This window comes from Stenotrophomonas sp. X, from assembly GCF_055721025.1.
Genome location: NZ_CM146756.1, coordinates 3815235 through 4043216 on the forward strand (window position 1 = coordinate 3815235; position 227982 = coordinate 4043216).

A 227982-nucleotide genomic window follows, 5' to 3' on the forward strand; every position below is an offset into this window, starting at 1 on the left:
GCTGCGGCGAGCGTGCCACCGAAGCCAACAACGGCCAGGGCGGCGGCAGCGGCGGCTACCCGGGCAATTCCAACTGGGTGCGCACGCCGGACGGCAACACCGGCACCTTCGAGGTGTGGGGCAAGCGCAAGGGCGACATGGCGCGTGCGGTGATGTACATGGCGATCCGCTATGAGGGTGGCAAGGATGCGGCCACCGGTCAGTCCGAGCCGGACCTGGAGCTGACCGACGACCGCAGCAAGATCGTCAAGACCAGCAGTTCGCCGGCCTACATGGGCCTGCTGTCGACGCTGATCGACTGGCACCTGTCCGATCCGCCGGATGATGCCGAGCGTGCCCGCAATGACGTGGTCTACAGCTTCCAAGGCAATCGCAACCCGTTCATCGACCACCCCGAGTGGGCGACCCCGGCCCTGTTCACCTCGGCCAAGCCAGCCACCTGCCAGCTGGCCAACTGACCGCGCAACGCAGCGGTCCACTGCCGCCGCCGGGCCCTGACCCGGCGGCGGCCCTATACTCGGCGGTCATGCCGACCGTCGATCCCGTCCTGCTGCTGTTGACCACCTGCCCGGACCGGGCCAGTGCCGAGCGCATCGCGCACGCGCTGGTCGGCGAGCGCCTGGCCGCGTGCGTGACCCGCCTTGATGGCGCGCAGTCCACCTACCGCTGGCAGGACGAGGTGACCACCGATGCCGAGCTGCAGCTGCTGGTAAAGACCACCGCGAGCCGCATCGATGACGCAATCGCCCGGATCGTCGAACTGCATCCGTATGAACTCCCGGAGTGCATCGCGGTCGAAACCCGGGCCGGCCTGCCGGCGTATCTGGACTGGATCCGGGCACAGACCCGGGAGGACACTGATTGAAGACTCTGTTTGCGCGTGGCGCTGCCTTGTGCGCCCTGTTGTGGCTCTCGCTGCCCGCCTTGGCCCTGGATGAGAAGGACCTGCTGCCGGTGGACCAGGCGTTCGCGCTGACCGCCACTGCTCCCGAACGGGGCCAGGTGCAACTGCAGTTCAAGATCGCACCGGGCTACTACCTGTATCGCCACCGCACCAGCGTCAAGGCGGATCCGGCATTCAATGCCGGCACGCTGCAGATGCCCAAGGGTGACAGGCACCACGATGACTTCTTCGGCGAGGTCGAAACCTATCGGGAGCGCCTGCAGGCCACCCTGCCCGGCACGCCGACGGACGCCGCCGGCACCATCAGCCTGGAAGTACGCTACCAGGGCTGCGCCGATGCCGGCGTCTGCTACCCGCCGCAGAAGCGCGTGGTGCAGGTCACCCTGCCGGGTGCCGGTGCGGCGGCGGCGGTGCCTGCCGCGCGTACCGGTGCCGCCAGTCCGTTCAACAACCCGCTGGCCGGTGCCGGCAACAGCGGTGGCCTGCGCCTGCCGGGCGCGGCCAACAACAGCCAGGCGCTGCCGCTGCCGTCGGAACAGGCGTTCGGCTTCGATGCCATCGCCAGCGACGGCAACACCCTGCTGCTGCGCTTCAGCCCGGCACCCGGCTACTACCTGTACCGCGACCGCACTTCGCTGAAGCTGGAAGGCAGCGCCGGCGTGCTCGCCGACAAGCCGCGCTGGCCGGCCGCGCAGTCGCATCGCGACGAGCACTTCGGCGATGTCTCGGTGTACTTCAACCAGGTGGAAGTGCCGCTGCCGCTGCGCCGCACCGTCACTGATGCGGTCGACAGCACCCTGGTGGTGACCTTCCAGGGCTGCCAGACCGATGGTATCTGCTACCCGCCGATGACCCGTCGGGTGAAGCTGTCGATTCCGGCCGGCAAGCTCAACGCCGGCACCGGCCAGGCGCCAGTGCGCGAGGAAGCCGTCAATGCGCCGCGCGCTGCCGGTGCGCCGCGTGAATCCGCCAATGGCGTACCGCTGCGCCTGCTGCCGACCGTACCCAACGACGGCAACGCCACTCCCGCCGCCACGGGCGGCCAGGGCGCAGGCAACGCGTTCGCCACCGACGCGCGTGGTGACAATGCGCTGCGCACGCGTCCGCCGGCGACCACCCCGAACCCGGACCGTTCGTTCGTCTGGGTGCTGCTGCTGGCGCTGGCCGGTGGACTGGTGCTGAACCTGATGCCCTGCGTGCTGCCGATCCTGTCGCTGAAGGTGCTGAGCCTGGCGCAGAGCGGCGAAAGCCCGCAGCGCGCCCGCAGCCACGCGCTCTGGTACACGTTGGGCGTGCTGGTCGCGTTCGCCGTGATCGGCGCATTGATGGTCAGCCTGCGCGCGATCGGCAACGCCGTCGGCATCGGCTTCCAGTTGCAGCACCCGGGCGTGGTGGCGGCACTGGCCTACATCATGTTCGCGGTGGGCCTGAGCCTGTCCGGCGTGTTCACCCTCGGCGGCGGCATCGGCAACCTTGGCCAGTCGCTGGCCAGCCGCAGCGGCCCGGCCGGTGACTTCTTCACCGGTGCGCTGGCTTGCGTGGTCGGCAGTGCCTGCGTCGGCCCGTTCATGGGCGGTGCGATCGCCTACGCCTTCATTGCCCCGCCGCTGAAGGCGATGACCGTGTTCCTGTTCCTCGGCCTGGGCCTGGCGCTGCCGTTCCTGCTGATCGGCTTCGTGCCAGCGCTGGCACGCCGCCTGCCCAAGCCCGGCCCGTGGATGGAAACGCTCAAGCACGTGCTGGCCTTCCCGATGTACGCCACTGCGCTGTGGCTGCTGTGGGTGCTGGGCAAGCAGCGCGGCGTGGACGGCATGGCGCTGGTGCTGGGTGGCCTGCTGCTGTTCGCGTTCGGCCTGTGGCTGTTTGAACGCAACCGCTGGACCGGCTCGCGTGCGGGGACCCTGCTCGGCGTGCTGCTGGCGATCGGTGCGCTGGTTCCGGCCTGGGGCGTGACCCAGCTGGCACCGCCGGCGAGGGCCGCACAGGCCGCCAGCGACAACGTGGTCGAGTATTCGCCGCAGCTGCTGGACCGCCTGCGCGCCGACAACCGCGTGGTGTTCGTCAACATGACCGCCGACTGGTGCGTGAGCTGCAAGGCCAACGAACGTGCGGTGCTGTCACGGCCGGAGTTCAAGGAACTGCTCAAGCGCACCAATGCGGTGTACATGCGCGGTGACTACACCAACGTCGACCCGCAGATCACCACGTTCCTGGAAGAGCACAAGGCGGTGGGCGTACCGCTGTACGTGGTGTACGGCCCCGGCGCGCCGCCGACCGTGCTGCCGACCCTGCTGACCCAGGCGGTGGTCGAGGAAGCGCTGCTGCGCACCGCACGATGAAGTGGCAACGGCCAGCGCTGCTGTGGACAGCGGTGCTGGCCGCCGGCCTCGGCCTGTGGGCCGGGCACCGGCTGGCCCCCGGCCCATCATCACCTGCCGCGCCAGCGACGGCTTCCAGGGCGACGGCCATGAAGCCCACGCTGCAGGTGGGCGATCAGTTGCCCGCGCTGACACTGCCGGACCTGGCGGGTCAGCCATTGGTCCTGCGCGATCGCTTCGCCGGCCGGCCGCTGCTGATCAACGTCTGGGCCAGCTGGTGTGCGCCCTGCGTGGAAGAGATGCCCGAACTGGCGCGCTTCGCCGATGCCCAGGGCGACAACGGTGTGCAGGTGCTGGGTCTGGCGCTGGACACCACGGACGACGTGCGCGGTTTCCTGCAGCAGGTGCCGGTGGACTACCCGATCGTGATCGAGACACCGGGCCCGCGCGATGCCAGCGTGCAGCTCGGCAACGCGCAAGGCCTGCTGCCCTACAGCGTGTTGTTCGATGCGCAGGGGCGAATGGTAAAAGCGAAGCTGGGACCGTTCGCCCACGGCGAGATCGAGGCATGGGCCGCCCCATAGGCCTGCGTCGGCGGTGCAGGTGCCACTCAACAACCTGCTGGAGAACGTCCTGCGCCGGCAGCATGCGGGTCCAGGCAGCATGCCGATCGCATCAGACCAGCGGGCGCGCCCACAGCTGGGACACCTGCGGCTGGCCGAACAGCTGTTCGTTCTGCTCTGCTATCAACTCGAAACCGGCCCGTTCGTACAGGCCGCGCGCGTCGGTGAGCGCGGCATTGGTCCACAGCACCATGCGCTTGTAGCCCACCGCGCGCGCGAAACTCATCGCCTCCTCCACCAGCCGCTGCCCGATGCCCCGCCTGCGCGCACTGGCATCGACGTGCAGCAGCCGCAGCTTGGCATTGTGCGCGTCGTGCCGGACCACGAACACCGAGCCCACCGCGGTGCCATCCAGTTCGGCGATCCAGCAGCGCTCGGTCTGCGGGTCATGCTCGCGCAGGTAGCGGGTGACGATGTCGGCCACCAGCGCTTCAAACTCCGCGTTCCACCCGAATTCGCGTGCATACAGCGCGCCGTGCTTCTGGATCACCCAGCCCATGTCGCCGGGGCGGGGATCGCGTAGCACGCAACCCGACGATGCACCTCCCAGCAGCGCCTGGATGTGTCCCATCGCCTCCAGAAGGCGCTGGCATCCCGCTTCACTGATGCCTCCCAGCATGGCACCGATGCTTTCGCTGGACGCTGCATCCAGCTGTGCGAAGGCGGCGCGGCCCGCCTCGGTCAACACCAGCCGGTTCGCGCGCGCGTCCATCACCGATGGCTCGCGTTGAACCAGACCGCGCGCCTGCAGCCCGCTCAACAACCGGCTGAGGTAGCCCGCGTTGAGGTCCAGCCGATGGCCCAGCTGCGCAGCTGTGATGCCCTGGCCCGTCGCCAGTTCGAACAGCACCCGCGCTTCGGTGAGGGTGAAGTCGCTGTGCAGCAACCGCTCCTCGAGCACGGCGATCCTGCGGGTGTAGAAGCGGTTGAAGGCGCGGACCTGTGCAACGGGATCGGCAATGAGCGTAGACACGGGACATTCCTGATGGTTGCCTGAAGCACATACTACGTGCTTTCAGCATACATATGAGACTGTTCTGCGATCCATTCCGCGAGTTTGCACCTTAAATCGAAAGATCCGTTGCGGTACGGTTTACGTTCTGTTAATTCTACGTTTAGCGACCAGGGCCCTGGCTGCAAGGAGAACCAACAGGATGAACCACTGACCGACAAACCTCTCAAATCGACTGCAGGGTGCATGCATGAAACACGGAATTCGCAGAAGTGTTCGGGCTCCAGACGCAATCACGCCCTTGGCATCCGCAGTAATGGTGGCCCTCGCCACCGCGCTGCTGTCCACCAGCCCCGCTGCATGGGCGCAGGACAGCAGCACATCGACGACGCCCGACGCGGCCACCACCCTGGATACCGTTTCGGTGCTGGGCAGCCGCACCAAACCGCGCACGGTGTCGTCGTCGGCGGTGCCGATCGACATCATCAGCGGTGAAGAGTTCCGCAACCAGGGCGCGACCGACGCCCTCGACCAGCTCAAGGTGCTGGTGCCTTCCTTCAACGTCAGCACGATTCCCATCGACGATGCGGCCAGCCTGGTGCGTCCGGCCAACCTGCGTGGCCTGCCGCCGGACAACACCCTGCTGCTGGTCAACGGCAAGCGTTTCCACCGCTCGGCGGTGATCACCTTCCTCGGCCATGGCCTCTCCGATGGTGCGCAGGGCCCTGACCTTTCGGTGTTCCCGTCACTGGCACTGGAGCAGGTCGACGTCCTGCGCGACGGTGCCGCCGCGCAGTATGGATCGGACGCCATCGCCGGCGTGCTCAACTTCGGCCTGAAGAAGCTGCGCGAAGGCGGTACTGCCGAGGTCTTCGCCGGGCAGTACTACAAGGGCGACGGGCTTACCACCCAGTACTCGGCGCAGATCGGCCTTCCGCTGACCGAGCACGGTTTCGCCACCCTGACGGCTGAGTGGCGCAAGGCCGACGACACTTCGCGCAGCGTGCAGCGCGATGATGCCGCCGCGGTGGCGGCGGCCGGCTACCCCGGGGTGAACGACCCGGCGCAGATCTGGGGATCGCCGAAGGTGGACGACGACCTCAAGCTGGTCGCCAACCTCGGCTACAACACCGAAAACGTGGAGTTCTACCTGTTCGGCAACTATGCCAAGCGCAAGGTGGACGGCGGGTTCTACTACCGCGACCCCACCGCGCGTTCGGGCGTGTACTCCAATGATGGGGGGGAGACGCTGCTGGTGGGCAACCTGACCGGCGTGGGCAGCTGCCCTTCCATCGCCCTGCGCGACGGCGCCGGCAGCCTGCTGCCCTACAGCACCGTAAGTGGCGCCGTGGGTGCGCTGCCGGCCAACTGCTTCACCTTCCTCTCCAGTCTGCCCGGTGGCTTCACCCCACGCTTCGGCGGCGAACTGGAGGACGCTTCGGTGTTCGCTGGCGCCAAGGGCACGTGGGGCCAGTGGTACTGGGACGTAAGCGGCTCCTGGGGCCGCAACGATATTGAATTCACCATCTACAACACCGTCAACGCGTCGCTCGGGCCTGACCAGCCGGCCGAGTTGCTGTTCCGGCCCGGCGGTAACACCCAGACCGAAAAGAACCTCAACGTGGACGTAAGCCGGGACATACCGGCCAGCTTCAGCAGCCAGCCGCTGCGCCTGGCGATGGGCGCCGAATGGCGCGAGGAGAGCTTCAGGATCAGCCCCGGTGATGGCCCATCCACCGCCATCGGCCCGCTGACCGAACAGGGCTTCGCGCTTGGCTCCAACGGTTTCAATGGTTTCAGCACGCGCACCGCCGGCACTTTTGATCGCCGCAACTGGGCGGCCTATGCCGACCTGGAAGCCCAGCTCACCGACAAGCTGCTGCTGGCCGGTGCGCTGCGCTACGAGGACTACGATTCGTTCGGCAGCACCACTACCGGCAAGTTCACCGCGCGTTTCGACTTCAACGAGCACTTCGCCCTGCGCGGTGCCTACAACACCGGCTTCCGCGCACCGACTCCCGGCCAAGCCAACGTCAGCCAGATCAGCACCGTGTTCGGCGGCACCGCGCTGGAGGACATTGCCACGCTTCCGCCCACCAACCCGATCGCGCAACTGAAGGGCGCCCAGCCGCTCAGTCCGGAAGAGTCCAGGAATGTGTCACTGGGAGCGGTGTGGACCGCGGGCGACTGGCTGATCACCCTGGACGGCTACCAGATCAAGGTGGAAGACCGCATCGCGTTGAGCACCAGCTTTGCGGTCACCCCGGAAGAGCGCGCGGCGCTGGTGGCCGGCGGCAATGCGGAGGCCGCCTCCATTTCGCAGGTGACCTACTTCGGCAACGCCTTCGATACCACCACGACCGGCGTGGATCTGGTGACCAGCTTCAAGAGCGATCACTTCGGCGGGGTAACCACCTACTCGCTTGCCGCCAACTGGAACCGCACCAGGGTGGATCGCTACGACACCGACTTCATCGACGAAGCCCGCGTCTACAAGCTGGAAAAATCGCTGCCCAGGACCAAGGGCTACTTCAGCATCCACCACCAGCGGCAGATCTTCCATGCCAACCTGCGCTTCAATTACTACAGCAGCTGGTACGAAGACCATCTGGACAGCGGCGTGATCTCCGCCGAGGACGGGGGCCTGCCGATCTACGGCGGCAGCGCGCTGATCGTGGATGCAGAGGTGGGCTGGAAGTTCGATTCGGGCCTGTATTTCAGCCTCGGCGCGCAGAACCTGTTCGACCGCACGCCGGCCGACAACCCCTGGAGCGGGGTGGCCGGCGCGCAGTACCCCGTGCACTCGCCCTATGGATTCAACGGCGGCTTCTATTACGCGCGGGTAGGCTGGAAGTTCTGAGCCCTGCGTGAAGACCCGGGACGACAGCCAGGGAAGGCTGCTTCCCTGCGTCCAAGTACACCGCGACGGGGGCAGAGGCCAGGCACAGCCCGGCCTCTGTCCAACGGCTTGACCGCAGCCAACGCGCCACGGAGAATTCCGCGACTAATTCTCATTTGCTGTTGCGCAGGATGCGGGCGGCAGCCTCCCGGGCCCTCCTTCTTCGATGTTCAAGAACGTCCTGTTCCAACTGCACTGGCTGCTGGGCATCACCGCAGGTGCCGTCCTGGCCGTGATGGGCCTCAGTGGCGCCACGCTGTCCTTCGAGGACGAACTGCTGCGCGCCGCCAATCCCGGCTTTGCCGAGATCGCCGAGCACCATGCCGACGGGCAGCCTCCCCTTGCACTCAGTGAACTGGTGCCGCTGCTCCAGGCCGGCAGCGAACGCCCCCTGCAACGCCTGCGTATCGATGCCACCGGACAGCGGCCGTCGGTGGCGCGCTTTGCCGGTGGCAGGGAACACTGGGTGTACTTCGACCCGTACAGCGGTGAGCGCTTCAGCGCCCTGCGCGGCCAGGCGTTCTTCGACTTCGTCGAGGACCTGCATCGCCACCTTGCCGCGGGCGAACGCGGCAAGTGGATCACCGGCAGCTGTGCCATCGCCCTGCTGTTCTTCACCCTGTCCGGCCTCTACCTGCGCTGGCCACGACGCTGGTGGCACTGGCGCAGCTGGCTGGCAGTGGAGTGGAAACGCAGCGGGCGCGGCTTCCTGTGGAGCCTGCACTCGGTAGTCGGCACCTGGGTGCTGCTGATCTACCTGATGAGTGCGCTGACCGGCCTGTGGTGGTCGTTCGACGGGTATCGCAGCGCGGCCAGCAAGCTGCTGGGCGTCCCACCGACGGCCAAGCACCAGGTTGCCACCGATGCGTCGCTGGACCTGCACCGCATTGAAGCCACGCTGTACGCGCTGCCGGGCGTGCGCGCCGGCTTCATTGACCTGCGCCTGCCGGAGAAGCCCGGACAGGCACTGAATGTTCGGGTGATGGCCGGTGATCCGTCGCAGCGCGGCGGCCACCACGATCGTGCGCATGACCTGCTGCAGCTCGATCCGGCCAGCGGTGCCGTTCTCGATGCCCGTCCGTACGCACGCCAGGGCGCGGGCGGACAGTTGGCCACCAGTGTGTTCGCGCTGCATTCGGGCAGCTACTTCGGTGTGCCCGGCCGCGTGGTGGTGATGCTCAGCAGCCTGGGCATGAGCCTGTTCTTCATCACCGGCTGGATGCTGTACCTGGACCGCCGCCGCAGCCAGCGTGCCGCGCGCGGGCTGCTCCAGGCACTACCGATGCCGGCCAGCGATGCCGGCAACGCAGCGTGGCTGGTGGTGCATGCCAGCCAGAGCGGACTGGGCGAACAGCTGGCGTGGCGCGCGGCGGCACAGCTGCAGGCGGCCGGCCATGCGGTGCGGGTGCTGCCGCTGGCGCGCATCGATGCCGCGCTCCTGCTGCGTGCATCGAGCGCGCTGTTCGTGCTGAGCACCTTCGGCGACGGCGAGCCGCCCGATGCCGCCCGGCGCGCAGCGCGGCAGTTGCTGGCACAAGCGCTGGACCTTTCGGGCCTGCAGTTCGGCCTGCTCGCGCTGGGTGACCGCCAGTACCCGCACTACTGCGGCTTCGGCCGCCGGGTCGATGGCTGGTTGATCGGAAACGGCGCGCGTGCACTGTTCGAGCGCGTCGACGTCGATGCCGCCTCGGTCCCGGCGCTGCGCCGGTGGCAGCAGGAGCTGGGTGCGCTCACCGGCATCGTCACCGATGACAGCGTGCTGCCTGCGGCTACGCAGATGCATGAGTGGCGCCTGCTCGGCCGCGACCGCCTCAACCCTGGCAGCGTCGGCGGAGCCATCTGGCGTATCCGTCTTGCCGCACCGGCCGACGTGCAGTGGCAGGCGGGTGACATCCTGCACATCGCGCCCCGCCACAATGCCCAGCACGCCGGTGCCGTGCTGAAGGCGCATGGGCTGGATCCGCTGCAGCCACTGCTGGTCGATGGCCATCCGCGCACGCTGCTGGCGCTGGCCAGTGAACGCGAGCTGCCCGAGGCCGATGCTGCGCTGGCGGTGCAGGATGCCTGCCTGTGGCTGGCCGGGCTGCCGCTGCTGCCCAGTCGCGAGTATTCGATCGCCTCCTGCACGGATGATGGCGTGGTGGAGCTGGTGGTGCGGCTGGTGCATGACGCCTCCGGTCGAGCCGGGTTGGGCTCGGGCTGGCTGTCGTTGCATGCGCCGATCGATGCCGGCATCGTCGCCCGCGTGCATCGCAATCCCGGTTTCCATCGCGTCATTGGCGCGCCGATGGTGCTGATCGGCAACGGCACCGGCATCGCCGGGCTGCGCAGCCTGTTGCGCGAAGCCGCCCGTGCAGGCGAACACGGGCACTGGCTGTTGTTCGGCGAACGCCAGCGTGCGCACGATTTCCTGTTCGCTGACGAGATCGAAGCGTGGCAGGCCGATGGCCATCTCGCCCGGTTGGACCTGGCGTTCTCGCGCGATGGCGACGGCGGTTATGTGCAGGATCGCCTGCAGGCGGCCACCGGAACGCTGCGCGACTGGATGCAGCGCGGTGCGGTGATCCATGTCTGCGGGTCGTTGCAGGGCATGGCCGAAGGCGTGGACCAGGTGCTGCGAACCGCGCTGGGTGATGAAGCGGTGGAAACGCTGCTGGAAAACGGGCGCTACCGCCGCGACGTGTATTGATTCCTGCCGCCGAACGCTGGTGTGAGCCGAGCATGGGCTCGGCTCTACAGTGTTCCTGCAGCCGATGTAGCGCCGAGCCTACGCTCGGCTGACCAGGCCGCTGCGGCGCGCGGCTGCGGCATCCACTGCAAACGGAATGCGCCCACCGCTTCGGCCAGGGCACGCACCTGGACCTGCATCTGCGCCGTGGAGGCACCGGCCTCTTCCACCAGGCTGGCGTTACGTTGGGTGCTGGCTTCCATCTGCACGATGGTCTGGTTCACCTGTGCGATGCCGGCATGCTGGTCGTGCGACGCACTGCGGATAGCCGCCAGCAGCTCGGCCAGCTGCTGCACGCTGCCGACGATTTCGCCCATCGTGGTGCCGGCCTGTTCGGCCTGCTGGTTGCCCTGTCCCACACGCGCCACCGAATCCTCGATCAGGCCCTTGATCTGCTTGGCCGCCTCTGCGCTGCGTTGTGCAAGCAGGCGCACTTCCGCGGCCACCACGGCGAAACTGCGGCCCTGCTCACCGGCACGCGCCGCTTCCACCGCCGCATTCAGCGCCAGGATGTTGGTCTGGAAGGCGATGCCGTCGATCAGCTGGGTAATGTCGCCGATCCGCCGCGATGCCTCGCTGATGCCCTGCATGGTCGCCACCACCTGGCCGACAGCCTCGCCGCCGCGCTGCGCCACCGCTGCCGCACCCTTGACCAGCGCGTCGGCACGGCCTGCGGCATCAGCATTGCGACCGACCGTATCGGTCAGTTCGTGCATGGAAGCGGCGGTCTCTTCCAGGTTGGCGGCCTGCTGCTCGGTGCGCTGTGACAGATCTTGATGACCGGCAACGATCTCGCCAACGCCGGTATCGAGACTGGAGGTGGCGTGCTGGATGCGGGTGACGATGCGGCCCAGCTGCGCGACCGTCGCGTTGGCATCATCGCGCATGCGCGCGAACACGCCCTGCAGCTCACTCTCCATGCGCGCGCTGAGGTCACCACGAGCCAGCGCGGCCAGCAATGCCTGCAGGTCGCCGAGGTTGGTTTCAAACGTCGCCAGCAGGCGGTTGATGCTGGTCGACAACGTGCGCACGAAGCCCTGCTTGCCCTCCAGCGCGATGCGACCGTGCAGGTCACCGTGTGCTGCAGCATCGACCAGCGCAGCGACCTCGGTTTCCAGCAGGGTCTCCAGCGCTCGACTGCGCCATTCCACCGCTACGCCGAGGAATTGCCCGTCATCGATGACGGGGTTGGCAATCAGCTGGTAACGCGTGCCGGCATGGCCGATCTCGCGCTCTTCGCGCTGGCGCACGCCGGCCAGGCTGGCCAACGCCGGATGCAGGCGTACCGCGTCGCTGCCCACCAGCGCTTCGTTCCGCAGGTCAAGCAGCTGCAGCAGTGCCGGGTTGGCGTAGGCGACCTGCCCTTCCGCATCGATCACCATCAAACCGGTCTGCGCACTGTCCAATGCCTGGCGCACCCGGGTGTTGCCGCGCGCCACGGCACGCTCGGTCTCGATACGCGCGCGCAGGCGCTGCTGCATGTCGACCAGGCGCTGGGCCAGCTGGCCGATCTCGTCGTTGGCGTTGTAGACGCGCAGGGTGGTGTCCAGGCGGTCGTCGGCGATGTCGCTGGCGAAGTGCAGGGTGTCCTGGATCGGCTGGCGCACTGCACGCAGCACCAGCACGAGGCTGGTGATCAGCACACCGGCGACCAGCAGCACGGTCAATGCAAACAGCACGCTCATCGTGCGCGCACCAGCCTGCTGGCGGGCCTGGGCACGGGCCAGTGCCGCGGCCTGTGCCTGCTGGAATGCGGCCAGCGCAGGCGCTACGCCCGCAGCGGTATCCAGCAGCGACTGCGCTTCCACATCCAGGCCGACACGGGCAGCGGTATACCCCAGCAATGCGGCCTGATACGCCTCCATTCCGGTGCGCAGGGTGTCCTGCGCATCCGCGGGCAGGCCCGCCAGCGCGAGATCGAACGGCAGCTTTTCTTCGCTGGCGCGGTCGGCGTGGGTGGAATCACCGTCGAGCAGCAGCAGTGCCTCCTGCCGCCGCATCTTCTGCAGGGACAACGCCAGCGCATCCCGCTGCTGCGCATCCACCTGCCCCTGCAGCGTGTCTGCAGCCTGTTGCAGCTGCGCGGCGAGGCCGGCCTCACCACGGCCCATCTCGTCGACCCGTTCGAACAGGGCGGCCACACCCTGCGAGAACGCGCCTGCAGCTTCGGTCAACGCCTGCAGGGCCTTGCGCCGGCCGGCATCCATCGGCATCGTGCGCAGCGCCTGCAGATCGTCCTGCAGCGCCTTTTGCGTGGCCAGCAGCTGCGCGCGGTCGGCATCATCGAAACTGCGTGCATACTGGATCTGCAGGCGGCGCGCTTCGGCCACCCGCGTGGCCAGGCGCGCGGCGAGGTCACTGCCGCGCTGGTAGCTGGCCTGGCTGCGCGCAGCCTGCGTGCTGGCATGCCCGGTCCAGGCATAGACGGCGGCGATTGCGACCAGTCCCAGGCCACAGACCCACAAGGTCGCCTTGAGCTTGTTGGCTACGCTCAGCCGATGCGGTTGCAGCCACAGCAGCAGGCCGGAGGACGCCGGGCGCAGCACCGCAAGCCGCGTGCGCAGGGACCGGAGGTGGGAGACAACGGCCGACATGACAGACTCCAGGCAGAAGGACGCACCTGTATCGGCCGGATTCAAGGCAACTTTAGAACTTTCGTCGTCCTGGCCCAGCGGTGACGGGCGGACGCGGCCTTTGTACCGGGTGCAGGCGACGCTGGCGTGACACGACCAGCACCCTTGACCTCAACCCCGGTTGGGGGAGCACAGTGGACCTCCCCTCCCGCCCGGTGCCGCCATGACGACGCTCGATGTCCCCCGCTACCTGCAGCGCCTGCAGCTGGATGCGCCGCCACCGCTGACGCTGGCCGGCCTGACCCTGCTGCAGCAGCGCCACAACGCAGTGCTGCCGTTCGAGACCCTCAGCTGCCTGCTGCGCGATGCGGTACCGATCGACCTGGACAGCGTGCAGCGCAAGCTGCTGGACGAGCGCCGTGGCGGGTACTGCTTCGAACTCAATGGCGGCCTGCTGGCGCTGCTGCTGGCGCTGGGCTTCGATGCGCAGCCATTGAGCGCGCGCGTGCTGCTGGCTGCCCATGACGGCGAACTGACCGCACGGACCCACCTGCTGCTGCGCGTGCAGGTGGACGGCGAAGACTGGCTGGTGGACGCCGGTTTCGGCAGCCTGACCCCGACCGTGCCGCTGCGGCTGCATGATCCGCAGCCGCAGGCCACGCCGCACGAACGCTATCTGCTGCAGCGGCTGCCTGGCGAGGGGGATTTCGTGCTGTACGCCGAATCCGGTGACGGCTGGCGGGCGATGTACCGTTTCGACCTGCACGTGCCCGCACCGATCGACAACGTGGTGGGCAACTGGTACGTGTGCACCCATCCCGACTCCAGCTTCCCTGGCCAGCTGCGCGCGTCGCTGACCGGGCCAGATTGGCGACGCACCATCGGCAGTGGCAACTACACCGAGTACCGCCCCGGCCAGGCACCGGACAAGCGTCCGCTGCACGATGTTGCCGACGTGCGCGACGTGCTGCAGCAACGCTTTGGCATGCAGTTGCCCGAAGACCCGCGGCTCGATCCGGCGATCAACGACTGGCTGCAGCGCTCACGTGCCGCGACCTTGTAGAGCCGAGCCCATGCCCGGCTGAGCTTGGGCGGCTGGGTCAACAGCAGCCGAGCATGGGCTCGGCTCTACGGAACCGCGCGCGCCTGCAACGCAATCCGGTTGCCTTCACTGTCGCAGATCCCGGCCACGTTCCAGGCTCACCTCCAAGTCCATGCCCACACCTGCGGCCTCGTCGGCAAACGGAAGGTACGCCATCCTGCAGTCGTGCAGCATGACACCCCTTGCAGGGCAGTGCTGGCATGCTGGGTGCCCCTTTCCTCGCGGAGTCCTGCATGTCCCTGGCCGATCACCAAAGTGCGCTGGCACCGCAGGGCTTCCTGCGCGTGGCGATCAACCTGGGCAACCCGGTGCTGGCGCAGGGCGATGCGCACTCGCCGCGCGGACCGTCGGTGGAGCTGGCCGCGATATTGGCGCAGCGCCTGGGTGTGCAGGCACGCTTCACCTGTCACGATGCCGCAGCCTCGGTGGTCGCTGCGGCAGGCGAAGACGGCTGGGATCTGGCCTTCCTGGCCATCGATCCGGCACGCGCCGACCGCATCGCCTTCAGTGCTCCGTACGTGGAGATCGAAGGCACCTATCTGGTGCGCGAGGACAGTCCCGCGCAGCAGGTGACCGACCTCGACCGCGAGGGGCTGCGCATCGCGGTGGGCCGCGGTGCAGCCTACGACCTGTTTCTCAGCCGCGAACTGCGCCACGCCACGATCGAACGGGCCGAGACGTCGGCGGCTGCGATCACCCTGTTCGATCTGCAGCGCCTGGATGCCGCCGCCGGCGTGCGCCAGCCGCTGCAAGCATGGGCGCGGGCGCATCCCGGCCACCGCGTGCTGGCCGACCGTTTCACCGCGATCCAGCAGGCGGTGGCGGCGCCGGCATCCCGCCCCGCCGACGCGCTGCAGGCGCTGTTCGAGGAAGTGGAGGCGATCAAGGCCGGCTCGCTGCTGGAGGAGGCGTTCGCGCGCGCCGGGCAGGCGGTCACGCTGGTGCGATGAGTGTAGCGTCCGCCATGTGCCGCACGTGTTCGGCAGCCTGCGCGTGCAGCCAGTCGCGGAAGGCAAGAAAGCCGCGGTGGCGGGCCGAACGCTGCGGGTAGACCAGCCAATGCGGCCAGGCGGTTTTCAGGCGCAGGTTGGACAGCGCAACCAGTTGGCCGGAATCCAGCAACAAGCGCGCCCGCGTCACCCGCCCCAGCGCCACGCCCACCCCGTCCAGCGCCGCACGGTGGTGTGCCTCCGAATCATCCAGCACCGCTACGAAGCGCGACGGCGGGGTCTGCCCGCTCAACGCGAACCAGGCCCCCCACGCGCCATCGGGGTCCCCCAGCAGTGGCCACTGGTTCAGTGGCACCCGGTCGATCCCTCCCATGCGTTCGATCAGCGCCGGGCTCGCCATCGGCAGCAGCCACTCGTCGAACAGCGGCTCAACCACCAGGCCCGGCCACTGCCCGCTGCCCAGCCGCAGCGCGGCGTCGAACTGGCGCTGCCGCTCGAAATCAATCAGGCGCTCACTCGACTGCAGGTTGATCTCGATCTGTGGGTGCTCAGCCACGAAATGACCCAGGCGCGGCACCAGCCACGCCGACGCCATCGACGGCACCGCACTGATCGTCAGCACGTGCTCGGCGCGGGCCGCATAGGGCTGGAAGGCTTCGTTGATCGCATCCAGATGCGGGCCGACCTGGTCGAGCAGGCGCTGCCCCTCCAAGGTGAGGGCGACGCCACGCGGTTGGCGGACCAGCAGTGGCTGCCCGAGCCGCTCTTCCAGCTGGCGCATCTGATGGCTGAGCGCACTGACGGTCAGATTCATCGACGCCGCTGCCCGTGACAGGTTGCCCAGCCGCGCGGCGGCCACGAAACCCTGCAGGGCATGAAGGGGCGGACGGGACATCAGGCTTGAATTCCTCTCAAGGCATGCTTGCGGAAATGTCACTTTTTGCCCGCCCATGCTGCCCGTATCGTGCAATGCACTCAAGTGGAGGCACGCTCATGAACATCTTCGGCAGCCTGTTGTTCCTGCACGGCCATGTGACCAACGCCGAGCTGGCACGCCAGCTGGCCAGCCCGTCCACCGCCGCCCCTGCGTGCGCGGCGCAACCGGCCACACCGGTTCAGCAGCCGGGGACCCGTTGAACGCGGCTCAACCTGTATACCAGCGTTGGACGTATTCAGGCAGCCAGGGCATTGGATCGATATCCAGTGCCCGGCAACCGTCGAGCGTGTCACGCAGCACGCCCTCACCGGGGCCACCGGGAATCCGCAGGCCTTCTTCTTCCGGAAGCTGCACCACGGCCCAGTCGTGCAGCCGGTCCATGCGCAGGCGCATCGCCGCCTGCAGCCATGCCTTCAGCGGGTAACAGCGATAGCCTTGTTCACCCAACGCAGCAATTGCGAGCGACAAGGCCTGGTTGGCACCACGTACCCATTCAGTACGACCCCCAGCCTTGTGCTGGATCGTCATCGGTGCCGGTGCGCGGTGCGCCTTGAACGGCGAACGCAGCTGCAGCTCCAGATCACGTGCATCACGCTCGCCCTCCGCTTCCACCAACGCACCGGCATCGAGGTCGAAGAACTCGAACCAGCGCCGATGCAATGCGCTGATGCGTCCGAGCGGATCACGTGAAAAGCCGATCTTCGCGTAGTCCTCCCACGCACACGGGAAGACGTAGGTAAAGACACGACCGTCGATGCGGATATCCGATTGCATGTGCGCAGGCTGCCTCCACCTCAGCCCGGGCGCAACCGGGCGCTACCGTGCACGCTGCAGCGCTCCGGCAGTGCGGCTTCGTGCAGCCGGCACGAACTATTCTTGCTGACTGTCGCTGCCATCTCCGCCCGCCATGCCGTCTGCTGCGCCCGCCCCCCTACCGATTTCGTCCATCACCCTGGAAGCGGCAACCTCTGCGGTGATTCACCAGCACAACGCTGAAACCGCGCGGCAACCGGCATCGCTGACCAAGCTGATGACCGCCTACGCCGCCTATGCGTGCGTCGAAGAGAACGGACGCTCGTGGGACGACCCGGTCACCATCGCCGCCGACGATGTGCATGCCGTGGCCGATGATGAAACGCGCATGGGCCTGGTGCCCGGCGAGACAATCACCCTGGCGCGCCTGCTGGAAGGGTTGATGGTGGTGTCCGGCAATGACGCTGCATTGGCGATCGCGCGCCACCTGGACGGATCGCAGGCCACATTCCTGGAACGCATGAACCGGCACGCACGCCAGCTCGGGCTGCGCAGCACCTGGTTTGCCAGCGTGTCCGGCATCACCACACCGCACCATGTCTCCAGCGCGCGCGACATGGCGGTGCTGGCCGCCCGCCTGTTGAACGATCATCCGCAGATCCTGGCGATCACCGCGCAGCGCGCGTTCGCCCATGGCAGCTTCAACCGCAGCAACCAGAACGCCCTGCTCGGCGAAGACGGCGTGGACGGCTTGAAGACCGGCTACACCCAGGCCGCAGGCTTCTGCCTGGCCGCCACCGCGTGCCGGCCAGTACCCGGGCGGGACCAGCCGGTACGGCTGATCACCGTGGTGTTGGGCTCTGCAAGCCGCGACGCGCGAGACGCACTGGTGCGCGACCAGATGGCCGCGGGATTCGCCGCCCTGGCCGGCGGCTGACCGCTCGTGCCGCTCAGCGCCGCTTGACCGTCGCCACGATCAGCCGCTGCAGCTCGGCGACGGCACCGGCCTTGTCCAGCGCGCCGGCAGCCACACCCTCTGAAAGGGCTTCAGCCGCACCGAGAATGGCCCAGCGCCCGGCCAGCGACACCATGCCGTCAGCGGCGAACGGGCCCAGCCAGACCTGGCAGTTGTCGATGAAATCCTGCTGGTAGCGCCGCCGCACCTCATGCAGTTCCGGCGCCCCCACCAGCGCGGCGAGGATGCCTTGCACTTCACTGCCCTGGCTGAGGACGCAGTCGATGTAGCCGGAGGCGATGGCCGCCGCCCGATCGACCAGTTGCGCCCGGGCGCGACCGATACGCTCGTGGAAGACCACGGTCTGGCGTCCGTCATAGTCATCGTAGAGCGCCGCCAGCAAGCCATTGCGGGTCACGAAGTGATCATAGGCCACAGGCTTGGTCACGCCCGCCGCTTCGGCCAGCCGCCCCAGCGTCAACGCTCCGGTTCCTTCTTCGCGGACCAGTGCCCAGGCCACATCCAGCAACTGGCGGGTGCGTTGCTCCCGGGTCATTCGGCGGCGCGTGGGGGTGGCGTTGGCGGGCATCGGCGGAGCACGGCGATCAGCGCATCGGAACACCAATTTTACGGCCGATCGCCAGCGCGGTCTGCAGATGCGCTTCAGCGGCACCGGTATCGGCGTCCAACAGCAGGTGGGACGACAGCACGCGTGCGCCGCAATAGTCGAAGATGCCCATGTCGATCTGCGTCCTCATTGCCGCGTCGTAGCCACGACGTTCGACCATGGCTGCGTCGGCGCCGCCCAAGCCGACCAGATGCACATTCAGGCGCTGCAGCTTCTTCACCAGCCTGCCCTGCGCATCCTGTGCGTAGGCCCAGTCGTTGGTGAACACACGGTCGATCCAGCCTTTCAGCAGCGCCGGGAACGACCACCAGTACAACGGGAACACCAGCACCAGCGTATCGGTGGCATCCAGCCGCGCGTGCTCGGCAGCAACATCGGCCGGTACCGCGCCGGTGCTGCGGAACAACGCCTGGTCCTGCGGGTTGAAGCGCGGATCGAAGCCTTCGGCCATCAGGTCGGCATAGGCCACGGTGTTGCCGGTGTCGGCCGCGGCAATGGCATCACCGATGCGACGCGCCATCGCGTGGGTCAGCGAAACGGGCTCAGGGTGGGCGATGACAATGAGGCTGTGCATGGGGATCTCCAGGAATCGATACTTACCAATGGTAAGTAGCGATTCCGGGGAAACCAGCGCCACCGGTGGGACGCTGTTTTCGCGTCCAACGTATAGTGCAACGATGCCCTGTGGGACATCCGGACATGGATCGACGCCTGCCCCTGACGATACTGACGCTGCTGCTGTCGCTGTTGCTGCCATCCGCCTTCGCGGGTGAACTCAGTCCCAGTGACGCGAAGGCCCTGCGCGAAGATGTGCGCGCCCTGATGACTGCCTACGCCCGCGGCGACGCGGACTTCCTCATCGAGCGCACGCATCCCAGCCTCAAGCGGCTGGCCGGCGGCGATGAGGCCTTCCAGGCGATCACCCGCGATGCGTTGAAGAAGCAGCACAGCGGCGGCGTGGTGGTCATCAGCGAAGACGTCGGTGTGCCGACCCGGACCTATGCGGCCGGGGAGGAAGAAGTCTGCTTCGTGCCACGCCAATCCCTGGTACGGGTGCGTGAAACCCCGATGCGCAGCACCACGTTCATGGTGGCCGTGCGCCGCATTGGCGGTTCCGGGTGGACGTATCTGGACGGCACGGGGCTGCAGGACAATCCGCGCCTGCTTCGCCAACTGCTGCCAGCGCTGGAACCCGGCGTGATCCTGCCCAAGCGGGAGATCGAGGCGTTGTAGTCGCCGGCCCTTCCCGCCATGCAGGGCGCGGGGCTACTGGAACAACGCGTTCAAGGCAGCCCCGGACGCCGCCTGCTGCAGGCCATCGAAGCGTCCGTCCTGCACGATCGGCTGGGTCGCCTGCATCAGTCCACCCCACGCGGCACGCGCCAGCGCACCGCCCAGGCTGACCCGGCGAACGCCAAGTGCGGCGATGTCCTGCAGGCTCAGTGCTGTGGGGCCAGCGACCAGCAGGTTCACCGGCTTGGAGCCCGCGGCGGCGACCACCGCACTGATCTGCTCGCGCGTACTGATGCCCGGTGCGTACAGCACATCGGCTCCGGCCTCGGCGTAGGCACGCAGGCGCCGCAGGGTATCCTGCAGATCCGGTACGCCCACGAAGAAGTTCTCCGCTCGCCCGACCAGCAGCACGTCGCCGCCCGCGCGGTCGATGGCCGCACGCGCCGCGCGCAGTCGCTCGACCGCCTGCTCAATGGGCCTCAGTGGTGCATCGGCCAGGCCGCTGGCGTCCTCGATCGACAACGCCGCAATGCCGGTATCGAGCGACGCGGCCACCGCCTCCTCCACCGCCTGTGGCGTAGCGCCGAAACCATCACCGAAGTCGGCATTCAACGGCAACGGGGTCGCCGCCGCCATCAGTCGCAGGTGCTCCAGCGTGGCCTGCAGCGATACCGCGCCGTCCGGCCGCCCCTCACTCCAGGCGCAGCCGGCACTGGTCGTGGCCAAGGCCTGGAAGCCCTGCCGTTGCAGATAGCGCGCACTGCCCACGTCCCACGGGTTAGGCAGCACGAAGCATCCTGCTGCATGCAGCTGGCGGAAGCTGGCGCGCTTGCGCAGGGTGTCGGCATCAGGCGAGGCCATGGCGGGCTCCGGGGCGGCAGACCTGCACCCTAGCCCGCCGTTCGGTCGCGCTCAAGGCGACGAAGGCAGCCGTGCATGAAGTGATGCCGGCTGCTTATTGGACGCCGCCGGCAGCCCTGCCCGAGCGTGGACGCCTGCCCCCACAATGCCGCCACGGAGCCCCTCATGCACCCGGACCCGCAGCCCCTCATCGACGCAGGCGACGATGACGCCCACTGGGCCGACCTGCTCTCGCCCGCCCGCCGGCGCCTGATCACGTCGGCCGGCCTGGCCGCCGGCGGCCTGGCCAGCGCGTCCACCGCCACCGCCGCCGCGCGCGTCGGCAGCGCCGTGAACACCACCGAACCCGGGCGACCTGGCTTCCGCGCCATCGTTCCGCCAGCGCCCAAGGGCCGCAGCCCCTGGGGCCAGGCCACGGCCAGCGAACCGACCCCGCGCCCGGCCAGCGTGCGCCCCGGCGAGGCCACGTTGCCCACCGCCCCGCGCGCCTACACCGACATCAAGAGCTACCACGCCCATATCTATTTCGATGAGGACAGCTTCGAGAAGGCAGCCCTGCTGCGGCGCTGGGCCGCCGAGCGCTTCCCGGTGGAGCTGGGCAACTGGAACCTGGAGCCGCGTGGCCCGCACGTCACGCCCTCTTTCTACTTCGGCTTCACCAACGACCTGCTGCCGGTGCTGGTGCCGTGGCTGCAGCTCAATAGCCTGGGCCTGACCATCCTGATCCACCCCAACACCGGCGATGGCCGCGCCGATCACCTGTACTACGCGTTGTGGGTGAACCGCGCGCAGCCGGTGAACGCCTACAACTGGCCGGCGCCGCAACCGGGGGAACAGGAGCCGTTGGAGGAGGTATTCCCGAACGTGGTGCCGACGGTATCGTTGGAGACCTGAGCGATCAGCAGAAAGGCAACTCCCAGGTAAGGGCACAGCGGCTGCGCCCTACGCCTCCTCATCCACACAGGTGTGGCTCTGCCGATGAGCGGCCCGGGCGTGATCGTCGGCCTACGTGCTCGCATCCACCGCAAGCACGCCGTTCAGCGCGCCTTGATCCAGCGCCCACCGTACGGCGACAAGCCCTGCGGCGAATTTCAAACGGACGATTGAAACGCTGCAAACTTCGCCGAACTGGACAGCATCCGCCGGTTCCGCCAGACTGCCGCCCTTTCCCGTCTTCCGGATCCCATGGCGAAGCTGCTGGTCCTGCACGGCCCCAACCTCAACCTGCTCGGCACCCGCGAGCCGGAGGTGTACGGCCACACCACGCTGGCCGACATCGACCAGGCCCTGGCCGCGCAGGCATCCGCTGCCGGGCACGCCGTGGAGAGCCTGCAGTCCAACGCCGAGCATGTGCTGGTCGACCGCGTGCAGGCTGCGCGCAACGACGGAACCGCTTTCATCCTGATCAACCCCGCCGCCTTCACCCACACCTCGGTGGCCCTGCGCGATGCGCTGGCAGCGGTGGCGGTGCCGTTCATCGAGATCCACCTGTCCAACCCGCATACCCGCGAACCGTTCCGCCAGCACAGCTACTTCAGTGACAAGGCGGTGGGCGTGGTGTGCGGCTTCGGTGCCGACAGCTACCGCTACGCGATGGACGCGGCGCTGCTGCGCGTATCCGCCACCTGATTGTCGACCCGGGCGCCCACGGCGCTCTCCTCACCTAGATAGAAACCAAAGAGGCCCTCATGGATCTGCGCAAAATCAAGAAGCTGATCGACCTGCTGGAAGAGTCGAACCTGGCTGAAATCGAAATCAAGGAAGGCGAAGAGTCGGTGCGCCTGTCGCGCGCTCCGGTCGCTGGTTATGCCGCGCCGGTCGCAGCTCCGGTGTACGCCGCCCCGGCGGCGCAGGCGATGCCGATGCAGTCGCCGACCGAAGCGTCCACCGGCGGCACCGCCAAGCCGGGCCCGGCGCTGCCGGAAGGCCATGTGCTGCGCTCGCCGATGGTCGGCACGTTCTATGCCTCGTCCGCCCCGGACAAGCCGGCCTTCGTCACCGTGGGCCAGCAGGTCAAGGAAGGCGAAACCCTGGCCATCATCGAAGCGATGAAGATGTTCAATCCGATCGAAGCCGACACGTCCGGCACCATCGTCGCCATCCTCGGCGAGAACGGCCAGCCAGTGGAGTTCGACCAGCCGCTGTTCGTGATCGGCTGAGGGGCGCGCCATGCTCGACAAAGTCGTCATCGCCAACCGAGGGGAGATCGCGCTGCGCATCCTGCGCGCGTGCCACACCCTCGGCATCCGCACGGTGGCCGTGCATTCCACGGTCGACCGCAACCTCAAGCACGTGGCCATGGCCGACGAGTCGGTCTGCATCGGTCCGGCGCCGTCGCCGCAGAGCTACCTCAACATCCCGGCACTGATCGCCGCCGCTGAAGTCACCGACGCCCAGGCCATCCACCCGGGCTACGGCTTCCTGTCGGAGAACGCCGACTTCGCCGAGCGCGTGGAAGAGTCGGGCTTCATCTTCATCGGCCCCAAGGCTGACACCATCCGCATGATGGGTGACAAGGTCGAAGCCATCCGCGCGATGAAGGCCGCCGGCGTGCCGTGCGTGCCCGGCTCGGGCGGCCCGCTGGGCGAGGACATCGTCGCCAACACCAAGATCGCCCGTGAGATCGGTTATCCGGTCATCATCAAGGCGGCCGGCGGTGGCGGTGGCCGTGGCATGCGCGTCGTGCACGCCGAAGCCTCGCTCAAGACCTCGATCGAAACCACCAAGAGCGAGGCCAAGGCCGCGTTCGGCAATGGCGAGGTCTACATGGAGAAGTTCCTGGAGAACCCGCGCCACGTGGAGATCCAGGTGCTGGCCGACGGCCAGGGCAACGCCATCCACCTCGGCGAACGCGACTGCTCGATGCAGCGCCGCCACCAGAAGGTGGTGGAAGAAGCACCGGCACCGGGCATCACCGCCGAACAGCGCGAGCAGATCGGCAAGGTGTGCGTGGAAGCCTGCATCCGCATCGGTTATCGCGGCGCCGGCACCTTCGAGTTCCTGTACGAGGACGGCCGCTTCTACTTCATCGAAATGAACACCCGCATCCAGGTGGAGCATCCGGTCACCGAAATGGTCACCGGCATCGACCTGGTGGCCGAGCAGCTGAAGATCGCCGCTGGCCAGAAGCTGTCGATCAAGCAGAGCGACGTGGTGCTGACCGGCCATGCCATCGAATGCCGTATCAACGCCGAAGACGCTGAGACCTTCGTGCCGAGCCCGGGCACCATCACCGGCTTCCATCCGCCGGGGGGTCCCGGCGTGCGCGTGGATACCCACATCTACAGTGGCTATCGCGTGCCGTCCAACTACGACTCGATGATCGGCAAGCTGATCGTGCACGGCCCGGACCGCGAAACCGCCATCGCCCGCATGCGGGTGGCGCTGAGCGAGATGGTGGTCGATGGCATCAAGACCAACATCGCCCTGCAGCAGCGGATCATGCGCGACAAGGGCTTCCAGGCCGGTGGACAGAACATCCACTACCTGGAAAAGCGCCTTGCCGAGCGCAAGAACAAGCCGATCGCGCTGACCTGATCGTCACCCGATGCTGGACATGGAAAGGGCGGGGATATCCCCGCCCTTTTTTTGTTGCTGTAGAGCCGAGCCCATGCTCGGCTTGCTGGAAAGCTCAGCCGAGCGTGGGCTCGGCTCTACAGCCGGCGCATCAGCGCTTGTCGGCCACGTCGGCCGGAATCTGCGAATTGGCCAGCGGCCGCACGCCATTGGGCGAGGTCGGATCGACGATCACCATGGTCTCGGTCGAGCCATCCGGCCACACTACCTGGAAGGTGCTGCCAGCCGGCAGTGAAGCGAACGGCATTCCGGTCTGCGCGCGATAGACCGCAGCGACCTGGCTGGCGCCGGCGCGGCGCACGTCTTCCTGCGCCTTCACCGTGGTCAGTTCCACCTTCGACAGATGCCGGTACCGATCCTCGTAGGTATCGATCATCAGCAGGCCGACCGCACCGGCAGAGTAGGCCACGAACAGCACCACCCAAAACCAGAACTTGGCCCCATGCAGGAATCGACGGTAATTCATCGCCCGTCCCTCTTTCCAATCAATCGCTTGATCCATTCCTTCATTTTCCCAGCACCTTGCCGCGATACCGCAGCGTCATACACGAAATCCCGGAAATCCTGCGCTCCATCCTGCGAACAGATCCCTCCGTTCGCACAAAAACTGTTGACCAGCACGCTGTCCGCTCCACACGGTAGACCGAGTTCGCAGGCCGCCAGCCGCCATGCAAGCTCACTGAGCTGTTCGCCCGCCACCAGGCCGTCGAGTGCGCTGTCACCGGCGGCACGCACGCCCATGCCCGGCGCGATCGCCATATAGGCCTCCGGGTCACGCGAAGTGCGCACGCGCTCGACCAGGTCGCGGCGGTACTCGGCACTGTCATGCAACGGCTCACCCTCGGCGAACAACGATGCTTCTGCGGCGAGGTTGCCCTGCGCGGCCGCCTTGCGGCGTTCGGCCAGCACCAGCGCAGCGCCCAGCTTGTCGCCCGGAACGAAGCCGCCACACCGCTGCGCCACGCGCTCGCGGGCCTCGATCATCGCCGGCGCCGCGGTCAGGCCCAACCCGCTCAACACGTTGTTGTCCAAGCGGTAGCCACCCGGATCGAGTGCGTACTGCGCGCAATAGTCATACACGCGGCTGAGCATCCAGCGCGCTTCATGGTTACCTGTATCGGCCTGCACGCGCAGTCGCTGGGCGTAGGCGTACAGATCGCTGGCATCTTCGATGTCAGCGCGGAGGTCCAGCGGCAGGCCCGACGGCAGCGTGTTGCCGCGCTCGACGGTGGCCAGCCGGCGCGCCAGGGCTTCCGGCACCACCGGCAACGCCGCTCCGCTGTCGCGGCTGGCCACGACGGTCGGCAGGTCCGGTGACGGTGATGCCACGCCCGCCGCATGGCCGCTGGCCCGGTACCCGGCCACGCCCAGCACGGCCACCGCCGGCAGCACGAGCAACCAGGTTTTCAGGGTCGGGGCGAAAGCCATCGGCGGCGGTGAGCGTTCACGGCGCACAGGAAAGTGCCGAGTTTAGCAAGGCCCGGCAGGCCTGTCTGAACTGCCCCCGTTCATCTCAAGATGGCATCTCACGCGATACGGAGACGCTCCGATGGTCTAGCATGGCCCCCTTTCCCGTGATTGCCCCCACCGCCATGCCGTTCCTGGAACTGACCCTGCGCTGCACCGAAGCCACCCAGCCCCGCTATGAAAATGCGCTGGAGGACGTCGGCGCACTGGCCGTGACCCTGCTCGATGCCGAAGCCGACACCAGCAACGAACAGGCCATCCTCGAACCCGGCGTGGGTGAAACGCCGCTGTGGGACACCCTGGTGCTGAGCGCACTGTTCCCCGCCGACAGCAATGCGCTTTTGCTGCTGGCCGCGCTGGAATCGTTCGATCCGGAACTGGACTGGAGCAACGGCAGTTTCCGCGCCGTCGAGGATGAAGACTGGGAACGCGCCTGGCTGGACCAGTTCCAGCCGATGGATTTCGGCAGCCGTACCTGGATCGTGCCGTGGAACCATGAACTGCCGGACGCCGCGCAGGCCGCCGATGCCGCCGTGGTGCGGCTGGACCCGGGCCTGGCCTTCGGCTCGGGCACCCACCCGACCACCGCCCTGTGCCTGCGCTGGCTGGACCAGCTGGCCGTGGACGGCCAGTTGCAGGGCCAGCGCGTGCTCGACTTCGGCTGCGGCTCGGGCATCCTCGCCCTGGCCGCGCTGAAGCTGGGTGCCGCCGAAGCGGTCGGCGTGGACAACGATCCACAGGCGCTGGTCGCCACCGCCGACAATGCCGAGCGCAACGGCGAGCAGGCGCGCATGCACGTGTACCTGCCGCAGGACGAACCGGTCGCCACCTACCCGATCGTGATCGCCAACATCCTTGCCTCGGCACTGGACGCGTTGGCCGAGCTGCTGGCCGCGCGCGTCGCTGCCGGCGGCCGCATCGCCCTGTCCGGCATCCTGCATGGCCAGGAAGGCGAACTGCTGCAGCGCTACGCCGCGTGGTTCGACGACCTGCAGGCGACCCAGGATGGCGACTGGATGCGCATCACCGGCATACGCCGCGCCTGATCGTGATTGAATGACCGCTGGATCCGAGCCCGCACCCTGAGCATGTCCGAGCCGAACCCGCCGCGCCGCCCTTTGGCCACCTTCCTGCGCCCCACGTCGGAAGGCGAGGCTGCACCTGCGACCGATTCACGCACGCCCGACCCGGCGATGCAGGACATCCCGCCAGCCCAAGCCCGCGCCCCCCTCGAAGCGGCGCTGCCACCGATGGCGGAAACGCGACCGAGCGATGACATCGTCAACCCCGACGAAGCGGCCGTGATCGAACCCGTCCTTGCCGCTCCGGCTCCGCAGGCCGTGGCCGGAGATGCACCCAGTTTCCTGGGCACCTCGCGGCCACGCGCACTGCCGACGCCACGCTGGCACTGGGGGCTGGTCGCCGGACTGGCACTGCTGCTGGTCCTGCAGAGCGTGCTGGCCGATCGTGCGCGACTGGCCGCCGACGCCGGCAACCGCGCCTGGCTGGGCGCACTGTGCGGCGTATTGCGCTGCAGCCTGCCGGCCTGGCATGAACCCACCGCGTTCACCATGACCAGCCGCGAGATCCGCCCGCTGCCGGGCCAGGCCGGCGTACTGCAGGTGCAGGCCAGCATCCGCAACGATGCGCGCTGGGCACAGGCCTGGCCGGATCTGCGCCTGTCGCTGTCCGATGCCGATGGCCGGGTGATCGGCAGCGGCGTGTTCGCACCGGCGCAGTACCTCGGCGAGAACCCCGGCGCGGCCGTGCTGGAACCGGGCCAGAGTGCACGCATTGCGTTCCGCGTGCAGGAACCCGCCGCATCCACCGTCGCATTCACCTTCGACTTCCTCTGAGCAGGATAGAGGCGACCAGCCGTGGCAGGTCGGGCACGCTCGCGCTAGACTGGCCGCCACCACCTCGTCCGGCCGCGCGCTCCGCGCGCACGGGCCAACCGAATCGGGAATCCCCTTGAACGCTGTCCTCTCTCGTCCTGACAACAGTCGTGGCGCTCCCAGGCCACCGCTGCGTGAACACGTCGCCCAGTCCGTGCGCCGCTACCTGCGTGACCTTGATGGCTGCGACGCGGACGATGTCTACGAGATCGTGCTGCGCGAGATGGAAATCCCGCTGTTCGTGGAAGTGCTCAACCACTGCGAAGGCAACCAGAGCCGCGCCGCGGCGATGCTGGGCATCCACCGCGCCACCCTGCGCAAGAAGCTGAAGGAATACGGCATCAGCGCGTAAGCGCGCGTGGGCAGTGCCGGCCGCTGGCCGGCAACCCCATGAACGATGGCAGGACCGGTGGATCCACGCCATGCGTGGATGGAAGCCCGGCAGAATCAGCCGCCTCCGCCCGCCTTCCAGTAGTACCTCACCACATGGAAGAACACGGGCGCGGCGAAGCACACCGAATCCAGCCGGTCGAGCATGCCGCCATGGCCCTCGATCATGTGGCCCCAGTCCTTGATGCCACGGTCGCGCTTGATCGCCGACATCACCAGGCCGCCCCAGAACCCCATCAGGTTGATCAGCAGCGACAGGCCGAACGCCTGCAGCGGCGTGAACGGGGTGATCCACCACAGCGCCGCTCCCAGCGCGCTGGCACTCAGCACGCCGCCCACGAAGCCCTCCACCGTCTTCGACGGCGACAGCTTCGGGGCGATCAGGTGCCGGCCCAGCAGCTTGCCCCAGATGTACTGCAGCACATCCGAGGACTGCACCACGATCACCAGGAAGGCAAACAGCAGCACGTTGCGCGCCGGGTCATGCCCAGGCACATGCAGGTTGAGCAGCAGCGGCACATGCGAGATGCAGAACACGCAGATCATCAGCCCCCACTGCACCTTCGCCGTCCGCTCCAGGTAGTGCGTGGTATCGCCACCGATGGTGGACAGGATCGGCAGGAACAGGAACGCGTAGACCGGAATCAGCAGCGTGTACATGCCGTACCAGTCGATCCACACCAGGTAGTACTGCCACGGCAGCACGATGTAGAACGCGGCCAGCAGCGCGTAGTAGTCGCCCGAGCGGGTCGGTGCCAGAGTGATGAACTCGCGCAGCGCGAACAGCGAGATGATCGCAAACAGTACGATCACCCCGGCGCGACCGAAGAACAGCGCCAGCCCGACCACGATCGCCATCACCCACCAGGCGCGGATGCGCGACACCAGGTTGGCGATCACCGCACTGGGCTGCCCACGCTGCCGCCAGCGCAGGGTCTCGGCCACCAGCGTGGCCAGCACCAGCACCGCGCCGACGCCGGCAAACAGCAGGCCGGTCTGCTGGCCCACGCTGCGCGCGGCCAGGTCGCCGGACACGTCCATCAGATAGCTCATGCGCGCCCTCCATTCGGCGCCAGGTCCAGCAGCGCCTGCCGGCTGCGGGCCAGGAATGCGGCCTTGTCCTCGTCGGCCTGCAGCCGCAGCGGCGTGCCGAAGGTAGCCGTGCACAGCAGCGGCAGCGGCAGGAACCGGCCCTTCGGCATCACCCGCTTCAGGTTGTCGATCCACACCGGCACGAACTCCAGCTCCGGCCGTTGCCGCGCCAGGTGGTAGATGCCGCTCTTGAACGGCAGCAGCGGCTCATCGCCCACATTGCGCGTGCCTTCCGGGAACAGGATCAGCGAGCACTCTTCGTCGACCGCATCGCGCAGCACCTGCAACGGGTCCTGCTGGCGATGCCCGGCCTCACGCTCTACCAGTACACCGTTGAATACCGCATCGATCAGGTAGCGGCGCAGGCCGTCGCGCTGCCAGTATTCGGCGGCGGCCACCGGGCGTACCTGTCGCCGCAGCGCGGGCGGCATCGACGACCAGATCAGCACGAAGTCACCATGGCTGGCGTGGTTGCCGTAGTACACGCGGCGCTCGCTGGACGGCGCACAGCCGATCCACAGCGCACGGGCGCCGGTCACCACGTGGATCGCGCCACTGCAGGCGCGTGCAATCAGTTCGGCGAACATCGGCCCCTCCCGTTCACGTCTGCGGCCACATTACGGCCAGCACCAGTAGTGCGGCCTGCACTGCTGTCAGCAGGTACTGGCGCAGCAGCAGCCGGCGCATGCCGGCCCAACGCACGTCCCAGCCGCGCAGCGGCGCATCGGCCGGTGTGCGGCGCAGGCCACTGTCCTGCAGCAGCTGGTCGGTACGGCGTGCAGCGGCTTCGCCGTCCAGGCCTTCATCGCGCAACAGCTGCAGCAGGCTCGCGTCCAGCCCGACCCGCCATGCATGGTAGGCCTGCATGAGCCCAGCGCCCACACTGAGCAGCAACAGCCCGGCGGCGATCATCGCCAGCCCCGGTTCGATGCCCAGCAGCAGCAGCGCCACCAGCAGCAGCCCCAGTGACAGCAGCGCGGGCCAGCGTCCCTGGCGCAGCAGCAGCTGCATGGTCGCCAGATCGGGAACGGCACTCATGCGCGTCCTCCAGCCGCTGCGGTGATGGCTTGCAGATGCTCCGGGCCCAGCACGATGCCGGGGCGTGCCGCACGCACGATGGCGACCGCCGCCTCGACTTCCGCGGCACGGCCCGTGCGCAGCAGCCACGTCGCCACGCTGGCGGCACTGCGTGAGTAACCCAATGCGCAGCACACCAGCAGCGGCCCCTGTACCCGCAGCCGTTCGATGGCCTCGGCCGCCTCGCGCAACTGGTGCGGCGTGGGCACCACCAGATCCAGCATCGGCACGCTGGCATACGCCGCGCCCGGCGCGCGGCAGGACAGCTCGGCGCAGGCATCGACCACGCCCACCAAAGGTGCCGGCAATACCGTGCAGGGAATCCGGCCCAGCCACACGCCGTCCAGCACCGGCACCGGCTGCGGCGAACGCCGTGTCCACAGCCGCGAGTTGATCCAGGCGGCGCCCAGGTACGGTGCCAGCAGCCAGCGTGCCGCCATGCTCAAGCGACCATCGGCGTGCTTCTGGAACACCGCCGTACCCAGACCGGCATAGGCCAGCGCCACCAGCAGCAGCGACACCACCGGCCACAGCAACCACAACGCCGTACCCCGCAGCAGGACCACCGGCACCAGCAGCACAGCGGCCCCCAGCAGGTACAGCGCAGCCAATCGCCACCGCTTGGCATGCCGCGCGATGCGCCAGGCCCGCAGCGGTGGCGTGCCCTGCTCCGGCCACAACCACACGCACAGCCAGCCGGCCAGCAGGCCGGTCGGGATGTCGATGAAATGATGCTGGAACGTGGTCAGCACCGAGACACCGATCAGCAGCGCCCACACATGCAGTACCCAGCGCCAGGCACCGTGCAGGTACTGCGCGAACTTCACCCACAGCACGATCAGCAGCACGATGTGCAGCGATGGCGCCTGGTTGAACGGCTTGTCGAAACCCAGCAGCACATCGAACAGCCAGCCGAACACGCCGCCGATCTCCGGCCGCTCGAAACTGAAGCGCAGCGGCCACAGCAGGAAACAGGTCACCGCGATCAGCTGTGCACTGAACAGCCGCAATGCGTGCCGGTCCAGTTCGAGGCGCTGCCGGCACAGGAAGAACGAGATTGCGTAGAACAGGTCGATCGACCAGTACGGCACGATCGTCCATGGCACGAACGGAATCTGCGTTTCCCAGCCGAACGCCATCACCGGCAGTTCGGCGTGGCGGCCGGCCATCCAGTTGGCGAAGCCGTAGCTGGCAAAGAAGAACGGGCCCAGCAGGGCCAGCCACAGCAGCGCGCGCCGCCAGGGGCGCCCCGCCGTGGCAAGCGGAGTTGCAGCCAGCGTCGCCATCATGCGGTCCGGCGTGCCAGCGACACAGTGAAGATGCCGAAGTCATCGATGCGCTGCGCCACTTTCTCGAACCCGGCCAGGCGCACCAGTTCATCCATTTCCTGCTGGGTGCGGCGGCGCATCACCCAAGCAGCGCCACCACGATGACTGGTCAGCGCGCGGGCGATGAACTCCAGCTGCGGGTGCCAGGGCTGGCCGGTGTAGGCCAGGTAGCCACCCACCGGCACCGTTGCGGCGATGCCCTGCAGCGAGCGCAGCACGGCGTCGTTGTCGGGGAACAGTTCGTAAAGGCCCGATACCACCGCCAGCGTCGGCGCCGGGTCGACCTGCGCCAGCTGCACCGGATCGAACGCATCGCCCTGTTCGAAACGGGCGATGTCGGACGCACCGAGGCGCTTGATCAACGCCTGGCCCTGGGTCACGTTCAGACCGCTGAAGTCGCGCAGCACGATGCGCTCGGCGCGTTGCTCGCCCTGGCCCAGCGCTTCCAGTACATAACGGCCATGGCCAGCGGCCACGTCCAGCACGCGCACCGGCATGCCCTGCCCGCGCAGGCGCTGGGCGGCATCGCGCAGCAGTTCCTGCAGGTGCCGACCGCGAATGCGGATGCCGCGCCAGCCGATCGCATCCAGGTAGTTGCGGTCGACCAGGCGACCCAACGGGCCCTTGCCACGTGCTTCGTCGCGATAGATGTAGTCCAGCGTGCTGCCCGAATCGAAACCGGTCTGCAGGCCCAGTGCAATGCCTTCGGACAGTCTGCCGCCAAAGCGCAGGCCACCGCGCACCACGCGCCAGCGCAGATCGGCCAGGCTGTTGCGCTCGGGCGGCCAGGCCAGGATTTCAGACTCTTCAAATGTCGGCCCATGGCGGTGCGCATCGCGGCGCGACAGCTCGCGCAACGGCTCGGCGAAACGCGCCTGGATGAAGCTGCGGATGCGCGCCAGTGCCGGTGCCCGATCACGCTCGCCCAGCGTGTCGTGGAAGAAGCCCGGCAGATGCACGCGCTCCTTGATCGGGCTGGACAGGCGCTCGTAGAAGCGGTCCTGCGGGCCACGGTGCACGACGAAGTCCGAGCCGGACACCAGCAGCTGCACCGGCACGCTGATCGCCTGCGCATCGGCGACGATGCGATCGGCCGCCTCGTACAGGCCCAGCAGCACCCGGACCGAGATTGGCCGGGTGATCAGCGGATCGGTGCGGTAGCTTTCCACCCGCGCCGGATCGTGGGTCAGCCATTGCGGCTTGACGTAACTGTTGACGAAGAAGTTGCCGCGCAGCTTCTGCATCAAGGCCAGGCCCGGGCGTGCGAACGGCACGTACAGCTTCACCTTGAACGCCGGCGAGGCCATCACCAGCGCGCGCAGGCGTGGCGCGTAGTCGTGCACCCAGGTGGCGGCGACCACGGCACCCACGCTCTGCGCGATCACCACGATGTCTTCCACCGCGATCCCATGCTCGGCGCCGATGTGGGCGATGAAGCTGTCCAGGTCGCGCACCAGCGCCGGAAAGCCCGGTGCATCGCCACGCGCGCCCGGCGAACGGCCATTGCCGCGCGCATCCCAGGCGAAGAAGGCGGTGTCAGGCAGGTCCAGCTCATCGACCAGATGGGTAACACGCCCGGAGTGCTCGTGCCCGCGGTGCAGCAGCACGATGGCCCGGGTGGCCGGGGTGGCGGTGGTGCCGGCCCAGTACCGGTAGAACAGCGGTACCTGGTCGAAGCTGTGGAATTCCCGTTCCTGCGCCTGACGCATGCAATCTCCTGATTGTCTTTTTGTATCTGCTTGATTAATTCGGCGAAACCGCCGCTTCCCGCAGTCCGCGACGGACCCGGTTGATCATCGTCAGCACGCACAACACTGCCATGGCTGCAGCCACGCCGCTGACCGTCAGTGCACCGCCCCAGCCGAAGGCCAGCAGCAAGCCCAGCGCACCGATCACGAAGGCGCGGTCGCTCTTGCCCATCGGGCCGTCATAGCGGCGGCTGGCACCGACCATCAGCCCCAGCACGCCGGCGTACTCGCTCACCGCCGCCGTCCAGGCCAGCAGCCACAGCGCCTCCGGGCGCACGCCGGGTACGCTGAGCAGGCTCAGGTACAGCGCCGCATCGGCGATCACATCGCACAATTCGTTCAGATAGGCGCCCAGCCGCGATTGCTGGCCGAATTCGCGGGCCAGCATGCCGTCCACCGCGTTGAGCGCCATGCGCAGCAGCATCCACAACGGCAGCAGCAGGTACAGCCATGGCTGGGCCGGTGCGCAGCACCAGACGGCGCCGGCCACCAGCAGCGAGACCACGGCAGCGGCCACGGTCACCGCATTGGCGGTGATCCCCATGCGGTACAGGCCGCGTACGGCCGGACGCAGGAGGTCCTGAAAACGTCCTTTCAATGCATAGATCGACACGATCCGAACCCGCTGATCCTTGGCAGTTCCCGCACAGCCTACCCGATTGGGGCCGCGCGCCCCATCGAATTGATTGCGGCCCCCCCGGCCAGACGGTGCTGAAGGCGGCCACAGGCCATCGGTGCGGGTTGATTACCACCACCAGCGCCCGCCACCGGCCCCCACCGCCTACAATATCGGCCCCGCTCCGCTGCCGATTCCGTCCCATGACTGCTGATCTGTTGCCCGTCCGCCGGGCCCTCCTCTCCGTTTCCGACAAGACCGGTCTGGTCGAGCTGGCCACTGCGCTGGCGGCACGCGGCGTGGAGCTGCTGTCCACCGGCGGCACCGCCAAGGCGATCCGCGAGGCGGGCCTGGCCGTGAAGGACGTGGCCGAGGTCACCGGTTTCCCGGAAATGATGGACGGCCGGGTCAAGACCCTGCACCCGATGGTGCACGGCGGCCTGCTGGGCCGCTCCGGCCTGGATGACGCGGTGATGGCCGAGCACGGCATCGGCGCCATCGACCTGCTGGTGCTGAACCTGTACCCGTTCGAATCGGTCACCGCCAAGGCCGACTGCACCCTGGCCGACGCGGTCGAGAACATCGACATCGGCGGCCCGGCCATGCTGCGTTCGGCGGCCAAGAACTTCGCCCGCGTGGCAGTGGCCACCGACCCGTCGCAGTACCCCGAGCTGCTGGCCTCGCTGGAGGCCAACAACGGCCAGCTGACGGCTGCCACCCGCTTCGCGTTCTCGGTGGCCGCGTTCAACCGCGTCGCCCAGTACGATGCGGCGATCAGCAACTACCTGTCGGCGGTCACCGCCACCGACGCCGCCGTGCCGGCCCGTGCCGAATACCCGGCGCAGATGAACTCCACCTTCGTGAAGGTGATGGACCTGCGCTACGGCGAGAACCCGCACCAGAGCGGCGCGTTCTACCGCGACCTGCACCCGGTCCCGGGCACGCTGGCCACCTTCCAGCAGCTGCAGGGCAAGGAGCTGAGCTACAACAACCTGGCCGATGCCGATGCGGCGTGGGAATGCGTGCGCCAGTTCGATGCGCCGGCCTGCGTCATCGTCAAGCACGCCAACCCGTGCGGCGTGGCCGTCGGTGCCGGCAACGGCGATGCCTACGAGCTGGCCTACGCCACCGACCCGACCAGCGCGTTCGGCGGCATCATCGCCTTCAACAAGCCGCTGGACGCCGCCACCGCCAAGGTGATCCTGGACCGCCAGTTCGTGGAAGTGCTGATTGCCCCGGACTACGAGCCGGCCGCGCTGGAGTACGCGCAGAAGAAGGCCAACGTACGCGTGCTGCGCATCCCGCATGGCAACGGCCTGAACAACTTCGACAGCAAGCGCGTCGGCTCGGGCCTGCTGCTGCAGTCGTCAGACAACCGCGGCATGACCCGCGACGAGCTGAAGGTGGTCAGCAAGCTGGCGCCGACCGACAAGCAGTTCACCGACCTGCTGTTTGCCTGGAAGGTGGCCAAGTTCGTGAAGTCCAACGCGATCGTCTATGCCAAGGACAACCGCACCATCGGTGTCGGCGCCGGCCAGATGAGCCGCGTGTACTCGGCCCGCATCGCCGGCATCAAGGCCGCCGACGCGAACCTGGTGGTCGAGGGTTCGGTGATGGCCTCCGATGCGTTCTTCCCGTTCCGCGACGGCATCGATGCCGCCGCTGCCGCCGGCATCAAGGCGGTCATCCAGCCGGGCGGTTCGATGCGCGATGCCGAAGTGATCGCCGCCGCCGACGAACATGGCCTGGCCATGGTGTTCACCGGCGTGCGCCACTTCCGCCACTGATCCGCATCACCAAGCCGGGCCCTGCCCGGCTTTTCTTTTCCGTATCCGAGAACCCTGTCCCATGAAGATCCTCGTCATCGGCTCTGGCGGCCGCGAACACGCCCTGGCATGGAAGCTGGCCCAGTCCTCCCGTGTCACCGACGTGATCGTGGCGCCCGGCAACGCCGGTACCGCCAGCGAAGACAAGTGCCGCAACGTGGCGGTGAAGGTGACCGATATCGACGGCCTGCTGGCGCTGGCCCAGGCCGAAGGCGTGGCGTTGACCGTGGTCGGCCCGGAAGTACCGCTGGTGGCCGGCGTGGTCGACCGCTTCCGCGCCGCCGGCCTGCGCATCTTCGGGCCGACCGCCGCCGCCGCGCAGCTGGAAGGCAGCAAGGCCTACGCCAAGGATTTCCTGGCCCGCCACAACATCCCCACCGCGTTCTATGCCGTGCACACCGACGTGGACGCTGCCCTGGCCTACATCCGCGAGAAGGGTGCACCGATCGTGGTCAAGGCCGATGGCCTGGCCGCCGGCAAGGGCGTGATCGTCGCAATGACATTGGCCGAGGCCGAGGACGCGGTGCGTGACATGCTCTCCGGCAACGCGTTCGGCGATGCCGGTGCGCGCGTGGTGATCGAGGAATTCCTCGACGGCGAGGAAGCCAGCTTCATTTCGATGGTGGACGGCGTGCATGCGCTGCCGATGGCGACCTCGCAGGACCACAAGCGCGTCGGCGATGGCGACACCGGCCCGAACACGGGTGGCATGGGCGCGTACTCACCGGCGCCGGTGGTCACCCCGGAGGTGCATGCACGCGTGATGCGCGAAGTGGTGAACCCGACCGTGCAGGGCATGATCGCCGACGGAATCCCGTTCACCGGTTTCCTCTACGCCGGCCTGATGATCGATGCCAGCGGCGCGCCGAAGGTGATCGAATTCAACGTGCGCTTCGGCGATCCGGAAACCCAGCCGGTGATGCTGCGCCTGCAGTCGGACCTGGTCGAGCTGGTGGAAGCGGCGATTGATGGCCGCCTGGACCAGGTAGAAGCGCAGTGGGATGCGCGCCCGTCACTGGGCGTGGTGCTGGCGGCGAAACCTTACCCGGAAGCGCCGATCACCGGTGACGTGATTTCCGGCCTGGCGGATGTGCCGGCCAGTGCCAAGGTGTTCCATGCCGGTACGGCACTGGATGCGCAGGGCCAGGTGGTCAGTGCCGGTGGCCGCGTGCTGTGCGTGGCGGCACTGGGCGACAGCGTGCGCGACGCGCAGGCCAATGCCTATGCCGGCGTCGCCAAGGTGACCTGGGCCAACGAATTCCACCGCAACGACATCGGCTGGCGCGCGATCGCACGCGAGGGGTGAGGCTCCCCCGCTCCCATGCATGGCGCGGATTGAATACCACGGTAAAGCAAAGGCCCGGCATTGCCGGGCCTTTGCTCTACAGGACTGCTTCGAGACCCTTCCGATCAATCAGGTTAAGCAACTTCAGTGACGGTCCGCTGGGTTTCTTTTCGCCCTGCTCCCAGCTGCGTACGGTGGAAACGCTGGTATTGAGAACCCCCGCAAAGACCGGCTGACTGAGCTGCAGTGACCTACGCAGGGCACGGATCTGGGCACTGCTGTACTCAGGGACCGGCTCCAGGCAAAGTGCTTCGTAGCTGCTCAACCGACGTTTATCGATGAAGCCATGCGCATGCAGACTCACAGCAGCATCATGCACCGCTTCAAGAAGCGCACTTTTCGCGCGCCGTCGCTCAGGGGTCTTCGTCATGGCCGATCTCCTGTAGATCCCCGTACTCCACGGCGCGATTCAGCTGCGCCGTACTCATTCTCAGGAACTCCGATGCGTACAACTGCAGCGCATCCCGTTCCGCATTCGTGATCGCAGCACGTTCATTCTTCTCGTAGCCGAAAAGGAAGAACCAATGCCCGCCTCGCTGTGTGGCGACGATGATTCGAACGCTCCCACGCTTTCCTCGCCCCGGCAACGGAACGCGCTTCTTGAAGATTCCGCCGCCAAGATCAGCATCCACCAGACCCGCTTCCATTTCACGTACCGACCGGTACAGCGCAGCGTCGGACAGGGTGGTCCTACGCATACTGCGATTGAAACTTCGTGTGCGGAAGACGCGTGGCATGATCATACCGTGCCACTGCGTGGTACGGCGTGAACATCAGCATCCAGCACATGGCCCGGTCGGCACAATCACCGCTCTGGCGTCAGAGTAGAGCCACGCCATGCGTGGCTAAGCCCCACAAACGAAAAAGGCCCGGCAGTGCCGGGCCTTTTCATTGCTTCAACGCCATCCCGCCTTACGCGGTGAACAGCGCCTTCATCTTCTTCAGCGCGTTCGCCTCGACCTGGCGGATGCGCTCGGCGGACACGCCATACTCGTCGGCCAGCTCCTGCAGCGTCACCTTGCTGTCGGCATCCAGCCAGCGACGACGGATGATGTCGCGCGAACGCGCATCCAGTTCGGCCAGGCCTTCGCGCAGCAGCTGCATCTGGTTGTCTTCGCTGTCCTCGCGCTCGTAGGCCATCGACGGGTCTTCGTCATCGGCAACCAGGAACGCAGCCGGCGACGGCGGGGCGTGCTCGTTGTCCTCATCGGTCGGCGCATCGAAACCGATATCGCGACCGGACAGGCGCGATTCCATTTCCATGACCTCGCGCTCGGACACGTTCAGGTCCTTGGCCACCGCGCTGACTTCCGCCGCGTTCATCCAGCCCAGGCGCGTCTTCGACTTGCGCAGGTTGAAGAACAGCTTGCGCTGCGCCTTGGTGGTGGCGACCTTCACGATGCGCCAGTTCTTCAGGATGAACTCGTGCATTTCGGCACGGATCCAGTGCACGGCGAAGGAGACCAGGCGCACGCCCATGTCCGGGTCGAAGCGCTTGACCGCCTTCATCAGGCCGATGTTGCCTTCCTGGATCAGGTCGCCCAGCGCGAGGCCGTAGCCGTTGTAGCCACGGGCCACGTGCACCACGAAGCGCAGGTGCGAATGCACCAGCTCGCGGGCGGCGTCCAGATCGTTGCCGTCGCGGAAGCGACGGGCCAGGTCCTGTTCGTCATCGACCGACAGCACCGGGATCTGGTGCACGGCACCGATGTAGGCGTCCAGCGAACCGAGCGCACTGGGAATCGGGAGATTGTTTGCCACAAGGGCAGTAGAGGTGTTCTGGCTCATAGGCACCCATCTTAGCAGTCCGGGATTTGGACTGCTAAAGGAGGAAAAAGTTCCAGCATCCTATTGATGCAACACTGGTCCCAAACAGAGCCCTACCGTAGCGCGATTTGATGACAGTGGCGAGCACGCTTTTCGGGATTCACAATCCCTTGGAATTCAAGCAATTACCCGGCGGAAACCGGCCGATTTCAGTCAAGCGGAGCTGAACGGGCCGCTCTGAAGGCCCATTCAGCGCCGAAGACGTTGCCCAGTGTTCAGGCCCGGCAGCCCGCCGGTGCTCAAAGCGCCGAACGCGGCGGCAGCGACCAGTCGATCGGGGCCTGGCCGCGACGCTGCAGGTACTCGTTGGCCATCGAGAAATGCTGGCAGCCGAGGAAGCCACGATGGGCCGACAGCGGCGACGGGTGCGGCGATTTCAGCACGCGATGGCGTCGGGTGTCGATGACCTTGCCCTTCTGCTGCGCATAGGCGCCCCACAGCATGAACACCAGGCCTTCGCGTTCGCGGTTGAGCACGTCCACCACGTGATCGGTGAAGCCCTCCCAGCCACGTCCCTGGTGGGCACCAGCCTTGCCCTCTTCCACCGTCAGCACGGCATTGAGCAGCAGCACCCCACGTTGCGCCCACGGAATCAGGCAGCCGTGGTCCGGGCGCGGGATGCCGAGATCGCTCTCGATCTCCTTGTAGATGTTCAGCAGCGACGGCGGCACCGGCACGCCCGGCGGCACCGAGAAACTCAGGCCATGCGCCTGGCCGCGGCCGTGGTACGGGTCCTGCCCGAGGATCACCACCTTCACCTGCTCGAACGGCGTGGCGTCGAACGCGGCGAAGATCTGCGGGCCGGGCGGGAACACCGCCGCGCCACTGGCCTTGCGTTGGCGCAGGAAGCTGGACAGCTCGCGCATCTGCGGCTGCAGCAGGTAATCGCCGACATGCTGCTTCCAGCTCGGTTCCAGCTGGATCGTCGGGGTGTCGGCTACTTCATCCATCATCGGATCAGGGGTCCATCGTTCAATCGCGCGAGGCGCAGCTGGAACAGCACCTTGGTGACCAGCAGCCGCTCTTCGATCGGCTTGAGCACCAGGTCATTGGCACCGGACTGCAGCAGCCCGGTCTGGTTGTGCGGGTTGCCGTCACCGGTCATCACCAGCACCGGCAGGCGGCGCTTGCCGTAACCGAAGTCCACGCGCACGCGCTGCACCACGTCGCGCCCGCTCAGTTCTCCCTTCAGGGTGACATCGGTCAGCACCAGGTCGATGCGGTGGCGGCTGCGGCCCAGCGACTCGGCAGTGAGCAGGGTGAATGCCTCTTCGGCGCTGACCACGTGCAGTACGTTCAACTGCTGCCGCTCAAGCATGCGCTTGGTGGCCTCGGCCACCACCCGGCTGTCCTCGATGTAGAGGATGGTGGCACCGGGGATGGTCTGCGGCTGCACATAGCCACGGATGAAGGTCGCCAGTGCCTCGTGGCCCAGCGCCTTGTCGAAATAGTCGGTGACGTACTCGGTGAAGCGACGCTGCTCCAGGTGCTGCTGGGCATCGCCGGACACAACGATCACCGGCACATAGGCCTGGCCGGCGGCTTCGCGCACCATCCGCGCCAGCGCCAGGCCGTCGCCATCGCGCAGGGTCAGCGAGGTCGTCACCAGGTCCACCGGGCCCTGCGCCAGCGCCTGCTGCGCATCCTCGATGCTGTCGCAGCCGATCACCTCCACGCCCGGCAGGTCACGCTGCAGGACATCGGCGATCAGCTTGCGGACCAGCTTCGAACCATCGACCACCATCACCCGCGTCGCGGGCCCTTCAAGGTGCTTCAGCGCTTGCGGTTGCATGCCGGTCTCAGGTGTCGGTCGGACGGGTCTGGCGGAGGAAGTGGCCGGTCACCAGCCAGGCGCCCAGCCAGCCCAGCAGCAGCGTGCCGACCAGGACCAGGCCGCCGTGCAGCAGGTCCAAGCCATGCAGCACGAACGGGCTGCCGTAGCTGCGCGAGAGTTCGGCCAGCGGCACGCGCAGGGCGGCACCGGCGGCGCCGATCAGGGCCAGCGCTACCGCGCCGGCGCCCAGCCCGTACCACGCGCCCAGGTACAGGAACGGGCGGCGGATGAAGCCATCGCTCGCGCCGAGCAGCTGCAGCACGCCGATCTCTTCGCGACGGGCCTGGATGTCAAGGCGCACGGTGTTGCCGACCACCAGCGCGGCGCCCACGCCGAGCAGCACCGACAGCACCTGCACCAGGCGTGCACCGAACGCCAGCCAGGCGTCCAGGCGCTGGCGCCACAACGCATCGTGCTGCACCAGATCGGCCTCGGGCAGGCTTTCCAGCGCGCGCGCCAGGCGTGCGTCGTCCTTGCCCTGGCCCGGGGTGATCACCAGCAGCGAGGGCAACGGATTGTCGTTGAGCGCATCGATCGCCTCACCGAGGCCGGCATCGCGCAGTTCCTGCAGGCCCTGCTCGGGTGTGCGCACATTCACCTCGGCCACGTCATCGCGGTCGCGCAGCTGGCCGGCCAGGCGAAGCGCACCGGGACCATCGACGTTGCCCTTCAGGAACACGTTGATGTCGCGCGACTGCTGCACGCTGCCGGCGAACTGCTTGAGGTTGTCCAGCGCGATCGACAGCCCCAGCGGCAACGCCAGCGCCAGCGCCATGACCATCACGGTCAGCAGGGTCGCCCACGGCTTGCGGCAGGCGCGGCCCAGGCTGAACACCACGCTGTGCACGTGGTGCTGGAACCAGACGCCCACGCGCGACGGGGCGGCGGCTTCGCTGTTTTCGTTCTTCGCCATCGGTTACTCCGCCAGGTCCTGCGGCGAGATGTCATCCACCAGCCGGCCGTGGTCGAGGATCAGCACGCGCTTGCGCATGCGGCGCAGCAGCGGCAGGTCGTGGCTGACCACCAGCACGCTGGTGCCGCGCGAGGGCAGCTCGGCGAACAGGGCCATGATCTCCGCCGCCAGGGTCGGGTCGAGGTTGCCGGTTGGTTCGTCGGCCACCAGCAGCTTGGGCTCGCCGACGATCGCGCGGGCGATGCCGACGCGCTGCTGCTCGCCGGCCGACAGCTGCGAGGGCAGCGCCTTCTCGCGGTGGCCCAGGCCCATCCGTTCCAGCACCGAGCGCACGCGCTTGCTGATGTCGCCACGGCGGGTGCCGCGCAGGATCAGCGGCAGCGCCACGTTCTCGGCAATCGAGCGGTCCATCAGCAGACGGTGGTCCTGGTAGACCGCCCCCACCGCGCGTCGGTGGCGCGGCACGTCGCCGCCGCGCACCTTCAGCAGGTTGCGCTCGTCGAACACCACCGCGCCGCGGCTTGGCCGCTCGTCGAGGTGGATCAACTTGAGCAGCGTACTTTTACCCGCACCGGAATGGCCGGTGACGAACAGCATCTCGCCCGGCGCGACCTCGAAGCTGACATCGGTCAGTGCCTCGTGGCCACCGGCGTACTGTTTGCTGACATTGTCGAAGCGCAGGACACTCATGCCCCGATTATGCAGGACCTGCGCGACGTCGTGGAGATGGTGGGGCGATTGGTGGTAGCCGCAGGAGCAGCCGAGCGTAGGCTCGGCTCTACAGGGCGGCATGGGGGCTGTAGAGCCGAGCCCATGCTCGGCTCAGTGCGGACCGAGGTCCGCACCCACCATCGGCGGCTTAGTTGCCCGACAGCATCCGGCGGATCTTGCGGCCGATGCGGGTCAGGAACGAATCGCCGGTATCGGCGGCGGTACGCACCGGCTTGGCCACCACCTGCACCGGGGTCACCGGGCTCGCGCCGTTGCCGGCGTGGGCCTGCACGCCCTCGGCACCCTCGACCGGACGGCCGTGGCGACGACGACGGCGCTTGCGCGGCTTGTGCTCGCCGTCCACCCCACCTTCCGGTGCGCCTTCGGCGCGCGGCGGGCGCGGCGGACGCGGGGCCTGGGCAGCGGCGACCGGGGCCGCAGCCCCCTGCTCGCCTTCCACGCGCGGCTTGCGCGGGCCGCGCGAACGGCGTTCGCCGCTGCGCTCGCCGTCACGGCCACCACGACCACCACCACTGCCGGAACGACCGCCACTGCGGCCACCGCCCCGACGCTCTTCCTCGGCGGCGCGGGCTTCGCGCGCTTCACGGAAGATCTGGCCGACGCTTTCGTTGTCCTCGCCTTCCTCGCCTGCAGCCGGGGCCGGGCGTTCCGGGCGCGGCAGCGGGGTCAGCAGTTCCTTGGTGACCGGCTCGGAGGGAATCTTCTGCTCGATGTAGGCCTCGATGTCCGGCAGGCCCATCGCGTAGCGTTCGCAGGCGAAGCTGATCGCATCACCCTCTTCGCCCAGGCGCGCGGTACGGCCGATGCGGTGCACGTAGTCTTCGGCATCGAACGGCAGGTCGTAGTTGTAGACGTACTTGATGCCGTCGATGTGCAGGCCGCGCGCGGCGACGTCGGTGGCCACCAGGATTTCCAGCTGTCCCTTCTGGAAGCGGTTGAGCAGGCTCTCGCGCTTCTTCTGCGGCACGTCGCCGGACAGCACGCCGACGCGATAGCCGGCCTTTTCCAGCGAGCGGGCAACGCGCTCGACGAACACCTTGGTGTTGACGAACACCATGGTCCGCGCGCCTTCGCTGCGCGACAGCAGGCCCAGCAGCAGCGGGATCTTCTCGTCGTCGGCCGGGAAGTAGATGCGCTGGCGCACGCGGGCTGCGGTGATGGTCTCGGCTTCGACCACCAGCTTCTGCGGCTCGTTCATGTGCTCGTAGGCCAGCTCCAGCACGCGATGGCTGAGGGTGGCGCTGAACAGCAGGGTCTGGCGGATGGTGCGTTCCGGCATGCGGCGCAGCAGGAAGCGGATGTCCTTGATGAAGCCCAGATCGAACATGCGGTCGGCTTCGTCCAGCACGCAGATCTCGCAGGCATGCAGCGAAACCACCTTGTGCTGCTTGACGTAGTCGATCAGGCGGCCCGGGGTGGCGATGATCACGTCCACGCCCTGCTGCAGCAGCTCGCGCTGCTTGTCGTAATCCACGCCACCGTAGACCAGCGCGAAACGCAGGCCCAGGTCGGAACCGAACTTCACCGCATCCTTGTGGATCTGGATGGCCAGTTCGCGGGTCGGGGCGAGGATCAGGGCGCGGGGGTCTTCCGGCTTGCGGTCGGCCAGCGCCGGACGCGTCAGCAGGCGGTTCACGACAGCGACCAGGAAGGCCAGGGTCTTGCCGGTACCGGTCTGGGCCTGGCCGGCAACATCACCACCGGGCAGCGCGACCGGCAGGGTCAGCGCCTGGATCGGGGTGCAGCGGGTGAATCCGGCTCCTTCAAGGCCGGCCTGCAGGGCCGGGTGCAGCTCGAAGGAGGAGAAGGTCAAATCGGTCAGCGGTTTGTCGCTCATGAGTCCGTCTTGGTATGGCCGCCGGCCCTTGGGGCGGCTGGCACTTCAGCGTCTAGGGGAACCGTCGCAAACTGCGGCCCCTGCGGCGGGTTGGCAGGCCGGGACCCCTCGGTCCGTGCGCCGCACAATGCCCCAGTTTAACGCACTCGGGCAGGCAAACCGGAATGCGACGTCTCATGGCATCCAGAGACGCCACCTTCACCCAGCCACACCGGACTTGAACGGCCTGCACGGGGGCGCTGGTGTCGCCCACTGCCAGCCCCATCTTCAGGAAGGCAGTGAAATCCGACACATACCGGCCATCGAAGCGATCACGATACGCTGGGTTCCAGACGGCGCCTGTCCCTGCCCCGCGATAGGGGTACACTGCCGGCCGTGAGCGTCCAGGCATCCCGCCGAACGCACCGCGGCAGTGCGCCGCGAGGCAACGACGAGGGTCGCGCCACCGGGCAAGGCCCAGTTCACCCACCTCCGGCATGGCCGGGTGCAATCCAAGACGAGAAACCAAGATGAGCGACAAGGTTGTACATGTCGGCGACGCCGACTTTGATAGCGCAGTGCTGAATTCCAAGGAACCGGTGCTGGTCGATTTCTGGGCCGAGTGGTGTGGCCCCTGCAAGATGATCGCCCCGGCGCTGGACGAGCTGGCCGATGCCTACCAGGGCCGCGCCAAGATCGCCAAGGTCAACGTTGACCACAACCGTGCGCTGGCCGCGAAGTACCACGTGCGTTCGATTCCGTACCTGGTCGTGTTCAAGGATGGCGAGAAGGTCGGCGAGCAGATCGGTGCGGTGGGCAAGGCCCAGCTGGCCGGCCTGCTGGACAAGGCCCTGGCCTGATCCTGCCGGTCTCCGGCAGCCGCCGAGCGCGGCTGCCGGCGGGCGCACCACGCCCATGATGAATGCTGTTCCCGGCGACCCTTGCATGGCGCCGCAGGCCGATGATAGTGTCGGCATATCCGGCCGCGTTCGCGTGCCGCACCCTCTGGACGCAGTTTCTTCCAGACCCATTCCCAACGTTCGCCGCCCCAGCCGGGCGCTCGCACCTTCAAGCGAGGAATAACGCTCTTGTCCGATAACACTTCCGAAACCGGCAGCGCTGATGCGCCCGCCGAAAAGCGCGTGCGCAAGCCCCGCGTGAGCAAGGCCGCCGCCCCGGCAGCCGCAGAAACCAGCGCCGCTCCGGCGCAGCCGACCCTGCCGCTGGCCGCCGCGCCCGAAGCACCGGCGCCGGCCGCAGCACCTGCGCCGAGCGCGCCCGCCGCCGAGGCCCCCGCCAGCAGTGGCGGTGGCGAGGGTGGCGAGGGCCGCGAATCCGGCCAGCCGCGGCAGCAGAATCACCAGGGGGGTGGCCAGAACCAGGGCCAGAACCCGTACAACCAGAGCGGCCAGCAGGGCCAGGGGCAAGGTCAGGGCAACCGCCGCGACCGCTTCCGCAACCGCCGCGACCGTGACCGCAACAACCGCTTCCGCGACGATGGCATGTCCAATGACGGCGGCGAACAGCAGCCGTTCGTGCCGCGCCCGCACGCCAACGTGCCCGAGGGCTTCCCGGTCTACTCGCTGAGCGACCTCAAGCGCATGCCGGCACAGAAGCTGCTGGAAATCGCCGAACAGCTGCAGATCTCCGAAGGCGTGGCCCGTGCCCGCAAGCAGGACGTGATCTTCGCCCTGCTGAAGGTGCTGACCCGCCACGGTGACGGCGTCGCCGCCGATGGTGTGCTGGAAATCCTGCCGGATGGCTTCGGTTTCCTGCGCGCGGCCGAAGCCAGCTACCTGGCCGGCCCGGACGACACCTACATCTCGCCCAGCCAGATCCGCCGCTTCAACCTGCGCACCGGCGACCACATCTCCGGCCGCATCCGCTTCCCGAAGGACGGCGAGCGCTACTTCGCGCTGAACATCGTCGACACCATCAACGGCGAGCCGATCGAAGCGTCGAAGAACAAGGTGCTGTTCGAGAACCTGACCGCACTGTTCCCGCGCCGCCGCTTCACCCTGGAGCGTGGCAACGGTTCGTCGGAAGACATCACCGGCCGCATCCTCGACCTGATGGCGCCGCAGGGCAAGGGCCAGCGCTCGCTCATCGTGTCGCAGCCCAAGGCCGGCAAGACGATGATGATGCAGCAGGTCGCCACCGCCATCACCACCAACCATCCGGACGTGCACCTGATCGTGCTGCTGATCGACGAGCGCCCGGAAGAAGTGACCGAAATGCAGCGCACCGTGCGCGGCGAGGTCATCAGCTCGACCTTCGACGAGCCGGCCGCGCGCCACGTGCAGGTGGCCGAAATGGTCATCGAGCGCGCCAAGCGCCTGGTCGAGCACAAGAAGGATGTGGTGATCCTGCTCGACTCGATCACCCGCCTGGCCCGCGCCTACAACAACGTGGTGCCGAGCTCGGGCAAGGTGCTGACCGGTGGTGTGGACGCCAACGCCCTGCACCGCCCGAAGCGCTTCTTCGGTGCCGCGCGCAACGTGGAAGAAGGCGGCAGCCTGACCATCATCGCCACCGCGCTGGTCGACACCGGCTCGAAGATGGACGAGGTGATCTACGAAGAGTTCAAGGGCACCGGCAACAGCGAAGTGCACCTGAGCCGTCGTATCGCTGAGAAGCGCGTGTTCCCGGCCATCGACATCAACCGTTCCGGTACCCGCCGCGAAGACCTGCTGATCGAACCGGAACTGCTGCAGAAGATATGGATCCTGCGCAAGCTGCTGCATCCGATGGATGAAATGGCCGCGATGGAATTCCTGCTGGACAAGATGAAGAACACCAAGTCCAACGACGAGTTCTTCGGTTCGATGAAGCGCTGATCCGCGTCATTGCATCGAAAAAAAAAGAACCTGCCGCTCGCTGCGGCAGGTTTTTTTTTGCCTGCAGGGCGACCTGCTTCACTTTGCCGCGGCCGACTTTTGGCGATAATTCGCCCGATACCCTGCCCGGCCCCAAGGGCGTGGCCACCGATTCCCGCTGTCGCCCCTTCCGGAGAACCGGTCGGGTCCAGCCTCCTGCCGGATCCGTCGACGCATGCGAACGCTGTCCCCCCGCCTCAACCTGGGCAAGCTGATCCTCGCCCTGGCCCTGCTCAGCGCCATCATCGCCCTGGCCAATACCCTGCTGGCCAGTTACCGCGTGCAGCGCGACCAGCTGGTCGGCAACACGCTGGAGGCCAACCGCGTCTATGCCACCAAGCTGGCCGAGACCACCCAGAATTTCCTGCTGGCCGCGCAGCAGGAGCTGGCCTACGCCGCCACCCGGCTCGGCCAGAATGATCTCGATCCGGCACAGGCCCAGGATGAAGCCAGCCGGCTGCAGCTGCAGACCAACAGCTTCAACTCCTCGCTGGTGGTCGACGCCGACGGCCTGGTGATCGCCACCTCGCCGCAGACCCTGCAGCTGCAGGGCGAGATCCTGCACAGCGCCGGCAACAACGCCGCACTGGCCGCGCGCCAGCCGATGATCAGCGATCCCTACCAGTCGACCACCGGCAAGCTGCTGGTCTCGCTGTCGCACCCGATCTTCGATCGCCAGGGCCGCTATCGCGGCTACGTCAGCGGCACCCTGTACCTGCGCCAGCGCAGTGCGCTGCACACGCTGCTGGGCAAGCACTACTACCGCGACGGCTCGTACCTGTACGTGGTGGACCGCAATGGCCGCCTGCTGTACCACGCCGATGGCAAGCGGGTCGGCGACTACGTGGTCGGCAACCCGGCGGTGAAGGCAGTCGTGCGCGGTGAACGCGGTGCGCAGCAGGTCCGCAACAACCTGGGCGTGTCGATGCTGGCCGGCTATGCGCCGGTACCGGCCACCGGCTGGGGCATCATCGCCCAGCGGCCGACCGAGGCCACGCTGCAGCCATTGTCGCGGTTGATGACCGCGGTGATCTGGAATGCGATCCCGCTCGGCCTGCTGTCACTGCTGGTCACCTGGTGGTTCGCCCGTCGCATCTCGATGCCGCTGTGGCAGCTGGCGCGGAACGTGCAGGGTGGCGAGGACACCGGCAACGCGATCAGCCACGTCAGCGGCATCCGCGCGTGGTACTTCGAGGTGGCCCAGCTCAAGCAGGCGGTGCTGCACAGCTTCAACGCGCTGCAGGACCGCATCGGCACGCTCAGCCGCGCCAACCGTACCGATCCGCTGACCGGCCTGCTCAATCGCCGCGGCCTGCAGCAGGCGCTGGATGCATTGCAGGTGCAGGGCATTCCGTTCGCGATCCTGGCGCTGGACATCGATCGCTTCAAATCGATCAACGACAGCCACGGCCATGACGTCGGCGACGCCGCCATCGTCCATATCGCCGACCAGATGCGCCGCTACTCGCGCGACAGCGACATCCTCTGCCGTGCCGGTGGCGAGGAATTCCTGCTGCTGTTGCCGGGCATCAGCACCGACTCTGCGCGCCAGGCCGGCGAGCGCCTGCGCCAGCACATCGCCGATCATCCGTTCGAGCCGGTCGGCACCATCACCGTGTCACTGGGCGTGGCCCACTTCCCCAGCTTCCATGTCGATGCCGAGCAGGCGCTGCGGCTGGCCGACAAGGCCCTGTACATGGCCAAGGAACAGGGCCGCAACCGGGTGGTGGTCTACCCGTACGCGGACTGAAAAGCGGCCGGCCTGGCCGACCGCTTCACCGCGCCGGGCTCAGCGCTGCGCCAACGGTGTCAGCAGGCGCAGGCCGCGCTGGGTGCCATCGGCCATGTACACGCCCCCGGCCGGCAGCAGATCACTGCCCGCCTGTTCGACGGCATCCGGCTTGCGCCACGGTGCGGCCTGGCGCGGGCCGGGGATGTAGGCACGCCAGCGGCCATAGTGCTCAGGTTGGGCATTGCCGTTGCTGCCGGTGTCGCTGTTCAGGGCGAAGTTCACCAACACGCGCACGGTCCAGAAGTCGCGCGTGCTGTTCTCGCCGGTGGTCGGCGGGACGAAGGTCCACTTGCGCGCGCCGCTGATGCTGGCCTTGGCGAGCAGGTCGCGCATCTTGGCCAGGGTCCGCTCCGGCGCGACCACGGTCATGTTCACCTGTTCGGCAATGACGTCGGCCACGGTCCCATCGCGGGCTACCTTGACCAGCAACAGCACATCACCCTGCCCACCACTGCGGAAGACATCCTCGGGGTAGCGCGGTGGCGGCATGCTCTTCCGGGTCACCGAATCGGTAGCCTTCGGGTCATACTCACTGAAGTCGACACTGGTCATGCTGACCTGGTAGCTGCCGTCCTCCTGCTGCTTGCCACGCAGGCGCACCCGCAGTGGTGCGTGGACCGCCACCGGCTTGCCATCGCGCAGCGTCGGCTCGAACTGCCAGCCACGGATAGTGCCCTCCACGAATGAGGCGATACCCGGTGCGAGCATCGCCTGCTGGTCCAGGACCAGCGCGCTGACCGAACCATCGGCCGCCACGTCGATACTGCCCGACAGCGCCATGCTCATCTCGGCGGTGGCACGCACGGCGCGCGCGTTCTGGGCGACGGCATCGGCTGGCAGCAGGGGGGCACCGGCGGAGAACGCCAGGGCCAGGGCAAGGAACAGGGGGGAACGCATCATTGCCGGATCCGTGGTGATGAAGTGAGCACCGAGCGTACCGCAGTCCAGACCGGACCGGCACGCGCTTCACGCCACGCCGTTCAGGCCAGGCGATGGGCCGCCGCGTAGGGTGGCGTATCCGGATAATCACCTGCGGCGAAGCGCACCTGCAGGCCCTGCCACCACGCAGGATCGAACAGGTGCCGGTAGTGTTCCCGCACTGCCGCCAGTTCGCTGGCGGGCAGGCCCATGAACGGGCCGAAGCGCTCGGGAAACACGTCGCGTGGACCGACATGGAACCAGGGTTCATCGGCCATGGCTTCCTCCGGCGTACGCGGCTGCGGCCAGGCGCGGAACACGCAGTCGCTGACCAGGCACAGCTCGTCGTAGTCGTAGAAGACTGCCCGGCCATGCCGCGATACGCCGAAGTTCTTCGGCAGCATGTCGCCGGGGAAGATGTTGTTGCGCGCCATGTCGGTGATCGCCTGCGCGTAGTCGAGTACCGCTGCGCGCACCGCCTCGCCCCCCTGCTCGCGCAGGTACAGGTTCAATGGACGGAAACGACGCTGTACGTAGCACAGTGCGACTTCCACATGGTCGCCATCGACCCGCACGGTCTGCGCGCATTGCTGCAGCAACTCCTCCAGCAAGGCCGGTGCGAAGCGGTCGCGCGGGAAGCGCAGGTGGCGATACGGCTGCGCATCGAGCAGGCGGCCGACGCGGTCGAGGTTGAACACCAGCGCGTACTTCTCTTCCACCTGCTGCCGCGACATCGCCTTGGGCCAGGCGAAGCGGTCGCGGATCAGCTTGAACACCAGCGGATAGCTGGGCAGGGTGAACACCGCCATGACCATGCCAGGTGTTCCTTCGGCGGGCACCAGCCGCTCCTGCGGATGTTCGTTGAAGTGGCGGAAGAAGGTCCGGTAGCGCTCGGTCTTGCCTTGCTTGGCACGGCCCAGAACGGTGTAGATCTCATCGATGGGCTTGCCTGGCAGCAGGCTGCGCAGGAACACCACCGCATCGCCCACCGTGGCCAGGTCGGCCTGGAAATAACTGCGCGACACGCCGAACAGGTGGGCGACGTCGCGGCGCCGGGTGAGCACCGCGTCGGCACGCAGTCCACGCTCATCGTTGACCAGCGCGATCACGCAGGGTGAGAAGCGGTGCTCGCCGAACACGCGGCCCACCAGGTAGGCACGGCGCTCGCGATAGAACACGGTGTCCAGCAGCTCGATGCTGCGCACCGGCGTATCGCCCCAGTGGGCCAGATCATCCTGCAGGCGCACGGCGATGGCCGCCGCGCAGCGCAACTGGTGCGCATACGGAATGTCGAAGCGGTAATCGGCCAACACGCGCTGCAGGGCCTCCACCGGCCGCGTCGGTGAAACCGCGTAGGTATGCCGCGCGACCGGATGGGTGATCGCATCGGACGGCTCGACGTCAAAGGCGATGAACTCCAGCGCCGGGTCCACGCCACGGGTGGAGAACAAGCGCCGCGACAGGGTGTTGTAGAACGTCTTGTACAGTTCGGCGTCGATCAGCCCCCGCAGCAATGCGCTGTAGCGTGCATGCACCTGCAGCCACAGTGCGCGCTCCCCGACCGCTTCGCCGGCAAGGCGCCGCAGTGCATCCATCTGTTCGGCAATGCACAGGTCGTACAACGCGATGCGCTCGACTGCATCCCGGCGCGCGCCCGCCCAGTCGCGCTGCTCGAAACGCTGCCGCGCGCGGGCGGTGATCGCCGCAAAGCGGGCGTGGTACTGCTCGAAGCCAGCGTGGATGGCACCAGCGATGCGCGACGCCAGCTCGGCATCGATATCAGGCTCGGACATGCAGGACTCAGCCGGGAGGACCGGCTTCACCATACGCTGGCGTGGGGTGGCTTGTGTAGGGCCGAGCCCATGCTCGGCTTGGTTCACCGCAATCTGCCCGAAGAACAGCCAAGCGTCGGCTTGGCTCTACAGGAACAGCGTCGCTACGCGCCGCAACAAACGCAACGATTCCTACAGACCCGGTGCCCCTCTGCTGCCTACCCTTTCAGGCCCAACCACGGCACGAGGTGACGCATGCAGCAAATGACCTTTATCCCACGCGTGGAGGAAGGCAACGTGATCCCGCAGCGTGCCCGCGATGGCTACATCAGCGCAACCGCCCTCTGCCAGTCCGTCAACAAGCGCTGGTCCGATTACCGGGCGCTGAAATCGACGGAGGAGTTCCTGCAGGAGCTTACCGTCCAGACCGGTTTGGCCGAGCATGAACTGATCCACGTGGTCTCCGGCGGGAATCCGACCATGCAGGGCACCTGGATCCATCCCTATCTGGCCATCAACCTCGGCCAGTGGCTGTCGCGCAAGTTCGCAGTGAAGGTCTCGCAGTGGGTGGTGGAATGGCAGCAGGGTCGCGCCAATGCGTTGCTCCCCGTACACATCGATCGCTACATGCAGAACCGTACGAAGGTGCCGTATACCCATTTTTCGATGCTCAACGAGCTGACATTGAACCTGATCGCACCGCTGGAGCAGGCAGGCTATACGCTCCCGCAGGCGCTGGTGCCGGACATCTCCGAAGGCCGCCTGTTCTGCAAATGGCTGAGGGATCATCGCGGCGTCAACACCGACGCACTGCCCACGTATGACCACGCCTACCCGGACGGCCGGACGGTGCAGGCCAAGCTGTATCCCAACGAGTTCTACGAGGATTTCCGCCGCCATTTCAACGAAGTGTGGCTGCCCCAGAAGGCGCACACGTACTTCGCCAAGCGCGACAGCGAAGCGCTTTCGTTCGTGACCACGCTGCTGCTTCCACCGCAGTGAAAGCAGCGCCGAACGCGCTCGGCTGCTTCGGCTGAAAGCAGCCGAGCATGGCCCGGCTCTACAGGAGCAGATGGCTCAGATCGCCAGTTCGGCCTCCACGTCCTGCACCTTGCGTCGGGCCAGTGCAAGGTTGGACTTGGTCCGGTCCAGCACGATGTAGAAGAACAGTCCCTTCTTCTTCGCGACCGGTCGCATGATGTGGTACGCCTTGCCCAGCGAGATCAGGATATCCTCGATGCTGTCATTGAGGTTCAACGAGGCAGCGGTCTTCATCTTGGCCCGGATCACTTCGGTGTTGCCGGCGGCGGCCACTTCCATGTCCATGCCGGCACCGGCCTCGCCCAGCAGCATGCCGCTTTCGTAGTCGACCAGCGCCACTGCCTGCGCGCCGTCGATGCCCATCAGTGCGTTCAACGATTCATTCAATCCAGCCACGTCGCACCCCTTGTCGATGTTGGTTCGAGCCCCTCGTTCCCCTGCGGCCGGGCTCACGATCCGCCGAGTTCGGCCAGGATCGCCTGGCCACATTCCCTGCTCTGCCACAGCACCTGGCCGATCACGCTGCGCTGGTCGCAGGCCGCCATCAGCAGCAGCGGCGCACGCCCTTCGGCCTGGATTGCCAGCATCAGCACCTTCCCGCCCATCGCTTCCAGCATCAGCGTCTGCAGATCGCCCAGCACCAGTTCGCGCCCCACCGCTGCGGCCAACGCCAGCATCGCGCTGGTCATCGCCGCCAGCCGTTCGCCACGCCCTTCGGCACCGGCGCTGACCAGGGCAAAGCCATCGACGCTGGCCAGCACCACCGTGCGCACGCCTTCCACCCGCTGCTGCAGGTCCTGCAGCAGCGGCTGCAGGCGCTCACGCTGGCCCGCATCGGGCAGTACCGCCATCTGCCCGTCACCCATACGCGGCCACCAGTGCGTGCGCTTCCATTTCGCTCATCAGTACATCCATCAGCAGCAGTCCCTGTTCGCGGTCACGGGCATCGACGGCCAGCAACGGCAGCGGCTGGTCGTCGAGGCAGGCGTGCGTGGTCCAGTCATCCAGGGCCGCCTGTGGTGCCTGGTCCAGGTGGGTGACGGCCACGACCAGTGCCAGGGATGATGCGAACGGCTGCAGCACCTGCAGGTAGTCCTGTAGCTCGCTGGCAATGCCGGCGCGACGTGCGTCCAGCAGCAGCACCGCGCCCCGTGCACCCTGCAGCAGGATCGGCCACAGGAAATCGAAACGCTGCTGGCCGGGCGTTCCGTACAGACGCAGGCGTTCGCCGTTGGGCAGTTCGATGTCTGCGTAGTCCAGCGCGACGGTGGTGGAGGCCTTGTCGGCACCGAGGCGATCACTGTTGGCCACATCGGTGTCGACTACCGCGCCGGCCGCGATGCTGCGCACCAGCGTCGACTTGCCGCTGCCCATGCCGCCCAGCACCACCACCTTGTGCTCACGCATTGCGCTCACTCCCGCGCAGGTGCCGCCACAGGCGGGCAAGCAGTCCGTTGTCGGTGCGGGTGCCACCGGTCGCCATCATCGGCGCCGCCGGGGCGGCCTGCAGCTGCGCGTAGCCACACAGGTAGGCCGCGTGGATGAAATCGCGAACGGCCGCCGCCGGCAGCTCAAGCAGCAGCGCGCATTCTTCAACCGTGCACGCGCGCTTGAGCAGCAACGAGCACAGGCGGAATCCATCGTGGTCGTGTCCCAGTACGCGGAAATCCGGCCAGCGCAGCAGCTTCACCGAAGCGCCGCGCAGGCGTTCGTCCAGTGCTTGCCAGTGGCGGCTGCGTTGCGCCCATTGCCACAACAGCGGCCGCAGCGGCTGGCGTGGTCGCTCACCAGCCAGCGCCTGCAGGCGCATTGGCGTCAGTGCATCCAGCTGCAGGCGTTCGAAAGCATCGGCCAGGCGCTCCACCACTGCGCTCGCAGGTTCCTGCAACAGCACGGCCTGGTCGTGCTCCAGATCCATCAGCAGCAAAGGCTCGCCCGCATCACTCAACAGTGCCTGGCCATGGCGCAGCGGCAACCGCTCGCGCAGCAGGCGGGTAATGGCGTGTGCGCCATCGGCCAGACGTATCAGCGCGGGTGCGGGCATGGCCAGGGGCTCCGGTGCCAACTGCATGCGACGCAGCGCGCGGCCGATGGCACCGTCGTCGAGCACATCCTGGTGTCCGTCGCCGTCGCGCAGTTGGCCGCCGTTGTCCTCGATCCAGCATTGCAGGCGCGGTCGCTGCTGGCGCATGCGCTGGGCCGCGTTGCGCAGTGCCGGGGTATCGCGGATGACCAGCAGGTCGCAGTCGTCCAGGTCCTGGCTGCGCCGGACGTGGCCGTCCGGCAGTGCCGACGCCAGGCGCAGCCGTTGCAGCAGGGCCTGCTCGCCCTGGATATCGGTTCCCACCACCAGCACGCGTGCCATCCGTGTTCCCCGGGCGACCACCTCCCCGGTGGTCTCGCGTCGCCAAGGCTAGGATATTGCCGACGAAGACCGTCGTGATCGACTGCTCAGATTGAAGGCGCTTGCACACCCCCTTCTGCCGGTTCTGCGACAGCCATCGCGGGCAAGTTTCATGCCCCGTTGACGGCAGTCCGACAGCTGACGGATGTCACGGTTTTCATCGCCAGGGGTCGGATCCCTTTTGCCATGCAAAAGGGATCTGACCCCGGAGCCAAAAAAGAAACCCGCGCCGAAGCGCGGGTTCCAGTGTCACCACCGAACGGCGCAGGATCAGCCGCGCAGCTGCTCCAGCGCGGCGTTGAAGGTCGCGCTCGGGCGCATCGCCTTGCTGGCCTTGGCCAGGTCCGGGCGGTAGTAGCCACCGATGTCCACGGCCTTGCCCTGCACCGCGATCAGCTCGTCGACGATCTTCTGCTCGTTGTCGGTCAGTGCCTTGGCCAGCGGAGCGAAGCGCGCCTTCAGCGCGGCATCCTCGTCCTGCGCGGCCAGCGCCTGCGCCCAGTACAGGGCGATGTAGAAGTGGCTGCCACGGTTGTCGATGCCACCCAGCTTGCGCGACGGCGACTTGTCGTTGTCCAGGAACTGGCCGTTGGCTTCGTCCAGCGCCTTGGCCAGCACGCGGGCGGCGGCGTTGTCATAGCGGTTGCCCAGGTGTTCCAGCGACGCGGCCAGGGCCAGGAACTCACCCAGCGAATCCCAGCGCAGGTAGTCCTCTTCGACGAACTGCTGCACGTGCTTCGGGGCCGAACCACCGGCGCCGGTCTCGAACAGGCCACCACCGGCCATCAGCGGCACGATCGACAGCATCTTGGCGCTGGTGCCCAGCTCCATGATCGGGAACAGGTCGGTCAGGTAGTCGCGCAGCACGTTGCCGGTCACCGAGATGGTGTCCTCGCCCTTGCGGATGCGGTCCAGCGAGAACGCGGTCGCTTCCACCGGCGGCAGGATGCGGATGTCCAGGCCGTTGGTGTCGTGGTCCTTCAGATACTGCTCGACCTTGGCGATGACCTGCGCGTCGTGGGCGCGGGCGGCATCCAGCCAGAACACGGCCGGGGTGCTGCTCAGGCGGGCACGCTCGACGGCCAGCTTGACCCAGTCCTGGATCGGCGCGTCCTTGGTCTGGCACATGCGCCAGATGTCACCGGCTTCCACGGCGTGCTCGAACACCACGGTGCCGGCATCGTCGGTGACCTTGACCACGCCATCGGCAGCGATCTGGAAGGTCTTGTCGTGCGAGCCGTACTCCTCGGCCTTCTGTGCCATCAGGCCGACGTTGGGCACCGAACCCATGGTGGCCGGGTCGAAGGCGCCGTGCGCCTTGCAGTCGTCGATGACGGCCTGGTACACGCCGGCATAGCAGCGGTCCGGAATGACGGCCTTGGTGTCCTGCAGCTTGCCTTCGGCGTTCCACATCTTGCCGGAGTCGCGGATCATCGCCGGCATCGAGGCGTCGACGATGACGTCGCTCGGCACGTGCAGGTTGGTGATGCCCTTGTCCGAGTTGACCATGGCCACGCCCGGGCGCTGTGCGTACTCGGCAGCCAGGTCGGCTTCGATCGCAGCACGGGTGGCTTCCGGCAGCGACGGCAGGCGCGCAGCCAGGTCACCGATGCCGTTGTTGGCGTCGAAACCGGCCTGCTTGAGCACGTCGGCGTGCTTGGCCAGCACGTCCTTGTAGAACTCATTGACCGCCACGCCGAACATGATCGGGTCGGAGACCTTCATCATGGTCGCCTTCAGGTGCAGCGAGAACAGCACGCCCTGAGCCTTGGCATCGGCAATCTGCTCGCCGATGAACGCGGCCAGTGCCTTGCGGCTCATCACGGCGGCGTCGACGATCTCGCCGGCCTTGACCGCGGTCTTTTCCTTCAGCACGACGGCGCTGCCGTCCTTGCCGTGGAAGGTGATCTTCAGCGAACCGGCGTTGGCCAGGGTGGCCGACTTTTCGCTGCCGTAGAAATCGCCGGCGGCCATGTGCGCGACGTGCGACTTCGAATCCGGCGCCCAAGCGCCCATGCGGTGCGGGTGCTTGCGCGCGTAGTTCTTCACCGACAGCGGTGCACGGCGGTCGGAGTTGCCTTCGCGCAGCACCGGGTTCACCGCGCTGCCCTTGACCTTGTCGTAGCGCGCCTTGTAGTCGCGCTGCTGGTCGTCGGCCGGGGTTTCCGGGTAATCCGGCAGCGGGTAGCCCTGGTCCTGCAGTTCCTTGATGGCCGCCTTCAGCTGCGGCACCGAGGCGGAAATGTTCGGCAGCTTGATGATGTTGGCGTCCGGGGTGGTCGCCAGCTGGCCCAGCTCGGCCAGGTCGTCGCTGACCTTCTGCGCGTCGGACAGCAGTTCCGGGAACTGCGACAGGATGCGGCCGGACAGCGAGATGTCACGGGTTTCCACCACGATGCCGGCCGTGGCGGTGTAGGCGTCAACGATCGGCAGCAGCGACTGGGTGGCCAGGAACGGTGCTTCGTCGGTCAGCGTGTAGAGGATCTTGGACATGGGGGACTTGGACTCTGTAGCAATGCTCAGGGGAAGGCCGGCGCCAGCGCCGGGCCACGTGCAACCGTGTCGCGCGCGAGGCGGAGCCCCACGCTTTCCCCCGTCGCCGTCAGGGTGGGCGCGCGGCGGGGAAACCCCTGCATTGTCGCGTTTTCAGTCGCGCGGGGCAAAGCCACGCCATACGCGGCGGTACTGGACCGCTGTGTTTCGTCGTTGGCTCGCTTCCGGTCTGGAAGCTGAGGCTTGATGGCTAATTCGACTTCCCGCTCGTTGAGGCACGCATGACCCACTCCGACAATCGCTGCCCCCACTCGGCACGCCTTGGGCAGATCAATGTCTGCGAGCGCTTGCTTTGCTGGAAGTTGCAGATTCGGAATCCCCCAACGACGGCGGCCAGGCTGGCGAGTTCATCTGCTGTCGCTGCAGAGCCTCGGATGTGCAGCGAGCCGGCGCCAGATGATCCGGGTCGAACGTAGACGTCGTACCGGGTGGAAGGTCCTTCCGCCCTTGCATACCCCGACACGACATATCCGCCATCCGTGAAGCGCAGATCCGGCGTGCTTCCTGGCACAGGCTTTTCGGGGGCATCGCCCTCGTAGATCAAGGCGACTTCCCTACCATCACGCCTGATGCGGTGCAGACCAAAGTCAACAGGTGCCTCGTAGGTCACGGACATGTCTGTCGGCACCCGCACACAGGCGCCGTAGAGGAAGTGGTCGCAACTGTAGCTCCAGAGATTCGCGGGTCCCATTGCGAGCGTGAGCGCAATCCAGCTGAGCATCCTATCCCCTATCTGGCCGTGTTCCGTTCAGCGTATACCGGCAGCCCCCTCCCCAAGCGGGCATCGCCCAACAAAAAAGGACGCAGCCTCGCGGCTGCGTCCATCGTGAGCCCTGCCGGGAGAGAGTCGGCTGGACTTACTTGACCTCGAACTCCTGCGGCGTTCCGGCCGCCTTGCCATCGACGGTGACTTCGGCGCGGTACTTGCCGGCCGGCCAGCCCTTTGCATTCTTGAAGGTGACGTTGGTGGTTTCCGCACCGCTGGTGTTCAGCGTGGCATTCTGTTCGCCGGCCACCTGGCCGTCCTGGTAGGTCAGCTTCGCGCCAACGGCGACGTTGTTGGCAGCACCGTCGGTCTTGACCGAGACGATGATGTCGTCCTTCGGCGCGAACAAAGCCGTCGTCGCAACCGACTTGTCGGCGGCTGCGGTCTTGCCGACCGTGACCGACGAGACGCTGACAGCAGCGGCTTCGGCCATCGGCGGCGGCGCGCCGGTCATCGGGGCCGGTGCTGCCGGTTCGGCCGGAGCAGTCGCTGCCGGAGCGGCATTGTTGTCGGTCGACTCTTCTTTCTTCTTGCAACCGACCAGGGCGACGCTGCCCAGCAGGGCGGCGATCAGGGCGGTCTGGAGCGGGGTGGTCTTGATCATTCGGGGTTCCTCCCAGGGATTGTTGGACGGCACTCTGGCCGGCTTACTTCGGCGGCAGTTTCAGGGTCTGGCCCGGGAAGATCTTGTCCGGGTCATCAAGCACATCGCGGTTGGCTTCGAAGATCTTCTTCCAGGCATTGGCGTCGCCCAGATGCTGCTTGGCGATCTTCGACAGCGAGTCACCCTTCTGCACGGTATAGGTGCCGCCGCTGACAACATCTGCGGTGCTGTCCACCGAAGCGCTGACGCCGGAGAAGTCCGCCTTCGGCACCTGCTCGGCGGTACTGTCGACACTGCCACTGACGCCGGAGAAATCGGCTTTCTTCTCGGTACTCATCCACAACTCCCGTCTGCATGACTACGTGATTGGCACGGTGCCATGGCGGTTGTTAAATGGGGATGGTGCAGATGTGAAGCCGCCCCCGGGGCGGCTGAACAATCGGGGGAATGGACGCCCGGTAGTGCCGGCCGCTGGCCGGCTGTGCCACGGGATCCGGCCTTGGCCGATTGCCGGCCAGCGGCCGGCACAACGGGTATCCGACTGCGGCGGTTACTGCCGCAGCTCGCGGTAGGTCGCAGCCGGGACGGCGATGCCGGGGCTGGCACGCCAGGGGTTGATGTCCAGGCCACCACGGCGGGTGTAGCGGGCCTCAACCTCGAGCCAGTGCGGCTGGCAGCGCGCGGACACCTCGCTGAAGATCCGCTCAACGCACTGCTCGTGGAACTCCGCATGCTCGCGGTAGCTGACCAGATAGCGCAGCAGGCCCGCGCGATCGATCTTCGGCCCGCGGTAACGCAGGCTGACCGTGGCCCAGTCCGGCTGGCCGGTGACCGGGCAGTTGGACTTCAGCAGCGCCGAGACCAGGGTCTCCTCCACCACCTCGCCCGCATCGGCGGCGAGGAAGTCCGCCTGCGGCGGGCCGTAGCAGTCGATCTCCACGTCCAGCCCGTCGATGGATTCGCCGAGCGGCGTCTCTCGCAGCACCGGCAGGCCGAACTCGACCTGGACCGGCGCACCAGCGCAGGCCGACAGATCCGTCACCAGGCGCTCGCGCAGCGCCTCGGCGCTGTCGACGCGGGTGCTGTTGAGGGAGTTGAGGTACAGCTTGAACGACTTCGATTCGATCAACTGCGGCGAGGTGCACGGCACCAGCACGGTGGCGACGGCCACCTGCGGCTTGCCGCGCGGATCGAGCCAGCTCAGCTCGAAGGCGTGCCAGCGGTCGTGGCCGACGAACGGCAGCGCTGCGTCATCGAGGCCGATCTCGGCGCGGGCGCCGCTGCGCGGGATGGGAAACAGCAGGCCGGGGTCGTACTGCGACGGGTAACTGACCTCGCGACCGAGGCTGGAATCCTGTGGGGTGTTCATGGTGGGCATTGTATCGCGCGGAGGGCGGGCCTTCGGCCGGGCCGGCCAACGGCGGAGCCCCTCCGTGGTGGTTGTGTTGGCTGGTCGCGGAAGGCGGTCTATCGGCTTGGCCGGGAGGGCAGTCGGGTCGGGGGACGCCGTAAACCCGTCCCTGAAGTGACCCCCGCCCCGCCTACCCACCCGGCCCCTGACAGTTCCCTGCACGCGGCTACCACCACGGGAAAGATCAGAAAATCAAGATCAAAAGCCGATCCTTCAGACGTTCATGACGTCCGCCGTGTCGACCACGGTCGACACCTACCAAAGCAGGATGTCGTTCTGACAGCAGCAGGAAACTGTCGAAGGCGGGGTGGGTCCGGTGGGAGGGGCGTGAGCGCCATGGATGGCGCGACCGAGGCTACAGGGACGTACTTGCGCCGTCCCCTGCCACCGGACCCACCCCGCCATCCCACGGATAGCCAGCTTTTGCCGTTGCTTCGGCTGTTGCCGTTGCCTCGGCGGGTGCAGGGCTGCAAGCCCTGCCGGTAACCCTTACCCCGCAGGAGTGCCGGCACCGTGCAGGTAATCCAGGCTCACCTGCAGCAACGCCCGCAATCCCACATCCAGCGCCTTCTCATCCAGCAGGAACTTCGGCGAATGGTTGGCCGGCGCCGTCGCCGGGTCGATGCCCACGCTGGTGGACCCGACGAAGAAGAACATGCCCGGCACTTCCTTCGCGTACAGCGAGAAATCCTCCGCGCCCATCTGCAGCGGCGGCTCGTACACGTTGTCCTTGCCCACCACCGCCTGCAGGCTCGGCAGCATCTTCGCGGTCAGCGCCGGATCGTTCACCGTGGCCGGGTTGCCTTCCGATTCGTAGATATCGGTCACCGCCTTCGCACCATGCGCGGCCGCCGTGTGTTCGGCCACGTTGCGCAGGTCGGCGAAGATCTGCTGGCGCATGCCTTCGTCGAAGGTGCGGATGGTGCCGACCATCTCCACTTCATCGGGAATGATGTTGTAGCGAATGCCGCCGTTGATCGCGCCGAAGGTCAGCACCGCCGGTTGCTTGGACAGGTTGGCGCGGCGGCTGACGATGGTCTGCGCGGTGCCGACCAGATCGGCGGTGGCGACGATCGGGTCAACACCGTTCCACGGTGCCGAGCCATGCGTCTGGCGACCGATCACCTTGATCCCGAAGCGATCAGAGGCAGCCATCAATGGGCCGCCGCGCACCGCGATCTGTCCGGCCTGCACGCTGGAGAACACATGCAGGCCGAACACTGCCTCCGGCTTGAAGTCGGCAAACAGCCCTTCCTTGAGCATCAATGCGGCACCGCCCTCTTCCGGCGGCGGCGCGCCTTCCTCGGCCGGCTGGAAGATCAGCATCACCTGGCCCGGCAGGTCCTTCTTCATTGATACCAGCGCTTCGGCCACGCCGAGCAGGGTGGCGGTATGCGCGTCGTGGCCACAGGCATGCATCACGCCCACGGTCTGCCCGCGGTACTGGTCGGTGGCCTTGGAGGCGAACGGCAGGCCGGTCTGCTCAGTCACCGGCAACGCGTCCATGTCTGCACGCAACGCGATCTTCGGACCCGGCTTGCCGCCTTCGATGATCGCCACCACGCCGTGGTGGGCGATGCCGGTCTTCGGCTTCAGGCCCATCGCACGCAGGCGCTTGGCGACCTCGGCCGAGGTGCGCGCCTCGCGGTTGGACAGCTCCGGGTGCTGGTGGAAATCACGGCGCCATTCGACCACCCGGGCCTGCAGCCGCTGCGCGGCGGCGGTCACTTCCGGGCGTTGCCCGTCCTGGGCATGGGCAAGCGCCGGCAGGGCCAGCAGCAGGGCGGACAGCAGCAGCGAACGGCGCATCGCAATCTCCACAGCAAGAGGGTTCCAGCTGAATGTAGGGCAACACCGGCGCCACGGGAACCTCCGGCGCCGCATCCGGTCTTAGCGCCCGTCCCATCCGTCATGCAGGAAACGTGATGTGGCACAGGTATGCTTTGCGCATTGTCCCGGCGTCCCGTCCGGTCCAGCCCTCTCGGAGTCCTCGTAATGTCACGTGTTTGGAAGATCGTGCTGCTGGTCGTGGCGGTGCTGGTGCTGGCCGTGGTCGGCCTGCGCGTCATGGGCGGCGGCAAGGACAAGGCTGGAAAACCCGCTGCGGGCGCGCGCCAGGGCGGCGAAGACCCGGATGCCGGCCCGGTGCCGGTGACCGTGGTCGAAGCCACGCGCCAAGACGTACCGGTATATGCCAGCGCACTGGGCACGGTGACCGCGATGAACACCGTCACTGTCAGCCCGCAGGTCGGCGGCCAGCTGATGAGCCTGAATTTCCGTGAAGGCCAGGAAGTGAAGCAGGGTGATGTGCTGGCGGTGATCGATCCGCGCACCGCCCAGGCCAGCTACGACCAGGCCGCGGCAGCCAAGCGCCAGAACGAGGCCCTGCTCGCCACCGCGCGCTCCAACTACCAGCGCTCGAACGCGCCGGAGTATCGTCAGTACGTCGCCAAGACCGATCTGGATACACAGCGAAACCAAGTGGCACAGTACGAAAGCGCCGTGGCCGCCAACGAGGCCAGCATGCGCTCGGCGCAGGTGCAGCTGCAGTACACCCGGGTCACCGCGCCGATCTCAGGCATCGCCGGCATCCGTGCGGTCGACGCCGGCAACGTGGTCAGCGCCGGTACCGCGCTGGTCACGCTGACCCAGATCCATCCGATCCACGTGCTGTTCAACCTGCCCGAGCGCCAGCTCGGCGATGTGCGCCAGGCACAGGCCGCCGGCACGGTGCCGGTGGCGGCGCTGGACCGCGCCGATTCGCACGTGCTGTCCGGCGACGGCAAGCTCGATGTGGTCGACAACCTGATCAGTGCCGACAGCGGCACGTTCAAGGCGCGCGCCGTATTCGACAACACCGACAACGGCCTGTGGCCGGGCCAGTTCGTCAACGTGCGCATGCAGCTGCGCACCATCGGCGGCGGCGTGGTCATTCCGACCCAGGCGGTGCTGCGTGGCCCGGACGGCGAGTACGTCTATGTCGTGCAGGGCGACAACACGGTGAAGATGCAGACCGTGCGCAGCGGCGTGGAAGTGGGCGACAGCCAGGTGCAGATCGCCGAAGGCCTCAAGGGTGGCGAGCGGGTGGTCAGCGAAGGCCAGTTCCGCCTGAAGCCGGGCAGCAAGGTCACCGCGCTGAAGCCGGGCGAGACCCCGGCCGCGCCGACCGAGGCCGAACTGAAGGCGGCCGAACAGAAGAACGCGGGCGGCGGTGGCCGTCGCGGTGGTGGCCCGCGCTGAGCGCAGGCCACGGTTCTCCCTCGCGCCGGCGGACCTGCCGGCGCCGACATTGAAGTGCCAGCAAGGATCAGTCCGTGGGCTTTTCGACGATCTTCATCCGCCGCCCGATCGCTACCTCGCTGTTGATGGCGGGCCTGTTGCTGCTGGGCATCCTCGGTTACCGCAAGCTGCCGGTGTCGGCGCTGCCGGAAATCGATGCGCCCAGCCTGGTGGTCACCACCCAGTACCCCGGCGCCAATGCCACCACCATGGCCTCGCTGGTCACCACCCCGCTGGAGCGCCAGTTCGGGCAGATCTCCGGGCTGGAACTGATGACGTCGGACTCGTCGGCCGGGTTGTCGACGATCATCCTGCAGTTCTCGATGGACCGCGACATCGACATCGCCGCGCAGGACGTGCAGGCGGCGATCCGCCAGGCCACCCTGCCCTCATCGCTGCCCTACCAGCCGGTCTACAACCGGGTGAATCCGGCCGACGCGGCCATCGTCACCCTGAAGCTGACCTCTGACACGCGCCCGCTGCGCGACGTCAACAACTACGCCGACTCGATCCTGGCCCAGCGCCTGTCGCAGGTGCAGGGCGTGGGCCTGGTCTCGATTGCCGGCAACGTGCGGCCCGCCGTGCGCATCCAGGTCAATCCGGCGCAGCTGTCGAACATGGGGCTGACCCTGGAACAGCTGCGCAGCGCGCTGACCCAGGCCAACGTCAACGCGCCGAAGGGTTCGTTGAACGGCAAGACCCAGTCCTACAGCATCGGCACCAACGACCAGCTGGCCAGCGCCGCCGAGTACCGCGACACCATCATCAGCTACAAGAACGGCCGCCCGGTGCGGCTGTCGGACGTGGCCGAGGTGATCGATGGCGTGGAGAACGACCAGTTGGCCGCCTGGGCCGATGGCAAGCCGGCGGTGCTGCTGGAAGTGCGCCGCCAGCCGGGCGCCAACATCGTGCAGACCGTCGAGCGCATCCGCGCGATCCTGCCGCAGCTGCAGGGCGTGCTGCCGGCCGACGTGCACCTGGAAATCTTCAACGATCGCACCGAGACCATCCGCGCCTCGGTGCATGAGGTGCAGTTCACCCTGATCCTCACCATCGGCCTGGTGGTGGCGGTGATCTTCGTGTTCCTGCGCCGCCTGTGGGCCACGATCATCCCGTCGGTGGCAGTACCGCTCTCGCTGGCCGGTACCTTCGCGGTGATGGCCTTCGCCGGCATGTCGCTGGACAACCTCTCGCTGATGGCGCTGGTGGTGGCCACCGGCTTCGTGGTCGACGATGCGATCGTGATGATCGAGAACATCGTGCGCTACATCGAGCAGGGCAAGAGCGGCAAGGAAGCGGCCGAGATCGGCGCACGCCAGATCGGCTTCACCGTGCTGTCGCTGACGGTCTCGCTGGTGGCGGTGTTCCTGCCGCTGCTGCTGATGCCCGGCGTCACCGGCCGCCTGTTCCACGAGTTCGCGTGGGTGCTGAGCATCGCCGTGGTGCTGTCGATGCTGATCTCGCTGACGCTGACCCCGATGATGTGCGCCTACCTGCTCAAGCCCGACGCCCTGCCCGAGGGCGAGGACGCGCATGAGCGCGCGGCAGCGGCCGGCAAGCAGAACCTGTGGACGCGCACCGTCGGCCTCTACGAGCACAGCCTGGACTGGGTGCTGGGCCACCAGCGCCTGACCCTGGCCGTGGCCGGTGGCGCGCTGGTGCTGACCGTGCTGCTGTACGTGCTGGTCCCCAAGGGCCTGCTGCCCGAACAGGACACCGGCCTGATCACCGGCGTGGTGCAGGCCGACCAGAACATCGCCTTCCCGCAGATGGAGCAGCGCACCAGGCAGGTGGCCGAAGCGCTGCGCCAGGACCCGGATGTGACCGGCGTGTCGGCCTTCATTGGCGCGGGCAGCATGAATCCCACGCTCAACCAGGGCCAGCTGTCGATCGTGCTGAAGGAACGCGGCGAGCGCGATGGCCTGGATGAGATCCTGCCGCGCCTGCAGAAGGCGGTGGCCGGCATTCCGGGCGTGGCGCTGTACCTGAAGCCGGTGCAGGACGTGACCCTGGATACCCGCGTGGCCGCCACCGAGTACCAGTACTCGCTGTCGGACGTGGATTCGGCGACGGTGGCGACCCAGGCCACGCGCCTGACCGAAGCGCTGCGCAAGCGCCCGGAACTGGCCGACGTCGACAACAACCTGTCCAACCAGGGCCGCGCCCTGGAGCTGAACATCGACCGCGACAAGGCCAGCGTGCTGGGCGTGCCGATGCAGACCATCGACGACACGCTCTACGATGCGTTCGGCCAGCGCCAGATCTCGACCATCTTCACCGAGCTCAACCAGTATCGCGTGGTGCTGGAAGTGGCACCGGAATTCCGCACCAGCACCGCGCTGATGGAACAGCTGGCGGTCGCCTCCAACGGCGCCGGCGCATTGACCGGCACCAATGCCACGAGCTTCGGCCAGGTCACCTCCTCCAATTCGTCCACCGCCACCGGCATCGGCGCGCAGAACACCGGCATCACCGTCGGCGCCGGCAACATCATTCCGCTGTCGGCGCTGGCCGAAGGCACGGTCAGCAGCGCCCCGCTGGTGGTCAGCCACCAGCAGCAGCTGCCGGCGGTGACCGTGTCGTTCAACGTGGCGCCGGGCTATTCGTTGTCCGAAGCGGTGCGAGCGATCCAGGAGACCAAGGACAGCCTGGACATGCCCACCCACCTGCATGCCGAGTTCATCGGCAAGGCCGCCGAGTTCACCGGCAGCCAGACCGACGTGGTGTGGCTGCTGCTGGCCTCGCTGGTGGTGATCTACATCGTGCTGGGCGTGCTCTACGAGAGCTACATCCACCCGATCACGATCATCTCCACGCTGCCGCCGGCCGGTGTCGGCGCGCTGCTGGCGCTGATGCTGTGCGGGCTGAGCCTGTCGGTGGATGGCATCGTCGGCATCGTGCTGCTGATCGGCATCGTCAAGAAGAACGGCATCATGATGGTCGACTTCGCGATCGAGGCGCGCCGCGCCGGCGCCAACGCGCACGAAGCGATCCGCCGCGCCTGCCTGCTGCGCTTCCGCCCGATCATGATGACCACCGCCGCGGCCATGCTCGGCGCACTGCCGCTGGCGCTGGGCACCGGCATCGGTTCGGAGCTGCGCCGCCCGCTGGGTATCGCCATCGTTGGCGGCCTGCTGCTGTCGCAGTTGGTGACCCTGTACACCACGCCGGTGATCTACCTGTACATGGAGCGCTTCTCCGAGTGGCTGGCGCGCCGCCGCGAACAGCGTGCGCTGCGCGATGGTTCGCTGCAGGAGCCGCAGGCATGATCCACGCCCCGCTGCCGTGGGCGGCCCCACGATGAACCTGTCCGGTCCCTTCATCCGCCGCCCGATCGGCACCGCACTGCTGGCCATCGGCCTGTTCATGGTCGGCCTGATCTGCTACCTGCGCCTGGGCGTATCGGCGCTGCCGAACATCGAGATCCCGGTAATCTTCGTGCATGCCAGCCAGTCCGGTGCCGACGCGGCGACCATGGCCTCGACGGTCACCGCGCCGCTGGAACGCCATCTCGGCCAGCTGCCGGGCATCGATCGCATGCGATCGTCGAGCTCGGAAGGCAGCTCGCTGGTGTTCATGATCTTCCAGAGCGGCCACAACATCGATTCGGCGGCACTGGATGTACAAACGGCGATCAACTCGGCTCAGGCCGACCTGCCCTCGGGCATGGGCTCGCCGATGTACCAGAAGGCGAATCCGAACGACGACCCGGTGATCGCCATCGCGCTGACCTCGCAGACGCAGTCGGCCGACGAGCTCTACAACGTGGCCGACTTGCTGCTGGCGCAGCGCATCCGCCAGATCAGCGGCGTCGCCTCGGTCGACATCGCTGGCGCGTCGACGCCGGCGGTACGCGTGGACGTCAACCTGCGCCTGATGAACGCGTTGGGCCTGACCGCCGATGACCTGCGCAACGCAGTGCGCGCGGCCAACGTGACCTCGCCCACCGGCTTCCTCAGCGATGGCAACACCACCACGGCGATCATCGCCAACGACTCGGTGGCACGCGCCGCCGACTTCGCCGACCTGGTGGTCAAGACCCAGGGCGACGGCCGGGTGATCCGCCTGAAGGACATCGCCAACGTCTACGACGGCCAGCAGGACGCCTACCAGGCGGCCTGGTTCGACCACAAGCCGGCGGTGGTGATGTACGTGTTCACCCGCGCCGGCGCCAACATCGTGGAGACCGTGGACCGGGTCAAGGCGCAGATCCCGACCCTGCGCGACTACCTGCAGCCGGGCACCACGATGACGCCGTACTTCGACCGTACGCCGACCATCCGTTCGTCGCTGCATGAAGTGCAGGTCACCCTGCTGATCAGCCTGGCGATGGTGGTGCTGACCATGGCGCTGTTCCTGCGCCGGCTGGCACCCACCCTGATCGCGGCGGTGACCGTGCCGCTGTCGCTGGCCGGCGCCGCGCTGGTGATGTACGTGATGGGCTTCACCCTGAACAACCTGAGCCTGCTGGCGCTGGTGATCGCGATCGGCTTCGTGGTCGACGATGCGATCGTGGTGATCGAGAACATCATGCGCCACCTCGACGAGGGCATGCCGCGCATGCAGGCGGCGTTGGCCGGTGCGCGCGAGATCGGCTTCACCATCGTCTCGATCACCGCCTCGCTGGTGGCGGTGTTCATCCCGCTGCTGTTCGCCAGCGGCATGATGGGCGCGTTCTTCCGCGAGTTCACCGTCACCCTGGTGGCGGCCATCGTGGTCTCGATGATCGTCTCGCTGACGCTGACCCCGGCATTGTGCAGCCGCTTCCTCAATGCGCACGACCACAGCGCGCCACCGTCGCGCTTTGGCCGCTGGCTGGACGCCGGCCACGAGCGCATGCTGCGCATCTACACCGTGTTCCTCGACTTCTCGCTGCGCCACGCGCTGCTGCTGTCGCTGACGCCGCTGATCCTGATCGGCGTCACCATCTTCCTGTTCGGCGCGGTGAAGAAGGGCGCGTTCCCGCCGCAGGACACCGGCCTGATCTGGGGCCGCGCCAACTCCAGTGCCACCGTGTCGTTCGAGGACATGGTCGCGCGCCAGCGCCGCATCACCGACATGCTGATGGCCGACCCGGCGGTGAAGACGGTGGGTGTACGCCTGGGCAGCGGCCGCCAGGGCTCCAGTGCACAGTTCAACATCGAGCTGAAATCACGCAGCGACGGCCGCCGCGAAACCACCGCGCATGCGTTGGCGCGCCTCAGCGCAAAGGCCGATCGCTATCCCGACCTGCAGCTGCGCCTGCGCGCGATCCAGGACCTGCCCAGCAACGATGGCGGCGGCTCCAGCCAGGGCGCGCAGTACCGCATTTCGCTGCAGGGCAACGACCTGGCCGCACTGCAGGAATGGCTGCCCAAGCTGCAGGCGGAACTGAAGAAGAACCCGAAGCTGCGCGACGTCGGCACCGACGTGGACAATGCCGGCCTGCGCCAGAACATCCAGATCGACCGCGCAAAGGCCGCGCGCCTGGGCATCACGGTGGGCGCGATCGACGGCGCGCTGTACGGTGCGTTCGGCCAGCGCCAGATCTCCACCATCTATTCGGACATCAACCAGTACAGCGTGGTGGTCAATGCCCTGCCCTCGCAGACCGCCACCCCGGCGGCGCTGGATGAGGTGTACGTGCGTGCGCGCAACGGCGACATGGTGCCGATCACCGCGGTGGCCACACAGATGCCTGGCCTGGCCCCATCGCAGATCACCCACGAGAACCAGTACACGACGATGGACCTCAGCTACAACCTGGCTCCCAACGTGAGCATGGGCGAGGCCAAGGCGATCATCGACGCGACCGTGGCCGGCATGCGCATGCCCGGCGACATCCGCCTGGCCGACGATGCGGGCTTCGGCTTCAACTCCGATCCCAGCGACATGCTGATCCTGGTGTTCGCCGCAATCCTGACCGTGTACCTGGTACTGGGCATGCTCTACGAGAGCCTGATCCACCCGGTCACCATCCTGTCCACGCTGCCGGCGGCCGGTGTCGGTGCGCTGCTGGCCCTGTTCGGCACCAACACCGAGCTGTCGGTGATCTCGATGATCGCGCTGGTGCTGCTGATCGGCATCGTCAAGAAGAACGCGATCATGATGATCGACTTCGCACTGGTGGCGCAGCGCGAGCATGGGCTGGCGCCGCGCGATGCTGCACGCGAGGCCAGCATCGTGCGCTTCCGCCCGATCATGATGACCACGATGGTCGCGATCCTGGCCGCAGTGCCGCTGGCGATCGGCCTGGGTGAAGGGTCCGAGCTGCGCCGCCCGTTGGGCATCGCGATGATCGGCGGCCTGCTGTTCTCGCAGAGCCTGACCCTGCTCAGTACGCCGGCGCTGTACGTGATCTTCTCCTGCCTGGCCGAGCGCTGGCGCACCCGTCGCGCGCGCAGGCGCGAAGCGAAGCTGCTCAAGCGCGCGCAGCAGGCGTAGCAGAGCCCATCCACGCATGGCGTGGATCTACTTCTAGGGGCTGCGAATCTGCCGGCCAGCGGCCGGCACTACCACGGGCACGGAGGGTGGGTGCGGACCGTTGGTCCGCACGCCTCCGGGTTTGACGTGCTGTAACGAAAAGAGAACAATTCCCCTCCAGCCATGGTCCTGCGCCCCTTCGCGGCGCCCCGCTGCCCTCTCCGGCAAGCCTGCGTGATCCCAGCCATCAACCTTTCCCCCCATGCGGGCGGATGGCGCGTGGCCGTTCGCCGAGGATGACTGAACCATGCTCCTGCACCCACTCTGCCGCCCGGCCCTGCTTGCCGTTTCCCTGTCACTGGCCTGTGCCGCGCATGCCCAGTCCGTACCCGAGCGCACCAATCGGAACCGCAGTGCCACCGATCTGGATGCGGTGAAGGTCACCGCCGAACGCACCCACGCCGATACCGGCGCCCTTGGTGATCGCGTGCTGCGTGATACCCCGTTTGCGATCACCGCCGTGGGCCGCGAGCAGATCGAGCAGCGCCAAGTGGTCTCGCTGGGCGAAGCGTTCCTGCTCGACCCTTCGGTCACCACCCAGGTCAGCGCCTATGCCAGTGGCTGGAGTTCGCCGATCCGCAACCGTGGCATCGACCTGAACTTCGACAGCTATCGGGTCAATGGCCTGCAGGTCTCCTCGTGGGGTACCGAGTGGCCGCTGGAAGTGATGGAACAGGTCGATCTGCTGAAAGGCCCGGGCGGATTCCTTTACGGTTTCGGTGCCCCCGGTGGCATCGTCAACTACATCACCAAGAAGCCGACCGACACGCCCACCTTCTCCGCCCAGCTGGGCTGGCGCGAGCAGGGCATCGTCAGTGGCGGGATGGACGTCGGCGGCCGCTTCGGCAACGAGCAGATGTTCGGTTATCGTTTCAACGCCTACCGGGAAAAGGGCGAAACCTTCAACGGTGGCCACGTCGATCGCAAGGTGGGCGCACTGTCGCTGGACGCGCGCCTGAGCGACGCACTGATCTGGACCTTCGACGGCGTGTTCCAGTCACGCGACCTGCGCGAGGAATCGCCGCAGTACTACTTCCGCGGACTGACCTCGTTGCCGCGACCGATCGCGGGGAATGCCGGCAACAGTGTCCCCGGCACCTACTACGACACTCGTTCCAGCCTGTTGTCGACCCGCTTGGACTGGCAGATCAACAGCGACTGGAAAACCAGCCTGAGTTATGGCGTCACCACCTCGTGGAATGACGTCAACAAGATCTTCGCCTACATCGATTCGCCCAATGGCGACTATGACGTCAACGTCTATGAACTGGGTGGCAAGAGCGAGTGGAAGCTGGCGCAGGCGATGCTGCAGGGCAGCTTCCACACCGGTCCGCTGCAGCATCAGGTGGTGGCAGGCATCAGTCACCAGACCGGGCTGGGCTGGGACCGTCCCTACGAATGGAGCCTGATCGGCCGCGCCAACCTGTACCAGCGCCATGCCATCCGCCATGACGCCGTCGGTTCACGGGTGATGACCCGCGGCGACGAGACCGTGCAGCAGGCCGTGTTCGCAAGCGATACCGTCGATCTCGGCAGCGGCTGGTCGGTGCTGGCGGGCTGGCGCTACAACGATTACGAGACCAAGGGTCGCTACCACACCTATCCGGTCACACCGACCTATGCCGTGATGTTCAAGCCCAGCGAGGCGGTCACCCTCTACGCCAGCTACATCGAATCGCTGGAAGCGGGCAGCCGCGTAGGCAACAACTACGTCAACGCCGGTGATGTGCTCGACCCGACCCTCAGCAAGCAGTACGAGATCGGCGCGAAGGCCGAGGCCGCGCGCTGGAATGCGAACGTGGCGGCGTTCCGGCTGGAGCGTGGCGCAAACATCGATGAACTCACACCGGCCGGCAAGCGCCTGGTGCAGGACGGCATCACGCTGTACGAAGGCATCGAAGCCAGTGCCAACCTGCACCTCAGCGATGTCCTCACGGTTGGCGGAGGCGTCACCTGGCTTGACCCGACCTACGACAGGCTGTCCCCGGCCAGCGTCGCACAGGAAGGCAACCGTACCGCCGGTGCAGCGCGCTGGAGTGGGGTCGTGCACGCCACCTACCAGCTGCCGTGGGTGGATGGGCTGGAGTCCTACGCCGCGGTGCGCTATTACGGCGATGTCTGGTACGACGCCGACAACACCCTGAAGCTGCCCGACTACACGCTGGTCAATGCAGGCATCGGTTACCGCCTGCTCGCCTCCGGTCATCCGGTGACCGTGCGCGCCAGTGTCGAGAACCTGGCCAACCGGAAGTACTGGTCCAATGCCGGCACAGGCCTGCCACGCACGTTCGCTGTGAGCGTGCGGTTCGACATGTAAGGCCCGGCAGCACCGTGGGTGCGGATCGTTGGTCCGCACTCCATATTTCACGCGCAGCCCGCAATAATGGTGGAAGACCCTTCCACCGAGCCTGCATGTCCGCCCGCCAATCCCGCCTCAGCCGCCTGTGGGCCCACGAAAAGGCCAGCTACGGCCTGCGCGTGTTCATCGCGCTGACCGCGGCCGTGGCCGTGTGCTGGCAGTTCGAGGCGCTGACCGCCCTGCCCGGCGTGTTCCTCGGCATCATCGCAAGCGCCATCGCAGAAACGGACGACAACTGGTGGGGCCGGATCAAGGCCGTGGTGTTGTCACTGTTGTGCTTCTGCATTGCGGCGGCCTCGGTGATCTGGCTGTTCCCGTGGCCGTGGTTCTTCATCGGCGCGCTGGCACTGTCCACCTTCGGCCTGACCCTGCTTGGCGCGCTCGGTGAGCGCTACGCATCCATTGCCCAGGCCACGGTGACGCTGGCGATCTACACCATGATCGGCTTGGAGCAGCATGGCGCCAGCGACCTGCACAGCGCGCTGGACGCGGTCAGCCATCTGCTGGCCGGTGCAGCCTGGTACGGGCTGCTGTCGATCCTGTGGACTGCGCTGTTCGCCAACCGGCCGGTGCGCGAACGCGTGGCGCGGCTGTACGTTGAGCTGGGCCGCTACCTGCAGCTGAAGGCTGCGCTGTTCGAGCCGGTGCGCGAAGCCGACCTGCAACGTCGCCAGCTCGACCTGGCCGAACAGAACCGCCGTGTGGTGGGTGCGTTGAACGAGGCCAAGACCGCGATCCTGGCCCGCTTCGGCCGTTCCGGGCGGCCGGGCGTGAACTCCGGCCTGTACCTGCGCCTGTATTACATGGCACAGGATTTCCACGAGCGCGCCAGTTCCTCGCACTACCCGTATGGCGCGCTGGTGGACGCCTTCTTCCACAGCGATGTGCTTTACCGCTGCCAGCGCCTGCTCGACCTGCAGGGCCAGGCCTGTGCCCGCCTGGGCGAGGCGATCCGGCTGCGTCGTCCGTTCGTATACGGCGAAAGCAACCAGCAGGCCGGGCGCGACCTGGCCGACGCGCTGGCCTACCTGCGTGACCAGCAGCGCCCGCAGTGGCAGCGCCTGCTCGGCTCGCTGGACCTGCTGGTTCACAACCTGCGCAGCATCGAGCGCCGCCTGCTGGATGCCGAACGTTCCGAAGCCAGCCTGGACAACGTCGACACCCGCCTGCGCGACAGCAACCCGCATACCCTGCGCGAGATGGGCGTGCGCATCCGCCAGCAGCTCACGCCCGGCTCGGTGCTGTTCCGCCATGGCCTGCGCATGGCACTGGCGCTGATCGCCGGCTTTGCAGCGATCCGGCTGTTCAATGCGCAGAATGGTTCATGGGTACTGCTGACCATCGTGTTCGTGTGCCGGCCCAACTTCGGCGCCACCCGCCAGCGCCTGGCACAGCGCATCGTCGGCACCGTCGCCGGACTGGTGCTGACCTGGGCACTGCTGCAGCTGTTCCCGCAGCTGCACGTACAGCTGCTGATCGCACTGCTGTCGGCACTGTTGTTCTTCTTCACCCGCACCGACCGCTACCTGGTGGCATCAGCCGCGATCACCGTGATGGCGCTGACCTGCTTCAACCTGATCGGCGATGGCTTCGTGCTGATCGTGCCGCGCATGGTCGATACGCTGCTGGGCTGCGCGATCGCCGCCGCCGCCGCGTTCCTGATCCTGCCCGACTGGCAGGGCCGCCAGCTGCATCTCGTCCTGGCACGCGTGCTGGATACCGCCGCTCGCTACCTGGATTCGGTGCTGGGCCAGTACCGCAGCGGCATGCGCGACGACCTGGCCTACCGCATCGCCCGCCGCGACATGCACAACGCCGACGCCGCGCTGTCCACCGCACTGTCGAACATGCTGCGCGAACCCGGCCACGTGCGCCGCAACCTGGATGCCGGCTTCCGCTTCCTGGCGCTGTCCAACACGCTGCTGGGGCATCTGTCGGCGCTGGGTGCGCACCGCGACCAGGTGGACAGCTACGCAGGCGATCCACTGGCGCTGGCCGCGGGCGATCGCGTGCGCAAGGCACTTCAGCAGCTGGCGACGGCGCTGACCGCGCGGCAACCCGTCGCGGACGATGACAACGACGCCGACCGCGCGGTGGCTGCCGAGCTGGAGCAGATCGACGAGGCGATGCCGCCGAAACTGCAGTTGATCCGTACCCAGATGGCGCTGGTACTGCGCATGCTGCCGAAGGTGCGTGCAGCGGCCAATGAGGCGGTGACCAACCTGACCTGATCCCTCATCGCTGATCGGGCATCCCATCCACGCATGGCGTGGATCTGCTGCGCCGCGTGCAACGGCGCGTTGCACCTGGCGATGCAGTTCGATCACGGCGCCAGGCGGATACTGGGCAATCGCCCGCTCTGGATCATCACCATGAAAATCGAACTCAGCGGTCGCACCGCGCTGGTCACCGCCTCCACCGCCGGCATCGGCCTGGCCATCGCCCAAGGCCTGGCCAGCGCTGGTGCGCGGGTCATTGTCAATGGCCGCAGCACCAGCAGCGTCGAGCGCGCCCGCCAGCATCTGCTCGCGGCCGTGCCGGGAGCCGACGTATTGGGTGTCGCCGCCGACCTCTCCGATGCGGCCGGTGTCGATACGCTGCTGGCTGGGCTGCCGAAGATCGACATCCTGGTCAACAACGCCGGCATCTTCGGCCCAGAGGATTTCTTCCAGACCGATGACGCCACCTGGGAGCGCTACTGGCAGACCAACGTGATGTCCGGCGTACGCCTGTCGCGTGCGCTGCTGCCAGCGATGGTCGATGCCGGCTGGGGCCGCGTGCTGTTCATTTCGTCCGAATCGGCGCGCAACATCCCGGCCGACATGATCCATTACGGGGTCAGCAAGACCGCGCAGCTGTCACTGTCGCGCGGCCTGGCCAAGCGCGTGGCCGGCAGCGGCGTCACCGTCAACGCGGTGCTGCCTGGCCCGACCCTGTCCGACGGCTTCGCGGCGATGTTCGAGGATGAACGCCGACGCAGCGGCAAGCCACTGGAGCAGATCGGCCGCGAGTTCGTGATGGCACACCGGCCGTCCTCGGTGATCCAGCGCACTGCCACGGTCGAGGAAGTGGCCAACATGGTGGTGTACCTGGCGTCGCCGCAGGCTTCGGCCACGTCCGGTGCGGCACTGCGCGTGGATGGCGGCGTGGTCGACGATATCGTCTGAGTCCGACGGCAGGTGTGCGGACCAACGGTCCGCACCCACAGGTCCGCACCCACAGCGGATGGGCAGGAATGCTAGGCTGCGCCGGTCAAGGAGGTTCCATGTCCGGTCACAACCAGTTTGCCCTGCTCCGCCAGCGCCGTTTCCTGCCGTTCTTCGTGGTACAGGCGCTCGGTGCGTTCAACGACAACGTGTACCGGCAAGCGATCATCAGCATGTTGCTGTTCATGGCCGTGCCAGAGGAGGAACTCGGGCTGTACGCCACGTTGGCACCGGCCATCTTCATCCTGCCGTACTTCCTGTTCTCGGCACTGGCCGGGCAGATCGCCGACAAACTGGAAAAATCGCGGCTGATCGTCATCACCACCACCATGGAGATCGTGATCATGTCGCTGGCCGCCGCCGGCTTCCTCACCCAGAGCCTGCCGGTGTTGCTGGTCGCCCTGTTCTGCACCGGCATGCAATCGACCCTGTTCGGCCCGGTGAAGTATTCGGTGCTGCCGTCGGTGCTCAGGCCCGAGGAGCTGACCGGCGGCAACGGCCTGGTCGAGATGGGGACCTCGATGTCGATCCTCTCCGGCATGATCGTCGGCGGCCTGGTGTTCACCGTGGCCGGGAGCCACGGCACGGTGGTGGCTGCGTGCGCGATCATCGCCCTGGCGATCTGCGGCAACATCGCCGCGCGCCTGATTCCCAGGGTCGATGCAGGCGACCCGACCCTGAAGATCAACTGGAACCCGTTGCCGGAATCGCTGGCGGTACTGCGCATGGCGCGCCAGCAGAAGGCCGTGCGCAACTCGATCCTGGGCGTGTCCTGGTTCTGGTTCGTTGGCACCGTGCTGACCTCGCAGCTACCGGCCTACGCAGTGACCAACCTGGGCGGCGAGCCGACCCTGTACATCTTCGCGCTGGCCCTGTTCTCGGTGGGCACCGGCGTCGGCTCGCTGCTGTGCGAGAAGCTGTCAGCCCGTACGGTGGAAATCGGCCTGGTACCGCTGGGCGCGTTCGGCATGACCGGGTTCCTGCTCGACCTGTACTTCGCCCGCAGCGGCGAAGCGACGGTGCACGGGCTGACCATCGCGCCGTTCCTGCAGCAGCCCGGCAGCATCCGCATCGTCATCGACCTGATCGGCATCGGCCTGTTCACCGGCATCTTCGTGGTGCCGCTGTTCGCACTGATCCAGAGCCGCACGCCGAAGGCGCAGATGTCGCGCGTGTTCGCCGCACTGAACATCCAGAACTCGGGCTTCATCGTCGCTGCGGCGTTGCTGTCGCTGGCCGCGCACACGCTGCTGCACTGGACCATTCCGCAGCAGTTCCTGGCGCTGGCCATCGCCAACGCGCTGGTGGCGATCTACATCTTCACCATCGTCCCCGAATTCCTGATGCGCTTCCTCAGCTGGCTGATGGTGCGCACCCTGTACCGGCTGCGCCCGCACGGCATCGAGGCCAACGTGCCCGACGAAGGCGCCGCACTGCTGGTCTGCAACCACGTCAGCTACATGGACGCGCTGATCCTGTCGGCGACGATTCCGCGCCCGGTGCGCTTCGTCATGTACTACAGGATCTTCAACATCCCGGTAATGCGCTGGATCTTCCGGACCGCCAAGGCAATCCCGATCGCCGGTGCGCGCGAAGACCCGGCACTGATGCAGCGCGCGTTCGACGAGATCGACGCTGCGCTGGCCGAAGGCGAACTGGTCTGCATCTTCCCCGAGGGTGCGCTGACCCGCGACGGGGAGATGGCGCCGTTCAAGTCCGGCGTCGAGAAGATCCTCGAGCGGCGGCCGGTGCCGGTGGTGCCGATGGCCCTGCGCGGCATGTGGTCGAGCATGTGGAGTCGCCGCGACAGCCGCCTCGGCCGCATGCGGGTGCCGCGCCGTTTCCGCGCTACCGTCGAGGTCGTGGCGGCACCGGCCGTCGATGGCCACGCCACCCGCGCCCCGGTGCTGGAGGCGCAAGTACGGGCCCTGCGTGGCGATCACGCCTGACCGGCCCAGCGGCCGCCGGTAGCCCTTCCAGGCGATAGCCCCAATCCCCGGAATGACGGCCTCTGTTTCATGGCAGAGGCCCGTCAAATAGCGCCCAGTCACGGGCCACACACTCCACCATCTGACTGTAAACGCATACATGCAGCGCAGGTTGAGGTAGATTACGCACCCACAGGGGGGAGGTTCGGCCAATGCACCATGGCCGGCCACCAAGGAATGGAGTCTTGCTTTGAATCAACCGCCACCGCTCAGCCGTCCGGTCTACATCCCCAACCATCTGGTCTGGGCGATCCTGACGACGCTGTTCTGCTGCCTGCCGTTGGGCGTGGTGTCGATCGTCTATGCCTCCCAAGTCGATGGCCGCCGCGCGGCCGGCGACCTGCCGGGGGCCTACAGCGCGTCGCGCAAGGCGGGCTGGTGGGCGGTGGCTTCGGCCGTGGCCCTGCCGGTCCTGTTGCTGTTGTGGTTCGGGCTGTTCGGCGGCTTGGCCGTACTGGGCGCTCTTTCCGACCAATGATTCACCACCACCACCCATCAAGGAGCTTGAACCCATGAATACCGCCACTCCGCAGGTCCCGAACAATCTGGTCTGGGCCATCCTGAGCACCCTGTTCTGCTGCCTGCCGGCCGGCATCGTGTCGATCGTCTACGCCGCCCAGGTCAACGGCAAGCTGGCCGCTGGCGACATCGCCGGTGCCCAGGAATCCTCGGCCAAGGCCAAGAAGTGGGCCATCTGGTCGGCCATTGCCGCCGTCGTGGTCGGCGTGCTGTACGGCATCCTGATCGTCGCTCTCGGCGGCATGGGTGCGATGAGCAACAGCGGCTACTGATCCGCGTGGACGGATCCGGCGCCTGCGCCGGATCCGTTGCTGCATGTCCGCACTGCCCACCCGATCCCGACTGGCCCGCTGGGCACCGCTGCTGGCCTCCACCGGCCTGGCCGCCGGTGCCGCGCTGGTGCTGCGCAACGTCAATCCGTATGCCGCCGGCAATCCCTTGCCGAGCTGCCCGCTGTACGCGCTGACCGGCCTGTACTGCCCGGGCTGTGGCAGCACCCGCTGCCTGTATTCGCTGGTCCATTTCGACCTGCCCGGCGCGATGGCGATGAACCCGCTGCTGGTCATCAGCCTGCCCTTCCTCCTGCTGATGCTGCTGAACATCGCCGGCATCCGTCCGCGCCTGCTGGACCCGCTGATGCGGGTGCTGGCCAATCCCACGTTCTGGCTCTGGGTACTGCCCGGGTATGCGCTGCTGCGTAACCTGCCGTGGGCACCGTTCACGGCGCTGGCACCGGTCTAGTTTCCAGCCAACGGCGCAGCCCCTCGTGGTGGGCGAGTGCATTGATACGGGATCTGGCCGGGCGGGTGGGCTGCGCAGGGGCCGCTGCAAGTACGTCCATGTAAGCTCGGTCGCCGCATCCATGCGGCTCACGCCCCTGCGCAGCCCACCCGCCCGGCCTCTGACAGTTTCCGTGTGCGTCCACCACGGAAAAGAAAAAGAAGATCAAAAGCGAAAGCGGATCGCTTCGCTGCGCTCGCTCGGAGCCGAGCATGGCTCGGCTCTACAGAACATCCGTCATCGGGAAACTGTCGGGGGTGGGGCGGTGTGGGGCTGCAGGACCGTTGGCGCCATGGATGGCGCCATCGAGCCCCCAGGGAGGGGTTTACGGCGTGTCCTGCAGCCCCACACCGCCCCGCCCAACCCTCAGCAACCCAGAGCCGCTTTGGCTTTGGCGTTGGCCTCTGCAGGTGCAGGGCTGCAAGCCCTGCCAGAACACCTACGTCACCCAGCCTGCAATCACCAGCAACGCGAGGATCGCCAGCCACAGCAGCAGCATCCGCCACACCAGGCTCATCGCATCACGCAGGTCCGGCAGCCGCTGCCACACCGGCAACAGCCCCGCCTCGGTGTAATCGTGCGCGTCCTCGCGCAGCTCGGCGTTGACGCTGGCCCGCGCCACCGCGCCCAGAAACCCGATGGTGCCGACCAGGCGTTCGCCATGGGCCTGGCGCCAGGCCTTCCACGCCGCATCGAAGTTGCCGACCAGCGCCATCGAGAACGCCATCAGCTGCGCTACCGGCCACTCGATCCAGCCCAGCAGGCGCTGGGCCAGCGCCAGCGGCTCCACCGGCACGCGTGCACGCATCGGGCTTTCCGCCATCAGCGCCAGCAAGCGGTAGCCCAACGCACCGGCCGGGCCCAGCAGCAAGAACCAGAACAGCACCGCGAACCAGCGACGCAGCGCATTGAGCACGGTCGCTTCGACCAGCGACGGCACGTCTTCGCGCAGGCTGCCACCGGCGGCCTGCAGGTTGCGCACGGCTGCCTGCCGCGTCGCGGCGTCGTCCGCATCAATGATCGCTTCGATATCGCGATCCAGGTCGCGCGGCCCCCAGCACCAGGCCAGCACGGCCACGCCCAGCAGCAGCGACGGCAGGCCGAACAGCACTCCGCGCAGCAGCCACGCCAGCAGCCCCATCAGCAGCAGCGGCGGCAGCAGCGCCAGCGCCACTCCAGCCGGTCCCTGCCAGGCCTTGCCACCACGCGCATCCAGCCAGCCCAGCCAGCGCCGGAAGCCGTCGAAACGGCGCATCGAGGCGGCAGCGGCCGGGGCAACGTGGCCCAGGGCCAGCGCCACCAGCACGGCGGCCAGAGTGGTGAACATGGCAGGTCTCCCTACGAAACAGAACGCTCGGCGCCGCTACCTTACCTGTCGCAGCGGTGCCCTCGCGGGTGAACCGGACTGTAACCCGGGCCGTGTTCAGGTGGCGGCAATACAGCTGCCACGATCGGCCCGGCCGAAACGCCGGCTCAGCCTCGCTGCTGGCGGTACCAGTGTTCGATCAGGCTCCGCGAAATCGAGATCGGTGGCGACAGGCGGATGCCCTGGCCGTCGTCCTCCACATCGCGCGCCAACGCGGCGCCGACCTCGTCGGCACTGAACCAGCGCGCGTCTTCCAGCTCGCCATCCACGGTCGGCAGGTCGTCATGCGCCTGTGCACGGAAGCCGACCATCAGCGCGCCGGGGAACGGCCACGGCTGCGAACCGAGGTACTGGCAGGCGGTCACCCGCACCTTGCTCTCCTCATGGACTTCGCGCACCACGGTCTGCTCGAAGGTCTCGCCAGGTTCGACGAAGCCGGCCAGCACCGAGTAACGGCGCGGGGCCCAGTTCGACTGTCGGCCCAGCAGCAGCCGGCCCTGGTTTTCCACGGCGACGATCACCGCCGGATCGACGCGCGGATAGTGTTCGGTGGAACACTGCGCGCAACGGCCGACGAAGCCGCCACGGGCAAACGCCACCGCGCCGCCGCATACGCCGCAGAAGCGGGTGCGCGAGTGCCAGTAGGACATGCCGCGGGCATAGCTGAAAGCGGTGGCATCGGCCATCGGCCACAACAACGCAGCCTGGCGCAGATCCAGTCGGCGTGGCGCGCTCACGGTGACATTGGTGGCTTCGACCGAGAACCATGCCTGATCACCGCGAAGCCCCAGGAAAACTGCGGCGCCCGGGCCACCGCCGACGTCGGCGCCGGTCAGCGCCAGCGGCTGGTCGTCATCGCCGGTGAAGGCGCTGCCATCGTGATCGAGGACGAGGATGCGCGCGCCCGGCCACAGGCGCGCCAGTGCATCGGCATCTTCGCGCAGGGCATCGGCGCGCTCCAACGGTTCGCCAACGAAGGCAAAACCGGAAAGCGGCGAAGGAGTATTGGGCATCCGCCAAGCGTGCCGCCAATCGATGCAGGTGGCAAGCCGCAGGCTTTGTGGAAACCGTCTGTGGGTGTGGAGCTTGCTCCACACACCTTGTCGCGCGGGACACAGGCCCCGCGCCCTGCTTACATGCTGAAACTGCTGCCGCAGCCGCAGGTGGTCTTTGCGTTCGGGTTGCGGATCACGAACTGGGCACCCGTCAGGCTCTCGGTGTAATCCACCTCCGCGCCCATCAGGTACTGCAGGCTCAGCGGGTCGACCAGCAGGGTCACACCGCTGGTCTGTACCGCCAGGTCATCCTCGGCACGGTTCTCGTCGAACTCGAACCCGTACTGGAAGCCCGAACAGCCGCCTCCCTCGATGTACACACGCAGGGCCAGGTCGGGGTTGCCCTCTTCCTGGATCAGGGATTTGACCTTGGCGGCCGCCGACTCGGTGAAGTTCAGCGGGCGCTCCAGCGATTGGTAATCGGGCGCGGCAACCGGGGTGGCGCCGGGCAGGGAGACTAGCGTGCTCATGCTGCCAGCATGGGGGTGCCGACGACGGCTTTCAAGCCATCGCCTCGGCCAGCTTGCGACGCGCGGCGGTATCGCCCTTGCCATCCGGGGCGTCTTCGCCTTCCGGCGCCGGCAAGGCTGCCATCGGGGCGCTGGCATGGATCAGGCGGCCGTTCAGCTGCGCGCCCGCGTTCATCTCCACCACCTGGTAATGGACGTTGCCATTGACCCGTGCGCTCGGGGTCAACTCGACCTTCTCGGTAGCGTGTACATCGCCGTCCAGGCGGCCACTGATGACCACCACCTGGGCCCGGATCTCACCTTCGATCACGCCGTGCTCGGCAACCGTCAGGGTCGCACCACTGGCGCCTTCGGCGGCGATCACCTTGCCGTGGATGCGGCCTTCCACATACAGGCCACCACTGAATTCCACATCACCGCGGATCACCACCTGGTTGCCGATCAGGGCATCCACCACCAGCTGGCCTTCACGGTTGGATTTGCTGCTTCCGAACATCTGCCTACTCCCCTTTGCTGGCCGGCGCACCGGCCTGTTTCCAGTCGAATACCTGGGTGGTACCCCCCGTACCACTCCCCAATGTCACCCGCACGCGTTGCGGGGTGAAGTCAGCCGGCAGCATCACGCTGCCGGTGAGCTGCTGGAAGTACCGGAACGAGTAGTCCTGTCCCGGCACCTTGCTGCGCTGGTGCAGATCATCCCAGCTGATCGTGGCCAGCTTGCCGTTCTTCACGCCTTCCACGGTGAAGCGCATCTGCCCTTGGCTGATGGCCCCACGGTTGAGGTTCTGGGTCAGCACGGCGGTGTACTGCCAGGTGCCGGCCGCTTCCGGGCTGAACTCGATCGAATGGGTGTTCAGGCCCTTGCGCTGGCTGGTCGAGCCGACCAGCCGCTCATAGAAGGCAACATCGGCGCGCAGCCCGGCGATTTCCTCATCGCGCTCGGCCAACGAGGACTGCACCTCGGTATTGGCGGCACGGCTGATGCGGTCGGAGGCTTCCAGCGTGGCCTGCTTCTGGCGCAGCTCGGTCAGCTGCGCCTGCAGCGCCTCGGCACGCTTCTCGGCGGCCTGCAGGCGCTGGCCCTGGGCATCGCGCGGGGTGGCCATCCAGCAGCCGCCAAGCACCGCCAGCACCAGGCTGAGCAGCCAGATGCCGCCGATCACCAGCAGGCGGCGACGGTCGGCAGGCGGTTGCGGCGCGCCGGGCAGGCGGACCTGCACGCGCATGGGAGGACGGTTGGTCATGGGTGGTTTCCGGGGTATCGCAAGGGCGACACCGGTACGGCCCCTGTGGCAAACGACGGGCTAGTGTATGACAGGACGGGTGGGTTTCCTGCGCCGTGGCCGGCCACGGTCTGTGGCGTTCAGGCACGCCATCGTCGATAGTGTGGCCCCCTGCACAGTTCCGTCGCCGGAGCACCGCCATGACCGAAGCCCACCTGTTCGTGATCGGCATCCTGCTGGCCTGGCTGGCCGGTATCCGCGTCTACCTCACCGTGTTCGGTGTCGGCCTGGCCGGGCTGCTTGGCTGGGTCGACCTGCCCCCCGCCCTGCAGGCCACCGAATCCTGGTGGGTGCTGGGCACCTCGGCGACGCTGGCGGTGGCCGAGTTCTTCGCCGACAAGATCCCTGGCGTGGATTCGGTGTGGGACCTGGTGCAGACGCTCGCGCGCGTACCCGCCGGCGCATTCCTTGCGGCGGCCACGCTGTCGCCGGATGGCCAGCTGGGCACCGGTGCGCTCGCCGCCGGTGCCGGCGTCGCCCTGGCCAGCCATGGCCTGAAGGCCGGTACCCGCGCCCTGCTCAACACCTCGCCGGAACCGGCCAGCAACTGGGTCGCCTCTGCGGCCGAAGACACCGTCGTGATCGGTGGCCTGGCCCTCGCCCTGGCACACCCGTGGATCGCGCTGATCGTGGTGCTGGCCTGCAGCCTGGCCGGTGCGCTGCTGGTGTGGCTGGTCTGGCGCGCCCTGTGGAAGGGCGTGCGCTGGCTGGCGCGCGGCGCATCGGCAGCACCGCCAGGGCACACCGGTACCGGCTGAGCGCCGGGCTTGTCGCATAATGGACGCGAACACCAGGAGCACCGATGGCCGCAAACGAATCCCCCGCGGGCGCCCGCCCGGGACGCGCTGAAACCCCTCCGGCCGACCATTGGCAACGCTGGGCCCCCGAGACGGCACCTCCGGCCGTGGACCCACCGATGGCGGCGACCCCATCCCCTGTCGCGGCCGATGCGTCCACGCCGGCCAACAGCGCGCCGCCGCCGCTGCCCGGCCCGGTCGCACTGGCCGACGCCGGCAACAACGATCTGGCCCCGTCGCCATCGGACTCGCCCTACCGCGTGCTGATCGTTGAAGACGATCGCGCGCAGGCCCTGTTCGCGCAGAGCGTGCTGCACGGCGCCGGCATGCAGGCGATCGTCCACAACGATGCCGATGCCGCGCTGCAGGCCATCAAGGAGCACCGCCCCGACCTGATCCTGATGGATCTTCATCTGCCCGGCCTGGACGGCATGCGCCTGACCGCGCTGATCCGCCAGCAGCCCGGCCTGCAGCTGCTTCCGATCGTGTTCCTCAGCGGTGATCCGGATCCGGAGCGCCAGTTCGAAGTCCTCGACAGCGGCGCGGACGACTACCTGAGCAAGCCGATCCGGCCCCGCCACCTGATCGCAGCGGTGGCCAACCGCATCCGCCGCGCACGAGCCCAGGCCGCGACCCTGCCCGGCGCCACCGGCGCACCGGCCACCAGCAATCCGGAAACCGGCCTGCCGACGCGCCACCACGTGCTGCAGCAGCTCAACACCGCACTCGCCCACCGCGATCAGGGCGGCGTGTTCTTCATCGAAGTGGCCAGCGCGCTGGGCCTGCGCGAACGCTATGGCTATGCCGCGTTTGAACGGCTGATGGTGCAGGCCGGGCAGCGCCTGGCCGAAGCCGGCCATCCGCACCTGCTGGCACGCCTGAACGACAACAGTTTCCTGCTGCTGGCCCGCAGCGCCGACGAGGACGCCCTTGACAGCATCGCTGCCAGCCTGCGCGAGCAGCTGTCGGCACGTGCCTTCGTGATCCGCGACGACGAATCCGTGCACCTGCGCGGCGTAGTCGGCTATGCACCGCTGTCACCGGGCTTCGACGATGCCAGCAGTGCGTTGGAAGCCGTCGAGCGCACCACCCTGCAGGCGCGCCTGCTCAGCGCCGGCGTGGCCGGCCATGTGCACCGCCAGGCAGTCACCGAACAGGAACACCTGGCGCTGCTGGAAGGACAGCTGGAACTGGCCTATCAGCCGATCGTCGCTGTTGCCGGCGGCAACACCGCGCAGTACCAGTTGCTGTTGCGCCTTCGCCAGGCCGACGGCACCGTGCTGGCGGCCGGGCAGGTGATCCCGGCCGCGGAAGCCGCGGGCCGCATCGCCGATCTCGACCAGCAGGTGATGGACCACGCGCTGGGGCTGCTGGACCTGTACCGCCACGCGACGCAGCCAATGAACCTGTTCGTCTCGCAGTCGCTGCGCACCCTGCAGCGCGACGCCTTCGCCGACTGGCTGCTGGAATCACTGCAGCAGCGTGACCTGCCGGGCAGTGCATTGGTGATCGACGTGCGCCTGCCGGACGCACTGATCCACACCGTGCCGCTGCAGCAGTTCTGCCAGCGCATGGCCAGTGCCGGGGTGCGCTTCTGCCTGAGCCAGTTCGAACCCAGCGGCGAGGCCGATGCCCTGCTGAACCAGCTGCCGCTGTCGTTCGTGCGCATGGCTGCGCGCTTTTCCAGCAGCCATGCCAATCCGGCCACGCGCGAGGAGCTGCGCAAGGCGATCGATCAGGCCCATGCCGCCGGGCTGCAGATCATCGGCCAGCAGATCGAGGATCCGCAGGCTGCGGCGGCGATGTGGGTCGGCGGCGTCGACTACATCCAGGGCAACATGGTGCAGTCGGCCGGCAGCGACCTGAACTTCGACTTCCACAGCGCGGTGCTCTGACGTGCCGCTGTGGGGCGTGCTGCTGGTTGCCCTCGCCGCGGCCACCATCGCGCTGATGGTGCTGGGCCTGCGGCTTCGTGCGCGCGACCGTGCGCTGGCGCAGCTGCAGCGCACGCACGGCGCGCTGGCCGCTGAACGGGACCAGCTACGCCATACCACTGAACGCCAGGGCCAGCTGGAACAACAGCTGCTGCAGGCCAAGCAGGCCGCCGAGGCGGCCGTGCTGGCCAAGGGCGAGTTCCTGGCCACGATGAGCCACGAGATCCGCACCCCGCTCAATGGCATCCTGCCGATGCTGGAGCTGATCGCACGCGGGCCACTGGGCGAGGACCAGCGGCAGATGCTGGCCACCGCCTCGGCCAGCTCGCAGCAGCTGCTGCGCATCGTCGATGACATCCTCGACTACTCCCGGCTGGAAGCACAGGCGCTGGAGCTGGAAATCACCAGCTTCAACCTCCGCGATCTGCTCGATGGCGTGGTGCAGCTGATGCAGCGCGCCGCCGACGCCAAGGGCCTGGCACTGGGCCTGCAGCTGGATCCATCGGTGCGCCTGCCGGTGCGCGGCGACCCGGTGCGCCTGCGCCAGGTGCTGAGCAACCTGCTGGCCAATGCGATCAAGTTCACCGCCCGCGGCCAGGTGCAGCTGCGTGTGCTGCGCCTGGGCGAAGGTGCCGCGCAGCACCAGCTGCGCTTCGAGATCATCGATACCGGCATCGGCATCGACGACACGCTGCAGGCACGCCTGTTCCAGTCTTTCAGCCAGGCCGACGCATCCACCACGCGCATCTACGGCGGCACCGGTCTGGGCCTGGCCATCTGCAAGCGCATCATCGACCTGATGCATGGGCGTATCGGTGTGCAGTCCACGCCCGGCCAGGGTGCTACGTTCTGGTTCGAGATCCCGCTGCTGAAGGTTCCTGGCGACCTGCCGGCGATGACGCGCGCGCCGGCACCGCTGCTGCTGTTCAGTGCCGATGCAACGCTGCAGGCACGCATCGAGCGCGTCGCTGCCCACCATGGACTGCAGGTGCAGGTGCTGGCGCAACTGGACAGCGTGGTCGAGCGCCTGCGCGCTCCCGCGCGGCCCGGAAAACCGGCACCCGCCTGGCTGCTGGTCGATGCGCGCGCACGCCGCAATGGCGAGGCCACGCTGCAGCTTGCACTGGGAGAACGCGGCGACGACGATGCACTGCAGGTACTGTGGCTGCAGGAGGATGCGATTGCGCAACGCCCCCGCCAGCGCCAGCTGCCCTCCCACTTCGACGACGCCGCCCTGCATGCACTGCTGGCGGCACCGGTCGCCTCTGCCCGCCCCGCTGCGCTGCTGGCCAGCGCGGAACACGAGCAACCGGCTGACACGCTGCCGCCGCTGCATCTGCGTGTGCTGGTGGTGGAGGACAATACGGTGAACCGGATGGTGGCCGAGCAGCTGCTGCGGGTGTTCCAGTGCGAGGTGCGCAACGCCGCCGATGGCGAACAGGCCCTGGCCGCCCTTCGCGAAGGCGGGATGGACATCGTGCTGATGGATTGCCAGATGCCGGTGCTGGACGGCTACGCCGCCACGCGCCGCTGGCGCGCCGAAGAAGCGGAAACCGGGCGTGCGCGACTGCCGATCATCGCGATGACCGCCAATGCGATGGCCGGCGACCGCGAGCGCTGCCTGCAGGCCGGCATGGACGATTACCTGTCCAAGCCGATCGCGCGCGCAACGCTGCATGCGCTGCTGCAGCGCTGGGGTGGCGGTAAAGCGGCATCACCTGCACGGCCTTCTGTAGAGCCGGGCCATGCCCGGCTGACGGCCAACTGCAGTCGCACGCCATCAGCCGAGCATGGCTCGGCTCTACCGAATCCGGAAAAGCAGGCGGCGCCAGCACCACAACCGGTGCTCGACCGCGATGTGCTGGATGAACTGCACGCGGTGATCGGCGATGCTGCCACCCAGATCGTCACGGTGTTTCTTGAAGATGTGCCGGCGATGGTGCAGCAGTTGCAGTTGGCCGCGCGGAACAGCGATGAACCGCGCATGCAGGCCGTCGCGCACAGCCTGAAATCATCAAGCGCGAACGTGGGAGCGTTGTCGCTGTCGGCGATCGCGCAGCGGATCGAGCACGAAGCCCGTAGTGGCAGCCTGCAGCGCCCCGCAGTGGCGGTGGCGCTGCTGGTTGCGGAATTCGCCCGGGCGCGCGTTGCACTGACGGGCTACCTGGCACAGCATCGCGCCGGCCAGGACCGCTGATTCACTCTTCCAGCTTGCTCAGCAGGTACTTCGGCTCGCCGATGCGCTCGATCAGGTCGAGCTGGGTTTCCAGCCAGTCGATGTGTTCTTCCTCCGAGTCGAGGATCTTCACGAACAGCTGGCGGCTGACGTAGTCACCCACCGAATCGGAATAGGCCACGGCCTCGCGCAGTGTGACCACGCCATCGCGTTCCAGCGACAGGTCGCACTGCAGGATCTCGGTCGGGTTCTCGCCGATGCGCAGCTTGCCCAGCGCCTGGAAGTTCGGCAGGCCTTCAAGGAACAGGATGCGGTCGGCGAGCATGTCGGCATGCTTCATCTCGTCGATCGATTCCTTGTACTCATGTTCGGCCAGTTCCTTGATGCCCCAGTTCTTCAGCATCTTGGCGTGCAGGAAGTACTGGTTGATCGCGGTCAGCTCGTTGTAGAGGACCTTGTTGAGGAATTCGATGACCTTGGTGTCGCCCTTCATGGGGATGCTCCTGCACGCTGAAAACGCAGGCACTGTAACGCCTTGCGTGCGGTGGTGAAGGAACGCGAATCGTGCGCATTGGCCTGCGCGGTTGCAGGTGAAGGACGCGAAAGCGCGGCGTCAACGCGCCGCGAAAGAGACGTCAGGCGACCTGGGCCAGACCGAGGACCGGCAGCGGCAGATCGTGGGTGGCGCGTGCCTTGGCCAGCAGGTCGCCGGCCATGTCCAGGCAGGAACCGCAGGTCGCGCCACAACCGGTACGCATGGTCAGCTCGGCCACCGTGCTGACACCATTGCTGGCGGCTTCGCGGATCTGGTGGTCGGTGACTCCGTTGCAGATGCAGACGTACACAGGCGGGGACCGGGCTGACAGGCCAGAAGCGGCCTGTTGCGTATTCCAATGGAAACGAGAATGGTTGTCAATCAGAGACCTGAACCATTCTCGATACCGTTCAGAGTCGGATTGACCGGCCCGGCGGGCAGCCAGGTCCTGGTGGAAACAGCCGGCGGGGGACGCGTCGTGACGGATCGGCCCACAGCCTGCGTGGCCTCCCATTCAAACCGCCCCGGACTCCCCCTTGGCCTTGCGCGGCCAGTAGCCGCCGCGCTTGGGCGTGCGCTTCCGGGGCCTGTCGTGGCCGGCTGCGTGGCCCGGCATCCAGGCCTCGGCGGCACTCTTGGGCATGGCGCTGACGCCCTGCCCGGCCACCCCACGCGCCAACGGCGCCAGGTGTCGCAGCGCGCGCGCATAGACGCCACGCTTGAACATCACCACGTGCTCCACCGGGTACCAGAAGTCCACCCACCGCCAGTGGTCGAACTCGGGCGAGTCGGTATGGTCCAGCTGCACATGCGATTCATCGCCGGTCAGGCGCAGCAGGAACCAGACCTGCTTCTGGCCGATGCAGACCTGCCGCTCATTGCGGCGGATGGCCCGTGCCGGCAGCTTGTAGCGCAGCCAGCCGGGCGTCGCCCCGAGCACTTCCACGTGCTCAGGCAGCAGGCCGGTCTCTTCCTGCAGTTCACGATACATGGCCTCGACAGGCGTCTCGTCGGTGTTCATGCCGCCCTGCGGGAACTGCCAGCCGTCCCGGCGCACGCGTCGTGCCCAGAACACCTGGCCGTCCTGCCGCATCAGCACGATGCCGACGTTCGGTCGATAGCCGTCCGGATCGATCACGATGCGGACTCCTAAGAAAATCTACTGGTCGGGACTATCCCATGCCCTCTGTCGGCCCACAAGCACGGCACAAAAGTGTTGACAGGGCCGATACACATCCGCAGAATAGCGGGCTCACCAAGGCTATGTAGCTCAGCCGGTTAGAGCACAGCACTCATAATGCTGGGGTCGGTGGTTCGAGTCCACCCATAGCCACCACACTGAAAATCAAGTTGTTTTTCAGTGTGAAAAGTGAGAAAATAGTTGCACGTTTTGCCCCGTCGCCAAGCGGTAAGGCACCTGACTCTGACTCAGGCATTCGGTGGTTCGAATCCATCCGGGGCAGCCAAATTAAAAGCAAAAGGCCAGATCGAAAGATCTGGCCTTTTGCTTTTAATTTGGTCGCGCATTCCACCTTATCCCCGCGCCTGTCGGCGCGCCCCCTTGAACAACAAGGGGGCTCTTCTCCAGAGAGAGGCCCGGGGTCGGATCCTTTTCCAAAGGAAAGGGCTCTGACCCCACCCCTTCCGAGATGCGAAACCATGGGTAGTGCCGGCCGCTGGCCGGCAACCCGGAAATGCATCCCCCCGAAACGACAAAAGCCCGGCCGAAGCCGGGCTTTTGCTTTCCCATCCAGCGGGCTCCCGAAGGAGCCCAACCAGGCGCGGTAGATCAGCGCTTGGAGAACTGGGTGGCGCGGCGGGCCTTGTGCAGACCAACCTTCTTACGCTCGACTTCGCGGGCGTCACGGGTCATGAAGCCAGCCTTGCGCAGCTCGGACTTCAGGGTTTCGTCGTACTCGACCAGAGCACGGGCGATGCCCAGACGGATCGCACCGGCCTGGCCGGTGGTGCCGCCGCCAGCGGCGGTGACCAGGATGTCGAAGCTTTCGGTGTTCTTGGTCAGCTCGAGCGGCTGGCGCACGATCATGCGCGCAGTCTCACGACCGAAGAACTCGTCCAGCGGACGGCCATTGACGGTGATGTTGCCCGAACCCTTGCGCAGGAACACGCGAGCGGTGGAGGACTTGCGGCGGCCAGTGCCGTAGTTTTGAGTGATAGCCATGATTAGATATCCAGAACCTGCGGCTGCTGTGCGGCGTGCGGATGCTCAGTGCCGGCGTAGACCTTGAGCTTGCGGTACATCTGGCGACCCAGCGGGCCCTTCGGCAGCATGCCCTTGACGGCGATCTCGATCACGCGCTCCGGGTGGCGCTCCAGCGCCTGTGCCAGGGATTCGGTCTTCAGGTTGCCGATGTAACCGGTGAAACGGTGATACATCTTGTCCTGCAGCTTCTTGCCGGTGACGGCAATCTTTTCTGCATTGATGACGACCAGGTAGTCGCCGGTATCAACGTGCGGGGTGTAGACCGGCTTGTGCTTGCCGCGCAGACGGCGGGCCAGCTCGGTGGCGAGACGGCCCAGGGTCTTGCCCTCGGCGTCGACGAGGTACCAGTCGCGCTGGACGGTCTCGTTCTTGGCAGTGAAAGTGCTCATGAAGAACTCTAGGTTAGGTCGGGCTCATTGCGGCGAAAGGCTCACCGGAACTCTGCCACGCGTTGTGAAAAGGTGAAGCGTAAGAGGCGGGATTGTACGCAGGTCAGACCCCCGTTGCAAGCCGGCCCCTGACCGGGTTGGCAGGGGGACGGGGCCGGGCGAGAATCGCGGGGTCTTCCGCCCCACCGTGTACCGCCATGACCGTGCTCCGCCAGATCACCCCGCTGGACCACCTGCTGACCGAGGCGCAGCGCGCCCTGGACACGGTGTTCGGCAACCCGCCGGCGGCCCGTCCCTACCCGGCTGCGGACACCGACGAGCCGGGCATGGACAGCACTGAACGCCGCCATGCGGCCGGGCTGATGCGGATCAACCATGTCGGCGAGGTCTGCGCGCAGGGCCTGTACTTCGGCCAGGCCGCCGTGGCCCGCGACCCGGCCACGCGTGAACACCTGCTGGAAGCGGCCCAGGAAGAGACCGACCACCTGGCCTGGTGCGCCACCCGCCTGGGCGAACTGGACAGCCGTCCGAGCCTGTTCAACCCGCTCTGGTATGCCGGCAGCTACACCATCGGCACCCTGGCCGGGCTGCGTGGCGACGGCTGGAACCTGGGCTTCGTGGTCGAAACCGAGCGCCAGGTGGAAGCCCATCTGGACGAGCACCTGGTCGACCTGCCGGCCGGCGACCTGCGCAGCCGTGCGGTCATCCAGGTGATGAAGGAAGACGAAGCCCGCCATGCGGAGCACGCCGAGCAGGCCGGCGCACGCCGCCTGCCGTTCCCGATCCCGGGCGTGATGGCGCTGGCCTCCAGGGTGATGAAGACCATCGCCTACCGCATTTGAAGGGTCGCCCGCACCAACGGTGCGGGCCTACCAGGAGGTGCGGGGGGCGACGGTGGGGCCCGACCGTTGGTCGGGCCATCAATCAGTTGGGCGACACCAGCTTCAAGCCGATCACGCCGGCCACGATCAGGCCCACGCAGGCCAGGCGGGCCGGCGACGCACTGTCATTGAACAGGTAGATGCCGAGCACAGCCACGCCCATGGCACCGATGCCGGTCCAGATCGCATAGGCGGTGCCGACCGGGATGCTCTTCATCGCCTGGCTCATCAGGTACAGGCTGATCAGGGCCGATACCACCGTGGCAACGGTGGGCAGGGGTTTGCTGAAGCCTTCGGAGTACTTCATTCCGAGGGCGAAACCGATCTCGAACAGGCCGGCCAGCAGCAGGTAGATCCAGGGCATGGGTGGGGGCTCCTTACCTTTCTTGAGAAAAACGAAACGGCCCGGTGTTTTCACACCGGGCCGTGGGTCGGTACATCACCGTGGAACTGTAACGCGTGCGGGGCACTGGTTCCACGGGGCGGGTCGTCCCGCCTGGGTGGCGATGCCTGCGGGCATCGCACATGGGGCTTACTCGGACAGGTTCCGGCCGTGGAACAGCTCTTCGATCTCGCGCTTGAGCAGCGCTTCGATCTTCATGCGTTCCTTGAACGACAGGTTCTTGGCCTTTTCCTCGAACAGGTACTGGTCCAGGTCGAAGTCCTTCAGGTGCATCTTCGTGTGGAAGATGTTCTCCTGGTAGACGTTGACGTCAAACATCTCGTAACGCGACTTGATGTTCTTGGCCAGGAAGTTCTGGATCGAGTTGATCTTGTGGTCGATGAAGTGCTTCTTGCCCTTCACATCGCGGGTGAAGCCACGGACGCGGTAGTCCATGATCACGATGTCCGACTCGAGGCTCTCGATCAGGTAGTTCAGGGCCTTCAGCGGGGAAATGACGCCACAGGTGGCCACGTCGATGTCCGCGCGGAACGTGGCGATACCTTCCTGCGGATGGGTTTCCGGGTAGGTATGGACCGTGATGTGGCTCTTGTCCATGTGCGCGACCACGGCGTCGGAGATCAGCTCCTTGCCGGCCAGCTTCTTGTCGATCACCGGTTCTTCGGAGATCAGGATGGTCACCGAGGCACCCTGCGGATCGTAGTCCTGGCGGGCCACGTTCAGGATGTTGGCGCCGATGATCTCGGCGACATCGGTCAAGATCTGAGTCAGCCTGTCGGCGTTGTACTCTTCATCGATGTATTCAATGTAACGCTGACGCTCCTCTTCGGTGCGCGCGTAACACACGTCATAGATGTTGAAGCTCAGCGCCTTGGTGAGGTTGTTGAAACCCTGCAGCCTCAGGCGAGGCAACGGCTTGACCACGGCGGTCGATTCCTGTGTAAGAAGGGAAAGGGGGAATTATGGGGCAAACTGCCCCCGGGGGGAACGTGAAGACGCAAGAGTTCTGGCACACTGTTTGCCCTTAACAATTGCGCTGGTTAAGCTCCGCTATCGACCCCGTGAATCCGTTCATGCGCAGAGGGAGCGCTCCTATCGTGTCAACCGTGCGCCTAGCTAGCAGTCCACTGGCCCTGGATATCGCCACAATCGATCGTTTCCTGGCGCACAGCCACAGGCGGCGATATCCCACCCGTACCGACGTCTTCCGGCCCGGAGACCCGGCGGGAACCCTGTATTACGTCATCAGCGGCTCGGTTTCGATCATGGCCGAGGAAGATGACGATCGCGAGCTTGTGCTGGGCTACTTCGGTGCCGGCGAGTTCGTCGGCGAGATGGGCCTGTTCGTCGAATCGGACCGCCGCGAGGTGATCCTGCGGACCCGTACCGCCTGCGAGCTGGCTGAAATCAGCTACGAGCGCCTGCATCAGCTGTTCCTCGGCCCGCTGTCGGCCGATGCCCCGCGCCTGCTGTATGCGCTGGGCCAGCAGATTTCCAAGCGCCTGCTCGACACCAGCCGCAAGGCCAGCCGCCTGGCATTCCTGGACGTTACCGACCGGATCGTGCGCACCCTGCACGACCTGGCGCAGGAACCGGAGGCGATGAGCCACCCGCAGGGCAGCCAGCTGCGCGTCTCGCGACAGGAACTGGCGCGACTGGTCGGCTGCTCGCGCGAAATGGCCGGCCGCGTGCTGAAGAAGCTGCAGACCGACGGCCTGCTGCATGCCCGCGGCAAGACCGTGGTGCTGTACGGCACCCGTTGATTGCAAGGCAACCCAACGCTGCCGAGCCATCCTGTAGAGCCGAGCCGACGCTCGGCTGCGGTACGTCAAAGGCAGCCGCGCAAGGGCTCGGCTCTACACGGCCCCTGCGCGGCCCGCTGGGCTAGGCTCGGTACATGGAGCTGAGCAGCGAATTCTGGTGGTTCATCCTCATCGGCCTCGGCGCACAGCTGGTGGACGGTGCATTGGGCATGGCGTTCGGCCTGGTGTCCTCGTCGGTGATGCTGAGCATGGGCCTGCCCCCGGCACAGGTCAGCGCCAGCATCCACACCGCGGAAGTGTTCACCACGGGCGCCTCGGGGGTGTCGCACCTCGCAGCCGGAAATGTCGATAAACGCCTGTTCCTGCGCCTGGCCCTGCCCGGCGCAGTGGGCGGTGCCGTGGGCGCGTACGTGCTCACGCAGGTCCCGGGCGAGATCATCCGGCCACTGATCTACCTGTACCTGCTGGTGCTGGCGATCCTCATCCTGGCCCGCGCCGCTGGGCGCTGGATGCCCAAGGGTGAGATCCGCCGGGTGCCGGTGCTGGGCTTCTTCGCCGGCCTGCTCGACGCCAGCGGCGGCGGTGGCTGGGGGCCGATCGCGACGTCCACCCTGCTCGCCCGCGGCGGCCAGGCGCGCACCACCATCGGAACAGTCAACGCAGCCGAGTTCGTGGTCACGTTGACGGTGTCAGCGACCTTCCTGTTGTCGATGGGCGTGCAGCATCTGCAGATCGTCGCCGGCCTGCTGATCGGCGGCATGATGGCCGCGCCGGTGGCGGCGATCCTGGTCAAGCGGGTGAAGGAGCGCTGGGTGCTGGTGGCCGTCGGCGTGCTGGTGCTGGGCATCAGCCTGTTCCAGATCGGGCATGCGGTGTACGGGCACCTCTACCGCTGAAGCATCCCCTGTAGAGCCGAGCCATGCTCGGCTGAGGACGCACGGATCCCGCAACGAAGAGCAGCCGAGCATGGCTCGGCTCTACAACAGGCGCGGGTCAGGCCTTGTCGCCGCCGCGATCCCCGCATCCCCAGTTGAGGATGCGGGTGCCGGCCGGCAGCACGCGGCGGAAGAACGCCACCCGCCCCGGCTTCGGGTTCACCACCACCGGCGCCTTGGCCGCCAGCAGCAGCGGAAGGTCGGCGGTGCTGTCGGAATAGGCGATATCGATGTCGCCATAGCCGCGTTCGCGCAGCATGCGCATCTTCTCTTCGTTGTGGCAGTGACGGGTGGGACCGACGCCGCCCAGCCGCGGGCCGACCTCGGTGCCGATCACCGGCACATCCTGATGGGCCACGAAGGCCAGGATCGCGCGGGCCAGCTCCGGCGGCGCGCCGGTGGCAACCACCACGCGATCGCCCTTGGCGCGGTGCGCGGCGAACACCTCCAGCGCCTGCGGCAGCAGCTTGGCGCGCATCTGCGCCTGGTTGCGCAGCACGTAGGCGTCGATCACCTTGTTGAAATCGCGCGCACGGTGCAGGCCGAAGCTGCCGATCCACACATAGACCGAGATGCCCGCGCGACGGGTCGGCAGCATCGCCACCATTGGCCCGGCAATCGGCGTGACCAGCAGCGCCGCCAGCATGCGCAACGGGTTGCGCTTGATCAGCGAGGCGAACAGGTGGGTACCCGAATCGCCGTCGTAGAGGGTGTGGTCGAAGTCGAAGACCACCAGCGGCGCATCCTCGCGCGGCGTCGGATAGTGCGTTGTCATGTTGCGAAGAATAGCTGACGCAGGCCCTCGCCCGGCTCTTCCACGCGCATGAAGGCCTCGCCGACCAGGAAGGCATGGATGCCTGCATCGCGCATCAGCGCCACGTCCTGCGGGCCGAGAATGCCGCTCTCGGTGACCAGCAGGCGGTCACGCGGCACCGCCTGCTGCATGTCCAGCGTGGTCTGCAGCGACACCTCGAAGGTGCGCAGGTTGCGGTTGTTGATGCCGATCATCGGCGCCGGCACCTGCAGGGCACGCTCCAGCTCGTCGATGTCGTGCACTTCCACCAGCACGTCCATGCCCAGCGACAACGCCAGTTCGGACAGCGTGGCCAGCTGGGTGTCGTCCAGCGCGGCGACGATCAGCAGGATGCAGTCGGCGCCCAGCACGCGCGCCTCGTACACCTGGTAGGCGTCGATCACGAAGTCCTTGCGCAGCACCGGCAGCGTGCAGGCTTCACGGGCCTGCTGCAGGTAGGTATCGGCGCCCTGGAAGAAGTCCACGTCGGTCAACACCGACAGGCAGCTGGCACCACCGAACTCGTAGCTGACCGCGATATCGGCCGGCCGGAAATCGGGGCGGATGACGCCCTTGGACGGGCTGGCCTTCTTCACCTCGGCAATCACCGCCGGGTCGCCGTTGGCCACGGCCGCCTGCAACGCGCGTACGAAGCCACGTACCGGCGGGGCGCTGGCCACGGCGGCCTGCAGCGCCTCGAGCGGGCGCTGGGCGCGGCGCTGGGCCACTTCTTCGGCCTTGCGGGCCAGGATCGTCTGCAGGATGTCGCTCATCGTCTTCGATTCGGTGCGGGGGCGCTGAGGACGGCCATTATCGGCCATCGACGGGGTCAGGCTGAACCGCGCGCTCAGGCAACCAGCGCGCGGGTGGTCTCCACATACTGTTGCAGGCGCTGGCGGGCGCTGCCATTGGCGATGGCAGCACGGGCACGGGCCAGGCCATCACCGATGTCGCTGGCCACGCCGGCCACGTACAGCGCGGCGCCGGCATTGAGCGCGACGATGTCCAGCGCCGGGCCGGGCTCGTTGTCCAGCACCGCGCGCAGCATCTGGATGGACTGCTCCGGGCTGTCCACGCGCAGGTTGCGGCTGGCCGACATGGCGATGCCGAAGTCCTCCGGGTGGATCTCGTACTCGCGCACCTTGCCGTCGCGCAGCTCGCCCACCAAGGTGCCGGCGCCGAGCGAGATCTCATCCATGTTGTCGCGGCCCCAGACCACCATGGCGCGCTCGGTGCCCAGCTCGCGCAGCACGCGCGCCTGGATACCCACCAGATCAGGATGGAACACACCCATCAGTACCGACGGCGCGCTGGCCGGATTGGTCAGCGGGCCGAGGATGTTGAAGATGGTGCGCACGCCCATCTCGCGGCGGACCGGCGCGACCACCTTCATCGACGGATGATGGATCGGCGCGAACATGAAGCCGATGCCGGTCTGCTCGATGGCAGCGGCCACCTGCGCTGGCTGCAGCTCGATGGCCGCGCCCAGCGCCTCGACCGCATCGGCGCTGCCGGACTTGGACGACACGCTGCGGTTGCCATGCTTGGCCACGCGCGCACCGGCCGCAGCCGCAACGAACATCGCGCAGGTGGAGATGTTGAAGGTGTGCGAGCCATCGCCACCGGTGCCGACGATGTCGACCAGGTGGGTGCTGTCGGCCACCGGCACCGCCAGCGCGAATTCGCGCATGACCGTGGCGGCTGCGGCGATCTCGTCGATGGTTTCCTTCTTCACCCGCAGGCCGGTGAGGATGGCGGCGGTCATCATCGGCGATACGTCGCCGCGCATGATCTGCCGCATCAGGTCGACCATCTCGTCGAAGAAGATCTCGCGGTGCTCGATGGTGCGTTGCAGGGCTTCCTGGGGGGAGAAGCTCATGGGAATGCTCCTTGGATCAGGCCGCCGGGCGCTGCAGGAAATTGCGCAGCAGGGCGTGACCGTGTTCGGTGAGGATGGATTCGGGGTGGAACTGCACGCCTTCCACCGGGAACTGGCGGTGGCGCAGGCCCATGATCTCTTCGATCGAGCCGTCCTCGTTCTCGGTCCAGGCGGTCACTTCCAGGCAGTCCGGCAGACTGTTCTTGTCCACCACCAGCGAGTGGTAGCGGGTAGCCTGGTAGCGGTCCGGCAGGCCGGCGAACACGCCCTTGCCTTCATGGCGGATCGGCGAGGTCTTGCCATGCATGATGTTGCCGGCGCGGATCACGGTGCCGCCGTAGACCTGGCCGATGCCCTGATGGCCCAGGCACACGCCGAGGATCGGCGTGGTCGGGCCCAGCCGCTGGATCAGCTCCAGCGACACGCCCGCTTCGTTGGGCGTGCACGGGCCGGGCGAAATGACGATGCGCTCGGGCTTCTGCGCGGCGATCTCGTCCACGCTCATCGCATCGTTGCGCACCACCTTCACCTCGGCGCCCAGCGTCTGCAGGTACTGCACGAGGTTGTAGGTGAAGCTGTCGTAGTTGTCGATCATCCACAACATGGTCAGGTTCCGTCGCTTATCAGGAAAATGGCGTACACGTTTTCGGTGTAGGTGATGGGGCCGGCTTCGACCGACTCGGGCAGGCGGGAGCCCGTGGTCTCGATGCTGTTCATCGGTGCCTCGGGCGCGGGCGGCGAAGGCGGCGTCACCAGATCCCCACTGCTCGGCCAACTGCCGGCCTGGATGCCATAAGCAAAGTTCGGCGCTACGTCGGAAATGCTGTACAGGCCGCGCAGCCGGGTGCCGTAGGCCTTGGCCAGGCCCTGCGCGGACTCGCGGGTCTGGGCCGCCGCCTCACCCTTGAGTTCGCGGCGCAGCGCCACTTCACCCGAATAGGTTGGCGCCAGGCTGCTGACCTGTACGTTCTCGTCGGCCTTCAACGCACCCAGCACATCCTGCATCGCCTTCACGCTGGCGAAGCTCGCACGCAGCTGGCGCGATACGCGGGTACCGATGAAGACCTGCCGGTTCTGCTCATAGCGCGTCGCCGGGCCGATCCGCAGGTTGTCCGCACGCACGCTGCCGTCCACCGCCTTGTGCTGCTTGAACAGCGCCAGCACGCGGGCCACGTTGCCCTGCACGCGGCGCCGCGCGGCGTCGGCGTCCATGTCGGTCTCTTCGATGTTCAACTGCAGGCCGAAGCGGTCGGGCATCACCGTGCGGGTACCCTGCCCCTTCACCAGCAGGTGCGGCTGCGAAGGAATGGTATTGGCCTGCGCCCACGCAGACGGGGCCATCGTGGCCAGCAGCGACGACCACAGCAATGCGCTCAGCAGCTTCATGCGGTACTCCTTGTCTTCAATGGGAACAGCGGAAGATGCCGCGGCGCAGGCCACGGCACGGGGAGCGTCACAGGCCCTTGGCGGCCTGGGCGACGGCGCGGAACAGCGCACGGCCCTTGTTCATCGTCTCGTCCCATTCCTTGTCCGGGTCCGAGTCGTAGACGATGCCGGCGCCGGCCTGCACGTACAGGCGGCCATCCTTGATGACCGCAGTGCGGATCGCGATCGCGGTATCGGCATCGCCGTGCCAGCCGATGTAGCCGATGCTGCCGGCGTAGACGTTGCGCTTGATCGGCTCCAGTTCGCGGATCACTTCCAGCGCGCGGATCTTTGGCGCGCCGCTGACGGTGCCGGCCGGGAAGGTGGCGCGCAGCACGTCGGCATAGCTCAGGCCCGGCTGCAGCTGCCCGGTCACTTCGCTGACGATGTGCATGACATGGCTGTAGCGTTCGATCACGAACTGCTCGCCCACTTCCACGGTACCGGCCCTGGAGACGCGCCCGGCATCGTTGCGGCCGAGGTCGATCAGCATCAGGTGCTCGGCGCGTTCCTTGGGGTCGGCCAGCAGCTCGGTTTCCAGTGCCAGGTCCAGCTCGGGCGTGGCGCCACGCGGGCGGGTGCCGGCGATCGGGCGCACGGTCACTTCGCCATCCTGCAAACGCACCAGGATTTCCGGTGAGGAACCGACCACCTGCAGGTCGCCGACATCGAGGAAATACATGTACGGCGAGGGATTCAACGCGCGCAGCGCGCGGTACACATCCACCGGGCGCGCCTTGAACGGCACGCTAAGGCGCTGGCTGAGCACCACCTGGAAGATGTCACCGGCGCGGATGTATTCCTTGCTGCGCTGGACCGCATCGACGAAGCCTTCGCGGGTGAAGCCGGAGACGAAATCCGATTCGTCCAGCACATCGCTGTTGAGCGGTGCCGGATAGCCGGCGCCCGGTGCACGCAGCTTCGCAGTCAGTGCGTCCAGGCGCGCCTGCGCCTGTTCGAAGGCACCGTCGACACGCGGGTCGGCGTGCACGATCAGGTACAGCCGGCCCTTGAGATTGTCGAATACCGCCAGCTCGTTGGAGTCCAGCAGCAGGATGTCCGGCGTGCCCAGCTCATCACGGCCGGCCGGCGGGGCCAGGCGCGGCTCGATGTAGCCGATGCATTCGAAGCCGAACCAGCCGACCAGGCCGCCGGTGAAGCCCGGCAGGCCGTCCAGCTTGGGCACCGAGTGAGCACTGCGCAGCGCCTCGACCTCGGCGAACGGGTCGGCCACCTCTCGGGTTTCCACCATCTGGCCGTCTTCGCGCACGGTCAGCGTATGGCCGTGGAAGGCGTACACGCGGCGCGCCGGCAGGCCGATGATCGAGTAACGACCAAAGCGCTCGCCGCCTTCGACGGATTCAAACAGGTAGGTATTGGGGCCGTCGGCGAGCTTCAGATAGACCGAAAGCGGCGTGTCCAGGTCGGACAGCACTTCACGGACGACGGGAATATGGGTGTGGCCTTCAGCGGCCTGCTGCTGAAACTGAGCGTGCGAGTTCAAGACGACTTTCCTTCCGGGACACAGCGTTATGGGGGCGGACGACGGCAACGGGCCACCATCGCCACCAACGGCGTGCGGAAGAAAGAGTATGCGGGGTCGTCAGGCTGGACACCCCTCGACTGTATCGCAGCTTGCGCGGCAGGGGAACCCCGGGAGACTGAACCACGGGACGGGCGCGGCCGGCCACGGGAACCGATGACTCTACCCCTGCCCGTCCAGCAACGGGCAACCGACCGGCAGGTGCATCCGCACCCTGCCCGGCACGCACTCGACGCGGAAGTGACGGGCCTGCACCGGTTCGCCGTCCAGGTTGAGCGTCAACGGACGCTCGGATTCCACCTGCAGCCACGGCAACCGCGCGCGCGTGGCGAGTTGTTCCAGTGCGGCCTGGGTGCCCGCCTTCAGCATATGGCCAAGGGTGGCGGTGACCTCGCCTTCCAGCTCCGGCAGCACCGTGACATCCAGCAGCCCATCATCGATCAGTGCCTGCGGGCACAGCTGCTGGCCACCGCCGGCCTGCCGGCCATTGCCGATGCCGAGCGCGATGAAGTCACCTTCCCAGGCGAAGTCCGGGCCGGACAGCCGCGCGGCGATCGGCTCGATGCGGCCCAGCTTGGCGATGCCGGTGATCACGTAGGCCAGCCCACCGAGCATCTTCTTCAAGCCGGCATCGGTCTCCACCGTCACCTGCGTGCCGAAGCCACCACTGGCGAGGTTGGCGCACCACCAGGGCGTGCCATCGGCATCCACGCGCAACAGGTCGATGGGCCGTGCCGGCACCTGGCCGATCAGCGCGAGGGCATCGGCGGGCTCGGTGGGAATGCCTGCCGACGTGGCGAAGTCGTTGGCGGTCCCCATCGGAATCAACGCCAGCGAAGGCAGCACTTCTGCCGGTTCCTCACGATGGGCCAGCGTCTCGGCCACCGCGCTGAGCGTGCCATCGCCACCGGCGGCCACGATCACGTCCACGCCATGATTGATGGCCTCGGCAACGTAGCGTTCAGCGTCACCGTCTTCCCAGGTCACCCGCACCTCCAGCTGCACGCCCTGCCCGCGCCAATGGCCCACGGCGTCGCGCAGTTCATCGTTGCCAGCGGATTTGCCATTGAGGATCAGGCGCCAGCGCGGGGTGGTCATGCGGTACTTCCAGGTCAGGGCGGCACAGGCTAGCAATGCACTGTTTGCCCGCAGTGAATGTCACGCAGGTGTCATTCAGCTGCTGGAGAATGGAAGGCCATAGCAGGGACGACGGATGGAGGCAGGATCAGCCTCCCACGCATGCAGCGAGGCCACGCCAATGATTGGCGTGGCTTTTTTTTTTGGGGGGGGAGACGCAGGGAGTGCGAACCGCACCCACCGGGTTGCGGTTCGCACCCGCCACACGCCTCAACCGTTGGCGAAATCGTGCAGCGCCTGCCCCTGCAGCCGGTACACGGTCCACTCATCCTGCGGTTTCGCGCCAGCAGCGGTGTAGAACTCGATGGCCGGAGTGTTCCAGTCCAGCACCGACCATTCGAAACGACCGCAACCCTCGGCCACGGCCTGGCGTGCGATGTACTTCAGCAACGCTTTGCCGGCACCGGCACCGCGCTTTTCCTGGCTGACGTACAGGTCTTCCAGGTAGATGCCCTTGCGGCCCAGCCAGGTGGAGTAGTTGTAGAAGTACACCGCATAGCCGATGGCCTCGCCGTCGGCCTCGCAGATCAGCGCGCGGGCGGTGGAGTCGGCGCCGAACAGGCTCTCGGCGATGCCGATCTCATCGGTCTGCACCGAATGCTCGGCCTTCTCGTAGATCGCCAGCTCGCGGATGAAATGCAGGATCAGGCCAGCATCGGCCGCGGTGGCCGGACGAATGTTCAACACGGCCACCGTACCCATGGCTCAGCCCCGTGCCGCAGCGACGTTGGCGCGCATCTGCGCGATCACGTCCTGGTAGCTGGTCCTGGCGTTGAAGATGGCCGAGCCGGCCACGAAGGTGTCGGCGCCGGCGGCAGCGATCTCACCGATATTGTCGGCCTTCACGCCACCGTCGATCTCCAGGCGGATGTCCTTGCCGCTGGCATCGATCTTCTGGCGGACCACGCGCAACTTGTCCAGCGCCGAGGGAATGAAGGCCTGGCCGCCGAAGCCCGGGTTGACCGACATCAGCAGCACCAGGTCCAGGTCGTCCAGCACCCAGTCGAGGATGTCCACCGGGGTGGCCGGATTGAGCACGATGCCCGGCTTGCAGCCCAGCGAGCGGATCAGCTGGATGGTGCGGTGCACGTGGCGGCTGGCCTCCGGGTGGAAACTGATGTAGGTGGCACCGGCCTCGGCGAAGTCCGGGATGATGCGGTCCACCGGCTCGACCATCAGGTGCACGTCGATCGGCGCGGTGACGCCGTGCTTGCGCAGGGCCTGGCAGACCATCGGGCCGATGGTCAGGTTCGGCACGTAGTGGTTGTCCATCACGTCGAAGTGGACCCAGTCCGCACCGGCGGCGAGGACGTTGTCGACTTCCTCGCCGAGGCGGGCGAAGTTGGCGGAGAGAATGGAGGGGGCGATGAGGCAGTTGGACATGGCCGGGGCCTTCGGAACGGGGAAAGGATTCTCCCGCCCGCAGGCGGGACTGTCGGGTCAGCGCTTGCGCAGGGTCTTGATGCGGTCGTAGGCGGCGTTGATCCGCCGCGACTTCTGCTCGGCCTGCTGCTGCAGCTCGGGGGCGGCACCGCCCAGCTTGTCGGGGTGGTACTGCGAGATCAGCTTGCGGTAGGCGCGCTCGATCTCGGCATCGGTGGCCTCGGAGGTCAGCCCCAGCTCCCGGTACGGGTTCTCCTTGTTCAGGCGGAACCAGTCCGAATCGAAGGCGTGGCCAATCAGCAGGCCGACCACCGCGCCGAACAGCGGATTGGGCCGGAACAGCAGGGCGCCGGCGATGAATCCGAGCAGTTTTCCGTACCAGCGCATGGCGCTCCGGGGTCGACCGACGAAATGGACGCTCATTTTACGTCACAGCGGGCCCGGACGGCTTTACACTAGGCCGCCCGCTGGTCAGCGGGCCCGCCGGGTCCGTTGGGCAGCAGCCGTATCGACAACGCCCCAGGAGTGCCCGTGCCAACCACGCTGTTGCAATCCGATCTCCCCGGCCTGCCCTTGCGCCATCGCGGCAAGGTGCGTGATGTGTTCGATATCCCGCGCGAGCGGCTGCCAGCCGGAACCCCGCCGGGCGATTACCTGCTGATGGTCGCCACCGATCGCCTGTCGGCGTTCGACGTGGTCCTGCCCGACCCGATCCCGGGCAAGGGCGAGATGCTCTGCCAGGTCTCCAACTTCTGGTTCGCCAAGACCGCGCACCTGATGCCCAACCACCTGACCGGCATCGACGTGGCCAGCGTGCTGCCCGAAGGCGTGGACCCGGCGCTGTACGCCAAGCGCGCGGTGGTCACCCGCAAGCTGAAGCCGGTGCCGGTGGAAGCGATCGCCCGCGGCTACCTGATCGGCAGCGGCTGGAAGGATTACCAGCGCACCGGCAAGGTCAGCGGCATCGACCTGCCCGACGGCCTGCGCCAGGCCGAACAGCTGCCCGAGCCGATCTTCACACCCTCGACCAAGGCCGCAGTCGGCGACCATGACGAGAACATCGATTTCGACGCGATGGTGAAGCAGGTCGGTGCGGAACTGGCCGAGCGGGTGCGCGACGCCACCCTGCGCATCTACAAGTTCGCCGCCGATTACGCCCGCGAGCGCGGCATCCTCCTGGCCGACACCAAGTTCGAGTTCGGTACCGACGCCGATGGCCGGCTGTACATCATGGACGAGATGCTGACGCCGGATTCCTCGCGTTACTGGCCAGCCGACGAGTACGAAGTGGGCACCAGCCCGCCGAGCTACGACAAGCAGTTCGTGCGCGATTACCTGGAGACGCTGGACTGGGGCAAGACCGCCCCGGGTCCGAACATCCCGGCCGACATCATCGAGCGCACCCGCGCCAAGTACGCCGAGGCGCTGCAGCGCCTGGCCGGGATCAGCGTCGACTGATCCGCCTGCGCCCCTGGCCGGAAAGGCTGGGGGCGCGTTCGGTAGCGCCGGCCGCTGGCCGGCGCTTCGGTGAACCTGCAGCGAGGCATGGCCTGGTCCTGGTAGTGCCGGCCGCTGGCCGGCGACGTCGCGAACTCGGCTATGCTCTGGTTTGCCGGCCAGCGGCCGGCACTACCGTTGTCCGAGGAAGCGACGCAGCATGCAGACATCCACCGAGCTTGCGCGGCCGATCGACCGCTATTTCGCCAGCTACTCCGACGACCACCGCAACGTGATCAACCAGCGCATCCACGTGGTGGCGGTGCCGGCGATCCTGTGGTCGGTGGTGGCCCTGCTGTGGTGCCTGCCGCCGCTGATCACCTGGTTCCAGTACGGCATCTGGTCGGCGTTCGCGATGTTCAGCGCCTGGTGCTTCTACAACAAGCTGTCGCGCCCGCTGGGCATCGGCATGCTCGTCCAGTTCTTCGTATTCGGCTGCCTGTGCCGCCTGCTGGAGGCCGAGATCGGCCTGCAGGCGCTGCGCTGGCTGGCGGTGGGCGTGTTCGTGGTGGCCTGGATCGCGCAGTTCATCGGCCACACGTTCGAGGGTCGCAAGCCCAGCTTCCTGACCGACCTGACCTACCTGCTGATCGGCCCGGCCTGGGTGATGGCCAAGTTCTATCGCAAGCTCGACTGGCGCTACTGATCGCCGGCGGTCGACAGCGGCCGTCGTTTCCTGAACGGGCGAATTCCATCACCCACACTCCACGGCGGCCCTGCCAGCCTGCGCCGGTGACTCGCTCCCCGCCTCCCGTCTGTTGACGGCAGCCCCTGTGCGACAGGGCCTGCGGTCTCCCTGCGTGGGCGTAGGGTGTCCCCCGAGGGCAACCGGGAGGGACCGCAGGAACGTGATGTTGCGCCGCAGAAAAAATGAATCAGCGAACGTTACATGCAATTGATCGCTGTTTGATGGGTTTCGGCGACATTTCGCAGCCTGTTATTCTCCCTGACCTGCTCGTGAATCATGGATTCCCTGCATGCTCTCCAGCCTGCCCCTGCTGCTGGCCCTGCCGTTCCTGATGGCAGCGGCTGTTGCGGCCTTCCCCCTTAGTTCGCGCTCGACTGCTGCCTGGCTGGCGGCGCTGGCGCCGTTGGGCGGGCTGGCCATCCTCGGCTGGCTGACCCCGGCGGTGCTCGATGGCCAGGTGGTCCGCACCCTGGTCCCCTGGCTTCCACAGATCGGCCTGGACTTCACCCTGCGCCTGGACGGGCTGGCCTGGATGTTCGCCGGGCTGGTGCTGGGCATCGGCGCCCTGGTGGTGCTGTATGCGCGCTACTACCTCAACCAGCAGGACAACGCGCACCGCTTCTACTGCTACCTGCTGCTGTTCATGGGCGCGATGCTGGGGATGGTGCTGTCGGGCAACCTGCTGTTGCTGATGATCTTCTGGGAAATGACCAGCATCAGCTCGTTCCTGCTGATCGGCTTCTGGTCGCACCGCCAGGACGCACGCGAAGGCGCGCGCATGGCGCTGGTGATCACCGGCGGCGGCGGCCTGGCCCTGCTCGGTGGCGTGCTGCTGATCGGCCGCATCGTCGGCAGCTTCGACCTGGATGTGGTGCTGGCCGCCGGCGAGCAGATCCGCGCCAGCACGCTGTACCCGTACGCCCTGTTCCTGGTGCTGGCCGGCATCTTCACCAAGAGCGCGCAGTTCCCGTTCCACTTCTGGCTGCCGCACGCGATGGCAGCGCCGACCCCGGTCTCGGCCTACCTGCACTCGGCCACCATGGTGAAGGCCGGCGTGTTCCTGCTGGCGCGGCTGCATCCGGCGCTGGCCGGCAGCGACCTGTTCTTCTATACGGTCAGCGGCATCGGCGCGCTGACCCTGCTGATCGGTGCCTGGAACGCGATCTTCCAGCACGACCTGAAAGGCCTGCTGGCGTACTCGACCATTTCCCACCTGGGCCTGATCACCCTGCTGTTCGGCCTGTCCACGCCGATGGCGGTGGTCGCCGGCGTGTTCCACATCCTCAACCACGCCACCTTCAAGGCTTCGCTGTTCATGGCCGCCGGCATCATCGACCACGAAACCGGCACCCGCGACATGCGCAAGCTGGGGGGGCTGCGCAGGCTGATGCCGTTCACCAGCGCGCTGGCGATCATCGCCTCGCTGGCGATGGCCGGCATCCCGCTGCTCAACGGCTTCCTGTCCAAGGAAATGCTGTTCGCCGAGGCACTGACCGCCGGTGGCGGCCCGGGCGCGATGCGCACGGCGGTGTCGATCGCTGCGCTGCTGGCCGGTGTGTTCGGCGTGGCGTACAGCCTGCGCTTCGTGCACGACACCTTCTTCGGCACTGGCCCGCACGACCTGGACCGCGTGCCCCACGAGCCGCCGCGCTGGATGAAGGTGCCGGTGGAGCTGCTGGTGGTGATCTGTGTGGCGGTGGGCGTGGCACCCGCACTGACCGTCGCGCCGGTGCTGCACGCCGCTGCGGCCTCGATCCTCGGCACCGCCATGCCCGAATACAGCCTGGCGGTGTGGCACGGCTTCAACCTGCCGCTGGCGATGAGCGCGATCGGCGTGGTCGGTGGCGTGGCGCTGTACTTCGGCCTGCGCAGGCTGATCAACCTGCATGCCGTGACCAATGTCAGCACGGGCCGCAACGTGTTCCACGCCCAGCTGGACGCCGTGTCCGCGCTGGCCATGCGCCTGACCAGCGGCATCGCCAATGGCAGCCTGCAGCGCATGCTGCTGGGCCTGGTGCTGGTGGCGATCGTGGTTGCCGCTGCGCCGTTCGTGGCCAACCCTGCCTCGCCGAACTGGACCGCGCCGCAGCCGATTCCGCTGCTGGGCTGGGCCCTGTGGCTGGTGATGATGGCCTGCGCGGTCGCCACCCTGCGCATCTACAAGCAGCGCCTGCTGGCGGTGCTGCTGGTCGGCGGCGTCGGCCTGATGGTGGCGCTGACCTTCGTGTTCCTGTCCGCGCCCGACCTGGCCCTCACCCAGCTGCTGGTGGAGATGGTGACGCTGGTGCTGATGCTGCTGGGCATGAACTACCTGCCTGCGCAGTCCGGCCCGGAGCGGCCGCGCTGGCGCAAGCGCCGCGACGCGGTGATCGCGATCATCGCCGGTGCCGGGCTTGGCGCGCTGGCCTATTCGGCGATGACCCTGCCGCCGAACACCATGGCCGGCGAGCTGCTCGCCCGCGCGTTGCCCGAGGCCTACGGCCAGAACGTGGTCAACGTGATCCTGGTCGACTTCCGCGGCTTCGATACCTTCGGCGAGATCACCGTGTTCGGCATCGCCGCGCTGGTGGTGCATGCGCTGCTGCGGCGTACGCGGATGGCGCCGGAGCAGATCATGCCCGGCCCGCCGATCAAGCTGCCGGTGCCGGCCGACCTGGCGCAGATCATGTTCCCGCTGACCCTGACCGTGTCGATCTTCCTGTTCCTGCGCGGGCACAACGCACCGGGTGGCGGCTTCATCGCCGGCCTGGTATTGGCAGTGCCGCTGCTGATCCAGTACGTGATCCAGGGCACTGCATCGGTGGAGTCGCGCTTCGGCTTCGACTACATCCGCTGCATCGGCATGGGCCTGCTGATCGCCCTGCTCAGCGGCAGCGCCTCGATGCTGTTCGGCGTGCCGTTCCTGACCAGCGGCCATCTCGACCTGCACCTGCCGCTGATCGGCGACGTACCGCTGGCCAGCGCGATCGGTTTTGACATCGGCGTCTATCTGGTGGTGTTCGGCGGCGCCATGCTGATGCTGTCGATGATGGGCACGATCAAGCCGTCGCGTACCCGCACTGCCCGCAAGGGTGAGATCGACCTGCAACGCCGCTCGGCACGCACCGGGGAGATGCACTGATGGAACTGGCCCTGGCTACCGCGATCGGCGTGCTGACCGCCATCGGCATCTACCTGCTGCTGCGTGCGCGCAGCTTCGATGTGATCCTCGGCATGACCTTCCTGTCCTACGCCACCAACCTGCTGATCTTCGCCGGCGGCCGCGTGGTGCTGGGCAAGGCGCCGGTGCTGCAGGAAGGCGTGGACAGCCACCTGGGCAACTACACCGACCCGCTGCCACAGGCGCTGGTGCTGACCGCGATCGTGATCGCCTTCGCGATGACTGCCGTGAGCATCGTGCTGGCCATGCGCAGCCGCAGCGACAACCACAGCGACCACGTGGACGCCCACGAACCGGATGACGACCTGCAGGATGAGCGCGTGCCGCCGCGCCAGGACGAGGACCGCGCATGAATCATCTGGTGATCCTGCCGATCCTGATTCCGCTGCTGGGTGCTGCACTGTCGCTGTTCGTCGAACACCGCCGCTATGGCCCCCGGGTGCAGCGCGCGGTGGCCTGGACCGCGCTGTCGGCGCTGGCGCTGGCGGTCGGGCTGCTGTTTGCCACCACGGCCAGTGGTGAAATCAACGTCTACCTGCTGGGCGACTGGCCGTCGCGGCTGGGCATCGCGCTGGTGGCCGACCGGCTGTCGGCGTGGATGCTGCTGACCACCCTGCTGCTGGCCATTCCCTGCCTGCTGCACGCCTGCTCGGGCTGGGACCGCCGCGCGCCGCACTTCCATGCGCTGTTCCAGTTCCAGCTGGTCGGCCTCAACGGCGCGTTCCTGACCGGCGACATCTTCAACCTGTTCGTGTTCTTCGAGGTGATGCTGATCGCCTCCTACGGCCTGCTGCTCAGTGGCGGCCGCGGCCTGCGCATGCGCATCGGCCTGCACTACGTGGTGTTCAACGTCACCGCCTCGACCCTGTTCCTGGTCGCGCTGGGCCTGCTGTATGCCTCGCTGGGCTCATTGAACATGGCCGAGCTGTCGCAGCGCATCGCCGAGGTACCGCCGGCACAGCTGACCCTGGTGAAGGCGACCATGGGCCTGTTGCTGCTGGTGTTCTGCGCCAAGGCCGCGCTGATGCCGCTGTACCTGTGGCTGCCGGAAGCCTATTCGCGCGCACCGGCGGCGGTGGCGGCGCTGTTCGCGATCATGACCAAGGTCGGCCTGTACTCGGTGCTGCGCATCCAGATGCTGTGGTTCGGCGACGATGCCGGCGCGATGGCCGGCTATGGCCGCGACTGGCTGCTGTGGGCCGGCGTCGCGACGCTGGTGCTGGGCGGCCTCGGCGCGCTGGCCGCGACCCGCCTGCGCGTACTGATCTCCTACCTGGTGATCGTGTCGGCGGCCACGCTGTTCATCGCCTTCTCGGTGGGCACGCCCCAGGTGCTCTCGGCTGGCCTGTACTACCTGCCACACAGCAGCTTCGTCGCTGCCGCGCTGTTCCTGGTCGCCGATCTGATCCGCCGCCGTCGCGGTAGCGCCAGCGACCGCAAGGAAGTGGTCGCGCCGATGCCGGGCAAGGAAACGCCCGCCGTGTTGTTCCTGATCGGCGCGGTGTCGGTGGCCGGCCTGCCGCCGCTGTCCGGCTTCCTGGCCAAGGCTGCGCTGCTGGCCGGCATGCCGGCGCAGTACACCGGCCCGGTCTGGACCGCCGTTCTGGTCAGCAGCCTGCTGGTGATCATGGGCCTGACCCGGGGGGGCATCCGCCTGTTCTGGCGCGTGCCGCCGGTCGATCCGGAAGCGCCGGTACCACGCAAGGCGCGGCTGCGCCGGGTCGAGCTGTACGCGGCCTGCATCCTGCTGGCCTACGGCATCGGCATGACCCTGGCCGCAGCACCGCTGATGCGCTACACCGACGCCACCGCCGCGCAGCTGCTGCACCCCAGCGAGTACGTGCAGCAGCTGCGTGCGACTGCACCGGAGATCCGCCAGCCATGACCGCCCAGCGCTCCCTGTTCCGTCGCCTGATTCCGTCGCCGATGCTCAGCATCATGGTGGTGGCATTCTGGCTGCTGATGTCCGACAGCTTCACCCTCGGCCAGATCGTGCTGGGGCTGGTGCTGGGCGTGGTGGTGCCGCTGTTCGCCGCGCGCCTGGATCGCGAGTTCGCCCGCATCGGCACCCTGCGCCCGTTGCCGAAACTGCTGTGCGTGACCCTGTGGGACATCCTGATGTCCAACATCCGCGTTGCCCTGCAGGTGCTGGGCCCGGAGAAGAACATCCACCCCGGTTTCATCTGGCTGCCGCTGGACATCGCCAACATCCATGGCATCGCTGCGCTGACCAGCATGATCACGCTGACCCCGGGCACGGTCTCGGCCGCGCTCAGCGACGACCGCAAGTTCCTGCTGGTGCACGTGCTGCACCTGGAGGACCCACAGGACCTGATCGATACGATCAAGCGCCGCTACGAGGCGCCGTTGATGGAGATCTTCCCATGACCGGTTTTGAAGTCATCCAGACCACCCTGGTGGTGTGCATGCACGTGGTCGGCCTGGCGATGCTGCTGGCCACCTGGCGCCTGCTGCGCGGGCCGACCGTGCCCGACCGCATCCTCGCGCTGGACACGCTGTCGGTGACCGCGATCGCCGAGCTGATGCTGTTCGGCATGTACCTCAACTCGCCGATCTACTTCGAGGCGGCGCTGATCATCGCCATGCTCGGCTTCGGCAGCACCGTGGTGCTGAGCAAGTTCGTGCTGCGCCGGGACATCGTCGAATGATCACCGCGATCCAGATCGTCCTGTCGATCCTGCTGCTGTTCGGCTGCTTCTTCATCCTGGTCGGCGCACTGGGCCTGGTGAAGCTGTCCACCTTCTTCAAGCGCCTGCACGCACCGACCAAGGCCAGCACGCTGGGCGTGGGGTGCGTGCTGGTGTGCTCGGTGTGCTACCACATCTTCCTCGGCCAGGACCCGCAGCCACGCGAGCTGCTGATCACCGTGTTCCTGTTCATCACCGCACCGATCAGCGCGCACATGATGGCCAAGGCGGCGTTGTCGCTGCTGATGGAAACCCGCCCCAGCCTGCCGGGCAACGAGCCGGCCGCCGAGGAGCGGCTGCCGCCGCCGGAACCGGTGCGGGAAGAAGAAACCACGCAGAACCGGTAGTGCCGGCCGCTGGCCGGCAATGTGACGCCCGGTAGGTGCCGACCGCTGGTCGGCACGAACAGCGGCCGAGCATGGGCTCGGCTCTACAGCGCCGGTGCGCCGACCAGCAGCAGCTCCAGCACGAACCAGCCTACGAACGCGACCAGCAGGATGCCGCCTTCGCCACGACTGATCTTCAGGTCGCCGCGCAGCATCGGGTACAGCACCAGCGCGAACGCCAACAGCGCCGGCAGTTCCAGGCGAACGAACGAGGCCGGCAACGCCAAAGGCTGCAACACCGCCATCGCGCCGATCACCAGCAGCAGGTTGACCACGCTGGAACCCAGTACGTGACCGAGCACCATGTCGCCATGCCCGCGACGCGAGGCGGCAATGGCAGTGGCCACCTCCGGCAGTGCGGTGCCGATTGCCACCGGCAGCAGGCCGACCAGCAGTGGCGTCCAGCCCAGTGCGGCACCGAAGTCGGCCGCAGCACCCACCACCAGGCGCGCGCCCCAGTACAGGGTCAACGCCGCGATCAGCATGCGCAGCACGTTCAATGGCAGGCTGGTGCGGCTCAGCGCGGATTCGGCGATGGCTGCCTGCATCTCGGCGCTCTCGACGCGGCGGCGGCGCAGCAGCAGCACCTGCATGACGATGAAGCCCGCCACCAGCACGCCGCCTTCCCAGCGCACCAGGTGACCATCCAGGCCGAACAGGATCAGCAGCACGGCGGCCGCCAGCAGCGACCACCACAGCACCGCCTGCAGGCGCGCGCGCAGCAACAGGGGCGCGGCGATGGCGGCCACGGCCAGGGTCAGGCCCAGATTGACGATGCTGCTGCCGACCGCATTGCCCAGCGCCAGCTCTGGCTGGCCCACCGCCAGCGCGCGTGCGTTGACCGCCAGTTCCGGCAACGAGGTGGCCACCCCGAGCAGCAGCAATCCGGCGGTGAACGGGCTGGCCCCGAAACGCTGGGCCAGGCCGGACACGGCCTTGACGATGGAGTCCCCGCCCAGGGCCAGCAGCAGCAGGCCAAGCAGGAACCAGGCAATGGCAATGGCGATCATCGAGCACTCCCCAGCAGTGGTGGCGCGATTCTACGCGTGGCCCGAGCGCATGGCTGGGCGGTGGATCAAGGATCAGCCACAGCCTTCCGCATAGTCGACCTGCGGGGTCTGCCCGACCCGCCAGGCCCCCACCCGGCCATCGGCACCGAGCGCGAAGTCGATCACTGCCCCGCCCTCCTGCGCCGGCCGCACGCGCAGGTGCTGGGCCTTCTCGTCGTACTTGTCGGGACCGACGTCAGCGCGCTCGGGATACAGCACCTGCAGCTCGCCCAGGGTCATGCCGACCTTGCCGCCGCCCGGTGCAGTGATGGCGGCGCTGCGCACGTCGTAGCGCACCAGCTTGCGGCCTTCGATCATCAGCCGCGGGTCCTCGGCATCCTGCGGGCGCAGGAAGTAGCAGCCGTCGTTGCCGTCGTCGGCGGGCAAGGGCTTGCCACTGGCGTCGGTGCCCAGTCCCTGCAGCGGCGTGCCGAAGCCGCTGCGGACCTCGGCGATGCCGGCGCCCAGCGTGACGCCGCCGAAGCCATCCAGGCGCGCCGGGCTGTCCTTGCGGAGGTCGTTCGCCGGGCGGGCCGCTAGATCAGGATCCGTCGACTGGGCCGGACCGGTCGCCGAGGCGGTTTCCGCCGGGGTGTCGCTGCCGCTGCCGGCGGCGCCCTGCTTGTCGGGGCCGCCACTGCAGGCGGCGAGCGAAAGGAGCAACAGACCAGCAATCGGGAGGTGCTTCATCGGTGCGGTTCCCTGGCACGAAGGTAGCTGCACGCTAGCGCAGCGCGCGTGCAGAGGCTGCATTGTCATCGCGGTTTCATCGCCCTCGTTCAGGCTCGGCGTGCACCGACCTGGCTGTCCCTTCCATGCAACCGCGCAAGACCGAACTCGCCCGAACCGCGCTGCAGGCCCATCGCGCGCCGCTGGACATGCGCCAGCGCCGGTTGTTGATCCTGTGCGACGGCCAGCGCACCCTGGCCGACCTCACCGGCCTGATCGGCCAGGACGCGGCGGCCATGGTCATCCAGCTGGTGCAGGCCGGTTACCTGAGCACCGGGACCGCCGCCACAGCCGCCCCGCCACCACCCGCAGCCGCGGCTGCACCCGCAACCGGCAGCGAACGCCGCCGCTCACTGGTGGCCGCGCGCATCTACGTGCTGGGGATCCTGGAGATGCAGCGCCACCCACAGGCAGTGGCCCTGTTCCGCGAACTGCAACAGGCCCGGGCCGAGAGCGATGTCCTGCAGGTACTTCAGTCTGCGATGCGGACGCTGCCCGGGCTGACCTCGGAAGGCTACTGCCAGCGCGTACGCCAACGCCTGCTGGAAGCGCTGCCGTTGGAGCACTGCGACGCGTTCGCCGAGGTGGCCTGAAGAAAAAGGGGACGGAGGGGATTAAGTCGTTTCAAGCACACGTGTGCTGATTGCGGCTTAATCCCCTCCGTCCCCTTTTTCGGATCAGCGGAAGTTGTTGCGCAGGCCGTTCCAGCACTGCTGGTAGTCGCCCTGACGGTGGCCGGCGGCCAGGGCCTGTGCGGTCGGGCGGATCACCGCGCGGGTCTCGAACATGAAGGCCATCGTGTCCTTGATCACGTCCGCCTTGGACAGATCGGCATTGGACGCCTTGTCGAAGGTCGGTGCGTCCGGGCCATGGCCGCTCATGCAGTTGTGCAGCGATGCGCCGCCCGGCACGAAGCCTTCGGCCTTGGCATCGTAGGCACCGTGCACCAGGCCCATGAATTCGCTGGCGATGTTGCGGTGGAACCACGGCGGGCGGAACGTGTTCTGCGCCACCAGCCAGCGCGGCGGGAAGATCGCAAAATCCATGTTGCTGGTTCCCGGCGTGTCGCTGGGCGAATGCAGCACCAGGAAGATCGACGGATCCGGGTGGTCGTAGCTGATCGAGCCAATGGTGTTGAAGCGGCGCAGGTCGTAGCGGTACGGCGCGTAGTTGCCGTGCCAGGCCACCACGTCCAGCGGCGAATGGTCGATCGGCGCACGCCACAGGCGGCCCTCGAATTTGGCGATCAGCTCGAAATCGCCATCGACATCCTCGAACGCCGCGTGCGGGGTTTCGAAGTCGCGCGGGTTGGCCAGGCCGTTGGAACCGATCGGGCCAAGGTCGGGCAGCTTCAGCAGCGCACCGTAGTTCTCGCAGATGTAGCCGCGGCTCGGGCCATCGGGCAGTTCAACGCGGAACCGCACGCCGCGCGGGATCACCGCGATCTGCTGCGGCTCGATCTCGATCACGCCCAGCTCGGTCAGCAGGCGCAGCGCGCCCAGCTGCGGCACGATCAGCAGCTCACCGTCGGCATCGTAGAAGTAGCGGCCGACCATGTCGCGGTTGGCAGCGTAGAGGTGGATGCCCACGCCAGCATGCGCATCGGGCGAACCGTTGCCCCCCATCGTGTACAGGCCTTCGACGAAGTCGGTCGGCAGCTCCGGCAGCGGCAGCGGACTCCAGCGCAGCTGGTTCGGCGAGGCCGGCTGTGCGCCGAAATCACATTGCAGCTGCGACTGCGCGAACGGGGTGAACTCGCCATGGGTCACCGCCGGACGGATCCGGTACAGCCAGCTGCGGCGATTGCTGCCGCGCGGCGCGGTGAACGCGGTGCCGGTCAACTGTTCGGCGTACAGGCCGTGGGCCACCTTCTGCGGCGAGTTCTGCCCGACCGGCAGCGCGCCGGCGACGGCCTCGGTGGCGAATTCGTTGCCGAAGCCGGACTGGTAGCCGCGGGCGGTGATGGCGGGGGACATGGGGGCTCCTGAAAAACGGCAAGACCGGAACGGAAAGCAGCCGAGCATGGCTCGGCTCTACAGGCAAGCAGGCGCCGGGCGTGACCCGGCGCTGCCCAGGACCTTACAGCACGCCGCGGCGGATCTGGTCGCGCTCGATGCTCTCGAACAGCGCGGTGAAGTTGCCTTCGCCGAAGCCCTCGTTGCCCTTGCGCTGGATGATCTCGAAGAAGATCGGGCCGATGCAGTTCTGGGTGAAGATCTGCAGCAGCTTGCGCTGGTGGGTTTCCGGATCGGCATCGATCAGGATCTTGTTCCTGGCCAGGCGCGGCACGTCTTCACCGTGGTTCGGCACGCGCTGGTCGATCACGTCGAAGTAGGTCTCCGGCGTGTCGAGGAAGTCCACGCCCTGCGCGCGCATCGCTTCGACCGTGTCGTAGATGTTCTCGGTGAAGCAGGCGATGTGCTGGATGCCCTCGCCCTTGTACGCGTCCAGGTACTCGTTGATCTGGCTCTTCGGGTCGGACGATTCGTTCAGCGGGATGCGCACGATGCCGTCCGGCGCGGTCATCGCCTTGGACACCAGGCCGGTCTTCAGGCCCTTGATGTCGAAGTAGCGGATCTCGCGGAAGTTGAACAGGCGCTCGTAGTAGTCCGACCACTGCTGCATGTTGCCGAAGTACAGGTTATGGGTCAGGTGGTCGATGAAGGTCAGGCCGAAGCCCACCGGGTGCAGGTCGGCACCGGCGATCGGCTCGTAGTCGCCGTCGTAGATGCTGCCGGCCGCGCCGTAGCGATCGACCAGGTACAGCATGCAATCGCCGATCCCCTTGATGACCGGCGCGCTGACCGCCTTGCTGTCCGGCTTGAAGGCGATGGCTTCGGCGCCGTTGCCCAGCGCGGTCTGGTAGACCTCCTGGCCCGGCTTCTTGAAGCGGATGGCGAAGCCGCAGGCGCACGGACCGTGCTTTTCGGCGAAGTCGGCGGCGAACGAATCGGGGTCTTCATTGACCAGGAAGTTGACGTCGCCCTGGCGATAGACGGTAATCGGACGCTGCTTGTGCTTGAGCACCGCGCTGAAGCCCATCTTCCGGAAGTACTCGTGCAGCTCCTGGCCACGGCCGGCCGGGGCGGCGAATTCGACGAACTCGAAGCCGTCGATGCCCATCGGGTTCTCGAAGGTGGTGACCTGCATGCCGGGGTTGGGATGCGAGGCGGTCGGGACTGCGGTATTCATGGCGTGGCTCCGAATCGGTACCGCATCGGTACAAACCAGGTGCGGGCAGGTAGGGACCCGGCGAGAATGCAGGGTCTGGACCCACCCCTTATAGTTACACTTGAAACCACCAGCAAGGTGCACCGCAACATGAGCCCCGATCCCGCCTCGACCCGCCTGCGTGCCTCGCACGTCCTGCTCGACCTGGAACAGTTCCTGCCGTATCGGCTGAGCGTGCTGTCCAACCGGGTCAGCGGCAACATCGCCAAGCTATACGGCGATCGTTACGGTCTGGCGATCCCTGAGTGGCGGGTGATCACCATCCTGGCGCTGTACCCGGGCTCCTCGGCCAGCGAGGTCTCCGACCGCACGGCGATGGACAAGGTGGCGGTCAGCCGCGCCGTGGCCCGCCTGCTGGAGCGCGGCTTCATCAAGCGCGAGACGCATGGCGACGACCGCCGCCGCTCGGTACTGGCGCTGTCGGCCGCCGGCTTCGAGGTGTACGAGACCATCGCGCCGATGGTGATCGAGATCACCCGCAAGCTGATGTCGGTCCTGAGCGACGAGGAAGAACAACTGCTGGAAAAGCTGATCCTGCGCCTGGCCGGCGAAGGCCTGGAGCGGATGGGCGAAGGGGTCTGAACGAAAAAGGGGACGGAGGGGATTAAGTCGTAATGAGCACAGGTGTGCCTGAAACGACCTAATCCCCTCCGTCCCCTTTTTTCAGCTCAGGTGCTTGCGCCTTGCGTGGATCCACGGCACGGCCAGTGCTGCGATGGCGCCGCCGGCGAAGCCCAGCGAGGCGGCAACCGTGGCGGCTTCGACGGCCCCGGGCAGCGCCAGCGCCGCAGCCACCAGCAGCAGCGACGGCAGGCCGACGAAGGTGCCCAGGAAGAAATGCCAGCGCGGTGACCAGGTATTGAGCTGCAGCAGGCTGACCGGTTGCCAGGCGTCGGACGCGGCATCCTCGGCGATCTTCGCCACCACCTTGCCCAGATCCACTTCCGGCAGCGCGCGCCCCAGGCGGGCGGTCGCCAGCACTTCGGCCACGGCCTCCACCGGTGGGAAGCTGGACGGCCACGCCACCGGGGCCGGCACGCCGTAAGCGGTCAGCAGCGGCACGCTCAGCCACGGCGCCACCAGCGGGCGCATGCGGCGGCGGCCGTGCACGCACCAGATCTGCGGCTGGCCCTGCGCGGTGACGTTGTACAGCGCCAGTTCGTTGGCGGGCGGATAACCCAGCATGGTCACCCGCGCCGCCAGGCTGTCCTGGCCCATCGCACGCAGGAAGCCCGGGCGGCTGCGCCCTTCCTGCATCCACGCCAGGCCCAGCGCACCCACCAGGTACGCCTCCGCCACGTCCTTGCTGCCCGCCGTGGCTCGCTCGTCACTGGCCAGGTACCACGCCAACGACTTCGGCTCGGTGACATCCTCCAGGCCCCACCGGCTGTCATCCCCCAGCACGTGCCGCACCGGCAGACGGGCAGGCGCGGTTTCGCCACGCTCCCCGGTCTGCAGGAACGGCAGCACGCCCTGGATGAAGGTGGACAGCTCGATCGCGCGCGCGCCATGGCCCTGCCATTCCGGCGGCAGCAGCCCGGCCAGCTGGCCTTCGGCGGCCAGCGCATCAAGGCGCGCCTTCTGCTCGACCAGTTTCTGCACCGCACCCTTCAGCACCACGTTATCGGGCAGCGCGATCTGCGGCAGGCGATGGCGGGGCGGGGCCAGTTCGACGGTTTCCTCGCCGGTGCCGGCGTCGTCCAACAGGGTTTCCTGCGCCGGCAAAGTCACGCCCTCGCCTGCCCCACCCTCGGCCAGGTGGCTGGCAGGTTCGGGCAATCGTTCGGCGTGGTCGCTGTGCATGGGCGTTCCGGAAGGTTGCATCGACGGGATGTCGACTGAGGTCCTTGCCGGTAACGGCGAGCGCGTTGCGATATTGAGATGCCGATTCCGGGAATGTGACCGCAACCACAGTAGAGCCACGTCATGCGTGGATGCACTTCTGTGCCGACCAACGGTCGGCACCCACCGGGGTAGGCGGCCGCGGTCGGCATCCACCAGAGCATGACGGCCAGCGGCCGGCACTCCCCTATTCCGGTTTGTCGGGTGCCCACTGCTTGAGGAACGCGCTCACCCGCGCAGGCTGGAAGGCTTCGCCCTTGCGCAGCTCAGCAGTGGCCTGCGAGACCAGCAGGCTGCCATCGGCGTCCAGTACCAGCAGGTGCGGGTAGTCGCGCTCCATCACCGGGAACTGGGCGAAGAAGGCGGTGTTGGGCTGTTCGTCGCTGGCGTTGACCTTCACCCACACGTAGTGGGCGTCGCGGAAGCGGCGCAGGTCGCCGTTGCCTTCCACCACATCATCCAGCGCCCGGCAGCGATCGCAGGCGGCGTTGCCGACCTCCAGCAGGATGCGCTTCTTGCCGCGCTGGGCTTCCACCTTGGCGGTGGCCAGGTCATCGGCGGGGTTGCGGGCCGGGTCGAACTGCGCACCGAGCCCGGCGATGGCGGCGATGTCTGCCGCCACCGGGGTGTTGCCCGAGGCCACCGGTTCGCTGGGGTCAGCGACCGGTGGCTCGGTGGGTCGGGTATCCAGGGGCTGCGTGGGCTCGGCGGTGGCAGGCGGTTGCGGTTGGGAACAGGCGCCGATCAGCGCCGCACAGACCACCACCGTTGCACCACCGAGCTTGCTGCGCATGCTTTCTACCCTCGCTTCATTACTTGACGCCGTGCATCAGCTTGTTGATCAGCGGGGCGATCAGGAACAGCACCACGCCGGAGCCGATCAGGGCCCAGAACCCGAAGGTATACCCCTTCAGGGCCGACTCGACCGTCATGCCGCCTTCACCACTGACCACGCCAGCGAAGATGCCCGACAGGTTGTTGCCGATGCCGGTGGACAGGAACCAGCCACCCATGCCGAAGCCGACCAGGCGCACCGGGGCCAGCTTGGTCACCATCGAAAGGCCGATCGGCGACAGGCACAGCTCACCCACCGACTGGATGACGTAGACCATGAACAGGGTCCAGAACGGGATCTTGCCGTCCACCACCATCTGCGACAGGGCGAACATCAGCAGCGCGAAGGCGGCGCCGTTGAACAGCAGGCCCAGGCCGAACTTGCGCGGGATGGACGGATTGGCGCGGCCCATCGCCACCCAGATCCAGGCGATGACCGGTGCCAGGGTGATGATCGCCACCGAGTTGACCGACTGGAACCACGCGGTCGGGAAGGTCCAGCTGCCGAACTGGCGGTTGACGATGTTCTCGGCCAGGAAGGTGAACGAGCTGCCGGCCTGTTCGAAGAACATCCAGAACATCACGTTGAAGGCGAAGATGATCAGCATCGCGATCACGCGGTCGCGCTGCACCTTGCCCTCGCGGACGCCCTCGACCAGCAGCAGGATGGCCAGCGCGGTGAACATCGCGCCCAGGATCCAGGCCAGCGCGGTGGCGCCGGTAGCCAGCAGGAAGTAGGCCACCGGGATGGCGACCACGGCACCGGCCAGCACCATGATGATGCGGCCGAAGCCTTCCGCGCCGGCCGGCGGTGCACCGATGCCCTTCAGGCCGGCACGACCGATGTAGAACCACACCAGCGAGATCAGCATGCCCACGCCCGAGGCGATGAACACGACCTTGTAGGACGGCATCGCATCGGTACCGAACACCTTGCGGGCCAGGTACTCGGTCAGCACCGGGGCGATCATCGCGCCGATGTTGATGCCCATGTAGAAGATGGTGAAGCCCGAATCGCGGCGCTCGTCCTTCAGGCCGTACAACTTGCCGACCATGGTCGAGATGTTGGGCTTGAACAGGCCGTTGCCGACGATGATCGTGGCCAGGCCGAGCTTGAAGATGTGCTCCTGCGGCAGCGAGATCATGAACAGGCCGGCGGCCATGATGATCGCGCCGGTCAGGATCGAGCGCTGGTAGCCCAGTACCCGGTCGGCCACGTAGCCGCCAAAGATGGCCGCGGCGTACACCAGGGCCAGGTAGGCGCCATAGATGCGGCTGGCGTCGCCTTCACCGGCAGCGCTGCCGTTGTAGAACTGGGCAACGATGTAGAGCACCAACGCCCAGCGGATGCCGTAGAACGCAAAGCGTTCCCAGAACTCGGTCATGAACAGCATCCACAACGGGCGCGGGTGGCCCAGCGTGGTCTTGAAGTCCGGCAGTGCCGGCTCTGGGGTGTTCGCAGTGGCGTTTACGCTCATGCGGATTTCCTGGTTCGGTGGATGACGAGCACGTCCGCTGTGCAGTTGGAGCAACGCGCGAGGATCACCGACTTCTGGCGTTCACGTCAAATACACGCCGTTTGAGGCAGGTGGCAGCCTGCTCCCTGAACTTGCATCTGAAACGATCCAGCCGCGGGCCGGGAACCAAGCTGAATGGGGATCAGCCCAGCGCTGCCGGGGGCGCGGCCTGCAGGCTGGTGCGCACCTGGAACAGCTCGGGGAAGAAGGTCAGTTCCAGCGCCTTGGCCAGGAAGCCCACGCCGGACGAACCGCCGGTGCCGCGCTTGAAGCCGATCACCCGCATCACGGTGCGCATGTGTCGGAATCGCCACAGCTGGAAAGCCGTCTCCAGGTCCACCAGGTCCTCGCACAGCGCGTACTCGCGCCAGTAGCGGTCGGTGTCCTGGTAGATGCGCTCGAAGACCGGCTGCAATGCGTCGTCGGCCACGTGCGGCTGGGTCCAGTCGTGGGCCTCGTAGACCGCCGGCACTGCATGGCCAAAGCGGGCCAGGTACTTCAGGAATTCCTCGTACAGGCTCGGCGCCTCCAGCACGGTGCGCAGCTGCGCCTGCCCGGCCGGGTCGTGCTCGAACACCTGCAGCATCTGCGCGTTCTTGTTGCCCAGCAGGAACTCGATGTAGCGGTACTGCAGCGACTGGAAGCCCGACGACGGGCCCAGCACGTCGCGGAAGCCCATGTATTCGGACGGGGTCAGCGTTTCCAGCACCGACCACTGCTCGGTCAGCTGGCGCAGCACCTGCTTGCTGCGCGCCAGCACCTTGCGGCACTGCCAGACTTCATCGCGCTGCAGGAAGCCGATCGCGGCACGCAGTTCGTGGCCCAGCAGCTTCAGCCACAGCTCCGAGGTCTGGTGCTGGATGATGAAGAGCATCTCGTCATGGTGCGGCGGGCTGGACAGCGGCTGCTGCGCGCTGAGCAGCTGGTCCAGCCGCAGGTAGCCGCCGTAGGTCAGGCGTCCCTGCAGGTCGGTGTGGATGCCGGCTTCGAGATCGCGTTGGTTGTTGTCGACGGACATGGGCAGGACCAGATCGGGGGCGGCAAGGGTAGCGCGTTGCCGCCGCGCTGGCAGCCGCCGGGTCCATACCGGGGCGTGCGGCTGGCCGTGGAGCATCGGCCGATGCCGGGCCTGCGCGTGGAACCGTCCGCGCCGTTGTACCGGCGGTCAGCCAAAGGCGTATTCTGATGCTTTGCAGCAACGACTGAATACGTTGTTGTTATTGGCCCCCCACCCGCCGGCAGGGGTAAAACGGGGAATCTCCGTGTTGCGGCGCAGGAAGGCTATTCCGTACGCGTTCCTTAACATGGCGATTCATATCATTTGTAACTTCTCTGTCGAAGGTGCAGTACGCAATGACGGTTGCCGCTGAATTCAAGATCGAATACCTGCAGTACCTGGACACGGACGGCACGCTCGTCCGTGACGACCTGCCCGCGTCGCTGCGCGACCCCAAGGTGCTGGTACCGCTGTTCAAGCAGATGCTGTTCGTACGTACGTTCGACAGCAAATCCATCGCGCTGCAGCGCACCGGCAAGCTCGGCACCTACGCCGCCTGCCTGGGCCATGAAGCCGCGCACGTGGGTATCGGCGCGGCGATGCAGAAGGACGACGTGTTCGCGCCTTCGTACCGCGAGTATGGCGCGATGTTCATGCGTGGCGTGCGCCCGCACGACGTGCTGATGTACTGGGGCGGCGACGAACGCGGCAACGATTACGGCGGCAACGCGGCCAGGGACTTCCCGTTCTGCGTGCCGATCTCCACCCAGTGCCTGCATGCCGCAGGCGCGGCGCTGAAGTTCAAGCTCAACAAGGAACCGCAGATCGCGGTGGCGGTGTGCGGCGACGGCGGCAGCTCCAAGACCGACTTCTACGCAGCACTGAACTCGGCCGGCGCCTACAAGCTGCCGCTGATTCTGTGCATCGTCAACAACGGCTGGGCCATCTCGGTGCCGCGCTCGGCCCAGACCGGTGCCGAAACGCTGGCGCAGAAGGGCCTGGCGGGCGGCCTGCACTGCCTGCAGGTGGACGGCAACGACCTGATCGCGGTGCTGGCGGCAATGGAACAGGCGCGCGAACGTGCGCTGGCCGGCGACGGCGGCACCGTGCTGGAACTGATGACCTACCGCCTGTCCGACCACACCACCGCCGATGACGCGCGCCGCTACCGCGACGACGCCGAAGTGAAAGATGCCTGGCAGCGCGAGCCGATGCTGCGCCTGCGCAAGTACCTGATCAACGCCGGTGTGTGGAGCGAAGAAGAGGAAACCGCCTGGGTCGCCGAGTGCGGCACGCGCGTGGACGAGGAAGTGAACCTCTACCTCAACACGCCGGTGCAGCCGGTCGAGGCGATGTTCGACTTCCTGTATGCCGATCCGCCGCCGGACCTGCTGGCCCAGCGTGCCCAGGCGATCGCCCTGGAGAAGCGCCATGGATGAGATCAAGAACGGCGCGCCCGGCGCGCACACCAACGCCGCCGACAGCGCTGCGGTCGCGCGCGGAGATGACAGCATGACCACCACCCCGATCACCCTCATCGAAGCCATCACCCAGGCGCTGGCCTGGGAACTGGAACACGATCCGTCGGTGCTGGTGCTGGGCGAGGACGTGGGCGTCAACGGCGGCGTGTTCCGCGCCACTGCCGGCCTGCAGCAGCGCTTCGGCTCGGACCGCATCCTCGACACCCCGCTGGACGAAACCACCATCGCCGGCCTGACCATCGGCCTGGCCGCACAGGGCATGAAGCCGGTGGCCGAAGCCCAGTTCGATGGCTTCATGTACCCGATGGTCGACCATATCGTCTGCCACGCCGCACGCCTGCGTTACCGCACGCGTGGCCGCCTGCACTGCCCGATGGTGCTGCGCGTGCCGTGGGGCGGTGGCATCCGCGCGCCGGAACACCACAGCGAAGCCAACGAGGCGATCTTCACCAACGTGCCGGGCCTGCGCGTGGTGCTGCCGTCGTCGCCGCAGCGTGCCTACGGCCTGCTGCTGGCTGCGATCCGCGAGCCGGATCCGGTGATCTACATGGAGCCCAAGCGCATCTATCGCCAGTACAAGGAAGTGGTCGTCAACGACGGCGAAGCGTTGCCGCTGGACGTCTGCTTCGTGCTGCGCGACGGCACCGACGTGACCCTGGTGACCTGGGGCGCGCAGGTGAAGGAAGCGCTGGAAGCAGCCGACAAGCTGGCCGGCGAAGGCATCAGTGCCGAAGTCATCGACGTGGCCACGCTGCGCCCGCTGGACTTCGCCACCATCGCCGAATCGGTGGCCAAGACCGGCCGCTGCGTGATCGTGCAGGAGGCCCCGAAGACCGCGGGCTTCGGCGCCGAGATCGCCGCGCGCCTGGCCGAGGAATCGATCTACGACCTGCTGGCCCCGGTCGAGCGCGTTACTGGCTACGACACCCACATTCCGCTGTTCCGCCTGGAAATGAAGTACCTGCCGAGCGTTGAGCGGATCGTGGCGGCGGCCAAGCGCGCGGTGGCGGCCGGCTGACATGCGGGCCCGCCTTCTGGGGGCTTACCGCAGCCAGTATCCCAACCCGCTCCGGTTCCACACCGGCCAGATCGTCGAAGTAGGTGTACGTGACGAGGAATGGCCGGCGTTTGCCTGGGTACGCACCAACGATGGGCGCGCTGGGTGGGCGCCCATCGCCTGGTTGCAGCTGCTGGACGAGGGTCGCGCCGAAGCCCTGTGCGACTACGACGCCCGCGAGCTGGATGTGGAAAGCGGCGAGATGGTGAAGCTTCATCACGAACACGGCGGGTGGTGGTGGTCCGAGCGCGCCAATGGCGCGACGGGTTGGCTGCCGGCCCGCGAACTGGAACTGCTGGAAGAGAACTGCAAATGAGCCAGACCAAGAACTTCAACCTGCCCGACCTGGGCGAAGGCCTGCCGGACGCGACCATCGTCGAGTGGTTCGTCAAGGAAGGCGATGTGATCAAGCTGGACGAGCCGCTGGTCTCGATGGAGACCGCCAAGGCCGTGGTGGAAGTGCCCTCGCCGTTCTCCGGCAAGGTGCTGAAGCTGTCCGGCGCCGCCGGCGACATCATCCCGACCGGCTCGGTGCTGGCCAGCTTCGAACTGGACCCGAACCTGCCGCAGCGTGCCGATGGCCAGGACACCGGCCACAGCCATGGTCACGCAGCGCCTGCCGCTGCACCGACGCCGCCGCCGCTGCCGGCGGCCGCCGCACCGGTTGCCGTGGAAGAAGCCAAGCCCGCCGCGGCCGAGCGTGATGACGCCGGTACCGTGGTCGGCGCCATGCAGAGCTCCAACACCGTGCATGCCGAACAGGCACTGGCCGTCGGTGGCGTCAAGGCCGTGCCAGCCGTGCGTGCGATGGCGCGCAAGCTGGGCGTGGACCTGAGCCGCGTGGCCGCTACTGGCACCGATGGCGCGGTGACCATGGCCGACGTCAAGCAGGCCGCCGCCAACGGCACCGCCAAGCTCGGCGCTGCTCCGGCACCGGTTGCCGCCGCGTATGCCGCGCCGGCCCCGGCGCAGGTGTCTGCCCCGGTGCAGAGCGAAGCCCGCACCCCGCTGTCCGCCGCCGGCAAGCCGATGCGCACCCAGCCGCCGGGCGTGGTCGCCAAGGGCCAGCCGGAACCGCTGAAGGGCGTGCGCCGCAACATGGCCCGCGTCATGGCCGATGCGCACAGCAAGGTCGTGCCGACCACGCTGAACGACGACGCCGACATCCACGCCTGGCTGCCGGGCAACGACGTCACCGCCCGCCTGGTGCGCGCCATTGTCGTTGCCGCGCAGAAGGTGCCGGCCATGAACGCCTGGTTCGACGGTGAAGCACTGACCCGCACCCTGCACGCGCAGGTAGACATCGGCATCGCCGTGGACACCGACGACGGCCTGTTCGTGCCGGCCCTGCGCAATGCCGACATGCTCGACGCGCGTGGCATCCGAGAGGGCGTCAACCGCCTGCGCGAGCAGGTGGAATCGCGCTCGATCGCCGCCTCGGAACTGAGCGGCTACACCATCTCGCTGTCCAACTTCGGCATGTTCGCCGGCCGCTACGCCACCCCGGTCGTGGTGCCACCGTGCGTGGCCATCGTCGGTGCCGGCCGTGCCCGCCACCAGATGACCCCGGTGATGGGCGGCGTGGAAGCGCACAAGGTGATCCCGCTGTCGGTCACCTTCGACCACCGCGCGGCGACCGGCGGCGAAGCCGCCCGCTTCCTGCGCGCGATGATGGACGACCTGGCACTGGCCAGCTGATCCAGCTGATCGGTGGTGCCAACCTTGGTTGGCACATGAATTGGAGAAACGCCGGGCACTGCCCGGCGTTTTTTGTGCCTGCTCTACTGTAGAGCCGAGCCATGCTCGGCTTGCTTCATGCTTTCATCCACGCATGGCGTGGATCTACTGAAAAGCGGCCGAGCATGGGCTCGGCTCTACAGAATTCGTGCGATCAATCGCGCGCGACCAGACCCTCGGCGCGACTGTAGACACGCAGGCGGTGACCATCAGGGTCGGCACCGACGAAGGTGTGACCGAACTCCAGCGTCACCGGCGCCTGCAGGATCTGCACGCCGAGAGTGCGCCACGCATCATGCGTCTGCTGCACGGTATCGGGGTTGGCGACCACCATCGCCAGTTCCGCGGCGCCGGCCTGCGCGGACACCGGCGGTTGAACATCGTCACGCTGCCACAGGCCCAGTGCAGCGCCATCGCTGAGCAGGAACAGCGCAAAGCCGGGCGACTGCTCGACCGGTGGCTTGCCGAGAATGCCGCTGTAGAACGTGGCGCTGGTGGCGACGTCGCGCACGTACTGCAGCAGGGTGCTGGGTATGAACATGGGGAACCTCCGTTGTTGGGAGCGTTCATGGTGGAACACGCCTGCTGACATATTCTGTCAGTAGATCAAGCGGATGAAATCGATCGGGTAGAGTCGATCGTCGTTCGAACATCTCGCGTATTTCGGGCACTTCCGCCATCGGATGGAAAAACAGGCGACCCGCTGTGATCTCGCGATATATCGCAAAGCCAAGTCATGATGGGAGCTGTCGTCGGCGATGAACCTTCGCTCGGACCAATCAAAGGGAAACGCAGTTACCAGTTGCAACAGACAGAAGTGATTTAGAGTCAAATGCAGATGGAACGCCACTTCACGTAATACACATGAAAAGGAAAGTTCATGACCACAATACGCAGTTATCTCCCGTTGTTGGCAGCCATCCTCACCGCCTCTCCCGCCCTTGCGGACGACGCCCCCAAGGATGTAGCAATACAGCACTACGCGGAAACCATGCACATAGGCACGTTCGAAGCCGCGCAACGAATGGATGCGGAACGGGCCGCAGGTAAACTCAGCGCACGGCTTCAGAGGGAGAAGCCGGAGACGTTCGCCGGCCTTTACATCGAGCACTCCCCTGAATTCAGGATCGTGGTGAGGTTCACCGGCGATGCCTCACGCCAACTTTCTGCTTACACCAAGGACCGCCTCTACGTCGCAGAAACCGCGCCACGTTCTCTCGAGCTTCTCCGCGCCACCCAAGAGGAGGTGTCCGATCAGCTCGTCAAGGCCGGCATTGAGTTTGCAGCCACGGTAAACACGAAGAGCTCTATCGTAGAGGTATATGTACGTGATCCCGATGCCGTACGCGCCAGACTTTCCAAACTTCTCTCTGTCGCCGACTTCATCCACATAAAAGAGACCACAGGTTTCATAGAGCCAACAAACACCGTAGCGGGCGGGCGGCGACTGGAAGGCTACCAGCAGCAGCTCTGCACAGCCGGCTTCAACGTGGTCGAAACTGCAACTCGCGAACTAGGCTTGGCCACTGCCGGTCACTGTGATAATGACAATTATCAGCGCAATCCAACCGCTCGCATTCTGTTCAAGAGTGAACGCAACAAAGGATCTTACGACGTTCAGTGGGGTGCACAGCAGCGTGGCGGCGTCATCTTCTCCCAGTCGAACGAAATCATTGTCGATGGGGAAGAACTGACGATAACCGATGAGGCATCACTTGCCGACATGACACCGGGCACAACGGTCTGCAAGTTCGGCGTAACGACCGGTCGCACATGCGGATCCATCAAAGACGCAGAGTTCGCAGCCAACTGGAATGGGGGAAGCCGGCACCTACGTCCAAGTCGTCAGCCTTGATGGAACCGTGATGAACAAAGGCGGCGATAGTGGTGGCCCCGTCTATGCCGGCAACTCGGCCTACGGCCTTGTTCATGGCAGGGGAAACGACGGCTCTCCTTGGGCGAATGACCTTTTCTTCATGCCCATAGAGAGGATGTCCACCCTGGGCGTGGCTACCTTGACGAAGCCATTTCAGCTGGACAGCGTTCCGAACGTGTCTGGAACAGGCGCCAGTGTTACTGCCACGATGAACTTCAGTGGGTATCCGAGGTTTCCGGTACATATCAACCTCGAGATCTTGACTTGTCCTGCCGGATGGATCTGCAGCGGTGGCCGCGCCAAAGTCGACAGGAACATCCCATCCCCCATCACCTTCACTTGGGGTTGTACACCAAGTAAACCTGGTGAACCTCAAGTTTCGAGCGTCAGGACATTCTTGGAAGATGCGTCGGGCCTCGTAACCCAGGCCATAGAGTCGACGATTACCTGTACCACCCCGGCCTCCCCCGGCACATAGCCCACCAGCTGTGTAAGCCCACCGCGTTGACGCACAGCGCCATTCCTCGATGTGGTTACGAGCGGTCCAACCAGTCCGGCGCGATGCCCTGCGCCTTCTGCCAGCGCCGCAGCAGCGTGGCGCGCGGCACGAGGTAGCGATCCTCCAGCACGCGCACCTGGCGGATGCGGTCCAGGCGGAAATGGCGGAAGTCCTCGCGGCCTTCGCACCACGCCGCCAGCATCGGCACTTCATCGAAGTAGCCCAGCGCGAACGGCCAGACGACGCGCGCGCTGCGCTGGCCGTGCGAGTCCTCGTAGCCGAACTGCAGGCGTTGTTGCGCGCTCACCGCTTCGCGCACAGCCTGCAGGCGTGCAGCAGGTACCTTGGCCGCAGCGCGCGAAGGGCCAACGCGCAGGCCGCTATCACGCAGGGCTTCCCGGCGTGCTGCGGGCAGCACATGCGCGATACGCGTCAAAGCATCACGCGCGGCCTCAGCCAGCGCAGGCTCGGTGCGGGCCGCAACCCAGCGCAGGCCAAGCACCAGTGCATCGATCTCGGCGGGCGGCAGGGTCATCGGCGGCAGGGTATCGCTCGGCGCCAGCTGGTAGCCGACGCCGGCCTCACCACGCAGGTCGGCGCCTTGCTCGCGCAGGGTCTCGATATCGCGATACAGCGTGCGCAGACTGATGCCCAGCGCTTCGGCCAGCGCCTGCCCGGCCACCGGCCGTCGATGACGGCGCAGCAGCTGCAGCAGCTGGGTCAGGCGCAGCGCTCGCGACATCAGCCGACCAGTGCGCTCGATGCCACCACGTGCTCGCCCGGCTGCGGGGCCAACGCTGCCTCGACCAGCGCCCTGGCAATCTCGGTGGCCGGATTGATCCGCCATGCACGCGGCGACAGCGGCCCCAAAGCGCCCAGCACCGTCAGCGCCAGGCGCTCGCCACGACGCACCTCGTTGCGCTCGCCCCCGATCAGCCCTGGGCGGACCAGGGTCAACGAGTTGAAGCCCAGCGCGCGCAGGTCACGCTCCAGCTCGCCCTTCACCCGGCTGTAGAAGATCGACGACTGTGGATTGGCGCCGGCCGCGGAATTCAGCACATAGGTACTGGCCCCCTGTGCCTGTGCGAGCCGTGCGAACGCCAGCGGATAGTCGTGGTCGATGCGATGGAAGGCCTCGCGGCTGCCGGCCTGGGCAATGGTGCTGCCCAGCGCGCAGATGACCGCGTCTACGCGCGCCCATTCGGGCGAGGTGGGCAACGCGTCGAAGACCAGGACCGGGTTCTCCAGCTTCCCGTGGGTTACGCCCAACGGGCGGCGGGTGGGCGCCACCACGGCGCTGCAGCGCGGGTCGTCCAGCAGCCTGGGAAGGGTCAGCCCGCCGACCAGGCCGGTCGCCCCCAGCAACATCACGCGCATCACCACCTCCACTGCGGCATCCTGTCGCCCATCGTAGCCGTTCAAGCCATCGGCAGCCGCGCCGATATGCTGGAACCAGTCCCTGCCAGCCCCAGGATTCGCTCCATGACGGACCAGCCCGACCACCGCCCTGCCCCCGGTACCGCCCTTGGGCCGCCGGCACGCGTGCGCGCGGTGGTGGACGATGGCCGGGGTGACCGCGTGGTGCTGCAGGGCGGCGGTGGCGTGGCGCTGCAGCAGCTGTTCGCGGGCGCCGATGCGCCGGAACCGCTGCTGGCGGCGTTCGCCAACGGCATGGCCACCCTGCCCGGCGAACTGGGCGACATGGGCGACCGCCTGCAGTCCGCACAGGCCAGCGCCGATTGGCCGCGCTATGGGCGCGCGATGCGGCAGCTGATCGACAAGTACATCCGCACCATCGAGCAGCATTCGCCGGACGGGCAGCCGGAAAGCCTGCGCCTGTCCGAGCAGTTGCGGCTGCTGCTGGGCGGTGCGGTGGTGGCCCTGCTGCAGCACGACCCGGACCTGCGCGAGCAGGCGCAGGCGCTGGCCCTGCGCCTGCGCCAATGGCAGCCGGGCACGGCACTGGAACCAATCGAACAGGGCGTGCGCGAACTTGGCCACCAGGTCGGCGTGCGTGCCGAAAGCTGGCAGGAGCAGCAGGCGCTGCTGCTGGAGCTGTTCGCGCTGCTGCTGGAGAACGTCAGCGAGCTGCTGGATGACCGCAGCTGGCTGCAGGGCCAGATCGCGGCGGTGCGCCAGTTGCTGGACGGTCCGTTGGAAGCCGAGGCAGTCGAGCGCACCCGCGCCGAGTTGCGCGAAGTGATCTACAAGCAGGGTCTGCTGCGCCAGGGCATCGACGATTCGAAGGCGGCGATGCGTGGGCTGATGGGCGAGTTCATCGAGCGCATGGACGGCATGGCGACCAGCACGGGCGAATACCACGACCGCATCGGCAGCTACGCATTGCAGCTGCGCGAGGCGCGCAGCATTGCCGACCTCAACCAGCTGCTGCAGGACGTGATGCGCGATACCGGCAAAGTGCAGCAGCAGGCCGCACAGGCCCGCGATCACCTGGCCAATGCGCGGCAGGAAGTGGAACGTGCAGAGCAACGCATCGCCGAGCTTGAGCAGGAGCTGCGTGCCGCCGGAGACCTGGCACGCATTGATCCGCTGACCCAGGCGCTGAACCGTCGCGGCCTGGACGAACTGCTGCAGCGCGAGCTGGCGCGCGCCGCGCGCAACAACTCACCGCTGGGCGTGGCCGTGATCGACCTGGATGATTTCCACCTGACCAACGACACGCATGGGCATGCCGGTGGCGATGCGTTGCTGCAGCACCTGGTGGCCGTGTGCAAGCTGCTGCTGCGCGCCACCGACGGCATCGCACGGCTGGGCGGCGACGAGTTCGTGCTGGTGCTGCCGGAAACCCAGGGCGCCGACAGCATGGCCACCGTGCAGCGCCTGCAGCGCTCGCTGGCCCATCGCGTGCTGACCGTGCAGGAGCAGCGCGTGCCGGTGCATTTCAGCGCCGGGCTGGCGCAGTGGCAGCCCGGTGACGATACCGAAACCCTTCTGCGGCGCGCCGATGACGCGCTGTATGCGGCCAAGCGGCAGGGCAAGAACCGCGTGCAGGCGGGCTGATGATCCAGCGTGCAGACGCTGTAGCGCCCAAGCCCATGCTCGGGCGGCGGCGCGCAGCGCCGTAGAGCAGCCGAGCGTGGGCTCGGCTCTACAGATCACTTCCCGCGCAGCTTCTGGAACCCGGTCACCGCTGCCAGCACGATGGCGCCGGCGATGATGCCGACCACCATGTTGCCCACCGCGCTCACCAGCCAGCCCCACTGCCCTTCGCCGCCCAGCGCCTGCACCGCGTGGTGCAGGGCCGGCACGTTGTGCACCAGGATGCCGCCGCCGACCAGGAACATGGCGATGGTGCCGGCCACCGACAGGAACTTCATCAGCCACGGCGCCGACGCCACCAGCCCGCGACCGAAGGCGGCAATGGCACCGCCCTTGCGCGACAGGTACAGCCCAACGTCATCGAGCTTGACGATGCCCGCCACCAGCCCATAGACGAACACGGTCATCGCCAGTGCGACCACGCTCAGCGTGAGGATCTGGTTGGTGAACGACGCAGTGGCGACCACGCCCAGGGTGAGCACGATGATCTCGGCCGAAAGGATGAAGTCGGTGCGGATCGCGCCCTTCACCTTGTCCTTCTCCCACGCGACCATGTCCACCTGCGCGTCAGCCAGCGCCTTGCGGCGTTCGGCCTGGCGCTCGGCATCGTCGTCGGAGGAATGCAGGAAGCGGTGCGCCAGCTTCTCCACGCCTTCGAAGCACAGGAAGGCACCGCCGATCATCATCAGCGGCACGATCAGCGGCACGTTCCAGCCGCGGCTGTGCAGCCAGGCTTCCAGCGCACTGATCGCCAGCGCCGCCGGCACCAGGATGACCTTGTTGACCAGCGAGCCCTTGGCCACCGCCCAGACCACCGGCAGTTCGCGGTTGGCGTTGACCCCGGTCACCTGCTGCGCGTTCAGCGCCAGATCGTCGCCCAGCACACCGGCGGTCTTCTTCGCGGCGACTTTGGTCAGCACTGAGACATCGTCTAGCAGGGAGGCGATATCGTCGAGCAGGGCAAACAGGCTGGCACCGGCCATGGGGCGTCCAAGAATGGGAATGAGCGGATTCTGACCGATCCGCCGGCCTCTGCGATAGCTGCGGGGTTCACCGCATGCCCACCTTCCCCCGGCGACACTGCCGAATCCGGACATTGCCGGCCAGCGGCCGGCACTACCGTCCTTGCCGCATGGGAGTTCCGCTTGAGCAATCCGCCCACCGCCAATGGCAATCCTCCGCTGGTCAAAGGCATGAACCGGCGCAGCCAGATCCTGCGCCTGCTGCTGCGCTACCGCCATTCGGGCGTGTTCTCCGGCATGAACCTGGACGCCGCCAGCAACCAGGCCGACGTGCCCGCCGATGGCAACCCGGAACAGTTCGTCAGTGACCTGGAGGCCCTGGGGCCGACCTTCGTCAAGCTGGGCCAGATGCTGTCCACCCGCCCGGACATGGTGCCGGTGGAGTTCGCCACCGCCCTGGAGCGCATGCAGGAGAAGGTGGCGCCGATCCCGGTAGAGCGCATCCACGCCATCATCGAGCAGGAGCTGGGGGTGGGGGTGAACAAGCTGTTTGCCTCGTTCGATCCCGAGCCGTTGGGTTGTGCGTCGATCGCGCAGGTACATCGCGCGGTGCTGCACGATGGCCGCCAGGTGGCAGTGAAAGTGCAGAAGCCTGAAGTGGCCGCGCAGCTGCGCTCGGACCTGGAAGCGCTGCGCAGCTTTGCGCTGGCCGCCGATCATCTGACCCAGGTCGGCCGCCGCGTGCGCCTGCGCGACTGGCTCAACGAGTTCGCCAAGACCCTGATGCAGGAGCTGGACTACCACGCTGAGGCCGAGAACCTGGCCCGCTTCGGACGGCATCTGCGGCCCTTCCGCCGCCTGTGGGTACCGCAGCCGATCTGGGACTACAGCAGCCAGCGCGTGCTGACCATGGAGCTCGCCACCGGCGTGCGCGTGGATGCGATCTCTGGCGTGCGCCGCACCGAGCAGGACATGGATCCGCTGGCAGCGGCGCTGATCCGCGGCTACCTGGACCAGATCTTCGTGCATGGCGAGATCCATGCCGACCCGCACCCGGGCAACCTGCGGGTGATGCCCGATGGCCGGCTGGCGATCTTCGACCTGGGCATGGTCGCGCACATGCCGCCGCGCCTGCGCGAGCGGCTGCTGAAGATCCTGTTCGCCGCCGTCGATGGCCGCGGCGAAGAAGTGGCCGACGATCTGATCAGCATCAGCACGCGGCTGGAGGCCTTCGACGAAGAGCGCTACCTGCGCGAGACCGGCCAGCTGATCGCGCGCTACGCCGCCAGTGGCAGCTTCTCCGAAGGCCGCGTGGTGCTGGACATGGTGCGCATCGCCACTGCCTGCGGGCTGCGCACGCCGCCGGAACTGAGCCTGCTGGGCAAGGCCCTGCTCAACCTGGAAACCGTGTGCCGGCTGCTGGCGCCGGAGCTGGACACGCGCCGCATCGTCGAGCGCCAGCTGCAGCACGTGATGCGCGCGCGCCTGAAGAAATCCCTGTCGGCGGCCAACATCGCCAGCGAGGCGATGGAGCTGCAGCAGCTGCTGCGCGATGGGCCGCGCAAGCTGTCGGACATCATGGCGCTGCTGGCCGAGAACCGCCTGCAGATGAAGGTGACCGGGCTGGAAGAATCGCGGTTGATGGAGAACCTGCAGAAGATCGCCAACCGCGTGGCGGCCGGCATCATCAGCGCCGCGTTGATCATGGCTGCGGCAATGATGATGAAGATCGACACCGGCTGGCACCTGTTCGGCTATCCCCTCATCGCGCTGTTACTGCTGTTGATCGGCGTAGTGCTGGGGCTGGGCATTGTTACCAGTGCATTGCTGTTCGATCGCCGCGCGCGGGCACGCGAGGAACGCGGGCACCGCTGATGCATTGGTGAAAATCCGCGTATTCATGCGGTTTTTTAATGCAATCCAACGAAGCCTTTCACGCTCGTTTTACCTTCGCGGCGTGATTGAGCGCGCGTGCTTTCAACAAACATTTCAGTCAGCTTCGTGCATGCACTATCGGGTCATCGGCCTGTCATGTGGATGTGCTTGCAGCAGCGCCGGTCGGATGGACACGCGTCGGTACGACGTCCATCGCCACCACCCCGTCACTGCCGAAGCTGCCTATGCTCTGGATACTGCTGTTGTCGTTGTTGCTGCTGTGCTGGCTGTTCCTCGCGTCCGACAAGTGGGTGTGGTGGAAGGCCGGTGCATTCTCGCTGCTGTTGCTGATGCTCAGCGCGTGGTGGCTGATCGACAAGCTGTCCGGGGATGGGCTCAACGCCGCCACGCTTTATCACCTCGGCGCCGACATGGAAGGCGCTGGTGTCTCCGACTTCAAGGGCTACATCGCCGGCTTCATCGTGCTGGCGCTGGTCTCGCTGCTGCCGCTGTTTGCCACGCGGGTGAAGCGCTGGCGCCGGCCCGGCCACGGTGGTGCGCTGTTCGCCGGTTTCGCGACCGTGTGGGTGGCGACGATCCTGATCAGCCCGCTGGCACGTGACGGCCAACGCCTCTACCAGCAGCTGCGCCCGGTCGATTTCGCCCGCATCGCCCCCGAGTACCAGGTGCCGACGCAGCCGCTGCAGCGCCCGCGCAACATCGTATGGATCTACGGCGAAAGCCTGGAACGCACCTATCTGGACGAGGCCGTGTTTCCCGGCCTGATGCCCAACCTCAACCGCCTGGCGTCCAAGTCGCTGGACGTGCGTGGCCTGGCCTCGGCCGAAGGCAGCGGTTGGACCATCGCCGGCCTGGTGTCGTCAATGTGTGGCGTGCCGCTGACCACCTCGCAGGGCGACGAGAACAGCATGGACCGCATGGGCAGTTTCCTGCCCAAGGCGGTGTGCCTGGGCGACTACCTGAAGCAACAGGGCTACACCAACCATTACCTGGGCGGCGCCAACGGCCAGTTCGCCGGCAAGGGCCAGTTCCTGGCCAGCCATGGCTTTGACGAAGTGCATGACCTGGCCTGGTTCAAGCAGCAGAAGAAGATCGGCCGCATCCACTACTCGGCCTGGGGCGTGCACGACGACGTGCTGCTGGACACCGCCTACCAGCGCTTCGAGCAGCTCTCGCGCGCCGGTTCACCGTTCATGCTGACCACGCTGACCATGGACACCCACCACCCGGCGGGCCACCTGCCGGTGTCGTGCAAGGGCGAGCGCTACCACAGCGGGCACGGCAACATCGGCCTGCTCAATGCACTCAAGTGCACCGACCGCCTGATCTCACAGCTGGTCGAGCGTATCCAGGCCAGCCCGTATGGGAAGGACACGCTGATCGTGATCGCCTCCGACCACCTGGCGATGCCCAACGACCTCAGCCACGTGCTGGCCAAGCAGAAGCGCGAGAACCTGCTGCTGTTCCTCGGCGACGGCATTGCCCCGCAGCAGCTCAGTGCCGACGCTGGCACCACCCTGGATTCCGGTGCAACCCTGCTCAGCCTGCTGGACCCGAACCTGAAGACGATGGGCTTTGGCCGTTCGCTGATCGATCCGCAGCGCGCGCCCAGCGCCAGCGTGGCCGCGCACCGCGATGATGGCCGCGACTACCCGCAGTACCTGGCCTTCGCCCGCTCGCTGTGGCTGGGCCAGCCGACCCGCGAACTGAAGATCGATGGCGATGACCAAGTGGTCGTTGGCCTGCAGCACGTGCAGCCGCCGGTGCTGCTGGAGTACGACAAGGACTGGGGCCTGAAGTCCGTGTATCTGGAAAACACCTCGCGCCAGTTCGATGATGCCGACCCGGACAACACCCTGGCCTACGTCGACCGTTGCACCGCGTTCGAGGACGGCTCGGCCGACGGCGACTGGTGCGCCCTGCTCGTCAACCGCGACAATGGCATCAAGCTGTACCGCGACAACGACCTGCGCGGTGGCATCGCGGTGGATGCACCGCTGGATACGCTCCAGGGCCCGCGCCCGAGCGTGCGCCAGGCACACATGATCACCCAGAAGGGACGCCGTACGCGTGCCGGCCAGTACATGCTGCAACTGGTGGCGAGCACGCGCCCGGACCGCGGCTTCTGGATCGAAGCGGTGTCCTCGCAGCGCAAGGTGGTACTGGCCCAGCAGTGGGTACAGCCCGATGCCAACGGCAAGATCAACGTGTCGTTCGGGCTGGATCACGAAGTGGACGATCTGGAGATCCGCGCGTGGTTGAACCACGCCGAGAAGCTGGCGGTGGATACGTTCGCACTGGTGCCCTCGCGCAGCCGACCGCGGGGGTAGGCCTATTTGCAGGGCTGCGCCCTGCACCCGCTACAAACCGGAGCAACGGCAACAGCAACAGCGTGCATTCCGTGGTTGGGCGGGGCGGTGTCGGAGTGCGGGGACGCCGTAAATCCGTCCCTGGAGGCTTGGCAGCCGCATCCATGCGGCTGACACCCCGCACTCCGACACCGCCCCACCTCTGACAGAGTCCTGCGGCTGTCGGTAGGTGTCGACCTTGGTCGACACAATCTGTCAGATATCGAAAATCAAAATGGGGTCAGATCCGTTTTCCTCCGGAAAGCGGATCTGACCCCAAAAGCAATTCCAAAAGATCGCGGAAAACTGTCGAAGGCGGGGTGGGTCCGGTTGCGGGGGCGTGAGCCGCATGGATGCGGCGACCGAGCTTACATGGGTGAGGGCGCTTCGCTTGCGAAGCACTGCTTCGCAAGCGCCCGAACGCGCAGCCGCCAGCGGCTGGGCCGGGCCCCGGAGGGGTACTTGCAGCGTCCCCCGCAACCGGACCCACCCCGCCATCCCACAGGAAACCAGCTTTTGCCGTTGCCGTTGCTCCGGCTTGTAGCGGGTGCAGGGCGCAGCCCTGCAAAGAACCCCCTACTCCTGCGGATCGCGGATGATGTGGATGTCGGTCGGGGTCGACAGCGGAATGTTCCGCTCGGCCAGGATCTGCAGCAGGCTGAAGTACAGGTCGCTGCGGGTGGCGTACACCTGCCGCGGGCTGGCCACGTAAGCGAAGCTGTTGATGGTGATCTGGCCACCGGCAATGCTGTCGATGTAGACCGTCGGTGCCGGCTGTTTCAGCACATTCGTGTGCGCGGTGTAGGCATCCAGCAGGGCCTGCCGCAGATTGCCGACATCCGTGCTGGGCGGCACCGCGAACTGGATCTGGATGCGGCCCTGGTTGTTGCCCATCGTCATGTTGCGCACGGTCTTGGTGACCAGCTCGGAGTTGGGCACGATCAACGTCGACTTGTCGCCCACCTGGATCTCGGTCGAACGCAGGCTGATGCGGCGGATGTCGCCCTCCTGGTCACCCAGCTTCACCCAGTCACCGATCTTCACCGGCCGCTCGGCCAGCAGGATCAGGCCGGAGACGAAGTTCTGGGTGATCACCTGCAGGCCGAAACCGATACCCACCGACAGCGCGCTGACCAGCAATGCCAGCTTGCTCAGCTGCAGGCCCATCGCGCTCAGCGCCCAGATCACCGCGATGATGATGCCCACATAGCGGGCAACGGTACTCACCGAATTACGCGCGCCCAGGTCCAGCTCGGTCTTGGGCAGGTAGGTGTCGGTCAGCCAGCGCTGTACCAGCTGGGTAACGGCCAGGCCAGCCAGTAGCACCAGCACCGCCAGCACGATGCGCACCGGCTCCAGCTTGGTTCCGCCAATGTCGAATCCAGAGGTGAACAGCGAGGAGAAGCGCTCCACCACCGCGCCGATGTTGCCGAACGGCGCCACCAGCGCCAGCAGCGCGATCAGTACGACGATGGTGCGCAACGCCGCCGACAGCAGCACGCCCGCCTGTTCCAGCCGGGATACGCTCAGGCCGGTGCTGAGCAGGATGGTCTGGCCGACCTTGCTGTCGGCGTTGAGCATCCAGGTGCTCAGGTCATCGACGAACTTGAACAGCAAGGTTGCGGCCAGCACTACGATACTGCCGCCGATCAGCTGCTGGTTCACGAACTTGGCGAAATTCAGGTAGCCCAGCAACGTGGCGACGATGGCCGCCACCACCGCGATGTTGCCCGCTACCCGGGCCAGTACCAGCCAGCTGCTGCGGCGCACGGGCGTGGTTGCCCCCACGCCATCGGCCTGTGCTTCCAGCTTGGCCTCGGCCTCGGCGGTCTGCCGCCGATGCAGGCGCGCCAGGGTCACCAGCATGGCCATGATCAGGCCGAGGTAGGTCAGGGCAATCAGGCCGTCCAACGCCACCGTGGTGACATCGCTGGTGCGCGTAGCCTGGTCGAGGGCCACCAGCACCGTGCTCAGCCAGGCCAGTGCCGCAGCGCCCCAGGCGTATTTGCGAAGCTTCAGCGCGGCGGTGTCGTCGAGGTTCAACAGCCGCCATGATGGGCGCTTGGGCACCAGCAGGCAGGCGCTGAGCGCGGCAATGAAGGCCGCACGGAAGGTGGCGGTCTCCAGGCCGTCGGCCACGACCTGCAGGCGCGGCGCGATGGCATCGATCGCATCCAGCGCCGCCATCAGCACCACTACCGCATAACCGGGCAGCAGCGTGCCCACCAGCAGCAGCCACATCGCCAGGCCAGACCGGCGCAGTCGTCCGTCAGGCGCGCGCTCGGACGCGGCGAACTTCCGCCCCAGCCTGCGCAGCCACAACCGCAGCGGGAACATCATCACCAGCGCGGCCAGCAGGCCCAGCAGCGGCGTGCCCCAGCCATGGCTGCGGATGCCGGCGACCAGCGCATCGCGCCCCTGCTCGGCCAACGGCGCAACGCGCGCGATATCGATCGGCAGGCGCTCGGCCACCTTGCTCCACAACGCAGGCGACAGCGGCGAGGCGACCTTCTGGCCCAGTTCTTCCGTACGTTGTGCGGTGCGCTGCTGCTCGATGTCCGCCGCCAGCTGCTGTGCACGCACGGCACTGGCCTTGGCCTGTGCCACCGACGCGGCCACGCCATCGCGCTGCCTGGTTATGGCCCGTCGCTGCGCCGCCAGCTCTGGCGGCTCTGTGGTGCCCTCGGCAGGCGTCCCCAGCTGCGCCAGTTGCTCGTTGATGCGATCCAGCTGGGGCTGCAGTGCCTTTTCCAGTGCCTCGGCGTCACGCCGTGCCTGCGAGGCATTCTCGGACAGCATCGCCAGCGTCTCGGTGGCTTCCGCATCGCCACGCTTGCGCTCGACATCCTTCAACCGCGAATCGATGTCCGCCAGCTGCTGCTTGGGCGTGGGGTCCTCCTCCTGTGCCAGCACCGGCGCGGACAGCAGGAAGGCAGTGCACAGCAGCAGGACCCACCAGGGCCCCCGTGCACGGATCGATCGCAGGAAAGAAGACACGCAGCCACACCGGTTCGCGCGGACCACCGCGCCTGCGCGCGACTATACGGCACAGGCGGTAAACGGCGGATGGGGGACGTGCAGCAGTATCAGTACTTCAGGCGCAGCTCTTCCACAGTCGGCTGCTGCAGCGCGTACCAGTCCTGGAACTCTTCCTCGGTGATCTCATCGGGCGCATACACCGCCACCGGGTGCCACTCGTGGTCGGTCGGCAGTGGCTGGCGCGGGCCGGCTCGCAGGCTGTAGCTGACGCCCTCGTAGTCGACCAGATCATCGACCTGAGGCCACTGTTCGCGTGCGAACGCGGATTCACTCTTCAACAGGATCACCTGGTACATCGGCACCTCCACCTCGGTTGGATCAGGAAAACACGGCGCTGGCGGCAGGATACCGCCATGCCGGTGACAACAGGCACGTCGCAGCAGCGACGGATCGTTCTGGACGCGGCCATCGCCCCGGCTTCACCCGCCCATGGCGAGCCCATCGGCATCGTGGAGGCCCGTCCCTGCCACGATGACCGATGACCGAGCACCCGCCGCTGAAGACCGTCGCCGACCTCAAGCTGCCGCGCTACCTGGGCACCTGGTACGAGATCGCGCGCCTGCCGATGCGCCACGAGCCGGAAGGCTGCACCGATGTGTCGGCGCACTACACCCTGCTCGACAACGGCAACGTCGGCGTCACCAACCGCTGCCGCATGGACGGCGAGATCGAAGAGGCCACCGGCGAGGCCTGCGCCGTCGACAACGACAGCGCGCGGCTGGAGGTCAGTTTCCTGCCCAAGGGCCTGCGCTGGCTGCCGTTCGCCAAGGGCGACTACTGGGTGATCCAGGTCGCCCCGGACTACAGCGTCTCGCTGGTCGGCAGCCCGGATCGCAAGTACCTGTGGCTGCTGGCGCGCGAGCCACGCCTGGACGCGACCGTGCAGGACCATTATCTGGCCGCGGCCCGCCTGCAGGGCTTCGATCTGTCCGAACTGATCCAGACCCCGCATACCGGCCACCCCACCGCCTGAGCACGACCACGCATGGACCTGAAAAGTGGCTACCCCTGGTGGGCAGTGCGCAACGGGCTGCTGCAGGCCTTTCCCCCGCTGGAGCAGGATCTGCGCTGCGACGTGCTGGTGGTCGGTGGCGGCATCACCGGTGCGCTGATCGCCGACGAACTGTCCGCCCACGGCCACGAGGTGGCGGTGATCGAGCAGCGCGACATCGGCTGGGGCAGCACGGCGGCCAGCACCGCGCTGCTGCAGTACGAGATCGATACCCATCTGCTGGAACTGGCCGAGCGCTATGGCAGGGATGCCGCCGCCCTGGCCTACCTTGCCTGTGCCGACGCGATTCCGCCACTGGCTGAAGTGGCACGCGGTCTGAAGGAGGTGGATTTCCGGCAGATGGACAGCCTGTACCTGGCCAGCCGGCGGCGCGACGTGCCGCGCCTGATGGCCGAAGGAGCTGCACGCCGCGATATTGGACTGGACGCGCGTTGGCTGGACCGCGAAGCCCTGCGCGAACGCTTCGACGTGGATGCCGGCGGCGCCCTGTTGACCCGCCAGGCAGCGCGGGTCGATCCCTACTGCCTCACCTACGGCCTGCTCAAACGAGTGCGCCGCCGCGGCGGCCATGTGCACGACCGCACCGTGCTGCACACGCTGAAGCCTGGCGCGCAGGGGGTGACCGCGATGACCGAGGCCGGCGCCACGGTCCGTGCCCGCCACGTGGTTCTGGCGATGGGCTACGCCAACCAGCGCTGGCTCGAACAGCGGGTCGCGCGCAACCGCAGCAGCTACGCCTTCATCACCGATCCCATCGATGCGGACGTGCTCGGCCGGCTGCGCAACACGATGGTCTGGGAGAGCGCCCGCCCGTACCTGTACCTGCGCGCCACCGGCGACCGCCGCCTGCTGGTGGGTGGGCTGGACGACGCCATCGATATCCCGGCCCGGCGCGACCGGCGCGTGCAGCGCAAGGCCGAAAAGCTGATGGATCAGCTCCTGCACTGGTTCCCGCGGCTGGACCCGGTGCCCGCCTTTTCCTGGGCCGGCACCTTCGCCGAAACCGCCGACGGCCTGCCCTTCTTCGGCCCGCACCCGCAGTGGGGCCCGCGGGTCCAACTCGCCATGGCCTACGGTGGCAACGGCATCACCTATTCAATGATCGGCGCCCAGCTGCTGCGGGCCCGGATCGAGCGGCGCAAGCATGCGCTGGAAGGGCTGTTCGGGTTCGAACGGTTGTAGCGTGCAGCCAGGCATGGCCTGGCTCTACCGCAAGCGGGCGCCGACAGGCATCATTCAAGCAACCCCTGCTAGCGTCGGCCTGTACCGCCGCGTGTTGCGCGGCCACCTGTCCGCTGGAGCGCCGTCATGATCCGCCCCCTGACCCTGCTGCTGTGCCTGGCCCTGCCGGGAACCGTGCTGGCCCAGTCCGCCGCTGGCGCTACCGCGCCGCAGGCTGCCGGCCTGGACCTGACGCTGCCGCAGGCGCCGCTGCGCTACCTCAACGACCCGGCCCTGCAGCAGGACCCGCCCGGCACCTATTACGGCGACAAGAGCGGCCCGCGCGTGCACGACGACGCGAAGATCGCCGACGTCACCGACGACAAGGTCAAGGTGTCCGGCAGCTTCACCACCGGCATCGGCTATTCCAAGAACGGTGGCAACAGCCACTACAACGCCGCCACGCTGAACCTGAGCAAGAACTACACCACCGATGAGGGCAAGACCCACGGGGTCAACGTCAACATCCACGTGAGCGAAGGCAAGGGACCGGGCTTCTTCGGTCCGTATGGCGGCTATTACGGCCGCGGCCCGGGCTATTGGGACTACCCGCCGCCGTACGGCTGGTAGGGCAGCCTCTGTAGAGCCGAGCCCATGCTCGGCTACGGTTGGCCGCAAAGCCGAGCATGGGCTCGGCTCTACAGAGGCCAACGTCAATCCAGCCAGCCATCGCGCTCGCTGTGCAGGATGCGGCCGTCGTAACCGCTCAGGCGCACGTCCACCTTCTGGTTGCGGGCATTGCGGGCTTCCAGCGACCAGGTCGCCCCATCGCGTTCCAGCGAATGGATCTCGCGCAGGCCATGCGACTGCGCCCGTGCCAGCACCTGCTCGGTGGTCAGCAGCGCGCGGCCGCTGTGCTCATCGAAGATCTCGCCGGTCTTCGGGTCCACGTAGACTTCGCTGAAGCGGCCATCGGCACGGCTCACGTCGGCTTCCCACAGGCCGTCATCGCGTTCGATCTCGTGGATCTGGGTGTAGCCGGCCTTGCGCAGGGTCTGTTCGACCTGGGCCATGCCCAGCGGTGCGGCCTGTGCGGCCGGTGCAATGGCCAGCAGGGCAACGGTGGCGAGGGTGAGCGACTTCAACATGGGGGTTCTCCTGTTCGTGTTCGTGGCCGGACCATCCCGGCAACGCCACGATGCATGCCTCGGTTAACAGCGCCTTAGCCGTGGCTGTTAGCCGGCTGTTAGTCATCCCCGGCACACTCGCGCCTGAACCCCTCCTTCTTTCTGCACCCGCATGCTCTCCACCCTGCCCCTGCTGCTGGCCCTGGCCAACGCCCCGATCGCCGCCGCGCCCGTCCAGGACCCGGCGCAGCAGGTCGCGCGCCGCGCCGTGCAGCAGGGCCGCTACGTGCCGCTGGAAAGCGTGGTCCGCGACGCACTCAAGCGCTACCCGGGCCAGCTGCTGGAAGTGGAGTTGGACGACGGCGTCTACGAAGTGGAGATCCTGCGCGGCGACGGCGTAGTAGTGGAGCTGGACTATGATGCGCGCAGCGGAAAGCTGCTGAAGACGGAGCTCGACGACTGATGCGCATCCTGTTGGCCGAAGACGATGCCGCACTGGCACAGCGCCTGGTGCCTCTGCTGGAACAGGCCGGCTATGTGGTGGCGGTGGTTGCCGACGGCCGCGAGGCCGAGGAGATCGGCCAGGTCGAAGACCTGCAGGCCGCCATCGTCGACCTCGGCCTGCCCGGGCTGGATGGCCTGAGCGTGATCGAGCGCTGGCGCGGCAATGGCCGCAGCTTTCCGGTGCTGGTGCTCACTGCGCGCGGGCGCTGGCACGACAAGCTGGCCGGCTTCGATGCCGGCGCCGACGACTACCTGACCAAACCGTTCCAGGCCGACGAACTGGTGCTGCGGCTGCGCGCACTGATCCGTCGCAGCCATGGCCACGCCAGCCCGCGCCTGCACTGCGGCCCGCTGCAGCTGGACGTCAACGCCGGCCGCTTTGAGCTGGATGGGCAGGCGCTGCCGCTCAGTCCGCAGGAGTTCCGCCTGCTCAGCTACTTCATCCATCACAGCGGACAGGTGATCGGCCGCGACCGGCTGGGCGAGCAGGTGTTCGACGGTGGCCACGACCCGGACTCCAATGCACTGGACGTGCTGCTCGGGCGCGTGCGACGCAAGCTCGGCATCGACCTGATCCAGACCGTGCGCGGCCAGGGCTGGCGGCTGGCCGCGCCGTGAGCCGGCAACCATCGCTGCGACGGCGCCTGCTGCTGGCCGGCGGCGTCGGCCTGCTGCTGGTCTCGCTGCTGGCCAGCGCGTTGCTGGGCGAGCTGTTCAAGCGCAGCGCGCGCGACCGCCTCGACCACGAACTGCAGCAGGACATGCTGACCCTGCTGGCGCAGGCCGAAGTGGATGCGGACGGACAGCTGCGCCTGCGCCAGGAACCCAATGACGCACGCTTCCAGCGCGTGTTCTCCGGTGCCTACTGGCAGATCGCCGGTGCCGATGGCCGCGTGCTGCTGCAGTCACGCTCGCTGTGGGATGAAACCCTGCCGGCGCCGGTTGCCGGGCCGGCCACCCGCAACCTGCCCGGGCCGCTGCAGCAATCCCTGCGCGCACGCGTGCAGCAGGTGCGCCTGCCGCGCGCCAGCGAACCGTTCGTGGCCGTGGTTGCCACTGATCGCAGTGCGTTGGATGCGGATGTCGCTGCATTCCGCAAGCGCACCGCCATCGCGCTGGGCGTGCTGGTCGCCGCCTGGCTGGCAGTGCTGGCCAGCCAGGTGCACTTCGGCCTGCGTCCACTGCATCGCCTCGGTGCGCAGCTGGAACAGGTACGGCGCGGCGACGCGCAACGCATCGATACGCAGGGCCTGGGGGCAGAGGTTGCGCCGCTGGGCGAAGAACTCAACGCACTGCTGGACCACCAGCAACGCATGGTCGCGCGTGCGCGCACCAGTGCACAGGATCTGGCGCATGCGCTGAAGACCCCACTGAGCGTATTGGGCACCGAAGCCGACGGCGATGGCGCGCACTGGCGGGCCACCGTGCGCGAGCAGAGTGCGCGTATGCAGGCCAGTGTCGACCGTTACCTGGCTGCAGGACTGGCTGCCGACCATCGCCAGCGCACCGGTGTGGCGGCCGTCGCACAGGCGATGTGCCGGCTGATGGCACGCGTGCATGGCGAACGTGGCATCACGTTCACGGCGGCCGGTATCGAACCGGCGCTGCAGTTCGCCGGTGCCAGTGCGGACTTGGAAGAGATGCTGGGCAACCTGCTGGACAATGCCGGGCGCTGGGCACAGCGGCAGGTCCAGGTCAGCGCGGAAGCCGACGACGGCCAATTGCGCATTGAGGTCCGCGACGACGGCCCCGGCCTGGCCGCGGACGCCCTGCTACGGGTCACCCAGCGGGGCGTGCGGCTGGATGAGCGCGAAGGCAGCAGTGGATTGGGGCTGGCGATCGTGGGAGATATCGCCGCCAGTTATGGCGGGCACGTGGTGCTGGAGAATGTACAGCCGGGCCTGCGCGCGACGTTGTGGCTGCCGGTGGGGTGAAACGACCAACCTGACGGTGGGTAGTGCCGGCCGCTGGCCGGCAACCACGTGGTCACCAGGAACACCCTGCGGAAGCCGGCCAGCGGCCGGCTCTACCAAGCGCCAATCCGACCGGCCAGCGTGCATCCGGTAGGTGTCGACCTTGGTCGACACGCATCAAGCATCAACGGTGATGCATCCACCAGCAATCAATTGCGTCCAGCACGATGTGGATGATCAGACCGATGCCGAACAACCGCGTTTTCTTCGGCACGCACAGCCCCGCATAGACCGCGATGGCCGGTGCGGTGTGCAGCGGATGGAAACCGATGCTGCAGCGGTTCGGTGCATAGATCGGATCGGCCAGCAGGTGGTCCAGGTCGATGATCCAGCCCAGCAACAACAGCAGCCACGCCGAGGCGAAGCGTTTGCGCCAGAACAGCCATGCCAGCAACGCTGGCACGGCGGCATGCAGGAACAGGTGGAAGATCGCGCGCGCGCTCATCGCAACGGTAGCGCCGGGCAAGCCCGGCGCTGTCCATCAGACCAGCGGTTCGTCGGACAAATAGGTATAACCGGTCAGGCCGGCTTCCAGCGCGTCCGACAGTTCCTGCGCGCGTTCTGGCGACAGCTGCGCTGCAGCCACGCGCTGCGCATAGGTCGCCCGCAGTTCGTCCAGGCGGTAACCCACGTAATCCAGCATCACGTCGGTGGTGTCGCCGCGGCGCTGCTGGGTAATGGCATAGCCATCGGCATCGGCCAGCACTTCCACCGCGTCGGTATCGCCGAACAGGTTATGGATGTCGCCCAGGATTTCCTGGTACGCGCCGACCATGAAGAAGCCGATGCGGTAGCTCTCGCCCGGCTTCATCTTGTGCAGCGGCAGCGAGCTGTCCAGGCTCTCGTTCTCGACATAGGTTTCCACCATGCCGTCCGAGTCGCAGGTCATGTCGGCGATGATGCCGCGGCGGTCCGGGGTTTCATCCAGGCGCTCGATCGGCACGATCGGGAACACCTGGTCGATCGCCCACACGTCCGGGATCGATTCGAACACGCTGAAGTTGACGAAATACTTGTCGACCAGGCGCTCGTTCAGTTCGTCCAATACCGGGCGATGGCTCTTCTCGTCATAGCTCAGGCGCGCACGCACGCCATGGGCGATGGCGTAGAACAGATCGTCGATGCGCGCGCGCTGCGGCAGGTCGATCTGGCCCAGCGCGTAGCTGGCCAGGCCTTCGGCATGGAAATGCTGCGCTTCCTGGAATAGCTCCACCGCAGGGCGCACGTCCAGCTCGTCGTGGATCTCGCGCAGGTGGCGGATCGCCGCCGGCTCGTCGTCGTGCTGGTCCGGCACGCGGCCTTCCTGCGCCTCTTCCACTTCCGACACATTGGCGATCAGCACCGCGTGGTGTGCGGTCATCGCACGGCCGCACTCGGTGACGATGCGCGGCGGGGTCAGGCCGAACTCTTCGCAGGCATTGGCCAGCGGCTGCACGATGTTGCTGGCGTAGGAATGCAGGCCGTAGTTGATCGAGCAGAAGCTGCGCGAACGGGTGCCTTCATAGTCCACGCCCAGGCCACCGCCCACATCGACGTGGGTGATCTTCGCGCCCAGGCGCGACAGCTCCACGAAGTAGCGGGTGGCTTCGCGCATGCCGTTGGCGATGTCGCGCACGTTGGAGATCTGCGAGCCCATGTGGAAGTGCAGCAGGTTCAGGCAGTCGGCGTACTCGGTGTCACGCAGCGACTTCCACAGGTCCAGCAGCTGGCGCGGCGACAGGCCGAACTTGGCCTTGTCGCCACCGCTGTTCTGCCACTTGCCGGCGCCCAGCGAGGCCAGGCGCATGCGCACGCCCAGGCCCGGCTTCACGTCCAGCGCCTTGGACTCTTCCAGCACCAGCTTCAGCTCGGACGGCTTCTCGATGACGATGAAGGTCTGCAGGCCCAGCTTGCGGCCGATCAGGGCCAGGCGGATGTACTCGCGGTCCTTGTAGCCGTTGCAGACGATCAGCCCGCCCGGGCGCGACAGCGCCAGCACGGCCATCAGCTCGGGCTTGCTGCCCGCTTCCAGGCCGAAGCCTTCGCCGTGGTGGCTGGCCAGGGTGCCGGCCACGCCGCGGGTCTGGTTGACCTTGATCGGGTACACGGCGGTGTAGCCGCCGCTGTACTCCCAGTCCTGCTGGGCCTGGGCGAAGGCCGCCTGCAGCTTGCCCAGGCGCTGGCCGAGGATGTCCGGGAAGCGCACCAGCAGCGGCAGCTTGGCACCCGCCGCGCGCGCCGCATCGACCACCTTGGGCAGCGACACCACCGGGCCGTCCGCCCCGGTCGGTCTCACCACCATGTGCCCGGCCTGATCCACGTCGAAGTAACCGTCCGCCCAATGCGGGATCGAGTAGGTCTTGCGGGCTTGGTCGAGGGACCAATCGGTCATTTCAGTCGGCCTTGTTGGCAATAAAAGGGGGGGCATGATAACGCCTATGTGCCCACAGGTTCGTTATCATGCGCGCCCGCGCCCGTGACAGGTTCCAACCTGAACGGGCCGATCCGTCCGGATGTGGCATCTGTGCCACGCGGCCCCGCCCGCCAGCCCGGCTCCACCCCTCCGAACAGGACTGTTTTCCCATGACTGACAGCAACAACTGGTACATCGAACACTTCGAGCGCACCGGCTCGGCCATCGGCTACCGCATCACCGGCAAGCTGGACGAGGTGCAGTCGCCGTTCCAGAAGATCGAGATCTTCCAGACCACCGACTGGGGCAACCTGATGACCATCGACGGGGCCATCATGCTGACCAGCAAGGACAACTTCTTCTACCACGAGATGATCAGCCACCCGGTGCTGTTCACCCACGCCGCGCCCAAGCGCGTGGTGATCATCGGTGGCGGCGACTGCGGCACCCTGCGCGAAGTGCTCAAGCACACCGGCGTGGAGAGCGTGACCCAGTGCGATATCGACGAGCAGGTCACCGTGATGGCGCGCAAGCACTTCCCGGAACTGTGCGCCTCCAACGACGACGCCCGCGCCGAGCTGCTGTTCGACGACGGCGTGGCCTACATGGCCAACTGCCCGGCCGGCAGCGTGGACGTGGTGATCGTGGACTCGACCGACCCGGTCGGCCCCGGCGAAGGCCTGTTCAACAAGGCCTTCTACGAGAGCTGCTTCAAGGCCCTGAAGGACGACGGCATCCTGGTGCAGCAGTCCGAGTCGCCGCTGATGCAGCTGGAGCTGATCAACGAAATGCGCACCGAGATGGGCAAGGCCGGCTTCGGTTCGTTCAAGACCCTGCCGTTCCCGCAGCCGTGCTACCCCACCGGCTGGTGGAGCGTGACCATGGCGCGCAAGGGCGACAGCAGCTTCGACTTCCGCCAGGCCGACTCGGCCGCCAAGACCTTCAACACCCTGTACTACACCGCCGCGCTGCACACCGGCGTGCTGGTGACCCCGCCGTTCGTGCAGGCGGCATTGAAGGGTTGATCCAAACGAAAACCCGCGCTGGCGACAGCGCGGGTTTTCTGCTTTCTGTAGAGCCGAGCCATGCTCGGCTGCTCTTCGGACAGGTTGCGGTAGACCAAGCCGAGCATGGGCTCGGCTCTACAGTTACAGCGCCCAGATACCCGCGATCACCGCCACCACCAGGCCCCACTTGATCAGCTGGTAGGCCACCACGCTGCGCTCGCGCAGTGCCTTGGCCTTCAGGCGCACCTTGTAGACGCTGCCGAATGCCTTGTTGACGCCACCGGTCGGGTCACCCGGCAGGTTCGGCGAGGCGCCACCGGCCAGCAGCGTGGCCGCCACCGCGCGGTTGAACAGCCCCGGCAGGCCGAAGCGCAGCGGGCGGGCGATGTCGCAGAACAGGATCACGCGGTCCTGCTGCGTCTCGTTGTGTGCATGGTGGATGTAGGTCTCGTCGAACATCATCCACTCGCCGTCGCGCCAGCTCTTCTTGATGCCGTCCACTTCGATGTAGCAGGCATCGTCGTTGGGCGTGCTCAGGCCCAGGTGCAGGCGCAGCGAGCCGGCGAACGGGTCGCGGTGCGGGCGCAGCTCACTGCCCGGCGGCAGCTGCGCGAACATCGCCGCACGCACATCCGGGATCGACTCGATCAGCGCCGTGGTCTTCGGGCACAGCGTCTTCGCCGACGGGTGCGACGGGCCGTACCACTTCAGGTAGAAGCGCTTCCAGCCACGACGGAAGAACGAATTGAAGCCGGCATCGTTGAACGTGCTGGAGGCGGCGATCTTCTGCGCGTCGCGCAGCGCCAGCGCCTCGTCGCGGATCATCTGCCAGTTCTGGCGCAGCGGCTCCAGCTGCGGGAACTCCTTGCCCGGGTCCAGGAACGGCGTGGTCGGCACCTTCGAGAACATGTACATGACCACGTTGATCGGGGCCATGAAACTGGAGTGGTCCAGCAGCTGGCGCGACCAGCGCGCGCGGACCTTGCCACGGAAGTGGATGTACAGCACGCAGGCGACGAACAGCGCTGCAATGACGATTTTGATGATCAAAGCACTTTCCTCCAGCCGCGGCCGGAACGGGAAACGGGGCGATGCACGGCCAGGCGGCCAGCACCGGTTCGGAACGCGGCAGGGGACGGGGACGTGCCGGAGGGGGGCGGCCGCCGATGTCGCGGGTTAACAGCTTATGGTCGGCAGGGCGTGCGCCGGGGTCAAGTTGCCCGTGCGCCGCGTTCAGCCGGTTGTGAACGAGGCGCAGGGCGGAGCGCGCAAGCGGTTGATACTAAAGGCCAACCGGAATAAGTGAGACAGAATTGTCCGATTCTGCGCGACGAACTGTTCCAGCCACGACCCCGACATTTCTCCGACAAACCGTGGAATAGCGAACTGACGAGTACTAAAATTAACGAAAACTTAGTAACTCCCTGTAACACCGGTTCGCTTGACGCATTGCGCCACCCACCGGGTCGTCCGAGACCCCGACATGCATCTTCCTGCCCTGCCCCCCTCCTCCTGCGGCGATGACGCCGCCTCCCCGCTGCTGCTCAAGCGCGGCGAGCGTTTCCTGGCCCCGGATGTCTACCGCACCTGCCTGGACGGGCGCGAGGCGGTCATCAAGGACTATTCCCGCTACCGCGGCACCCCCGTTTCGCTGATCGCGCGGCTGATGGTGCGCCGTGAAGCACGCATGCTGCAGCGCCTCGGCGGCTGGAAGCATGCCCCCGCACTGCTCGGCACCCTGGGCGGCCTGGCGCTGGGCATGGAGTTCATCCCGGGCCAGACCCTGAGCACCGCGCAGGCCGTGGGCAATGAAGTGTTCGAGCAGCTGCAACACGCGCTCAGCCGCCTGCATGCCGCCGGCATCACCCACAACGACCTGCATGGCACCAACGTGGTGGTCAGCGGCGGCGTGCCGGTGCTGCTGGACTTCACCTCCGCCTGGCGCGCCCCGCGCTGGCTGCGCCGCAATCCACTGAGCCGACAGATGCGCCGCAGCGACATGAAGAACCTGCTGAAGATCCGCCAGCGCGTGACCGGCCAGGCCCCGAGTGCCGCGCAGGCCGCGCTGGTGGCCGACCCGGGCTGGGTGGCCGCGGTGCGCCAGGGCTGGAAGCGGTTCTACAAGTGGGCGAAGCGCCGGTAGGGGTCGAGCTTGCTCGACCGCTTTACCGCTCTTTGTAGAGCCGAGCCCATGCTCGGCTGCATTTCGCGCGATGCAGGAACAGCAGCCGAGCATGGGCTCGGCTCTACAACATCCCGCCAAACGGCTTACAACGCGTCCGCGTCCAGCTCACCGGTGCGAATACGCACCACGCTGCCCAGGTCGTACACGAACACCTTGCCGTCACCGATCTTGCCGGTGCCGGCGGCCTTCACGATCGCCTCAACCACCGCCTCCACCTGGTCATCGGTCACCGCCACTTCCAGCTTCACCTTCGGCAGGAAATCGACCACATACTCCGCGCCGCGGTACAGCTCGGTATGGCCCTTCTGGCGACCAAAGCCCTTCACTTCCGTCACCGTGATCCCGGTAACCCCACGCTCGGCCAGCGCTTCGCGCACGTCGTCGAGCTTGAACGGCTTGATCACCGCCATGACCATCTTCATCGTCTATCTCCTGTCTTCCGGCGTGGAGGATAGCGCCTGAACGCTGCCCGTGCGAAGCCGCTGCGGCCTGTCCGGGCAGTGGGTGCCAGCAGTATCCTTGTGCCCGAATGGCCTGCCCGCGCCGGATGCACGGGCCCACCCCCACGGAGCACCCCATGATCGACCTGAATCAAATCGATGACCTCGCCCGTCGCCTCAGCGACCTGGTGCCGCCGGGTCTGCGCGAATCGCGCGAGGAACTGCAGGCCACCTTCAAGAGCGCGCTGCAGGCCGGCCTGGCCAAGCTCGACCTGGTCACCCGCGAGGAGTTCGAAGTGCAGCGCGCCGTGCTGCTGAAGACGCGCCAGAAGCTGGACGCGCTGGAAACCGCCGTGCGCGAGCTGGAAGGGCGCGGCGCCGCAGAATGAAAAAAGGAGGCGCACCGCGCCTCCCACTACAGAGTATTTCCCGGATGGGGCCTTGCAGCAAGGCCCACCGGGCGCCCTAGACTCGCCGGCCTGTCGATCCGGCAGGACACGCAGGGGCAGTGCCGATGGCGCAGGACACCGAATGGACACCCGTTTCGCATGACACCTGCCACCAGGTCGCCGGGCCGTTCTATCACGGCACCCGCGCTGACCTCGCGGTGGGCGAGCTGCTGAGCGCGGGCTTCCGCTCCAACTATCGCGACAGCGTGGTGATGAACCACATCTACTTCACCACGATTGCCAAGGGCGCCGGGCTGGCTGCGGAGATGGCCAAGGGTGAAGGGCGACCGCGTGTGTATGTGGTGGCGCCGACCGGGCCGTTTGAAGACGATCCGAATGTGACCAACAAGAAGTTTCCCGGGAACCCGACGCGGTCGTATCGGAGTGCGCAGCCCTTGCGGGTGGTTGGGGAGGTTACGGAGTGGGAAGCCTATGACGCGGAGTTCGTTCGGCAATTGAGGGCGTTTGTTGCTTCGGGGAGTGGGGAGATCATCAATTGATGGAAGGAGAGACCCATGCCTTGGCTCACGGAAGATCAATGTCGTCGAACGATGTCCGCTTTCGGACAGAAGCGGACGTTCAACTCTGGAATTAGTCCGACTCGCGAAGCAAGCTCGGCTTGACTGAACTGTTAGGCGCCAACCTGCGACCCGAAGCCGGCAGGAAGCAACCGAACGTCCTTAGACATGCAAATGCCATTACCCCCGGAAAATGGCCGTACACCCAAGATGGTGCCCTGCTGCGCGAGCTCTGCCTGGACAATGACGATAGGCTGCTCAGAGCCATCGTCCAGTATCTGAACTGCGCAGCATGGAAGGCTCATTGGAGCTGGAGTGGAACCACCCTGTACATAGAAGATGGCCGAGCCGGCCGCAACATCAGCCTCGGTCGCTGCGCGGCCGACCATGCAGGGTGAGGCATGCCAATCGGTTGCCGAAATGGGACCCCAAAGATCAGTCATAGCTGTAGTGGCGCCCAACTACCAAGTAGACGGACCCGTGGGTCCGGTTATGCGACTCGCCCACAAAGCACCGATCTGCGCGCTTCGCCTTGATACAACTCGATCTTAGGGCGGCAGGGTCCGGCTAACAGGGCAGCGTACAAATGGACCCAGTGGCAGGATCAGCGGCCGCACCAATGGCCGCCCTGGGTCGTAGGACGCCCGACGGCCACAAGCAGCCTTCCGGCTAGTATCATCTTTGATTGTCAACTCAAGATTTGTTTACGAACGTCAAGTCGCCTATCGAAACTCCATGGGGCGCCATGACTGAGTCTGCGCGTCAGAACATATTAATTGGCGGCAAGACAGGAACAGGTCAAACCCCTTTACGATCAATAGAATGAATCGCGACCAGCTCAAAAAACTCGAAAATGACCTGTGGTCAGCAGCCGACAAGCTCCGCGCCAACTCCGATCTCAAGGCCAGCGAGTACAGCACCCCAGTGCTCGGTCTGATCTTCCTGAAATTCGCGGACAACAAGTACCGGCAGCACCAAGCGGCAATCGAGCAGGAATTCAAGAAGCTCCAGGGCACGCGCCGTGAGCGTACCTTGGAAGAGATTGCCATCGAGAAGTGTGGCTTCTACCTCGATGCGAAGGCCCGCTACGACTACCTGCTGAACCTGCCCGAGAAGGAAAACATCGCCAAGGCCATCCGCGCCGCGATGGCCAGCATCGAGAACACCAAGCCCGAGCTGCTGGGCGTGTTGCCGCAGGAGGAGTACGACCGCTTCACCCGCAGCCCCAAGAACCAGCACATTCCCAAGGATTTGCTCAAGCTGTTCTCCGACATCCCGGTGGACGCTACCGGCGACGTGTTCGGCCAGATCTACGAGTACTTCCTCGCGAACTTTGCGCTCAGCGAGGGCCAGGGCGGCGGCGAGTTCTTCACGCCGCGCTCCGTCGTCAAGCTGATGACCGAGATCATCGAGCCCCATGGAGGCAAGGTGTTCGACCCCGCCTGCGGCTCCGGCGGCATGTTTGTGCAGTCGGCGGATTTCATCCTCCAGCACCAGGCCGACAAGGCGGCAGACCTGGACGTGTTCGTCTGCGGCACCGAGAAGACGCTGGAGACCGTCAAGCTCGCCAAGATGAACCTTGCCGTGAACAACCTGCGCGGCGACATCAAGCAGGCCAACACCTACTACGAAGACCCCTTCAACGCCTTCGGCGCGTTCGACTACGTGATGGCCAACCCGCCGTTTAATGTGGACGACGTGACGCTGGACGCCGTGGAGAAGGACCGCCGCTTCAACACCTACGGCGTACCGCGCAACAAGACCAAGGCCAAGGCCGCGGCTGGCAAGGACGGCAAGGAGAAAGCCGTCGAGACCGTGCCCAACGGCAACTACCTTTGGATCAACCTCTTCGCCACGTCGCTGAAAGAGGGCGGCCGCGCCGCGCTGGTGATGGCCAACTCGGCCAGCGATGCTCGCCACTCCGAGGCCGACATCCGCCGCACGCTCATCGAGCAGAACCTCATCTACGGCATGCTCACGCTGCCGTCCAACCTGTTCTACACCGTCACGCTGCCGGCCACGCTGTGGTTCTTCGACAAGGGCAAGACGGATGACAAGGTGCTGTTCATCGACGCCCGCAACATCTTCACCCAGGTGGACCGCGCCCACCGCGAGCTGAGCGACGAGCAGATCCAGAACATCGCCCTCATCCCCCGCCTGCACAAGGGCCGCCGCCAGGAGTTCGTGGACCAGGTGGACCGCTACCTGCACCAAGGCATGGCACAGCTCAAGGAAGCCGCCGAGCACCTGCCCGCCTTGAGCGACCGCCTGCTGGCTGTGCTGGCTGAAGAAGCGGCCGATACCCAAACCAGCCAAGCTGCGCGCGAAGCCGTTGCCGCGCTGCAGGCCCAGTGGGGCCAGCTCGTCGCGCTTGCGCTGGCGCAGGACCAGCACGAACGCACCCGTGGCCAGAAGCACAGCGTGGAGGAGCGCAACCAAGCGCAGCACCTGCTGCGCGCCCAGTTCGCGCCCTTCTTCACCGGCCAGCACGCAGCGGTGAAGGCGCTGGACAAGGCCATCCGCGAGATGGACAAGCGCAAGGCCGAGGCCGCAAAGCTTGAGGGCAAGCGCGCCACCGCAAACCGCCAAACCAAGGGCGTGAAGGCGGCGGTGCAGGCCCTGCACGACGAGCTGAAGGCCGCCGAGCTGTACTACCAGCATGTGAGCTGGCTGCAGGAGCGTTTCCCGAAGGCCGCCTACGAAGACGTCACCGGCCTGTGCAAGCTGGCCAGCCGCGAAGAGATTGCCGAGAAGGATTGGTCGCTCAATCCGGGGCGGTATGTCGGCGTGGTGATCGAGGAGGATGGGAAGACGGAGGAGGAGTTTCTCGCTGACCTTCAGGCGTCCATGGACGTGTTGGATGAGCTCGACGGCGCTGCGCTCCGTCTGAAGGCGGTCATCGACGCCAACCTGAAGACCATTTGCGAGGCTGGCTGAATGAACGGGTGGCGCGACATCAAGCTCAAAGAGGTGAGCGAGTACGTGACGGTAGGCTTCGTTGGCTCCATGGCCGACCAATACGTCGAAGCCGGCGTGCCGTTCCTGCGGTCACTGAACATCCATCCGTTCAGGCTCAACTACAACGACTTGAAGTACATCCCCAAGTCGTTTCACGATGCCATCAAGAAGTCGAAGTTGCGCCCTGGTGATGTAGCCATCGTTCGCACTGGGTATCCCGGTACAGCCTGCGTGATTCCGGCTGATTTGCCAGATGCCAACTGCAGTGATCTGGTCATCCTGCGCCCAGGCCCGGATCTGAATCCGCACTACATCGCCGCCGTCTTCAATTCCTCGTTCGGGCAGAGCCTGGTCGGCGGCAATCTGGTCGGTGCTGCGCAGCAGCACTTCAACGTGACGGTCGCGAAGGAGTTGAAGCTGCGGCTGCCACCTCGGGCCGAGCAAGACAAGATCGCCGCCGTGCTTGTTGGTCTGAACGACCTGATCGCCAACAACCAGCGCCGCATCTCCTTGTTGGAATCCATGGCCGAAGAGATCTACCGCGAGTGGTTTGTGCGGATGCGGTTTCCACAGTATGCGACGCTGAAAGGCGATGAACTGATGCCACCAGGTTGGTCGCGCCAGCCGATTGGTGAACTGGTGGTGCTGATCAAGCGTGGTATTTCCCCGGAGTACGCCGATCAGTCCGAGCACCAAGTTATCAACCAAAAATGCATCCGCGGTGGTCGAGTGAGCATGAGCGAAGCGAGGCCCCACATGAGCGTCGTCCCCGACGAGAAGTTGCTCCGCTTTGGTGACGTCCTAATTAACTCGACCGGAGTGGGTACGCTCGGGCGCGCAGCGGTGTTCGACATAGAAGCGGACGGAATCACCTGCGATAGCCATGTGACCATTCTTCGCCCGAAAGACGTTGGGCTCTTGGGCGAGTTTTTGGCCTACACGATCCAGCTGCTTCAACCCTATTTCGAGTCCATGGCTTCGGGATCAACCGGGCAGGCCGAATTGGGCCGCGAGCTCATCGGCCGAACCAAAGTGCTTGTACCAACATTGGACCTGCTGAAGCATTTCTCTGATACGGCAGCACCGATTCGCAGGCAACGGCGTCTGCTGCTGGAGCAGAACGAGAAGTTGTCAGCCACAAGGGATCAGCTTCTGCCCCGCCTGATCTCCGGCAAGCTCCGCGTCGATGCGTTGGACATCCAGTTCCCGCCCAGCATGCGGCCGCCGTCAGAGGCTGCGTAGCGTGAGGTGATGGCTCGTTAGCAGGTTTTCTTCTCCATAACCGGCAACACCAGGGGGTGCCGTGGGCGCCGCGAAGAATTTCATCAGCGAAGACGATATCGAACAGGCCCTGCTGCAGCGGCTGCAGCATCTGTGCGGCTTCGATGCGCTGAACTGCTACACGGCCCAGCCCGACGAGCTGAACGACGGCTCGGGCCGCGCGGACAAGCGCGAGGTGATCCTGGCCGACCGGCTGCGCGCCGCGCTGGAGCGGCTGAACCCGCAGGCTCCGGCCCATGCAGTGGACCAGGCTCTGGCCCAACTGCTGCAACCGCGCACGGCAATGAGCCTGGTCGCGGCCAACCGGGAGATGGACGGATTGATACGCGACGGCGTGCCGGTTACCTACAAGCCCGAGGCCGGGCCGCAGGTCGGGCAGACCGTGACCGAGCGGCTGAAGGTCATCGACTTCGACGCGCATGATCCGCGCACCGGCCGCAACCACTACCTGGCGGTGAGCCAGCTCTGGGTGCGCGGCGAACATGGCTACCGCCGGCCCGACTTGCTGCTGTACGTGAATGGCCTGCCGTTGGTGTTCATCGAGCTGAAGAACAGCAACGTGAAGCTGCGCGCAGCCTTCGACGACAACCTGACTACCTACAAGGCCGAGATTCCGCAGCTCTTCACCGCCAATGCGTTGTGCCTGCTGAGCAATGGCATCGAGACCCGGCTGGGCAGCATCACCGCGCAGTGGGAGCACTTCTTCACCTGGCTGCGGGTGGATGACGAGAAGGAACAGCTGGACCGCCCTGCTATTGCCGCGCAGGGCTTGAGCGTGGAGCGCGCGGTGTTGGGCCTGCTGACGCCCGAGCGGCTGCTGGACTATGTGGAGAACTTCTGCGTGTTCTACCGCGAGACGCAGAAGGTCATCGCGCAGAACCACCAGTTCATCGGCGTGAACAACGCGTTCGAGCAGTTCAGGCACCGGCGTGAGCTTGGCGGTAAGCTGGGCGTGTTCTGGCACACCCAGGGCTCGGGCAAGAGCTTCTCGATGGTGTTCTACACGCGCAAGATCTTCCGCAAGCTCACCGGCAACTTCACCTTCGTAGTGGTGACGGACCGGGACGACCTAGACGGACAGATCTACCGCAACTTCCTGCACACTGGTGTGGTGGCGCCGAAGGACGACGTGCGACCCAAGGGCAGCGCGCAACTGCGCGAGATGCTGGGCAAGAACAAGCGCGTGGTGTTCACGCTGATCCAGAAGTTCCGGTTCGAGAAGGGCAGGGACTACCCGCTGCTGTCCGACCGCGACGACATCGTCGTCATCGTGGACGAGGCGCACCGTACGCAGTACGCGGGCCTGGCCGAGAACATGCGCGTCGGCCTGCCACGCGCCAACTTCCTGGCCTTCACCGGCACGCCACTGTTGGGCCAGGAGCGCAAGACCAACGCCTGGTTCGGCGACTACGTGTCCGAGTACAACTTCCAGCAGAGCGTGGAAGACGGCGCCACGGTGCCCCTGTTCTACGAGAAGCGTGTGCCGGAGGTGCTGATCCAGAACGACGACCTGAGCGACGAGTTCGCTGCGATCCTGGAAGACGAGAACCTCGACGGCGAGGCGCAGGAGAAGCTGGAGAAGCGCTTCGCGCAGGAGATGGAGGTCGTCAAGCGCGAGGACCGACTGGACACGATTGCGCGGGACATCGTCTACCACTTCCCCCGCCGCGGCTACCTGGGCAAGGGCATCGTCATCTCAGTGGACAAGTTCACCGCCGTGACGATGTTCGACAAGGTGCAGTCGCTGTGGAAGGCCGAGATCAAGGCGCTGAACGGCCGCATCACCGCGACGACCAACGACGTGGAGCGCCAGCGCCTGAAGCAGCTCAAGGCCTGGATGGGCGCGGTGCAGATGGCGGTGATCGTCAGCGAGGAGGCGGGCGAGGAAGAGAAGTTCGCGAAGAAGGGACTGGACCTCAAGCCGCACCGCCAGCGAATGAACGCACTGGATGAGCACGGCCACGACATCGAGTTCAACTTTAAGGACCCGGAGCACCCGCTGCAACTGGTGTTCGTCTGCGCGATGTGGCTGACAGGCTTCGACGCGCCGACGGTGAGCACGCTGTACCTCGACAAGCCCATGCGGGGCCACACGCTGATGCAGACCATCGCGCGGGCCAACCGGGTGAGCGGCCACGAGATCCTGGGTGTGGCCAAGCGTCACGGCGAGATCGTGGACTACTACAACGTCTTCCGCCGCATGAAGAAGGCGCTGAAGGACTACGCCGCCGGCCCCGAGGACGACGATCTGCCGGTGCGGGACAAGAGTCATCTGTTCACGCTGCTGGACGAGGCCATGGAGCAGGGCCTGGCCTACTGCCAAAGCCAAGGTGTGCCGCTGCACGAGGCGCTGGACCGCGACGACGTGTTCACCAAGCTGGGCCAGTTCAACGGCTTTGCCGACACGCTGCTGGCCAGCGACGAGCAGCGCAAGTCCTTCAACGTCTACGAGAACACGATCTCCTCGCTGTACGAGGCCTGCAAGCCTGAGGTGCTGGGCCGCAAGCTGAGCCGCGTGGTGTCGGCCTTCCAGTATCTGCGCGGGGTGATGGACAGCATCGTCGAGCAGGTCGACATTGACAGCGCGGTGCAGCGCATCGAGGCGCTGCTGGACGCCAGCGTGGTGGTGGACAAGGCCGAGGCCTTTTCCGCCAAGGAGTTCGAGGCGCAGTACAAGATCGTGCAGCGCGGCAAGGCCTGGGACCTCAGCAAGGTGAACGTTGAGAAGCTGCGCGAGGAGTTCCAGCAGGCGCCTTTCAAGAACATCCAGATCGCCGACCTGCAGGCCTTTCTGCAGCGAAAGCTGGCCGAGATGCTGGCGCAGAACAGCACGCGGGTGGGCTTCATCCAGCGGCTGCAGAATGTGATCGACGCCTACAACTCCGGCGCCACGTCCACCGAGAACTACTACGACGAGCTGACCGCCTATGCCGAGGAGCTGAAGGAAGAGGCCGAGCGCCACATCCGCGAAGGCCTGACCGAGGACGAGTTGGAGCTGTTCGATCTGCTGAATAAGGAGTCACTGACGCAGGAAGAGACCCAGCGCGTGAAGCTGGCCGCCAAGCACCTGCTGAAGCGCCTGGTGGAGGAGCAGCCCAAGGTGCTGATTCAGAACTGGCACCAGAGCGCGCAGACGCAGAAGCAGGTGCGCGCGGAAATCGAACGCGTGCTTGATGCGGACTTGCCGGAAAGCTATGACCGTACCACCTTCAAGCAGAAGTGCGACAACGTCTATGACCTTGCCGTTGAGTACGCGCTGCGCGGCAGGAAGTGGGCAGCATGAGCGCGGGTAGCGATGGATCGCAGTGGATTTGTTCAACATCCGGTGACAGTGGCCGACCGCTTCGGGTCCCATGGCGTCCTGCGGCCAGAAGCTGACTTCGCCAGGTCACCTCCCACGCTTCACCGAGGCCCGAATGTCCAGGCCCCTTTAGCCTCCATGCGGCTAAGACCGGCGGCGCTGGATCAAGTGGGCCAACGAGCTGGCCAGGAGTGAGGGTGCGCCTGGTGTTGGAACGACCAAGATGCATGCCCAAGCAGCGATGGTGCGCGATATTAAACCAGCCCAAGAATCTGCGTGGCCTAGAACGAAGTATCGGGCCGAACCCTACTTGAACATCTCCAACAGATCCTTGTCTTCATGCCGCTGCTCCCACGTGGAGAGAAAACAAAAGCTCACACCACTTCGCATGGCAGCCTTCTGGAACCCAGCCAGTTCTTCCTTCGTGATCGGATACTCAACCGGATCAAAATGCAGAAGCCCCCACGGCTTTTGGAATGAGAACCCAGGCATGAGTTCCGAGAAGATCGCCTTGAGCTGGGGCCGGATAGCCGAGAAGTCCTTGATCGGACCGGCGCGATTGCCAAGGGCGTGACACTGGCGGCGGATGGTCCTGTCTCCACCGACCAACCGCGCAATAAAATGGTCCTGGTGCACCTGAACGTAGATCAGTTGTCGACGAAAAATCCTCATCCTCTTCTCAACTCCGCACGCTTAATAGTCGTCCATGTGCCTGCATGCCTTTCCCTCAAAGCGCCGGCTGCGCCTTCAGCGCGCTTGAACCCCTGCGCAGCAGATGCAACGCAACCAGGAATGGCCACAGCGAGTTGATCGACGAGAACAGGCGCTGGGTCAGCCCCCGATAGCCTTCCGGGTCCGCGCCAACCACGTTCAACCAGAGATAGACGATGCCCGCGATGCTCACCATAGCGGTCACGGCGTACGACCTTCGGTTTGCAGACCATGCGCTCAATTCGATGTGCGACATCGCCGGTGCAATGATGTTTGCGATACCGATGGTGTAGAAGCCGTGCATCGGATGGCCCATGGGCCAGAGCCCGTTGGTCAGCATGGAAATGCCAAAGACCAACCAGCAGATCGCGCCTACGGCAATCCGGCGACCGGACTCCCGCCATACCGCGATGGCAAATGCTACGAAGCCCACACCGGAGCCAATGGCAGCAATCCTGGCGCAGATGCTTGCGAGCGTCGGCGCCTGCAGCAGCTCGCTGGCGTGCTGTACAAGCGGGTTGTAGCCCGGCGCGAACAGGGCGGCAACGCTGGTCCAGAACAGGAACCACGGAAGCGGGACCAGACCCGCGCAGAGAAGCAGTCGGCTGCGGCGTGACACGTACGGTGGTCCTTGTTTGGCCTGCGCCAGTGGTTGGAATCCATTCGAACGCTGCAGAACCTTGCTGCTGTGGGCAGGACGGCCTTGATTGACTACAGCGGTAGTCAGATTGCGCGCGGCACTCGGTAGGTTCAATAGGCAGGAAGTCATTTAAACCATCTAGCCGGTGTCGCAACGGTTCGGTTGCATGAGCGATCACGCATGCCCGAAGGGCGAGTGCTGTCGCATTTGCCGCGCTTGGCTGCTCTGGCGGAAGAATTTGAAGACTCCGTTCCAGAAGTGCCTGTACGCCTAGCCCGCCAAGGCTCTCGCCCCTTTCCGCGCTATGCGACAATGCCGAAAACGTCTCGGGTTTTGGCGGCATTGACCCCTACCCGTTGGCATTCCGAACAACAGCAGGTAATCGTTACTGCGCCACCGTGCATCGGTGGTCGGGACTCGAAAACCCGGATTGCTAGACGTAAGTTTGCGCTTGCCAGCCGGCACCACCGCGCGTGGTGCCGGCTGGCAATCCGTCTGCCGGCTATGGCGGGCGGGGCGTGGGGGCCTCGTGCCCGCCGGCTTTGTCTAGCAACCGGTTTTCGAGCCACGCTCTGCCCGCCACCTTTATCGGTGGCGGCTTCTGCCTGCTTGCACGGAGCCCGCCATGACCACACCGCACTCCCCTCCCCCGCGCCCGATCCAGGAAGCGCCGTCACCCGCGCCTGCTCAGGACCCCAACAGCCTTATCGCCATCCTGCACGCCATCGGTGCGGGCGCTGCGGCCGACGGCCAGCCCTGGCCCGAGCGGCATCACCTGCGCAGCCGGCAGATGCAGTTGTCCGACGCCGACTGCGCACTCACCGGCCAACGCATCGTGCAGGAGATCCTGCTGGCGGCCGAGCGCACGCGCCAGAACGGCGAGCCGGAGCAGTACGTCGGCGACCGGGTGATGGAGGGACTGGTGATGGCCGATCTGGCGCTGACCGCCTTCATCCACGAGCGGATGCGCCCCAAGGACTGAGCGCGCTTATGGCGCTGACCTTTCTGCCTGTGTGCGGGGTGACGAATGAAGAAGCACGGCCTTGCCGCTGCAGCGGCGTGCATCGCGGTGATCGGCGCGATGTGGGTGGAGTGGCCCGAGCCCGCGGGCGATCAGGTGTGGGCCTACCAGAAGCTGCAGCCGGCCGATTACCGCCTGCTGCACAGTGATGCACTCGGCTTCGTGACCGCGAAGGCACTCGAGGGCTTTGAACTGCACACGCGCCATGCCGGGGCGACATCCTTCGAGATCCGATGCAAGGGCGTGCTGGTGATGGAGGTGAAGAACGCGCCCTCGCGCGTGCTGATCCGCATGCCCGCCGATGCACGCTGGCGGGCGCCGGACATCGAACGTCTGCGCATCAGCTTCGAGCGGTGGCTGGATCTGCACCAGAGCCGGGGAAGGTTGTTGGTGGAAAGTGCGGGGCCTTCGTGGGTTGAGGCGCGGTTTGGGCGCTTCAATGGGGCGATGCCTGATGAGCAGCGGTGTCTACCTGGGGCGCCGCACCGCGATTGACGAGAATCCCCCCGACCGGCCATCCATAACACGAAGCCACCGAAAGCTCTCCCGACAGCCAAGGCGACTCCTGGTCTCACCCGCGCCACAGGCGGTGCCCCTGCCATCCTGCCGCAGCCCCGAGGCTCTTCACTCGAACTTCGGTCGTCAGGCCAGCCGAGAGATGGGTATCGACACGTTCACGCCAATCCCTGAAATCAGCGGTCGTCGCTTCCAGAAGTCTGCGAAGCAGGAGCAACAGAAAGAAGCAACGATTCGGTGCGTATGGCGCCTCGCGCTCAGACCATCCTGCCGACCGTGGGCGAACTGCCGAAACACCGAGCTCCTTGTTCCATAACCTACTGTGGTGTGCAACGACGTTTCGCGCCACGCTGGTGACATGCAGCCAGTTTGCGAAGACTGGCGCGGCCAGCAGCATCTCACCCGCAACAGCCTTCTGTTCTCTGGAGTGCAGCGCTTTGTAGAAGCGAGAAAGCGAGCCGAGCGACATGACTTCTGTCGCCATCCAGATCGGTACTCTGGGGAATGCGGGTGAGGCGTACTTGTCCTTGTAGTGCCGAATAAACGCCTCCTTGGAGCGCGTCACTTCGCTTTCGACGCCGCCGAGCCAATCCGCATACTCCTGCCCGGTGAATGCCAGATTGCGCGGCTCCAAGTGGCCGAAGGCGCCATAGGCATGGGCAAAGTTGTACGTGAGCACGGTCCGCGTTGCGACCTCGATATGGCCAACGGCCTCCATTACCAGGTCTCGAAGGGCCCTATCGAATTCATAGAGACTGACCGCTTCTTCGAATGTCGCTTGAGCTCGGAAGCTGTCGCTACCGGGCACACGCTGTGTGTAGAGATAGCCCATGAGGCGGTAGTAGCCAACACGCTGCAGATAGCGTTTGGCATTGGCGGCGTCGCCGATGGCCAGCCCGCGCTGCTGGAGGAGATCCAACTGCTCCTGAATCGACAGGGGTGGTTTGCGGTAGTGAGTCATCCTGACTCCAATCAGCAGGCAAAAAAAACCCGCCAATTTGAGCATGTCGCGAACTAGCGCGTCAGAGGCTTGGCGGGTGTGTTGGGTGAATTTTAGCGCCCCTTTTGCTCACCTTCAAGTAAATGTGTGTAGTTCCGGTGAAATGTAAATGCCTGTACGAAAAGCACTTCATAGGGAATTTTCTTGGATTTCCGCAGTCTCGCGGGCGCGGATCCAGTGAGGTGAAAGGCCGGCCCGGGCGAGCGGCAACGGCCTATTCCCCGGCGTTGTTCCACGTCATACCGGTTGAGTTCCGACACTCGATCGCGAACACCGGCCGCTACGAAGCGCGCAGGCGCACTCCAACGGTCTGCAGGAATCCCCCTAGCCGCTTCACCAGCAATTCCCGATATCCCATGCGGAACACCTGCCGCACCATCAAGCGTCTTTCTGTAGGAATCCACACATGAGCCTGGCGCTGGTCCACAGCCGTGCCCGCGCCGGGGTCGATGCCCCGCTGGTGCGGGTGGAAGTGCATCTCTCCGGTGGCCTGCCTGCCACCCAGATTGTCGGCCTGGCCGAGACCAGCGTGCGTGAATCCCGTGAGCGCGTGCGTGCCGCCCTTCTTTGCGCGCGCTTCGACTTTCCGCAGCGACGCATCACGCTCAACCTCGCGCCCGCTGACCTGCCCAAGGAAGGCGGGCGTTACGACCTGGCCATCGCGTTGGGCATTCTGGCAGCCAGTGGCCAGATCGATCCGCAGTCGCTGCTGCAATACGAGTTCCTGGGTGAGCTTGGCCTGACCGGCGAGCTGCGGCCGGTGGCGGGCGCGCTGCCCGCTGCGATTGCAGCGGCTGACGCTGGGCGCATCCTGGTGGTGCCGCCGGGCAATGCCGCAGAGGCCGCGTTGGCCGAGCACGCCGATGTACGTGTGGCGCGCACGCTGCTGGAGTGCTGCGCCGGGTTGGGCAATCCGCGCCTGTTGCCGTCCGTGGAGCGCGTGGACACGACACCGTTGCCACTACCCGATCTGGCCGACGTGCGCGGGCAAGCGCATGCGCGGCGCGCGTTGGAAGTGGCGGCCGCCGGTGGGCACCATCTATTGCTGATCGGTAGCCCTGGCTGCGGCAAGACACTGTTGGCCTCACGCCTGCCCAGCCTGTTGCCGGACACCGAGGAAGCCGAGGCGTTGCAGCTGGCCGCGATTGCCTCAGTGAGCGGTGAGGGGCTGGATCCGCGGCGCTGGCGACAGCGTCCGTTCCGGGCGCCGCACCACAGCGCGAGTGCGGCGGCGCTGGTGGGTGGGGGCAATCCGCCCTGCCCCGGCGAGATCTCGCTGGCCCATCACGGCGTGCTGTTCCTGGATGAGCTACCAGAGTGGAACCGCAGTGCGTTGGAAACCCTGCGAGAGCCGCTGGAATCCGGCCACATCCGCATCGCCCGCGCGGCACGCAGCGTGCAGTATCCGGCGCGATTCCAGCTGGTGGCGGCGATGAATCCCTGCCCCTGTGGCTGGGCCGGCGACCGCAGTAACCGCTGCCTGTGCAGTGATGAGCGCATCAACCGCTACCGTGCGCGGGTTTCTGGCCCGCTGCTGGACCGCATCGACCTGCATATCAGTGTGACGCGCATGGATGCCGTGGAGCTGCGGGAGAGCACGCCACTGGGTGAGCCCAGTGCTGCGGTACGTGCACGGGTGGAAGCCGCCCATGCCCGGCAGCAGGCGCGTGGCGGGCTCAATGCGCATCTGCCGCCAGCGGCGCTGCGAGCCTGTACCCGACTCAGCGAGGCAGATCAGGACATGCTGGAGCAGGCCATCGAGCGTCTGCAGCTTTCCGCACGTGCGATGCACCGGATTCTGCGCGTGGCGCGCACGATTGCGGATCTGGCGGGTTGTGAAACGATCCACACGGCGCATCTGGCTGAGGCGATTGGCTATCGGCAGTTGGATCGGGGAAAGCCTTAGAAATGCCGGTCGGGTTGGCTATTGGTAGAGTCGACCGTTGGTCGACTCTCGCGCGAAGCGCGGCCTTCTGAGAGGTAGATGCGAAGAGCGGTCGACTAACAGTCGACCCTACCAAGGGCAGGCATCAGGCTGCCGAATGCAACCGTCCCCGCTTCGCCAGCAACGCCACCCGACGGCTGACCAGCGCGTGCAGCTCCGCCAGCTCCGACGCCCGGTCAGCCGTCGTGTTCCCGCCAAACAGCACCCGCGACAACGCCGCCTCGTCGCTGTCGTCCGGGTACTGCCACCGGTCCCGGTACACCTTCTGGCACACCAGCCAGGCCAGCCGCAGCCCCCCGCCGGGCAGCGGGCGGACCACGCGTTCGTAGACGTGCCAGAACTGGAACTCGGCCTGCAGGTCGATCACAGGCGCCACGGACGGCGCCTGCCGGGGCCGTCCTGGGCCACGGATGCCGAATAACCGGGTTGGCGGGGTCTGCTGTGCCATGCGCACAGGATGACCCAGCAACATTGTGGGAACCTTGCGTCGCCGCCAGAAAATCCCTGTTGATTGCGCAAGGCGGGGTTTGGGCGGTTTCTAGGGGGTCAGAACGCCATCGAGGTACTGAACATCAGCTGCCGTGGCGCGCTGCGCTGCAGGGTCTGGTAGTCCCCCGAGAACGACGAGCCGGCGATGGTGGCGGTGCCGATGTTGTGGCGGTTGAACAGGTTGCTCACGTCCAGCCGCAGCTCCAGGCCGGGCACCGAGCTGTCGGCACCGAAGCGATAGGCGGCATAGGTGTTGACCTGCCAGAAGGTCGGCACGCGGATGTCGTTCTCGTAGGTAAAGGGCTGGCGCAGGTAGGAGGTGCTGGTGGCACCGAAGCGCCAGTCACCGAAGTGGGCGGACAGGTCGCTGACCAGCGAGATCTGCGGGTAGCCCGGCTGGGCGTTGCCCTTGATCGGGTACACCGTGTCACCTACCACGAAATCGCTGTCGTAGTACGAACGAGCCACGGCCACGCCCTGGTAGAACTGCAGGTGGTCGGTGAGGTCGGCGGTGATGCCAAGGTCGGCGCCGATCACGTGCATCTTCGGCATCAGCCGCACGGTGTTGATCTGCGCGAACTGAGTGCCGATGGCCGCCGACAGCAGGCGATTGCGGATGTCGTTGTAGAACACGTCGCCGGTGATCGTCAGCCGATCGAAGCGATGCGATGCACCCACGGTGAGGTTCCAGTTCTTCTCCGGGCGCAGCGTGCCGGCCACGCGGTCGAACTCTTCCTGGTCGGTGATGGTCCAGGCCGAGGCGGTGTAGCCGATGTTGCCGCGCTGGGCCACGCGATAGCCGTTCATTGTATTGGCCAGGTCGATGAAGGCATCGGTAGATTCGGTCGGGCTCCAGAACAGCGAGACATGCGGCAGGAAGTTGCTCTTCGCGCGCAGCGTGCCGTTCACCGGACGATCCTTGGCATCACCGAGGCCGCCGCCGCGGGTGCGGAAGTCCACGGCCTTGAAGCCGACACCCAGCTTCAGCGTGTCGTTCAGCACGATGTCGTCCTGCAGGTAGAACTGGCGCGAGCGGGTCACCCAGCTCGATGCGTTGTCGGTCTTGAACGCGGGGCCGTACACATCGAACGGGCCGGTGGCCTTCAATGGCGGGCCCTCGCCCAGCAGTGGCTGCTGGTACCACTCCGTCTTGGCCGCAGCCTTGCTCTTCTCCTGCCAGAAGCCGGCGGTGAAGGTGTGCGCGCCGGTCTCGAACTGCAGGTTGACCATGCCGCCCAGCCGGTTCAAACGCGGTGTCTGCACCTGTTCGGAGAACGGCGCGCCGTTGGGCGACGGTACGGTCGGGTCGGTCAGCGTGGCCTGGGTGTGGCTGTTGGCGTTGTACAGCTGCACGTTGCCGCTCAGTGCCGGGGTGATCTGGAAACGATGATTGATCGAGGACACGCGGTCGCGGGTGATCTGGCCGGTATCGTACGGAATCAGTTCGGACAGCTCGCCGCAGGTGTAGGCGCCGCAGGATTTATCTGCGTTCTCCGGCGAGGCCACGTACCAGGCCCACGCATAGTCCGGATAGAAGATGTCAGCCTTCCAGCCCAGCTTGCGGATCATGTCGAAGGAAATGTTGTTGTAGCCCCAGACCTTGGCCTTGCTGTCGGACAGGAACACGGTGAAGTCACCCCAGGCGACGTCCTGTTGCAGCTTCAGGTCGCCGCGCAGGAAGTTCTGCGTGCCCTCGCCCTGGTACTTGTCGGCAGACACGCGCTGCAGGTCGACAAGTACCTTCGGGCCCTGCTCGCCGAGCTGGCCGGTCTGCCCGGATACGGTGGTGACCAACGTGCTGTTGCTGCCCACGCCCTGCTTCACGCGCAGGCTGGGCGTGTCCTGCAGGTCGCGCAGCCGGTATTCCAGGCTGCCGCCGTTGACGCTGCTGGAGAACACGCTGACCGGTGCGCCACCGGGGCTGACCGTGATCGCGCCGATGCCATCGGGCACGCCCACGTTCACCACGCTGGTGCCGGTAAGCGAGAGGAAGCCGTTGTCGTTCAGCGGCACGCCCTCGAAGGTGATGCCCATTTCATTCATGCGGAAGCCGCGCACGAACAGGCTGGTGGCCGAGATATCCAGGCCCAGTCCATCGGTGGCGGTGTAGCTGGCGCCCGGCACCTGCTTGAGCATCGCCAGGCCGTTGTTGCCGGTGACCATCGCGTCGAGATCTTCGGCCTTGATGATGTAGCGGTTGGGACCAACCACCTGGGTCGGTGCCACGGCGGCGCCACGCGGTGTGGCGATGACCTGCAGGGCGTTGAGCGTGGTGGGCGTGTCGTGCGCGGCATCGTGCGTTTCTGCGGCGTACGCAGGGGCTGTGATGGCCGCGATGATCGCCAAGGCAAGACGCGTCGTGGGTGGGGTGTTCATGACAGCAGATCCAGGGTGCAGGGGGAAAGCGGCGCAGGCGCACGCCCAGCGCGTTGCAGCGCCGGTGTCGGCGCCCTGGCTGGCAGTGCGATTGCGTTGAGGGGGTAACAGCGCGGTGCGCGCCGGTCAGCAGATGAAGACGATCATCTGCCGCAGGATTCGATGGCGTGATTTCGACGTGCGAAATTCTTGCATCGCGCTGCCGCATCCGCCATTGCGCCGTGGTACAGCGCCGATGGCGGTGGGGATGGGTGGGCTATACGCGGGTATAGCCTTGGTCGGCGCTTGCCGCTTGCGTGTGCCAACCAAGGTTGGCACCTACCAGTGCAAGCGGACGCGCGGTTACTGCAGAACGAAACGCTCGATCGCGCGCGCCACGCCCTCATCGGCATTGCTGGTGGTTTCAAAGCGCGCCACGGCCTTCACCGCATCGATGGCGTTACCCATCGCCACACTGGTACCGGCGTACTGCAACATGGTCAAGTCGTTCTCCTGGTCACCGATGGCCATCACATTGGCGCGGTCGATGCCCAGGTGCTCGGCCAGCTTCTGCAGGCTCGGTCCCTTGCCGGCGCGGTGGTCGAACACTTCCAGGAAGAACGGTGCACTCTTCAGTACCGCGAAGCGCTCGGTCAGTTCGCTCGGCAGGCGCGCGATGGCGGCATCCAGCACGTCCGGCGCGTCGATCATCATCAGCTTGATGAAGGACATCGATGGATCCATGTCCTCCACGCGACGATACGACAGCGGCATCCGCGAGAGATGCGAGTCGGCCACGGTGTAGTAGCTGATGTCCTGGTTGGGCGTGTACATGCGCCGGCTGTCCAGCGCCTGGAAGTGCACGCCCAGGTCGCGGGCGACCTGCTCGCAGAACAGGAAGTCGTCGAAGCTGAGCGGATACTCGACCACGGTTTCGCGCGTGCCGATGCGCTGCACCAGGCCGCCATTGCAGGCGATGCAGTAGTCGTCGTTGCCGTTGATGCCGAGCTCGTGCAGGTACGGCGCCAGGCCGGGGACCGGGCGGCCACTGGTCAGCACGATGTGCACGCCCAGCGCCCGCGCCTGCGCGATGGCCTTCCTGGCGCGGGAGGTGAGCTGGTGCGACGGGTCCAGCAGCGTGCCATCCATGTCGATGGCGACCAGTTCGATGGTCGATTGCCTGCGGCCCATGTCCATTGCGTTCAACTCGTGCGGGGCACGCCAGTTTACCCCCTCATGCCCGGTTCACCTCTTTGCCCACGTTGGCCGGGATACTGCGGGAGCCTGTGCGTCCCCCACCGCAGGACGGCCCGTTGACCGCCCTTCCCTGGAGAACCTTGCGACGCATGACCTACCGTGCCCCCGAAACCAATGACAGCGCGCTCCTGGCCCAGCAGATCGAGCAGATGATCGACGAGCTGCCCGGCGACCAGGTGCGCGTCGGCACCCTGCTCAGCGCGCTGGGCGATGAGGGCCTGCTGCTGATCGTGATCCTGCTCTCGGCCATCTTCATCATTCCGGTGTCGATTCCCGGGCTGAGTACGGTGTTTGGCGCCTCGATCCTGCTGATCGGCCTGAGCCGGGTGCGCAACCGCCCGCTGTGGGTGCCACAGAAGCTGGCCCGCCGCGAGATCGCCACCGACAAGCTGAAGGCCAACCTCAGCCGTGCGCTGAAATGGGTGCACCGCATGGAGCGGCTGTCGCGGCCGATGCGGCTGGCGGTGATGGTGCGCTCGAAGAAGATGATGCGCCTGAACAACCTGATGCTGGTGTTCGCGACCCTGCTGTTGATGGCGCCGGCCGGGCCGATACCCTTCAGCAACACGCTGCCGGCGCTGGCGCTGATGTCCTTCGCCATCGGTTTCATCCAGCGCGATGGCGCGGCGGTGGCGGCCGGTTATGGCTTCGTGGTGGCCACGGTGGTGTATTTCGGCGTGCTGCTGGGCGGCGTGGGATTTGCCGCCGAATCGGTGTTCAGCGGGTTGCGTGGCAACTCAAACTGATACTCGGCTGCGGGGTCGGGCATACGGGCAAGGCCGCGCTACGATGGACGCGCACGTCACATCACATCACATCCCGAAGGTTCTGCGCGGGCTGGGGCCGGGCGCGTTGTCGATCCAGTGCTTGAGTTCGGCGAGGTTTGCGAACGCCTTGGTGTACAGCTCACCGCCGACGGTACAACACATCAGCAGTTCGACGTCGTTGTCATCGTCACTTTCGCCTTGATCGTCGGTGTCATCGTCCAGTGACAGCAGCCATTGCACGTAGTCCCTGAAGCACTGAAAGTCGACTCCGACCTTCTTCGACACCATCGCCTGTGCAAACGCCTGGACCGTCTCGCACTGGATGGAGATGGGGCTGCTGAAGGTGATATCAGCCTGAGGAAGTTGGATGATCTCGGGAGTACAGACATAGGTTCCGTAGCTCCGCACAGGAAACTCGATGTTGGCCCCTTCGGTCGATCGCCAGCCGATCAGATGGCAGCTTGCATGGATGTCAGACCACCCATCCAGGACGCGGCACAGCGTCTTCCTGCGCGGCTTTCTTGCTTCAGTGGCTGCATCACCCTTCCGATCCTTGAACTCTATCAGCGAGAAGCTCCGGCCATCTGAGGCAAGCAGGTCCGCACCCAGCCGAACATCCTGATGGTCGGTTGGCGCGATATAGGCACTATGCCCCAGGTTCTCCAGCTCGCGTTCCAGGTTCCTGCTGAACGCGGCCACGTTGGACGTTTCATGTTTCAACTTCATACGATGCTCCCTATCGACGGGGAGCATCGTAACGAAATGACCAGCATCGAGTCATCCGGTGCAAGCCAGCGGCCTTCATCGTGCCGACACCCGCCACACCACGTCGCCCACGTCGTCGGCCACCAGCAGCGCGCCCTCGGCGTCCATGGCCATGCCCACCGGTGCGCCCATCAGGGTCTTCTCGTCCTTCGAGGCGAAACCGCTGACCACGGTCTGCGGCCGCCCGGTCGGCTTGCCGTCCTTGAACGGTACGTAGACCACTTCGTAGCCGCTCAGTGGTGAACGATCCCAGCTGCCGTGCTCGCCGATGAAGGCACCGCCGTGGTACTGCGCCGGCAGCGCCTGGCCGGTGTAGAACAGCAGGCCCAGCGGTGCCACGTGCGAGCCGATGGCGTAGTCCGGCACGATCGCCTTGGCCACCAGGTCCGGCCGCTGCGGCTGCACGCGCTCGTCCACGTGCTGGCCGTAGTAGCTGTAGGGCCAGCCGTAGAAGCCATCTTCCTTCACCGAGGTGAGGTAGTCCGGCACCAGGTCGGCACCGATCTCATCGCGCTCGTTCGCCACGGCCCACAGCTGGCCAGTGCTCGGCTCCCAGTCCAGCCCGGTCGGGTTGCGGATGCCCGACGCAAAGATGCGGCTGCCACGGGTGGCCACGTCCACTTCCAGTACCACCGCCCGGCGGTATTCGACGGCCAGGCCATTCTCGGTGATGTTGCTGTTGGAACCCACGCCCACGTACAGCTTGCGGCCATCGCGGCTGGCCAACAGTTCCTTGGTCCAGTGATGGTTGATGGTGCTGGGCAGGTCGGTGAACTCGCGGCCCTTGTCCGACATGCGGGTTTCGCCGGGCACGTAGTGGTACTGCATGATGTTGCCGGTGTTGGCCACGTACAGCGTGTCGCCGATCAGCTGGATGCCGAACGGCGAATGCAGGCCCTCGATGTAGACATGCTGGGACCAGGTGTTCGTTCCCGGCGAGCGGCGCAGCAGGGTGACCCGGTTGCCGCCCTTGCCGGCCTTGCCCGAGCGCGCCTTCACCTTGCCGGCGATCCACTGCTTGGGCGTGGTGACCGGTTCTTCGCCGGGGCCGTTGCCCTCCACCACCAGTACATCGCCATTGGGCAGGGTCAGCAGCCGCCGCGGATGCTGCAGGTTGGCGGCGATGCGTTCGATCTTCAGGCCCTCGGCCACCGTGGGGGTCTGTCCATCAGCCCAGCCGACGCCCTTGGGCACCTGCATCGGCGGCATCAGGAAGTTGGCCGGCTTGGGCAGTGGCGGTTGCGGTCCCGACTGGTCGGCCGGGTGGTACTCGGCCTTGCCGGCACAGGCCGACAGCATCACGGCCAGTGCCAGGGCGCCCACGGTGGGCAGGATGTGCTTAGCCATGACGACCTCCCTGCAGCAGCGGCGGCTGCAGTGACAGCAGGATCAGGCCCAGGGCGATCAGGGCCACGGTCAGCGCCGACAGGATCGTGCCCGGCACTGCAATGGCATACGCATCACGGCTGTGCACGAAGGCATTCCAGATGGCCAGCACCACCGCGACCAGGTTGAGGAAGAAGTCGATGCGGTCGATGCGGGTGGCCGTGCCGTTGCGGCGCCAGACCGCGAACAGGTTGATCAGGCGCGGCACGATGGCGATCAGCAGGCCGAAGGTGATCAGCCAGGCGGCTGCCTTGCCCCACATCACCTCGGCGCTGTTGAGGTAGATCGCGTCGAAGATCAGTGCGCCGACGAAGAAACCGAAGGGTATCGGGTTCAACAGGCTGAACAGCGTGGTGCCGAGGCCGCGATGGGCCTGGGCGAGCGGATTGACCATCGTCGTGCTCCGTGCGGAAGGGTGCACGGGCTGTAGTAGCACAGCGCGATGTGAGGGCACGCGATGATGCCCCGGCAGGGCTGCCGCACCCACCGGGCAGGCACCGCACTACGCGGGCTCGTCCTCGCGCACCTCGTGGAAGGGCAGCATCGTCTCGAAGCCGAATTCGTGTTCCATGCTGGTGCGGACCAGGCCGCCGATGGCGTAGTAGCTGGTATTGGCGTGCACATCGATGCCACAGGGACCATCCTCAGCCAGCAGGTGCAGTGTCTGCGCCCTACGCATCTTCACTCTTTCCTCCTGCAGCAGCGTGCGTCGGTGCCGCTTCATCAGCAAGCGCAACTGTTTGATCGTGGTGATATTGAATGTGGCGAGCGCCGGCAGCAGCTCGGCGATATCCGCATCGGTCCAGTAATCATGGCGACGGTGGTACATCGACAGCACCACCTTGCGGATGACGGCAACCGAGAGCGAAGTCTGGTCCGCGCGTGCACGGGCACGCTGGCGTGCCTTCTTCATGTGTGACTTCACCTGCATGCGATTACCCACGTTTCCCGTACCTCGAAGCAAGCACGCGATGATGGCGTGAAGGCATTCGAGTGCCCCGTCATAACTTGACGTACTAAGTGTTTGTGACGCAATTGGCACATTCGCACATTGCGGGTGTGAAGAGGTAGGGGGTTGTTCGTTGTGTCGCGTTTGGCTCGTTGCGATGGGGCAGTTCCGCCCCGCCGTCCTGCCATGCCGATTCACAACAGAAGGATTCGTGTATGAAGCGACACACGCAACGCACCGCGCCACCGCGCTCCGCGCGCCTGGCCCTCGCCACTGCCCTGGTACTGGGCAGCCTGGCCGTCACCGCCCAGGCCCAACAGGCCGATCCACTGGCGGGGATACAGTGGCACCTGCTCAACACCGGGCAGACCGTCCCGGCTGACACGCTGCCGGTGGCCGGCAACGACCTGAACGTGGATGGCCTGTTCCGCAATGGCATCCGTGGCCAGGGCGTCACCATCGCCATCGTCGACGACGGCCTGCAGATCGCGCATCCGGACCTGGCGGCCAACGTGGCGGCGGTAGCCGGCAAGAACTTCACCAATGGCTCGAACAACCCCACCCCGACCAATCCCGATGTCGACAACCACGGCACCATGGTCGGCGGCATCGCCGGTGCGGTGGGCGCCAACAACCTGGGCGTGCGCGGTGTAGCCCCGGCGGCGACGTTGAAGGGCTTCAACCCGATTTCGCGCTCGGCCCTGGGCAACCAGCAGAGCAACATCGAGTACGCCTGGTGGGACGGCGCGGAATCGGCCGACGTGCAGGTGTTCAACAACAGCTGGGGCGCCGGCCCGGGCAATCCGAACCTGCCGCTGGCGTACAGCGAAAACACGATTCGTTCGTATGAGCAGGCACTGTCGGGGACGCGCGGTGGCCGCGGCGGCATCTACGTGAAGTCGGCCGGCAACAACTTCAACAATGCCTCGATCAGCCAGACCCAGGATGTCTGCACCACCGACACCAAGAACCGCAACACCGGCTGTGTGCCGGCCGGCCGTGATCCGCGCAACAACCTGTTCAACGTGATCACCGTAGGCGCGGTGCGCGCCGATGGCGTGCGCTCGTCGTATTCCTCCACCGGCTCGGCGCTGTGGGTGTCGGCCTTTGGCGGTGAGTACGGCTTGCAGGCGCAGTACGCGCCCGGCCTGGTGGCACGCGCGTACGACCCGGCCATCGTCACCACCGACGTGACCGGGTGCGCGCAGGGCAGCAACAAGAACACCAACCGCCAGAACACGCTGGACAGCAACCTGTCGGCCATCGACAGCACCTGCAACTACACCGCCAAGATGAACGGCACCTCGGCGTCGGCGCCGATGGTGTCGGGCGTGGCGGCACTGGTGCTGGAGGCCAATCCGAACCTGTCCTATCGCGATGTGAAGTACATCCTGGCCACCACCGCCACCCGCAACCACCCGAACCAGCCGGCGGTGACGCTGGCCGACGGGCGCACGCTGGTGCCGGGCTGGACGGTGAATGCTGCCGGCCGTGCCTACAGCAACTGGTATGGCTTCGGCGTGGTCAACGCTGCGCGTGCAGTGCAGGTCGCTGAGAACTTCCAGTCGCTGGGCCCGCTGGTCGACAGTGGCTGGCGCAACACGACGCGTACCGTGGCCATCGGCAACACCTCGGCTGCCGCCGCACGCCTGACCTTCCAGTTGGCCAACGGCGCGCGCAACATCGAAAGCGTGCAGCTGGGCTTCCGGGTCAACCACCGCAACACGCGCCAGCTGCAGTTCGTGCTGGTGTCGCCCAGCGGCACCCGCAGCGTGGTGCAACCGGCGTTCACCGCGATCGGTTCAGGCACGGGTGGCGCGCAGAGCAACTTCACCAGCTGGGACCTGCTGTCCAGCAATGCCTTCCTGGATGAGAATGCCAGCGGCACCTGGACGCTGGAAGTGACCGACATGGGGCAGGTCGCGACCGCAGCATCGCGCGGCAACCTCGAATTCTTCAAGATCCGCGTTCTGGGGCACTGATGATGAAGACCACCATTCTGTTGAGCACGCTCGCCTTCGCGGCGATGACCTCCCCTGCCTGGGCGCAGAGCTCGGGGCAGACCCCTCCAGCCAGGACCCTGTCGACCGTGGATGCGCAGGAACTGAAGGCCTCCGCTACCGGCCGCACGTTCGATGTGGGCGGCACGCGATTCCAGCTGTCCCCCTCGGCCACCGTGAAGCAGGCCAGCGGCGGCCAGTTCACGATCACCCCGCAGGCGGCGGCGACCACCAGCTCGCGTACCAAGCGTTCGCTGGATGGCGCAACGGCGGCACCTGCCGATGCCGGCGCCGGCAAGTTCGCGGCGGCGGTCTCCCGTGACGGCGCGCCGGTGGTGGCGACGTCGCGGGTCAAGGTGTTCTTCACCGATGCGGCCTCGGCCCAGCGCGCAGCCGCCGCCACTGGCGGTACCGTGGTGAAGGTCTCCAGGGCGTCGGGCCAGGCCATCGTGGAGTACCCGTCGGTGAACGCGGCGCTGGATGCGACCACCAGGCTGCTGTCCACCGCCGGTATCCGCGCGACCGAGCCGGACGTGGTGCAGTGGGAAGAGACCAAGTAAGGCGTTGAGTGGTGCCCCTGGCCGGTTGGCTCTCCTGGCCGGCCGGGGGATTGGTCCTGCGAGGGGCGGCGAGCATGTAGAGCCGAGCCGATGCTCGGCTGCTGTCTGCGCGGCGCGCGCGTGTCGCGTTGAGCCGAGCATGGGCTCGGCTGTACAGCTGTGCCAACCAAGGTTGGCACCTACCAAGAGCAGGTCCGGACGTGCCAACCAAGGTTGGCACCCACCGGGAGCAGTGGTCGGCACCCACTGGCGTCAGCGCGCGGCGAGCGTATCGCTGTGCTTGAGGTGGCAGCTCGCCAGTGCGTCGTTGCCGGCGGCCGGGTGGCCGGGTTCGAGCAGCAGGCGCTGCACGTCGGAAAACAGCTTGTCCACCGGCATGCCATAGGGCGCGAACAGGCGCAGGCGGCCCTGGCGGTCGAACACGTAGCCACCGGCGATGTGGCTCATGGTGTAGGTGTCCGGCACCTGGCCGGGTTCCTTCTGGTAGAACGCCTTGAAGTCGCTGGCCATCGCCGCCAGCTGCGCTTCGTTGCCGACGAGTGCGATTGCCTTGGGGTCGAACGCTTCCACATAGGTGCGCGCGACCTCGGGCGTGTCGCGGGCCGGGTCGACGCTGACGAACACCACCTGCAGCTGATCGGCATCCTTGCCCATCAGGTGCTTCACCTGGCTCAGCTCGACCATCGTGGTCGGGCACACGTCCGGGCAGCTGGTGAAACCGAAGAACAGATAGGTTACCTGCCCCTGCAGGTCCTTCGGGCTACGCACGGTGCCGTGGCTGTCGGGCATCGACCACTGCTGGCCGAGCTCCTCGCAGGCGATGTCCTTGGAGTAGAAGTCCATGCGCGACTGCGCACTGCAACCGGCCAGCAGGCCGAGCAGCAGGCCTGCGGCCAGGCGCAGGCCACGTTGGGGGAACGCAATGCCTTTCACGGTTCGCAGGCTCAGTTGATCATCATGTGGTAGTGCATGCTCCAGATGATCCAGACCGACAACGCGACGATGATGAACAGGATCACCAGGGCCAGTACGGATCATCCTCGATCGCCAGCAGGCCTTCGCTCTCCAGTACACGCGCCAGCGCCTCGCGCCGCTGCAGCGGCAGGGTCAGCGCGGACCGACGCCACGCTGGTGCGTACCGCGCAGCTGCAAGGGCTGGCCATCGCTCCTTCATCGGCGTTCTGCCTTGCGGGGGTGCTGCATCAGCACGGCGTGCGGCTGTCGTTGGGGCTGGCGGCGGATCGCCGGCAGCTGGAGAGCGCGTTGCGGCGGATTGACTGGTTGTTGTTGTCGGACGCGCTGCCGGCGATCGAGCGATAGGCCTGGTAGTGCCGGCCGCTGGCCGGCAACGGCATGCACGGATCATGAGGTTGCCGGCCAGCGGCCGGCACTACCCCAATGCCACCAGCGCCTGCACCAGCGCATCCATCTGCGCCGGCCGGGTGAACACCGACGGTGTCACCCGCACGCAGGCGCCCGACTCCAGGCCATCGCGATGGGTGGTGAAGATCCGATGCTCATCCAGCAGGCGCTTCTGCAGTGCCTGATTCTGTTCTACCGAGGTGTGGCCGCGCAGGCGGAAGCTGGCCAATGCGCTGGCCAGCGCCGGATCCGGCGAAGACAGCACTTCGATATGCGCCATCTGCCGCGCAGGCACGGTCCAGCGCTCGCGCAGGTAGCGCAGGCGCGCCTGCTTGTTGGCCGCGCCGATGCGCTGGTGCAGCGCGATCGCTTCCGGCAGCGCCAGGTAAGCGGCGAAGTTGACCGTACCGGTGTGCACACGGCTGCCCACGCGGCCGTCGTCGGTCTCGCCCATGTACGGGTCGAGGTCCGCAACGCGGCCCCTGCGCACGTACATCGCGCCGACACCGACCGGTGCGCCGATCCACTTGTGCAGGTTGATGCCGACGAAATCGGCCTTGAGCTGCGGCACCGCGTAGTCGATCTGGCCGAACCCGTGCGCCGCATCGACGATCACGTCGATACCGCGTGCGCGTGCACGCTCGGCGATCTCGGCCACCGGCAGCACCAGCCCATGGCGATGGCTGACCTGGGTCAGCAGCACCAGTTTCAGGCGTGGCAGCCGCGCGAACGCGGCCTCGTAGGCCTGCAGGATCTGCGCATGGTCGGGCACGGCCGGCAGCGCGATGCGCTCGACCTGCACGCCGCGGCGCTGCTGCAGCCAGCGCATCGCGCCGATCATGCTGTCGTAGTCGATGTCGGCGTACAGCACCTGGTCGCCAGGCTGCAGGCGGTTGTAGCCGCCGATCAGCGCCAGCATCGCCTCGGTGGCACCGCGGGTGAGTGCGATCTCTTCGGCGCTCACGCCCAGCAGTTCGGCCACCTGCCGCTGCACCGCCATGTACTGCGCCGGGAACTCACGGCGGCCATACCAGGCATTGCCTCGGTTCACTTCAGCGGTGTGGCGCTGGTAGCTGGCCAGCGTCTCGCGGCCCATCGCGCCCCAATAGCCGTTCTCCAGATGGTTCACTTCGTCGGTGATGTCGAAGTGGCTGGCCACGGCGGCCCAGTAGTTTTCATCGCGGGCCAGCACGTCCGGCGCCACGGTCGCTGCGGGAATCTGCATGGACGCAGCGTAACGCGTGGCAGCCATGGCCGGCGGTGAAGAAAGTGCGGCTGCGGCCGGCAGCAAGGCGCCGGCACGCAACAGGGAGCGGCGGGCCGGGTCCATCAGAAGCTCAGCCGGTACTGTGCGTACAGGTTGGCACCGTCGGTGTCGTATGGCGCGTTGCGCGAGTAGACCAGGCCGCGACTGGCCTGGAAGGTGGCTTCGTCCGGATAGCGGTCGAATACGTTGTCGGCACCGACGCGCAGGCTGTGATGTTCGTTGATGCGATAGCCGACGGCCAGGTCGAGGAAGCTCATCGCGCCGAAGCGCTGGTAGATATCGCCCACTGCATTGCCGCTGGAATCGGTCCAGGCGCCGTAGTAGCGCATGCGTGCCATCAGCGACCAGGCGCCGATGTCCCAGCTCCCGGTCAGGCTGCCCTTGTGCTCGGGCAGGCGATCCTCGAACAGCACGCGCTGGGTTTCGTTGGTGGCCACCGAGGTGCTGCCGTTGTCCACGCGGGTGCGGTTGTAGTTGTAGGCCAGGGTCAGCGTCATGCGGCCGGCGCCGAGGTCGCGCAGGTAGTTGCCGACCACGTCCACGCCGGTGGTGGTGGTGTCGAAGTCGTTGGTGAAGTAGTTCACCGAGGTATAGCCCAGCGGATTGGGCGTACCGGCCGGAATGGCGAAACTGGCCGACTGGCTGAAGCGGTCGGTGAGCTTGATCTGGTAGACATCCACCGAGCCGGACAGGCCCAGGTCCGTGCGCCAGGTCAGGCCCAGCGATGCGGTACGCGATTCTTCCGGCTTCAACGGCCTGGCACCGAGCAGCTGCGCCAGCGGATCGTTCGGCGACAGGCGGCCGCTGGTGAAGATCTGCAGCGTGCGCGTATCCAACCCCTGGGTGGTGCTGGTGGTGTTGAGCTGCGCCGGCGTCGGCGCGCGGAAGCCGGTGGACACGGTGCCGCGCAGGGCGACGTCCGGGGTGATCGCGAAGCGCGCCGACAGTTTGCCGTCCAGTGTGCTGCCGAAGCTGGAGAAGTCCTCATAGCGGCTGGCTGCACCGATGCTCCAGCGCTCGCCCAGCGGCACTTCCATGTCCACGTAGGCGGCCTTGCTGCGCTGGCTCCACTGCCCGGCCTGGCTGGCCGAGAAACCCGGAGCGCCGTTGGAATTGGCCTCCAGGCCCGCGGCCGCGCCCGGACCCACCGCGTACGAGGCCGGGTCACCGGCACGCACCTGGTAGGTCTCCTGGCGGAACTCGCCACCGAAGGCGACGTTGACCGGCTGGGACAGCGCGGCCACGTCCCACTCGTAGCTGAAGTCTGCGTTGGCGTTCTTCTCGGTCTGGGTCAGGCGGCCAAGATCGAACGCGGTCGGGCTGGCCGGGCCGAGCGAAGCGTTGATGGAGTTCTTCAGGCTGTAGTCGATGGCGTTGCGGCCATACGAGGCGCTGACATCCCAGCGCAGCTTCGGCGTGATCTCGCCACGCAGGCCACCGACCAGCTGCAGGTCGTTCTGGACGTTGCCGTACTGCGGGCTGAAGCCGACCGGATAGATCGAACGTAGGTTCCAGCCCGGGAAGATCGCCGTGGTGCGGTAGGCACCGGTGGTGGTGTCCGGGTTGCGCCAGTTGAAATCACTGACGCCATCGCTGTGGCTGTACAGGCCGAAGGCATAGAGCTCCAGCGTCTCGTTGGCATGGGCCTTCACGTTGAAGCCGACGCGGCGGCTTTCCAGTTCCGGCTGGCCCCAGCGCTGTACCGGATTGGGCACCTCCAGCTCCGGATGTGCAGCCTGGAAGGCGGTCGCGTCCGGGCGCTGGCGGGTGCGCGAGGTGGCGTCGGAGTTGGACGATTCGGCGAACAGCACCAGGCTGCCATAGTCGCCCAGCGACCAACCGGTGCGCGCACTGAAATCGCGCGAGGCACCGTCACCCTGCGCGTACTGCGAATAGCCGGCGGTGATCTCGGTGCCGGGCCCCTCTTCGAGGATGATGTTGATGACACCGGCGATGGCATCCGAACCGTACTGCGCCGACGCACCATCGCGCAGCACCTCGATGCGCTTGATCGCGCTGGTGGGAATCTGTGCCAGATCAGCGGCCTGCGCACCGCGGTTGCCGAGCAGCGCGCTGCGATGGAAGCGGCGACCGTTGACCAGCACCAGGGTCTGGTCCGGCGACAGGCCACGCAGCGTGGCCGGACGCACGAACACCTGGCCGTCCGCCATCGGCAGGCGCTGCACCACGAACGATGGCACCAGCTGCGCCAGCACGTCCTTCAGGTCGGTGGATTCAACGGACCTGATGTCTTCCTTGCTGAACACATCCACCGGCGCCAGCGTTTCGAACTGGGTGCGGTTGGACGCGCGCGTACCGGTGACCAGCATCGCGTCGAGCTGGGTGGGCGCGGCGCGGCTGCCGCCGGCGGCATCGACCGCATCGGCCTCCGCTGCGATCGCGCCTCCTGCGCTGGCCATGCAAAGGGCAAGGAGGATGGAACGCGAAAGCTTCGAACGATGCACGGCAGGGCTCCGGGAGGGTGCGACAGGGCCAGCACCTGCAGGGATATCGCAGGCCTGGACAAGGCGCGCAGTCTCGGCGCGATCTGTGAAGGAGGCATGACGTCAGTGCGACAGCTTGAATCCGCACAGGCGCAAGAACTGCTAAACGCCGCGCCTGCCGATCCGCTACTGTGCCCAGCATCGGATTCAAGGAACGGCAGGATGAGCGCGGCAAGCAAGGCGTTGTGGTACATCGAAACCCATGCGGACCAGCCACTGGCGCTGGCCGACATTGCCGCTGCGGCGGGCCTGTCGCCATTCCATCTGTCGCGCCTGTTCCAGGCCCGCACCGGCACCTCGGTGGTGCGCTACCTGCGCGGGCGCCGCCTCACCGCTGCCGCGCAGCAGTTGGCCAACGGCGCCGGCGACATCCTGCAGGTGGCGCTGGGTGCCGGCTATACCACCCATGCCGCCTTCACGCGTGCCTTCAGCGAACAGTTCGGGCAGACGCCGGAGCGCGTACGCGAACAGGGCACCGATGGGCTGGCGCTGGTACAGGCGATCCGCGTGGACGACGCGCCGGCGCCCTGTGGTGAAGCGCCGCGACTGCTCGACACGCCCGCCTTCCAGGTGGTGGGCATCGGCATGCGGCATTCCTGCGACAGTGGCGGCGCGATTCCCGGCCAGTGGGCCCAGCTCAACCGCGAATGGCCGACGCCGGCGCCGATCAGCTTCGGCGTGTGCTGCAACAGTGATGACAAGGGTGGCTTTGATTACATCGCGGCACTGCCGGCAAGCACGGTGCCGAGCGCGCCTGCGCACTGGCAACGCGTGGACATCCCGGCGCGCCGCTACCTGGTGGCCTGGCACAGCGGGCATATCTCGGCCATCCGCTCGACCTGGTTCTGGTTGCTGGATCATTATCTCCCTGCGTCCAACCTGGGCCTCGCCGATGCGCCGGAACTGGAGCGCTACGACGCCCGCTTCGACGAGCACACCGGCCAGGGCGGCGTGGAAATCTGGCTGCCCGTCGACGACCGTCGCCACTGACAAGGAGTTGAAGATGCGCATGACCGCTGCTGTGCTGGGAGCGATGCTGATGGTGTTCGCGAGCACCGGCGCCGCCCGCGAAAGCGGGGTGGCCGGCGAGCGCCACGGCACAACGACGCTGGCCAGCGCCGCCGTGCGCGACGCAGAGCACCGCGACGCGCTGCGCTACACGGTCTGGTATCCGGCACTTGCAGGCAGCCGGGAGACTGTGCTGACCATCGGTCCACCCGACGCGCCGCTGTTCGAGGTCGGCCGGTCGTCCAAGGATGCGCCGGTCGCGGGTGATCGCCTGCCGACCCTGCTGCTCTCCCATGGCAACGGCGGCAGCGCGCGCATGATGGGCTGGCTGGGCACCGCGTTGGCGCGGGCAGGCTATCTGGTGATCGCAGTCGATCATCCGGGCAACAACGGCGTTGACAGCATGACCCTGCCCGGCAGCGTGCTGACCTGGCTGCGCGCCGATGACCTGCGTGCCGCACTGGCGGCTGTGCAGGCCGATCCGGTGCTGGGCCCGCATGTCGATCCTGAGCGCCTGGGGGTCGCCGGGTTCTCGGCCGGCGGCTACACCGCACTGTTGGCGGCCGGTGCGCGACCGGACCTGCAGCGACTGCTGGCCTTCTGCACGGCGCATCCGGATGACGGCGTCTGCCGGCCCCAACAGGAAGCGGCAACGCACACGATGGAGGCGCGCGTTGCCGCTGCGGCGTCGCCCGAGCTGTCGCCGTGGATGTCCCACGCCAACGACGCACGCGCCCTTCCCGGCGTGCGCGCGGTGTTCCTGCTGGCACCGGCAATCGTGCAGGCCTTTGCGCCCGAGCAGCTCTCCTCGCTGGAACAGCCGGTGGCGATCGTGCTGGGCGAGGCTGACACGGTTGCGCCACCGCAGAGCAATGGCGAAGCTGCGCGTGCGGTGATTGCGGGCGCCGCACTGCAGGTGCTGCCCGGTGTCGGCCATTACGATTTCCTCGCCGCATGCACCCCGACCGGACAGCGGCGGCTGCAGGACCTGTGCAGGACGTCGGTGCCGAAGGCGCAGACCCACGCGCAGGCAGTGGACGCCGCAATACGATTCTTCAACCAGTCACTGCGCTAGTGGCCGCCGGGCAGTCCCCAGCGCTACAGTGAGCGCGTCCATGGAGAATCGGTCATGCGCCTGCTTCACCTCACCCTGCCGGTGTCCGACGTCGCCACCGTCGCCGCGTATTTCCACGATGTGCTGCAGCAGCGCGTGGTCGGCAACCATGTGCACATCGGCTGGAGCACGATCGAACTGCAGGCGGCGGGTGATGACCCCGTCGGTGGCGTGCACCTGGCCTTCAACGTACCGGACAACCGCTTCGGCGAGGCGATGGCCTGGTTGCGCGAACGTACCCCGCTGCAACGTAATCCTGAGGGCCTGGATTACTTTGCGCTGGAGAGCAGCTGGCAGTCGCAGTCGGTGTACTTCACCGGTCCCGATGGCCTGATCCTCGAGTTGATCGGCCGGCGCCGTCTGCCAGTCAGCACGCGCGCAGGCGCTTTCCATGGCAGCGAGCTGACCTGCCTGAGCGAGGTTGGCCTGCCCAGCCACGATGTCGATGCGGTGCGCGAACAGTCCAGCCAGCGCTTCGGCCTGCAGCCGATCAGCCCGCCGTCGCCGCAGTTCGCGCCGATGGGCGACGACGAGGGCCTGCTGATCATCGTCGCCGCCGACCGTCGTTGGTTCCCCGAGCAGAAAGACCTGCCCAATGCGCAGGGCGTGCAGCTGCAGGTGGGTGATGTGAGCGGCAGCGGCGAACTGCGCGATGCCGCGCTGGGCTGGCGGGTGTGGGCGGCCTGAACTACCAGCTGCCCGAAGCGCCGCCGCCGCCGCTGCGACCACCACCACCGGACCAGCTGCCGGAACTGCTTGAGGACGAACTCGACGACGAGGTGCTGGACGAGGAACGGTAGCCTTGGGACGACCTTCGTCCGCTGCGTGCTTTTTCGCCGGGCAGCAGGGTGAACACCCAGATGAAGTACAGGAACAGCGTGCTTGCGCTGGACACGATCGTCGCCAACACGCGTGCGTTCTCGTCGCTGGCCCGGTCGATGGTCAGCAGCGCGCCCAGCGCATAGCCGCCGGTCAACAGCACCAGCACCACCAGGCGCACGGCGAAGCTGTTGCGGTTCTTCCGCCAGCGCGCGCGGCCGGCCTGCACCAGGAAGAACACCAGCATGGCGGCAATGGCGACCGCCAGGTTCAGCAACGTGTGCAGGGCAAGGCTGGGCGGCAACTGACCACGGACCAGCATCACCACAAAGAAACCGATACTGACGGCCAACATGCCGCACAGCACGATGCGCACACCACGGCTGCGACGCCAGCACCACCCCAGCAGCGCCGCCACCGGTACGGCGGGTAACAGCACGAAGAACAGCGCAGGCAGCACATGCCGCGGCAGCAGCAGCGTCGCCGAAACCAACCCAGCGGCCATCACCGCCGTTACCAGCAACGGCCTGCCCCAGGCAGGCAATGTCGGCCAATTCGGCCTGGGCATTGCCGCATTGGCTGCCAGTGCCTTGCGCCGCCGCTCACGGCGTTTACCGCTGGACTCGGCCTCGGTCCTGGTGGCCAGCAGGCGCGGCGGTGATCGCCACAGACCGGCCAGGAACCCCACCAGCAACGTCAGGGCAACGACCGAATCCCCTGTGCGCCAATCCGCAGGCAACAGGTTGCGTGCGGATGAATCCTGCTCGGGCGGCAGCGGCTCGCCATCGATCAGCGCCACCAGCACCTTGCTGCCGTCCAGCATGCCCCGGTCCAGGTCTCCTTCGCGCAGGCGCGGCACGATGGCTTTGTCGATGATGCGCGCGGCATAGGCATCGGGAATGGTGCCTTCCAGGCCATAGCCGGTCTGGATGCGTACGCGCCTGTCCTGTACCGCCACCAGCAGCAACACCCCGTCATCGACACCGGCGCGGCCCAGCTGCCACTGGTCGAAGACACGCTGTGCATAGGCTTCGATGCCGTCATCGCCAACACTGGGCACCACCAGCACCTGCAGTTGCGCGCCTTTGCGTGCCTGCAGCTGCAATGCCTGCTCGCGCAGCGTTGCGCGGGTGCTGGCGGACAGCGCGTTGGCGGTGTCCACCACCGGGTCGTCCAGTGCCGGAATCGGGACCGCCGCCAGCACTGGCAGCGGCAACAGGCAGAGCAGCAGTGCCAGCCCTCCCCACTGCCATGCGTTGCGCCACCGCAGCACCCGGCTCATGTGGACGCCGTGCCTTGCATTGGCGGCGTGCTGTGCATCATGCGAAACGGCATCCGTGTATGTCCTTGCCCCATGAACGGAAAAGCCGGCCGGATTACTCCGGCCGGCCTCCTTTACCACACACATCTTCACACGCAGCGGTCAACGGCCCATGGCCACTCGCTGCTGCTCGTCCTGCACGTGTTGCTGCGAAGGCTCGTGCTTGGCCAGCATTGCAGCGCTGGTCTCCTGCAGGCTAGGTGCCGTCTGGGTCATGTCCACCGCAGTACGGAAGCCGGGAACGGTGCCCACGACGAAGGCCTTGCCATCCTGCACGGTGACGCCCTGCAGCTTTTCCGGCGAATCGATGCCGGCGGCCTTGGCCTGGGCGGTCACATGCGCGCTCATCTCGTTGCAGATCATGCCCGGCATGTGGCCGCGGATCGCATTGTGCAGCGGCGTATCCGGATGCGCCTTGTCGCCCAGTTGCGGCCCCTTCGGCGCCGCCTCGGCATGGCTGCGGCCTTCGGCCAGCTTGCCCAGCGTCGCCGGACCCGCCACGCCATCGGCGGAGAGCCCGTGCTGCTTCTGGTAGGCGATCAGTGCGTCCCTGGTATGGGCACCGAACTTGCCGTCCTCGCTCAGCGGGTTGCCTTGGCCGTCGCGCACGCCCAGGCGGTTGAGTTCCTTCTGCAGCGCAGTCACTTCCTCGCCCTTGGCCCCCTGGCGCAGTACACCGTTGTGGTCGGCGTCATGCGAATGGCCACCCTTGCCGGTTTCCTTCAGCTTGCCGTGGTCCCAGAAGTCCTGCGGGCTGATCAGCTTGCCGTGCGGATCCTTCAACTGGTAATGCACGTGCTGGGCATACTGACCCGCACCGCCCGGGCCACGGCCGCCCATGGTACCGATCGGCTCACCCGCCTTGATCGGCTGGCCTTCCTTCACCTGGGTCGACTGCAGGTGCAGGATCTCGTGCGAGTTGCCCTGTGCATCCCTGATCTTCACCGTACCGTAGTCGCCACCGACGAACGTCACCGTTCCGGAGATCGGCGCGTTGACGGTCGGGTGCTGCAGATTACGGCCGTGCTGGCCGCCGACATAGTTGAAGTCGGTGCCTCCGTGCGGCTTGTGCGCGCGGTGTTCGCCGAACTCGCCGGTAATGTGCGGCTTGACCCCGTTCTGCGGGGGCAGCATCACCTGCATCGTCTGCTCGAAGGTGCGGGTCTGGCCTTCGGCATGCACCGCTGCCGGCTTGGCCTGCGCGTGCGTGGCCGCAGCTACGGCGGGGGCCGCGTGGCTGCCCTGGGACTGGCCGTGGGTCAGTCCCAGGCGCTGCTCCACGAACCGCTCGTACTTGTCCACGTACGGCATCACCTTCTTTTCAGACAGGGCGAGGCCGCCGTAATCGCGGGTCGGACCGTCGTGGTGGTACTTGTAGATGTACTCCTCACCCTGGCCGCGCTTGTGCGCCAGCGTGCGGTTATCGATGTAATGGTCAACCAGTGCGTCGGACTGTGCGCCGACGTCGAAGCGGTTGCGGTTGTTGAGGTGGTAGTGGTTGCCGGTCTTGTCGATGAACTGGCCCAGGCCCGAGGCCGAGGTGGTGCCAGCGGCGGCATCGGGGTTGAAGCCCGATTCAACGCGGGCGATGGCCAGTACGTGCGCGGTTTCGCGCGGGGTCAGGCCCTTCTCGCGCGCCGACTCGATGATCGTGTCGATCACCCGTGACTGTACTTCCGGGGTCGCATCGCCCCACCGGCGGGAGTTGCCATGCAGACGGCCGTCGCTCTGGTCGATCGGCTCGCGGTAGTGGCTCCACGGTTTGATGCGGTCACTGCTGTAGGCCGCCCCGCGGGGCTGGACCATGTCCTGGTAGATATCTGCCATGTCTGTGCTATCCATTCTATGAAAAGGGGGATTTCCTTAAGGGGTACTGCTCCTGGTACTTCTGGTACTGCGGTACTGCAGTGCTGCGTTCACAGCGCGCGTGCGACGTCCTGCCGCTGCGCTCAGTCTTCGATGTAGTTCACCTCCGGGTGCTTGATGCCGAGCGAGTCGATCAACTTCTCGTACTCGTCGTTGTTGGGCTCCTGCTCCTCGCCTTCCGCGCCGCGCAGCGGCGGTGTGCTGTGGGTCAACTGGCGGCCACTGGCGTCGTACAGGTAGTACCACTCGCAGAAGCTGCAGCCGAACGGCAGTTCACCGTACTGCACGACGAAGTACGGCGTACCGCTGCGGTCCTGCACGCAGGCCAGGCCAACGGCGGTATAGCCGTCCATCTCCTTGGGCGCAGCAATGGCCTGGCGTGCGCCGTCCTTTTCAATTTCCAGCGTGGTCAGCCGGGAAGCGTCCGTGTCTTGGGTGGGCTGGGCCGCTAGGTGCAGGCGGGTGCCTTGGCAATCGATATGCATGCCGGTCTCGTCGCGCGTAAGAGAGGTGGAATGGTCCGCAACGGCAGCCGCAGGTGCGGCCGGCGTCGCTGCCGGGTCAGTGGAAGCAGGGGCCGCCGGTGCAGCCGCCTCAGGGCCGCTGCAGGCAGCAAGCATCAGGGCCAGCACGGGGGCAACGGGAGACAGACGCATGCGGGGCTCCTTGGGTGGATCACACGACCGCCCGCAGGCGGTCGCTCAGGGTCAGATCGATTCGTCCTCACGCTTGACCAGTTGCCAGCACGGCTTCTGGGCAAAGGTGTAGATCTGCTGGTCGCTGGTATCGGGAGTGCGCATCTGCACCTGTACCTGACCATCGGGCAGGCGGGTGACCTGCATCTCGCGGCCCTGGCGCTGCAGCGTGGCCGGGTCCGGCATCACCGGCCATTCGACCTTGGCAAGCGGCACCTTCTCTTCCACCTTGCGTGGCTCCGGCTCGGCTTCGCTGTCGATGTGGCTGTCCAGCAGCGGATCGGCAGTGGACGTTTCCTGCAGCGCGATCTCGTTGCCGAAATGCTTGAGGAAGTCGTCGAAGACCGGATGGGGGCAGCTGGCAGACGCGTCTGCCGGGGCCGCGGCAACCGGCGTGGCCGGCGCCGTGGCGGCGGCCGTGCTGGTCGCAGCCGGTGCGGCGGCGTCAGCGGGGGCCGCCTGGGGCGCAGGCTTGCAGCCGGACAGCGCAAGCCCCAGGGCAAGCGCAAGCAGGGCAACGGGGCGGAGCTGGTTCACGGGATCCTCCTGATTCCGGGCGGTCGCGCGCGGTTCCGGCGCGGTAGGGAGGCAAGGATAGCCATGCCTCGGTCAATTCAGTTTCAACATCCGCTGTCAGGAATATCCCGACATGCTGAATTGAGACTAATATCACACTAATACTGAAATCAACGTCATCGCAGCAGCCGTTAGACTACGCCGCACACGCTTCGATCCTGGCCCCATGCGCGCATTCCTGCTTGCCCTCTCCCTGCTGGTGCCAATGCTGTGGCCTGGTGGTGTGGCCGCGCTGGAGGTCCGGGAAGGCGATCTGCTGTTCGTCACCGCCGGCCATGCCGGCCTGAGCGCGGCCATCGACGATGCCACCGGCAAGCAGGGCGCCCCCAGCTTCGATCACGTGGCCCTGGTCGCTGCGGCGCCAGACGGCTGGGAGGTACTGCATGCGGACGAGAAAGGCTCGCGCCGGCAATCGCTGGTCGAGTTCCGCCAGGACGCCCGGGCCAAGCAACGGCAGGTCGTGGTCTATCGCCTGCACGCATCGCAGCAGGCTGCCATCAAGGATGCGGTCGCGACCGCACGCACGATGCTGGGCAAGCCCTACAACACGTCGTATGTGTTGAACGAGGACAGCTACTACTGTTCGGATTTCATCGAGCGCGCGTTCCGTGCGCACCATGTGTTCGCACTGCAGCCGATGAACTTCCGCAACCCGCAGACCGGGCAGATCGCACAGCACTGGGTCGATCTCTACCACGGCATGGGCATGGACGTGCCGCAGGATCAGCCGGGCACCAATCCGAACGACATGTCAGCAGCGCCGGTGCTGCAACGCATCGGCGTGCTGGAATAAGCGAAGCCCCGCACGGGGCGGGGCTTCGCGCACCACAGGAAGTGGGTGCCGAAGTCACTCTTCCTCGTCCTGCCCACCCTGCTGCTGGTTGCGCTGGTTGCGCTGCTGCTGTTCCTGCTGCTGTTGCTGCTGCTGGTCGCGGCCACGACCCTGCTGCTGATCCTGCTGGTTCTGCTGGCCCTGCTGCTTCTGGTTCGGGTTCTGGTTCTGCTGTGCCATGTCCGTTCTCCGAAAGCCACGCGCGGAATGCGGTGGACGGGGCCATCGTCTGCAGCGGAGAGTTAATCGCGCGTGGGTGGGCGGCTACACGGATGTGTACGCGCGTGAATGAACGGGCAAGGCCCCTTGCGGCACAAGCCGATGAAGGATTCATATGGGTTCGGCATGTGCTCATGCCGTCAGCGCGACTGTGCGCATTCATGGCGCGCTCTGTCGGAAACACGCGCTGAACGGAGCTGGCGTCCTGCTCGCGCACGGACGCCAGCCCTGCACTCACGGCATCACCGGCGGCACATACGCCAGCGTCATGCCCAGCAGCCACAACAGGCCCAGCACCAGCGGGATGTGCACCAGCAACTGGATGAAGGTGAAGCCCACGATGTCGCGTGCCTTCAGCCCCAGCACGCCCAGCAATGGCAGCATCCAGAACGGATTGATCAGGTTCGGCAGTGCTTCGGCCGCGTTGTAGACCTGCACGGCCCAGCCCAGGTGCGCCTTCAGTTCGTTGGCGGCCTGCATCACGTACGGCGCCTCGATGATCCACTTGCCGCCACCGGACGGCACGAAGAAGCCCAGCACCGCCGAGTAGACGCCCATGACCAGCGCGAAGCTATCGGTGCTGGCCACGTGCACGAACAGGCTCGACAGCCGGTGCGCCAGGGTCTGCCCGTCACCACCGGCGGCGTGGGTGAGGATCATCGCGATACCGCCGTACAGCGGGAACTGGATCAGCACGCCGGTGGTGCTCGGCACCGCCTTGGCCACCGCGTTGAGGAAGCTGCGCGGGCGCCAGTGCAGCAGCAGGCCCAGCGAAATGAACAGGAAGTTGTAGGTGTTGAGGTTGGCGATGGCAGTGACCACCGGCTTGTTGGCGAATTCGTTGAACAGCCAGCCGAACGCCAGCAGCGAGAGCAGCACGGTCAGCAACGGGCTGTATTCCAGCCATTCGCCTGGGCGCGTGCGTCGCTGCAGCGGTTCCGGCTCGGCCTGCGCAGCGCCGGGGAACTCCTCGGCAGTACGCGCACTGCCGGCCGCAGGCGCGGTCAGCCAGGCGATCAGCAGCGAGACCAGGATCAGCACCGCGGTCAGGGCGATCGACTGCCACAGGAAGATGGTTTCGGTGAACGGCAGAACGCCGGTGATCTCCACCAGCCCCGGCGGCATGCTGGCCGGGTTGGCCTGCAGCTGTGCAGCCGACGAGCTCAGCCCCATCGCCCACACCGCGCCCAGGCCGAGATAGGCCGAAGCACCCGCGGCGCGGTAGTCCATGCGCAGTTCGGTGCGGCGGGCCAGCGCGCGGACCAGCAGGCCACCGAACACCAGCGAGAAGCCCCAGCTGAGCAGCGAGGCGAGCATGCTGACCAGGCCCACGTACACCACCGCACCGCGTCCGGTGCGCGGCACCCGGGCCAGGAAGTCGATGAAGCGTGCGACCACCGGTGCGGTTGCCACGGCGTAGCCACCGATGACCACGAAGGCCATCTGCATGGTGAAGGGGATCAGGCTCCAGAAGCCGTCACCGAAGGCGCTGGCGGTGGCCTGAGGGGTCGAACCGAAACCCATCGCGGCCAGCGCGACGATGACCACGCCCAGCACCGCGAACACATACGCGTCAGGGAACCACTTTTCCGCCCAGGCGGCCGAGCGCAGCGCTGCGCGTGCCATCCAGCCGTCCTGTACTGCTGCCGTCGAGGCCATCGCCTACCCTCCCAGGTTCGATGGACCGATTCTGGGCGGTGGGGTGTGGGCTGTCTGCCACCTATTGGTCGTAGGTGGCGGAAGGCCCGGCGCTGCGCGCCGCCGCCCGGGCATGAGCTCGGGCGCTACAGAAGCACTGTCAGCTGTAGAGCCGAGCGCACGCTCGGCTGCGCTTCTCAACGCAGCGCCAGGTCCACGGCTATACCGGCGAACAGCGCGGCGCCCACCCAGTTATTGTGCAGGAACGCCCTGAAACACGGGCCGCGCTCGCGGTTGCGGCAGATCCAGAATTCGTACACCACCAGTACCGTAGCCACGGCCACGCCGGCCAGGTAGTAGCCCCCCAGCCCGCCGCGCACGCCAACCAGCGCCATGGTGGCCAGGAACAGCGCGTACAGCACGCCCTGGATGACCAGATCGAGATCACCGAACAGGATCGCGGTGGAGTGCGAGCCCATCTTCAGGTCGTCCTCGCGGTCGACCATGGCATACCAGGTGTCGTAGGCGGTGGACCACAGGATATTGCCGGCATACAGCAGCCAGCCCAGCATCGGCACCTCGCCCTGCACGGCGGCGAACGCCATCGGGATGCCCCAGCCGAACGACATGCCCAGGTAGACCTGCGGCAGATGGGTGTAGCGCTTCAGGTACGGATAGCTGGCGGCCAGGAACACGCCGATGAAGCTCAGGCCGATGGTCAGCCCGTTCAGGGTCAGCACCAGGCCGAACGCCACCAGCATCAGCACCGCGAACAGCGCCAGCGCGGCGCGTCCGCTGATTGCGCCGGTGGCCAGCGGACGCGCCTTGGTGCGCTCCACGTGCGGGTCGAGCCAGCGGTCGGCGTAGTCGTTGATGACGCAACCGGCCGAGCGGGTCAGCCACACGCCGGCAGTGAACACGAACAGCGTCCACAGCGGCGGCAGGCCGCCGGCAGCCAGCCATAACGCCCACCAGGTGGGCCACAGCAGCAGCAACGTGCCGATCGGGCGATCAGCGCGCATCAGACTCCAGTAATGCCGCCAACGCGGCGTCGCCGGCGACTGCGGCGAAGTGAGGGGGGTATCAGCCATGGCGATAGGATACTCCTGCCCCTCTGGCAGGGCTTTGCCGGTGGGGGGGAGATTTGTTCGACGAAACTGGATAGAATGCCGGTCCCGCACCGCCTCATGGCGCTGCGATGCCCGCCCCGGCACTGGCCGACGGCGCGGCGGTTCTACAACGCGCCCGTAGCTCAGCCGGATAGAGTAGTGGCTTCCGAAGCCATTGGTCGGGGGTTCGAATCCCTCCGGGCGCGCCATTTTTCCTTCGTTGCCTGGCCGGCGCGCCGCCAGAAATGTCAGGGAATGAACGTTGCCGAGCGATGTTCGCAACCGGCTGCATCCTGTGCCACGATGGAGTAATTCGCGCCCGCGCTGGATGCGCCGGGCAGGAACAGGCCATCACCATCGAACAGAACGCTCTGCTGTTCTTCCTGCCCGATCGACAGCCCGATCGCTCCCGGTGTGATTTCCTCAAGGATCACGTTGTAAGGCCGCCAGGCATCCTCGCCTGTGCGCCTCATCTCTGCGCGAGCGGTCCTTGAGTTCAACCTGCGTCTCTCATCCACCCACAGCTGAAGCGGCTGACCAGCGTTGTGGGTGACCTGGAAGCGCCCGTAGGTCAGCCCGTCGACGCTCTCGGTGCCGACGTAGGTGAAATGGGCCGGCGGACACTTCGTGGTGCGGTTCGGATGCGCCGCACAGGATGTCAGTGCAACCACGAGGCAAAAGGCGTTCAGGTGCTTCATGGGTTCGAGGCCTGACGTGGGTGGTTGTCGCGGCGGTGTTCGGCAGTGAGGGCAACCAGCACTACGCCCCAGAGCGGCGTGAGCAGCACGACGCTCATCACCGTCAGCGAAACCGGTACCTGCCAGAGCAGCGATGGGCTGAATCCGCTGAATCTATAGGCTTCCAGTACAAGCACCACGACCTGGGCCAGAAGGCCCGCGAGCAGCCCCAAGCCAGCCCCCTTGGCAAGCCGCCTGATCGTAAGGCGGCCCGCGGCGGGAACCCGTGCGCAGATTCCCAGCAACAAAAGGCTGACGGCGTACAGCCAGAAGAAAACCTGATGTGAGTCGAAGGCGTAAAGCGCCCTGCCCACAAAGTGCAGGAACAGCCAGAGTGCTCCACACGACACCGCGTAGGCCAGCCCGTACCGAAGAATCTGCCTGGCTTTCATCTTGTACCTCTCCGAGGGCGTGCAGCCCGATCGCGTTCCTTTGTGGAGGAGTGCGGGAGCTCATGCACCTTGCCTCCCGCTTGGCGCCCTACTCGCGCAAGGCATCGCGCAGCGCTCGAGAGTACCTGCCTGCCTCCAGCGTTCGCAGCTGGGCCAGTGGAATCCGATACCTCCTGAACAATGCGGCCAGTTCCCAGACGTCCTCCTCCAGAACCGCATCTGGATCCAGGGATAGATAGATGACATCCCCTCTGCCGACCACATTACCGATGCAGCCGATTCGACCAATCCACTCGAAGAAGAACCGTTCATCCTGTTGAGAAAAGAAAACTACCCTTTTCGCTTCAAGCTCCATGGTAAATCACCGTCCATTCAACCAAGTCATTTGAATGACGCGCCCCATTCCAGCCTTTGCGCTGATTACTCTGGAGCGGCGACAACGAACAGAGCTGTCAGCGCGCTGCGGAACATCCTGCGAAGACACGGGTGGGCTTCTTCTTCAAGCTCAAAGCGATCACGCGGCGCATGGGATGCTCCGGCACGTGCACGCCTATCTGCAATCACACTTCTTCACTCATCCTCCCCCCTATCTCGTAGAGGAGGCAGGCCAGGGCGGAAAGATGTTAGGCCAGTGGTTCCTGCTGCCCCAATGCGACTCTTTGAATATCAGAGTAGTCATCGAAAGACTTCCAACTTCAAGCTCCACCCGCTCACCGCCCATGGAGTGGCGTTCCAACCATGGCACTCGACTATAGCGCCGCCGAGCATCGACCGAATACGTTGGCGGGCTTCTCCCGAAGGCTCACGGCAACCACCCGTTGCTTCTGCTCACCGCAGCCCCCCATCACCCCATACACGATGAGAAGTCCCCTGTCGTTGACGTAGCCGATGAACTTGCCCCTACTTTCATCCGAAGCGGCCCTGACGAGATAGACGCTCTCCCCGGGCGCTGGCTTCAGGTCACTCAACGGCATTGGACCGATCTTCCCTTCAACCTCTGATGCCGAGACAACGACCAGCGAATGCTCCAACATCCACTTCGCAATGGCTGCCTCACTATCAGGATCAAGCGTGGAAATGCGGTCAAGCGGCAGCGTCGTTGAATTGCCAGGGAAGATCGCACCGGACGAAACATCGACCCAGTCCGACCTCCATTCCGTATGTTGAAACTGATGAATGCTGCAGCCCCCCAGCATTGGCAAGAGCAGCACCGCTACACGCAAGATGCCAGCCTTCGGCATGGACATGAGAGCCCCAGAAAGGGCCGGCCAAATGTTAATTACCATCTGCAACCCGTTCTGCAAAACGATTCAGGGACTGCACCTCGCGCCCAAGATGGTATGTCATTTCTTGACTTCCCTATCATGGGCTGGCACTTGGCGTGTCGCTACGCTGCTCCGGATTTGCGGCAGCGTGCGCAGTCGAAGCACCTGGCCTGCGCGCATAGCTGTAATCGGCATCCCGGCAGGCGCGCACGATCGGACTTCGTGCGTGCCTGATCACGCCCGGGAACCAGCACAGCATCAGCACTACCAGACAGATCATTCCCAGCCGTACCCATTCACGCGCGACACTGGCCCCGATCAGCGGCAATGCCGCCACAAGGATGACGACCTGTGTGTACAGAAGATAGAGCGTGTACGTGCCCAACCGCGGGTCTGAACGAAGCTCCACGCGACACCCCCGGCACGACGTCTTTGCTTGACGCCTTCCAGCAAATCGCAGGGGAAAGCGCTGCCCGCTAGCGCCACAAAGTGGGCAGATGAAGGTCATCAGGCGCATCGGTAAAACCTCTTTTCAGAAGTTTCCATCAGCAGGTTCCATCTGCGGCGTCGACCATACACACCACATCATCAAACCTCGGGTCCTGGCACATCATTTCCAGTGGTGTCCGATCAAGCTCATTCCGTGCGTGTGGGTCTGCACCATAGGAGATAGGCCGCAGCCGCGAAGCTGCCATGTGCCACCGCGCTTGCCAGCGGCGTCAGATCAAGATCGCCATGCACATCGATGGTGGTCACGAAGGGCATCAATGCGCTGAGGAGGGCCACATCGTTGTAATAGGCCACCACATGCAGGGGCGTGTCCTCATAGGCTCCTTGGGTCTCCGGACAGGTCAGCACCGTATCGCCGAAGTCAGTGTCGACACCGAGCCGGGAAAGCAGTTCGCTGAGTACAGGATCCATGATGTTCATCGGGCTGCACGCACGGTAGAGCCCATTGCGTTGGCCCGATGGTGGTCCGTCCTGTAATCCATCTCTCCGTCAGCTCCCTGCCGGCCCACATGACCCACAGCCCGTCCCAGCTCAAGCCAAGCGGTGAGTGCGCCGTGGAGCGATGCCCTCAACTGATCACTCCGCACTCACGATGGATTTGTGTAGAAATGAAAATTCCCTCCCCATCCGGCGTATCCATCTGCTGTTGCCCCCGTGATCGATAGCTCGATCGCCCCGGGAAGCTCTGCTCAAGAATCATGATTTGACAGGAATCAACCGGCCTTCCCAAGTGCCATCTACCAGAAGTGCAATCTCCGCACCGACAGAGGCCTCAATGAAGACCAAGGTGTCGCCATCGACGATTTCCCGGGCAGCCACTGGGTCTAAACCAAGGAGGAAGCAACACCGCTGGAACTCAAAGGAATCATCCTTTCGATTGAAGACCTTAAGATCGAGCACGACATTCTGGCTAGAGAAACCATCAATGCTCGCTTTTCTGACTCGACCAAAGACTAAATCATAGGATCCCTGCGAAGAATCATCAAACAGAGAAACGGTCACACCTGACACCGGATCAAGACGAATTCCAGCCAACTGGAAATCATGAATATCAATACTCATAGGCTCACCTCTTCGGCCAATCACTTACCGGAACCCCCGATTTTCTGACCCCACTTTCCCATTCGTGAACATGCGGATTTCCTTGGCCATGATCGTGCCCTCTGTCCACGTCGAACTTGGGACTTCCATCGTCCCCATAGTAACGAGACTGCTTGCCTGTCGGGTGATCTGACCATGTATTCGGCTCACCACTCGCCGGCAAGCCGCGCTGGCCCGGAATTGGACAAGCTGAGCCATCCTCACTCTTGTTCATCATCAACCCAGGGAAGACAAGGTCCTTGGATTTCGACAACGCAATGAGTGCATTGGCCACTATCGATTCTGCAATTTTCTCTGGATAGATATATAACCCAGGCGGTTCGTTGCGACCGTAATTGGGAAGGTCCGGGTTTTGCTGCTGGAGCTGACCGTCTCCGCCCCCGTAGTAGCCTCCTGGGGGCGAGCGGACGGCACGGGCAATCGAAGACTGCAACCCAAATGGGTCCAGGAACGATGCAACATTGGAGTTCGCGTACACGTAACTACCCCCCCCCCCCCATCAACCCAATCGGATCACTCTGCGAATACCGCCCCACAGCCGGGTCGTATTCACGCTGGTAGTTGTAGAACAACCCACTCGCACCCGTCGCCTGCTGGCCAGGGAAACGCAGCGCCAGCTCGAACGCCACACCATCTCCATCCAGATCAGCGCTCGGAATCTGGTTCCCGAACACCTCGCTCTTGTTGCTCCACTCCCAGATAGCGACATTCCGTACCGGATCGATCACCACGCGCGGTGTGCCCACGTGATCCGGCTGCACGTAGGCCAGTTCCGGCACGCCGGTGGCCGGCATGTTGATCAACGCCACCGGGTAGTTGTCCAGCCAGATGGCCTGCTGTTGCGCCTGGCCCGTGGCCGAGTAATTGCCCAGCCACTGCCCTGCTTCGTCATACAGGGTGATCTGAGCCGCGCCACTGGCCGGGGTACGCAGCACGCGCTCACCGCGATGGTTGTAGGCGTAGCTTTCCAGCACGGCATCGCCCTGCTTCACCGCGTTCATGCGGTTGGCGTCGTTGTAGGTGAACGTCTTGCTGCCGATGCCGGTGGTGTTGCCCGCCACGTCATGGCTGCGTGCCTCGCCATCCACGGCAGTCAGCCGGTGGCTGGTTGCGGGATAGGTGTAGCTGGCGGTGCCTGCCGAGGTGGTCAGCGCGGTGCGATTACCGGTGGCGTCATAGGCATAGGTTTCAATCGGCGTGCCTGTCGTCCCGTCCTGGGTCTGGGTCAGGCGACCCAGCGCGTCGTAGGCGTACTTGGCCAGCACCTCGGAACCTGCACCATCCTTCAACTCGATGTTCGAACGGACAGGTCGGACGCTACTTTCCCACTCATGGGCATTGGGATGTTCTTGGCCATCATCACTACCACGATCTGCGCTAAATTCTGGCTCCCGGCGCTGCGAATAACCGACGGATATCTGCATTCACCAACATACTGACGGTGATACGGAAAGGAGCTGAAAATCGCTATCCGCACATCTCTCTCGCCCTGGCGAGAACGGCCGCATTTGCTCGTCTGGCCTCGAGCTTCCTTATCAACCCGGCACATTCAGGACGCCCCCCAATTTTTGCTCCATAGATCACAAGTTCACCAGCGCTATCTACTCCATCCAGGTAGAGCACGGCGCAATCTCCAGCAGCGGTACCAATGCGCACCGCACGAACACTCTCAGCGCTCGTACCTGGACGCACTTCACCCTCGCACATCCCACCGTAGTACGAACTACTCAGATCCGCATAAATGGGTTTCAGCTGCAGCTCCCCTAAACGGTCACCCTTGCATCCACTGAGAGCGTACGCACAGCCGAATGCGAGAAAAATAGATCGTATAAGGATGTTTTCGACGCCTAGATAGCGCCCACGAAAACCCTGTTCTCGCCCATTACTTTCCATTACTCCCTCCCAGAATGGCAGGTGGAATGACACCACCTTTTGGTATGAAGTAGTATTTTGCACCTTCCATAAGATATGCATCCTGGAAAACACGACCTGGAAGGATTGATCTATTCTTTATGGCATCGATCGAAATCAACGAATCTGCGACCGCGGTTGCACAGTTGTGTGATTTGACATCTTAGTCCTTGGAGTTGTGCGACTTCATGACGCTCTCCATAAGTGTTTCCTGTGCATCGGACGTTTCGAACTCCACAATTTCCACGCTTCTATTTTTCAGCTGGGACTGAATATATTCACCAACCGACGAACCATAGGCGTGCGATGTTCCGTAGCTATATAGACCCGACTCGGTTGCAAGAGCAATGTGGCCGAACGGATTGTCACCAAACAGTGGGATACCACCCTGCTCGGAAGCGGACAGAATTGCCAGACTCTTCCTCAGCCCCAGCGCATCTATGGCCAAGGTTGGCGCACCGTCTACATAGGCGTACGCAGACATACCCCCCATCAACCCAATCGGATCACTCTGCGAATACCGCCCCGCCGCCGGTTCGTACTCGCGCTGGTAGTTGTAGAACAACCCGCTTGCATCCGTCGCCTGCTGGCCCGGGAAGCGCAGTGCCAGCTCGAACACCACACCATCGCCATCCGGGTCAGCACTCGGAATCTGGTTGCCGAATACCTCGCTCTTGTTGCTCCACTCCCAGATCGCAACATTCCGCGCCGGGTCGATCACCACGCGCGGCGTACCCAGATGATCCGGCTGCACGTAGGCCAGCTCCGGCACGCCGGTAGCCGGCACATTGAGCAGCGCCACCGGGTAGTTGTCCAGCCAGATGGCCTGCTGTTGCGCCTGGCCCGTGGCCGAGTAATTGCCCAGCCACTGCCCTGCTTCGTCATACAGGGTGATCTGAGCCGCGCCACTGGCCGGGGTACGCAGCACGCGCTCACCGCGATGGTTGTAGCCGTAGCTTTCCAGCACGGCATCGCCCTGCTTCACCGCGTTCATGCGGTTGGCGTCGTTGTAGGTGAACGTCTTGCTGCCTATGCTGGTGATGTTGCCCACCGCGTCATGGTTGCGCGCTTCGCCGTCCACGGCGGTCAACCGGTGGCTGGTTGCGGGTTCATTCATGCTGAACAAAGCGGCTTCCAGCCTGCTGGAATTCCTTACAACCGCGCCTTCCTTCCGCCTCGGCGAAGCGGACTTTTCTTCTTGCCAATCAGCATCGAAGCAACAATAAACATGGCGCCGCCGATGACCCACACCACCCCAATTATTTTATTGTAATGCGCCTGCCCTACCAGTCGAATAATCGACATATATAGATCACAGTTCACTCGACAAGGCCCAGTCCCAACCAATGCGCCGCCAATTACAGCCAGGCCAAATGCTATTGTAACAATCCCCACCAGAATTCCAAATGCTCGCAAAATCATTTACTTACCTCCGCGACCGCCAGTTTATTATGGAGTCTCGAACCAGATCAATCAGATCAAGAGGATCCGCCTCGGGATTAGATACTAGAGGATGCGAGGGATTAGAATAATATGGAGTTAGGCACTGACACCCTCTTGAATGGACCTGCGCAACGGTTGGATTCGATGGAAAGCCCCCCCCTCATGACGCCACCACTTGTGCACTGATTTTGATCATTTCTACAGACCTCAGCCGCACAATACTGAGTATAGTCATGCTCACTTATGAGGCTCGCAGCATTCTCCAACGACCCCACTTCCTCGGGCGAAAGTCCGCGCGAGTAAATTGGATTCGTATGTGAGTTTGACTCGATTGCCTGACGTTGGGCACGCGCAGCAACTCTCCTTTGAGCGGAGTTACCGCCACCCTGTCGCGCAAGACTTGGCGGCCTTCCGCCTTTCAGGCCCATGGAGTCCTCGTTGGACAGTGGATCACCATCGACATAAGAGTACAGTGAGTACCCACCCCTGAGCCCAATCGGATCACTCTGCGAATACCGCCCCACAGCCGGGTCGTATTCACGCTGGTAGTTCTGGTAGTTGTAGAACAACCCACTCGCATCCGTGGCCTGCTGGCCCGGGAATCGCAGCGCCAGCTCGAACACCACACCATCTCCATCCAGATCAGCGCTCGGAATCTGGTTCCCGAACACCTCGCTCTTGTTGCTCCACTCCCAGATAGCGACATTCCGTACCGGATCGATCACCACGCGCGGTGTGCCCACGTGATCCGGCTGCACGTAGGCCAGTTCCGGCACGCCGGTGGCCGGCATGTTGATCAACGCCACCGGGTAGTTGTCCAGCCAGATGGCCTGCTGTTGCGCCTGGCCCGTGGCCGAATAGTTGCCCAGCCACTGCCCTGCTTCGTCGTACAGGGTGATCTGCGCTGCGCCACTACCCGGGGTACGCAGTACGCGTTCACCGCGATGGTTGTAACCGTAGCTCTCCAGCACGGCATCACCCTGCTTCACTGCGTTCATGCGGTTGGCATCGCTGTAGGTGAAGGTCTTGCTGCCGATGCTGGTGGTATTGCCCACCGCGTCATGGTTGCGCGCTTCGCCATCCACCGCAGTCAGCCGGTGGCTGGTTGCGGGATAGGTGTAGCTGGCGGTGCCTGCCGAGGTGGTCAGCGCGGTGCGATTGCCGGTGGCGTCGTAGGCATAGGTTTCAATCGGCGTGCCTGTCGTCCCGTCCTGGGTCTGGGGTCAGGCGACCCAGCGCGTCGTAGGCGTACTTGGCCAGCACCGACGAGCCTGCGCCGTTCTTCAGCTCGGTGATCGAACCGACGGGATCGTAGCCATAGCCCAGCGACAGGCCGCCTGCCGCGGGGTCATGCACCGCCTGCGGGCGGTAATCCAGATCCAGCGGACGCTGCAGCTGGCGGCCGTTGCCATAGGTCCAGCCAGTGGCCGGGCCGAAGGCCGCATAGGTCACGTTGTTCACCACGATCTGGCGGGCCTGGCCGGGCCGGGTCAGGCCGATCTGGCTGATGCGCCCCTGGGTATCGCGCACGTAGTCGGCCACGCTGCCGTCGGGGTAGGTCAACGCGGTCAGCCGTCCCGACTTGCTGTAGGCGTAGCGCAGCGTGCTGGCGACACCATTGACGGTCTGTACCTTGCGGGCGACCTGGCCGAAGCGGTCGTGGCAGTACTGGGTGCTGCCATTGGCGTGCAGCACCTGCCCCAGGCGCCCCTTGGCGAAGCGCTCGTCTGCGGCGCAGGCAGCGGGTGCTACGTCACAGCTATAGCCCATATCCGGAGGATTCGACAGGCAAGCGCATCGCAGCTGTGGAAGGCGATCACGACACGGGCGCGCTGGCCTAAAGCCCTCACACTCGTTCCCGCGACCGACGACCTCGCAAGATCTATGACTCCTTCGCTTGCCGGAGACGGAGTAGGCCGACAGACCCGATTTTCCACATGGCAAACGCTGTGCAAAGAGAGAGCGCGACAAACGCCAAACCCGCAAATCCGTAGTCTCGTCCACCATCAGAAATATCAACCAGCACAAAAGCAAGGAGCACTGAATTTACGGCAACTCCAAGGCAAGCAACCAGCCTGAGCGCCCAGAAGAACATGATGTAGTAAGCCTGAAAAAAACTATTGTATTTTCTCATCTCAAGGACACCCGCATCCTTTTCCAGTCAGCGCAGCTATCTGACCAGGAACTGTGTAGCCAGATCCCGACATGACGCCAAACCCAACTCCAAGCAGTGGAGGGACCGAAAGAGATCCACCACCGACCTTATCTCGCCCCATATCTTCAAGTCAGAAAAGGCGGCGAAGCCACCCAATCTGCTCCACTCCAGATCGCGACATTCCGCATCGGATCGATCACCACGCGTAGCGTACCCAGGTGATCTGGCTGGACGTAAGCCAGCTCCGGCACGCCGGCGCTCAGCACATTGATCAGCGCCACCGGGTAGCTGTCCAGCCAGATGGCCTGCTGCTGCGCTTGGCCCATGGCCGAAAGCTGCCCAGCCACTGCCCCGCTTCGTAGTATAGGGTGACCTGCGCTGCGCCACCGGCCGGGCTGCGCAGCACGCGCTCGCCGCGGTGGTTGCAGATGTAGCATTCCAGGAGGGCATTGCCCTGTTTCACCGCGTTCATGCGGTTGGCATCGTTGTAGGTGAACATGTTGCTGCCGGCGCTGCTGGCCATGTCTTCAGGGACCACCTCTTATCGCTGCAAACCGAAATTGGCCCGGAGCAGGGGTGAAGGCGTTGCGCGCGGACATTGAATCCACCCTTCGCTTGCCGGAGACGGATCAGGGCGAAAGACCCGATTTTCCACCCCCCTTCCCATAACCAGCTCAGCGCAATTCTATTCCTTCGGGTTCGCACCGGCCTTTCGGTTTAAAAGCAAGAAGGACACAACACTTGAAACTGCACCCCAAACCGGCGTCATTAAAACAGTACTTATAATTCCGAACGATACCAATGCCTGCCACATGAAATCTGCATTGAAAGAATAAAATCTCTCACGCTCAACAAAAATTACTATCGCCTGAGCAAATAATCCAGCCACCACGCCGACACCCCCTCCCCAGACCGCGCATTTCCACCCCCCCCCCTTTCCATAGGGCCTGAGCAACACACCAAATAGAACCAGGCCTGCCATATACAGCCAAGGAAACAACCTCTCAGTATCAAACTGATACATATCCCATAGAGGCTCCGGAATTCCAACATACATCACCATCGAGACGACCAGTGAAATCCCAGCATAGAGTAAATTTCGCCCATCCATTTAATCACCTCTTTGGAGAATAGACTCTGATCTTAACTCCGGGAAGCTTTGACAAAGACTTACCCAGTGTTGCAGGCGTAAATTTAACACCAAGACTCTCAAATGGCCCGACCCCATTGATTGCGGAGGATGTTTTGATGGCGCAAAGCCCTCCGATCGCCCCCCCCAACTGCTCGGAGTATTCTTGAATTTGAAGCTCGCTATACTCATCAGTTTCAAAGCTAAGCGTGTGTACCGTTGACCCTTCTGCCAAATGATGATTCACAAAGTTCGTGAGATTGGCGTCAGCGCCTGAGAATATGTCACCACTTCCGCGCGTGGGCGAATTTGGGTTGGCGCCCGGATAGCCTCCAGCCGGATCATACAAAACCCCCTCCGCTCCCTTGCCGTCTACATGCACGGCAGCGTGAGTGCCTATGCCCGATTTTGAAGTGACAATAACTGTTGTCTTCAAACCATAAGGATCACCATTACCTAGCGCATTCGCATACGCGTAAAGATAAGTGGACACCCCACCCATCAACCCTATTGGATCACTCTGCGAATACCGCCCCACGGATGGGTCGTACTCACGCTGGTAGTTGTAGAACAACCCACTCCCGTCCGTTGCCTGCTGGCCCGGGAAGCGCAGTGCCAGCTCGAATGCCACACCATCGCCATCCGGATCGGCACTTGGGATCTGGTTGCCGAACACTTCGCTCTTGTTGCTCCACTCCCAGATCGCCACATCACGCACCGGATCGATCACCACGCGCGGCGTACCTAGATGATCTGGTTGGACGTAGGCCAGCTCCGGCACGCCGGTAGCCGGCACGTTGATCAGCGCTACCGGGTAGTTGTCCAGCCAGATGGCCTGCTGCTGCGCCTGGCCCGTGGCCGAGTAGTTGCCCAGCCACTGCCCCGCCTCGTCGTACAAGGTGATCTGAGCCGCGCCACCAGCCGGGGTGCGCAGCACGCGCTCACCGCGATGGTTGTAACCGTAGCTCTCCAGTGTGGCGTTACCCTGCTTCACCGCGTTCATGCGGTTGGCATCGTTGTAGGTGAACGCCTTGCTGCCAATACTGGTGGTATTGCCCGCTGCGTCATGGCTGCGTGCCTCGCCATCCACAGCAGTCAGGCGATGGCTGGTTGCGGGATAGGTGTAGCTGGCGGTGCCTGCCGAGGTGGTCAGCGCGGTGCGATTGCCGGTGGCGTCGTAGGCATAGGTTTCAATCGGCGTGCCTGTCGTCCCGTCCTGGGTCTGGGTCAGGCGACCCAGCGCGTCGTAGGCGTACTTGGCCAGCACCGACGAGCCTGCGCCGTTCTTCAATTCGGTGATCGAACCGACCGGGTCGTAGCCATAGCCCAGCGAGAGGCCACCTGCGGCTGGGTCATGCACCGCCTGCGGGCGATAGTCCAGGTCCAGCGGACGCTGCAGCTGGCGGCCATTGCCATAGGTCCAGCCGGTCGCCGGGCCGAAGGCCGCATAGGTCACGTTGTTCACCACGATCTGGCGCGCCTGGCCGGGACGGGTCAGGCCGATCTGGCTGATGCGGCCCTGGGTATCGCGCACGTAGTCGGCCACGCTGCCGTCGGGGTAGGTCAACGCGGTCAGGCGACCCAACTTGCTGTACGCATAGCGCAGGGTGGTGGCCACACCATTGACGGTCTGCACCTTGCGGGTGACCTGGCCGAAGCGGTCATGGCAGTACTGGGTGCTGCCATTGGCATGCAGCACCTGCCCCAGCCGTCCCTTGGCGAAGCGCTCGTCGGCGGCACAGGCGGTCGGCGCCACGTCATAGCTGTAGCCCACGTCCAGATTGGGGTCCGGATAGGCGATGCCGATCAGGCGGTTGAGTGCATCGTAGTGATAGGTGGCGGTGACGCCGCGTGCATCGGTGGCCGTCTTGCGATTGCCGGCGGCATCCACGGTGAAGCTGCTGGCACCGCTGTCCGGGCTGACCTGCCCGGTCAGATCACCGAAACCGTTATAGGCATAAGTGGTGTGCAGACCTTTCGGGTCGGTGACCTGGGTGACCTGGTCCAGCGCGTTGTACTGGCTGCGGATCTCCGCCGCCACGCCGCCGACGTCCTGCAGAGTCTGCGCCAGGCGGTTCAGCGGGTCGTACTGCTGGCTGGTCACGCGCTGCAGGGCGTCGGTGATAGTCTGCGGGTTGCCGTTGGCATCGTAGGCAAAGCCGGTGGCGTGGTTGCCCGCATCCTTCAGCGCGGTCAGCTGGCCAAGCGTGTTGAACGTCCGCGCCAGGGTACGGCGCAGGGTGCCGCCTGCATCCAGCGTGTCTTCCTTGAGGCGGTTTCCGGCGTTGTCCAGCGCATAGTGAATGGTGTTACCCGCACTGTCCGCGATGTCCGTAAGCCGCTGGGCGGCGTCGTAGACATAGGTAACGCTGCTGCCGTCAGGCTCGGTGACCTGTTGCACCTGGCCGGTCGGCCAGTAGCTGATCTGGGTCATCCGGTCCTCGGCTGTGGTGGCACCGCGCACGGTGACCGAGGTCGGCCAGCCGCGCGCATGGTAGGTGTAATCGGTGACCACGCCGTTGGCATCCTTGACCGACAACGGCCGCCCGAACGCGTCGTAGGCCAGAGTCTCGACCGTCTGGCCCAGCGCATTGGTCACGCTGCGCAGGTCGCCCTTGCGATAACTGCAGGCACCACTGGTCGCGCATCCCGCGTCGTCCGCGGTGTAGTAGGCATAGGTGGAGACATCCGCCACATCACTGCGTGGGCCATCCACGCTACGCAGCAGTCCCACCAGCGGGCACTCCGGCCCTTCGGCCTCACAGTAGGTCTGCGTGGTGATGCGGGTATCACCGGTCACCCTGTCGCGCACGGTGATGGTGGTTGGCTGGAGGCGTGCATTGCGCGCGACGCGGACCTCACGGTTACCGACGGTCTGCTGCACCAGCCGATTGCTGTCCATGGCCACGCGCGTTTCGCTGATGCGCTGGTCCGGAGTACCGGCCGCTTCGGTGGTGGTGGTCACACTGACAGCACCTGCGACAGCGTCGCTGGCCTCCGCATAGGCGTAGTTGGTAACAACGCCACGGCGATCGGTCACTGACTGAAGCCGACGCCGGAAATCGGTGCCCTCGGGCAGATAGGTGCGACTGATGCTGCCGTTGCTCTCGGTGATGCCGTTGACCTTGCGCGGAAGGCCACTGGTGCCACTGGCGGTCAATGCGTACGTACTCTGCTTGCCCAGTGCGTCGGTGACGATGGTGGTGCCTGCCGGGGTGTACTCCAGGCGCACGCCATCAATGCCCACGTCGGCTTGGCTGCAATCGGCGGAATGGCGGCTGCAGGTGACCCGCCCCTTGGCGTCGTAGCCGTACCAGCTGTAGCGCCGGGTGTCTTCGGCGGTCACGCCGGTCAGGTAGCCCGGGAAGCGGGCGTCCTCATAGTGATACGTACGGCTGGCACCGTCTGCATAGGTCGCGGTGATCAGTTCCCCGGCCGGGGAGTAGGCGTAGCTCACCACAGGCTGGCCGGCGATCACCAGGGCCGAGATCAGTGAATCGTCGCCCGGCGCGAGGTACTGGACATCCACGCGCCGACCGGTTGAATGGGTGATGCTGAGCAGGCGGCCGCGGCTGTCGTGTGCATAGGTCAGCGAAGTACCGTCTTCGAAATCGCGGCGCTGCATCAGACCCGCCGCGCTGAACTGTACCCGCTCTCCGGCGCGTGACAACTGCCAGTTGCCCCCCTGTTGAACCACACGATCGCCACTGCCGTCGTTGGCTTCGTAGTAGGCGCCCCTCTTCGGGAATGCGGTATGTGTGCCATCTTCACCGAGCAGGCCGACGTTCACCTCAGTACCGGGAGGAAACACGCTGCTGTCCACGCCCAAGGTCAGGCGTAGATTGTGAGAATGCGTCCAACCCGTGCCCAGCGCACCGCCAGGGGCGCTGGACAGCGAATGATAGTGGCGACGGAAGCTGGCCCAGCCCATATCAACGTCCGACTCAGGCTGCGACTTGTCTCCGGTTGTGGGGTCGCACGGGTTTCCAACGTCGTCGCACTGTTTTGGCACAGGAGTACTGGTGTACATCCGGACCGCGGACGACGGACCCGTATCCAGCGCCGGAGGCATGCCACACATCTGCAGATCTTCACGCCACTTCATCACCGTAGTGCTGGTATTCGGGCACTTCACTTCACGAGTGCGCTGAAGATAGTTTCTGCCCTGCATCGTCTTACACGCTTGTGTCTGAGCGTCGAAGTAATAGTAGTCAACAGTAGCCTCTCCGTCCTCAGCGATGTTGCTCCCGTCAGCGCCCCCACCCGCTCCTCCTCCCGGGATGCCCTTCCATGGCGTCGTCATCGACACCTCGGTCTTCGGACAGGAGGGATCCTGAGGCATCAGATCCCTCATTGCCTGGAAGAGGCTGTCCTCCGAGTCATACGTCTTGCCGTTGTGGCTGTACTTCCAGTCGGTCCTGATCAGCTTCGCCGGCTTGATCGCGTAGTCGTAGACAACCTTGTTTGCTAGGACCGTTACTCCCCGGACTTCCCAACTGAATGCCCCATACTTCTGATGGGCCTCGTAGCGGGATTCGACGTCTTTCTGGACAAGCTTCTCGGTTGCCCGCTTCTGAAAGCCACTGGCAAATGCGGTCCACTCCTTCTTGACTTCTTGCGCCTCAGCGTACGGAGATGCAACCAGCAGCGCCGCTAGTACCAGTGATACACATTCAATGGTCTTCAGTCGTTCCAACATCCCTGTTCTCCTTCCTGGACAAACACAGCACCGGCAGGAACGAGAACGTGGGGCGGTTGCCTCACCACGTCATGCTTCGGATCGTCCCTGGTCCGGAATGCGGTCTGACCGCATGGGGGACGTTATCTCCGATGTCGTTTACACATTCAAGTCAGAAACTGTGGAGTGGGTCGGATTTCAGAGTTTTCTGATTCGGGGGGGGGGGAACGTGTCGGAAATTCAGCCGAGCGTGGGCTCGGCTCTACAAGGCGAATGCCTCCAGAAACAGAAACACCGGGCAGTGCCCGGCGTCTCCGTCACGGCGTGGAAGGGTGTAAACCTCAATACCTCCCGTCGAACGCGAAGATCGGCTTGCGCGTCTTCCACGCACCAGCAGTAAAGTCCGGGAACTCCAGCGTCTGGAAACCGTTGGCGATCGACTGCTCGCTCAACGGGGTGATCGCACTCCAGGTCACCGCGTCGTAGATGTCGATCGGCATCGGTGCCTTGGCTTTGAGCGCTTCAACAAATGCATGGATGACGAACCAGTCCATGCCGCCGTGGCCGGCGCTGGCGGCGGTGTCGGCATTCTGCTTCCACAGTGGGTGCTCGTACTCGTCCTGGTACTTCTTGAACTCTTCCCACTGGTGCGGCGGGCTGCGGCCTTCGATGTGGATCGAATGGTTCACGTCCATCCACAGGCCCTTGGTGCCCTGCACACGGAAACCCATTGAATACGGGCGCGGCAGCGAGGTGTCGTGCTGCAGCAGGATGGTCTCGCCGTTCTCGCAGGCCAGCGTGGTGGTGACGATATCGCCGAGCTTGAACTTCACCTGGGTGCTGGGGTGGGTGGTGCCACCACTCTTGGCCACGGTGTATTCGTGCAGGCCGCGTGCCTTGGTCGCGAAGGCGTTGATGTGGGTGAAGCGGTTGCCACGGTTGATGCCGGTGTACATCGCACAGGGGCCGATGCCGTGGCTGGGGTACAGCTCACCATTGCGTTCCACCGAATGCTCGGTGCGCCAGCGAGCTTCGCTCCAGCCCTTCGGACCGAACTCCACGCCGCTGTCGTAGGGCTGGTTGGGGTCGCCGGAATTGAACTTCACGCCGCGCAGGTCGTGCTGGTAGCCGGCCTGCAGATGCACCAGTTCGCCGAACAGGCCCTGGCGCACCATCTGCAGCGCGGCCATCACGTCGCGGCGGTAGCAGACGTTCTCCAGCAGCATGTACGGGGTGCCGGTGCTCAGCTGGGTCTTCAGCACGTCCCAGTGGTCCTGCAGGGTGATGCCGGCCACCACTTCACAGCCCACGGCCACGCCGGCCTGCATCGCGGCAATCGCCATCGGTGCGTGGTACTCCCACGGCGTGGCGATGATCACGCCATCGATGCCCTTCTGTTCCAGCAGGCGCTTCCAGGCGTTGGTATCGCGGTCCTGGCCGTAGGTCTTCGGGGCCGGCTTGCCGGCCTTGGCCACCATCTCCATGGCACGGCCGAGCATGATCGGTTCGATGTCGCACAGCGCGACCACCTCGACATCGTCGCGGCGCACCAGCTCCTTCAGCAGCACAAGGCCACGCATGCCGGTACCGATCATGGCCAGGCGCACTTTGCGCCCGCGTGCCCATGCCGGGGTCTGCGGCAGCAGGCTGCTGGCGGCGACAGCGGCACTGGCCGCGATGAATTCCCTACGCTTCATGGCAAAGATCTCTCCTCTTGGCAGCGTGCCGGCCGCAGCCGGCACGCCAGGTCACGCAAACGGAATTACTTGAACCGGTAGCCGATGGTCACACTGTAACCACGGCCGAAGATGGTGGCGTAGTCACTGGAGTCACCCAGGAAGCTGTTCGGATCGTAGAACGGCAGGCGGTTGAACAGGTTCTTGACGGTGAAGCTCAGGTTCCACGCATCATCCGGGCGCCAGGTGACGCTCATGTTGGCGGTCCACCACGACGGTGCACCATCGCACTTGCTCTTCTGCAGGGCCAGGTAGCCGCCGGTGCAGGTTTCCTTGTTGTTGCTCTCTTCGTCGATCTGGTCGGTAGCCCACTTGGTGCCACCCACGTAGTTGACGAACATGCTGGTGGTCACCTGCTTGTAGGTCCAGTCTGCATTGAGCGTGGCACGCAGGCGCGGATTGTTGTAGTAGCCCACCACGTCGCCGTAGTACCAGCCGTTCTCGGCGTCCATGTAGAAGCGGTTGCGGTTGGCGATGGTGGCGGCCAGGCCGATGTTCAGGTTGCCCCAGTCGCCCAGCGAGAAGCGGCTGCGCGCGTCGATGTCGAAGCCGTCGATCAGCGTCTTGCCGCGGTTCTTGTACTGGCCGACCACGCTGGCCACGTTACCGGCGGAGTAGCCCGGCAGGGTGGCCGGGCAGCTCACGCCGCTGGCCGGATCGGCGCACATTGCCGCCAGCTGCGCCAGGTTGGCGCGGTCGCTGTCGGTGATCGGCGAGCGCGACATCGAGATGATGTCTTCCATGCGGCGATAGTCCGGCGCGACGATTTCGTTGTCACGGTAGATGAACCAGTAGTCGGCCGACACCGACAGCCAGGTTGCCGGCTCGTAGACGAAGCCGAGGGTGGCGATCTTGGCCTTTTCCGGCTTCAGGTCCTTGTTCGGCTGGGTCATGCGCGCCACGGTGCGGCTGCAGTCGACATTCAGCAGGGTCTTGCCGAGGTCGACGTCACCCGGCCGCTGCGACATCAGCAGCAGGTTGGCGATGGCGTTGGTCTCGTCGCAGCGCAGTTCGTCACGGAAGCCACCGAGCTGGGCGAACACGCCGCCGTTGCCGGACTCGGCCAGGCTCGGTGCGCGGAAGCCGGTGGAATAGGTGCCGCGCAGCATCAGCTGATCGAACGCCTGGTACCTGAAGCCGATCTTCGGCGCCACGTTGGCACTGAAGTTCGGGTACTTGTCCACGCGCACCGCCGCATCCAGTTCCAGCTTGTCGGTGATCGGTGCCACGGTCTCGGCGAACAGCGCGTAGGTGTTGCGCTTGCCGTCGAACCACGAGCCGCCCTGCTGGGTGATCAGGCCATTGGCCGCATCGGCGTTGCCCGGGGTGTAGAAGGTCTCACGGCTGGCGTTGAAACCGAACGCGGCGCGCATCTCGCCCGCCGGCAGCTGGAACAGCGGTCCTTCGATCTTGCCGTCCAGGGTATGCAGGCGGGTCCACGACTGGATGTCGAAGGTCGGGAACGCTTCACGGATCAACGCGGCATTGGCTTCGCTGATCTCGCCGAACTTGTACGCCGGGTGGTCGGAGATGATCACCCGACCGGTACCAGGATCGATCGTGTACGGCCCGAACGCCTTCTCGAAGCCCTTGGTGTTGACGTTGATCGTCTGGTAGGTGGTGGAGTGGGTACCGGCGCTGGCGAAGGCGGTCTCCCAGTTCCAGTCACCGCGGTTGCCACGCGCACCGGCCAGCACGCGGTAGCTCTTGTCGGTATTGCGCTGGCCGAAGTAGTTCGGGCCGGCATCCTGCAGCAGGTAGTTCAGGCCGACCACGCCGCCCATCATGGCCTTCAACTGCGGGCTGGCGTGGTTGTACTCGTTGTTCGGGCCCAGGAACGGGTACAGGAACTGGTTGACGGTGTTGCCGGTGTTGCGCGAGAACCAGCTGGTCGGGTTGCCAGTCGTGGTGCCATAGGTGCGCGGCGTGCCGCCGTTGGCGCGCAGGTCGATGTCGGTGTAGGTCGCCTCGGCGAAGATCTCGGTGTTGTCACCGACCAGGAAGGTGCCGTTGAGGTAGGCGGTGTTGCGCTCGGACTTGGCGCCGGCATCGATCTCGTTGTTCATCCAGGTTTCCCAGACGCAACGCGGGCCGGCCGCTTCACTGGTCAGCACGTTCTTGCAGCCCGGCGCAGCTTCCTGCACGCGGCGGCCGGTGACCGGATCGAAGGCGAAGTAGGTGCCCGGGTTGAACTCGCCCGGCTTGCTGCCCACGCCCAGGCGCAGGTTGTTGAGGTAGTTCGGGTTGTTGACGTAGTACTGGTCCGGACGCTTGTCGTAGAAATCGCTCAGCGGAATCGCGTCGCGACGGTACATGTTGACCGCGCCATAGATATTGAAGCGGTTCTCGGCCAGGTCACCGAAGCCGGCGGTGATGCTGGCCTGGCGCTCACCGTAGGAATCGATGCGCGAGGAGGTGTCGTTGGTGAAGCTGATCTCGGCACCCTGGAAGTTGCGCTTGGTGATCACGTTGATCACGCCGGCCACCGCGTCGGTACCGTACACGGCCGACGCGCCGTCGGTCAGCACTTCCATGCGCTCGATGGCCGCCGCCGGAATCGCATCGATGTTGACGAACTGGGTCTGGAAGCCGGCCGGCGCACCGTAGTACGACAGGCGGCGACCGTTCAGCAGCACCAGCGTGCCCTGTGCGCCGAGCCCGCGCAGGTTGGCCTGCGAGGCACCATCGGAACCGGTGAACAGCGAGCGCGCATCCTGCTGCGCAGGGCGTGCGGCCGGCAGGTTGTCGAGCACCTGCAGCAGCGTGCGCGCACCCATGTTCTGGATGTCCTGCTTGCTGATCACCTGCACCGGCGAGGCGGTTTCAACGTCGGTGCGGCGGATGTTGGAGCCGGTGACCTCGATGCGGGCCAGGTCGGTGGCGTTGTCCTTGCTCTCCTGGGCGAAGGCAGGAGCGGCAAGCGAGAACAGCGCGCCGGCAATGGCCAGCGTCAGCGGAGCGATCGAGCGGCAGGGGGGGCGGTGGTGGCGGGCGGGCAACATCGGGGTTCTCTCCTGGCAGGGGTGCGGCGCAACTGAGTGAGCGCGTGGGCGTTCGGCGGGCAAAACGCTCCCGGGCCACGGCCATGAGGGCCGTAGTCGGGATGGGGCGGGGGAGGAGCGGTGTTACGTGGGGGTCATGGGGCGACGATGCTGGCGGAGTCGCCCTCCTGGCCGATCAGTACGGCGTTGGCCCAGTTGGCACAGACCTGGGCGGGTTGGCTGCCCTGCGCACCCAGCGTGCGCAGGCTCAGGGTGGAAAGGCCACGGATGTCCAGCTCCGGCTTGACCACGCCGGGCGCCTTCACCAGGCCGCTGTCGTACAGCAGGCGGTTGTCGCCCCATACCTGGAACTGCAGGCCGCCGGCGTTGCGGCAGGCGTCGTCGATGCCGAGGTCGGCACGCAGCAGGTGCCAGCCGCCCTGCAGGCGCAGGTCGATGCGGCTGTTGGCGCCGACCCCCAGGCCACGGCGGAACTGCAGGCCGTTCATGCGCATACCGGCGTCGCCACGGAAGGACTGGTCGGTACGCAGCTGGCTGGCCAGCGCGGCCGGCACCGGCAGCTCGGAGAGATAGCGCTGCCGGGCCGGTCGCTCCGGTTCCTGGTGTTCGAGGATGTGGAAGGTGGACAGTGCGATCGGGCCGACGTCGCGCGGCTGCAACGCATCGAAGGCGCGGGCACTGCCCTGTGCTGCCGTCACCATCGGGTCGGTGCTGCTGGCGCCGTCGCCTTCCGGGTTCTGCACGCTCAGGACGCGGAAGCGCAGCAGGCGGCCGGCATGGGCCGGGAAGTCGATGCGTTGCACGCCTTCCTTCAGCTGCAGGCGGCCACGGGCGATCGGCTCGCCCCACTCACCATTGCTGTCGCCCAGGTACACCTCGTAATCGCGCACCTGGCCGTGCTTCCAGTTCTTGTCGTTGCGCGGCGCGATGTCGATGCCATCGATCATCCTGCGCTCGCCGAAGCCGATCACCCACTCGTGCGCGCCGGTGCGCACGGCCTGGTTGCGCACGCTGCGGAACCAGGTGTTGGGATCGTCATCGAAGGCGTTCTCCAGCGCATGGCCGGGCTCCTCGGCCGGGCGGTTGACCACCAGCAGGCTGTCTGCAGGCAGTTCGCGGCCCAGCACCGGCGCGGCCGGGTAGGCATCATCGGCCACTGCGGCAGCGACCGCGAAGTCCAGCTGCAGCTGCAGTGGCTGGCGGATGTCCTGGGCAGCGGTGCGCACATGCAGCGTGCCGCGACGCTCCCGCGCGTCGAAGTACCAGCCCTCGTTGGCGCTGTTGAAGGCGGCGGCATCGGCCAGCGCCGGCAAGGCGCGGCCATCGGCCTGCACTGCACGCGGCGCCTGCCGGCTGAGCACGCGCAGGCCGTAGCGGCGCTGCGCCAGCTGGCCGTTGTACTGGCCCTGCACCGCGTCGATCTGCACCTGCACCGGGCCGCTGCCCTGCGCCGGCGCCTGCACGCGGATCTGCTGCGTGCTCGACTCGCCCTGCTGGTAACGGCGCGTGTTGCCATCGTCTTCGTACAACGTGTACTGCGAGTCGCCCTGCGGGTACAGGTCGAAGGTCACTTCATCGAGCGGCTTTTCGCCATCGAACAGCATCGACGGGTACATCGGCAGGATCGCACCGGCACGCACGAACACCGGCAGCGTGGCCAGATCCACCTGGCGGTCCAGCTGGCGGCCGTCGGCACCGGCCTGCACGCGGCGGCCGTCCCAGTAGTCGATCCACCCCCCGGCCGGCAGGTGGATGTCGCGGCGCCAGCCACGGCTGGCGGCCTGGCTGCGGTACACCGGCGCCACCAGCAGGTCGCGGCCGAGCAGGAACTGGTACTTGTAGGTCTCATCCTGTGCATGCGGGTCGCGCGGGTAGTCCCACATCAGCCCCCGCACCGGCGGTGCGCCGGTCTGCGCGGCCTCGTGCACCAGCCCGTACATGTACGGGGTCAGGCGCATCTTCAACTTCAGGTAGTCGCGGTTGATGCTGCGGTACGGCTCGTCGTACCACCACGGGTGCTTGCGCGCATTCGACGACCAGCCGCTCATGCCCATCAGCACCGGCGTGAACGCCTTCCACTGCAGGTCGCGGGTGAAGGTCTCGGCGCTGCCGCCGAAGATTGCATCGACGTCGCCACTGGCGTAGGCCATGCCGGACAGGCCCGAACCGACCAGGGTCGGCACGTGCCAGCGGATGTAATCCCAGCTGCTGCTCTGGTCGCCGGTCCACGCGACGGCGTAGCGCTGGATACCGGCCCAGCCCATCACCGTCCACAGGAACGGGCGCGAATCGGAATTGTCGAGGATGCCGTTGAACGCCTGGCGGTTGGCGTCCATCGCGAACTGGTAGCCCTTGCCGGTCCAGGCCACGTCCAGCTTCTGCACGCGGCTGCCGGCCTTGCCCACTTCCCAGGCGATCTTGTCGACGCCGTTCTCGGTCCACAGTCCGGTGCGGAAACCGTAGCCGGCCAGCCCCTTCACGGTTTCCGGCAACTGCTTGTAACCGCAGCCGTAGCCGTCGTTGGGCAGAATCCAGCCACCGGGCATGTCGTGCTCGCGGTACTGCTGGGCCACGCTGTCGATCACATCCGGCGTGGTGCCGGTCGGGCCGTCGCTCCAGCCTTCGGGCACGGTGCCGGGCTTCCTGCTGTTGTCGCCGTCGTTGTAGCAGTCGGCATCGCCATAGGACAGCGCCCAGCGCGCCACCATGTTCGGGCGGCCGGTCAGCTGGGTGTAGCGCTCGATCAGCTTGGGCAGGTCGGCGCCGACGAAGTAGTACGCGTCGAAACGGTCTTCGCGATGCAGCAGCGTGGCCTGGTCGGGCTGGCGCAGGTCGTAGCTGCCATCGCTCCACGTATTGCGCAGCATGCCCCAGCCACGGCTGCTCAGCAGCATCGGTGCAGGGCTGGGGCGGTCGCCCTCTTCCCAGCCGCCGGAATAGGACACTTCCAGCTCGCGGCCCTTGAACTGGTAGCGGCCGTTCTGCTGGCCGCCACCGAAGTAGCCCTCATCGGCCTGCGAGGACAGCACCTGCACGCTCTGCGTGGCCTCCAGGTCCAGCGGCTGCAGTTCCTGCCACAGCGCGGTGGGTTGGCCGTTGTCCAGACGTTCCAGGCGCAGGCGCAGCGGCTGCCGCTGCACATGCAGGACCAGTGCGTCGGTACGCACGCGGATTTCCTGCGCGTCTTCTTCCAGCTGCGCCTGCACGTTCGCCTTGGGCTGCGGCAGCACGATCGGTGCGGCCTTGTCGCCGGCCCCGGTCAACGTGCCGTTGCGGCCGGCCTGCACGCGGATGATGTCGGTCGCCGGCAGTTCAATGCGGATGCGCGCTCCCTTGTCGGTCTGCAGGTCCCAGCCCTGCACGCCATCGCGGCTGGCGCTGGCGCTGACCGACCGCAGGTTGCCGACCGGCTCGGCCCGGGCCGTCATGGACGCCAGCATCAAGGCCGGCATCAGGGCCGGCATCAGGGCCAGCATCAGCGGCGAGCGACGAACGCAGTTTTCCACGCGGACTCCCAACCCGTTCACCGGGCGTTTCGAAAGCGACTGGGCCGACTCTAGGGCAGCGATTCGAAAGATGTCAACAAATTGAAAGGAAAAAGGAAGATATATTCCATTGAAACGAAAGTTGTTGCGTCGCAATACTTTGTGTAAGCGCTTGCAGGTGCCTGTTAAGCATTGTGCGATACGGCATCCGGCCCGTTCTTTCGCTTCCCCGAGCACTCCCTGGCGGGAAAAGCCACCACGCCATTTTCTTTCTTTTTACTTTCGCTATTTGACATTTCGAAAGAAAACGCAGATGGTGCGCTGGCCCAACTGGAACCTCCGAATGGACGTCACCCTGCTTTCCGATGTGTCCGCCTGGCAGCGCCTGGGCGGAGCCGATACCGCTACCGAAATCGCCCAGCAGCCCGCGCTGTGGGAAGCCCTCGCCCAGGACCTGTCGCGTGCCCGCGACCGCCTGCAGGCCTTTCTTGGCAACAGCCTCAACGATCCCAACCAGCGCGTGCTGTTCACCGGCGCCGGCAGTTCGGGCTTCATCGCCGAAATGGTGGCCGACGCGATCAACGCGCAGTGGCCAGCCGATGTGCGCGTGGTGCACACCACCAGCCTGCTGACCCACCCGGCGCTGTACCTGCAGCGTGACCGACCGACCCTGCTGGTGTCGTTCGGCCGCAGTGGCTCCAGCCCGGAAAGCGTGGCAGCGGTGGAGCGCTTGCGCAGCGACGTGGACGACGCGCGCTTCCTCGATATCACCTGCAACGCCGATGGCGAACTGGCCCGCCGTGGCGCCGGCCGTGCCGATACCTGCACCCTGCTGATGCCCTCGGCAAGCTGCGATCGTGCCTTCGCCATGACCAGCAGCCTGACCTGCATGCTGCTGGCGGCACTGACGGTGTTCGATCGCTCGCCGTGGGATGCGCGCGTGGCGCGCCTGAAGCAGATCGCCGCGCTGGCCCGCGAAGGGCAGGCGCAGTGGGACGCACCAGTGGCAACGCTTGCGCAGCGCCCGTTCAACCGCGTGATCTACCTTGGCAGCGGGCCGCTGGAAGCGCTGGCCCGCGAGTGTGCACTGAAGGTGCTGGAGCTGACCGCTGGCCGCGTTCTGGCGCTGGCCAACACGCCGCTGGGCTTCCGCCATGGCCCCAAGTCGACGCTGGATGGCAACACCGTGGTGGTAGTGCTGCGCAGCGTGCAGCCGCTCGCGCGCCGCTACGAGCAGGACCTGCTGGAAGAACTGCGCCGCGATGGCGTGGCCGGGCAGGTGCTGGCGATCGGTCCGCATTCGGATATCGGCGCCGATGACGATTACACCCTCACCGTACCGGCGCTGGACGATCCGTGGCTGGCACCGGTGTGGCTGGGCTTCGCGCAGCTGTTCGCGCTGCAGCGCTCGGCCGCGCTGGGACTGACCCCGGACAACCCGTTCCCGGACGGCACCGTCAACCGCGTCGTCAAGGGCGTCACCATCCACCATGGCTGAGCTGATCGCCCACGCCTGCTATGGCATCGACATCGGCGGCACCAAGATCGAGCTGGTGGCGTGCGATGCGGCGATGCAGGTCACCTGGCGCCGCCGCGTGGCCACGCCGCAGGGCGACTACGATGGTTTCCTGCAGGCCGTGGTGACGCTGGTGGCCGAGGCCGACGCCGCGCTGGGCCGGAATGATGCGGCCATCGGCATTGCCCTGCCCGGCGTGCGTGACCGCCGCAGCGGCCGCCAGCTCAGCGCGAACGTGCCCGCACTGACCGGTCAATGCGTGGCGCAGGATCTGCAGGCGCGGCTGCAACGCTCGCTGCATTTCGGCAACGACCTGCAGTGCTTTGCCCTGTCGGAAGCGCACGGCGGCGCCGCCGATGGCTACCCCAGCATGTTCGGCGCCATCCTCGGCACCGGTGCCGGCGGTGGCTTCTGTCTGCAGGGCCGGCTGCTGTCCGGCTTCAACGGTCTGGCCGGCGAATGGGGCCACTGGAGCGTGCCCGGCCATCTGCTGCAGCGCCATGGCCTGCCGCTGCTGGACTGCGGCTGCGGCCTGCAGGGCTGCGTGGAGCGCTATGTGTCCGGCAGCGGATTGGCCATGATCGAACGCCACCTCGGAGGCAGCGCCGTCGATGCCAGTGCGGTGATCACGCTGGCCGAAGCCGGCGATGCCCGCGCGCGCAAGGCGCTGGACATCCATCGTGACCTGCTCGGCCACAGCCTGGCCGCGCTGGTGCTGGCACTGGACCCGCACGTGATCGTGCTCGGCGGCGGACTCTCGCAGTACGCGCCGCTGTACCAGCAGCTGCCGGCCGCCATCGCCACCCATCTGTTCAATGGCGTGCAGGTCCCGCCGATCGTGCCGCCACGGTTCGGCGATGCCGGTGGCGCACGTGGTGCCGCCCTGCTCGCCTGCGAACCCTCGTTTTCCTGATCTCCGGAGCCTGACCATGTCCCCGTTGCAGACCCTGCTTGCTTCCCACCGCGCCGGCGCCAACGTCGGCCTGTACAGCGTCTGCTGCAGCAACGAGCAGGTGCTGCGCGCGGCCATGCACGTCGCCCTGGCGCATGGCACCGTGCTGCTGATCGAGGCCACCTCCAACCAGGTCGACCAGTTCGGCGGCTACACCGGCATGACCCCGCCGCAGTACCGCGACTACGTGGGCACGCTGGCCGATGAAGAAGGCTTCCCGCGCGAGCGGCTGATGCTGGGCGGCGACCACCTCGGCCCGAATGCCTGGCAGAAGCGCCCGGCGGCCGAAGCGATGACCCACGCGCGCGTGCTGATCGAAGCCTACGTCGCCGCCGGTTTCCACAAGATCCATCTGGATTGCAGCATGTCCTGCGCCGATGATCCGGTGCCGCTGCCCGATGCCATCGTCGCTGCGCGCTCGGCCGAGCTGGCCGAAATCGCCGAACGCACCGCCGCCGAACATGGCCTGCCGCCGCCGGTCTACGTGATCGGTACCGAAGTGCCGATTCCCGGAGGCGAAGCCTCGCTGGCCGAGGGCCTGCAGGTGACCACGCCGGCCGCCGCCGCGCAGACCCTGGCCATCCACCGGCAGGCCTTCGATACCCCGCAGCTGCGCGATGCGTGGCAGCGTGTGATCGCGATGGTGGTGCAGCCGGGCGTGGACTTCGACCACAGCAGCGTGCACGAGTACGACGCCGCCGCTGCCAGCACGCTGGCCGATTTCCTCGAACAGCAGCCACGCATCGTGTTCGAAGCGCACTCCACAGACTACCAGCGCGAGAGCGGCCTGCACGCGCTGGTGCGCGACCACTTCGCCATCCTCAAGGTCGGGCCCGCGGCCACCTTCGCCTACCGCGAAGCGCTGTTCGCGCTGGCCGCGATCGAGGCCGAACTGCTGCCGGCGGCACAGTGCTCGCGCCTGCCGCAGGTGCTGGACGAGGTGATGGTGGCGCAGCCGAAGTACTGGCAGTCCTATTACCAGGGCGATGACGCCGCGCTGCGCCTGCTGCGCAGCTACTCCTTCAGTGACCGCTGCCGCTACTACTGGGGCGAGCCCGCGCTGGTGCAGGCGGTGCAGACCCTGTTCGCCAACTTGGAACAGCACGCGCCGCCACTGGTGCTGCTCAGCCAGTACCTGCCGGAGCAGTACCGCGCCGTGCGTGAGGGCACGCTGGCCAACACCCCCACCGCGCTGGTGCAGCACCGCATCGGCCTGTGCCTGGGCGAGTACGCGCGCGCCTGCAGCGCCAACCAGGCCGGAACCCGCACGCAGAACGCACGTTCGGCTGCCGCAGTTGCTGCGAACGGCTAATCTCTACCTTTCCCCGCGAAACCGAGAATGGCCATGCGCAACACCCGCTCCCGCCGGCAACAGATCCTGCAGCTGCTGATCGAGCACGGTTCGGTGCAGGTGGCCGATCTGGTCGAGCGTTTCGGCGTGTCGGCGGTGACCATCCGTGCCGACCTGACCCACTTCGAGTCGCAGGGGCTGGCCAACCGCACCCACGGCGGCGCCACCCTGGTGCGCACGCCGCCGCAGGAACAGGACATCCATGAGAAGGACGCGCTGAACCTGCCGTTGAAGGAATCGATCGGTGCGCGCGCTGCGCGCCTGGTGCAGCCGGGCGACAACATCATCATCGATTCCGGCTCGACCACGATGACGCTGGCCCGCCACCTGCGCGCGCATCGCGACGTGACGGTGATGACCAACGGCCTGAACATCGCCTGGGAACTGGCCAATGCCGCAGGCATCACCGTGCTGCTGACCGGTGGCCTGCTGCGCCAGCAGTCGCTGTCGCTGCAGGGCAGCCAGGCCGAGGCCAGCCTCAACTCGTACAGCTTCGACACCCTGTTCCTGGGCGTGGATGGCCTGGACCTGCAGTTCGGCCTGACCACCCACGACGAGGCCGAGGCCCGCCTCAACCACCGCATGGTCGAGCGCGCGCGCCGCATCGTGGTGCTGACCGACGCCTCCAAGTTCGGCCGCGTCAGCCTGCACCGCATCGCCCGCCTCGACCAGATCCACGCCATCATCACCGACGCCGGCATCGACGACGCAACCCGCGAAGGGCTGCAGCGGCTGGGTATCGAAGTGATCATTGCCGAGCCTCCCGCATGACCGACATCCGTTCCCTGCATGGCCGCATCCTCACCCCGCTGGGGTGGCGGCGTGGCCAGGTCCACTTCGATTCACACGTGCGCCAGCTGCAGGTGGATGACCACAGTGGTGCTGACGACCTGCAGCTGCCGGTCATCCTGCCCGGCTTCATCGACCTGCATGTGCACGGTGCGGCCGGGGTGGACCTGATGCAGGGCGGCGACGTGGCGCGCACCATCGCGCGCACCCATCTGCGCTTCGGTACCACCACGCTGCTGGCAACCACCATGACCGCCGGCCTGGATGAGATCGAGCACGCGCTGCAGGGGGTGGCTGCGACGATGGCGGCGCCCGATGCCGACGCCGCCAGCATCGTCGGCGTGCATCTGGAAGGACCGTTCATCAGCCCGCAGCGGCTCGGTGCACAGCCTAACCGTACGATCGAGGCGACGCTGGCGCTGGTGCAGCAACTGCACGCACTGGCGCCGATCCGAGTGATGACGCTGGCACCGGAAATCGGCGGGCACACCGCACTGATTCCCGCGCTTTCGGCGATGGGCATCCGCGTGCAGCTCGGCCACAGCGCCGGCACCTATGAAGAGGGTGTGGCTGCGCTGCAGGCCGGCGCCTCCGGCTTCACCCATCTGTTCAATGGCATGACCGGTGTCGACCATTACCGACCCGGCATCGCCGCGGCGGCGCTGGCGCATGCACAGTACGCCGAGATCATTCCCGACCTGCAGCACATCCATCCCGGCGTGATCCGCCTGGCCGCGCGCGCGATCCCGCGCCTGTATGCGGTGACCGACGCGACGGCCGCCACCGGCATGCCCGATGGCGAGTACGCGCTGGGCGAGCAGCGCGTGCACAAGTGCGGCGGCTGCGTGCGACTGGCGACCGGTTCACTGGCCGGCAGCGCGCTGACCATGGACCAGGCGCTGCGCAACCTGGTGCGCGTCGGCCTGGAGCTGGCCGACGCCTCGCAACGTGTTTCCACCTTCCCGGCCGACTACCTGGGCCTGGGCGATCGCGGCCGCATCGCGCCCGACGCCCGCGCCGACCTGGTGGTACTGGACGCCGAACTGCGCCTGCGGCAGGTGGTGGTTGGTGGGCGCGTGGTCGATCTGACCTGACGCAAGCGATGCGGCCCGGATGCCGCGCGGGCTCCCTGTAGAGCCGAGCCATGCTCGGCTCACCGCGCGAAGCGCGGCATGGGGAACCTCGATATCGGAACGGAAAGCAGCCGAGCATGGCTCGGCTCTACAGAATGCACTCTGCGACGAACCGCCGCCGGGCCTGGCCCGGCGCTACCACAGGAACTGCCGATGACTGCAAGCACCGCTCCGCGCTGGCCCGTACGCTACCTGCTCTTCATCGGCGGCCTCGGTGGCCTGCTGTACGGCATCGACATCGGCATCATCGCCGGTGCCCTGCCCTACCTGGAAGCAACGGCCAGCCATGCCTGGCAGCTCAGCAGCCAGCAGCTCGGCTTCGTGGTGGCCGCGGTACTGCTGGGCAGCGTGCTGTCGTCGCTGTTCGCCGGCATGATCGCCGACCTGATCGGCCGCCGCGGCGCGATGCTGCTGGCCGGCCTGCTGTTCACCGCCTCGATTCCGATCATGGCGCTGGCCTCCGGTTACACGCCGCTGCTGCTGGGCCGCCTGCTGCAGGGCATCAGTGGCGGTTTGATCGGTGTAGTGATTCCGCTGTACCTGGCCGAAGTGCTCAGCCCCGAGCGACGCGGGCGCGGCGCCGCGATGTTCCAGCTGCTGCTGACCGTTGGCCTGGTGCTGGCAGCCCTGATCGGCCTGTACCACGCCCACGCCGTGGATGCCGCCGCCGAAGCCGTGCGCTCGCTGCCGCTGGCACAGCAGGCGCAGGAGCTGTTCACGGTGAAGGACCACGCCTGGCGCACCATCTTCTGGACCTGCCTGGCGCCGGGCCTGCTGTTCTGCGCGGGCATCTTCTGGCTGTCCGAATCGCCACGCTGGCTGGTACGCCGGCGCCGCATTGATGAAGCCCGCCGCAGCCTGCAGCGCGTACTGCCCGCTGCCGATGTGGAGCCCACCCTTGCGCAGATCCAGGCGCCGGAATCGAGCAGCAGCGACAGCAAGCGCGACCCGCTGCTCAGCCGCCACTACGTGGTGCCGTTCCTGCTCGCCTGCGTCGTGCTGGCCTGCACCCAGGCCACCGGCATCAACTCGGTGCTGGCGTACGCGGTGAACATCCTCAATCAGGCCGGCCTGTCCGGTTCAGTGGCCAACGGCGCCGACGTGGCGATCAAGCTGCTGAATGCGGTGATGACCGTGGTCGCGTTGCTGCTGGTCGACCGCAAGGGCCGCAAGTTCCTGCTGATGCTCGGCAGCGGTGGTATCTGCGTGGCCCTGCTGGCCGCGGCCACGCTGTTCTTCCAGGCCGAGCGCGGTCGCGCTGATGTGCAGCCGCAGTTGCAGGCGGCGGTCAACGGCGATGGTCTGCAGCTGGTGCTGGATGAAGCCCAGTGGCAGCGCCTCGGTGCTGGCATCGACAGCGAGGGCCGGCCGCTGCAGCTGACCGTGTCGTACGCCTACGGCGACTTCACCAATGTGCGCGCCGTGCGTAGCGACAACCTGATTGATCGCGAACTGCGTATCGACCGCACCGGCACCGTACAGCCAGACAGCGTGATCGGCGCATTCTTCCGCAAGTTGCATCTGAACCCGTTCGCCGACCCGGCCAGTGCCGCGCAGGCGCCGCTGCGCATCGAACAGGCCCGCATCGGCCCGGTGCCGCCGCCTGCACATGGCTGGGCCGTGGCCGCCTGCATCCTGGTATTCGTCGCGTTCTTCGCGGTCGGCCCCGGCGTGTGCGTGTGGCTGGCACTGTCGGAACTGATGCCGAACCGCATCCGCTCCAACGGCATGAGCATCGCACTGTTGATCAACCAGTTCGTGTCGACCACCATCGCCGCCATCTTCCTGCCCACGGTGGGCCATTACGGCTACGCCAGCATGTTCGTGTTCTGGGCGGCCTGCACCTTCGTGTTCTTCCTGGTAGCCGCGTTCTGGCTGCCGGAGACCAAGGGCAAGTCACTGGAGGAGATCGAGGCACGGTTCGCCCGGTAGCGGTCGACCTTGGTCGACCTCCGCGCGCAACGCGTTGGTGTTGGCGCGCCCGTCACTGACCGGTGATGTGCTTCGCCAACGCCTGCGCCTCGGCGATGCTCGGCAACCCGCTCAGCATCATCGATTCACCGAACGGGCCTTTCACCGTCGCCACCATCAGCACGCGGCCGTCCACGCTGAGCGCCGCGCGCTGGCCCACCAGTGCTTCCGTACCATCGTGGATGCGCTGGTGCGCTTGGTGTCGAAAGCGGATCTGCAGGCCAGGTTGCTTGTCCTGATCCAGCACGTAGCGCACATCGGCAATGTCGGCGCTGCCGGCGATCGGCGGCTCGCGCAAGGCCAGGGTTTCGCCTTGCCATTGCGCCTGCCGGCCCTTGCCGTCCGCATCGACCGCGCTCAGGCGTACATCCACACCCGCGCGCGGTACGTGTCCCTCGACCGCCTGCACCGCGGGCGTGGCACCCGGCGTGCATCCGGCCACGACCAGTGCCGCGCCCAGCAACAACACAAGCGCCGTTCTCACTTCAGCTTCCGCAGCTTGAACGCCACCAGCACCTGCAGCAGGCCGTACAGCAGGCTGCCAATGCCGATCCACAGCGTGGTCACCGCCACGCCCGCGTACGGGTTGGCCGCGAACAGCAGGCCCAGCACTACCGCCAGCACGCCGCTGAGAATCAGCAGCCACTCACCCTGGATCTGCTTGCGCACGCGGATCGCGAACACGATGCGATAGATGCCTGCCACCAGCAGCCACGCCGCCAGGAACAGCACCAGCACGCTGGCGGTGGCCAGCGGATTGATCACCGCCAGGATGCCGAAACCCAGCGAGGCGATGGCATACAGTGCCAGCCAGCCACGCGACGCGCCGCTGCCGCCGCTGACCAGTGCGAACAGGCTGATGACGCCTTCAACGATGGCCATCACGCCCAGCGTCCACGCCAATGCCATGGCGGCGGACAGCGGCCAGCCGATGGCGATGATGCCGAAGCCCAGCGCAACCAGCCCATACAGCAGCAGGATCCACCAACTGCGACCCACCGCCGACAACAAGGGAGACAAGGGGGAATTCATGACCACTCCTTCGATCCGGAACCGGCCACATCCTATCCCCTGGCGATGAAGACAGCGATCACGGCACCCGCGCGCACACCCATACCCGCACCTCTTCAGCGCCCACGCAGCGCAGCGTTTCGGCAATCTCCATCACCGTACTGCCGGTGGTCATCACGTCGTCAACCACGGTCAATCGGGGTGGCACCGGACCGCGTACATCAAACGCATCGAACAGGTTTTCCCTGCGCTGCTCGGCCGTGCGTTCTGACTGTGGCGCCGTATGCCGCCGCCGGTACAGCCCATGCCAGACCGGCAACGGCAGCAACCGGCACAGTTCGGCGGCCTGGTTGTAGCCGCGCTGGCGCAGGCGCCGGCGGTGCAGCGGCACCGGCACCAGCGGTGGGCATGACCAGGGCGGTGGTGCGCGCTGCATCAACTGCGCCAGCAGGCGACCAGCCGCCAGGTCCTGATGGAACTTGTAGCGCACCAGCAGTTGGTCCACTGGCGGCAGGTACAACAGGCTGGCATGGGTGGCCGTCTGCGGTGGCGCTTCCTCGCGGCAGCTGCCGCAGACGATCAGGGCGGCGTCCGGCAACGGCAGCGCGCAACGCAGGCAGGCGCGGCCGGCCCAGGGGAGTCCGGCGAGGCAGGCGCGGCACAGGTCGAGATCATCATGGCCCGGATCGCCGCATACCAGGCAGCGCAGTGGCAGCAGCACGCGAAGCGCCGCCTGCAGGAGGCGAGTGGACTTGAACAGGACCGGCATGCACTACAGCGTGATCGCACCCCGGCCCTGGGGCCATCAGACGCTCGCCCTTCAACCCGTAGGCATCCTTACCCGTTTACGGATCACTTCACCTCGTGGGCGCCGGCGCGGCATCCACCCGCGTGCGGTACACCATGTACGGCGCCTGCCGCCGATCAACGCCACCATTGAAGCCGGCCTGTCGATGCAGCTGGTTGGTGGTGAAGTACAGATAGCCATCCGGCCCCATCGACAACGTATCCGGCCACAAGATGCGCGAGTCGTGAACCACAGTCGTCCATCGCCCCTGCGCGTCACGGGCATGGATGGCGTTGTGCTCGTAGTCGCTGGCATACAACCGCCCGTTGGCGTCCATCTCCATGCCATCGGAGGCGCCCTTGTCGCCGAGGTCGACCACCGCAGCCGCCAGTTCCGCTTCACTCACCTTCGGATCGCGCAGCAGCGCGGTCGGCACGCTGTACAGATGACGGCTGGACAGGGGTGTGTAGAACAGCGTGGCGCCATCGGGCGACAGGGCGATGCCATCGGCGGCCACGGTGAACGGCTGCGTCGAACCATCCGCGTTGCGCAGCCGCATCTGCTGCCCTTCCACGATCGGCACGAAGGCGGCATCGGCCGAGGTGGATACGTGGCCGACCAGTCGCTTGGACGCGGCGCCAGTGGCGAGGTCGATCACGATGATGCCGCCGATACCGCTCAGCGACGAGTCGGTCACGTAGGCCACGCCCTCGCGGCCAACACGGAAATCGAAGCGCACATCGTTGACATAGGTGCGCGCGTCGATGACGTTGGCCGGGAACACCAGCGTCTTGGCCACGGTGTTGGTGGCAAGGTCGATCGCCACCAGTTTGGCACCGCCGGCCTGTGGCGCAGAGAACCCGGGCGCGGCGGTATCCAGCACCCACAACCGGCCCTGGCCATCGGCCACCACGCTCTGCACGCTGATGAAATGGGCCGCCGGATCGGGACCATCCTTGCGGTTGATGCGCGCATCCGGATAGGGCACGGCGCGGCCGTCGCGCCATTCGGCCACGCTGTAGGCCACCTCATCGCCCCAGCGCGGGAAGTTGACGAAGATCCGCCCGGTCTCGGACACCGCCACGCTGGTGGGCATGGCACCTTCGAAACGCGCCACCGGTTCGAGGGTGCCGATGCTGCGCTCGCTGGGCAGCAGGGGCGCGCCGGACATCGCCAGCGCGGGGGAACTGGCCAGGGCCAGGACGGCAGCCGCCAGGCGGCGGATACGGCAGTTGATCATGATCGCGCTCTCGATGCAGGTCCGGGTGCAGCCCCGGCGTCGACGCATCTTCTGTGCCGCGCGTGGCATCGGGTAGACGGTGCAACGCGGAATCAGCTTCACTGCTGGAGTGAAGATTCGAGATGATTGGTCCTGTTGATCAAGGCAATCAGTGAGGTCTACCAGCTGGCTCTGCTTTCGGCACCATCAACAGCTCCGCCAACCCGCGGTAGATCGGCACGCGGCACACCAGCCCGGACACGCCGCGTGCGATCAGCACCGTGGCCAGGATCGGCAGCAGCAGATCACCACTGTCGGTCAGCTCCAGCGAGATCACCGCCGAGGTCAGTGGCGCCTGGGTCACACCGGTCAGGTAGGCACACATGCCCAGCAACACGAACGCGCGCGGGTCCACGGCCGGCATCAGCACTGACAGATTGTGGCCGAGTCCCGCGCCGACCGCCAACGCAGGTGAGAACAGGCCACCGGGAATGCCCGCCACGTACGAGGCCAGGTTGGCCAGCAGCTTCATCAACCCGAACTCGTGGCCGACCAGCGCCTGGCCCTGCACCAGGCTGCGCGCTTGTTCGTAACCGGTGCCGAATGCGCCTTCTCCGAACGCCAGGGCCAGCAGCACCACCACCAGCCCGCAGCCTGCGGCCAGCAACACGGGATGCCGCTGCCGTAGTTGCCCGAGCCAACGGGGGCGGCCCGCCGCACTGGACAGTACCGCACGTGCGAACAGCCCGCCCAGCAGGCCCGCCACTACGCCACACAGCAGGATCGCCAGCCAGCCCTGGCCGAGCGGCAGGCGCGCGCTCACATGGCCGAAATAGGTGTAGTTGCCCAACAGACCGAGCGATACCACGCCACCGACGATCACTGCGGTCAACAGGGTACCGGAGAAGCGATGTTCGAAACGGCCACTGAGCTCCTCGATGGCGAACACGATGCCCGCCAGCGGCGTATTGAATGCCGCGGCGATGCCCGCTGCACCACCCGCCAACAGGAAGTGCGAGAGCTCGCGGGGATCCTTGAAGCCGAACCAGCGGCCGAACAGATACATCAGGCTTGCGCCTACGTGCACGGTGGGCCCCTCGCGCCCGACCGATGCCCCC

General features: G+C 66.2%; 198 protein-coding genes, 3 tRNA genes and 6 pseudogenes (2 of these 207 running past the window's edge). 91 read left to right on the plus strand and 116 right to left on the minus strand.

The window, feature by feature from the left end; genetic code table 11:
- The 4 genes from ACZ75I_RS17530 to ACZ75I_RS17545 form a co-directional block, all read left to right on the plus strand.
- Positions 1-458, plus strand: partial view of an endonuclease gene (locus tag ACZ75I_RS17530; protein ID WP_472958398.1) — the end only. The gene continues 1333 nt to the left of window position 1, outside the view; only the last 458 of its 1791 coding nucleotides appear in the window; its start codon lies beyond the left edge, outside the window; the stop codon is at positions 456-458.
- Positions 459-526: 68 nt separating this feature from the next.
- Positions 527-865: a divalent-cation tolerance protein CutA gene (cutA, locus tag ACZ75I_RS17535; RefSeq protein ID WP_180868859.1), complete on the plus strand. Its 339-nt coding sequence runs from the start codon at positions 527-529 to the stop codon at positions 863-865.
- On the plus strand, positions 862-3243 hold the full coding sequence (locus tag ACZ75I_RS17540; RefSeq protein WP_180868857.1) for a protein-disulfide reductase DsbD family protein: 2382 nt from the start codon (positions 862-864) through the stop codon (positions 3241-3243). The genes cutA and ACZ75I_RS17540 overlap by 4 nt, the downstream gene beginning before the upstream one ends.
- Complete coding sequence (locus tag ACZ75I_RS17545) at positions 3240-3806, plus strand: TlpA family protein disulfide reductase (protein WP_180868855.1); 567 nt, start codon at positions 3240-3242, stop codon at positions 3804-3806. Before ACZ75I_RS17540 ends, ACZ75I_RS17545 begins: the two co-directional genes overlap by 4 nt.
- A 91-nt stretch (positions 3807-3897) precedes the next feature.
- On the opposite strand, the gene ACZ75I_RS17550 is transcribed toward ACZ75I_RS17545, so the two are convergent.
- A complete protein-coding gene (locus ACZ75I_RS17550) occupies positions 3898-4818 on the minus strand; it encodes a bifunctional helix-turn-helix transcriptional regulator/GNAT family N-acetyltransferase (protein WP_061478152.1) in 921 nt (306 codons plus the stop codon).
- 280 nt (positions 4819-5098) lie between these two features.
- Between ACZ75I_RS17550 and ACZ75I_RS17555 the strand changes: the two genes are divergently transcribed.
- Positions 5099-7657 (plus strand): TonB-dependent receptor plug domain-containing protein, encoded by a 2559-nt coding sequence (locus tag ACZ75I_RS17555; RefSeq protein ID WP_472958402.1) that lies wholly within the window; start codon positions 5099-5101, stop codon positions 7655-7657.
- Between the two features lie 205 nt (positions 7658-7862).
- Entirely contained in the window at positions 7863-10385 is a 2523-nt protein-coding gene (locus ACZ75I_RS17560; protein ID WP_472958404.1) for a PepSY domain-containing protein, read from the plus strand.
- Positions 10386-10429: 44 nt separating this feature from the next.
- Here the strand turns inward: ACZ75I_RS17560 and ACZ75I_RS17565 are convergent, their stop codons facing one another.
- Positions 10430-13018 (minus strand): methyl-accepting chemotaxis protein, encoded by a 2589-nt coding sequence (locus ACZ75I_RS17565; protein WP_472958406.1) that lies wholly within the window; start codon positions 13016-13018, stop codon positions 10430-10432.
- Between the two features lie 202 nt (positions 13019-13220).
- Between ACZ75I_RS17565 and ACZ75I_RS17570 the strand changes: the two genes are divergently transcribed.
- Both ACZ75I_RS17570 and ACZ75I_RS17575 read left to right on the plus strand, forming a co-directional pair.
- Complete coding sequence (locus tag ACZ75I_RS17570) at positions 13221-14060, plus strand: arylamine N-acetyltransferase family protein (protein WP_346476358.1); 840 nt, start codon at positions 13221-13223, stop codon at positions 14058-14060.
- 272 nt (positions 14061-14332) lie between these two features.
- Positions 14333-15049 (plus strand): ABC transporter substrate-binding protein, encoded by a 717-nt coding sequence (locus ACZ75I_RS17575; RefSeq protein ID WP_061478210.1) that lies wholly within the window; start codon positions 14333-14335, stop codon positions 15047-15049.
- Here ACZ75I_RS17575 and ACZ75I_RS17580 read toward each other — a convergent pair.
- Positions 15033-15944 carry a LysR substrate-binding domain-containing protein gene (locus ACZ75I_RS17580; protein WP_032954576.1) on the minus strand — a complete coding sequence of 304 codons (912 nt, stop codon included), beginning with the start codon at positions 15942-15944 and terminating at the stop codon, positions 15033-15035. The two genes, ACZ75I_RS17575 and ACZ75I_RS17580, sit on opposite strands and share 17 nt — an antisense overlap.
- Positions 15945-16042: 98 nt before the next feature.
- On the opposite strand from ACZ75I_RS17580, the gene ACZ75I_RS17585 reads away from it, so the two are divergent.
- Positions 16043-16186 carry a hypothetical protein gene (locus ACZ75I_RS17585; RefSeq protein WP_180868844.1) on the plus strand — a complete coding sequence of 48 codons (144 nt, stop codon included), beginning with the start codon at positions 16043-16045 and terminating at the stop codon, positions 16184-16186.
- 7 nt (positions 16187-16193) lie between these two features.
- Here ACZ75I_RS17585 and ACZ75I_RS17590 read toward each other — a convergent pair whose 3' ends face one another.
- Positions 16194-16760 carry a GIY-YIG nuclease family protein gene (locus ACZ75I_RS17590; RefSeq protein WP_111178150.1) on the minus strand — a complete coding sequence of 189 codons (567 nt, stop codon included), beginning with the start codon at positions 16758-16760 and terminating at the stop codon, positions 16194-16196.
- Positions 16761-16893: 133 nt separating this feature from the next.
- Between ACZ75I_RS17590 and ACZ75I_RS17595 the strand changes: the two genes are divergently transcribed.
- Complete coding sequence (locus ACZ75I_RS17595; RefSeq protein ID WP_472958410.1) at positions 16894-17676, plus strand: D-alanyl-D-alanine carboxypeptidase family protein; 783 nt, start codon at positions 16894-16896, stop codon at positions 17674-17676.
- Positions 17677-17689: 13 nt separating this feature from the next.
- Here the strand turns inward: ACZ75I_RS17595 and ACZ75I_RS17600 are convergent, their stop codons facing one another.
- Complete coding sequence (locus ACZ75I_RS17600; RefSeq protein WP_472958412.1) at positions 17690-18283, minus strand: TetR/AcrR family transcriptional regulator; 594 nt, start codon at positions 18281-18283, stop codon at positions 17690-17692.
- 16 nt (positions 18284-18299) lie between these two features.
- The gene (locus tag ACZ75I_RS17605; protein ID WP_065178824.1) at positions 18300-18896 is read right to left on the minus strand and encodes an NAD(P)H-dependent oxidoreductase; all 597 of its coding nucleotides are present in this window, start codon (positions 18894-18896) and stop codon (positions 18300-18302) included.
- A 125-nt stretch (positions 18897-19021) separates the two neighbouring features.
- Between ACZ75I_RS17605 and ACZ75I_RS17610 the strand changes: the two genes are divergently transcribed.
- Positions 19022-19555, plus strand: coding sequence for a hypothetical protein (locus ACZ75I_RS17610; RefSeq protein WP_005419691.1), 534 nt, complete (start codon positions 19022-19024; stop codon positions 19553-19555).
- A gap of 33 nt (positions 19556-19588) precedes the next feature.
- On the opposite strand, the gene ACZ75I_RS17615 is transcribed toward ACZ75I_RS17610, so the two are convergent.
- Positions 19589-20416: an isocitrate lyase/PEP mutase family protein gene (locus ACZ75I_RS17615; RefSeq protein WP_180868836.1), complete on the minus strand. Its 828-nt coding sequence runs from the start codon at positions 20414-20416 to the stop codon at positions 19589-19591.
- 165 nt (positions 20417-20581) lie between these two features.
- Between ACZ75I_RS17615 and ACZ75I_RS17620 the strand changes: the two genes are divergently transcribed.
- The 4 genes from ACZ75I_RS17620 to accC all read left to right on the plus strand — a co-directional run bounded on the left by ACZ75I_RS17620 (position 20582) and on the right by accC (position 23953).
- Positions 20582-21310: a DOPA 4,5-dioxygenase family protein gene (locus tag ACZ75I_RS17620; RefSeq protein WP_180868834.1), complete on the plus strand. Its 729-nt coding sequence runs from the start codon at positions 20582-20584 to the stop codon at positions 21308-21310.
- Positions 21311-21601: 291 nt separating this feature from the next.
- The gene (gene aroQ / locus ACZ75I_RS17625; protein ID WP_065186305.1) at positions 21602-22045 is read left to right on the plus strand and encodes a type II 3-dehydroquinate dehydratase; all 444 of its coding nucleotides are present in this window, start codon (positions 21602-21604) and stop codon (positions 22043-22045) included.
- Between the two features lie 59 nt (positions 22046-22104).
- On the plus strand, positions 22105-22575 hold the full coding sequence (gene accB / locus ACZ75I_RS17630) for an acetyl-CoA carboxylase biotin carboxyl carrier protein (RefSeq protein ID WP_180868832.1): 471 nt from the start codon (positions 22105-22107) through the stop codon (positions 22573-22575).
- Positions 22576-22585: 10 nt separating this feature from the next.
- On the plus strand, positions 22586-23953 hold the full coding sequence (gene accC, locus ACZ75I_RS17635; protein WP_014648613.1) for an acetyl-CoA carboxylase biotin carboxylase subunit: 1368 nt from the start codon (positions 22586-22588) through the stop codon (positions 23951-23953).
- A gap of 130 nt (positions 23954-24083) precedes the next feature.
- Here the strand turns inward: accC and ACZ75I_RS17640 are convergent, their stop codons facing one another.
- Positions 24084-24458 (minus strand): hypothetical protein, encoded by a 375-nt coding sequence (locus ACZ75I_RS17640; RefSeq protein WP_061478164.1) that lies wholly within the window; start codon positions 24456-24458, stop codon positions 24084-24086.
- Positions 24455-25420, minus strand: a complete 966-nt coding sequence (locus tag ACZ75I_RS17645; RefSeq protein ID WP_065178827.1) for a hypothetical protein — start codon at positions 25418-25420, stop codon at positions 24455-24457. The genes ACZ75I_RS17640 and ACZ75I_RS17645 overlap by 4 nt, the downstream gene beginning before the upstream one ends.
- Before the next feature lie 164 nt (positions 25421-25584).
- Here ACZ75I_RS17645 and prmA point away from each other — a divergent pair, with 164 nt between their 5' ends.
- The 3 genes from prmA to fis all read left to right on the plus strand — a co-directional run bounded on the left by prmA (position 25585) and on the right by fis (position 27706).
- Positions 25585-26505, plus strand: a complete 921-nt coding sequence (prmA, locus tag ACZ75I_RS17650) for a 50S ribosomal protein L11 methyltransferase (protein ID WP_346476397.1) — start codon at positions 25585-25587, stop codon at positions 26503-26505.
- A gap of 42 nt (positions 26506-26547) precedes the next feature.
- Positions 26548-27315 carry a DUF3426 domain-containing protein gene (locus ACZ75I_RS17655; RefSeq protein WP_472958417.1) on the plus strand — a complete coding sequence of 256 codons (768 nt, stop codon included), beginning with the start codon at positions 26548-26550 and terminating at the stop codon, positions 27313-27315.
- A gap of 115 nt (positions 27316-27430) precedes the next feature.
- Positions 27431-27706 (plus strand): DNA-binding transcriptional regulator Fis, encoded by a 276-nt coding sequence (gene fis / locus ACZ75I_RS17660; RefSeq protein ID WP_005419706.1) that lies wholly within the window; start codon positions 27431-27433, stop codon positions 27704-27706.
- A 95-nt stretch (positions 27707-27801) separates the two neighbouring features.
- On the opposite strand, the gene ACZ75I_RS17665 is transcribed toward fis, so the two are convergent.
- The 6 genes from ACZ75I_RS17665 to ACZ75I_RS17690 are packed head-to-tail and all read right to left on the minus strand — an operon-like array spanning position 27802 to position 33602.
- The gene (locus tag ACZ75I_RS17665) at positions 27802-28797 is read right to left on the minus strand and encodes a phosphatidate cytidylyltransferase (RefSeq protein WP_061478167.1); all 996 of its coding nucleotides are present in this window, start codon (positions 28795-28797) and stop codon (positions 27802-27804) included.
- Positions 28794-29423, minus strand: coding sequence for a lysophospholipid acyltransferase family protein (locus ACZ75I_RS17670; RefSeq protein ID WP_005419712.1), 630 nt, complete (start codon positions 29421-29423; stop codon positions 28794-28796). Before ACZ75I_RS17670 ends, ACZ75I_RS17665 begins: the two co-directional genes overlap by 4 nt.
- Positions 29424-29436: 13 nt before the next feature.
- Entirely contained in the window at positions 29437-29874 is a 438-nt protein-coding gene (locus tag ACZ75I_RS17675) for a hypothetical protein (protein WP_472958420.1), read from the minus strand.
- Positions 29871-31199: a phosphatase PAP2/dual specificity phosphatase family protein gene (locus ACZ75I_RS17680; protein ID WP_180868817.1), complete on the minus strand. Its 1329-nt coding sequence runs from the start codon at positions 31197-31199 to the stop codon at positions 29871-29873. The genes ACZ75I_RS17675 and ACZ75I_RS17680 overlap by 4 nt, the downstream gene beginning before the upstream one ends.
- Complete coding sequence (locus ACZ75I_RS17685; RefSeq protein WP_472958422.1) at positions 31199-32950, minus strand: bifunctional alpha/beta hydrolase/class I SAM-dependent methyltransferase; 1752 nt, start codon at positions 32948-32950, stop codon at positions 31199-31201. The genes ACZ75I_RS17680 and ACZ75I_RS17685 overlap by 1 nt, the downstream gene beginning before the upstream one ends.
- A gap of 34 nt (positions 32951-32984) precedes the next feature.
- Entirely contained in the window at positions 32985-33602 is a 618-nt protein-coding gene (locus ACZ75I_RS17690; protein ID WP_180868815.1) for a CDP-alcohol phosphatidyltransferase family protein, read from the minus strand.
- A gap of 206 nt (positions 33603-33808) precedes the next feature.
- On the opposite strand from ACZ75I_RS17690, the gene purH reads away from it, so the two are divergent.
- Both purH and purD read left to right on the plus strand, forming a co-directional pair.
- Entirely contained in the window at positions 33809-35392 is a 1584-nt protein-coding gene (gene purH / locus ACZ75I_RS17695; RefSeq protein ID WP_472958424.1) for a bifunctional phosphoribosylaminoimidazolecarboxamide formyltransferase/IMP cyclohydrolase, read from the plus strand.
- Positions 35393-35453: 61 nt separating this feature from the next.
- Positions 35454-36737 carry a phosphoribosylamine--glycine ligase gene (gene purD, locus ACZ75I_RS17700; protein WP_472958426.1) on the plus strand — a complete coding sequence of 428 codons (1284 nt, stop codon included), beginning with the start codon at positions 35454-35456 and terminating at the stop codon, positions 36735-36737.
- Between the two features lie 76 nt (positions 36738-36813).
- Here purD and ACZ75I_RS17705 read toward each other — a convergent pair whose 3' ends face one another.
- The 8 genes from ACZ75I_RS17705 to rhlB form a co-directional block, all read right to left on the minus strand.
- On the minus strand, positions 36814-37146 hold the full coding sequence (locus ACZ75I_RS17705; protein WP_111200459.1) for a helix-turn-helix domain-containing protein: 333 nt from the start codon (positions 37144-37146) through the stop codon (positions 36814-36816).
- Positions 37130-37519 (minus strand): type II toxin-antitoxin system RelE/ParE family toxin, encoded by a 390-nt coding sequence (locus ACZ75I_RS17710; protein ID WP_100064745.1) that lies wholly within the window; start codon positions 37517-37519, stop codon positions 37130-37132. Before ACZ75I_RS17710 ends, ACZ75I_RS17705 begins: the two co-directional genes overlap by 17 nt.
- A gap of 169 nt (positions 37520-37688) precedes the next feature.
- Positions 37689-38564 carry an RNA polymerase sigma factor RpoH gene (gene rpoH / locus ACZ75I_RS17715; RefSeq protein ID WP_005411269.1) on the minus strand — a complete coding sequence of 292 codons (876 nt, stop codon included), beginning with the start codon at positions 38562-38564 and terminating at the stop codon, positions 37689-37691.
- Positions 38565-38842: 278 nt separating this feature from the next.
- Entirely contained in the window at positions 38843-39556 is a 714-nt protein-coding gene (ung, locus tag ACZ75I_RS17720; RefSeq protein WP_346476366.1) for a uracil-DNA glycosylase, read from the minus strand.
- On the minus strand, positions 39553-40395 hold the full coding sequence (locus ACZ75I_RS17725; protein WP_005411271.1) for a response regulator: 843 nt from the start codon (positions 40393-40395) through the stop codon (positions 39553-39555). The genes ung and ACZ75I_RS17725 overlap by 4 nt, the downstream gene beginning before the upstream one ends.
- 7 nt (positions 40396-40402) lie before the next feature.
- Positions 40403-41350: a permease-like cell division protein FtsX gene (ftsX, locus tag ACZ75I_RS17730; RefSeq protein WP_061478174.1), complete on the minus strand. Its 948-nt coding sequence runs from the start codon at positions 41348-41350 to the stop codon at positions 40403-40405.
- A 3-nt stretch (positions 41351-41353) separates the two neighbouring features.
- On the minus strand, positions 41354-42040 hold the full coding sequence (gene ftsE, locus ACZ75I_RS17735) for a cell division ATP-binding protein FtsE (protein WP_049424090.1): 687 nt from the start codon (positions 42038-42040) through the stop codon (positions 41354-41356).
- A gap of 169 nt (positions 42041-42209) precedes the next feature.
- Entirely contained in the window at positions 42210-43919 is a 1710-nt protein-coding gene (gene rhlB / locus ACZ75I_RS17740) for an ATP-dependent RNA helicase RhlB (RefSeq protein WP_472958431.1), read from the minus strand.
- Positions 43920-44428: 509 nt separating this feature from the next.
- Between rhlB and trxA the strand changes: the two genes are divergently transcribed.
- From trxA to ACZ75I_RS17755, 3 genes are all read left to right on the plus strand, one after another.
- Entirely contained in the window at positions 44429-44758 is a 330-nt protein-coding gene (gene trxA, locus ACZ75I_RS17745) for a thioredoxin (RefSeq protein ID WP_005411275.1), read from the plus strand.
- A 228-nt stretch (positions 44759-44986) separates the two neighbouring features.
- Entirely contained in the window at positions 44987-46735 is a 1749-nt protein-coding gene (rho, locus tag ACZ75I_RS17750) for a transcription termination factor Rho (RefSeq protein WP_180868798.1), read from the plus strand.
- Between the two features lie 214 nt (positions 46736-46949).
- Positions 46950-48524 (plus strand): sensor domain-containing diguanylate cyclase, encoded by a 1575-nt coding sequence (locus tag ACZ75I_RS17755; protein ID WP_005419756.1) that lies wholly within the window; start codon positions 46950-46952, stop codon positions 48522-48524.
- A 39-nt stretch (positions 48525-48563) separates the two neighbouring features.
- Here ACZ75I_RS17755 and ACZ75I_RS17760 read toward each other — a convergent pair whose 3' ends face one another.
- Positions 48564-49466: an energy transducer TonB gene (locus ACZ75I_RS17760; protein ID WP_472958432.1), complete on the minus strand. Its 903-nt coding sequence runs from the start codon at positions 49464-49466 to the stop codon at positions 48564-48566.
- Between the two features lie 80 nt (positions 49467-49546).
- On the minus strand, positions 49547-51277 hold the full coding sequence (gene aceK / locus ACZ75I_RS17765; RefSeq protein WP_180868794.1) for a bifunctional isocitrate dehydrogenase kinase/phosphatase: 1731 nt from the start codon (positions 51275-51277) through the stop codon (positions 49547-49549).
- Positions 51278-51520: 243 nt separating this feature from the next.
- Here aceK and ACZ75I_RS17770 point away from each other — a divergent pair, with 243 nt between their 5' ends.
- Complete coding sequence (locus ACZ75I_RS17770; protein WP_258009515.1) at positions 51521-52258, plus strand: KilA-N domain-containing protein; 738 nt, start codon at positions 51521-51523, stop codon at positions 52256-52258.
- 75 nt (positions 52259-52333) lie between these two features.
- On the opposite strand, the gene ACZ75I_RS17775 is transcribed toward ACZ75I_RS17770, so the two are convergent.
- The 9 genes from ACZ75I_RS17775 to ACZ75I_RS17815 all read right to left on the minus strand — a co-directional run bounded on the left by ACZ75I_RS17775 (position 52334) and on the right by ACZ75I_RS17815 (position 61844).
- On the minus strand, positions 52334-52693 hold the full coding sequence (locus tag ACZ75I_RS17775) for a hypothetical protein (protein WP_005419760.1): 360 nt from the start codon (positions 52691-52693) through the stop codon (positions 52334-52336).
- Between the two features lie 53 nt (positions 52694-52746).
- Positions 52747-53163 carry a roadblock/LC7 domain-containing protein gene (locus ACZ75I_RS17780; RefSeq protein ID WP_005419762.1) on the minus strand — a complete coding sequence of 139 codons (417 nt, stop codon included), beginning with the start codon at positions 53161-53163 and terminating at the stop codon, positions 52747-52749.
- The gene (locus tag ACZ75I_RS17785) at positions 53156-53704 is read right to left on the minus strand and encodes a GTP-binding protein (RefSeq protein WP_472958434.1); all 549 of its coding nucleotides are present in this window, start codon (positions 53702-53704) and stop codon (positions 53156-53158) included. Before ACZ75I_RS17785 ends, ACZ75I_RS17780 begins: the two co-directional genes overlap by 8 nt.
- A complete protein-coding gene (locus ACZ75I_RS17790) occupies positions 53697-54662 on the minus strand; it encodes a hypothetical protein (RefSeq protein WP_180868788.1) in 966 nt (321 codons plus the stop codon). Before ACZ75I_RS17790 ends, ACZ75I_RS17785 begins: the two co-directional genes overlap by 8 nt.
- Before the next feature lie 309 nt (positions 54663-54971).
- Complete coding sequence (locus ACZ75I_RS17795; RefSeq protein WP_346476369.1) at positions 54972-57194, minus strand: NADP-dependent isocitrate dehydrogenase; 2223 nt, start codon at positions 57192-57194, stop codon at positions 54972-54974.
- A gap of 917 nt (positions 57195-58111) precedes the next feature.
- A complete protein-coding gene (locus tag ACZ75I_RS17800; RefSeq protein WP_072169182.1) occupies positions 58112-58624 on the minus strand; it encodes a hypothetical protein in 513 nt (170 codons plus the stop codon).
- Positions 58625-58667: 43 nt separating this feature from the next.
- Positions 58668-58961, minus strand: coding sequence for a LysM peptidoglycan-binding domain-containing protein (locus ACZ75I_RS17805; protein ID WP_005419771.1), 294 nt, complete (start codon positions 58959-58961; stop codon positions 58668-58670).
- Positions 58962-59174: 213 nt separating this feature from the next.
- Positions 59175-59993 carry an NADPH-dependent 7-cyano-7-deazaguanine reductase QueF gene (gene queF, locus ACZ75I_RS17810; protein ID WP_346476370.1) on the minus strand — a complete coding sequence of 273 codons (819 nt, stop codon included), beginning with the start codon at positions 59991-59993 and terminating at the stop codon, positions 59175-59177.
- Positions 59994-60524: 531 nt separating this feature from the next.
- A complete protein-coding gene (locus ACZ75I_RS17815) occupies positions 60525-61844 on the minus strand; it encodes a M20 family metallopeptidase (RefSeq protein WP_006473586.1) in 1320 nt (439 codons plus the stop codon).
- A gap of 186 nt (positions 61845-62030) precedes the next feature.
- Between ACZ75I_RS17815 and ACZ75I_RS17820 the strand changes: the two genes are divergently transcribed.
- The 10 genes from ACZ75I_RS17820 (at position 62031) to ACZ75I_RS17865 (ending at position 78589) form a co-directional block, all read left to right on the plus strand.
- Entirely contained in the window at positions 62031-63275 is a 1245-nt protein-coding gene (locus ACZ75I_RS17820) for an efflux RND transporter periplasmic adaptor subunit (RefSeq protein ID WP_346476372.1), read from the plus strand.
- Between the two features lie 74 nt (positions 63276-63349).
- Positions 63350-66583, plus strand: a complete 3234-nt coding sequence (locus tag ACZ75I_RS17825) for an efflux RND transporter permease subunit (protein WP_472958436.1) — start codon at positions 63350-63352, stop codon at positions 66581-66583.
- Between the two features lie 31 nt (positions 66584-66614).
- Positions 66615-69737 carry an efflux RND transporter permease subunit gene (locus ACZ75I_RS17830; protein ID WP_346476374.1) on the plus strand — a complete coding sequence of 1041 codons (3123 nt, stop codon included), beginning with the start codon at positions 66615-66617 and terminating at the stop codon, positions 69735-69737.
- Positions 69738-70023: 286 nt separating this feature from the next.
- Entirely contained in the window at positions 70024-72093 is a 2070-nt protein-coding gene (locus ACZ75I_RS17835) for a TonB-dependent siderophore receptor (protein ID WP_346476375.1), read from the plus strand.
- A gap of 95 nt (positions 72094-72188) precedes the next feature.
- Entirely contained in the window at positions 72189-74366 is a 2178-nt protein-coding gene (gene yccS, locus ACZ75I_RS17840) for a YccS family putative transporter (RefSeq protein WP_111200487.1), read from the plus strand.
- A gap of 141 nt (positions 74367-74507) precedes the next feature.
- Positions 74508-75302: an SDR family NAD(P)-dependent oxidoreductase gene (locus ACZ75I_RS17845; protein WP_061478213.1), complete on the plus strand. Its 795-nt coding sequence runs from the start codon at positions 74508-74510 to the stop codon at positions 75300-75302.
- Positions 75303-75400: 98 nt separating this feature from the next.
- On the plus strand, positions 75401-77290 hold the full coding sequence (locus ACZ75I_RS17850) for an MFS transporter (protein ID WP_472958437.1): 1890 nt from the start codon (positions 75401-75403) through the stop codon (positions 77288-77290).
- A gap of 229 nt (positions 77291-77519) precedes the next feature.
- The gene (locus ACZ75I_RS17855) at positions 77520-77807 is read left to right on the plus strand and encodes a CD225/dispanin family protein (RefSeq protein WP_005419784.1); all 288 of its coding nucleotides are present in this window, start codon (positions 77520-77522) and stop codon (positions 77805-77807) included.
- Between the two features lie 34 nt (positions 77808-77841).
- Positions 77842-78120 carry a CD225/dispanin family protein gene (locus ACZ75I_RS17860; RefSeq protein ID WP_005419785.1) on the plus strand — a complete coding sequence of 93 codons (279 nt, stop codon included), beginning with the start codon at positions 77842-77844 and terminating at the stop codon, positions 78118-78120.
- A 43-nt stretch (positions 78121-78163) separates the two neighbouring features.
- Entirely contained in the window at positions 78164-78589 is a 426-nt protein-coding gene (locus ACZ75I_RS17865; protein ID WP_180868771.1) for a DUF2752 domain-containing protein, read from the plus strand.
- A 478-nt stretch (positions 78590-79067) separates the two neighbouring features.
- On the opposite strand, the gene ampE is transcribed toward ACZ75I_RS17865, so the two are convergent.
- The 5 genes from ampE to ACZ75I_RS17890 all read right to left on the minus strand — a co-directional run bounded on the left by ampE (position 79068) and on the right by ACZ75I_RS17890 (position 82763).
- Positions 79068-79955: a regulatory signaling modulator protein AmpE gene (gene ampE / locus ACZ75I_RS17870; protein WP_346476376.1), complete on the minus strand. Its 888-nt coding sequence runs from the start codon at positions 79953-79955 to the stop codon at positions 79068-79070.
- A 146-nt stretch (positions 79956-80101) separates the two neighbouring features.
- Entirely contained in the window at positions 80102-81007 is a 906-nt protein-coding gene (gene nudC / locus ACZ75I_RS17875; protein WP_061478193.1) for an NAD(+) diphosphatase, read from the minus strand.
- Positions 81008-81126: 119 nt separating this feature from the next.
- Entirely contained in the window at positions 81127-81519 is a 393-nt protein-coding gene (erpA, locus tag ACZ75I_RS17880) for an iron-sulfur cluster insertion protein ErpA (protein ID WP_005419789.1), read from the minus strand.
- A 31-nt stretch (positions 81520-81550) separates the two neighbouring features.
- Positions 81551-82015 (minus strand): bactofilin family protein, encoded by a 465-nt coding sequence (locus tag ACZ75I_RS17885; RefSeq protein ID WP_049415389.1) that lies wholly within the window; start codon positions 82013-82015, stop codon positions 81551-81553.
- Positions 82016-82019: 4 nt separating this feature from the next.
- On the minus strand, positions 82020-82763 hold the full coding sequence (locus ACZ75I_RS17890) for a DUF6776 family protein (protein ID WP_005419791.1): 744 nt from the start codon (positions 82761-82763) through the stop codon (positions 82020-82022).
- Positions 82764-82942: 179 nt separating this feature from the next.
- Between ACZ75I_RS17890 and ACZ75I_RS17895 the strand changes: the two genes are divergently transcribed.
- From ACZ75I_RS17895 to ACZ75I_RS17905, 3 genes are read left to right on the plus strand one after another with little or no spacing between them, the layout of a single operon-like run.
- Complete coding sequence (locus tag ACZ75I_RS17895; RefSeq protein ID WP_061478194.1) at positions 82943-83560, plus strand: DUF4126 domain-containing protein; 618 nt, start codon at positions 82943-82945, stop codon at positions 83558-83560.
- Positions 83561-83604: 44 nt separating this feature from the next.
- The gene (locus tag ACZ75I_RS17900; RefSeq protein WP_472958440.1) at positions 83605-85494 is read left to right on the plus strand and encodes an EAL domain-containing protein; all 1890 of its coding nucleotides are present in this window, start codon (positions 83605-83607) and stop codon (positions 85492-85494) included.
- Between the two features lies 1 nt (position 85495).
- Positions 85496-87730 (plus strand): ATP-binding protein, encoded by a 2235-nt coding sequence (locus ACZ75I_RS17905; protein WP_346476377.1) that lies wholly within the window; start codon positions 85496-85498, stop codon positions 87728-87730.
- A 1-nt stretch (position 87731) separates the two neighbouring features.
- Here ACZ75I_RS17905 and bfr read toward each other — a convergent pair whose 3' ends face one another.
- The 3 genes from bfr to ACZ75I_RS17920 all read right to left on the minus strand — a co-directional run bounded on the left by bfr (position 87732) and on the right by ACZ75I_RS17920 (position 89382).
- Positions 87732-88202: a bacterioferritin gene (gene bfr, locus ACZ75I_RS17910; protein ID WP_005419804.1), complete on the minus strand. Its 471-nt coding sequence runs from the start codon at positions 88200-88202 to the stop codon at positions 87732-87734.
- A gap of 142 nt (positions 88203-88344) precedes the next feature.
- The gene (locus tag ACZ75I_RS17915) at positions 88345-88554 is read right to left on the minus strand and encodes a (2Fe-2S)-binding protein (protein ID WP_019336609.1); all 210 of its coding nucleotides are present in this window, start codon (positions 88552-88554) and stop codon (positions 88345-88347) included.
- A 204-nt stretch (positions 88555-88758) separates the two neighbouring features.
- Positions 88759-89382 carry an RNA pyrophosphohydrolase gene (locus ACZ75I_RS17920; protein WP_005419809.1) on the minus strand — a complete coding sequence of 208 codons (624 nt, stop codon included), beginning with the start codon at positions 89380-89382 and terminating at the stop codon, positions 88759-88761.
- A gap of 121 nt (positions 89383-89503) precedes the next feature.
- Between ACZ75I_RS17920 and ACZ75I_RS17925 the strand changes: the two genes are divergently transcribed.
- Positions 89504-89580, plus strand: a tRNA-Met gene (locus ACZ75I_RS17925).
- A 55-nt stretch (positions 89581-89635) separates the two neighbouring features.
- Positions 89636-89710: transfer RNA gene (locus ACZ75I_RS17930), tRNA-Gln, on the plus strand.
- Between the two features lie 323 nt (positions 89711-90033).
- On the opposite strand, the gene rpsI is transcribed toward ACZ75I_RS17930, so the two are convergent.
- Both rpsI and rplM read right to left on the minus strand, forming a co-directional pair.
- Positions 90034-90426, minus strand: coding sequence for a 30S ribosomal protein S9 (rpsI, locus tag ACZ75I_RS17935; RefSeq protein ID WP_005411311.1), 393 nt, complete (start codon positions 90424-90426; stop codon positions 90034-90036).
- Between the two features lie 2 nt (positions 90427-90428).
- Positions 90429-90857 carry a 50S ribosomal protein L13 gene (gene rplM / locus ACZ75I_RS17940; RefSeq protein WP_005414692.1) on the minus strand — a complete coding sequence of 143 codons (429 nt, stop codon included), beginning with the start codon at positions 90855-90857 and terminating at the stop codon, positions 90429-90431.
- A 197-nt stretch (positions 90858-91054) separates the two neighbouring features.
- Here rplM and coq7 point away from each other — a divergent pair, with 197 nt between their 5' ends.
- On the plus strand, positions 91055-91699 hold the full coding sequence (gene coq7 / locus ACZ75I_RS17945) for a 2-polyprenyl-3-methyl-6-methoxy-1,4-benzoquinone monooxygenase (RefSeq protein ID WP_346476378.1): 645 nt from the start codon (positions 91055-91057) through the stop codon (positions 91697-91699).
- 82 nt (positions 91700-91781) lie between these two features.
- Here coq7 and ACZ75I_RS17950 read toward each other — a convergent pair whose 3' ends face one another.
- Entirely contained in the window at positions 91782-92102 is a 321-nt protein-coding gene (locus ACZ75I_RS17950; RefSeq protein WP_005419816.1) for a DMT family transporter, read from the minus strand.
- Positions 92103-92270: 168 nt separating this feature from the next.
- Positions 92271-93065, minus strand: coding sequence for an adenosylmethionine decarboxylase (gene speD / locus ACZ75I_RS17955; RefSeq protein ID WP_005411315.1), 795 nt, complete (start codon positions 93063-93065; stop codon positions 92271-92273).
- A 149-nt stretch (positions 93066-93214) separates the two neighbouring features.
- On the opposite strand from speD, the gene crp reads away from it, so the two are divergent.
- Positions 93215-93904: a cAMP-activated global transcriptional regulator CRP gene (gene crp / locus ACZ75I_RS17960; protein WP_010482649.1), complete on the plus strand. Its 690-nt coding sequence runs from the start codon at positions 93215-93217 to the stop codon at positions 93902-93904.
- A gap of 134 nt (positions 93905-94038) precedes the next feature.
- Positions 94039-94800 (plus strand): sulfite exporter TauE/SafE family protein, encoded by a 762-nt coding sequence (locus ACZ75I_RS17965; protein WP_061478197.1) that lies wholly within the window; start codon positions 94039-94041, stop codon positions 94798-94800.
- Between the two features lie 97 nt (positions 94801-94897).
- Here ACZ75I_RS17965 and ACZ75I_RS17970 read toward each other — a convergent pair whose 3' ends face one another.
- The 10 genes from ACZ75I_RS17970 to ACZ75I_RS18015 all read right to left on the minus strand — a co-directional run bounded on the left by ACZ75I_RS17970 (position 94898) and on the right by ACZ75I_RS18015 (position 103386).
- Complete coding sequence (locus tag ACZ75I_RS17970) at positions 94898-95614, minus strand: haloacid dehalogenase-like hydrolase (protein WP_346476379.1); 717 nt, start codon at positions 95612-95614, stop codon at positions 94898-94900.
- Positions 95611-96405, minus strand: coding sequence for an indole-3-glycerol phosphate synthase TrpC (gene trpC / locus ACZ75I_RS17975; protein ID WP_061478198.1), 795 nt, complete (start codon positions 96403-96405; stop codon positions 95611-95613). Before trpC ends, ACZ75I_RS17970 begins: the two co-directional genes overlap by 4 nt.
- A gap of 74 nt (positions 96406-96479) precedes the next feature.
- The gene (gene trpD, locus ACZ75I_RS17980) at positions 96480-97511 is read right to left on the minus strand and encodes an anthranilate phosphoribosyltransferase (protein ID WP_049443905.1); all 1032 of its coding nucleotides are present in this window, start codon (positions 97509-97511) and stop codon (positions 96480-96482) included.
- Between the two features lie 16 nt (positions 97512-97527).
- Complete coding sequence (locus ACZ75I_RS17985; RefSeq protein WP_005419831.1) at positions 97528-98115, minus strand: anthranilate synthase component II; 588 nt, start codon at positions 98113-98115, stop codon at positions 97528-97530.
- Between the two features lie 2 nt (positions 98116-98117).
- Positions 98118-98897, minus strand: coding sequence for an SIMPL domain-containing protein (locus tag ACZ75I_RS17990; protein ID WP_242889900.1), 780 nt, complete (start codon positions 98895-98897; stop codon positions 98118-98120).
- A 67-nt stretch (positions 98898-98964) separates the two neighbouring features.
- Positions 98965-100440, minus strand: a complete 1476-nt coding sequence (gene trpE, locus ACZ75I_RS17995; protein WP_472958448.1) for an anthranilate synthase component I — start codon at positions 100438-100440, stop codon at positions 98965-98967.
- A gap of 201 nt (positions 100441-100641) precedes the next feature.
- Positions 100642-101577, minus strand: coding sequence for a lipid kinase YegS (gene yegS, locus ACZ75I_RS18000; RefSeq protein ID WP_346476380.1), 936 nt, complete (start codon positions 101575-101577; stop codon positions 100642-100644).
- 249 nt (positions 101578-101826) lie between these two features.
- Positions 101827-102309, minus strand: a complete 483-nt coding sequence (locus ACZ75I_RS18005) for a GNAT family N-acetyltransferase (RefSeq protein ID WP_346476398.1) — start codon at positions 102307-102309, stop codon at positions 101827-101829.
- Between the two features lie 12 nt (positions 102310-102321).
- The gene (gene rpe / locus ACZ75I_RS18010) at positions 102322-102999 is read right to left on the minus strand and encodes a ribulose-phosphate 3-epimerase (RefSeq protein ID WP_061478204.1); all 678 of its coding nucleotides are present in this window, start codon (positions 102997-102999) and stop codon (positions 102322-102324) included.
- Between the two features lie 57 nt (positions 103000-103056).
- On the minus strand, positions 103057-103386 hold the full coding sequence (locus ACZ75I_RS18015) for a J domain-containing protein (RefSeq protein ID WP_008265098.1): 330 nt from the start codon (positions 103384-103386) through the stop codon (positions 103057-103059).
- Between the two features lie 144 nt (positions 103387-103530).
- On the opposite strand from ACZ75I_RS18015, the gene ACZ75I_RS18020 reads away from it, so the two are divergent.
- From ACZ75I_RS18020 to ACZ75I_RS18055, 8 genes are all read left to right on the plus strand, one after another.
- Positions 103531-104457, plus strand: a complete 927-nt coding sequence (locus tag ACZ75I_RS18020) for a phosphoribosylaminoimidazolesuccinocarboxamide synthase (RefSeq protein ID WP_061478205.1) — start codon at positions 103531-103533, stop codon at positions 104455-104457.
- A gap of 199 nt (positions 104458-104656) precedes the next feature.
- A complete protein-coding gene (locus ACZ75I_RS18025; protein ID WP_061478206.1) occupies positions 104657-105142 on the plus strand; it encodes an Mpo1 family 2-hydroxy fatty acid dioxygenase in 486 nt (161 codons plus the stop codon).
- Positions 105143-105473: 331 nt separating this feature from the next.
- Complete coding sequence (locus tag ACZ75I_RS18030) at positions 105474-108305, plus strand: monovalent cation/H+ antiporter subunit A (RefSeq protein ID WP_472958450.1); 2832 nt, start codon at positions 105474-105476, stop codon at positions 108303-108305.
- Positions 108305-108697 carry a Na+/H+ antiporter subunit C gene (locus ACZ75I_RS18035; protein WP_010482669.1) on the plus strand — a complete coding sequence of 131 codons (393 nt, stop codon included), beginning with the start codon at positions 108305-108307 and terminating at the stop codon, positions 108695-108697. The genes ACZ75I_RS18030 and ACZ75I_RS18035 overlap by 1 nt, the downstream gene beginning before the upstream one ends.
- Positions 108694-110229: a monovalent cation/H+ antiporter subunit D gene (locus tag ACZ75I_RS18040; protein ID WP_134968156.1), complete on the plus strand. Its 1536-nt coding sequence runs from the start codon at positions 108694-108696 to the stop codon at positions 110227-110229. The genes ACZ75I_RS18035 and ACZ75I_RS18040 overlap by 4 nt, the downstream gene beginning before the upstream one ends.
- Positions 110226-110732 carry a Na+/H+ antiporter subunit E gene (locus tag ACZ75I_RS18045; protein ID WP_061480225.1) on the plus strand — a complete coding sequence of 169 codons (507 nt, stop codon included), beginning with the start codon at positions 110226-110228 and terminating at the stop codon, positions 110730-110732. Before ACZ75I_RS18040 ends, ACZ75I_RS18045 begins: the two co-directional genes overlap by 4 nt.
- On the plus strand, positions 110729-111013 hold the full coding sequence (locus tag ACZ75I_RS18050) for a K+/H+ antiporter subunit F (RefSeq protein WP_005411334.1): 285 nt from the start codon (positions 110729-110731) through the stop codon (positions 111011-111013). The genes ACZ75I_RS18045 and ACZ75I_RS18050 overlap by 4 nt, the downstream gene beginning before the upstream one ends.
- On the plus strand, positions 111010-111399 hold the full coding sequence (locus ACZ75I_RS18055; RefSeq protein ID WP_472958452.1) for a Na+/H+ antiporter subunit G: 390 nt from the start codon (positions 111010-111012) through the stop codon (positions 111397-111399). Before ACZ75I_RS18050 ends, ACZ75I_RS18055 begins: the two co-directional genes overlap by 4 nt.
- 83 nt (positions 111400-111482) lie before the next feature.
- Here ACZ75I_RS18055 and ACZ75I_RS18060 read toward each other — a convergent pair whose 3' ends face one another.
- Both ACZ75I_RS18060 and ACZ75I_RS18065 read right to left on the minus strand, forming a co-directional pair.
- Positions 111483-112448 (minus strand): sodium:calcium antiporter, encoded by a 966-nt coding sequence (locus ACZ75I_RS18060; RefSeq protein ID WP_472958453.1) that lies wholly within the window; start codon positions 112446-112448, stop codon positions 111483-111485.
- Between the two features lie 72 nt (positions 112449-112520).
- Positions 112521-113177 (minus strand): hypothetical protein, encoded by a 657-nt coding sequence (locus ACZ75I_RS18065; protein WP_061480228.1) that lies wholly within the window; start codon positions 113175-113177, stop codon positions 112521-112523.
- Between the two features lie 125 nt (positions 113178-113302).
- Here ACZ75I_RS18065 and ACZ75I_RS18070 point away from each other — a divergent pair, with 125 nt between their 5' ends.
- Positions 113303-113809 (plus strand): hypothetical protein, encoded by a 507-nt coding sequence (locus ACZ75I_RS18070; protein WP_061480229.1) that lies wholly within the window; start codon positions 113303-113305, stop codon positions 113807-113809.
- Positions 113810-113893: 84 nt separating this feature from the next.
- Here the strand turns inward: ACZ75I_RS18070 and hmgA are convergent, their stop codons facing one another.
- Positions 113894-115192 carry a homogentisate 1,2-dioxygenase gene (gene hmgA / locus ACZ75I_RS18075; RefSeq protein WP_005411339.1) on the minus strand — a complete coding sequence of 433 codons (1299 nt, stop codon included), beginning with the start codon at positions 115190-115192 and terminating at the stop codon, positions 113894-113896.
- 103 nt (positions 115193-115295) lie between these two features.
- A complete protein-coding gene (hppD, locus tag ACZ75I_RS18080; RefSeq protein ID WP_197467691.1) occupies positions 115296-116408 on the minus strand; it encodes a 4-hydroxyphenylpyruvate dioxygenase in 1113 nt (370 codons plus the stop codon).
- Between the two features lie 129 nt (positions 116409-116537).
- Here hppD and ACZ75I_RS18085 point away from each other — a divergent pair, with 129 nt between their 5' ends.
- Complete coding sequence (locus tag ACZ75I_RS18085; RefSeq protein WP_061480230.1) at positions 116538-117029, plus strand: MarR family winged helix-turn-helix transcriptional regulator; 492 nt, start codon at positions 116538-116540, stop codon at positions 117027-117029.
- Between the two features lie 81 nt (positions 117030-117110).
- Here ACZ75I_RS18085 and ACZ75I_RS18090 read toward each other — a convergent pair whose 3' ends face one another.
- The 4 genes from ACZ75I_RS18090 to ACZ75I_RS18105 form a co-directional block, all read right to left on the minus strand.
- Positions 117111-118250 carry a hypothetical protein gene (locus ACZ75I_RS18090; RefSeq protein ID WP_061480231.1) on the minus strand — a complete coding sequence of 380 codons (1140 nt, stop codon included), beginning with the start codon at positions 118248-118250 and terminating at the stop codon, positions 117111-117113.
- Between the two features lie 226 nt (positions 118251-118476).
- Positions 118477-119082 (minus strand): thioredoxin family protein, encoded by a 606-nt coding sequence (locus ACZ75I_RS18095; RefSeq protein WP_346476384.1) that lies wholly within the window; start codon positions 119080-119082, stop codon positions 118477-118479.
- A 19-nt stretch (positions 119083-119101) separates the two neighbouring features.
- A complete protein-coding gene (locus ACZ75I_RS18100; RefSeq protein WP_061480233.1) occupies positions 119102-120601 on the minus strand; it encodes a peptide MFS transporter in 1500 nt (499 codons plus the stop codon).
- A gap of 181 nt (positions 120602-120782) precedes the next feature.
- A complete protein-coding gene (locus ACZ75I_RS18105) occupies positions 120783-121658 on the minus strand; it encodes a tryptophan 2,3-dioxygenase (RefSeq protein ID WP_005419892.1) in 876 nt (291 codons plus the stop codon).
- Positions 121659-121993: 335 nt separating this feature from the next.
- On the opposite strand from ACZ75I_RS18105, the gene pdhA reads away from it, so the two are divergent.
- The 4 genes from pdhA to ACZ75I_RS18125 are packed head-to-tail and all read left to right on the plus strand — an operon-like array spanning position 121994 to position 125873.
- Entirely contained in the window at positions 121994-123076 is a 1083-nt protein-coding gene (pdhA, locus tag ACZ75I_RS18110; RefSeq protein WP_010482685.1) for a pyruvate dehydrogenase (acetyl-transferring) E1 component subunit alpha, read from the plus strand.
- On the plus strand, positions 123069-124136 hold the full coding sequence (locus ACZ75I_RS18115; RefSeq protein ID WP_005419896.1) for an alpha-ketoacid dehydrogenase subunit beta: 1068 nt from the start codon (positions 123069-123071) through the stop codon (positions 124134-124136). Before pdhA ends, ACZ75I_RS18115 begins: the two co-directional genes overlap by 8 nt.
- A gap of 1 nt (position 124137) precedes the next feature.
- Positions 124138-124491, plus strand: a complete 354-nt coding sequence (locus ACZ75I_RS18120; protein WP_005411349.1) for an SH3 domain-containing protein — start codon at positions 124138-124140, stop codon at positions 124489-124491.
- Positions 124488-125873: a dihydrolipoamide acetyltransferase family protein gene (locus tag ACZ75I_RS18125; RefSeq protein ID WP_231352357.1), complete on the plus strand. Its 1386-nt coding sequence runs from the start codon at positions 124488-124490 to the stop codon at positions 125871-125873. Before ACZ75I_RS18120 ends, ACZ75I_RS18125 begins: the two co-directional genes overlap by 4 nt.
- Before the next feature lie 193 nt (positions 125874-126066).
- Here ACZ75I_RS18125 and ACZ75I_RS18130 read toward each other — a convergent pair whose 3' ends face one another.
- Entirely contained in the window at positions 126067-126453 is a 387-nt protein-coding gene (locus ACZ75I_RS18130) for a VOC family protein (protein ID WP_180870422.1), read from the minus strand.
- A gap of 339 nt (positions 126454-126792) precedes the next feature.
- On the opposite strand from ACZ75I_RS18130, the gene ACZ75I_RS18135 reads away from it, so the two are divergent.
- Positions 126793-127767 carry a chymotrypsin family serine protease gene (locus ACZ75I_RS18135; protein WP_472958457.1) on the plus strand — a complete coding sequence of 325 codons (975 nt, stop codon included), beginning with the start codon at positions 126793-126795 and terminating at the stop codon, positions 127765-127767.
- A gap of 554 nt (positions 127768-128321) precedes the next feature.
- Here ACZ75I_RS18135 and ACZ75I_RS18140 read toward each other — a convergent pair.
- Positions 128322-129029 carry a helix-turn-helix transcriptional regulator gene (locus tag ACZ75I_RS18140; RefSeq protein ID WP_472958459.1) on the minus strand — a complete coding sequence of 236 codons (708 nt, stop codon included), beginning with the start codon at positions 129027-129029 and terminating at the stop codon, positions 128322-128324.
- Positions 129029-129664 carry a Rossmann-fold NAD(P)-binding domain-containing protein gene (locus ACZ75I_RS18145; RefSeq protein WP_180870418.1) on the minus strand — a complete coding sequence of 212 codons (636 nt, stop codon included), beginning with the start codon at positions 129662-129664 and terminating at the stop codon, positions 129029-129031. Before ACZ75I_RS18145 ends, ACZ75I_RS18140 begins: the two co-directional genes overlap by 1 nt.
- Positions 129665-129769: 105 nt before the next feature.
- Here ACZ75I_RS18145 and ACZ75I_RS18150 point away from each other — a divergent pair, with 105 nt between their 5' ends.
- The gene (locus ACZ75I_RS18150; RefSeq protein ID WP_180870416.1) at positions 129770-131308 is read left to right on the plus strand and encodes a GGDEF domain-containing protein; all 1539 of its coding nucleotides are present in this window, start codon (positions 129770-129772) and stop codon (positions 131306-131308) included.
- Between the two features lie 95 nt (positions 131309-131403).
- Here the strand turns inward: ACZ75I_RS18150 and ACZ75I_RS18155 are convergent, their stop codons facing one another.
- Entirely contained in the window at positions 131404-132330 is a 927-nt protein-coding gene (locus tag ACZ75I_RS18155; protein WP_061480242.1) for a DUF808 domain-containing protein, read from the minus strand.
- A 207-nt stretch (positions 132331-132537) separates the two neighbouring features.
- Here ACZ75I_RS18155 and ACZ75I_RS18160 point away from each other — a divergent pair.
- Positions 132538-134184 (plus strand): annotated as a pseudogene (locus tag ACZ75I_RS18160) (ABC1 kinase family protein); the annotation flags it as partial.
- A gap of 245 nt (positions 134185-134429) precedes the next feature.
- Positions 134430-136535: a phosphoglycerol transferase I gene (locus tag ACZ75I_RS18165; protein ID WP_472958460.1), complete on the plus strand. Its 2106-nt coding sequence runs from the start codon at positions 134430-134432 to the stop codon at positions 136533-136535.
- 594 nt (positions 136536-137129) lie between these two features.
- On the opposite strand, the gene ACZ75I_RS18170 is transcribed toward ACZ75I_RS18165, so the two are convergent.
- Both ACZ75I_RS18170 and ACZ75I_RS18175 read right to left on the minus strand, forming a co-directional pair.
- Positions 137130-139550: a DUF3772 domain-containing protein gene (locus ACZ75I_RS18170; protein ID WP_346476386.1), complete on the minus strand. Its 2421-nt coding sequence runs from the start codon at positions 139548-139550 to the stop codon at positions 137130-137132.
- A gap of 89 nt (positions 139551-139639) precedes the next feature.
- Positions 139640-139888, minus strand: coding sequence for a hypothetical protein (locus ACZ75I_RS18175; RefSeq protein ID WP_005419952.1), 249 nt, complete (start codon positions 139886-139888; stop codon positions 139640-139642).
- A gap of 182 nt (positions 139889-140070) precedes the next feature.
- Here ACZ75I_RS18175 and ACZ75I_RS18180 point away from each other — a divergent pair, with 182 nt between their 5' ends.
- The 3 genes from ACZ75I_RS18180 to ACZ75I_RS18190 all read left to right on the plus strand — a co-directional run bounded on the left by ACZ75I_RS18180 (position 140071) and on the right by ACZ75I_RS18190 (position 142395).
- The gene (locus ACZ75I_RS18180; protein ID WP_005419954.1) at positions 140071-140565 is read left to right on the plus strand and encodes a lipocalin family protein; all 495 of its coding nucleotides are present in this window, start codon (positions 140071-140073) and stop codon (positions 140563-140565) included.
- A 12-nt stretch (positions 140566-140577) separates the two neighbouring features.
- Positions 140578-141786: an NAD(P)/FAD-dependent oxidoreductase gene (locus ACZ75I_RS18185; RefSeq protein ID WP_472958461.1), complete on the plus strand. Its 1209-nt coding sequence runs from the start codon at positions 140578-140580 to the stop codon at positions 141784-141786.
- 126 nt (positions 141787-141912) lie between these two features.
- Positions 141913-142395, plus strand: coding sequence for a hypothetical protein (locus ACZ75I_RS18190; protein WP_065178855.1), 483 nt, complete (start codon positions 141913-141915; stop codon positions 142393-142395).
- 83 nt (positions 142396-142478) lie between these two features.
- On the opposite strand, the gene ACZ75I_RS18195 is transcribed toward ACZ75I_RS18190, so the two are convergent.
- Positions 142479-142913 carry a PepSY domain-containing protein gene (locus ACZ75I_RS18195; RefSeq protein ID WP_472958462.1) on the minus strand — a complete coding sequence of 145 codons (435 nt, stop codon included), beginning with the start codon at positions 142911-142913 and terminating at the stop codon, positions 142479-142481.
- 151 nt (positions 142914-143064) lie between these two features.
- On the opposite strand from ACZ75I_RS18195, the gene ACZ75I_RS18200 reads away from it, so the two are divergent.
- From ACZ75I_RS18200 to ACZ75I_RS18210, 3 genes are read left to right on the plus strand one after another with little or no spacing between them, the layout of a single operon-like run.
- Entirely contained in the window at positions 143065-143355 is a 291-nt protein-coding gene (locus ACZ75I_RS18200; RefSeq protein WP_065198236.1) for a PepSY domain-containing protein, read from the plus strand.
- Positions 143355-144014: a response regulator transcription factor gene (locus tag ACZ75I_RS18205; protein WP_154351547.1), complete on the plus strand. Its 660-nt coding sequence runs from the start codon at positions 143355-143357 to the stop codon at positions 144012-144014. The genes ACZ75I_RS18200 and ACZ75I_RS18205 overlap by 1 nt, the downstream gene beginning before the upstream one ends.
- Entirely contained in the window at positions 144011-145330 is a 1320-nt protein-coding gene (locus ACZ75I_RS18210) for an ATP-binding protein (RefSeq protein ID WP_180870401.1), read from the plus strand. The genes ACZ75I_RS18205 and ACZ75I_RS18210 overlap by 4 nt, the downstream gene beginning before the upstream one ends.
- A gap of 163 nt (positions 145331-145493) precedes the next feature.
- On the opposite strand, the gene ACZ75I_RS18215 is transcribed toward ACZ75I_RS18210, so the two are convergent.
- Positions 145494-145814 carry a DUF6122 family protein gene (locus tag ACZ75I_RS18215; protein ID WP_180852567.1) on the minus strand — a complete coding sequence of 107 codons (321 nt, stop codon included), beginning with the start codon at positions 145812-145814 and terminating at the stop codon, positions 145494-145496.
- 36 nt (positions 145815-145850) lie between these two features.
- On the minus strand, positions 145851-147740 hold the full coding sequence (speA, locus tag ACZ75I_RS18220; RefSeq protein WP_061480252.1) for an arginine decarboxylase: 1890 nt from the start codon (positions 147738-147740) through the stop codon (positions 145851-145853).
- A gap of 191 nt (positions 147741-147931) precedes the next feature.
- Between speA and speE the strand changes: the two genes are divergently transcribed.
- The gene (gene speE, locus ACZ75I_RS18225; protein ID WP_472958463.1) at positions 147932-148786 is read left to right on the plus strand and encodes a polyamine aminopropyltransferase; all 855 of its coding nucleotides are present in this window, start codon (positions 147932-147934) and stop codon (positions 148784-148786) included.
- Positions 148787-148909: 123 nt separating this feature from the next.
- Here speE and ACZ75I_RS18230 read toward each other — a convergent pair whose 3' ends face one another.
- Positions 148910-149815 carry an aspartyl/asparaginyl beta-hydroxylase domain-containing protein gene (locus ACZ75I_RS18230; protein ID WP_032954620.1) on the minus strand — a complete coding sequence of 302 codons (906 nt, stop codon included), beginning with the start codon at positions 149813-149815 and terminating at the stop codon, positions 148910-148912.
- A gap of 436 nt (positions 149816-150251) precedes the next feature.
- Here ACZ75I_RS18230 and ACZ75I_RS18235 point away from each other — a divergent pair, with 436 nt between their 5' ends.
- Positions 150252-150911, plus strand: a complete 660-nt coding sequence (locus ACZ75I_RS18235) for an RIO1 family regulatory kinase/ATPase domain-containing protein (RefSeq protein WP_005419978.1) — start codon at positions 150252-150254, stop codon at positions 150909-150911.
- A 125-nt stretch (positions 150912-151036) separates the two neighbouring features.
- Here ACZ75I_RS18235 and ACZ75I_RS18240 read toward each other — a convergent pair whose 3' ends face one another.
- Positions 151037-151375, minus strand: a complete 339-nt coding sequence (locus ACZ75I_RS18240; RefSeq protein WP_005411374.1) for a P-II family nitrogen regulator — start codon at positions 151373-151375, stop codon at positions 151037-151039.
- A gap of 155 nt (positions 151376-151530) precedes the next feature.
- Between ACZ75I_RS18240 and ubiK the strand changes: the two genes are divergently transcribed.
- The 5 genes from ubiK to ACZ75I_RS18265 all read left to right on the plus strand — a co-directional run bounded on the left by ubiK (position 151531) and on the right by ACZ75I_RS18265 (position 159882).
- Positions 151531-151782: a ubiquinone biosynthesis accessory factor UbiK gene (ubiK, locus tag ACZ75I_RS18245; protein ID WP_005419983.1), complete on the plus strand. Its 252-nt coding sequence runs from the start codon at positions 151531-151533 to the stop codon at positions 151780-151782.
- A 125-nt stretch (positions 151783-151907) separates the two neighbouring features.
- Entirely contained in the window at positions 151908-152342 is a 435-nt protein-coding gene (arr, locus tag ACZ75I_RS18250) for an NAD(+)--rifampin ADP-ribosyltransferase (RefSeq protein ID WP_242898897.1), read from the plus strand.
- Between the two features lie 840 nt (positions 152343-153182).
- Positions 153183-155297 (plus strand): type I restriction-modification system subunit M, encoded by a 2115-nt coding sequence (locus tag ACZ75I_RS18255; RefSeq protein ID WP_242898896.1) that lies wholly within the window; start codon positions 153183-153185, stop codon positions 155295-155297.
- Complete coding sequence (locus ACZ75I_RS18260; RefSeq protein ID WP_242898895.1) at positions 155298-156560, plus strand: restriction endonuclease subunit S; 1263 nt, start codon at positions 155298-155300, stop codon at positions 156558-156560. It begins immediately after the preceding gene.
- Between the two features lie 61 nt (positions 156561-156621).
- Positions 156622-159882 (plus strand): type I restriction endonuclease subunit R, encoded by a 3261-nt coding sequence (locus tag ACZ75I_RS18265; RefSeq protein ID WP_262220869.1) that lies wholly within the window; start codon positions 156622-156624, stop codon positions 159880-159882.
- A 324-nt stretch (positions 159883-160206) separates the two neighbouring features.
- Here ACZ75I_RS18265 and ACZ75I_RS18270 read toward each other — a convergent pair whose 3' ends face one another.
- Both ACZ75I_RS18270 and ACZ75I_RS18275 read right to left on the minus strand, forming a co-directional pair.
- A complete protein-coding gene (locus ACZ75I_RS18270) occupies positions 160207-160572 on the minus strand; it encodes a hypothetical protein (protein ID WP_242898893.1) in 366 nt (121 codons plus the stop codon).
- Positions 160573-160627: 55 nt separating this feature from the next.
- Positions 160628-161230: a DUF998 domain-containing protein gene (locus ACZ75I_RS18275; protein ID WP_472958466.1), complete on the minus strand. Its 603-nt coding sequence runs from the start codon at positions 161228-161230 to the stop codon at positions 160628-160630.
- A 646-nt stretch (positions 161231-161876) separates the two neighbouring features.
- On the opposite strand from ACZ75I_RS18275, the gene ACZ75I_RS18280 reads away from it, so the two are divergent.
- Together ACZ75I_RS18280 and ACZ75I_RS18285 are read left to right on the plus strand one after the other, a co-directional pair.
- Complete coding sequence (locus tag ACZ75I_RS18280) at positions 161877-162233, plus strand: hypothetical protein (protein WP_134955258.1); 357 nt, start codon at positions 161877-161879, stop codon at positions 162231-162233.
- Positions 162234-162278: 45 nt separating this feature from the next.
- Positions 162279-162767 (plus strand): cold-shock protein, encoded by a 489-nt coding sequence (locus ACZ75I_RS18285; protein WP_414604379.1) that lies wholly within the window; start codon positions 162279-162281, stop codon positions 162765-162767.
- Positions 162768-162843: 76 nt separating this feature from the next.
- Here ACZ75I_RS18285 and ACZ75I_RS18290 read toward each other — a convergent pair whose 3' ends face one another.
- On the minus strand, positions 162844-163794 hold the full coding sequence (locus ACZ75I_RS18290; RefSeq protein WP_262220867.1) for an Abi family protein: 951 nt from the start codon (positions 163792-163794) through the stop codon (positions 162844-162846).
- Between the two features lie 400 nt (positions 163795-164194).
- On the opposite strand from ACZ75I_RS18290, the gene ACZ75I_RS18295 reads away from it, so the two are divergent.
- Positions 164195-165694, plus strand: a complete 1500-nt coding sequence (locus ACZ75I_RS18295) for a YifB family Mg chelatase-like AAA ATPase (protein WP_235646040.1) — start codon at positions 164195-164197, stop codon at positions 165692-165694.
- A 124-nt stretch (positions 165695-165818) separates the two neighbouring features.
- On the opposite strand, the gene ACZ75I_RS18300 is transcribed toward ACZ75I_RS18295, so the two are convergent.
- The 3 genes from ACZ75I_RS18300 to yidA all read right to left on the minus strand — a co-directional run bounded on the left by ACZ75I_RS18300 (position 165819) and on the right by yidA (position 169774).
- Complete coding sequence (locus tag ACZ75I_RS18300) at positions 165819-166205, minus strand: hypothetical protein (RefSeq protein WP_343235620.1); 387 nt, start codon at positions 166203-166205, stop codon at positions 165819-165821.
- A gap of 74 nt (positions 166206-166279) precedes the next feature.
- Positions 166280-168598, minus strand: a complete 2319-nt coding sequence (locus ACZ75I_RS18305) for a TonB-dependent receptor (RefSeq protein ID WP_472958468.1) — start codon at positions 168596-168598, stop codon at positions 166280-166282.
- Between the two features lie 342 nt (positions 168599-168940).
- Complete coding sequence (yidA, locus tag ACZ75I_RS18310) at positions 168941-169774, minus strand: sugar-phosphatase (protein WP_472958470.1); 834 nt, start codon at positions 169772-169774, stop codon at positions 168941-168943.
- A 149-nt stretch (positions 169775-169923) separates the two neighbouring features.
- Between yidA and ACZ75I_RS18315 the strand changes: the two genes are divergently transcribed.
- Positions 169924-170580, plus strand: coding sequence for an exopolysaccharide biosynthesis protein (locus tag ACZ75I_RS18315; RefSeq protein ID WP_472958471.1), 657 nt, complete (start codon positions 169924-169926; stop codon positions 170578-170580).
- A gap of 66 nt (positions 170581-170646) precedes the next feature.
- On the opposite strand, the gene ACZ75I_RS18320 is transcribed toward ACZ75I_RS18315, so the two are convergent.
- The 4 genes from ACZ75I_RS18320 to ACZ75I_RS18335 all read right to left on the minus strand — a co-directional run bounded on the left by ACZ75I_RS18320 (position 170647) and on the right by ACZ75I_RS18335 (position 173665).
- Positions 170647-171327 (minus strand): PDDEXK family nuclease, encoded by a 681-nt coding sequence (locus ACZ75I_RS18320; protein ID WP_146257827.1) that lies wholly within the window; start codon positions 171325-171327, stop codon positions 170647-170649.
- 75 nt (positions 171328-171402) lie between these two features.
- Positions 171403-172713, minus strand: a complete 1311-nt coding sequence (locus ACZ75I_RS18325) for a PQQ-dependent sugar dehydrogenase (protein WP_180870370.1) — start codon at positions 172711-172713, stop codon at positions 171403-171405.
- Positions 172706-173146 (minus strand): DUF2231 domain-containing protein, encoded by a 441-nt coding sequence (locus tag ACZ75I_RS18330; RefSeq protein WP_180870368.1) that lies wholly within the window; start codon positions 173144-173146, stop codon positions 172706-172708. Before ACZ75I_RS18330 ends, ACZ75I_RS18325 begins: the two co-directional genes overlap by 8 nt.
- Positions 173147-173254: 108 nt before the next feature.
- Complete coding sequence (locus ACZ75I_RS18335; RefSeq protein ID WP_472958473.1) at positions 173255-173665, minus strand: hypothetical protein; 411 nt, start codon at positions 173663-173665, stop codon at positions 173255-173257.
- 251 nt (positions 173666-173916) lie between these two features.
- Here ACZ75I_RS18335 and ACZ75I_RS18340 point away from each other — a divergent pair, with 251 nt between their 5' ends.
- On the plus strand, positions 173917-175683 hold the full coding sequence (locus ACZ75I_RS18340; RefSeq protein ID WP_472958474.1) for a S8 family serine peptidase: 1767 nt from the start codon (positions 173917-173919) through the stop codon (positions 175681-175683).
- Positions 175683-176261 carry a DNA breaking-rejoining protein gene (locus ACZ75I_RS18345; RefSeq protein ID WP_180870363.1) on the plus strand — a complete coding sequence of 193 codons (579 nt, stop codon included), beginning with the start codon at positions 175683-175685 and terminating at the stop codon, positions 176259-176261. The genes ACZ75I_RS18340 and ACZ75I_RS18345 overlap by 1 nt, the downstream gene beginning before the upstream one ends.
- Before the next feature lie 252 nt (positions 176262-176513).
- On the opposite strand, the gene ACZ75I_RS18350 is transcribed toward ACZ75I_RS18345, so the two are convergent.
- Positions 176514-177194 carry an SCO family protein gene (locus ACZ75I_RS18350; protein ID WP_180870360.1) on the minus strand — a complete coding sequence of 227 codons (681 nt, stop codon included), beginning with the start codon at positions 177192-177194 and terminating at the stop codon, positions 176514-176516.
- Positions 177195-177377: 183 nt separating this feature from the next.
- Here ACZ75I_RS18350 and ACZ75I_RS18355 point away from each other — a divergent pair.
- Positions 177378-177581: pseudogene (locus ACZ75I_RS18355) on the plus strand (PLP-dependent aminotransferase family protein); the annotation flags it as partial.
- A gap of 70 nt (positions 177582-177651) precedes the next feature.
- Here ACZ75I_RS18355 and ACZ75I_RS18360 read toward each other — a convergent pair.
- Both ACZ75I_RS18360 and ACZ75I_RS18365 read right to left on the minus strand, forming a co-directional pair.
- Entirely contained in the window at positions 177652-178953 is a 1302-nt protein-coding gene (locus tag ACZ75I_RS18360) for an aminotransferase class V-fold PLP-dependent enzyme (RefSeq protein ID WP_472958476.1), read from the minus strand.
- The gene (locus tag ACZ75I_RS18365) at positions 178953-181355 is read right to left on the minus strand and encodes a TonB-dependent receptor plug domain-containing protein (protein WP_472958477.1); all 2403 of its coding nucleotides are present in this window, start codon (positions 181353-181355) and stop codon (positions 178953-178955) included. Before ACZ75I_RS18365 ends, ACZ75I_RS18360 begins: the two co-directional genes overlap by 1 nt.
- A 201-nt stretch (positions 181356-181556) precedes the next feature.
- On the opposite strand from ACZ75I_RS18365, the gene ACZ75I_RS18370 reads away from it, so the two are divergent.
- From ACZ75I_RS18370 to ACZ75I_RS18380, 3 genes are read left to right on the plus strand one after another with little or no spacing between them, the layout of a single operon-like run.
- Positions 181557-182384: an AraC family transcriptional regulator gene (locus ACZ75I_RS18370; RefSeq protein ID WP_472958478.1), complete on the plus strand. Its 828-nt coding sequence runs from the start codon at positions 181557-181559 to the stop codon at positions 182382-182384.
- Positions 182385-182397: 13 nt separating this feature from the next.
- Positions 182398-183477: an alpha/beta hydrolase family protein gene (locus ACZ75I_RS18375; RefSeq protein ID WP_180871203.1), complete on the plus strand. Its 1080-nt coding sequence runs from the start codon at positions 182398-182400 to the stop codon at positions 183475-183477.
- 54 nt (positions 183478-183531) lie between these two features.
- Positions 183532-184203, plus strand: coding sequence for a VOC family protein (locus ACZ75I_RS18380; protein ID WP_180871200.1), 672 nt, complete (start codon positions 183532-183534; stop codon positions 184201-184203).
- Position 184204: 1 nt separating this feature from the next.
- Here ACZ75I_RS18380 and ACZ75I_RS18385 read toward each other — a convergent pair whose 3' ends face one another.
- The 4 genes from ACZ75I_RS18385 to ACZ75I_RS18400 form a co-directional block, all read right to left on the minus strand.
- Positions 184205-185617, minus strand: a complete 1413-nt coding sequence (locus tag ACZ75I_RS18385) for a TPM domain-containing protein (protein ID WP_472958480.1) — start codon at positions 185615-185617, stop codon at positions 184205-184207.
- A gap of 141 nt (positions 185618-185758) precedes the next feature.
- The gene (locus ACZ75I_RS18390) at positions 185759-187483 is read right to left on the minus strand and encodes a peptidoglycan-binding protein (RefSeq protein WP_346477180.1); all 1725 of its coding nucleotides are present in this window, start codon (positions 187481-187483) and stop codon (positions 185759-185761) included.
- Positions 187484-187605: 122 nt separating this feature from the next.
- Positions 187606-188178, minus strand: coding sequence for a hypothetical protein (locus ACZ75I_RS18395; protein WP_227836791.1), 573 nt, complete (start codon positions 188176-188178; stop codon positions 187606-187608).
- A gap of 51 nt (positions 188179-188229) precedes the next feature.
- Positions 188230-188754, minus strand: a complete 525-nt coding sequence (locus tag ACZ75I_RS18400; protein ID WP_061479739.1) for a hypothetical protein — start codon at positions 188752-188754, stop codon at positions 188230-188232.
- Between the two features lie 205 nt (positions 188755-188959).
- On the opposite strand from ACZ75I_RS18400, the gene ACZ75I_RS18405 reads away from it, so the two are divergent.
- A complete protein-coding gene (locus tag ACZ75I_RS18405; protein WP_180869448.1) occupies positions 188960-189586 on the plus strand; it encodes a YiiX/YebB-like N1pC/P60 family cysteine hydrolase in 627 nt (208 codons plus the stop codon).
- A gap of 54 nt (positions 189587-189640) precedes the next feature.
- Here ACZ75I_RS18405 and ACZ75I_RS18410 read toward each other — a convergent pair whose 3' ends face one another.
- The 3 genes from ACZ75I_RS18410 to ubiA all read right to left on the minus strand — a co-directional run bounded on the left by ACZ75I_RS18410 (position 189641) and on the right by ubiA (position 192573).
- On the minus strand, positions 189641-189805 hold the full coding sequence (locus ACZ75I_RS18410; protein WP_005414774.1) for a hypothetical protein: 165 nt from the start codon (positions 189803-189805) through the stop codon (positions 189641-189643).
- 273 nt (positions 189806-190078) lie between these two features.
- Positions 190079-191503, minus strand: coding sequence for a short-chain fatty acid transporter (locus ACZ75I_RS18415; RefSeq protein WP_180869447.1), 1425 nt, complete (start codon positions 191501-191503; stop codon positions 190079-190081).
- A gap of 176 nt (positions 191504-191679) precedes the next feature.
- On the minus strand, positions 191680-192573 hold the full coding sequence (ubiA, locus tag ACZ75I_RS18420; RefSeq protein ID WP_049454031.1) for a 4-hydroxybenzoate octaprenyltransferase: 894 nt from the start codon (positions 192571-192573) through the stop codon (positions 191680-191682).
- A gap of 150 nt (positions 192574-192723) precedes the next feature.
- Between ubiA and ACZ75I_RS18425 the strand changes: the two genes are divergently transcribed.
- A tRNA-Arg gene (locus ACZ75I_RS18425) sits at positions 192724-192800 on the plus strand.
- 39 nt (positions 192801-192839) lie between these two features.
- Here the strand turns inward: ACZ75I_RS18425 and ACZ75I_RS18430 are convergent.
- From ACZ75I_RS18430 to ACZ75I_RS18505, 16 genes and pseudogenes are all read right to left on the minus strand, one after another.
- Positions 192840-193289, minus strand: coding sequence for an adhesin (locus tag ACZ75I_RS18430; RefSeq protein WP_346477182.1), 450 nt, complete (start codon positions 193287-193289; stop codon positions 192840-192842).
- Positions 193286-193720, minus strand: a complete 435-nt coding sequence (locus ACZ75I_RS18435) for a hypothetical protein (RefSeq protein ID WP_061479742.1) — start codon at positions 193718-193720, stop codon at positions 193286-193288. Before ACZ75I_RS18435 ends, ACZ75I_RS18430 begins: the two co-directional genes overlap by 4 nt.
- 88 nt (positions 193721-193808) lie before the next feature.
- Entirely contained in the window at positions 193809-194075 is a 267-nt protein-coding gene (locus ACZ75I_RS18440; RefSeq protein ID WP_005420075.1) for a hypothetical protein, read from the minus strand.
- Positions 194076-194469: 394 nt separating this feature from the next.
- On the minus strand, positions 194470-194967 hold the full coding sequence (locus ACZ75I_RS18445) for a hypothetical protein (RefSeq protein ID WP_229298494.1): 498 nt from the start codon (positions 194965-194967) through the stop codon (positions 194470-194472).
- 654 nt (positions 194968-195621) lie between these two features.
- The gene (locus ACZ75I_RS18450) at positions 195622-195906 is read right to left on the minus strand and encodes an ankyrin repeat domain-containing protein (protein ID WP_134968247.1); all 285 of its coding nucleotides are present in this window, start codon (positions 195904-195906) and stop codon (positions 195622-195624) included.
- A gap of 285 nt (positions 195907-196191) precedes the next feature.
- Positions 196192-196557: a hypothetical protein gene (locus tag ACZ75I_RS18455; RefSeq protein WP_134968248.1), complete on the minus strand. Its 366-nt coding sequence runs from the start codon at positions 196555-196557 to the stop codon at positions 196192-196194.
- 469 nt (positions 196558-197026) lie between these two features.
- Positions 197027-197906: pseudogene (locus tag ACZ75I_RS18460) on the minus strand (RHS repeat-associated core domain-containing protein); the annotation flags it as partial.
- Positions 197907-198931: 1025 nt separating this feature from the next.
- A pseudogene (locus ACZ75I_RS18465) lies at positions 198932-199621 on the minus strand (RHS repeat-associated core domain-containing protein); the annotation flags it as partial.
- Between the two features lie 38 nt (positions 199622-199659).
- Positions 199660-199929 carry a hypothetical protein gene (locus ACZ75I_RS18470; protein WP_472958482.1) on the minus strand — a complete coding sequence of 90 codons (270 nt, stop codon included), beginning with the start codon at positions 199927-199929 and terminating at the stop codon, positions 199660-199662.
- A 437-nt stretch (positions 199930-200366) separates the two neighbouring features.
- Positions 200367-201723: pseudogene (locus ACZ75I_RS18475) on the minus strand (RHS repeat-associated core domain-containing protein); the annotation flags it as partial.
- A 549-nt stretch (positions 201724-202272) separates the two neighbouring features.
- A pseudogene (locus ACZ75I_RS18480) lies at positions 202273-202622 on the minus strand (RHS repeat domain-containing protein); the annotation flags it as partial.
- A 168-nt stretch (positions 202623-202790) separates the two neighbouring features.
- Complete coding sequence (locus ACZ75I_RS18485) at positions 202791-203216, minus strand: hypothetical protein (protein WP_262233399.1); 426 nt, start codon at positions 203214-203216, stop codon at positions 202791-202793.
- A 4-nt stretch (positions 203217-203220) separates the two neighbouring features.
- The gene (locus ACZ75I_RS18490) at positions 203221-207933 is read right to left on the minus strand and encodes an RHS repeat-associated core domain-containing protein (protein WP_472958483.1); all 4713 of its coding nucleotides are present in this window, start codon (positions 207931-207933) and stop codon (positions 203221-203223) included.
- A 320-nt stretch (positions 207934-208253) separates the two neighbouring features.
- Complete coding sequence (locus ACZ75I_RS18495) at positions 208254-209609, minus strand: Gfo/Idh/MocA family protein (RefSeq protein ID WP_472958485.1); 1356 nt, start codon at positions 209607-209609, stop codon at positions 208254-208256.
- A gap of 65 nt (positions 209610-209674) precedes the next feature.
- A complete protein-coding gene (locus ACZ75I_RS18500) occupies positions 209675-212650 on the minus strand; it encodes a TonB-dependent receptor (protein WP_472958487.1) in 2976 nt (991 codons plus the stop codon).
- 134 nt (positions 212651-212784) lie between these two features.
- Positions 212785-216156 carry a TIM-barrel domain-containing protein gene (locus tag ACZ75I_RS18505; protein ID WP_472958488.1) on the minus strand — a complete coding sequence of 1124 codons (3372 nt, stop codon included), beginning with the start codon at positions 216154-216156 and terminating at the stop codon, positions 212785-212787.
- A 322-nt stretch (positions 216157-216478) separates the two neighbouring features.
- Between ACZ75I_RS18505 and ACZ75I_RS18510 the strand changes: the two genes are divergently transcribed.
- From ACZ75I_RS18510 to ACZ75I_RS18535, 6 genes are all read left to right on the plus strand, one after another.
- Positions 216479-217633, plus strand: coding sequence for an SIS domain-containing protein (locus ACZ75I_RS18510; RefSeq protein ID WP_472958489.1), 1155 nt, complete (start codon positions 216479-216481; stop codon positions 217631-217633).
- Positions 217626-218564, plus strand: a complete 939-nt coding sequence (locus tag ACZ75I_RS18515) for an ROK family protein (protein ID WP_346476478.1) — start codon at positions 217626-217628, stop codon at positions 218562-218564. Before ACZ75I_RS18510 ends, ACZ75I_RS18515 begins: the two co-directional genes overlap by 8 nt.
- A gap of 16 nt (positions 218565-218580) precedes the next feature.
- Positions 218581-219915, plus strand: coding sequence for a D-tagatose-bisphosphate aldolase, class II, non-catalytic subunit (locus ACZ75I_RS18520; RefSeq protein ID WP_005420107.1), 1335 nt, complete (start codon positions 218581-218583; stop codon positions 219913-219915).
- Between the two features lie 33 nt (positions 219916-219948).
- Positions 219949-220725 carry a DeoR family transcriptional regulator gene (locus tag ACZ75I_RS18525; RefSeq protein WP_049417055.1) on the plus strand — a complete coding sequence of 259 codons (777 nt, stop codon included), beginning with the start codon at positions 219949-219951 and terminating at the stop codon, positions 220723-220725.
- Positions 220722-221837, plus strand: a complete 1116-nt coding sequence (nagA, locus tag ACZ75I_RS18530) for an N-acetylglucosamine-6-phosphate deacetylase (protein WP_472958490.1) — start codon at positions 220722-220724, stop codon at positions 221835-221837. The genes ACZ75I_RS18525 and nagA overlap by 4 nt, the downstream gene beginning before the upstream one ends.
- A 192-nt stretch (positions 221838-222029) precedes the next feature.
- The gene (locus ACZ75I_RS18535) at positions 222030-223808 is read left to right on the plus strand and encodes an MFS transporter (protein WP_472958491.1); all 1779 of its coding nucleotides are present in this window, start codon (positions 222030-222032) and stop codon (positions 223806-223808) included.
- 52 nt (positions 223809-223860) lie between these two features.
- Here the strand turns inward: ACZ75I_RS18535 and ACZ75I_RS18540 are convergent, their stop codons facing one another.
- The 5 genes from ACZ75I_RS18540 to ACZ75I_RS18560 all read right to left on the minus strand — a co-directional run.
- A complete protein-coding gene (locus tag ACZ75I_RS18540; RefSeq protein ID WP_472958492.1) occupies positions 223861-224331 on the minus strand; it encodes a SecDF P1 head subdomain-containing protein in 471 nt (156 codons plus the stop codon).
- On the minus strand, positions 224328-224879 hold the full coding sequence (locus ACZ75I_RS18545; protein ID WP_049400854.1) for an HdeD family acid-resistance protein: 552 nt from the start codon (positions 224877-224879) through the stop codon (positions 224328-224330). Before ACZ75I_RS18545 ends, ACZ75I_RS18540 begins: the two co-directional genes overlap by 4 nt.
- 58 nt (positions 224880-224937) lie before the next feature.
- Positions 224938-225627, minus strand: coding sequence for a ComF family protein (locus tag ACZ75I_RS18550; RefSeq protein ID WP_346476474.1), 690 nt, complete (start codon positions 225625-225627; stop codon positions 224938-224940).
- An 88-nt stretch (positions 225628-225715) separates the two neighbouring features.
- Entirely contained in the window at positions 225716-226885 is a 1170-nt protein-coding gene (locus tag ACZ75I_RS18555) for an L-dopachrome tautomerase-related protein (RefSeq protein WP_154351584.1), read from the minus strand.
- 148 nt (positions 226886-227033) lie between these two features.
- Positions 227034-227982 carry the 3' portion of a chloride channel protein gene (locus tag ACZ75I_RS18560; RefSeq protein WP_472958493.1) on the minus strand. It continues 377 nt past the right edge of the window, so 949 of the gene's 1326 nt are visible here — the last part of the coding sequence; its start codon lies beyond the right edge, outside the window; it ends in the stop codon at positions 227034-227036.

Excerpts from the sequence above, each read along its gene's own strand:
- cutA (WP_180868859.1), top strand. The coding sequence starts at position 527 with ATGCCGACCGTCGATCCCGTCCTGCTGCTGTTGACCACCTGCCCGGAC.
- ACZ75I_RS17545 (WP_180868855.1), top strand. The coding sequence starts at position 3,240 with ATGAAGTGGCAACGGCCAGCGCTGCTGTGGACAGCGGTGCTGGCCGCC.
- ACZ75I_RS17560 (WP_472958404.1), top strand. The coding sequence starts at position 7,863 with ATGTTCAAGAACGTCCTGTTCCAACTGCACTGGCTGCTGGGCATCACC.
- ACZ75I_RS17565 (WP_472958406.1), bottom strand. The coding sequence starts at position 13,018 with ATGTCGGCCGTTGTCTCCCACCTCCGGTCCCTGCGCACGCGGCTTGCG.
- ACZ75I_RS17570 (WP_346476358.1), top strand. The coding sequence starts at position 13,221 with ATGACGACGCTCGATGTCCCCCGCTACCTGCAGCGCCTGCAGCTGGAT.
- ACZ75I_RS17575 (WP_061478210.1), top strand. The coding sequence starts at position 14,333 with ATGTCCCTGGCCGATCACCAAAGTGCGCTGGCACCGCAGGGCTTCCTG.
- ACZ75I_RS17580 (WP_032954576.1), bottom strand. The coding sequence starts at position 15,944 with ATGTCCCGTCCGCCCCTTCATGCCCTGCAGGGTTTCGTGGCCGCCGCG.
- ACZ75I_RS17585 (WP_180868844.1), top strand. The coding sequence starts at position 16,043 with ATGAACATCTTCGGCAGCCTGTTGTTCCTGCACGGCCATGTGACCAAC.
- ACZ75I_RS17590 (WP_111178150.1), bottom strand. The coding sequence starts at position 16,760 with ATGCAATCGGATATCCGCATCGACGGTCGTGTCTTTACCTACGTCTTC.
- ACZ75I_RS17595 (WP_472958410.1), top strand. The coding sequence starts at position 16,894 with ATGCCGTCTGCTGCGCCCGCCCCCCTACCGATTTCGTCCATCACCCTG.
- ACZ75I_RS17600 (WP_472958412.1), bottom strand. The coding sequence starts at position 18,283 with ATGCCCGCCAACGCCACCCCCACGCGCCGCCGAATGACCCGGGAGCAA.
- ACZ75I_RS17605 (WP_065178824.1), bottom strand. The coding sequence starts at position 18,896 with ATGCACAGCCTCATTGTCATCGCCCACCCTGAGCCCGTTTCGCTGACC.
- ACZ75I_RS17610 (WP_005419691.1), top strand. The coding sequence starts at position 19,022 with ATGGATCGACGCCTGCCCCTGACGATACTGACGCTGCTGCTGTCGCTG.
- ACZ75I_RS17615 (WP_180868836.1), bottom strand. The coding sequence starts at position 20,416 with ATGGCCTCGCCTGATGCCGACACCCTGCGCAAGCGCGCCAGCTTCCGC.
- ACZ75I_RS17620 (WP_180868834.1), top strand. The coding sequence starts at position 20,582 with ATGCACCCGGACCCGCAGCCCCTCATCGACGCAGGCGACGATGACGCC.
- aroQ (WP_065186305.1), top strand. The coding sequence starts at position 21,602 with ATGGCGAAGCTGCTGGTCCTGCACGGCCCCAACCTCAACCTGCTCGGC.
- accB (WP_180868832.1), top strand. The coding sequence starts at position 22,105 with ATGGATCTGCGCAAAATCAAGAAGCTGATCGACCTGCTGGAAGAGTCG.
- accC (WP_014648613.1), top strand. The coding sequence starts at position 22,586 with ATGCTCGACAAAGTCGTCATCGCCAACCGAGGGGAGATCGCGCTGCGC.
- ACZ75I_RS17640 (WP_061478164.1), bottom strand. The coding sequence starts at position 24,458 with ATGAATTACCGTCGATTCCTGCATGGGGCCAAGTTCTGGTTTTGGGTG.
- ACZ75I_RS17645 (WP_065178827.1), bottom strand. The coding sequence starts at position 25,420 with ATGGCTTTCGCCCCGACCCTGAAAACCTGGTTGCTCGTGCTGCCGGCG.
- prmA (WP_346476397.1), top strand. The coding sequence starts at position 25,585 with ATGCCGTTCCTGGAACTGACCCTGCGCTGCACCGAAGCCACCCAGCCC.
- ACZ75I_RS17655 (WP_472958417.1), top strand. The coding sequence starts at position 26,548 with ATGTCCGAGCCGAACCCGCCGCGCCGCCCTTTGGCCACCTTCCTGCGC.
- ACZ75I_RS17665 (WP_061478167.1), bottom strand. The coding sequence starts at position 28,797 with ATGAGCTATCTGATGGACGTGTCCGGCGACCTGGCCGCGCGCAGCGTG.
- ACZ75I_RS17670 (WP_005419712.1), bottom strand. The coding sequence starts at position 29,423 with ATGTTCGCCGAACTGATTGCACGCGCCTGCAGTGGCGCGATCCACGTG.
- ACZ75I_RS17675 (WP_472958420.1), bottom strand. The coding sequence starts at position 29,874 with ATGAGTGCCGTTCCCGATCTGGCGACCATGCAGCTGCTGCTGCGCCAG.
- ACZ75I_RS17680 (WP_180868817.1), bottom strand. The coding sequence starts at position 31,199 with ATGGCGACGCTGGCTGCAACTCCGCTTGCCACGGCGGGGCGCCCCTGG.
- ACZ75I_RS17685 (WP_472958422.1), bottom strand. The coding sequence starts at position 32,950 with ATGCGTCAGGCGCAGGAACGGGAATTCCACAGCTTCGACCAGGTACCG.
- purH (WP_472958424.1), top strand. The coding sequence starts at position 33,809 with ATGACTGCTGATCTGTTGCCCGTCCGCCGGGCCCTCCTCTCCGTTTCC.
- purD (WP_472958426.1), top strand. The coding sequence starts at position 35,454 with ATGAAGATCCTCGTCATCGGCTCTGGCGGCCGCGAACACGCCCTGGCA.
- ACZ75I_RS17705 (WP_111200459.1), bottom strand. The coding sequence starts at position 37,146 with ATGACGAAGACCCCTGAGCGACGGCGCGCGAAAAGTGCGCTTCTTGAA.
- ACZ75I_RS17710 (WP_100064745.1), bottom strand. The coding sequence starts at position 37,519 with ATGATCATGCCACGCGTCTTCCGCACACGAAGTTTCAATCGCAGTATG.
- rpoH (WP_005411269.1), bottom strand. The coding sequence starts at position 38,564 with ATGAGCCAGAACACCTCTACTGCCCTTGTGGCAAACAATCTCCCGATT.
- ung (WP_346476366.1), bottom strand. The coding sequence starts at position 39,556 with ATGATGGATGAAGTAGCCGACACCCCGACGATCCAGCTGGAACCGAGC.
- ACZ75I_RS17725 (WP_005411271.1), bottom strand. The coding sequence starts at position 40,395 with ATGCAACCGCAAGCGCTGAAGCACCTTGAAGGGCCCGCGACGCGGGTG.
- ftsX (WP_061478174.1), bottom strand. The coding sequence starts at position 41,350 with ATGGCGAAGAACGAAAACAGCGAAGCCGCCGCCCCGTCGCGCGTGGGC.
- ftsE (WP_049424090.1), bottom strand. The coding sequence starts at position 42,040 with ATGAGTGTCCTGCGCTTCGACAATGTCAGCAAACAGTACGCCGGTGGC.
- rhlB (WP_472958431.1), bottom strand. The coding sequence starts at position 43,919 with ATGAGCGACAAACCGCTGACCGATTTGACCTTCTCCTCCTTCGAGCTG.
- trxA (WP_005411275.1), top strand. The coding sequence starts at position 44,429 with ATGAGCGACAAGGTTGTACATGTCGGCGACGCCGACTTTGATAGCGCA.
- ACZ75I_RS17755 (WP_005419756.1), top strand. The coding sequence starts at position 46,950 with ATGCGAACGCTGTCCCCCCGCCTCAACCTGGGCAAGCTGATCCTCGCC.
- ACZ75I_RS17760 (WP_472958432.1), bottom strand. The coding sequence starts at position 49,466 with ATGATGCGTTCCCCCCTGTTCCTTGCCCTGGCCCTGGCGTTCTCCGCC.
- aceK (WP_180868794.1), bottom strand. The coding sequence starts at position 51,277 with ATGTCCGAGCCTGATATCGATGCCGAGCTGGCGTCGCGCATCGCTGGT.
- ACZ75I_RS17770 (WP_258009515.1), top strand. The coding sequence starts at position 51,521 with ATGACCTTTATCCCACGCGTGGAGGAAGGCAACGTGATCCCGCAGCGT.
- ACZ75I_RS17780 (WP_005419762.1), bottom strand. The coding sequence starts at position 53,163 with ATGGGTGACGGGCAGATGGCGGTACTGCCCGATGCGGGCCAGCGTGAG.
- ACZ75I_RS17785 (WP_472958434.1), bottom strand. The coding sequence starts at position 53,704 with ATGCGTGAGCACAAGGTGGTGGTGCTGGGCGGCATGGGCAGCGGCAAG.
- ACZ75I_RS17790 (WP_180868788.1), bottom strand. The coding sequence starts at position 54,662 with ATGGCACGCGTGCTGGTGGTGGGAACCGATATCCAGGGCGAGCAGGCC.
- ACZ75I_RS17795 (WP_346476369.1), bottom strand. The coding sequence starts at position 57,194 with ATGTCCAAGATCCTCTACACGCTGACCGACGAAGCACCGTTCCTGGCC.
- ACZ75I_RS17800 (WP_072169182.1), bottom strand. The coding sequence starts at position 58,624 with ATGATCAAGACCACCCCGCTCCAGACCGCCCTGATCGCCGCCCTGCTG.
- ACZ75I_RS17805 (WP_005419771.1), bottom strand. The coding sequence starts at position 58,961 with ATGAGTACCGAGAAGAAAGCCGATTTCTCCGGCGTCAGTGGCAGTGTC.
- queF (WP_346476370.1), bottom strand. The coding sequence starts at position 59,993 with ATGAACACCCCACAGGATTCCAGCCTCGGTCGCGAGGTCAGTTACCCG.
- ACZ75I_RS17815 (WP_006473586.1), bottom strand. The coding sequence starts at position 61,844 with ATGCGCCGTTCGCTGCTGCTGTCCGCCCTGCTGCTGGCCCTGCCGGCG.
- ACZ75I_RS17820 (WP_346476372.1), top strand. The coding sequence starts at position 62,031 with ATGTCACGTGTTTGGAAGATCGTGCTGCTGGTCGTGGCGGTGCTGGTG.
- ACZ75I_RS17830 (WP_346476374.1), top strand. The coding sequence starts at position 66,615 with ATGAACCTGTCCGGTCCCTTCATCCGCCGCCCGATCGGCACCGCACTG.
- ACZ75I_RS17835 (WP_346476375.1), top strand. The coding sequence starts at position 70,024 with ATGCTCCTGCACCCACTCTGCCGCCCGGCCCTGCTTGCCGTTTCCCTG.
- yccS (WP_111200487.1), top strand. The coding sequence starts at position 72,189 with ATGTCCGCCCGCCAATCCCGCCTCAGCCGCCTGTGGGCCCACGAAAAG.
- ACZ75I_RS17845 (WP_061478213.1), top strand. The coding sequence starts at position 74,508 with ATGAAAATCGAACTCAGCGGTCGCACCGCGCTGGTCACCGCCTCCACC.
- ACZ75I_RS17850 (WP_472958437.1), top strand. The coding sequence starts at position 75,401 with ATGTCCGGTCACAACCAGTTTGCCCTGCTCCGCCAGCGCCGTTTCCTG.
- ACZ75I_RS17860 (WP_005419785.1), top strand. The coding sequence starts at position 77,842 with ATGAATACCGCCACTCCGCAGGTCCCGAACAATCTGGTCTGGGCCATC.
- ACZ75I_RS17865 (WP_180868771.1), top strand. The coding sequence starts at position 78,164 with ATGTCCGCACTGCCCACCCGATCCCGACTGGCCCGCTGGGCACCGCTG.
- ampE (WP_346476376.1), bottom strand. The coding sequence starts at position 79,955 with ATGTTCACCACTCTGGCCGCCGTGCTGGTGGCGCTGGCCCTGGGCCAC.
- nudC (WP_061478193.1), bottom strand. The coding sequence starts at position 81,007 with ATGCCCAATACTCCTTCGCCGCTTTCCGGTTTTGCCTTCGTTGGCGAA.
- erpA (WP_005419789.1), bottom strand. The coding sequence starts at position 81,519 with ATGAGCACGCTAGTCTCCCTGCCCGGCGCCACCCCGGTTGCCGCGCCC.
- ACZ75I_RS17885 (WP_049415389.1), bottom strand. The coding sequence starts at position 82,015 with ATGTTCGGAAGCAGCAAATCCAACCGTGAAGGCCAGCTGGTGGTGGAT.
- ACZ75I_RS17890 (WP_005419791.1), bottom strand. The coding sequence starts at position 82,763 with ATGACCAACCGTCCTCCCATGCGCGTGCAGGTCCGCCTGCCCGGCGCG.
- ACZ75I_RS17895 (WP_061478194.1), top strand. The coding sequence starts at position 82,943 with ATGACCGAAGCCCACCTGTTCGTGATCGGCATCCTGCTGGCCTGGCTG.
- ACZ75I_RS17900 (WP_472958440.1), top strand. The coding sequence starts at position 83,605 with ATGGCCGCAAACGAATCCCCCGCGGGCGCCCGCCCGGGACGCGCTGAA.
- bfr (WP_005419804.1), bottom strand. The coding sequence starts at position 88,202 with ATGAAGGGCGACACCAAGGTCATCGAATTCCTCAACAAGGTCCTCTAC.
- rpsI (WP_005411311.1), bottom strand. The coding sequence starts at position 90,426 with ATGGCTATCACTCAAAACTACGGCACTGGCCGCCGCAAGTCCTCCACC.
- rplM (WP_005414692.1), bottom strand. The coding sequence starts at position 90,857 with ATGAGCACTTTCACTGCCAAGAACGAGACCGTCCAGCGCGACTGGTAC.
- coq7 (WP_346476378.1), top strand. The coding sequence starts at position 91,055 with ATGACCGTGCTCCGCCAGATCACCCCGCTGGACCACCTGCTGACCGAG.
- ACZ75I_RS17950 (WP_005419816.1), bottom strand. The coding sequence starts at position 92,102 with ATGCCCTGGATCTACCTGCTGCTGGCCGGCCTGTTCGAGATCGGTTTC.
- crp (WP_010482649.1), top strand. The coding sequence starts at position 93,215 with ATGCGCAGAGGGAGCGCTCCTATCGTGTCAACCGTGCGCCTAGCTAGC.
- ACZ75I_RS17965 (WP_061478197.1), top strand. The coding sequence starts at position 94,039 with ATGGAGCTGAGCAGCGAATTCTGGTGGTTCATCCTCATCGGCCTCGGC.
- ACZ75I_RS17970 (WP_346476379.1), bottom strand. The coding sequence starts at position 95,614 with ATGACAACGCACTATCCGACGCCGCGCGAGGATGCGCCGCTGGTGGTC.
- trpC (WP_061478198.1), bottom strand. The coding sequence starts at position 96,405 with ATGAGCGACATCCTGCAGACGATCCTGGCCCGCAAGGCCGAAGAAGTG.
- trpD (WP_049443905.1), bottom strand. The coding sequence starts at position 97,511 with ATGAGCTTCTCCCCCCAGGAAGCCCTGCAACGCACCATCGAGCACCGC.
- ACZ75I_RS17985 (WP_005419831.1), bottom strand. The coding sequence starts at position 98,115 with ATGTTGTGGATGATCGACAACTACGACAGCTTCACCTACAACCTCGTG.
- ACZ75I_RS17990 (WP_242889900.1), bottom strand. The coding sequence starts at position 98,897 with ATGAAGCTGCTGAGCGCATTGCTGTGGTCGTCGCTGCTGGCCACGATG.
- yegS (WP_346476380.1), bottom strand. The coding sequence starts at position 101,577 with ATGACCACCCCGCGCTGGCGCCTGATCCTCAATGGCAAATCCGCTGGC.
- rpe (WP_061478204.1), bottom strand. The coding sequence starts at position 102,999 with ATGTCCAACTGCCTCATCGCCCCCTCCATTCTCTCCGCCAACTTCGCC.
- ACZ75I_RS18015 (WP_008265098.1), bottom strand. The coding sequence starts at position 103,386 with ATGCGCTGGTACGGAAAACTGCTCGGATTCATCGCCGGCGCCCTGCTG.
- ACZ75I_RS18025 (WP_061478206.1), top strand. The coding sequence starts at position 104,657 with ATGCAGACATCCACCGAGCTTGCGCGGCCGATCGACCGCTATTTCGCC.
- ACZ75I_RS18030 (WP_472958450.1), top strand. The coding sequence starts at position 105,474 with ATGCTCTCCAGCCTGCCCCTGCTGCTGGCCCTGCCGTTCCTGATGGCA.
- ACZ75I_RS18035 (WP_010482669.1), top strand. The coding sequence starts at position 108,305 with ATGGAACTGGCCCTGGCTACCGCGATCGGCGTGCTGACCGCCATCGGC.
- ACZ75I_RS18040 (WP_134968156.1), top strand. The coding sequence starts at position 108,694 with ATGAATCATCTGGTGATCCTGCCGATCCTGATTCCGCTGCTGGGTGCT.
- ACZ75I_RS18045 (WP_061480225.1), top strand. The coding sequence starts at position 110,226 with ATGACCGCCCAGCGCTCCCTGTTCCGTCGCCTGATTCCGTCGCCGATG.
- ACZ75I_RS18050 (WP_005411334.1), top strand. The coding sequence starts at position 110,729 with ATGACCGGTTTTGAAGTCATCCAGACCACCCTGGTGGTGTGCATGCAC.
- ACZ75I_RS18055 (WP_472958452.1), top strand. The coding sequence starts at position 111,010 with ATGATCACCGCGATCCAGATCGTCCTGTCGATCCTGCTGCTGTTCGGC.
- ACZ75I_RS18060 (WP_472958453.1), bottom strand. The coding sequence starts at position 112,448 with ATGATCGCCATTGCCATTGCCTGGTTCCTGCTTGGCCTGCTGCTGCTG.
- ACZ75I_RS18065 (WP_061480228.1), bottom strand. The coding sequence starts at position 113,177 with ATGAAGCACCTCCCGATTGCTGGTCTGTTGCTCCTTTCGCTCGCCGCC.
- ACZ75I_RS18070 (WP_061480229.1), top strand. The coding sequence starts at position 113,303 with ATGCAACCGCGCAAGACCGAACTCGCCCGAACCGCGCTGCAGGCCCAT.
- hmgA (WP_005411339.1), bottom strand. The coding sequence starts at position 115,192 with ATGTCCCCCGCCATCACCGCCCGCGGCTACCAGTCCGGCTTCGGCAAC.
- hppD (WP_197467691.1), bottom strand. The coding sequence starts at position 116,408 with ATGAATACCGCAGTCCCGACCGCCTCGCATCCCAACCCCGGCATGCAG.
- ACZ75I_RS18085 (WP_061480230.1), top strand. The coding sequence starts at position 116,538 with ATGAGCCCCGATCCCGCCTCGACCCGCCTGCGTGCCTCGCACGTCCTG.
- ACZ75I_RS18090 (WP_061480231.1), bottom strand. The coding sequence starts at position 118,250 with ATGCACAGCGACCACGCCGAACGATTGCCCGAACCTGCCAGCCACCTG.
- ACZ75I_RS18095 (WP_346476384.1), bottom strand. The coding sequence starts at position 119,082 with ATGCGCAGCAAGCTCGGTGGTGCAACGGTGGTGGTCTGTGCGGCGCTG.
- ACZ75I_RS18100 (WP_061480233.1), bottom strand. The coding sequence starts at position 120,601 with ATGAGCGTAAACGCCACTGCGAACACCCCAGAGCCGGCACTGCCGGAC.
- ACZ75I_RS18105 (WP_005419892.1), bottom strand. The coding sequence starts at position 121,658 with ATGTCCGTCGACAACAACCAACGCGATCTCGAAGCCGGCATCCACACC.
- pdhA (WP_010482685.1), top strand. The coding sequence starts at position 121,994 with ATGACGGTTGCCGCTGAATTCAAGATCGAATACCTGCAGTACCTGGAC.
- ACZ75I_RS18115 (WP_005419896.1), top strand. The coding sequence starts at position 123,069 with ATGGATGAGATCAAGAACGGCGCGCCCGGCGCGCACACCAACGCCGCC.
- ACZ75I_RS18120 (WP_005411349.1), top strand. The coding sequence starts at position 124,138 with ATGCGGGCCCGCCTTCTGGGGGCTTACCGCAGCCAGTATCCCAACCCG.
- ACZ75I_RS18125 (WP_231352357.1), top strand. The coding sequence starts at position 124,488 with ATGAGCCAGACCAAGAACTTCAACCTGCCCGACCTGGGCGAAGGCCTG.
- ACZ75I_RS18130 (WP_180870422.1), bottom strand. The coding sequence starts at position 126,453 with ATGTTCATACCCAGCACCCTGCTGCAGTACGTGCGCGACGTCGCCACC.
- ACZ75I_RS18135 (WP_472958457.1), top strand. The coding sequence starts at position 126,793 with ATGACCACAATACGCAGTTATCTCCCGTTGTTGGCAGCCATCCTCACC.
- ACZ75I_RS18140 (WP_472958459.1), bottom strand. The coding sequence starts at position 129,029 with ATGTCGCGAGCGCTGCGCCTGACCCAGCTGCTGCAGCTGCTGCGCCGT.
- ACZ75I_RS18145 (WP_180870418.1), bottom strand. The coding sequence starts at position 129,664 with ATGCGCGTGATGTTGCTGGGGGCGACCGGCCTGGTCGGCGGGCTGACC.
- ACZ75I_RS18150 (WP_180870416.1), top strand. The coding sequence starts at position 129,770 with ATGACGGACCAGCCCGACCACCGCCCTGCCCCCGGTACCGCCCTTGGG.
- ACZ75I_RS18155 (WP_061480242.1), bottom strand. The coding sequence starts at position 132,330 with ATGGCCGGTGCCAGCCTGTTTGCCCTGCTCGACGATATCGCCTCCCTG.
- ACZ75I_RS18165 (WP_472958460.1), top strand. The coding sequence starts at position 134,430 with ATGCTCTGGATACTGCTGTTGTCGTTGTTGCTGCTGTGCTGGCTGTTC.
- ACZ75I_RS18175 (WP_005419952.1), bottom strand. The coding sequence starts at position 139,888 with ATGTACCAGGTGATCCTGTTGAAGAGTGAATCCGCGTTCGCACGCGAA.
- ACZ75I_RS18180 (WP_005419954.1), top strand. The coding sequence starts at position 140,071 with ATGACCGAGCACCCGCCGCTGAAGACCGTCGCCGACCTCAAGCTGCCG.
- ACZ75I_RS18185 (WP_472958461.1), top strand. The coding sequence starts at position 140,578 with ATGGACCTGAAAAGTGGCTACCCCTGGTGGGCAGTGCGCAACGGGCTG.
- ACZ75I_RS18190 (WP_065178855.1), top strand. The coding sequence starts at position 141,913 with ATGATCCGCCCCCTGACCCTGCTGCTGTGCCTGGCCCTGCCGGGAACC.
- ACZ75I_RS18195 (WP_472958462.1), bottom strand. The coding sequence starts at position 142,913 with ATGTTGAAGTCGCTCACCCTCGCCACCGTTGCCCTGCTGGCCATTGCA.
- ACZ75I_RS18200 (WP_065198236.1), top strand. The coding sequence starts at position 143,065 with ATGCTCTCCACCCTGCCCCTGCTGCTGGCCCTGGCCAACGCCCCGATC.
- ACZ75I_RS18205 (WP_154351547.1), top strand. The coding sequence starts at position 143,355 with ATGCGCATCCTGTTGGCCGAAGACGATGCCGCACTGGCACAGCGCCTG.
- ACZ75I_RS18215 (WP_180852567.1), bottom strand. The coding sequence starts at position 145,814 with ATGAGCGCGCGCGCGATCTTCCACCTGTTCCTGCATGCCGCCGTGCCA.
- speA (WP_061480252.1), bottom strand. The coding sequence starts at position 147,740 with ATGACCGATTGGTCCCTCGACCAAGCCCGCAAGACCTACTCGATCCCG.
- speE (WP_472958463.1), top strand. The coding sequence starts at position 147,932 with ATGACTGACAGCAACAACTGGTACATCGAACACTTCGAGCGCACCGGC.
- ACZ75I_RS18235 (WP_005419978.1), top strand. The coding sequence starts at position 150,252 with ATGCATCTTCCTGCCCTGCCCCCCTCCTCCTGCGGCGATGACGCCGCC.
- ACZ75I_RS18240 (WP_005411374.1), bottom strand. The coding sequence starts at position 151,375 with ATGAAGATGGTCATGGCGGTGATCAAGCCGTTCAAGCTCGACGACGTG.
- ubiK (WP_005419983.1), top strand. The coding sequence starts at position 151,531 with ATGATCGACCTGAATCAAATCGATGACCTCGCCCGTCGCCTCAGCGAC.
- arr (WP_242898897.1), top strand. The coding sequence starts at position 151,908 with ATGGCGCAGGACACCGAATGGACACCCGTTTCGCATGACACCTGCCAC.
- ACZ75I_RS18255 (WP_242898896.1), top strand. The coding sequence starts at position 153,183 with ATGAATCGCGACCAGCTCAAAAAACTCGAAAATGACCTGTGGTCAGCA.
- ACZ75I_RS18260 (WP_242898895.1), top strand. The coding sequence starts at position 155,298 with ATGAACGGGTGGCGCGACATCAAGCTCAAAGAGGTGAGCGAGTACGTG.
- ACZ75I_RS18270 (WP_242898893.1), bottom strand. The coding sequence starts at position 160,572 with ATGAGGATTTTTCGTCGACAACTGATCTACGTTCAGGTGCACCAGGAC.
- ACZ75I_RS18280 (WP_134955258.1), top strand. The coding sequence starts at position 161,877 with ATGACCACACCGCACTCCCCTCCCCCGCGCCCGATCCAGGAAGCGCCG.
- ACZ75I_RS18285 (WP_414604379.1), top strand. The coding sequence starts at position 162,279 with ATGAAGAAGCACGGCCTTGCCGCTGCAGCGGCGTGCATCGCGGTGATC.
- ACZ75I_RS18290 (WP_262220867.1), bottom strand. The coding sequence starts at position 163,794 with ATGCTCAAATTGGCGGGTTTTTTTTGCCTGCTGATTGGAGTCAGGATG.
- ACZ75I_RS18295 (WP_235646040.1), top strand. The coding sequence starts at position 164,195 with ATGAGCCTGGCGCTGGTCCACAGCCGTGCCCGCGCCGGGGTCGATGCC.
- ACZ75I_RS18300 (WP_343235620.1), bottom strand. The coding sequence starts at position 166,205 with ATGTTGCTGGGTCATCCTGTGCGCATGGCACAGCAGACCCCGCCAACC.
- ACZ75I_RS18305 (WP_472958468.1), bottom strand. The coding sequence starts at position 168,598 with ATGAACACCCCACCCACGACGCGTCTTGCCTTGGCGATCATCGCGGCC.
- yidA (WP_472958470.1), bottom strand. The coding sequence starts at position 169,774 with ATGGACATGGGCCGCAGGCAATCGACCATCGAACTGGTCGCCATCGAC.
- ACZ75I_RS18315 (WP_472958471.1), top strand. The coding sequence starts at position 169,924 with ATGACCTACCGTGCCCCCGAAACCAATGACAGCGCGCTCCTGGCCCAG.
- ACZ75I_RS18320 (WP_146257827.1), bottom strand. The coding sequence starts at position 171,327 with ATGAAGTTGAAACATGAAACGTCCAACGTGGCCGCGTTCAGCAGGAAC.
- ACZ75I_RS18325 (WP_180870370.1), bottom strand. The coding sequence starts at position 172,713 with ATGGCTAAGCACATCCTGCCCACCGTGGGCGCCCTGGCACTGGCCGTG.
- ACZ75I_RS18330 (WP_180870368.1), bottom strand. The coding sequence starts at position 173,146 with ATGGTCAATCCGCTCGCCCAGGCCCATCGCGGCCTCGGCACCACGCTG.
- ACZ75I_RS18335 (WP_472958473.1), bottom strand. The coding sequence starts at position 173,665 with ATGAAGAAGGCACGCCAGCGTGCCCGTGCACGCGCGGACCAGACTTCG.
- ACZ75I_RS18340 (WP_472958474.1), top strand. The coding sequence starts at position 173,917 with ATGAAGCGACACACGCAACGCACCGCGCCACCGCGCTCCGCGCGCCTG.
- ACZ75I_RS18345 (WP_180870363.1), top strand. The coding sequence starts at position 175,683 with ATGATGAAGACCACCATTCTGTTGAGCACGCTCGCCTTCGCGGCGATG.
- ACZ75I_RS18360 (WP_472958476.1), bottom strand. The coding sequence starts at position 178,953 with ATGGACCCGGCCCGCCGCTCCCTGTTGCGTGCCGGCGCCTTGCTGCCG.
- ACZ75I_RS18370 (WP_472958478.1), top strand. The coding sequence starts at position 181,557 with ATGAGCGCGGCAAGCAAGGCGTTGTGGTACATCGAAACCCATGCGGAC.
- ACZ75I_RS18375 (WP_180871203.1), top strand. The coding sequence starts at position 182,398 with ATGCGCATGACCGCTGCTGTGCTGGGAGCGATGCTGATGGTGTTCGCG.
- ACZ75I_RS18380 (WP_180871200.1), top strand. The coding sequence starts at position 183,532 with ATGCGCCTGCTTCACCTCACCCTGCCGGTGTCCGACGTCGCCACCGTC.
- ACZ75I_RS18385 (WP_472958480.1), bottom strand. The coding sequence starts at position 185,617 with ATGAGCCGGGTGCTGCGGTGGCGCAACGCATGGCAGTGGGGAGGGCTG.
- ACZ75I_RS18390 (WP_346477180.1), bottom strand. The coding sequence starts at position 187,483 with ATGGCAGATATCTACCAGGACATGGTCCAGCCCCGCGGGGCGGCCTAC.
- ACZ75I_RS18395 (WP_227836791.1), bottom strand. The coding sequence starts at position 188,178 with ATGCGTCTGTCTCCCGTTGCCCCCGTGCTGGCCCTGATGCTTGCTGCC.
- ACZ75I_RS18405 (WP_180869448.1), top strand. The coding sequence starts at position 188,960 with ATGCGCGCATTCCTGCTTGCCCTCTCCCTGCTGGTGCCAATGCTGTGG.
- ACZ75I_RS18410 (WP_005414774.1), bottom strand. The coding sequence starts at position 189,805 with ATGGCACAGCAGAACCAGAACCCGAACCAGAAGCAGCAGGGCCAGCAG.
- ACZ75I_RS18415 (WP_180869447.1), bottom strand. The coding sequence starts at position 191,503 with ATGGCCTCGACGGCAGCAGTACAGGACGGCTGGATGGCACGCGCAGCG.
- ubiA (WP_049454031.1), bottom strand. The coding sequence starts at position 192,573 with ATGGCTGATACCCCCCTCACTTCGCCGCAGTCGCCGGCGACGCCGCGT.
- ACZ75I_RS18430 (WP_346477182.1), bottom strand. The coding sequence starts at position 193,289 with ATGAAGCACCTGAACGCCTTTTGCCTCGTGGTTGCACTGACATCCTGT.
- ACZ75I_RS18435 (WP_061479742.1), bottom strand. The coding sequence starts at position 193,720 with ATGAAAGCCAGGCAGATTCTTCGGTACGGGCTGGCCTACGCGGTGTCG.
- ACZ75I_RS18440 (WP_005420075.1), bottom strand. The coding sequence starts at position 194,075 with ATGGAGCTTGAAGCGAAAAGGGTAGTTTTCTTTTCTCAACAGGATGAA.
- ACZ75I_RS18445 (WP_229298494.1), bottom strand. The coding sequence starts at position 194,967 with ATGTCCATGCCGAAGGCTGGCATCTTGCGTGTAGCGGTGCTGCTCTTG.
- ACZ75I_RS18450 (WP_134968247.1), bottom strand. The coding sequence starts at position 195,906 with ATGGATCCTGTACTCAGCGAACTGCTTTCCCGGCTCGGTGTCGACACT.
- ACZ75I_RS18455 (WP_134968248.1), bottom strand. The coding sequence starts at position 196,557 with ATGAGTATTGATATTCATGATTTCCAGTTGGCTGGAATTCGTCTTGAT.
- ACZ75I_RS18470 (WP_472958482.1), bottom strand. The coding sequence starts at position 199,929 with ATGATTTTGCGAGCATTTGGAATTCTGGTGGGGATTGTTACAATAGCA.
- ACZ75I_RS18485 (WP_262233399.1), bottom strand. The coding sequence starts at position 203,216 with ATGGATGGGCGAAATTTACTCTATGCTGGGATTTCACTGGTCGTCTCG.
- ACZ75I_RS18490 (WP_472958483.1), bottom strand. The coding sequence starts at position 207,933 with ATGTTGGAACGACTGAAGACCATTGAATGTGTATCACTGGTACTAGCG.
- ACZ75I_RS18495 (WP_472958485.1), bottom strand. The coding sequence starts at position 209,609 with ATGAAGCGTAGGGAATTCATCGCGGCCAGTGCCGCTGTCGCCGCCAGC.
- ACZ75I_RS18500 (WP_472958487.1), bottom strand. The coding sequence starts at position 212,650 with ATGTTGCCCGCCCGCCACCACCGCCCCCCCTGCCGCTCGATCGCTCCG.
- ACZ75I_RS18510 (WP_472958489.1), top strand. The coding sequence starts at position 216,479 with ATGGACGTCACCCTGCTTTCCGATGTGTCCGCCTGGCAGCGCCTGGGC.
- ACZ75I_RS18515 (WP_346476478.1), top strand. The coding sequence starts at position 217,626 with ATGGCTGAGCTGATCGCCCACGCCTGCTATGGCATCGACATCGGCGGC.
- ACZ75I_RS18520 (WP_005420107.1), top strand. The coding sequence starts at position 218,581 with ATGTCCCCGTTGCAGACCCTGCTTGCTTCCCACCGCGCCGGCGCCAAC.
- ACZ75I_RS18525 (WP_049417055.1), top strand. The coding sequence starts at position 219,949 with ATGCGCAACACCCGCTCCCGCCGGCAACAGATCCTGCAGCTGCTGATC.
- nagA (WP_472958490.1), top strand. The coding sequence starts at position 220,722 with ATGACCGACATCCGTTCCCTGCATGGCCGCATCCTCACCCCGCTGGGG.
- ACZ75I_RS18535 (WP_472958491.1), top strand. The coding sequence starts at position 222,030 with ATGACTGCAAGCACCGCTCCGCGCTGGCCCGTACGCTACCTGCTCTTC.
- ACZ75I_RS18545 (WP_049400854.1), bottom strand. The coding sequence starts at position 224,879 with ATGAATTCCCCCTTGTCTCCCTTGTTGTCGGCGGTGGGTCGCAGTTGG.
- ACZ75I_RS18550 (WP_346476474.1), bottom strand. The coding sequence starts at position 225,627 with ATGCCGGTCCTGTTCAAGTCCACTCGCCTCCTGCAGGCGGCGCTTCGC.
- ACZ75I_RS18555 (WP_154351584.1), bottom strand. The coding sequence starts at position 226,885 with ATGATCAACTGCCGTATCCGCCGCCTGGCGGCTGCCGTCCTGGCCCTG.